Source organism: Brevundimonas subvibrioides (assembly GCF_027271155.1).
Lineage (GTDB): Bacteria > Pseudomonadota > Alphaproteobacteria > Caulobacterales > Caulobacteraceae > Brevundimonas > Brevundimonas subvibrioides_D.
The window spans coordinates 1-222,575 of the sequence record NZ_CP114542.1; the positions used below are offsets into that span (position 1 = coordinate 1).

General features: G+C 68.1%; 229 protein-coding genes and 2 tRNA genes (1 of these 231 running past the window's edge). 112 read left to right on the plus strand and 119 right to left on the minus strand.

The window, feature by feature from the left end; translation table 11 throughout:
• Positions 1–30: 30 nt before the first annotated feature.
• From dnaA to recF, 4 genes are all read left to right on the plus strand, one after another.
• Positions 31–1,437, plus strand: coding sequence for a chromosomal replication initiator protein DnaA (gene dnaA, locus O3139_RS00005; protein WP_269514845.1), 1,407 nt, complete (start codon positions 31–33; stop codon positions 1,435–1,437).
• Positions 1,438–1,636: 199 nt separating this feature from the next.
• Positions 1,637–2,755, plus strand: a complete 1,119-nt coding sequence (gene dnaN, locus O3139_RS00010) for a DNA polymerase III subunit beta (RefSeq protein ID WP_269514846.1) — start codon at positions 1,637–1,639, stop codon at positions 2,753–2,755.
• A gap of 106 nt (positions 2,756–2,861) precedes the next feature.
• On the plus strand, positions 2,862–3,350 hold the full coding sequence (locus O3139_RS00015) for a YdeI/OmpD-associated family protein (protein ID WP_269514847.1): 489 nt from the start codon (positions 2,862–2,864) through the stop codon (positions 3,348–3,350).
• Positions 3,351–3,465: 115 nt separating this feature from the next.
• The gene (recF, locus tag O3139_RS00020) at positions 3,466–4,611 is read left to right on the plus strand and encodes a DNA replication/repair protein RecF (protein ID WP_269514848.1); all 1,146 of its coding nucleotides are present in this window, start codon (positions 3,466–3,468) and stop codon (positions 4,609–4,611) included.
• A 222-nt stretch (positions 4,612–4,833) separates the two neighbouring features.
• Here the strand turns inward: recF and O3139_RS00025 are convergent, their stop codons facing one another.
• Positions 4,834–6,057 (minus strand): cation:proton antiporter, encoded by a 1,224-nt coding sequence (locus tag O3139_RS00025; RefSeq protein WP_269514849.1) that lies wholly within the window; start codon positions 6,055–6,057, stop codon positions 4,834–4,836.
• 220 nt (positions 6,058–6,277) lie between these two features.
• On the opposite strand from O3139_RS00025, the gene O3139_RS00030 reads away from it, so the two are divergent.
• From O3139_RS00030 to gyrB, 3 genes are all read left to right on the plus strand, one after another.
• Positions 6,278–6,523 (plus strand): ribbon-helix-helix domain-containing protein, encoded by a 246-nt coding sequence (locus O3139_RS00030; RefSeq protein WP_269514850.1) that lies wholly within the window; start codon positions 6,278–6,280, stop codon positions 6,521–6,523.
• Complete coding sequence (locus O3139_RS00035) at positions 6,520–6,846, plus strand: type II toxin-antitoxin system RelE/ParE family toxin (RefSeq protein WP_269514851.1); 327 nt, start codon at positions 6,520–6,522, stop codon at positions 6,844–6,846. The genes O3139_RS00030 and O3139_RS00035 overlap by 4 nt, the downstream gene beginning before the upstream one ends.
• Before the next feature lie 148 nt (positions 6,847–6,994).
• Positions 6,995–9,442, plus strand: coding sequence for a DNA topoisomerase (ATP-hydrolyzing) subunit B (gene gyrB / locus O3139_RS00040; protein WP_269514852.1), 2,448 nt, complete (start codon positions 6,995–6,997; stop codon positions 9,440–9,442).
• Positions 9,443–9,640: 198 nt separating this feature from the next.
• Here gyrB and O3139_RS00045 read toward each other — a convergent pair whose 3' ends face one another.
• Both O3139_RS00045 and O3139_RS00050 read right to left on the minus strand, forming a co-directional pair.
• Entirely contained in the window at positions 9,641–10,468 is an 828-nt protein-coding gene (locus O3139_RS00045; RefSeq protein WP_269514853.1) for an aldo/keto reductase, read from the minus strand.
• A 52-nt stretch (positions 10,469–10,520) separates the two neighbouring features.
• The gene (locus O3139_RS00050; RefSeq protein ID WP_269514854.1) at positions 10,521–11,486 is read right to left on the minus strand and encodes an alpha/beta fold hydrolase; all 966 of its coding nucleotides are present in this window, start codon (positions 11,484–11,486) and stop codon (positions 10,521–10,523) included.
• Positions 11,487–11,626: 140 nt separating this feature from the next.
• Between O3139_RS00050 and O3139_RS00055 the strand changes: the two genes are divergently transcribed.
• The gene (locus O3139_RS00055) at positions 11,627–12,976 is read left to right on the plus strand and encodes an alpha/beta hydrolase family protein (RefSeq protein ID WP_269514855.1); all 1,350 of its coding nucleotides are present in this window, start codon (positions 11,627–11,629) and stop codon (positions 12,974–12,976) included.
• A 24-nt stretch (positions 12,977–13,000) separates the two neighbouring features.
• Here the strand turns inward: O3139_RS00055 and O3139_RS00060 are convergent, their stop codons facing one another.
• The 4 genes from O3139_RS00060 to mutM form a co-directional block, all read right to left on the minus strand.
• Entirely contained in the window at positions 13,001–13,768 is a 768-nt protein-coding gene (locus tag O3139_RS00060; RefSeq protein ID WP_269514856.1) for an FkbM family methyltransferase, read from the minus strand.
• A gap of 10 nt (positions 13,769–13,778) precedes the next feature.
• The gene (locus tag O3139_RS00065) at positions 13,779–14,714 is read right to left on the minus strand and encodes a pirin family protein (protein ID WP_269516502.1); all 936 of its coding nucleotides are present in this window, start codon (positions 14,712–14,714) and stop codon (positions 13,779–13,781) included.
• Positions 14,715–14,798: 84 nt separating this feature from the next.
• Entirely contained in the window at positions 14,799–15,332 is a 534-nt protein-coding gene (locus O3139_RS00070; protein ID WP_269514857.1) for a DUF1697 domain-containing protein, read from the minus strand.
• Positions 15,332–16,195 carry a bifunctional DNA-formamidopyrimidine glycosylase/DNA-(apurinic or apyrimidinic site) lyase gene (gene mutM, locus O3139_RS00075; RefSeq protein ID WP_269514858.1) on the minus strand — a complete coding sequence of 288 codons (864 nt, stop codon included), beginning with the start codon at positions 16,193–16,195 and terminating at the stop codon, positions 15,332–15,334. Before mutM ends, O3139_RS00070 begins: the two co-directional genes overlap by 1 nt.
• Positions 16,196–16,387: 192 nt before the next feature.
• Here mutM and O3139_RS00080 point away from each other — a divergent pair, with 192 nt between their 5' ends.
• Both O3139_RS00080 and O3139_RS00085 read left to right on the plus strand, forming a co-directional pair.
• Positions 16,388–17,212, plus strand: a complete 825-nt coding sequence (locus O3139_RS00080; RefSeq protein WP_269514859.1) for a phosphatase PAP2 family protein — start codon at positions 16,388–16,390, stop codon at positions 17,210–17,212.
• Between the two features lie 84 nt (positions 17,213–17,296).
• Positions 17,297–19,345 carry an OPT family oligopeptide transporter gene (locus O3139_RS00085; RefSeq protein WP_269514860.1) on the plus strand — a complete coding sequence of 683 codons (2,049 nt, stop codon included), beginning with the start codon at positions 17,297–17,299 and terminating at the stop codon, positions 19,343–19,345.
• 9 nt (positions 19,346–19,354) lie between these two features.
• Here O3139_RS00085 and O3139_RS00090 read toward each other — a convergent pair whose 3' ends face one another.
• The gene (locus O3139_RS00090; RefSeq protein ID WP_269514861.1) at positions 19,355–19,816 is read right to left on the minus strand and encodes a c-type cytochrome; all 462 of its coding nucleotides are present in this window, start codon (positions 19,814–19,816) and stop codon (positions 19,355–19,357) included.
• 195 nt (positions 19,817–20,011) lie between these two features.
• On the opposite strand from O3139_RS00090, the gene typA reads away from it, so the two are divergent.
• Entirely contained in the window at positions 20,012–21,850 is a 1,839-nt protein-coding gene (gene typA, locus O3139_RS00095; RefSeq protein ID WP_269514862.1) for a translational GTPase TypA, read from the plus strand.
• A gap of 105 nt (positions 21,851–21,955) precedes the next feature.
• Here typA and O3139_RS00100 read toward each other — a convergent pair whose 3' ends face one another.
• Complete coding sequence (locus tag O3139_RS00100; protein WP_269514863.1) at positions 21,956–22,696, minus strand: HesA/MoeB/ThiF family protein; 741 nt, start codon at positions 22,694–22,696, stop codon at positions 21,956–21,958.
• Between the two features lie 31 nt (positions 22,697–22,727).
• Entirely contained in the window at positions 22,728–23,117 is a 390-nt protein-coding gene (locus O3139_RS00105) for a BLUF domain-containing protein (RefSeq protein WP_269514864.1), read from the minus strand.
• 143 nt (positions 23,118–23,260) lie between these two features.
• On the opposite strand from O3139_RS00105, the gene hslV reads away from it, so the two are divergent.
• The 3 genes from hslV (at position 23,261) to rlmN (ending at position 26,504) form a co-directional block, all read left to right on the plus strand.
• On the plus strand, positions 23,261–23,830 hold the full coding sequence (hslV, locus tag O3139_RS00110; RefSeq protein ID WP_269514865.1) for an ATP-dependent protease subunit HslV: 570 nt from the start codon (positions 23,261–23,263) through the stop codon (positions 23,828–23,830).
• Entirely contained in the window at positions 23,827–25,128 is a 1,302-nt protein-coding gene (gene hslU / locus O3139_RS00115) for an ATP-dependent protease ATPase subunit HslU (RefSeq protein WP_269514866.1), read from the plus strand. The genes hslV and hslU overlap by 4 nt, the downstream gene beginning before the upstream one ends.
• Positions 25,129–25,346: 218 nt before the next feature.
• Entirely contained in the window at positions 25,347–26,504 is a 1,158-nt protein-coding gene (gene rlmN / locus O3139_RS00120) for a 23S rRNA (adenine(2503)-C(2))-methyltransferase RlmN (RefSeq protein ID WP_269514867.1), read from the plus strand.
• 418 nt (positions 26,505–26,922) lie between these two features.
• On the opposite strand, the gene O3139_RS00125 is transcribed toward rlmN, so the two are convergent.
• Complete coding sequence (locus tag O3139_RS00125) at positions 26,923–27,840, minus strand: acyl-CoA desaturase (protein ID WP_269514868.1); 918 nt, start codon at positions 27,838–27,840, stop codon at positions 26,923–26,925.
• Between the two features lie 87 nt (positions 27,841–27,927).
• Here O3139_RS00125 and O3139_RS00130 point away from each other — a divergent pair, with 87 nt between their 5' ends.
• Positions 27,928–28,245, plus strand: a complete 318-nt coding sequence (locus tag O3139_RS00130) for a metalloregulator ArsR/SmtB family transcription factor (protein ID WP_269514869.1) — start codon at positions 27,928–27,930, stop codon at positions 28,243–28,245.
• Here O3139_RS00130 and argJ read toward each other — a convergent pair.
• Positions 28,242–29,648: a bifunctional glutamate N-acetyltransferase/amino-acid acetyltransferase ArgJ gene (argJ, locus tag O3139_RS00135; RefSeq protein ID WP_269514870.1), complete on the minus strand. Its 1,407-nt coding sequence runs from the start codon at positions 29,646–29,648 to the stop codon at positions 28,242–28,244. The genes O3139_RS00130 and argJ overlap by 4 nt on opposite strands.
• Positions 29,645–30,598: a peptidylprolyl isomerase gene (locus tag O3139_RS00140; protein ID WP_269514871.1), complete on the minus strand. Its 954-nt coding sequence runs from the start codon at positions 30,596–30,598 to the stop codon at positions 29,645–29,647. Before O3139_RS00140 ends, argJ begins: the two co-directional genes overlap by 4 nt.
• 230 nt (positions 30,599–30,828) lie before the next feature.
• On the opposite strand from O3139_RS00140, the gene secA reads away from it, so the two are divergent.
• The 4 genes from secA to O3139_RS00160 are packed head-to-tail and all read left to right on the plus strand — an operon-like array spanning position 30,829 to position 35,452.
• Positions 30,829–33,684 carry a preprotein translocase subunit SecA gene (secA, locus tag O3139_RS00145; RefSeq protein ID WP_269514872.1) on the plus strand — a complete coding sequence of 952 codons (2,856 nt, stop codon included), beginning with the start codon at positions 30,829–30,831 and terminating at the stop codon, positions 33,682–33,684.
• 39 nt (positions 33,685–33,723) lie between these two features.
• On the plus strand, positions 33,724–33,993 hold the full coding sequence (locus O3139_RS00150) for a hypothetical protein (protein WP_269514873.1): 270 nt from the start codon (positions 33,724–33,726) through the stop codon (positions 33,991–33,993).
• Complete coding sequence (locus O3139_RS00155) at positions 33,990–34,289, plus strand: type II toxin-antitoxin system RelE/ParE family toxin (protein ID WP_269514874.1); 300 nt, start codon at positions 33,990–33,992, stop codon at positions 34,287–34,289. Before O3139_RS00150 ends, O3139_RS00155 begins: the two co-directional genes overlap by 4 nt.
• Positions 34,286–35,452, plus strand: coding sequence for an aminotransferase class V-fold PLP-dependent enzyme (locus tag O3139_RS00160; RefSeq protein ID WP_269514875.1), 1,167 nt, complete (start codon positions 34,286–34,288; stop codon positions 35,450–35,452). Before O3139_RS00155 ends, O3139_RS00160 begins: the two co-directional genes overlap by 4 nt.
• 143 nt (positions 35,453–35,595) lie before the next feature.
• On the opposite strand, the gene O3139_RS00165 is transcribed toward O3139_RS00160, so the two are convergent.
• The 4 genes from O3139_RS00165 to O3139_RS00180 form a co-directional block, all read right to left on the minus strand.
• Complete coding sequence (locus tag O3139_RS00165) at positions 35,596–36,501, minus strand: hypothetical protein (RefSeq protein WP_269514876.1); 906 nt, start codon at positions 36,499–36,501, stop codon at positions 35,596–35,598.
• A gap of 93 nt (positions 36,502–36,594) precedes the next feature.
• Positions 36,595–38,097 carry a CoA-acylating methylmalonate-semialdehyde dehydrogenase gene (locus O3139_RS00170; protein WP_269514877.1) on the minus strand — a complete coding sequence of 501 codons (1,503 nt, stop codon included), beginning with the start codon at positions 38,095–38,097 and terminating at the stop codon, positions 36,595–36,597.
• Positions 38,098–38,167: 70 nt separating this feature from the next.
• Positions 38,168–38,740: a cob(I)yrinic acid a,c-diamide adenosyltransferase gene (locus O3139_RS00175; RefSeq protein WP_269514878.1), complete on the minus strand. Its 573-nt coding sequence runs from the start codon at positions 38,738–38,740 to the stop codon at positions 38,168–38,170.
• 13 nt (positions 38,741–38,753) lie between these two features.
• Positions 38,754–38,960, minus strand: coding sequence for a twin transmembrane helix small protein (locus O3139_RS00180; RefSeq protein WP_269514879.1), 207 nt, complete (start codon positions 38,958–38,960; stop codon positions 38,754–38,756).
• A gap of 132 nt (positions 38,961–39,092) precedes the next feature.
• Between O3139_RS00180 and O3139_RS00185 the strand changes: the two genes are divergently transcribed.
• A complete protein-coding gene (locus tag O3139_RS00185; RefSeq protein WP_269514880.1) occupies positions 39,093–40,217 on the plus strand; it encodes a hypothetical protein in 1,125 nt (374 codons plus the stop codon).
• Positions 40,218–40,331: 114 nt separating this feature from the next.
• Entirely contained in the window at positions 40,332–41,447 is a 1,116-nt protein-coding gene (locus O3139_RS00190; protein ID WP_269514881.1) for a hypothetical protein, read from the plus strand.
• Positions 41,448–41,507: 60 nt separating this feature from the next.
• Here O3139_RS00190 and ahcY read toward each other — a convergent pair whose 3' ends face one another.
• The gene (ahcY, locus tag O3139_RS00195; protein ID WP_269514882.1) at positions 41,508–42,899 is read right to left on the minus strand and encodes an adenosylhomocysteinase; all 1,392 of its coding nucleotides are present in this window, start codon (positions 42,897–42,899) and stop codon (positions 41,508–41,510) included.
• A gap of 158 nt (positions 42,900–43,057) precedes the next feature.
• On the opposite strand from ahcY, the gene bioB reads away from it, so the two are divergent.
• Positions 43,058–44,074, plus strand: coding sequence for a biotin synthase BioB (gene bioB / locus O3139_RS00200; RefSeq protein WP_269514883.1), 1,017 nt, complete (start codon positions 43,058–43,060; stop codon positions 44,072–44,074).
• Positions 44,075–44,084: 10 nt separating this feature from the next.
• Here bioB and O3139_RS00205 read toward each other — a convergent pair whose 3' ends face one another.
• The gene (locus tag O3139_RS00205) at positions 44,085–45,455 is read right to left on the minus strand and encodes a M23 family metallopeptidase (protein ID WP_269514884.1); all 1,371 of its coding nucleotides are present in this window, start codon (positions 45,453–45,455) and stop codon (positions 44,085–44,087) included.
• 471 nt (positions 45,456–45,926) lie between these two features.
• On the opposite strand from O3139_RS00205, the gene O3139_RS00210 reads away from it, so the two are divergent.
• The 4 genes from O3139_RS00210 (at position 45,927) to O3139_RS00225 (ending at position 50,000) form a co-directional block, all read left to right on the plus strand.
• Positions 45,927–49,034 carry an intermembrane phospholipid transport protein YdbH family protein gene (locus O3139_RS00210; protein WP_269514885.1) on the plus strand — a complete coding sequence of 1,036 codons (3,108 nt, stop codon included), beginning with the start codon at positions 45,927–45,929 and terminating at the stop codon, positions 49,032–49,034.
• Between the two features lie 74 nt (positions 49,035–49,108).
• Positions 49,109–49,303 (plus strand): YnbE family lipoprotein, encoded by a 195-nt coding sequence (locus tag O3139_RS00215; RefSeq protein WP_269514886.1) that lies wholly within the window; start codon positions 49,109–49,111, stop codon positions 49,301–49,303.
• Positions 49,304–49,320: 17 nt separating this feature from the next.
• Entirely contained in the window at positions 49,321–49,683 is a 363-nt protein-coding gene (locus O3139_RS00220) for a YdbL family protein (RefSeq protein WP_269514887.1), read from the plus strand.
• Between the two features lie 44 nt (positions 49,684–49,727).
• Entirely contained in the window at positions 49,728–50,000 is a 273-nt protein-coding gene (locus tag O3139_RS00225) for a hypothetical protein (protein ID WP_269514888.1), read from the plus strand.
• A gap of 13 nt (positions 50,001–50,013) precedes the next feature.
• On the opposite strand, the gene O3139_RS00230 is transcribed toward O3139_RS00225, so the two are convergent.
• The 3 genes from O3139_RS00230 to O3139_RS00240 are packed head-to-tail and all read right to left on the minus strand — an operon-like array spanning position 50,014 to position 52,927.
• Positions 50,014–50,547: a hypothetical protein gene (locus O3139_RS00230; protein WP_269514889.1), complete on the minus strand. Its 534-nt coding sequence runs from the start codon at positions 50,545–50,547 to the stop codon at positions 50,014–50,016.
• A gap of 17 nt (positions 50,548–50,564) precedes the next feature.
• On the minus strand, positions 50,565–52,163 hold the full coding sequence (gene ubiB, locus O3139_RS00235) for a 2-polyprenylphenol 6-hydroxylase (RefSeq protein WP_420022327.1): 1,599 nt from the start codon (positions 52,161–52,163) through the stop codon (positions 50,565–50,567).
• Positions 52,151–52,927, minus strand: a complete 777-nt coding sequence (locus tag O3139_RS00240) for a class I SAM-dependent methyltransferase (protein WP_269514890.1) — start codon at positions 52,925–52,927, stop codon at positions 52,151–52,153. The genes ubiB and O3139_RS00240 overlap by 13 nt, the downstream gene beginning before the upstream one ends.
• Positions 52,928–53,180: 253 nt before the next feature.
• Between O3139_RS00240 and O3139_RS00245 the strand changes: the two genes are divergently transcribed.
• A complete protein-coding gene (locus O3139_RS00245) occupies positions 53,181–53,483 on the plus strand; it encodes a 4a-hydroxytetrahydrobiopterin dehydratase (protein WP_269514891.1) in 303 nt (100 codons plus the stop codon).
• Between the two features lies 1 nt (position 53,484).
• Entirely contained in the window at positions 53,485–54,273 is a 789-nt protein-coding gene (locus O3139_RS00250) for an SDR family oxidoreductase (RefSeq protein ID WP_269514892.1), read from the plus strand.
• A 161-nt stretch (positions 54,274–54,434) separates the two neighbouring features.
• On the opposite strand, the gene O3139_RS00255 is transcribed toward O3139_RS00250, so the two are convergent.
• Positions 54,435–55,718, minus strand: a complete 1,284-nt coding sequence (locus O3139_RS00255) for a hypothetical protein (protein WP_269514893.1) — start codon at positions 55,716–55,718, stop codon at positions 54,435–54,437.
• A 127-nt stretch (positions 55,719–55,845) separates the two neighbouring features.
• On the opposite strand from O3139_RS00255, the gene O3139_RS00260 reads away from it, so the two are divergent.
• A tRNA-Arg gene (locus O3139_RS00260) sits at positions 55,846–55,922 on the plus strand.
• A 388-nt stretch (positions 55,923–56,310) separates the two neighbouring features.
• Here O3139_RS00260 and O3139_RS00265 read toward each other — a convergent pair.
• The 8 genes from O3139_RS00265 to O3139_RS00300 all read right to left on the minus strand — a co-directional run bounded on the left by O3139_RS00265 (position 56,311) and on the right by O3139_RS00300 (position 61,894).
• Positions 56,311–58,794 (minus strand): DUF927 domain-containing protein, encoded by a 2,484-nt coding sequence (locus tag O3139_RS00265; RefSeq protein WP_269514894.1) that lies wholly within the window; start codon positions 58,792–58,794, stop codon positions 56,311–56,313.
• Positions 58,781–59,116 (minus strand): hypothetical protein, encoded by a 336-nt coding sequence (locus O3139_RS00270; RefSeq protein WP_269514895.1) that lies wholly within the window; start codon positions 59,114–59,116, stop codon positions 58,781–58,783. The genes O3139_RS00265 and O3139_RS00270 overlap by 14 nt, the downstream gene beginning before the upstream one ends.
• Before the next feature lie 8 nt (positions 59,117–59,124).
• Positions 59,125–59,430: a hypothetical protein gene (locus tag O3139_RS00275; protein ID WP_269514896.1), complete on the minus strand. Its 306-nt coding sequence runs from the start codon at positions 59,428–59,430 to the stop codon at positions 59,125–59,127.
• On the minus strand, positions 59,427–59,705 hold the full coding sequence (locus tag O3139_RS00280; RefSeq protein WP_269514897.1) for a hypothetical protein: 279 nt from the start codon (positions 59,703–59,705) through the stop codon (positions 59,427–59,429). Before O3139_RS00280 ends, O3139_RS00275 begins: the two co-directional genes overlap by 4 nt.
• Positions 59,702–60,583, minus strand: a complete 882-nt coding sequence (locus O3139_RS00285) for a hypothetical protein (protein ID WP_269514898.1) — start codon at positions 60,581–60,583, stop codon at positions 59,702–59,704. The genes O3139_RS00280 and O3139_RS00285 overlap by 4 nt, the downstream gene beginning before the upstream one ends.
• The gene (locus tag O3139_RS00290) at positions 60,580–60,792 is read right to left on the minus strand and encodes a helix-turn-helix transcriptional regulator (protein WP_269514899.1); all 213 of its coding nucleotides are present in this window, start codon (positions 60,790–60,792) and stop codon (positions 60,580–60,582) included. Before O3139_RS00290 ends, O3139_RS00285 begins: the two co-directional genes overlap by 4 nt.
• A gap of 138 nt (positions 60,793–60,930) precedes the next feature.
• Positions 60,931–61,656 carry a hypothetical protein gene (locus O3139_RS00295; RefSeq protein ID WP_269514900.1) on the minus strand — a complete coding sequence of 242 codons (726 nt, stop codon included), beginning with the start codon at positions 61,654–61,656 and terminating at the stop codon, positions 60,931–60,933.
• Positions 61,646–61,894 (minus strand): helix-turn-helix domain-containing protein, encoded by a 249-nt coding sequence (locus tag O3139_RS00300; RefSeq protein ID WP_269514901.1) that lies wholly within the window; start codon positions 61,892–61,894, stop codon positions 61,646–61,648. The genes O3139_RS00295 and O3139_RS00300 overlap by 11 nt, the downstream gene beginning before the upstream one ends.
• 96 nt (positions 61,895–61,990) lie before the next feature.
• Here O3139_RS00300 and O3139_RS00305 point away from each other — a divergent pair, with 96 nt between their 5' ends.
• Both O3139_RS00305 and O3139_RS00310 read left to right on the plus strand, forming a co-directional pair.
• A complete protein-coding gene (locus O3139_RS00305) occupies positions 61,991–62,263 on the plus strand; it encodes a hypothetical protein (RefSeq protein WP_269514902.1) in 273 nt (90 codons plus the stop codon).
• 76 nt (positions 62,264–62,339) lie between these two features.
• Positions 62,340–62,906 carry a hypothetical protein gene (locus O3139_RS00310; protein ID WP_269514903.1) on the plus strand — a complete coding sequence of 189 codons (567 nt, stop codon included), beginning with the start codon at positions 62,340–62,342 and terminating at the stop codon, positions 62,904–62,906.
• Between the two features lie 646 nt (positions 62,907–63,552).
• Here the strand turns inward: O3139_RS00310 and O3139_RS00315 are convergent.
• Complete coding sequence (locus tag O3139_RS00315) at positions 63,553–64,896, minus strand: tyrosine-type recombinase/integrase (RefSeq protein ID WP_269514904.1); 1,344 nt, start codon at positions 64,894–64,896, stop codon at positions 63,553–63,555.
• Between the two features lie 282 nt (positions 64,897–65,178).
• Here O3139_RS00315 and O3139_RS00320 point away from each other — a divergent pair, with 282 nt between their 5' ends.
• On the plus strand, positions 65,179–66,249 hold the full coding sequence (locus O3139_RS00320) for an endonuclease/exonuclease/phosphatase family protein (protein ID WP_269514905.1): 1,071 nt from the start codon (positions 65,179–65,181) through the stop codon (positions 66,247–66,249).
• Here the strand turns inward: O3139_RS00320 and glp are convergent.
• The 6 genes from glp to moaA are packed head-to-tail and all read right to left on the minus strand — an operon-like array spanning position 66,246 to position 70,245.
• The gene (gene glp / locus O3139_RS00325; RefSeq protein ID WP_269514906.1) at positions 66,246–67,442 is read right to left on the minus strand and encodes a gephyrin-like molybdotransferase Glp; all 1,197 of its coding nucleotides are present in this window, start codon (positions 67,440–67,442) and stop codon (positions 66,246–66,248) included. The genes O3139_RS00320 and glp overlap by 4 nt on opposite strands.
• On the minus strand, positions 67,439–67,873 hold the full coding sequence (gene moaC, locus O3139_RS00330) for a cyclic pyranopterin monophosphate synthase MoaC (RefSeq protein WP_420022359.1): 435 nt from the start codon (positions 67,871–67,873) through the stop codon (positions 67,439–67,441). The genes glp and moaC overlap by 4 nt, the downstream gene beginning before the upstream one ends.
• A 58-nt stretch (positions 67,874–67,931) precedes the next feature.
• Positions 67,932–68,486: a molybdenum cofactor biosynthesis protein B gene (gene moaB, locus O3139_RS00335; protein WP_269514908.1), complete on the minus strand. Its 555-nt coding sequence runs from the start codon at positions 68,484–68,486 to the stop codon at positions 67,932–67,934.
• Positions 68,483–68,938 (minus strand): molybdenum cofactor biosynthesis protein MoaE, encoded by a 456-nt coding sequence (locus tag O3139_RS00340; protein WP_269514909.1) that lies wholly within the window; start codon positions 68,936–68,938, stop codon positions 68,483–68,485. The genes moaB and O3139_RS00340 overlap by 4 nt, the downstream gene beginning before the upstream one ends.
• Positions 68,939–68,940: 2 nt before the next feature.
• Complete coding sequence (locus O3139_RS00345; protein WP_269514910.1) at positions 68,941–69,177, minus strand: MoaD/ThiS family protein; 237 nt, start codon at positions 69,175–69,177, stop codon at positions 68,941–68,943.
• 3 nt (positions 69,178–69,180) lie between these two features.
• Complete coding sequence (gene moaA, locus O3139_RS00350; protein WP_420022328.1) at positions 69,181–70,245, minus strand: GTP 3',8-cyclase MoaA; 1,065 nt, start codon at positions 70,243–70,245, stop codon at positions 69,181–69,183.
• A gap of 88 nt (positions 70,246–70,333) precedes the next feature.
• On the opposite strand from moaA, the gene modA reads away from it, so the two are divergent.
• Genes modA through O3139_RS00370 form a run of 4 tightly spaced genes read left to right on the plus strand, consistent with a single transcriptional unit; the run spans position 70,334 to position 72,672 of the window.
• The gene (gene modA / locus O3139_RS00355) at positions 70,334–70,984 is read left to right on the plus strand and encodes a molybdate ABC transporter substrate-binding protein (protein ID WP_269516504.1); all 651 of its coding nucleotides are present in this window, start codon (positions 70,334–70,336) and stop codon (positions 70,982–70,984) included.
• Positions 70,981–71,331: a winged helix-turn-helix domain-containing protein gene (locus tag O3139_RS00360; protein ID WP_269514912.1), complete on the plus strand. Its 351-nt coding sequence runs from the start codon at positions 70,981–70,983 to the stop codon at positions 71,329–71,331. Before modA ends, O3139_RS00360 begins: the two co-directional genes overlap by 4 nt.
• Entirely contained in the window at positions 71,324–72,031 is a 708-nt protein-coding gene (gene modB / locus O3139_RS00365; RefSeq protein WP_269514913.1) for a molybdate ABC transporter permease subunit, read from the plus strand. The genes O3139_RS00360 and modB overlap by 8 nt, the downstream gene beginning before the upstream one ends.
• A complete protein-coding gene (locus tag O3139_RS00370) occupies positions 72,028–72,672 on the plus strand; it encodes an ATP-binding cassette domain-containing protein (protein WP_269514914.1) in 645 nt (214 codons plus the stop codon). The genes modB and O3139_RS00370 overlap by 4 nt, the downstream gene beginning before the upstream one ends.
• On the opposite strand, the gene O3139_RS00375 is transcribed toward O3139_RS00370, so the two are convergent.
• Positions 72,650–72,913, minus strand: coding sequence for a hypothetical protein (locus O3139_RS00375; RefSeq protein ID WP_269514915.1), 264 nt, complete (start codon positions 72,911–72,913; stop codon positions 72,650–72,652). The two genes, O3139_RS00370 and O3139_RS00375, sit on opposite strands and share 23 nt — an antisense overlap.
• Positions 72,914–73,084: 171 nt before the next feature.
• On the opposite strand from O3139_RS00375, the gene O3139_RS00380 reads away from it, so the two are divergent.
• Together O3139_RS00380 and O3139_RS00385 are read left to right on the plus strand one after the other, a co-directional pair.
• The gene (locus O3139_RS00380) at positions 73,085–73,867 is read left to right on the plus strand and encodes a cytochrome b/b6 domain-containing protein (RefSeq protein ID WP_269514916.1); all 783 of its coding nucleotides are present in this window, start codon (positions 73,085–73,087) and stop codon (positions 73,865–73,867) included.
• Positions 73,864–74,634 (plus strand): molybdopterin-binding protein, encoded by a 771-nt coding sequence (locus O3139_RS00385; protein WP_269514917.1) that lies wholly within the window; start codon positions 73,864–73,866, stop codon positions 74,632–74,634. The genes O3139_RS00380 and O3139_RS00385 overlap by 4 nt, the downstream gene beginning before the upstream one ends.
• Before the next feature lie 139 nt (positions 74,635–74,773).
• Here O3139_RS00385 and O3139_RS00390 read toward each other — a convergent pair whose 3' ends face one another.
• Positions 74,774–75,820, minus strand: a complete 1,047-nt coding sequence (locus O3139_RS00390; protein WP_269514918.1) for a ribonucleotide-diphosphate reductase subunit beta — start codon at positions 75,818–75,820, stop codon at positions 74,774–74,776.
• Between the two features lie 177 nt (positions 75,821–75,997).
• Positions 75,998–76,561, minus strand: a complete 564-nt coding sequence (locus O3139_RS00395) for a hypothetical protein (RefSeq protein ID WP_269514919.1) — start codon at positions 76,559–76,561, stop codon at positions 75,998–76,000.
• A 313-nt stretch (positions 76,562–76,874) separates the two neighbouring features.
• Between O3139_RS00395 and O3139_RS00400 the strand changes: the two genes are divergently transcribed.
• Positions 76,875–77,342 carry a hypothetical protein gene (locus O3139_RS00400; protein WP_269514920.1) on the plus strand — a complete coding sequence of 156 codons (468 nt, stop codon included), beginning with the start codon at positions 76,875–76,877 and terminating at the stop codon, positions 77,340–77,342.
• Between the two features lie 118 nt (positions 77,343–77,460).
• Here O3139_RS00400 and O3139_RS00405 read toward each other — a convergent pair whose 3' ends face one another.
• Together O3139_RS00405 and O3139_RS00410 are read right to left on the minus strand one after the other, a co-directional pair.
• Positions 77,461–78,090 (minus strand): hypothetical protein, encoded by a 630-nt coding sequence (locus O3139_RS00405; protein WP_269514921.1) that lies wholly within the window; start codon positions 78,088–78,090, stop codon positions 77,461–77,463.
• Between the two features lie 38 nt (positions 78,091–78,128).
• Entirely contained in the window at positions 78,129–78,881 is a 753-nt protein-coding gene (locus O3139_RS00410; protein ID WP_269514922.1) for a phosphatase PAP2 family protein, read from the minus strand.
• A 268-nt stretch (positions 78,882–79,149) separates the two neighbouring features.
• Here O3139_RS00410 and O3139_RS00415 point away from each other — a divergent pair, with 268 nt between their 5' ends.
• Both O3139_RS00415 and O3139_RS00420 read left to right on the plus strand, forming a co-directional pair.
• Complete coding sequence (locus tag O3139_RS00415; RefSeq protein WP_420022360.1) at positions 79,150–81,045, plus strand: ribonucleoside-diphosphate reductase subunit alpha; 1,896 nt, start codon at positions 79,150–79,152, stop codon at positions 81,043–81,045.
• A gap of 220 nt (positions 81,046–81,265) precedes the next feature.
• Positions 81,266–82,117 carry a lipid A-modifier LpxR family protein gene (locus O3139_RS00420; RefSeq protein WP_269514924.1) on the plus strand — a complete coding sequence of 284 codons (852 nt, stop codon included), beginning with the start codon at positions 81,266–81,268 and terminating at the stop codon, positions 82,115–82,117.
• A 116-nt stretch (positions 82,118–82,233) separates the two neighbouring features.
• Here the strand turns inward: O3139_RS00420 and O3139_RS00425 are convergent, their stop codons facing one another.
• The 3 genes from O3139_RS00425 to O3139_RS00435 all read right to left on the minus strand — a co-directional run bounded on the left by O3139_RS00425 (position 82,234) and on the right by O3139_RS00435 (position 84,943).
• Positions 82,234–83,199 (minus strand): magnesium transporter CorA family protein, encoded by a 966-nt coding sequence (locus O3139_RS00425; protein WP_269514925.1) that lies wholly within the window; start codon positions 83,197–83,199, stop codon positions 82,234–82,236.
• A 29-nt stretch (positions 83,200–83,228) separates the two neighbouring features.
• A complete protein-coding gene (locus O3139_RS00430) occupies positions 83,229–83,768 on the minus strand; it encodes a CHAP domain-containing protein (protein ID WP_269514926.1) in 540 nt (179 codons plus the stop codon).
• A 71-nt stretch (positions 83,769–83,839) separates the two neighbouring features.
• Positions 83,840–84,943 (minus strand): acyltransferase family protein, encoded by a 1,104-nt coding sequence (locus O3139_RS00435; RefSeq protein WP_269514927.1) that lies wholly within the window; start codon positions 84,941–84,943, stop codon positions 83,840–83,842.
• A 46-nt stretch (positions 84,944–84,989) separates the two neighbouring features.
• Between O3139_RS00435 and O3139_RS00440 the strand changes: the two genes are divergently transcribed.
• The gene (locus O3139_RS00440) at positions 84,990–85,442 is read left to right on the plus strand and encodes a hypothetical protein (protein ID WP_269514928.1); all 453 of its coding nucleotides are present in this window, start codon (positions 84,990–84,992) and stop codon (positions 85,440–85,442) included.
• A 3-nt stretch (positions 85,443–85,445) separates the two neighbouring features.
• On the opposite strand, the gene O3139_RS00445 is transcribed toward O3139_RS00440, so the two are convergent.
• The gene (locus O3139_RS00445; protein WP_269514929.1) at positions 85,446–85,901 is read right to left on the minus strand and encodes a COG3650 family protein; all 456 of its coding nucleotides are present in this window, start codon (positions 85,899–85,901) and stop codon (positions 85,446–85,448) included.
• 131 nt (positions 85,902–86,032) lie between these two features.
• Between O3139_RS00445 and O3139_RS00450 the strand changes: the two genes are divergently transcribed.
• On the plus strand, positions 86,033–87,187 hold the full coding sequence (locus O3139_RS00450) for a DNA cytosine methyltransferase (protein WP_269514930.1): 1,155 nt from the start codon (positions 86,033–86,035) through the stop codon (positions 87,185–87,187).
• Here the strand turns inward: O3139_RS00450 and arfB are convergent.
• Genes arfB through ald form a run of 3 tightly spaced genes read right to left on the minus strand, consistent with a single transcriptional unit; the run spans position 87,153 to position 89,171 of the window.
• A complete protein-coding gene (gene arfB, locus O3139_RS00455; protein ID WP_269514931.1) occupies positions 87,153–87,554 on the minus strand; it encodes an alternative ribosome rescue aminoacyl-tRNA hydrolase ArfB in 402 nt (133 codons plus the stop codon). The genes O3139_RS00450 and arfB overlap by 35 nt on opposite strands.
• Complete coding sequence (locus tag O3139_RS00460) at positions 87,551–88,009, minus strand: YaiI/YqxD family protein (protein WP_269514932.1); 459 nt, start codon at positions 88,007–88,009, stop codon at positions 87,551–87,553. The genes arfB and O3139_RS00460 overlap by 4 nt, the downstream gene beginning before the upstream one ends.
• Positions 88,010–88,052: 43 nt before the next feature.
• On the minus strand, positions 88,053–89,171 hold the full coding sequence (gene ald, locus O3139_RS00465) for an alanine dehydrogenase (protein ID WP_269514933.1): 1,119 nt from the start codon (positions 89,169–89,171) through the stop codon (positions 88,053–88,055).
• 118 nt (positions 89,172–89,289) lie between these two features.
• Between ald and O3139_RS00470 the strand changes: the two genes are divergently transcribed.
• A complete protein-coding gene (locus O3139_RS00470; RefSeq protein WP_269514934.1) occupies positions 89,290–89,766 on the plus strand; it encodes an Lrp/AsnC family transcriptional regulator in 477 nt (158 codons plus the stop codon).
• 31 nt (positions 89,767–89,797) lie between these two features.
• Here O3139_RS00470 and O3139_RS00475 read toward each other — a convergent pair whose 3' ends face one another.
• The 8 genes from O3139_RS00475 to O3139_RS00510 form a co-directional block, all read right to left on the minus strand.
• A complete protein-coding gene (locus tag O3139_RS00475) occupies positions 89,798–91,018 on the minus strand; it encodes a DUF418 domain-containing protein (RefSeq protein ID WP_269514935.1) in 1,221 nt (406 codons plus the stop codon).
• Positions 91,019–91,103: 85 nt separating this feature from the next.
• Positions 91,104–91,319, minus strand: coding sequence for a hypothetical protein (locus O3139_RS00480; RefSeq protein WP_269514936.1), 216 nt, complete (start codon positions 91,317–91,319; stop codon positions 91,104–91,106).
• Entirely contained in the window at positions 91,316–92,785 is a 1,470-nt protein-coding gene (locus O3139_RS00485; RefSeq protein ID WP_269514937.1) for an NAD-dependent succinate-semialdehyde dehydrogenase, read from the minus strand. Before O3139_RS00485 ends, O3139_RS00480 begins: the two co-directional genes overlap by 4 nt.
• Positions 92,786–92,958: 173 nt before the next feature.
• The gene (locus O3139_RS00490) at positions 92,959–94,620 is read right to left on the minus strand and encodes an MFS transporter (RefSeq protein WP_269514938.1); all 1,662 of its coding nucleotides are present in this window, start codon (positions 94,618–94,620) and stop codon (positions 92,959–92,961) included.
• Between the two features lie 129 nt (positions 94,621–94,749).
• Positions 94,750–94,887: an entericidin A/B family lipoprotein gene (locus tag O3139_RS00495; RefSeq protein ID WP_269514939.1), complete on the minus strand. Its 138-nt coding sequence runs from the start codon at positions 94,885–94,887 to the stop codon at positions 94,750–94,752.
• A 53-nt stretch (positions 94,888–94,940) separates the two neighbouring features.
• A complete protein-coding gene (locus O3139_RS00500) occupies positions 94,941–96,773 on the minus strand; it encodes a sensor histidine kinase (protein ID WP_332108843.1) in 1,833 nt (610 codons plus the stop codon).
• Positions 96,774–96,777: 4 nt separating this feature from the next.
• Entirely contained in the window at positions 96,778–97,395 is a 618-nt protein-coding gene (locus O3139_RS00505) for a sigma-70 family RNA polymerase sigma factor (protein ID WP_269514940.1), read from the minus strand.
• Entirely contained in the window at positions 97,392–97,604 is a 213-nt protein-coding gene (locus O3139_RS00510) for a NepR family anti-sigma factor (protein ID WP_269514941.1), read from the minus strand. Before O3139_RS00510 ends, O3139_RS00505 begins: the two co-directional genes overlap by 4 nt.
• Positions 97,605–97,834: 230 nt before the next feature.
• On the opposite strand from O3139_RS00510, the gene O3139_RS00515 reads away from it, so the two are divergent.
• A complete protein-coding gene (locus O3139_RS00515) occupies positions 97,835–98,629 on the plus strand; it encodes a response regulator (RefSeq protein WP_269514942.1) in 795 nt (264 codons plus the stop codon).
• Positions 98,630–98,705: 76 nt separating this feature from the next.
• Here O3139_RS00515 and O3139_RS00520 read toward each other — a convergent pair whose 3' ends face one another.
• Complete coding sequence (locus O3139_RS00520; RefSeq protein ID WP_269514943.1) at positions 98,706–99,014, minus strand: hypothetical protein; 309 nt, start codon at positions 99,012–99,014, stop codon at positions 98,706–98,708.
• Between the two features lie 324 nt (positions 99,015–99,338).
• On the opposite strand from O3139_RS00520, the gene O3139_RS00525 reads away from it, so the two are divergent.
• Both O3139_RS00525 and O3139_RS00530 read left to right on the plus strand, forming a co-directional pair.
• A complete protein-coding gene (locus O3139_RS00525; protein ID WP_269514944.1) occupies positions 99,339–100,358 on the plus strand; it encodes an NADP-dependent oxidoreductase in 1,020 nt (339 codons plus the stop codon).
• A complete protein-coding gene (locus O3139_RS00530) occupies positions 100,358–100,765 on the plus strand; it encodes a MaoC family dehydratase (RefSeq protein ID WP_269514945.1) in 408 nt (135 codons plus the stop codon). The genes O3139_RS00525 and O3139_RS00530 overlap by 1 nt, the downstream gene beginning before the upstream one ends.
• Before the next feature lie 53 nt (positions 100,766–100,818).
• Here O3139_RS00530 and O3139_RS00535 read toward each other — a convergent pair whose 3' ends face one another.
• Positions 100,819–101,622 (minus strand): SapC family protein, encoded by an 804-nt coding sequence (locus tag O3139_RS00535; RefSeq protein ID WP_269514946.1) that lies wholly within the window; start codon positions 101,620–101,622, stop codon positions 100,819–100,821.
• A gap of 137 nt (positions 101,623–101,759) precedes the next feature.
• Positions 101,760–103,799: a TonB-dependent receptor gene (locus O3139_RS00540; RefSeq protein WP_269514947.1), complete on the minus strand. Its 2,040-nt coding sequence runs from the start codon at positions 103,797–103,799 to the stop codon at positions 101,760–101,762.
• A 107-nt stretch (positions 103,800–103,906) separates the two neighbouring features.
• Here O3139_RS00540 and O3139_RS00545 point away from each other — a divergent pair, with 107 nt between their 5' ends.
• Both O3139_RS00545 and O3139_RS00550 read left to right on the plus strand, forming a co-directional pair.
• Positions 103,907–104,392 (plus strand): Fur family transcriptional regulator, encoded by a 486-nt coding sequence (locus O3139_RS00545; RefSeq protein ID WP_269514948.1) that lies wholly within the window; start codon positions 103,907–103,909, stop codon positions 104,390–104,392.
• A 46-nt stretch (positions 104,393–104,438) separates the two neighbouring features.
• Complete coding sequence (locus O3139_RS00550) at positions 104,439–105,329, plus strand: alpha/beta fold hydrolase (RefSeq protein ID WP_269514949.1); 891 nt, start codon at positions 104,439–104,441, stop codon at positions 105,327–105,329.
• On the opposite strand, the gene O3139_RS00555 is transcribed toward O3139_RS00550, so the two are convergent.
• The gene (locus O3139_RS00555; RefSeq protein ID WP_269514950.1) at positions 105,330–105,674 is read right to left on the minus strand and encodes a hypothetical protein; all 345 of its coding nucleotides are present in this window, start codon (positions 105,672–105,674) and stop codon (positions 105,330–105,332) included.
• A gap of 111 nt (positions 105,675–105,785) precedes the next feature.
• Between O3139_RS00555 and O3139_RS00560 the strand changes: the two genes are divergently transcribed.
• Both O3139_RS00560 and O3139_RS00565 read left to right on the plus strand, forming a co-directional pair.
• Positions 105,786–106,550 carry an electron transfer flavoprotein subunit beta/FixA family protein gene (locus O3139_RS00560; RefSeq protein WP_269514951.1) on the plus strand — a complete coding sequence of 255 codons (765 nt, stop codon included), beginning with the start codon at positions 105,786–105,788 and terminating at the stop codon, positions 106,548–106,550.
• Positions 106,551–107,480 (plus strand): electron transfer flavoprotein subunit alpha/FixB family protein, encoded by a 930-nt coding sequence (locus O3139_RS00565; protein WP_269514952.1) that lies wholly within the window; start codon positions 106,551–106,553, stop codon positions 107,478–107,480.
• 69 nt (positions 107,481–107,549) lie between these two features.
• Here the strand turns inward: O3139_RS00565 and O3139_RS00570 are convergent, their stop codons facing one another.
• Complete coding sequence (locus O3139_RS00570) at positions 107,550–108,308, minus strand: SDR family oxidoreductase (protein ID WP_269514953.1); 759 nt, start codon at positions 108,306–108,308, stop codon at positions 107,550–107,552.
• 98 nt (positions 108,309–108,406) lie between these two features.
• Between O3139_RS00570 and O3139_RS00575 the strand changes: the two genes are divergently transcribed.
• From O3139_RS00575 to O3139_RS00635, 13 genes are all read left to right on the plus strand, one after another.
• Positions 108,407–108,694, plus strand: a complete 288-nt coding sequence (locus tag O3139_RS00575) for an autorepressor SdpR family transcription factor (protein WP_269514954.1) — start codon at positions 108,407–108,409, stop codon at positions 108,692–108,694.
• Positions 108,691–109,059: an ammonium transporter gene (locus O3139_RS00580; protein ID WP_269514955.1), complete on the plus strand. Its 369-nt coding sequence runs from the start codon at positions 108,691–108,693 to the stop codon at positions 109,057–109,059. Before O3139_RS00575 ends, O3139_RS00580 begins: the two co-directional genes overlap by 4 nt.
• An 8-nt stretch (positions 109,060–109,067) precedes the next feature.
• Positions 109,068–109,346, plus strand: a complete 279-nt coding sequence (locus tag O3139_RS00585; protein WP_269514956.1) for a DUF167 family protein — start codon at positions 109,068–109,070, stop codon at positions 109,344–109,346.
• An 83-nt stretch (positions 109,347–109,429) separates the two neighbouring features.
• Positions 109,430–110,917: an amidohydrolase gene (locus tag O3139_RS00590; protein ID WP_269514957.1), complete on the plus strand. Its 1,488-nt coding sequence runs from the start codon at positions 109,430–109,432 to the stop codon at positions 110,915–110,917.
• The gene (locus tag O3139_RS00595) at positions 110,917–112,272 is read left to right on the plus strand and encodes an amidohydrolase family protein (RefSeq protein ID WP_269514958.1); all 1,356 of its coding nucleotides are present in this window, start codon (positions 110,917–110,919) and stop codon (positions 112,270–112,272) included. The genes O3139_RS00590 and O3139_RS00595 overlap by 1 nt, the downstream gene beginning before the upstream one ends.
• A 79-nt stretch (positions 112,273–112,351) precedes the next feature.
• On the plus strand, positions 112,352–113,404 hold the full coding sequence (gene obgE / locus O3139_RS00600; RefSeq protein ID WP_269514959.1) for a GTPase ObgE: 1,053 nt from the start codon (positions 112,352–112,354) through the stop codon (positions 113,402–113,404).
• Between the two features lie 107 nt (positions 113,405–113,511).
• Positions 113,512–114,174 carry a nicotinate-nucleotide adenylyltransferase gene (locus tag O3139_RS00605; protein ID WP_269514960.1) on the plus strand — a complete coding sequence of 221 codons (663 nt, stop codon included), beginning with the start codon at positions 113,512–113,514 and terminating at the stop codon, positions 114,172–114,174.
• A 178-nt stretch (positions 114,175–114,352) separates the two neighbouring features.
• Positions 114,353–114,850, plus strand: coding sequence for a ribosome silencing factor (rsfS, locus tag O3139_RS00610; RefSeq protein ID WP_269516506.1), 498 nt, complete (start codon positions 114,353–114,355; stop codon positions 114,848–114,850).
• A gap of 7 nt (positions 114,851–114,857) precedes the next feature.
• A complete protein-coding gene (gene rlmH, locus O3139_RS00615) occupies positions 114,858–115,322 on the plus strand; it encodes a 23S rRNA (pseudouridine(1915)-N(3))-methyltransferase RlmH (RefSeq protein WP_269514961.1) in 465 nt (154 codons plus the stop codon).
• Positions 115,322–116,389 (plus strand): murein hydrolase activator EnvC family protein, encoded by a 1,068-nt coding sequence (locus tag O3139_RS00620; RefSeq protein WP_269514962.1) that lies wholly within the window; start codon positions 115,322–115,324, stop codon positions 116,387–116,389. The genes rlmH and O3139_RS00620 overlap by 1 nt, the downstream gene beginning before the upstream one ends.
• Positions 116,390–116,525: 136 nt before the next feature.
• Positions 116,526–117,896, plus strand: a complete 1,371-nt coding sequence (locus O3139_RS00625; protein WP_269514963.1) for a S41 family peptidase — start codon at positions 116,526–116,528, stop codon at positions 117,894–117,896.
• A 294-nt stretch (positions 117,897–118,190) separates the two neighbouring features.
• On the plus strand, positions 118,191–119,390 hold the full coding sequence (locus tag O3139_RS00630; protein ID WP_269514964.1) for a divergent polysaccharide deacetylase family protein: 1,200 nt from the start codon (positions 118,191–118,193) through the stop codon (positions 119,388–119,390).
• A 172-nt stretch (positions 119,391–119,562) separates the two neighbouring features.
• Positions 119,563–120,048, plus strand: coding sequence for an RNA pyrophosphohydrolase (locus O3139_RS00635; protein WP_269514965.1), 486 nt, complete (start codon positions 119,563–119,565; stop codon positions 120,046–120,048).
• Positions 120,049–120,150: 102 nt separating this feature from the next.
• On the opposite strand, the gene O3139_RS00640 is transcribed toward O3139_RS00635, so the two are convergent.
• From O3139_RS00640 to glpK, 9 genes are all read right to left on the minus strand, one after another.
• Positions 120,151–120,375, minus strand: coding sequence for a DUF1272 domain-containing protein (locus tag O3139_RS00640; RefSeq protein ID WP_269514966.1), 225 nt, complete (start codon positions 120,373–120,375; stop codon positions 120,151–120,153).
• 12 nt (positions 120,376–120,387) lie between these two features.
• Complete coding sequence (locus O3139_RS00645; protein WP_269514967.1) at positions 120,388–120,633, minus strand: CBU_0592 family membrane protein; 246 nt, start codon at positions 120,631–120,633, stop codon at positions 120,388–120,390.
• A 276-nt stretch (positions 120,634–120,909) separates the two neighbouring features.
• A complete protein-coding gene (locus O3139_RS00650) occupies positions 120,910–121,179 on the minus strand; it encodes an ATP synthase F1 subunit epsilon (protein ID WP_269514968.1) in 270 nt (89 codons plus the stop codon).
• Complete coding sequence (gene atpD, locus O3139_RS00655) at positions 121,179–122,732, minus strand: F0F1 ATP synthase subunit beta (RefSeq protein ID WP_269514969.1); 1,554 nt, start codon at positions 122,730–122,732, stop codon at positions 121,179–121,181. Before atpD ends, O3139_RS00650 begins: the two co-directional genes overlap by 1 nt.
• A gap of 44 nt (positions 122,733–122,776) precedes the next feature.
• Positions 122,777–123,655, minus strand: coding sequence for a F0F1 ATP synthase subunit gamma (locus O3139_RS00660; RefSeq protein WP_269514970.1), 879 nt, complete (start codon positions 123,653–123,655; stop codon positions 122,777–122,779).
• A gap of 34 nt (positions 123,656–123,689) precedes the next feature.
• A complete protein-coding gene (gene atpA, locus O3139_RS00665; protein ID WP_269514971.1) occupies positions 123,690–125,225 on the minus strand; it encodes a F0F1 ATP synthase subunit alpha in 1,536 nt (511 codons plus the stop codon).
• A gap of 69 nt (positions 125,226–125,294) precedes the next feature.
• A complete protein-coding gene (locus O3139_RS00670) occupies positions 125,295–125,849 on the minus strand; it encodes a F0F1 ATP synthase subunit delta (protein ID WP_269514972.1) in 555 nt (184 codons plus the stop codon).
• Positions 125,850–126,101: 252 nt separating this feature from the next.
• The gene (locus O3139_RS00675) at positions 126,102–127,193 is read right to left on the minus strand and encodes a phosphotransferase (RefSeq protein ID WP_269514973.1); all 1,092 of its coding nucleotides are present in this window, start codon (positions 127,191–127,193) and stop codon (positions 126,102–126,104) included.
• Positions 127,190–128,683: a glycerol kinase GlpK gene (gene glpK, locus O3139_RS00680; protein WP_269514974.1), complete on the minus strand. Its 1,494-nt coding sequence runs from the start codon at positions 128,681–128,683 to the stop codon at positions 127,190–127,192. Before glpK ends, O3139_RS00675 begins: the two co-directional genes overlap by 4 nt.
• A 44-nt stretch (positions 128,684–128,727) precedes the next feature.
• Here glpK and O3139_RS00685 point away from each other — a divergent pair, with 44 nt between their 5' ends.
• From O3139_RS00685 to O3139_RS00695, 3 genes are all read left to right on the plus strand, one after another.
• Positions 128,728–129,732: a threonine ammonia-lyase gene (locus tag O3139_RS00685; protein WP_269514975.1), complete on the plus strand. Its 1,005-nt coding sequence runs from the start codon at positions 128,728–128,730 to the stop codon at positions 129,730–129,732.
• The gene (locus tag O3139_RS00690) at positions 129,729–130,181 is read left to right on the plus strand and encodes a MaoC family dehydratase (protein WP_269514976.1); all 453 of its coding nucleotides are present in this window, start codon (positions 129,729–129,731) and stop codon (positions 130,179–130,181) included. The genes O3139_RS00685 and O3139_RS00690 overlap by 4 nt, the downstream gene beginning before the upstream one ends.
• A 67-nt stretch (positions 130,182–130,248) precedes the next feature.
• A complete protein-coding gene (locus O3139_RS00695; protein WP_269514977.1) occupies positions 130,249–130,995 on the plus strand; it encodes a DUF3800 domain-containing protein in 747 nt (248 codons plus the stop codon).
• 147 nt (positions 130,996–131,142) lie between these two features.
• On the opposite strand, the gene O3139_RS00700 is transcribed toward O3139_RS00695, so the two are convergent.
• Complete coding sequence (locus O3139_RS00700; RefSeq protein WP_269514978.1) at positions 131,143–132,078, minus strand: Gfo/Idh/MocA family protein; 936 nt, start codon at positions 132,076–132,078, stop codon at positions 131,143–131,145.
• A 5-nt stretch (positions 132,079–132,083) separates the two neighbouring features.
• Complete coding sequence (locus O3139_RS00705) at positions 132,084–133,244, minus strand: DegT/DnrJ/EryC1/StrS family aminotransferase (protein WP_269514979.1); 1,161 nt, start codon at positions 133,242–133,244, stop codon at positions 132,084–132,086.
• A 156-nt stretch (positions 133,245–133,400) separates the two neighbouring features.
• Here O3139_RS00705 and O3139_RS00710 point away from each other — a divergent pair, with 156 nt between their 5' ends.
• Together O3139_RS00710 and O3139_RS00715 are read left to right on the plus strand one after the other, a co-directional pair.
• The gene (locus O3139_RS00710; protein ID WP_269514980.1) at positions 133,401–133,922 is read left to right on the plus strand and encodes a D-glycero-alpha-D-manno-heptose-1,7-bisphosphate 7-phosphatase; all 522 of its coding nucleotides are present in this window, start codon (positions 133,401–133,403) and stop codon (positions 133,920–133,922) included.
• Positions 133,923–133,991: 69 nt separating this feature from the next.
• On the plus strand, positions 133,992–134,873 hold the full coding sequence (locus tag O3139_RS00715) for an alpha/beta fold hydrolase (RefSeq protein ID WP_269514981.1): 882 nt from the start codon (positions 133,992–133,994) through the stop codon (positions 134,871–134,873).
• An 8-nt stretch (positions 134,874–134,881) separates the two neighbouring features.
• On the opposite strand, the gene O3139_RS00720 is transcribed toward O3139_RS00715, so the two are convergent.
• From O3139_RS00720 to O3139_RS00730, 3 genes are read right to left on the minus strand one after another with little or no spacing between them, the layout of a single operon-like run.
• Positions 134,882–135,106, minus strand: coding sequence for an alkylphosphonate utilization protein (locus tag O3139_RS00720; protein ID WP_269514982.1), 225 nt, complete (start codon positions 135,104–135,106; stop codon positions 134,882–134,884).
• Positions 135,107–135,113: 7 nt separating this feature from the next.
• Positions 135,114–135,464, minus strand: a complete 351-nt coding sequence (locus O3139_RS00725; RefSeq protein WP_269514983.1) for a hypothetical protein — start codon at positions 135,462–135,464, stop codon at positions 135,114–135,116.
• 4 nt (positions 135,465–135,468) lie between these two features.
• Positions 135,469–137,517 carry an NAD(+) synthase gene (locus O3139_RS00730; protein ID WP_269514984.1) on the minus strand — a complete coding sequence of 683 codons (2,049 nt, stop codon included), beginning with the start codon at positions 137,515–137,517 and terminating at the stop codon, positions 135,469–135,471.
• Between the two features lie 70 nt (positions 137,518–137,587).
• Between O3139_RS00730 and O3139_RS00735 the strand changes: the two genes are divergently transcribed.
• The 5 genes from O3139_RS00735 to O3139_RS00755 all read left to right on the plus strand — a co-directional run bounded on the left by O3139_RS00735 (position 137,588) and on the right by O3139_RS00755 (position 140,635).
• Positions 137,588–137,773 (plus strand): type II toxin-antitoxin system HicA family toxin, encoded by a 186-nt coding sequence (locus O3139_RS00735; protein ID WP_269514985.1) that lies wholly within the window; start codon positions 137,588–137,590, stop codon positions 137,771–137,773.
• Positions 137,773–138,204 carry a type II toxin-antitoxin system HicB family antitoxin gene (locus tag O3139_RS00740; RefSeq protein ID WP_269514986.1) on the plus strand — a complete coding sequence of 144 codons (432 nt, stop codon included), beginning with the start codon at positions 137,773–137,775 and terminating at the stop codon, positions 138,202–138,204. Before O3139_RS00735 ends, O3139_RS00740 begins: the two co-directional genes overlap by 1 nt.
• A 48-nt stretch (positions 138,205–138,252) precedes the next feature.
• Positions 138,253–139,191 (plus strand): signal recognition particle-docking protein FtsY, encoded by a 939-nt coding sequence (gene ftsY / locus O3139_RS00745; protein WP_269514987.1) that lies wholly within the window; start codon positions 138,253–138,255, stop codon positions 139,189–139,191.
• Entirely contained in the window at positions 139,192–139,887 is a 696-nt protein-coding gene (locus tag O3139_RS00750) for an inner membrane-spanning protein YciB (RefSeq protein ID WP_269514988.1), read from the plus strand.
• A 145-nt stretch (positions 139,888–140,032) separates the two neighbouring features.
• Positions 140,033–140,635, plus strand: a complete 603-nt coding sequence (locus O3139_RS00755) for a MarR family winged helix-turn-helix transcriptional regulator (RefSeq protein WP_269514989.1) — start codon at positions 140,033–140,035, stop codon at positions 140,633–140,635.
• Here O3139_RS00755 and O3139_RS00760 read toward each other — a convergent pair.
• From O3139_RS00760 to prfA, 5 genes are all read right to left on the minus strand, one after another.
• On the minus strand, positions 140,632–140,856 hold the full coding sequence (locus O3139_RS00760; RefSeq protein WP_269514990.1) for a hypothetical protein: 225 nt from the start codon (positions 140,854–140,856) through the stop codon (positions 140,632–140,634). The genes O3139_RS00755 and O3139_RS00760 overlap by 4 nt on opposite strands.
• Before the next feature lie 61 nt (positions 140,857–140,917).
• Positions 140,918–141,484, minus strand: a complete 567-nt coding sequence (locus tag O3139_RS00765; protein WP_269514991.1) for a DsbE family thiol:disulfide interchange protein — start codon at positions 141,482–141,484, stop codon at positions 140,918–140,920.
• Positions 141,481–141,642, minus strand: coding sequence for a heme exporter protein CcmD (gene ccmD / locus O3139_RS00770; RefSeq protein WP_269514992.1), 162 nt, complete (start codon positions 141,640–141,642; stop codon positions 141,481–141,483). The genes O3139_RS00765 and ccmD overlap by 4 nt, the downstream gene beginning before the upstream one ends.
• On the minus strand, positions 141,643–142,362 hold the full coding sequence (ccmC, locus tag O3139_RS00775; RefSeq protein WP_269514993.1) for a heme ABC transporter permease CcmC: 720 nt from the start codon (positions 142,360–142,362) through the stop codon (positions 141,643–141,645).
• Positions 142,363–142,424: 62 nt separating this feature from the next.
• Positions 142,425–143,492, minus strand: a complete 1,068-nt coding sequence (prfA, locus tag O3139_RS00780) for a peptide chain release factor 1 (RefSeq protein WP_269514994.1) — start codon at positions 143,490–143,492, stop codon at positions 142,425–142,427.
• A gap of 223 nt (positions 143,493–143,715) precedes the next feature.
• Here prfA and O3139_RS00785 point away from each other — a divergent pair.
• Both O3139_RS00785 and O3139_RS00790 read left to right on the plus strand, forming a co-directional pair.
• A protein-coding gene (locus tag O3139_RS00785; RefSeq protein WP_420022311.1) for an IS630 family transposase occupies positions 143,716–144,658 on the plus strand; the annotation gives its coding sequence in 2 pieces (ribosomal slippage) (positions 143,716–144,051 and positions 144,053–144,658; 942 coding nt in all).
• Between the two features lie 68 nt (positions 144,659–144,726).
• Positions 144,727–145,506, plus strand: coding sequence for a sulfite exporter TauE/SafE family protein (locus tag O3139_RS00790; protein WP_269514995.1), 780 nt, complete (start codon positions 144,727–144,729; stop codon positions 145,504–145,506).
• A gap of 150 nt (positions 145,507–145,656) precedes the next feature.
• Here the strand turns inward: O3139_RS00790 and ispG are convergent, their stop codons facing one another.
• From ispG to O3139_RS00810, 4 genes are all read right to left on the minus strand, one after another.
• Complete coding sequence (gene ispG, locus O3139_RS00795) at positions 145,657–146,796, minus strand: flavodoxin-dependent (E)-4-hydroxy-3-methylbut-2-enyl-diphosphate synthase (RefSeq protein ID WP_420022329.1); 1,140 nt, start codon at positions 146,794–146,796, stop codon at positions 145,657–145,659.
• A gap of 60 nt (positions 146,797–146,856) precedes the next feature.
• Positions 146,857–147,990, minus strand: a complete 1,134-nt coding sequence (locus O3139_RS00800) for a helix-turn-helix domain-containing protein (protein ID WP_269514997.1) — start codon at positions 147,988–147,990, stop codon at positions 146,857–146,859.
• A 173-nt stretch (positions 147,991–148,163) separates the two neighbouring features.
• Entirely contained in the window at positions 148,164–150,416 is a 2,253-nt protein-coding gene (ptsP, locus tag O3139_RS00805) for a phosphoenolpyruvate--protein phosphotransferase (RefSeq protein ID WP_269514998.1), read from the minus strand.
• Between the two features lie 67 nt (positions 150,417–150,483).
• Positions 150,484–151,758, minus strand: a complete 1,275-nt coding sequence (locus O3139_RS00810; protein ID WP_269516507.1) for an aspartate kinase — start codon at positions 151,756–151,758, stop codon at positions 150,484–150,486.
• Positions 151,759–151,828: 70 nt separating this feature from the next.
• Here O3139_RS00810 and ubiG point away from each other — a divergent pair, with 70 nt between their 5' ends.
• A complete protein-coding gene (ubiG, locus tag O3139_RS00815; RefSeq protein WP_269514999.1) occupies positions 151,829–152,644 on the plus strand; it encodes a bifunctional 2-polyprenyl-6-hydroxyphenol methylase/3-demethylubiquinol 3-O-methyltransferase UbiG in 816 nt (271 codons plus the stop codon).
• Positions 152,645–152,742: 98 nt separating this feature from the next.
• Positions 152,743–152,952: a hypothetical protein gene (locus O3139_RS00820; RefSeq protein WP_269515000.1), complete on the plus strand. Its 210-nt coding sequence runs from the start codon at positions 152,743–152,745 to the stop codon at positions 152,950–152,952.
• Here O3139_RS00820 and O3139_RS00825 read toward each other — a convergent pair.
• Genes O3139_RS00825 through O3139_RS00845 form a run of 5 tightly spaced genes read right to left on the minus strand, consistent with a single transcriptional unit; the run spans position 152,949 to position 155,816 of the window.
• Positions 152,949–153,455: a GNAT family N-acetyltransferase gene (locus O3139_RS00825; RefSeq protein ID WP_269515001.1), complete on the minus strand. Its 507-nt coding sequence runs from the start codon at positions 153,453–153,455 to the stop codon at positions 152,949–152,951. The two genes, O3139_RS00820 and O3139_RS00825, sit on opposite strands and share 4 nt — an antisense overlap.
• Entirely contained in the window at positions 153,455–153,886 is a 432-nt protein-coding gene (locus O3139_RS00830; protein WP_269515002.1) for a DUF1178 family protein, read from the minus strand. Before O3139_RS00830 ends, O3139_RS00825 begins: the two co-directional genes overlap by 1 nt.
• Positions 153,883–154,719, minus strand: a complete 837-nt coding sequence (locus tag O3139_RS00835) for a carbon-nitrogen hydrolase family protein (protein ID WP_269515003.1) — start codon at positions 154,717–154,719, stop codon at positions 153,883–153,885. The genes O3139_RS00830 and O3139_RS00835 overlap by 4 nt, the downstream gene beginning before the upstream one ends.
• Positions 154,719–154,976, minus strand: coding sequence for a glutaredoxin 3 (gene grxC, locus O3139_RS00840; protein ID WP_269515005.1), 258 nt, complete (start codon positions 154,974–154,976; stop codon positions 154,719–154,721). The genes O3139_RS00835 and grxC overlap by 1 nt, the downstream gene beginning before the upstream one ends.
• 33 nt (positions 154,977–155,009) lie before the next feature.
• Complete coding sequence (locus tag O3139_RS00845; protein ID WP_269515006.1) at positions 155,010–155,816, minus strand: ComF family protein; 807 nt, start codon at positions 155,814–155,816, stop codon at positions 155,010–155,012.
• Between O3139_RS00845 and O3139_RS00850 the strand changes: the two genes are divergently transcribed.
• A complete protein-coding gene (locus O3139_RS00850; protein WP_269515007.1) occupies positions 155,815–156,693 on the plus strand; it encodes a methyltransferase domain-containing protein in 879 nt (292 codons plus the stop codon). The two genes, O3139_RS00845 and O3139_RS00850, sit on opposite strands and share 2 nt — an antisense overlap.
• Here O3139_RS00850 and O3139_RS00855 read toward each other — a convergent pair.
• A complete protein-coding gene (locus tag O3139_RS00855; protein WP_269515008.1) occupies positions 156,690–157,148 on the minus strand; it encodes an OmpA family protein in 459 nt (152 codons plus the stop codon). The genes O3139_RS00850 and O3139_RS00855 overlap by 4 nt on opposite strands.
• Positions 157,149–157,231: 83 nt before the next feature.
• Complete coding sequence (locus O3139_RS00860) at positions 157,232–157,579, minus strand: YMGG-like glycine zipper-containing protein (RefSeq protein ID WP_269515009.1); 348 nt, start codon at positions 157,577–157,579, stop codon at positions 157,232–157,234.
• A gap of 160 nt (positions 157,580–157,739) precedes the next feature.
• Here O3139_RS00860 and O3139_RS00865 point away from each other — a divergent pair, with 160 nt between their 5' ends.
• From O3139_RS00865 to O3139_RS00875, 3 genes are read left to right on the plus strand one after another with little or no spacing between them, the layout of a single operon-like run.
• On the plus strand, positions 157,740–158,096 hold the full coding sequence (locus O3139_RS00865) for a hypothetical protein (protein WP_269515010.1): 357 nt from the start codon (positions 157,740–157,742) through the stop codon (positions 158,094–158,096).
• A gap of 45 nt (positions 158,097–158,141) precedes the next feature.
• The gene (locus O3139_RS00870; protein ID WP_269515011.1) at positions 158,142–159,113 is read left to right on the plus strand and encodes a diacylglycerol/lipid kinase family protein; all 972 of its coding nucleotides are present in this window, start codon (positions 158,142–158,144) and stop codon (positions 159,111–159,113) included.
• Between the two features lie 28 nt (positions 159,114–159,141).
• Positions 159,142–159,999: a metallophosphoesterase family protein gene (locus O3139_RS00875; RefSeq protein ID WP_269515012.1), complete on the plus strand. Its 858-nt coding sequence runs from the start codon at positions 159,142–159,144 to the stop codon at positions 159,997–159,999.
• Positions 160,000–160,151: 152 nt separating this feature from the next.
• Here O3139_RS00875 and O3139_RS00880 read toward each other — a convergent pair whose 3' ends face one another.
• The gene (locus tag O3139_RS00880; RefSeq protein ID WP_269515013.1) at positions 160,152–160,550 is read right to left on the minus strand and encodes a hypothetical protein; all 399 of its coding nucleotides are present in this window, start codon (positions 160,548–160,550) and stop codon (positions 160,152–160,154) included.
• Positions 160,550–160,927, minus strand: coding sequence for a glycine zipper domain-containing protein (locus tag O3139_RS00885; RefSeq protein ID WP_269515014.1), 378 nt, complete (start codon positions 160,925–160,927; stop codon positions 160,550–160,552). Before O3139_RS00885 ends, O3139_RS00880 begins: the two co-directional genes overlap by 1 nt.
• A gap of 306 nt (positions 160,928–161,233) precedes the next feature.
• Here O3139_RS00885 and O3139_RS00890 point away from each other — a divergent pair, with 306 nt between their 5' ends.
• The 7 genes from O3139_RS00890 to O3139_RS00920 all read left to right on the plus strand — a co-directional run bounded on the left by O3139_RS00890 (position 161,234) and on the right by O3139_RS00920 (position 171,517).
• Positions 161,234–162,127 carry an aldo/keto reductase gene (locus tag O3139_RS00890; protein WP_269515015.1) on the plus strand — a complete coding sequence of 298 codons (894 nt, stop codon included), beginning with the start codon at positions 161,234–161,236 and terminating at the stop codon, positions 162,125–162,127.
• Between the two features lie 113 nt (positions 162,128–162,240).
• Entirely contained in the window at positions 162,241–164,925 is a 2,685-nt protein-coding gene (gene mutS, locus O3139_RS00895; RefSeq protein WP_269515016.1) for a DNA mismatch repair protein MutS, read from the plus strand.
• Entirely contained in the window at positions 164,922–167,594 is a 2,673-nt protein-coding gene (gene glnD / locus O3139_RS00900; protein WP_269515017.1) for a [protein-PII] uridylyltransferase, read from the plus strand. Before mutS ends, glnD begins: the two co-directional genes overlap by 4 nt.
• Positions 167,595–167,642: 48 nt before the next feature.
• Entirely contained in the window at positions 167,643–169,238 is a 1,596-nt protein-coding gene (murJ, locus tag O3139_RS00905) for a murein biosynthesis integral membrane protein MurJ (protein ID WP_269515018.1), read from the plus strand.
• Positions 169,238–170,284 carry a tryptophan--tRNA ligase gene (gene trpS / locus O3139_RS00910; RefSeq protein WP_269515019.1) on the plus strand — a complete coding sequence of 349 codons (1,047 nt, stop codon included), beginning with the start codon at positions 169,238–169,240 and terminating at the stop codon, positions 170,282–170,284. The genes murJ and trpS overlap by 1 nt, the downstream gene beginning before the upstream one ends.
• Before the next feature lie 73 nt (positions 170,285–170,357).
• Entirely contained in the window at positions 170,358–171,047 is a 690-nt protein-coding gene (locus O3139_RS00915) for a GNAT family N-acetyltransferase (RefSeq protein WP_269515020.1), read from the plus strand.
• 11 nt (positions 171,048–171,058) lie between these two features.
• On the plus strand, positions 171,059–171,517 hold the full coding sequence (locus O3139_RS00920; RefSeq protein ID WP_269515021.1) for an OsmC family protein: 459 nt from the start codon (positions 171,059–171,061) through the stop codon (positions 171,515–171,517).
• Between the two features lie 3 nt (positions 171,518–171,520).
• Here the strand turns inward: O3139_RS00920 and O3139_RS00925 are convergent, their stop codons facing one another.
• The 5 genes from O3139_RS00925 to rpe all read right to left on the minus strand — a co-directional run bounded on the left by O3139_RS00925 (position 171,521) and on the right by rpe (position 177,533).
• Complete coding sequence (locus O3139_RS00925; RefSeq protein ID WP_269515022.1) at positions 171,521–172,279, minus strand: dienelactone hydrolase family protein; 759 nt, start codon at positions 172,277–172,279, stop codon at positions 171,521–171,523.
• A gap of 163 nt (positions 172,280–172,442) precedes the next feature.
• Positions 172,443–174,047 carry a bifunctional phosphoribosylaminoimidazolecarboxamide formyltransferase/IMP cyclohydrolase gene (purH, locus tag O3139_RS00930; RefSeq protein ID WP_269515023.1) on the minus strand — a complete coding sequence of 535 codons (1,605 nt, stop codon included), beginning with the start codon at positions 174,045–174,047 and terminating at the stop codon, positions 172,443–172,445.
• Positions 174,048–174,136: 89 nt separating this feature from the next.
• A complete protein-coding gene (locus tag O3139_RS00935) occupies positions 174,137–175,006 on the minus strand; it encodes an oxygenase MpaB family protein (protein ID WP_269515024.1) in 870 nt (289 codons plus the stop codon).
• The gene (locus O3139_RS00940) at positions 175,006–176,823 is read right to left on the minus strand and encodes a heparinase II/III family protein (protein ID WP_269515025.1); all 1,818 of its coding nucleotides are present in this window, start codon (positions 176,821–176,823) and stop codon (positions 175,006–175,008) included. The genes O3139_RS00935 and O3139_RS00940 overlap by 1 nt, the downstream gene beginning before the upstream one ends.
• On the minus strand, positions 176,820–177,533 hold the full coding sequence (gene rpe / locus O3139_RS00945) for a ribulose-phosphate 3-epimerase (RefSeq protein WP_420022330.1): 714 nt from the start codon (positions 177,531–177,533) through the stop codon (positions 176,820–176,822). Before rpe ends, O3139_RS00940 begins: the two co-directional genes overlap by 4 nt.
• A 73-nt stretch (positions 177,534–177,606) precedes the next feature.
• Between rpe and O3139_RS00950 the strand changes: the two genes are divergently transcribed.
• Both O3139_RS00950 and O3139_RS00955 read left to right on the plus strand, forming a co-directional pair.
• Positions 177,607–178,272, plus strand: coding sequence for a DUF4893 domain-containing protein (locus tag O3139_RS00950; protein ID WP_269515026.1), 666 nt, complete (start codon positions 177,607–177,609; stop codon positions 178,270–178,272).
• Positions 178,273–178,289: 17 nt separating this feature from the next.
• Positions 178,290–179,492 (plus strand): FAD-dependent oxidoreductase, encoded by a 1,203-nt coding sequence (locus tag O3139_RS00955; RefSeq protein ID WP_269515027.1) that lies wholly within the window; start codon positions 178,290–178,292, stop codon positions 179,490–179,492.
• A gap of 7 nt (positions 179,493–179,499) precedes the next feature.
• Here O3139_RS00955 and O3139_RS00960 read toward each other — a convergent pair whose 3' ends face one another.
• Together O3139_RS00960 and O3139_RS00965 are read right to left on the minus strand one after the other, a co-directional pair.
• Positions 179,500–179,868, minus strand: coding sequence for a DUF805 domain-containing protein (locus tag O3139_RS00960; RefSeq protein ID WP_269515028.1), 369 nt, complete (start codon positions 179,866–179,868; stop codon positions 179,500–179,502).
• Between the two features lie 3 nt (positions 179,869–179,871).
• Positions 179,872–181,488 (minus strand): serine hydrolase, encoded by a 1,617-nt coding sequence (locus tag O3139_RS00965; RefSeq protein ID WP_269515029.1) that lies wholly within the window; start codon positions 181,486–181,488, stop codon positions 179,872–179,874.
• Positions 181,489–181,630: 142 nt separating this feature from the next.
• Here O3139_RS00965 and O3139_RS00970 point away from each other — a divergent pair, with 142 nt between their 5' ends.
• Positions 181,631–183,043: a serine hydrolase domain-containing protein gene (locus O3139_RS00970; RefSeq protein ID WP_269515030.1), complete on the plus strand. Its 1,413-nt coding sequence runs from the start codon at positions 181,631–181,633 to the stop codon at positions 183,041–183,043.
• Positions 183,044–183,049: 6 nt separating this feature from the next.
• Here the strand turns inward: O3139_RS00970 and O3139_RS00975 are convergent, their stop codons facing one another.
• A complete protein-coding gene (locus tag O3139_RS00975; RefSeq protein ID WP_269515031.1) occupies positions 183,050–183,691 on the minus strand; it encodes a LysE family translocator in 642 nt (213 codons plus the stop codon).
• Between the two features lie 123 nt (positions 183,692–183,814).
• Here O3139_RS00975 and clpB point away from each other — a divergent pair, with 123 nt between their 5' ends.
• Positions 183,815–186,403 carry an ATP-dependent chaperone ClpB gene (gene clpB / locus O3139_RS00980; protein ID WP_269515032.1) on the plus strand — a complete coding sequence of 863 codons (2,589 nt, stop codon included), beginning with the start codon at positions 183,815–183,817 and terminating at the stop codon, positions 186,401–186,403.
• Between the two features lie 64 nt (positions 186,404–186,467).
• On the opposite strand, the gene O3139_RS00985 is transcribed toward clpB, so the two are convergent.
• A complete protein-coding gene (locus O3139_RS00985; protein ID WP_269515033.1) occupies positions 186,468–186,647 on the minus strand; it encodes a YegP family protein in 180 nt (59 codons plus the stop codon).
• 112 nt (positions 186,648–186,759) lie between these two features.
• On the opposite strand from O3139_RS00985, the gene O3139_RS00990 reads away from it, so the two are divergent.
• Positions 186,760–187,599, plus strand: coding sequence for a hypothetical protein (locus O3139_RS00990; protein ID WP_269515034.1), 840 nt, complete (start codon positions 186,760–186,762; stop codon positions 187,597–187,599).
• A 437-nt stretch (positions 187,600–188,036) separates the two neighbouring features.
• Positions 188,037–188,387 (plus strand): endonuclease domain-containing protein, encoded by a 351-nt coding sequence (locus tag O3139_RS00995; protein ID WP_269515035.1) that lies wholly within the window; start codon positions 188,037–188,039, stop codon positions 188,385–188,387.
• A 599-nt stretch (positions 188,388–188,986) separates the two neighbouring features.
• On the opposite strand, the gene O3139_RS01000 is transcribed toward O3139_RS00995, so the two are convergent.
• Complete coding sequence (locus O3139_RS01000) at positions 188,987–190,486, minus strand: phosphomannomutase/phosphoglucomutase (RefSeq protein WP_269515036.1); 1,500 nt, start codon at positions 190,484–190,486, stop codon at positions 188,987–188,989.
• 125 nt (positions 190,487–190,611) lie between these two features.
• On the opposite strand from O3139_RS01000, the gene O3139_RS01005 reads away from it, so the two are divergent.
• The 3 genes from O3139_RS01005 to O3139_RS01015 are packed head-to-tail and all read left to right on the plus strand — an operon-like array spanning position 190,612 to position 193,053.
• A complete protein-coding gene (locus O3139_RS01005) occupies positions 190,612–191,655 on the plus strand; it encodes a serine hydrolase domain-containing protein (protein WP_269515037.1) in 1,044 nt (347 codons plus the stop codon).
• A 55-nt stretch (positions 191,656–191,710) separates the two neighbouring features.
• Entirely contained in the window at positions 191,711–192,427 is a 717-nt protein-coding gene (locus O3139_RS01010; protein WP_269515038.1) for a 2,3-bisphosphoglycerate-dependent phosphoglycerate mutase, read from the plus strand.
• Entirely contained in the window at positions 192,424–193,053 is a 630-nt protein-coding gene (locus O3139_RS01015; RefSeq protein WP_269515039.1) for a bifunctional diaminohydroxyphosphoribosylaminopyrimidine deaminase/5-amino-6-(5-phosphoribosylamino)uracil reductase RibD, read from the plus strand. Before O3139_RS01010 ends, O3139_RS01015 begins: the two co-directional genes overlap by 4 nt.
• 262 nt (positions 193,054–193,315) lie before the next feature.
• Here O3139_RS01015 and hisS read toward each other — a convergent pair whose 3' ends face one another.
• The 5 genes from hisS to O3139_RS01040 form a co-directional block, all read right to left on the minus strand.
• Positions 193,316–194,809, minus strand: a complete 1,494-nt coding sequence (gene hisS / locus O3139_RS01020) for a histidine--tRNA ligase (RefSeq protein ID WP_269515040.1) — start codon at positions 194,807–194,809, stop codon at positions 193,316–193,318.
• A gap of 69 nt (positions 194,810–194,878) precedes the next feature.
• Positions 194,879–196,111 (minus strand): DUF418 domain-containing protein, encoded by a 1,233-nt coding sequence (locus O3139_RS01025; protein ID WP_269515041.1) that lies wholly within the window; start codon positions 196,109–196,111, stop codon positions 194,879–194,881.
• Between the two features lie 76 nt (positions 196,112–196,187).
• Entirely contained in the window at positions 196,188–196,757 is a 570-nt protein-coding gene (locus O3139_RS01030) for a phthalate transporter (RefSeq protein WP_269515042.1), read from the minus strand.
• Positions 196,757–197,638: a 3-hydroxybutyryl-CoA dehydrogenase gene (locus O3139_RS01035; protein ID WP_269515043.1), complete on the minus strand. Its 882-nt coding sequence runs from the start codon at positions 197,636–197,638 to the stop codon at positions 196,757–196,759. The genes O3139_RS01030 and O3139_RS01035 overlap by 1 nt, the downstream gene beginning before the upstream one ends.
• Before the next feature lie 109 nt (positions 197,639–197,747).
• Positions 197,748–198,080, minus strand: coding sequence for a YggT family protein (locus tag O3139_RS01040; protein WP_269515044.1), 333 nt, complete (start codon positions 198,078–198,080; stop codon positions 197,748–197,750).
• 139 nt (positions 198,081–198,219) lie between these two features.
• Here O3139_RS01040 and O3139_RS01045 point away from each other — a divergent pair.
• Together O3139_RS01045 and O3139_RS01050 are read left to right on the plus strand one after the other, a co-directional pair.
• Positions 198,220–198,295: transfer RNA gene (locus O3139_RS01045), tRNA-Ala, on the plus strand.
• A gap of 49 nt (positions 198,296–198,344) precedes the next feature.
• Positions 198,345–199,292 (plus strand): rhodanese-related sulfurtransferase, encoded by a 948-nt coding sequence (locus O3139_RS01050; protein ID WP_269515045.1) that lies wholly within the window; start codon positions 198,345–198,347, stop codon positions 199,290–199,292.
• Positions 199,293–199,316: 24 nt separating this feature from the next.
• Here O3139_RS01050 and O3139_RS01055 read toward each other — a convergent pair whose 3' ends face one another.
• The 5 genes from O3139_RS01055 to O3139_RS01075 form a co-directional block, all read right to left on the minus strand.
• Positions 199,317–199,604, minus strand: coding sequence for an HPr family phosphocarrier protein (locus O3139_RS01055; protein ID WP_269515046.1), 288 nt, complete (start codon positions 199,602–199,604; stop codon positions 199,317–199,319).
• A gap of 2 nt (positions 199,605–199,606) precedes the next feature.
• A complete protein-coding gene (locus tag O3139_RS01060) occupies positions 199,607–200,011 on the minus strand; it encodes a PTS sugar transporter subunit IIA (RefSeq protein WP_269515047.1) in 405 nt (134 codons plus the stop codon).
• 109 nt (positions 200,012–200,120) lie between these two features.
• Positions 200,121–200,558, minus strand: a complete 438-nt coding sequence (locus O3139_RS01065) for an HPr kinase/phosphorylase (RefSeq protein WP_269515048.1) — start codon at positions 200,556–200,558, stop codon at positions 200,121–200,123.
• Positions 200,555–202,183: an ATP-binding protein gene (locus tag O3139_RS01070; protein WP_269515049.1), complete on the minus strand. Its 1,629-nt coding sequence runs from the start codon at positions 202,181–202,183 to the stop codon at positions 200,555–200,557. Before O3139_RS01070 ends, O3139_RS01065 begins: the two co-directional genes overlap by 4 nt.
• Complete coding sequence (locus tag O3139_RS01075) at positions 202,152–202,856, minus strand: response regulator transcription factor (protein ID WP_269515050.1); 705 nt, start codon at positions 202,854–202,856, stop codon at positions 202,152–202,154. Before O3139_RS01075 ends, O3139_RS01070 begins: the two co-directional genes overlap by 32 nt.
• A 197-nt stretch (positions 202,857–203,053) precedes the next feature.
• Between O3139_RS01075 and O3139_RS01080 the strand changes: the two genes are divergently transcribed.
• Positions 203,054–204,763 carry a hypothetical protein gene (locus O3139_RS01080; RefSeq protein WP_269515051.1) on the plus strand — a complete coding sequence of 570 codons (1,710 nt, stop codon included), beginning with the start codon at positions 203,054–203,056 and terminating at the stop codon, positions 204,761–204,763.
• 64 nt (positions 204,764–204,827) lie between these two features.
• Here the strand turns inward: O3139_RS01080 and O3139_RS01085 are convergent, their stop codons facing one another.
• Both O3139_RS01085 and O3139_RS01090 read right to left on the minus strand, forming a co-directional pair.
• The gene (locus tag O3139_RS01085) at positions 204,828–205,118 is read right to left on the minus strand and encodes a zf-TFIIB domain-containing protein (RefSeq protein WP_269515052.1); all 291 of its coding nucleotides are present in this window, start codon (positions 205,116–205,118) and stop codon (positions 204,828–204,830) included.
• A 98-nt stretch (positions 205,119–205,216) separates the two neighbouring features.
• On the minus strand, positions 205,217–207,205 hold the full coding sequence (locus O3139_RS01090; protein WP_269515053.1) for a CASTOR/POLLUX-related putative ion channel: 1,989 nt from the start codon (positions 207,203–207,205) through the stop codon (positions 205,217–205,219).
• A 179-nt stretch (positions 207,206–207,384) separates the two neighbouring features.
• On the opposite strand from O3139_RS01090, the gene O3139_RS01095 reads away from it, so the two are divergent.
• From O3139_RS01095 to O3139_RS01115, 5 genes are all read left to right on the plus strand, one after another.
• Positions 207,385–207,825, plus strand: a complete 441-nt coding sequence (locus tag O3139_RS01095) for a VOC family protein (protein WP_269515054.1) — start codon at positions 207,385–207,387, stop codon at positions 207,823–207,825.
• Positions 207,826–207,986: 161 nt separating this feature from the next.
• A complete protein-coding gene (polA, locus tag O3139_RS01100) occupies positions 207,987–210,920 on the plus strand; it encodes a DNA polymerase I (RefSeq protein WP_269515055.1) in 2,934 nt (977 codons plus the stop codon).
• Between the two features lie 119 nt (positions 210,921–211,039).
• The gene (locus O3139_RS01105) at positions 211,040–213,505 is read left to right on the plus strand and encodes a hypothetical protein (protein WP_269515056.1); all 2,466 of its coding nucleotides are present in this window, start codon (positions 211,040–211,042) and stop codon (positions 213,503–213,505) included.
• A 382-nt stretch (positions 213,506–213,887) separates the two neighbouring features.
• Entirely contained in the window at positions 213,888–215,678 is a 1,791-nt protein-coding gene (locus O3139_RS01110; RefSeq protein ID WP_269515057.1) for a DNA-packaging protein, read from the plus strand.
• 10 nt (positions 215,679–215,688) lie between these two features.
• On the plus strand, positions 215,689–216,879 hold the full coding sequence (locus tag O3139_RS01115) for an NAD(P)/FAD-dependent oxidoreductase (protein WP_269515058.1): 1,191 nt from the start codon (positions 215,689–215,691) through the stop codon (positions 216,877–216,879).
• 2 nt (positions 216,880–216,881) lie between these two features.
• Here O3139_RS01115 and O3139_RS01120 read toward each other — a convergent pair whose 3' ends face one another.
• The gene (locus tag O3139_RS01120) at positions 216,882–217,118 is read right to left on the minus strand and encodes a zinc-finger domain-containing protein (RefSeq protein ID WP_269515059.1); all 237 of its coding nucleotides are present in this window, start codon (positions 217,116–217,118) and stop codon (positions 216,882–216,884) included.
• Positions 217,119–217,193: 75 nt separating this feature from the next.
• On the opposite strand from O3139_RS01120, the gene O3139_RS01125 reads away from it, so the two are divergent.
• Entirely contained in the window at positions 217,194–218,168 is a 975-nt protein-coding gene (locus O3139_RS01125; protein WP_269515060.1) for an ABC transporter ATP-binding protein, read from the plus strand.
• Positions 218,169–218,408: 240 nt separating this feature from the next.
• Here O3139_RS01125 and O3139_RS01130 read toward each other — a convergent pair whose 3' ends face one another.
• Positions 218,409–218,795: a Tat pathway signal protein gene (locus tag O3139_RS01130; RefSeq protein ID WP_269515061.1), complete on the minus strand. Its 387-nt coding sequence runs from the start codon at positions 218,793–218,795 to the stop codon at positions 218,409–218,411.
• A 187-nt stretch (positions 218,796–218,982) separates the two neighbouring features.
• On the opposite strand from O3139_RS01130, the gene tsaB reads away from it, so the two are divergent.
• The 5 genes in view from tsaB to O3139_RS01155 are tightly spaced (at most 44 nt apart) and all read left to right on the plus strand, a layout consistent with a single transcriptional unit that may run on beyond the window.
• On the plus strand, positions 218,983–219,648 hold the full coding sequence (tsaB, locus tag O3139_RS01135) for a tRNA (adenosine(37)-N6)-threonylcarbamoyltransferase complex dimerization subunit type 1 TsaB (protein WP_269515062.1): 666 nt from the start codon (positions 218,983–218,985) through the stop codon (positions 219,646–219,648).
• Positions 219,645–220,085, plus strand: a complete 441-nt coding sequence (locus O3139_RS01140; RefSeq protein ID WP_269515063.1) for a GNAT family N-acetyltransferase — start codon at positions 219,645–219,647, stop codon at positions 220,083–220,085. The genes tsaB and O3139_RS01140 overlap by 4 nt, the downstream gene beginning before the upstream one ends.
• Before the next feature lie 23 nt (positions 220,086–220,108).
• On the plus strand, positions 220,109–220,588 hold the full coding sequence (locus tag O3139_RS01145; protein ID WP_269516509.1) for a Fur family transcriptional regulator: 480 nt from the start codon (positions 220,109–220,111) through the stop codon (positions 220,586–220,588).
• A gap of 44 nt (positions 220,589–220,632) precedes the next feature.
• Positions 220,633–222,021: a tRNA (N6-isopentenyl adenosine(37)-C2)-methylthiotransferase MiaB gene (gene miaB, locus O3139_RS01150; protein ID WP_269515064.1), complete on the plus strand. Its 1,389-nt coding sequence runs from the start codon at positions 220,633–220,635 to the stop codon at positions 222,019–222,021.
• Positions 222,011–222,575, plus strand: the 5' portion of a protein-coding gene (locus O3139_RS01155) for a PhoH family protein (RefSeq protein WP_269515065.1). It continues 419 nt past the right edge of the window; only the first 565 of its 984 coding nucleotides appear in the window; its start codon is at positions 222,011–222,013; its stop codon lies off the right edge, out of view. Before miaB ends, O3139_RS01155 begins: the two co-directional genes overlap by 11 nt.

The window sequence follows — 222,575 nt, forward strand, 5'->3', positions numbered from 1 at the left end:
ATGGGGGCGACGGGGTTGGCGACGACGGGCATGACGGATCCGGACCGGATCTGGAACGAAGCCTCGGTAAGGCTGCGGTCTGAAATCGGCGAGGGTCCGTTCAGTTCCTATATCGCGCCGTCCGCCGTGCGGATCGACGGATCGGGCAACCTGATCCTGGTCACGCCGACCGGCTATGCCCGCGACTGGGTGCGCAAGAACGCCCTGCGCCGTCTGAACGAGCTGTGGCTGGGCCTGGACGGCCTGTCGCGGCGTCTGGATGTCCGCTGCCGGGCCGAGGTGTCCTCGGCGCCTCCGGCCTCGGCTGTCGCGCTCCAGGCCCTGTCGTCGGCCGGACTGGAGACACCGGTGTCGCCGACCGTCGCCCCCGTGACCGACGGGGCCCGCGCGGTCCGCGCCGCGGGCCTGCAGGAGCGACTGACCTTCGACAGCTTCGTGGAGGGGCAGGGCAATGCCTTCGCCCTGGCCATCGCGCGCCAGACGGCGTCCTGGGCCGACGGCCACTTCAACCCGATCTTCTTCTGCGGCCCCTATGGGTACGGGAAGACCCATCTGCTGAACGCCATCGCCTGGGAGGCGCAGCGCCTGCGCCCCGACGCCAGGGTCGTCTATCTGACCGCCGAACGGTTCCTGTCGACCTTCGTCAAGGCGATGCAGGACCGCTCGACCGCCGCCTTCAAGGAAAGCCTGCGCTCGGCCGACATGCTGCTGCTGGACGACGTCCAGTTCGTGGGCGGCAAGGCCTCGACCCAGGAAGAACTGCTGTCCACGCTGACGGCCCTGATCGAGGACGGCAAACGCATCGTCCTGTCGGCCGACCGCCCGCCCATGGCCCTGACCGAGGTCGAGCCCCGCCTGCGCAGCCATCTGGCCGCCGGTCTGACCTGCCCGGTCGAGCCTGCCGACCGCTCGCTGAAGATCGCCGTGGCCGAGAACCGCATCGCCGCCTTCGCCCGCCTGGGAGTCGTCAATGGCGAGGCCCGGCGCGAGGTACTGGAACAACTGGTCGACCGCACGCCGGGTTCGGTGCGCGAACTGGAGGGGGCCGTGAACACCCTGGCCGCGGCGGCCGGACCACGCCTGACGTCGCTGGGCGTCGATGAGGCCCTGACCCTGCTGGGCACGGCCCTGCGCGGCGGACCGGAGCGTCGCATCACGGTCGACGAGATCCAGAAGACGGTCGCCGAGCATTTCAACATGAAGCAGGCCGACCTGCTGAGCGAGCGCCGCACCCGTGCCGTCGCCCGTCCGCGCCAGATCGCCATGTGGCTGTGCAAGCAGCACACGACACGGTCCTATCCCGACATCGGCCGTCGCTTCGGCGGGCGCGACCACACCACGGTCCTGCATGGCGTCCGCAAGATCGAGGAGCTGATGCCGCTGGACGACCAGATCGCCAGGGACGTCGAGGCCCTGACGCGCAAGCTGCGGGGCTAGGCAGGGATTAGGGGCCAGGGACTGGGGATTAAGTGGCGTGGGAGACGGCCTTCGGCAGTTGGGCAAGTTGCCCTGATCCCTAATCCCCAGTCCCTAATCCCCAGTCTCTTTCTTGCCCCCCGCCGCCAATCCTTTAGTGTCCGTAGCCACTGTTTCCGCGAGGGATGATTCCGCCTTCGCTCCGGACGCCCGAGACACCATGCAACTGACCATCGAACGATCCGCGCTCCTGAAGGCCCTGGGCCATGTGCAGAGCGTGGTCGAACGCCGGAACACCATTCCGATCCTGTCCAATGTCCTGCTGTCGGCCGGCCGCGACCGCCTGAGCTTCGCCGCCACAGACCTCGACATGGAGATCGTGGACGAGGCCGACGCCACCGTTCAGGTCGAGGGCCAGATCACCGCCCCCGCCCACACCCTGTACGAGATCGTGCGCAAGCTTCCCGACGGGGCCGAGGTCGCCCTGACCTACAACGGCGACGATCCGCGCCTGACGGTCCAGGCGGGCCGTTCCAAATTCAACCTGCCGGTCCTGCCGGCCGGCGACTTTCCCGTCATGTCGACCGACCAGTCGGGCGCGCGCTTCACCCTGATGAAGGACGACCTGGCCCGTCTGATCGACAAGACCCGGTTTGCCGTCTCGACCGAGGAGACGCGCTACTATCTGAACGGCCTGTACCTGCACACGGTGTCCGAGGCGGGCATCCCGCTGCTGCGGGCCGTGGCGACCGACGGCCACCGCCTGGCCCTGGCCGAGACGCCCGCGCCGGAGGGCGCCGCCGGCGGTCCCGGCGTGATCGTGCCCAGGAAGACCATCGATCAGGTCCGCCGCCTGCTGGACGACGGCACCGGCGCGGTCGAGATTTCGATCAGCCCGCAGAAGATCCGCTTCGAATTCGGCCAGGCCTCCCTGACCTCCAAGGTCATCGACGGGGCCTTCCCCGACTATATGCGCGTCATCCCCAAGGGGAACGACAAGCAGGCCGATATCGACAACGCCGTCTTCGCCTCGGCCGTGGATCGCGTCGCCACCATCTCGGCGGAAAAGAGCCGGTCGGTGAAACTGGCTTTCGAGCTGGACCGGGTGACCCTGACGGTGCGCAACATGGAGGCCGGTCAGGGCGTGGAGGAGGTCGAGATCGGCTATTCCGAAGCCCCGTTCGAGATCGGCTTCAACGCGCGCTATCTGCTGGACGTCGCTGGCCAGATCACGGGCGAGAACGCCACCTTCCTGTTCGCCGACCCGGCTAGCCCCACGCTCGTGCTCGATCCGGGCGATCCGGGCGTCCAGTATGTGCTGATGCCGCTGCGGGTGTGAGTCCCTGGGCCGGCTCGAGCAGTTCGAGCGGGTCGAGGTCACCAGCCGCGCCCAATGGCGAGACTGGCTGTCGAGGCATTACCAGCGGGCGGACAGCGTCTGGGTCGTGACCTTCAAGGTCGGAGCCTCGCAACCGCGCGTGCACTACGACGATCTGGTCGAGGAGGCTCTGGCTTTCGGCTGGGTCGACAGTCTGCCGAGGAAGCTGGACGATCAGCGCACGATGCTCCTGATGTCTTCGAGGAAGCCCGGCTCCAACTGGTCGAAGGCCAACAAGGCGCGGATCGAAAGACTGGAGGCCGCCGGGCTGATGCATCCGGCGGGCCTCCTGAAGATCGAACGGGCCCGCGCGGACGGATCCTGGACCGCACTCGACGCCGTCGACCGGCTGGAGCTTCCTGCGGACCTGGCGATGGCGTTCGACCAGCACCCCGGCGCGGCGGCGACGTTCGCCACCTTTCCACCCTCGACACGCCGCGGCATTCTTGAGTGGATCGGCCATGCGAAGCGTCCGGAAACGCGGGCGGCCCGCATCGCCGACACCGCCGGGAAGGCGGCCAGGGGCGAGCGCGCCAACCAGTGGCGCAAGCCCTGACGTCTATGCCATCCCGTCCATCTGCGGCGCGCGGGTCCGGCGTGGCCATACGGAATCTGACCCGGGAGGCGGCCGAGGTTGTGACCTGCCGGACGAAGCGGGCTATGTCGGTCGCTTGATCCGCTCGCTGACCCTGACCGATTTCCGGTCCTATGCCGCCGCCACCCTGTCCGTAGGCACAGGTCCCGTGGTGCTGCATGGGCCGAACGGGGCGGGCAAGACCAACCTGCTGGAAGCGCTCAGCCTGTTCACCCCCGGCAAGGGGCTGCGGGGCGCGACGGCACAGGAGATGGGTCGGCGCGAACCCGGCGAGACCGGTGGCCGGGCCTGGGCCGTGGCCCTGACGCTGGAGGGAGCCGACGGTGACGACCTGCGTCTGGGCACCGGGGTTCAGGTCGCGGGCGCCGGGCGGCGCATGGTGCGCATCGAGGGCGAGACCGCCCAGCCCGGGCGATTGCTGGACTATCTGCGGCCCGTCTGGGCAACGCCGGAGCAGGACCGTCTGTTCTCGGACGCGCGGGCCGAGCGGCTGAAGTTCTTCGACCGGCTGGTGTTCGCTGCCGACCCGGGCCATGCGGCGGCAGTGGCGGGGTACGAAAAGGCGCTGCGCGAGCGTTTGCGGCTGCTGGTCGACGGGGCCGAAGGGCGAGAGGCCGATCCCCTGTGGCTGGATGCGCTGGAAGCCCGTCTGGGCGAGACCGGGGCGCGGGCGGCCTCGGCGCGGGCGCGGGCGCTGGCGGTGCTGCAGGGCGCGATCGACGCGCGGGCCGAACGCCCCTTTCCCCAGGCCGATCTGGGCCTGGAGGGCGCGGCAGAGACGGCCGCGGCAGACGGGGCCGACGACGAGGCCATCGCCGCAGACATCCGCGAAGGGCTGGCCCGGTCCCGGGGCCGCGACGCGTCCGCCGGGCGTTCGCTGTTCGGCCCGCACCGCACCGACCTGACCGCACTCCATCGCGAGAAGAACCGCCCGGCCGCCGAGGGGTCGTCCGGCGAGCAGAAGGCTCTGGTCCTGAACCTGATCCTGGCCCAGATCGGGCGGCTGAAGGCGACGGGCGGCCCGACGCCCGCCCCGCCCGTCCTGCTGCTGGACGAGGCCCCGGCGCATCTGGATGCCGGTCGCCGCGCGGCCCTGTTCGACGAGATCGTGGCCCTGGACCTCCAGGCCTTCATGACCGGTACGGAGGCGGACCTGTTCGCGCCTCTCAGGGGACGAGCCGCCTTCGTGCGGGTCGAGGGCGGAGCCCTGGTCCAGGGCTAGCCCCCGGAACCCCCCGTGACCCAAACGACGTGACTCACCGTGACCGGGAAATCCCGAACCTCAACAAATTCAAACCGATGGCTCTCGCGGTCAGAGTCACGGTGACGGGATTATCGGAAATTCTGGCACCTCTCGCGGTGCCAGACAGGCGGGATGTCAAGGACCGGTGACCGACGTGGGCTCGCGGCGCGACCAGAACAAGGGCCGGAGTGGAAATTATTCCTAGGCCGTCGCCGGGTTGACCTCGCCCTTGACGCGCGCGCCGGGCGGCTTGCCGCCGATGCGGTCCATGAAGACGAAGACGAAGGGGTTCAGCGAGATCGACAGCAGGGCGGCGGCCAGCACCAGGTCGTGGGTCTGCTGGCTCATGGCCCCCAGCGACAGGCCGAGCGCCGCCAGGATGAAGGAGAACTCGCCCACCTGGGCGAGACTGGCCCCGACCGTCAGGCCGGTGGCCCGGTCCAGCCTGAAGATCCGCGTGATGGCCAGCGCCGCGATCGTCTTGCCGACGATGACGATGCCCAGAACGCCCAGCACCGACAGGGGCTCGCGCCACAGGATGGTCGGGTCGAACAGCATGCCGACCGAGACGAAGAACAGGACGGCGAAGGCATCGCGCAGCGGCAGGGACCGCTCGGCCGCGTTGTGGCCCAGCGGTGTGCCGTTCAGCACCAGCCCGGCCAGGAAGGCCCCGAGCGCGAAGGAGTGGAACAGAGACCAGGCGATCCAGGCGATGCCGAGCGCGATGGCCAGGACGCCCAGGGTGAACAGCTCCCTCGACCGGGTATGGGCGATCCGCACCAGCAGCCAGGGCAGAACGCGCCCGCCGACGAACAGCATGGCAAGGACGAAGCCCGCGACCTTGAGCAGGGTCCAGCCGACGTTCAGCGCCAGGGCGGCCGGATCGACTGCCGTTCCGGCCGGAAGCACGATCATGGGCAGCATGACCAGGGCGATGACGATCACCAGATCCTCGACGATCAGCCAGCCGACGGCGATCCGCCCGACCTCGCCCCTGTTCTGGCGTCGCTCCTCCAGCGCCCGCATCAGGACGACGGTGGAGGCGACCGACAGGGCGAAGCCCATCAGCAGGGCCTCGATGTCGCCCAGCCCCAGCAGGAACCGCCCGAGCGCCCAGCCCAGCAGGGTCGCCGAGGCGATCTGGACCAGGGCCCCCGGGATGGCGACCTTCCGGACCTTCATCAGATCCGCAGGCGAGAAATGCAGCCCGACCCCGAACATCAGCAGGATCACCCCGATCTCGGCCAGCTGAGGGGCCAGCTCCATGTCGGCCACGAAACCGATCGTATAGGGCCCGACCACCACCCCGGCGACGAGGTAACCGACCAGGGGCGACAGCTTCAGCCGGTTGGCCATCATCCCGAACACGAACGCCAGCACGAAGCCGGCAACGAGGGTGGAAATCAGGCTGTCGGCATGGGGCATCGGTGCTCGGGGTCAGAAGGAGCCTGAGTCACGGCATCGGCGGAGTCGCCAAGCGATCCCCCATCGGCCGATCAGGCTCGGGCGTCGGTGGTGGGTCTTTCGATGGGTGAGCCAAACATATGGGGCTAGCCCGCGCGGGAGCAAGGCCAGCAGGGGCTGCAGCCTGTCCGATACCCCCAATGCTTGCGCATCGTCTTCGATGCGGTAGCTTGAGGTCGCCATGACGACCATGACATTCACCCTGCCCGAAAGCCTGAGCGCTTTCATCGATGCGGAGGTCGCCACCGAAGGCTACGCGTCCGGGGCGGACTATCTGCGCGCCCTGATCCGCGAGCAGCAGGCGCGAAAAAGCTTGCGCCAAATGATCCTGGACGGCGCGGCGTCCGGGCCGTGCGAAGCCGTCGACGAGGCCTATTTCCAACGCCTCCGCGATCGGGTCAGGTCCGGTCGTAACGCGGCGGAATGATCCGCAAGGCCTTTGGCGCGCGGCCTGAGGCCATCAGAGATTCCAACAAGATCGTCGATCATTACCTGACGACGGCCGGCGATCGGATCGCGGAACGCTTCATCGACGCACTGGAGGCCACCTACGCCGGGATCGCCACGGAGCCCCAGATCGGATCGACGCGCTATGCACACGAACTCGGTGTGGAGCGGCTGCGATCCCGGAGGCTGAAGCACTTCCCCTATCTGGTCTTCTACGTCGAGCTGGACGACCGGATCGAGGTCTGGCGGGTCCTTCACGCCCAGCGGGACATCCCGCGCCGGATCGACGACGGCGAGGGTTGAACCGGCCAATCCGCTCGCTTTCCGTGCGGAAATTCCTATATAAACGTCACATCCGGGCGGGTGAATCACCCCGCGCGGACACGACCCCTCTCAGCGGGTTGGACGGCGCGTGGCGCTGGCCACGACACCCGCGTCTCCGGACGACCGAATGACCGACGAACCGATCCACGAACGCACCGCCGACAATGCCGAAGAGGCCGCCTACGGTGCCGAATCCATCAAGGTTCTCAAGGGCCTGGATGCGGTTCGCAAACGCCCCGGCATGTATATCGGCGACACCGACGACGGCTCGGGCCTGCATCACATGGTCTATGAGGTGGTCGACAACGCCATCGACGAGGCCCTGGCCGGTCATGCCGATCTGGTCGAGGTGATCCTGAACGCCGACGGCTCGGTCACCGTCACCGACAACGGGCGCGGCATCCCGGTCGACATCCACGCCGAGGAAGGCGTCAGCGCCGCCGAGGTCATCATGACCCAGCTGCACGCGGGCGGAAAATTCGACCAGAACTCCTACAAGGTCTCGGGCGGTCTGCACGGCGTGGGCGTCTCGGTCGTCAACGCCCTGTCCGACTGGCTGAAGCTGGTGATCTTCAGGAACGGCCAGCGCCACGAGATGAAGTTCGAGCGGGGCGATACGGTCGAGAGCCTGCGGGTCACCGGCGAGGCCCCGATGCGCGAAAACGGCAAGGTGCTGTCGGGCACCCAGGTAACCTTCTATCCGTCCGTCACCACCTTCGCCCATATCGACTTCGACCTGAAGACGCTGGAGCACCGCCTGCGCGAACTGGCCTTCCTGAACTCGGGCGTGGTGATCAAGCTGCAGGACCATCGCGGCGTCGAGCCGTTCGAGGAAATCCTGCACTATGAAGGGGGCGTCGAGGCCTTCGTGCGCCATCTGGACAAGTCCAAGACGCCGATCCTGAAGGACGTCATCGTCATTCGCGGCAAGCGCGACAATATCGAGATCGACCTGGCCCTGTGGTGGAACGATTCCTACCACGAGACCATGCTGTGCTTCACCAACAACATCCCCCAGCGGGATGGCGGCACCCATCTGTCGGCCTTCCGCACCAGCCTGACCAAGGTGATGGGGGCCTATATGGAAAGCTCGGGCGCCCTGAAGAAGGAAAAGGTCGCCCCGACCGGCGAGGACGCGCGCGAGGGCCTGACCTGCGTGCTGTCGGTCAAGGTTCCGGACCCGAAATTCAGTTCCCAGACCAAGGACAAGCTGGTGTCGTCCGAAGTCCGCCCGGCGGTCGAGGGGCTGTGCACCGACGGCCTGAACCAGTGGTTCGAGGAACATCCGGTCGAGGCCAAGGCGGTGGTGGCCAAGATCATCGAGGCGGCCTCCGCCCGTGAGGCGGCGCGCAAGGCCCGCGACCTGACGCGGCGCAAGTCGGCGCTGGATATCTCCTCCCTGCCCGGCAAGCTGGCCGACTGCCAGGAACGCGACCCGGCCAAGTCCGAGCTGTTCATCGTCGAGGGCGATTCCGCAGGCGGCTCGGCCAAACAGGCGCGCAACCGCGAGAACCAGGCCGTCCTGCCCCTGCGCGGCAAGATCCTGAACGTCGAGCGGGCACGGTTCGACCGGATGCTGTCGTCCGAGCTGATCGGGACGCTGATCCTGGCGCTGGGCACCGGCATCGGCCGCGACGACTTCAACGCCGACAAGCTGCGTTATCACAAGATCATCCTGATGGCCGACGCCGACGTCGACGGGGCGCACATCCGGACGCTGCTCCTGACCTTCTTCTATCGGCAGATGCCCGAGCTGATCGAACGCGGCCACGTCTTCATCGCCCAGCCGCCGCTCTACAAGGTCTCCAAGGGCAAGCAGTCGCGGTATCTGAAGGATCAGTCGGAGATGGACTCCTATCTGATCGAGGAAGGGTCGTCGGACGCCGAGCTGGACTTGGCGACGGGCGAGCGCCGCACCGGCCACGACCTGCAGGCCCTGGTTCGCGACGCCAAGGCCTTCAAGGCCCAGGTCGATCGCCTGAGCCAGCGCGCGCCCGCCTTCGCCATCGAGCAGGGCGCGCTCGCGGGCCTGTTCGCCGAGGACGCGGACCCGGTCGGGGCGTCGGCCGCTGCGGCCGAACGTCTGAACCTGTATGCCGAGGAAGGCGACGGGGTCTGGTCCGGTGCCCCGGGCGAGCAGGGTGCCGTCGTCTTCGGCCGCAGCCGTCGCGCGGTGCAGGAAACCATCGTGCTGGAAGAGGCGCTGCTCCGGTCACTGGACGGGCGTCGTCTGGCCGAGCGCGCTGCCGCCTTCGAGGGCCTGTTCGACGCGCCTGCCACCTATCGGCGCAAGGACAAGTCGATCACCATCCGGGGGCCGATCGACCTGCTGACCGCGGTGCTGGACCAGGGCAAGAAGGGCCTGGCCATCCAGCGTTACAAGGGCCTGGGCGAGATGAACCCCGAACAGCTGTGGGAGACCACGCTGGACGCCAACGCCCGCACCCTGCTGCGAGTCCAGGTCGATCACGCCGACGACGCCGACGACCTGTTCGCCAAGCTGATGGGCGACGTCGTCGAACCGCGCCGCGAGTTCATCCAGGACAATGCGCTGGATGCGGCGGTGGACGTTTAAACTCTTTCGTCATTCCGGGCGAAGCGCAGCGGAGACCCGGAACAAGGCGGCGCCGGAGTGAAGCGCAGGCGATCTCGATGCCACTCAAACGGCCACGCCTTGAGCGCCGGCGTGCGCGACAGGTTCGCGCTCACGCGCGCCGCCTTGTTCCGGGTCTGCGGCGCTACGCGCCTTCGCCCGGAATGACGAAAAAACGGGTCAAATAATATCCAGCGCCTGGCTGGTCGTGGGCGGCGGAAAGGCGCGGTCGAGGACCGCGATGTCCTCGGCGTCCAGTTCGATCTCCAGGGCGGCGGCATTGGCCTCGACGTGCTCGACGGTGGAGGCCTTGGGGATGGCGATCACCCCTTCCTGACGCAGGACGGCGGCGAGCGCGATCTGGGCCGGCGTGGCATCGTGGCGGTCGGCCACAGCCTTGAGCGCCGGATGGTTCAGGATGTCGCCCCGCCCCAGGGGCGAATAGGCCATGATCGGCATGATCCGCTCCTGCGACCAGGGCAGCAGGTCGAACTCGATGCCGCGCGAGCCCAGATGATAGAGGACCTGGTTGGCCGAGCAGAGGTCGCCCCCGTCGATCGCCTCCAGCCGGTTCATGGTGCGCAGGTCGAGGTTCGACACGCCCCAGCGGGCGATCATCCCCTCGTCGATCAGCTCCTCGAACCCGGCGACGATCTCCTCCAGCGGATGGCGGCTCTGCCAGTGCAGCAGATACAGGTCCAGCCGTTCGACGCCGAGCCGCTCCAGCGACTTCTCGCAATGGAGCATCATGGTCATCTCGCCCGCATTCTCGGGCCTGATCTTGGACACCAGGAAGACCTCGTCGCGCCGCCCGGCGATGACCTCGCCGACCAGCCGCTCGGCACGGCCGTCGCCATACAGTTCGGCCGTGTCGATCAGGGTCAGCCCCAGGTCGATGCCCCGCGCCAGCGCCGCCTGCTCGGCATCGCGCCGGGCCGGATCGTCACCGATCATCCAGGTCCCCTGGCCGAGGATCGGAACCGAGGTGCCGTCGGAAAAGCTGGTCATGCGCGTCATGGCAGGGACAATGCACGACCGGCCGCATGGGTGCCAAGCGGGCTCAGAGGGATTTCAGGAACCCGATCAGGGCCACATTGACCTCCTCCGGCCGCTCCTGCTGCAGCCAGTGGCCCGCGCCCGGCAGGACGGTCTGGCTGCGAAGGTCGGTCAGCCAGTCCTTCAGACCCGCCTCATGCTGACCGGCGTAGTGGCGGACGGGATCGCGTTGCCCGACCATGAACATCGACGGCTGGCGGATCTTCCGGCCCTGCAGGAAGGCGGTCAGCGACCAGTTCAGATCCAGGCACCGGTACCAGTCGATCGGCCCCTTGAACCCGCCCGCGCCGAAGGCCGAGACATATTCCGCAAAATGACCCGGGCTCATCCACGGCGGCAGGGTGGCGTCGTCGGGCACCTCGGACAGGAAGTCGTGGCCGGGGGCGATGAAGCCGGTGGATTGCCGGTCGTCGGGCGTCGCGCCGTCGTAGCTGTAGAAACCCTTGCGCAAGCCATTCGCGACATCCGCCTCGAAGATCCGATGGGCGTCGGGGGCCTGGAACTGGTTCATATAGAGCTCGCCCTTGCCCGCGCGGCGGGCCAGGGCGGCCATGGCCGGGGTCGGGGGTCCGCCCGGACGACGCGGCTGGAACGGCACCGACAGACCCGCCACGGCCGTGAACAGGTCCGGCCGCATCAGGGCGCAATGCCAGGCGACGGGGGCCCCCCAGTCGTGTCCGACCACGGTGCATTCGCTCCGGCCCAGCGCCCGGACCAGATCGACCATGTCTCCGACCAGATGCAGGATGGTGTGCTCTTCGGTCCGCCCCGGCTTGTCCGTCCCGCCATAGCCCCGCATGTCCGGGGCGACCGCGCGATAGCCCGCCGCCCCGAGCGCCTTCACCTGGGCCCGCCAGCTGATGCCCAGCTCGGGAAAGCCGTGGATCAGCAGAACCAGCGGCCCGCCTTCGGGGCCGTCCTCCAGCACCTGCTGGGTCAGGCCGTCGGTCTCGACGATGCGGGTCTGCATGGGCGGCGGGGCTCCCGGTTGAGCGAGCACCCTGCACCGTCAGCCCGTCCGTCGCAATCGGATCGGGCACCGCCAATTGGGCTGGATCGGGGCTTGCGGCAGGCGCAGTCTGGGGGCGCAACCTGTCAGGGGCGTGGACGATGATCGTGGCGATGGAAATGGTTCAGGCGGAGGCGGCCCAGGCCGATCTGGTCGGCCGGTGGGAGGGGGCGCTGAACGTCGGCGGAACGTCGCTGCCGATCGTGATCCGCGTCGAGCAGGGGTCGAACGGGCTGGTGACCGTCATGGACAGCCCGGCCCAGAATGCGCGCGGCATCCCGGTCGCCGATCTGATCCTGAACGGCGGCGTCGTCCGCTTCGCTGTCCCCGTCGCGCGCGGCGGGTTCGAGGGCGCGGTCTCGGCCGATGGCGGCACCTGGACCGGCACCTGGACGCAAGGAGCGGGCTCCCTGCCCCTGATCCTGACGCGCGCGGCCAACGCCGCAGAGCCGGCCGGTCCGAACCGGCCCCGGACGCCGCAGCCGCCCTTTCCCTATGCGGCCGAGGATGTGACCTTCCGCAACGAGGGCGCGGGGATCACCCTGGCGGGCACATTGACCCTGCCGGCAGGGTCGGGGCCGTTTCCGGCCGTCGTCCTGCTGACCGGATCGGGCGCGCAGGACCGGGACGAGACGATCTTCGACCACAAGCCCTTCGCGGTCTGGGCCGATGCCCTGACGCGGCGTGGGATCGCGGTCCTGCGCTACGACGACCGGGGCATCGGCGGGTCGGGCGGCGGAGGGCCGGACGAGACCACGGCCGATTTCGCCACGGACGCCGGGGCCGCGATCGCCTTCCTGCAGACCCGACCCGAGATCGACGCGGCCCGCATCGGCCTGATCGGCCACAGCGAGGGTGGAGCCATCGCGCCCCTGGCCGTCCGGAACGGCGCGCCCGCCGCCTTCGTCGTCATGCTGGCGGGACCAGCCGTGTCGGGAGCCGAGATCATCACCGAACAGGCCGCGATGATCGCCGCAGCCTCGGGCCAGACGCCGGAGCAGGTGGCGGCGCTGCGAAGCGTGCAAAGCCGGACCATGGCCGCCGTGGTCGCCAACAGGAACGACGGCCCCGCGGCAGCCGCGGCCGCCAGTGCCGTGCTGGTCGAGGCCGGCATTCCGGCGGAACGGGCGCGCAGCAGCACCGCCGCCATGGCCTCGGGCTGGTACCGGTATTTCGTCGCCTATGACCCCGCTCCGGCCCTCGCCGCCCTGACCGTGCCGCTGCTGGCCGTCTATGGCGAAAAGGACCTTCAGGTGCCCGCGACGCTGGACGCCGGGGCCCTGCGCCGGCTCCAGCCCTCGGCCGAGATCGTCGTCCTGCCGGGCCTCAACCATCTGATGCAGACCGCCACCACCGGCCTGCCCGGCGAGTACGGGACGATCGAGGAGACGGTGTCGCCGCTGGCTCTGGACACGGTCACCGACTGGGTCGTGAAGGTCACCACCCGCTGATCTTGTTTGGAGCAGCGCAAGTCGTCATCGCCCGTTCCACGAGGCCCAGGTTGGCAGGTCCGATCCTGTGCGGCGGGGCTTCAGGATCACGTCCTGAATGCAGCGCAGTCGCGTCATATTGGCAAACGTCAGCTCCGCGGGGTCGGGCCATGGCTGCAGGTCGATATCGAACACCTCGAACCCCTCGAAGAGCCACTGTGCGAACTTCATCGGGCTGATCCCGTGGGTGATGTTCAGGCAGGCCGCGTTGAATTCCATCCAGATCCAGGGCCGGTCGCGCTCGATAAGCCCGGTCGCGCCGTCCAGGACGAAAGGTTCGAAGCCTTCCACGTCGATCTTTACAAGGCAGACGCCTTCGGTCGGCCTGTGGGCGTCAAGCGTGGTGACGGGTATGTGCGCCGGGCGAAAGTCCGGGGCCTGGGCATACAGATAGGCCTCGGTCGTGAAGTGGCAGTTGCCCCGGTTCGCAGCCATGACAAAAGGCATCACACCGGGGCGGTCGGAAACACCGGCTTCGATCAGGGTGGCGCGGGTGTCGATGTTTCGGCGATAATAGGCCGCGCTGACGGGCGAGGGCTCGAAGGCCACGACGCGGCAAAGCGGCGCTGCTTCCAGCATGACCCTGCTCGCCGCCCCGAGGTTGGCACCAACGTCGAAAATCACCCCGGACTGCACATGGGTTCGCACGAATGCGCCCAAGGGCTCCAGATCAACCATATGCCGGTCGAGGTTCTGGAAATAGAGATCGTCCGGATCACCTACCAGGGCGCACTGGCTGGCCGACAGCGTCATGCCGACGCCGTCACGCCGGGGGCGTCGGCGGCGGCTGGACCGGTTCCGAGCGGGTCGTGACGGCCGCATCGTCCGGTAGAGGAATAAACTCCAGATCGTCCTCGTCGGGCAGTTTCATCCGCCCGGCCTGCCAGTCGGCCTTGGCCTGATCCAGCCGGGCCTGGGACGACGAGACGAAGTTCCACCAGATGAGCCGCGGGCCCACCGGCTCGCCGCCCAGGGCCATGACGGTGGCCTGGGTCAGGGACTTCACGGTCGGCTCGGCATGAGGTGCCAGCACGATCATCTGGCCTTCGTGGAAGGTCCGGTCGCCGACCTCGATGGAGCCTTTGGCGACGTACAGCGCGCGCTCGGGCATGCCGCCCGCGCCCTTCCCCGACGGCGGGGTGGTGCGCACGCCCGGCTGCATCTCCCAGTGGACATAGAACAGCGGCGAGGACGTCTTCACACTGGCCGCCGCGCCATAAGCCTCTCCCGCCACCAGCCGCGCGAACAGGCCGCTGTTCTCATAGGCCGGCAGCGAATCCTCGCCATGGTGCTGGAAACCGGGGTCGATCTCCTCGGCCTCATCGGGCAGGGCGATCCAGGCCTGCATGCCGTTCATCGGCCCGCCCTGCGCCTGCTTCAGCGGATCGGTGCGTTCGGAATGGACGATGCCCTTGCCCGCGGTCATCCAGTTGACCTCGCCCGGACGGATCGCCTGACGATAGCCCAGGCTGTCGCGGTGCATGATCTCGCCCTCGAACAGATAGGTCAGGGTCGACAGGCCGATGTGGGGATGGGGCCGCACATTGATCGCCTCGGCCCCCGGCGCGAACTCGGCCGGACCCATATGATCCAGGAAGATGAAGGGCCCGACCATCCGGCGCGAATGGAACGGCAGGATGCGCCCGACCTCGAACCCGCCAAGGTCTTTCCTGCGCGCGTCGATCACCATCTCGATCATGTCGGTCGTCCCCGGGAAGGCTGTGGCCACCAGCATCGCGCGAGCCGGGGCTCTGGATCAAGTCTGGCGATCAGGACCGTGTCGTCAGAGGCCGACCAGCGCCGCCAGCTTCAGCACCGTGTTCCAGTTGCGCCCGGTGCCCGTGCCGATCAGCCGGGGCTGCGCCATCCCGGCCATCTTCGACGAGCCGATGCCGTCCGGGTGCCAGAAGAACAGGTTTCCGCCGGCCGCCTCGACGGCCTCATCGCCGATGGCAAGGGCGCGCAGGGCCTCCACCGCTCCCGGCCGGATCCCGCACTTCATCACCATGACGAGCAGGCGGGTTGGATCCAATGTCGCGGCATCGGCGAAGGGGTTGGCCGCCATCATCGCCGCCCACTGGCCGGGGGTGCGCACCAGGGTCTCGATCAGCCGGCCGAACCGGACCTCGGTCTCCGCCTCGATTGCCGCTTCCAGATCGGCCGGATCCCGGTCGCTCTCGACCACCAGATTGCCGCTGGCCATCAGGGTGCGCGGATGGCCCAGCCCCATCTCCTCGGCCATCGCGCGCAGCTCGGTCACCGGGGCGCGAATGCCGCCGGTGTTCATCGCGCGGAACAGCACGATGCGGTGATCCATCATCGCCTTTGGCAGGTCGAACAGTAGAAGGTCGAGCGGCCGCCCTGGACGATGCGCCGGACCATGCCGGTGCAGCCTTCGTCGAGGCAGGGCTGGCCCTCGCGGCCATAGACGTCGAACCGGTGCTGGAAATAGCCCTGGCCGCCGTCGGCATTGGCGAAGTCGCGCAGGGTCGATCCGCCCGCCGCGATGGCATCGGTCAGCACGTCGCGGACGACCACGGCCAGCCGCTCCAGCCGGGGCCGCGAAATCCTGCCCGCCGCGATCAGGGGCGAGATACGGGCGCGGTACAGGGCCTCGCAGACATAGATATTGCCAAGGCCGGCCACGATCCTCTGATCCAGCAGCGACACCTTGATGTTCTGCTTCTTGCCCTCGAAGGCCTCGGCGAGGTGCGCGCCGGAAAAGCCGTTGCCGAGCGGCTCGGGGCCCAGACCGGCGAACCAGGCATGGCGGTCGACCGCGTCGGTCGCCATCAGACCCATGAAGCCGAAGCGGCGTGCGTCGGCGAACCCGATCCGGGTCGCGGACCCGTCGCGCAAGGCGCACAGGCTCATGTGTTCGTGCTTGCCGCCGATGGGAGCGGGCTCCTCGAACTCGCCCAATTGCTCACCGTCGACGGTGAAGCGCCCGGTCATGCCCAGGTGCGTCACCCAGGTCTCGCCGGTCGACAGGGCGGTCAGCAGGTATTTGGCCCGGCGGTCGATACGCTCCACGGTCGCCCCCGACAGCCGTTCGATGAATCGCTCGGGAAAGGGGAAGCGCAGGTCGGGGCGATTCTGTCGCACATGGGTCAGGCGCGCCCCGACCAGCACAGGTTCCAGGCCCCGTCGGACCGTCTCGACCTCGGGAAGTTCGGGCATGGCGCGGTCTAGCGGACGATGCGGCCGGGGTGAAGAGGCGTCTCGCCCCCCGCAGCCCCGGCCCGATCGTGCGGACCCGGAGCGTCTTGTACGGAAACGCCACGGGTTCGACACAGAAGACCAATGTTTCCGTGATGCATCCGCCGCAAAAACGGAGCAGGGCTTCGGCTCAGCTTCGTGTCGGGGGATTCGATGGCGCACATCACAGCAGACGACGCACGCAGACGGCACCGGCCCTGGGTCAGCCTTCATGGCCTGCGCCGGGAGGCGGCGCGAATCCGGCTGTCCCTGGCCGCCGGTCTGCGGCCGGGCGAACCGGTGACGATCGCGGCGGTCGCCTTGCTGGCCCTGTCGCTCTATTTCATGCTTCTGCCCGGTGTCGATATCGCCGTGAGCCGGCTGTTCTATTCGCCGGAGGCCGGGTTCGCCCTGGCCGACAACGTCGTGCTGAAGGCGCTGAGAAAGTCCTCGACCTATGCGCTGATGATGATCGTGCTGGGCCTGCTTGGCGAGATCGCAGTCGGACTCCGGGCCGCGGCCGGCCGTTTCCGGCACTACAGCCGACGGGCCGTGGTGCTGCTGGCCGGACTGGCGATCGGGCCGGGCCTGATCGTCAACGGCCTGCTGAAATCGACGTGGGGGCGGCCGCGTCCGATCCAGACCGATCTGTTCGGCGGCGACGCGACCTTCACCCCCGCATGGACAATCAGCGACGGCTGCGCGCAGAACTGCTCGTTCGTTTCCGGTGAGGCGTCGTCGGCGGCCTGGATGGTGGCGGCGGTCTGGCTCATGACGCCGCCCGAGTGGCGGCGCTGGACCGTCCCGGCCGCCCTGATCTATGGCATCGCCCTGTCGGTCAACCGGATGGCGTTCGGCGGCCATTATCTGTCCGACACCCTGCTGTCGTGGGCCATCACCGGCCTGGTGCTGGCCGTCCTGCATCGCCTCACCCTGGCCTGTCCGGTCGAGGCCCGGCGCGCCCGGCGCGGGCAGCGAAGCCGCCCCGGCGTCGCCTGAGCATTCGCCCGGCGTGAGAGGGGCGTTGCCCAAGCGGGGTTTTGTCGATTAGGTCGCGCGGACCGACGCAGACAGGATCGCCGCATGACCCAGACCGCCCCCGCCGCCCCGCCCGCCAGGCGCGTGGAGCTGACCGTCCGGGCCGTGATCCTGGGCTGTCTGCTGGCCGTGATCTTTACGGCCGCCAACACCTATCTGGGCCTGAAGGTCGGGCTGACCTTCGCCTCGGCCATTCCTGCAGCGGTCATTTCCATGGCCATCCTGCGGGCGTTCAAGACCTCGACGATCTGGGAGAATATGACGGTCCAGACCGTGGCCTCGGTCGGCGGGGCCATGAGTTCGATCATCTTCGTCCTGCCCGGCCTCGTCATGGTCGGCTGGTGGACCGGGTTTCCGTTCTGGGAATCGGTGCTGATCTGCGTGTTCGGTGGGGTGCTGGGCGTGACCTTCTCCATCCCGCTCCGTCGCGCCCTGGTCGTCGATGCGGGCCTGCCCTATCCCGAGGGCGTCGCGGCGGCCGAGGTCCTGACCGTCGGCTCTCGCGGGGCCGAACAGACTGACAGCGCGGTGCGCGAGAACAAGGCCGGTCTGGCCGTCGTGGTCGTCGGCGCGATCGTGTCCACCGTCTATGCCTGGCTGGTGTCGGCGCGGGTGTTCGCTGGCGAGGCGGCGCGGTTCGTCAAGCTGCCGGCCTCGCTGGGTGGCGGAGCGACCGGTCTGGGCTTCGGCATGCAGTTCGCACTTCTGGGGGCCGGACACCTGATCGGGCTTACGGTCGGTCTGGCCCAGCTGTTCGGCCTGATCGTCGCCTGGTTCGTGTTCGTGCCGCTGATGACCTCGCCCGACGTGGTGGCCTGGCTGGCCAGCCACGGGATCGATTCCATCGCCTCCACCGTTGCCGGGGCCTCCCCCGAGGAACTGGCCACGACGGTCTGGCGGCGCGAGGTGCGGTTCATGGGAGCGGGCGTCATCGGCGTCGCAGCCCTGTGGACCCTGATCAAGCTCGCCGGGCCGCTGGTCGGCGGCCTGACCTCGGCGCTGGCGGCCAACCGGCGCCGTGCCGGGGGCGAGGTGCTGGACCGCTCCGAACAGGACATTCCCATCCATCTGGTCGGACTGATTTCGGTCGCGTGCCTGGTCGGCATCGCCGGCATCCTGGCGGTCTTCGCCCAGAGCAATCCGACCCTGGCCGGATCGACCGCCCTGCTGGTCGGCGGGGGTCTGGTCTATGTCGTGGTCATCGGCTTCGCGGTGGCGGCGATCTGCGGCTATATGGCCGGGCTTATCGGGTCCTCGAACAGCCCGGTGTCGGGCGTCGGCATCCTCGCCATCGTCATCGCCTCGGTGCTGATGCTGGGCGTGATGGCGCTGTCGGGCCTGCCCGCCGATCCCTCGGTCGTGGCCTTCGCCCTGATCGTGACGGCGGTGGTGTTCGCCGTGGCCGTGATCGCCAACGACAACCTGCAGGACCTGAAGACCGGCCAGCTGGTCGGGGCCACGCCCTGGCGGCAGCAGACGGCGCTGATCATCGGCGTGGGCGCCGGCGCGATCGTCATTCCCCTGATCCTGAACCTGCTGAACCAGGCCTTCGGCTTCGAGGGTGGCCCCGCCGGCATCGCCGACGAGCCCCTGGCCGCCCCGCAGGCCACGCTGATCTCGGCCCTGGCCAAGGGCGTGATCGACGGCGGGCTGCGCTGGGACCTGATCGGCCTCGGCGCGGTGATCGGCGTCGTCATCATCGTGCTGGATGCGGTGCTGAACGCGACGAGCAAGGGCAAGATCAAGCTGCCGCCGCTCGCTGTCGGCATCGGCTTCTATCTGCCCGCCGCCGTGACGACGATGCTGGTCATCGGGGCCGTCGCCGGCTGGGTCTATGACCGGGCGATCAAGACCACCCGCTTCGCCGACGTCGGTCGCCGCATGGGCGTGCTTCTGGCCTCGGGCCTGATCGTGGGCGAGAGCCTGTTCCTGGTCATGACGGCCGGGGTCATCGTGGCGACGAAGAACGACTCTCCGTTCGCGCTGATCGCGGAAGGATCCTCCTGGCCGGCCATGCTGGCGGGGATCGTCGCCTTCGCCGTCCTGACCCTCGCGCTCTACACCTGGGTCCGGAGCCGGTCCGCCAGGGTCTGAGGCGGCGGTCTATTCCCGATAGGCGTCGTGGCAGGAGCCGCAGGTGCCACGCACGATGGTCCAGGCTGCCAGCGCCCCGTCCGTGTCGTTGGCGGCGACTTTCGCCTGTAGATCCGCGGTCGCGGCGGCATAGGCGGCGGCCTTTGCCTCGAAGTCCGCGCGGTTGGTCCAGATTTCCGGCCTGGCCTTGGTCGCGCCCGGCAGGCTGTCCGATCCGGTGCCGGCCGGGAACATGGTCGGCAGGGCGGTGGCCCATTTGTTCAGGCCGGAGGCGGCGAACGCGATGCCCTGCGGCGGCGCGCCGGCGTCCAGCTGGGTCTTGATCGCCCCCAGGGTGACGGCGGACATGTCGAACGACGCCTGACGGGCCGCGACGATCTCGGCCGGGCCCGGCGAGGTCTGGCCCTGGGCCCCGGCGACGCCCGCCACGCCCATCAGGGCGACCACGCCCATCACGATCGTTCGCTTCATTGGCCCGCTCCCGCTGATTGAGAGGCGAAGGCTGCGCCGGGACCTTCGACCTGTCAAATCTGTGCCGTGCTGCGCCCCTATGGCCTTTCGCGCGTCCAGCCTGTATGAGGCGCGCGCTCCCCGCATGACGCCCCTAACGAGCGGCCCCCGCATTTGTCGGCCGCCTTTTCGCATTGACAGATTAGAACCTCGGCCATGAACCTACGCAACGTCGCCATCATCGCCCACGTCGACCACGGCAAGACCACCCTGGTGGACCAGCTCCTGGCCCAGTCCGGCGTCTTCCGGGCCAATGAGGCCACGACCGAACGCGCCATGGACTCCAACGACCAGGAGAAGGAACGCGGCATCACCATCCTGGCCAAATGCACCTCGGTGCTCTGGAACGGCAAGGCGGGCGAGACGCGCATCAACATCATCGACACCCCCGGCCACGCCGACTTCGGCGGCGAGGTCGAGCGAATCCTGGGCATGGTGGACGGCTGCGTCATCCTGGTGGATGCCGAAGAAGGCGTGATGCCCCAGACCAAGTTCGTGCTGACCAAGGCCCTGAAGATGGGCCTGCGCCCCATCCTGTGCATCAACAAGGTCGACCGTGCCCACGCCGACCCCGACCGGGTCCACAACGAGACCTTTGACCTGTTCGCCGCCATCGGCGCGACGGACGAGCAGCTGGACTTCCCGCACATCTATGCCTCGGGCCGCAACGGCTGGGCGACGATGGATCTGAACCAGCCCAACGACAATCTGGCCCCCCTGTTCGACCTGATCGTCGACCACGTGCCGCCGCCGAAGGTGCAGGACAACAGGGACAAGCCGTTCCAGATGCTGAACGTGCTGATCGAAAGCGATCCTTTCCTGGGCCGGATCCTGACCGGCCGCATCGAAAGCGGCAAGGCCGTCCCCGGCATGGCGATCCACGCCCTGGATCGTGACGGCAAGGAAATCGAGCGCGGACGGATCACCAAGGTCCTCGCGTTCCGCGGCCTGAAGCGTCAGGCGCTGGACGAGGGGTCGGAAGCGGGCGACATCGTCGCCATCGCCGGCATGTCCAAGGCGACCGTGGCCGACACCCTGTGCGCCCTCGAGGTCACGGACGCCCTGCCCGCTCAGCCGATCGACCCGCCGACCATCTCCATGACCGTCTCGGTCAACGACAGCCCCCTGGCCGGCCGCGAAGGCGACAAGGTCCAGTCGCGCGTCATCCGCGATCGCCTGCTGAAGGAGGCCGAGGCCAATGTCGCCATCCGCGTGACCACGACCGAGGGCGGCGACGCCTATGAAGTCGCGGGCCGTGGCGAATTGCAGCTGGGCGTTCTGATCGAGAACATGCGCCGCGAGGGCTTCGAGGTCTCCATCAGCCGTCCGCGGGTGGTCTATCAGGAGGGACCGAACGGCGAGAAGATGGAGCCGATCGAGGACGTCATGATCGACGTCGACGACGAATACTCCGGCGTCGTCATCGAGAAGCTGTCGCAACGCAAGGCCGAGCTGACCGACATGGGTCCGTCCGGCGCCGGCAAGACCCGCATCAGCCTGAAGGCCCCGTCGCGCTCGCTGATCGGCTATCAGGGCGAGTTCCTGACCGACACGCGCGGTTCGGGCGTGCTGAACCGCGTCTTCAGCCACTATGAGCCGTTCAAGGGCGAGATCGCCGGCCGCCTCAAGGGCGTGCTGATTTCCAACTCCGACGGTGACACGGCCGCCTTTGCGCTGTGGAACCTCGAGGATCGCGGCGTGATGTTCGTCGGTGCCGGCGAGAAGACCTATGAGGGCATGATCATCGGCGAGAACGCCCGCTGGGACGACCTCGACGTCAACCCGATCAAGGGCAAGCAACTGACCAACGTCCGTGCCTCCGGCAAGGACGAGGCCGTGCGCCTCACGCCGCCTCGCCAGATGTCGCTGGAGCAGGCCATCGCCTATATCGCCGACGACGAACTGGTCGAGGTCACGCCCAAGTCCATCCGCCTGCGCAAGCAGACGCTGAACCCTTCGTTCCGCAAGAAGCGCGCGCGTCCCGACTGGGCATGATGACAAGGCAGTCCCGGACCTGATCCGGGAGATCGACCCGGAATGCAGGAGGCGCACGAGCGATCGTGCGCCTCTTCTACTTTCGGCCCTGCGTGGGTCGAGGGATCAGGGGCGGGAACAGACCGGGCAGCCGGGATCGGCGGTGACGCTGATTGTCCGGCTGGTCGCGGACAGGCCGTCGTAGAGCATCAGCCGACCGGTCAGGGGTTCGCCTGCGCCCGTGATCAGCTTGATCGCCTCGAGGGCCGCCATCGCGCCGATGACGCCGGCCAGAGCGCCGACGACACCGACGCGGGCGCAGGTCTCGGCATCCGGCGGACTCTCGGGCACCAGGCAGCGGTAGCATGGGCGGCCAGCGAAGACCCCCACCTGACCGCTCCACCGTCCCAGGGCGCCCGAAACCAGCGGAACCCCTGCAGCCACGCAGGCGGCATTTACGGCGTGCCGTGTGGCGAAATCGTCCGTCCCATCCAGGACAGCATCGGTGCCGGAGATCACGGCCAGGGCATTGTCCGCGCTCAACCGATGATCCAGGGCTTCGACGCGGACATGAGGATTGATGGCGGTCAGATGCCCGGCCGCCGCCTCGACCTTGGCGCGGCCGATGTCAGTCGTATCGAACAGGATCTGGCGCTGAAGATTGGACAGGGCGACCGTGTCGCCGTCCACGATCCGGATCGTCCCGACGCCCGCCGCCGCCAGATACAGGGCGGCTGGCCCCCCGACGCCACCCGCACCGACGATCAGAACGGTCGCAGCCGCCAGCTTCTGCTGCCCCGGTCCGCCAATCTCGGCCAGAACCAGGTGGCGGGCGTAGCGTTCGACCTCTTCGGGAGAAAATGCCATGGACTCCCACTAGGCGCTGGAGCCCATGACGTCACGCCGCCTGTTTGATGTCGACGATCCGTTCGGCCTCACGGCCGGTCATGGTCTCCATCCGGGGCGAGCCGATCGCCTTCAGCAGGGCCGATGGATTCCGGCTCAGGCTCATGGGCTCGCAGAAGCGACGCTCGGCGATCGGCCTGTCCACAAGAACGCGGATGTTCCTGTGACGTCGGTCTTCATGCAGCCGACGCATCAGACGGTCGATGTCGACCCGCGCGCCTTCTATCGCGTGAAGGCACCAGCCATCATGAAACAGGATGCCGCTGGTGATGTGATCGCGGCGGTTGTTGCGGCCGGCAATGCCCAGAATCTGGGCGATAGACAGTGTGGACGCTCCGGTCGAGCCGACAGCTTCGCTGACGTAGATAAGGCGATACAGCACGAATTTACTCAAATAACGCGGTTTACTTGGTATTATCTTGCAGCATTAACCAGTTACATTGGTGAAAATATGACGACGCCGACTTACTGTCTTTGCACGGCTTTCGGCTTGCCGCATCGCGATCCGTTCTCCATCTGGGAGGCATGAGCCAAACACATTCGACATTTCCGGACTGGCACGGCACCACCATTCTGGCGGTGCGCAGGGGCGGCCGCACCGTCATCGCGGGCGACGGCCAAGTCTCCATGGGGCCCACCATCGTCAAGGGTGCGGCCCGCAAGGTGCGTACCCTGGCGGGCGGAAAGGTTCTGGCGGGCTTTGCCGGCGCCACGGCCGATGCCTTCACCCTGATCGAACGGCTGGAAGCCAAGCTGGAGCAGTATCCCGACCAGCTGGCCCGCGCCTGTGTCGATCTGGCCAAGGACTGGCGGACCGACCGCTATCTGCGCCGGCTGGAGGCCATGCTGCTGGTCGCAGACAGGGACTCCATCTTCACCGTCACGGGCGTCGGCGACGTGCTGGAACCGGAATACGGCGTCGCGGCCGTCGGGTCGGGCGGCAACTATGCCCTGGCGGCCGCCCGCGCCCTGATCGACAACACCGACCTGGACGCCGAGGCGGTGGCGCGTCGCGCCATGGCGATCGCGGCCGACATCTGCGTCTACACCAACGGCAATCTGACCGTCGAAACGCTCGGCGGAGGCCGCGTATGACCGACCTGTCCCCGCGCGAGATCGTCTCCGAGCTGGATCGCTATATCGTCGGTCAGGACGACGCCAAACGCGCCGTCGCGGTCGCCCTGCGCAACCGCTGGCGACGAAAGCGGGTGCCCGCCGATCTGCGCGACGAGGTCACGCCCAAGAATATTCTGATGATCGGACCGACCGGCGTCGGCAAGACCGAGATCGCGCGCCGCCTGGCCCGCCTCGCCGGCTCGCCCTTCCTCAAGGTCGAGGCGACCAAATTCACCGAGGTCGGCTACGTTGGCCGTGACGTCGACCAGATCATGCGCGATCTGGTGGAGGCGGCCCTGGTCATGGTGCGTGATACCCGCCGCACCGGCGTGAGGGCCAAGGCTGAATCGGCGGCCGAGGAGCGAATCCTGGACGCCCTGGTCGGCCCGGGATCCCAGCCCGCGACCCGTGACAGCTTCAGGAAGAAGCTTCGTGCCGGAGAGATGGACGACAAGGAGATCGAGCTGCAGCTGGCCGACACCGCCTCGCCGATCCAGGGGCTGGATATCGGCGGCGGTGGCAACGTCGGCCTGCTGAACCTGTCGGACATGCTGGGCAAGCTGGGCGGGGGGCGGACGCGGTCGGTCAGGACCACCGTGCGCGACGCCGTGCAGCCCCTTCTGGCGGAAGAGAGCGACAAGCTGCTGGATCAGGACAGTCTGACGCGCGAGGCCCTGCTGCTGGCCGAGAACGAGGGCATCGTCTTCATCGACGAGATCGACAAGGTCGCGGGCCGTCAGGATCGCGGCGGGGCGGACGTATCGCGCGAAGGCGTACAGCGCGACCTGCTGCCCCTGATCGAGGGCACCACGGTCTCGACCAAATATGGACCGGTGAAATCGGACCATGTGCTGTTCATCGCCTCGGGGGCCTTTCACGTCGCCAAGCCCAGTGACCTGCTGCCCGAACTGCAGGGCCGCCTGCCGATCCGCGTCGAGCTGAAAGCCCTGACCCGCGACGACTTCGTGCGCATCCTGACCGAGCCCGAGGCCAATCTGATCCGCCAGAACCAGGCCCTGCTGGCGACGGAGGACGTCACCCTGACCTTCACGCCGGATGCGGTCGAGGCCCTGGCCGACGCCGCCGTAGCCGCCAACGGCGCGGTCGAGAATATCGGGGCCCGACGGCTGGTCACGGTGATCGAGAGGGTGCTGGAGGAGACGTCGTTCAAGGCCTCTGACCTCTCGGGCCAGACGGTCGCCTTCGACGGCGACGCGGTGCGCGGAAAGGTCGGAGACCTGTCGAAGAATGCGGATCTGAGCCGGTTTATTCTTTGATAGGTTCCCTCTCCCGGCGGGAGAGGGCTTGAGGCTCGTAGAGCGTAGCGATGCCACAGCCGAAAGGGTGAGGGGTGCCGCCGTGACGCTTTCGCACCTTAACCCCTCACCCTTTCGCGCAAGAACGACGGCTTCGCCGCCGTGCGCTCAAGCCCTCTCCCGGCGGGAGAGGGTTTTGTGCTATGGACCCCGAACCCCTCTCCTCAGGATCACTGCCCGTGAGCGTCACGCTCGACCTGTCCCGCGTCTCCGCCTCGGCCCCCAGGGCCCCCGTCAACCTGTCCGGTCTGACGCGCGGAGCCTTGCGTCAGGCCCTGATCGACGCCGACATCTGTCCGCCGGAAAAGGCGAAGATGCGCGCCAGTCAGGTGTGGGGCTGGATCCACCATTTCGGCGTCACCGACTTCGACGCCATGACCAATATGGCCAAAGACGCCAAGGCGAAGATGGCCGCCGCCTTCACCCTCGACAGGCCCGAGATCGTCGAGCGCCAGGTCTCGGCCGACGGCACGCGCAAATGGCTGATCCGCACCGCGCCCGGCATAGAGATCGAGACCGTCTACATCCCCGACGTGGGCCGCGCCGGCGCCCTGTGCGTGTCGAGCCAGGTCGGCTGCACCCTGAACTGCACCTTCTGTCACACGGGCACCCAGGCCCTGGTCCGCAACCTGACGGCCGCCGAGATCGTGGCCCAGGTCCAGGTGGCCCGCGACGACCTGAACGAATGGCCGTCGCCCAAGGAAGATCGCCGCCTGTCCAACATCGTCTTCATGGGCATGGGCGAGCCGCTGTACAATCTGGACCAGGTCTCGGACGCCATCGACATCATCTCGGACAATGAGGGCATCGCCCTGTCGCGCCGCCGGATCACGGTCTCGACCAGTGGCGTGGTGCCCCAGCTGGAGCCTTTGGGCACCCGAACCCAGGCCATGCTGGCCATCAGCCTGCACGCCACCAACGACGACCTGCGCGACGTCCTGGTGCCGCTGAACAGGAAATACCCGTTGCAACAGCTGATGGACGGCATCCGCGCCTATCCGGGCCTTTCCAACGCCCGGCGGGTCACCTTCGAATATGTGATGCTGAAGGGCGTCAATGACAGTCCCGACGAGGCCCGCGCCCTGGTCAAGCTGATCGAGGGCATCCCCGCCAAGGTCAACCTGATCCCCTTCAACCCCTGGCCGGGCACCGACTATGAATGCTCGGACTGGAAGACGATCGAGCGGTTCGCGGCGATCCTGAACAAGGCGGGATATGCGAGCCCGATCCGCACGCCGCGGGGGCGGGATATCCTGGCCGCCTGCGGGCAGCTGAAATCCGAGAGCGAGAAGGTCCGGGCGAGCGCGCTCAGGAAGGCCGAGCAGGCGGCGGCTTAGGACGGCCTGGTTCTGTCGTAGGCAACAAGACTTACCGCCCAGCCTGCGACAGCTCCCGGCGCTGCGAGCAATACAGCCGATACCAAGGCCTCCAACGGAGCCCCGAACGTCCAGAGTGCGATGACGCCAGCTACCATGCTTCCTGCCGCGCTTGAGACTATGGCTGCGGTCACCGAGGTGCGACCGATGCGGTGCAAGATCCACCATATTGGCCCACCAATCACGGTCAGCCCCAACAGAAAGGCGGGAGTTGCCAGGACGGCAGTCGCCAGACTGGCGAAGGCGATCACCATCGGGCTTGTGTAGTCCGTGGATGCAAGCCCGCCGATCACATAGATCGCGACAATCTCTGTCGCCAGAACGAGCGCCGCAGAAGCGCTACCTGCGACCAAAGCGACCACCCGCTGCGGCCATGACCTCAACACTTGAAGGCATCAGCGGCAACGAGAGGCCGAGGCCCCAGAGTCTCCGGCGTCCGCACATCCCAAGCCAGTCCGGCCCGCTCCAGCATCTGGATGAACCGCCAGCCCCAGTCGCTCTGACCTGGATAGAGGCCGATCCTGGCGGAGCCCGGGTAAGCGTGGTGATTGTTGTGCCAGCCCTCCCCCATGGTTAGGACCGCCGCCCAAGGCACGTCGTGGGCCTGGACCCCCGCGTCCTTGACCAGCCAGGTTTGCGGCCCGTGCGTATGGGCCAGATGGCCGACGAACCAGTGGCCAACAACCGAAGCGGTGATCCGGGCGCAGACGCCCCACACCACGAATCCCCAGCCACCCATCAGATAGAGGACTCCCGCGATGGGCAGTTGCTGCAGTATCCAGGTGCGTTCGAGGAAGCGATAGAACCGGTCCCGTCCGATGCGGCCATAGTCGAAGGCCGGTGGATGATCGAGCACTAGACGTCCGTGCATCTGCCAGATCGCATCGACCAGCATCGGCCGACGGTTGGACAGATAGTCGTGGCAATCCGGCTGGCGCTGGGCCCAGTCGCGCAGGTCGTGGGCGCGGATCATCCAGAAGGGGCCGCTGATCCCCACGACCGTCCCGACCCAGACCAGGAAATGCTCCAGCCAAAGCGGACACTGGAAGCTGCCGTGGATCATCCGGCGGTGAAAGCCGACCGAATGACCGAGCAAAAGGCCCGCACCCGTGGTCACGACGAAGAGCGCGAGGGCGGCCGGACTGACCGTCAGGGGACCGGCAAGCAGCGTCGCTGCCATCATCCCGCCGTTCCAGACCGAGTGAAGCGGGTCCCAGACTACGCGACCGGCGACCGGATCGCATCCCGGCGTCTCGATCAGGCTGTTGACGGCACAGGGGTCGAGCGGGTCATGCATGGCCAATCCCTTCGGTATTTAGGTAATGACTTAAATCATGACGCACCGCATCTGGCAAGTGGTTCGCAAATCACTTAAATAGGAACCATGCAACGCGTGTTCGAAGCCCTTTCCAGCCAGATCCGTCGCAAGATGCTGGCCTATCTTGCCCATACCGACCTGACGGCGGGCGAGATCGCGGCCCGTTTCGAGATCTCGAAGCCTGCTGTCTCGCAGCATCTGACCGTGCTGGAGAACGCCGGGCTGGTGACCAGCGAGAAGCGGGGCCAATTCGTCCACTACAGCCTGGTGCCCGACCATCTGGCGAACACCCTGAGCGCCTATGCCCAGGAAGTCTGCCCGGTGTCCAAGCCGCTCAAGGCCGAGAGCGCGGCCATCGCCAGGCGCAAGGGCGACCCGGCCTAGCTCCGATAATCCCCGTTGATCTCGATGTAGCCCTTGGTCAGATCGCAGGTCCAGACGGTGGCGGAGGCGCGGCCTGAGCCGACGTCGACGCTGATCTCGATCTCCGATTTCTTCATATAGGCGCTCATCTTTGCCTCGTCGTAGGTCGGGGACACCGCTCCATCGACGGCCGCGACGTTGGGCCCAAAGCGGATCGCCAGGTGGTCGCGGTCGACGGGTTCCTCGGTCTTGCCGACGGCCATGACGACGCGGCCCCAGTTGGCGTCCTCGCCGGCGATGGCGGTCTTGACCAGGGGGCTGTCGGCGATCGACTTGGCGAGCTTCCTCGCCGAGGCGGGGCTGGCGGCTCCGTCCACGGTCACGCGCACGAACTTGGTCGCGCCCTCGCCGTCGCGGACCAGCTGGTGCGCCAGGTCGAGCATGACCTTTTCCAGCGCGGCGCTGAACTCCTTCAGCCGCCGGTCGCCCAGACGGCCGATGCGGGGCGCGCCCGAGGCCCCCGTGGCGAACAGCAGGCAGGTGTCATTGGTCGAGGTGTCGCCGTCGACCGTCACCGAGTTGAAGGTCGTGCGCACATGCAGGCCCAGCATGGCCCGCAGGACATTCGGATGGATGCTGGCGTCGGTGACGATGAAGGCCAGCATGGTGGCCATGTCCGGCGCGATCATGCCCGAACCCTTGGCGATCCCCGCGATGCGCACCTTGACCCCGTCGATCCGGGCCTCGGCATAGGAGCCCTTGGGGAAGGTGTCGGTGGTCATGATGCCCAGACCCGCCGCCGCCCATTGCTCGGTCGGAGGGGTGTCGCCATCGAGCCTGGTCTCCACCTCGCCGAGCCTGGCCGCGATCTTCCTGTCGTCCAGCAGGACACCGATCACCCCGGTCGAGGCCAGCATGACGTCGCGCTGGCGACAACCGAACCGCTTGGCCACCTCGGAGGCCGTGCGACGGGCCGCATCGGCCCCAGCCTTGCCGGTGAAGGCATTGGCGCAGCCCGCGTTGACCACCAGGGCGCGCACGTCCTCGCCGCCGCTCGCGCCGTCCAGCTGGCGCTTGCACCAGTCGACGGGCGCCGAGCCGACCTTGTGGCGGGTGAAGACGCCGGCGCAGGTCGTGCCCCGCGCGAAACGGAACACCACCAGGTCGTCGCGCTCGTGCTTGTAGAAGCCGGCGCGGGCGGTGGTGATCTCCACGCCGCCGACCGGCGGAATGGTCGGGAAGGGCACAGCCAGGGGCGAAACCTTCAGGCCGGGCTTGCCGGGCGCGGCCGACGCCGCGGCGGGCGTCGCCGCGTGGGACTGGGTCGCCTTGCGGATGGCGGCGGCAAACGGGTCCAGCGCCTTTTCGAACGCCTGTTCGATGGCCTTGCCGGTCGAGACGGGCTTTTTCGGACCGGCGCTCATTGGGCGGTCGCCGTCCGGGCGGGCGCGGGCGCTGTCGGCGCAGGCGCAGGGGTCGTCGGCGCGGCCACGCGCGGGGCCGATGCGGGCTCCTGGGGCGCATTGCCCTCGGCGGCCAGCAGCACATCGACCCGGGCCTTGCCGCGCAACTCCTCCAGCAGCTGGCGCACGCCTTCGTAGGTCAGATAGCGAACGATCTGGGGGCGGGCCTGATCCAGCGTCGGCGGGCTCTCGCGGCGGCGGTCCTCGACCCGCAGCACGGCCCAGCCGCCCTCGGTCTGGAACGGGCCGACCGTCGATCCGGCCGGGGCGTCGCGAAGCGCGCTGGCATAGGCCTGGGGCATGACGTCGGCGGTCGAATAGCCGAGGTCACCGCCCGAGAACCGCGTGGCCTCGTCGATCGAGCGTTCCTGGGCCACGGCCTCGAACGACGCCCCCTGCCCCAGGATACCCAGCACGGCGTCGGCCTCCGGCCGGGTGCGCGACAGGATCAGGCGGACGCGGATCTCCTCGGACGTGCGGGCCAGGCCCAGCTGTTCCTGGTACAAGGTCTGGACGGACTGGTCGTTGATGCGGCCGTTGACCTCGTTCTCGACCAGCATGTCGCCCAGGATCCGCTCGCGGGTGGCCTCCAGCCGGCGCTGGGCCAGGGGGGAATTGTCGAGCCCACGCCGCTCGGCTTCGCGGGCCAGCAGTTTCTGGTCCACCACCTCGTCCAGCACGCGCCGGAACAGGTTGGAGGTGATGTCCAGTGGCTCGCCCTCGCCCACCAGCCCCTGCGCCACGGCCTCGCGCTTCACGTCCGACGCCCAGATGGTCTGGTCCTGCACCCTGGCCACCGCCCGGTCGCCCGGTTCCGGCGGCTGGTCGTTACCGCCACCACGCCCGCAGGCGGCAAGCGCCAGAACCGCAGTGAGGGCCAAAAAGGTGAGAGGGTGGCGTGAATGTCGCATCGGACGCTCCGTCCCGACTGAAGGGGTCCAAACGCCGGGCCGAAAAGCCCCTCGCGTTGACAGGGGTATGGCCGGTGCTTAAGTCCCGCCTGCGCCCAAGTCGAGGGGTTTTCGATCGTATGCGCGGCGTGTTTCGCCGCCTCGTCCGGCAGCCACTCGCGCGGCGTTCCTCGACGCCCGTTCAGGGCTTTTCCAGAGCTATCGACCGCTCGACCGTTTCCGGACCGCCCATGCTCGGCTTTGCCAAGAAATTCTTCGGCTCTTCCAACGACCGCAAGGTCAAGGACTTCATGGGCCGGGTCCAGAAGATCAATGCCCTGGAGCCGAAATACGCCGCCCTGTCCGACGACGAGCTGCGCATGATGACCCAGACGTTCAAGGACCGGGTCGCGGCCGGCGAGAGCCTGGACAAGCTGCTGGACGACGCCTTTGCCGTATCGCGCGAGGCCTCCAAGCGGGTGCTGGGTCAGCGCCAGTACGACGTGCAGCTGACCGGCGGCATGATCCTGCACGAGGGCGGCATCGCCGAGATGCGGACCGGCGAAGGCAAGACCCTGGTCGCCGTGGCCCCGGTGTATCTGAACGCCCTGTCGGGCAAGGGCGTCCACGTTATCACCGTCAACGACTATCTGGCCCGGCGCGACGCCGAATGGATGGGCCGGGTCTACCGGTTCCTGGGTCTCGAGGTCGGGGTGATCGTCAACGGCCTCAGCCAGGGCCAGCGCCAGGCGTCCTACAACGCCGACATCACCTATGGCACCAACAACGAGTTCGGCTTCGACTATCTGCGTGACAACCTGGTCTATGACCGGCGCGAGATGGTGCAGCGCCCGCACCATTTCGCCATCGTCGACGAGGTCGACTCCATCCTGATCGACGAGGCGCGCACGCCCCTGATCATCTCGGGGCCAACCGAGGACCGGTCGGATCTCTACAAGATCTGCGACGCCCTGGTGAAGGCGCTGATCAAGGACCCGACGACCTTCGACCTCGACGAAAAGCAGCGCCAGTCGCTGCTGACCGAGGAAGGCTCCGAGCGGATCGAGCAACTGCTGGAGGAAGGCGGCCATTTCGCCGATGACACGACGGGTCTGTACGACGCCGCCAACATCAGCCTGGTGCACCACGTCAACCAGGCGCTCCGCGCCAACACCCTGTACCAGAAGGACAAGGACTACATCATCAAGGCCGGCGAGGTCGTCCTGATCGACGAATTCACGGGTCGGATGATGACCGGTCGTCGCCTGTCCGAGGGTCTGCACCAGGCCATCGAGGCCAAGGAAGACGTCAAGATCCAGCCCGAGAACCAGACCCTGGCCTCGGTCACGATCCAGAATTACTTCCGCCTCTACGAGAAGCTGTCGGGCATGACCGGCACGGCGGCCACCGAGGCCCAGGAGTTCCACGACATCTACAAGATGGATGTGCTGGAGGTTCCCACCAACCGGCCGGTCCAGCGCATCGACCATGACGACGAGGTCTACCGGACCTATGCCGAGAAGGTGCAGGCCATCGCCCGCCAGATCGCAGACTGCCGCGAGCGGGGCCAGCCGATCCTGGTCGGCACCGTCTCGATCGAGAAGTCCGAACAGCTGTCGGAGATCCTCAACAACTACGAGCACAAGGTGGAGGTGTCGCGCAGCCTCAAACCGGCTTTTGTGGGCAAGGAAAAGGAGGCCGCCAAGGTCGGCGACGCCGCCTGGGACATCAAATACGAGACGAAGTTCAAGGGCATCCCGCACAACGTCCTGAATGCCCGCCAGCACGAGCAGGAAGCCTTCATCGTCGCCGATGCGGGTCTGCCGGGCGCCGTCACGATCGCCACCAACATGGCCGGTCGCGGCACCGACATCCAGCTGGGCGGGAATCTGGAAATGCGGCTGGAGAAATACCGGCTGGATCAGCGCAACCTGGCCATCGAGGTCACGCCCGAGATGCTGGCCGCCGAAGAGGCCCGGCTGAAGGCCGACATCGCCGTCCAGAAGAAGATCGCCCTGGATGCCGGCGGCCTGTTCGTCCTGGGCACCGAGCGTCACGAAAGCCGCCGCATCGACAACCAGCTGCGCGGCCGCACCGGCCGTCAGGGCGACCCGGGCACATCCAAATTCTTCCTGTGCTGCGAGGACGATCTGCTGCGCATCTTCGCCGGCGACCGGCTGGATGCGATCATGCGGAATTTCGGCGTGGCCGAGGGCGAGGCGATCTCGCATCCCTGGCTGAACCGCGCGGTCGAGACGGCGCAGAAGCGGGTCGAGACCCGCAACTACGACATCCGCAAGAACCTGCTGAAATACGACGACGTCGTGAACGACCAGCGCAAGGCGGTGTTCGAGCAGCGCCAGGAGTTCATGGATTCCGACGACCTGTCCGAACTGGTCGGGGAGTTCCGGCGCGACGTGGTCACCGATCTGGTCGACCGCTTCATGCCGCCCAAGGCCTATGCCGAACAGTGGGACATCGACGGCCTCGACGAGAAGGTGAAGTCGACGCTCGGCCTCGACCTGCCGCTGCACGACTGGGCCGCCGAGGAAGGCGTGTCCAACGAGGAGGTCGAGCAGCGCCTTCAGGACGCCGCCGACGCCCGCGCCGCCCAACGTCTGGAACAGCTGGGCGCCGACCAGACCCGGGGACTGGAAAAGCAGTTCCTGATGCAGATGATCGACATGCAATGGCGCGAGCACCTGGTGCATCTGGACCATTTGCGTGGCGTCATCGGCCTGCGCGGCTACGGCCAGCGCGACCCGCTGAACGAGTACAAGACCGAGGCCTTCAGCCTGTTCGAGACCCTGCTGCACGAGCTGCGCCACAATGTGACGCGCTGGCTGATGACGGTGGAGTTCCGGTTCGAGGCTCCGCCCGCGATGGAGATGCCCGAGTTCCAGGAAATCCACCTGAACCCCGGCACCGGCGTCAACGAAATGGCCGATCCGCTGGCCCAGAACCCCGAAGGACAGCTGACCGGCGACGCCCGGTCGCGCCTGCCGGTCGAGCTTCTGCCGGCCGGCTGGGAGCGGACGGCGCGCAACGCCGACTGCCCCTGCCGCTCGGGCCGCAAGTTCAAGCACTGCCACGGGGCGCTGGTCTGACGCCGACCCTGTGGTAGTCTTTGTCCAGCGAGGATCGCCATGGGCAAGCACGAAACCATTACCGCCGAGCTCGACGAAGACGTTTATGCGGACCTCGAAGCGGCGGTGGCCGCCGGCGAGTTCACCTCGGTCGCTGAAGCATTGGCGATGATTGTCAGCGAATGGGTTGCCGCGCGACGCTTCGAAAGCCCCGAAGAGATCGCCCGCATCCGTGCGTTGATCGAGGAAAGCCGGGCTGATCCTCGGCCCAGCATTCCGGCCGAGGACGTTTTCGCTGAGCTTGAGGCCCGCTACGCCGATCCGGCGTGAGAGTCCGCTTCGCAGCCGTTGCTCGCCAGGAGTTGGTCGAGGTCGGCGATTACATCGCGATCGACAATCGATCAGCCGCGCGCCGCTACGTCGCTGGATTGAAGACGCACTGTGAAGCCCTCAGGCATTTTCCGAGACGTTTCACCGCATGCCCTGAGTTTGGTAGCGGTCTGCACAGGACGCGTTACCGTTCGCACGACATCTATTATTCTGTCCAAGGCGAGATCGTGCTGGTCGAACGGATCGTCCACGCCATGCGAGACACCTCGACCCTCTCTTTCAAACGGCGCGAATGACCTACAAACCCCTGTTCTCCCGCGCCCTGGCGCTCGACCCCGAGCGGCTGCATTTCGCGGCCCACAGCCATCACCTCTGGCCGGACGCCAGTTTCGACGGTCAGGTGCGCGCCTGGGTCGAGGCGAACCATTTCGCTGACCGGAAATGGGACCTGATCCTGGGCGAGGTGGTCCCCGAGGCGCAGAAACACGTTGCCGCCGAGCTGCATCTGCCGGACCCGCAGACCGTCGTCTTCGCGCCCAACACCCATGATTTTCTGATCCGCGTCTTCTCGGGGTGGGAGACGAAGCCTGTCCGAATCCTGACGACCGACGGCGAGTTCCACGCCTTTCGCCGCCAGGCCGAGCGCTGGGAAGAGAGCGGCGACGCCGTCGTCACCCGCGTGCCGCTGGAGCCGTTCGAGACCTTCGACGCCCGGTTCACGGCGGCCGCCCGGGGCGGCGGGCACGACGTGATCTTCGTCAGCCAGGTCTTCTTCAAGACCGGCCAGGCGATCGGCTGCATCGACGACCTGGCCGCGCTCGCGAAACCGGAGGGGCCGTGGGTCATCGTCGATGGCTATCACGGCTTCATGGCCACCCCGACCGACCTGTCGGCGGTGGCGGACCGGATCTTCTATGTCTCGGGCGGATACAAATACGCGATGACCGGCGAGGGCGCGGGCTTCCTGCATGCGCCGGACGACTTCTGCGAACGCCCTGTCGTCACCGGCTGGTTCGCGGAGTTCGGCAATCTGATGGGGCCGCCGGACGGCGTTCAGTATCGCGCCGACGCCGGCCGGTTCTGGGGCGCGACCTTCGACGCCACGCCGATTTACCGCTTCAACGGCGTGCGCCGGATGCTGGACGAGCAGGGGCTGACGACGGCCGCCATTTCGGCCCATGCGGACCGGCTGTCGGCGCGGTTCTCGGAAGCCCTGGCGGCCGGAGACTGCGGGCGTCCGGGCGAGGCCGTGATCCTGAACCCCGTCACCGGCGACGGCACGCCCCGCGCACGTTTTCTTGCGCTGAAGCACAGGGACGCGCAGGCGTGGCGGGCGCGGCTGCTGGAGGCCAATGTCGTCACCGACGTGCGCGACGAGGTCATTCGCTTTGGCTTTGGCCTGTATCAGGACGACGCCGACGTCGAACGCCTGATCGAGACCTGCCAACGCCTGTTCTGACCGGCCTCCAGGGCATGATCGTTTGAGGTGGACCCACGTCGTGGGTCCAGCCGAAAGCGTGAATCATGCCCTCGCTGTTCTCTGGAGCCTGATTCACGGCATCGGCGGAATCGCGAAGCGATTCCACCTCAGCCGATCAGGCTCTAGAAGAAGGTCGTGTCTTCCTGCTGGGTCGGCTGCGGCGTCGTGGTCGGCGGGGTGGGGCTGCCCGGTGTCGCGCGGGGGCGAGGCGGTGCCGTCTGGCCTGCCGTCCCCGGCTGACCCGGTTGGGACGGGGCGATCTGGCCGTCGGCCGGCGGGATGCCGGGCAGGGTCGGATAGGGCAGGCTGCCCGGCTCGGCGGGACCGGGCAGCCCGGGGGGCACCGGAGCACCGGGCTCGTCGAGGCTGGCGGGCGCGACGGCATCGGGCGCAGCGAAATCGTCGCGGATGAAGGCCCAGGACCGGGCGTCGGAACAGGCGCAGGCCTTCATGAAGCCTTCGCGATCGCGCCAGATGACCAGCGGATAGCCGGTCGGAATGCCCGCATCCCGCAGCAGGTCGGTCAGCTCGGCGACGAAGGCGCGGCTGGCATCGACCACGGCCGAGCGCGCCAGATTGCCATCCGCGGCCGGAATGCCCGCCGCCGTCCAGTTGGCGGCCGGGGTCGCGGTCCAGCGCTGGTACAGGCTCCAGTCACGGCTCAGCCAGAGTTCGGCGACTGTGGCGCGCTCGGCGGCCGTGGACAGGGCCTGGCCCTCCTTGTCCGGGCGGGCGAAGACGACGACGCGGACCTCGACGCCCCCGGCGCGCAGCTTCCCGGTCTCCTCGCGCTCGTAACGCTGGCTGGCGGCGCTGTCGCGATAGCCGATGATGTAGAGTGGCTGGCCCCCGCCGCCTTCGGACACCCAGGACGCCTCGTCCAGCAGGCGCTGGATCTCGGCCTGGTTGCGGGCCACGGTCACCGGCTGGAAGCGCGCATAGAAGTTCCAGTAGGCCCAGTAGCCGCCGCCCGCGATGGCCAGGCCGATGACGACCGCCAGGGCCGACCAGATCAGGAAACGACGCATGCGGGGAGGCACTCCAGCTTCAGCTTAACGGCCACCATAATGCTTAACACCGAATTGCGTCGCCTCGAACACCGGCCGGGCAAAGGCGAGGCCTCACCCCATGGTCGGGATGACGAAGCTGGAATCCGCGTGCTCCAGATCGCTGTCGGGCCAGCGGGCGGTAATGGTCTTGACCTTGGTCCAGAACTTCACGCCTTCCATGCCGTGCTGGTTGGTGTCGCCGAAGGCCGACCGCTTCCAGCCGCCGAAGGTGTGATAGGCGACCGGCACCGGGATCGGGACGTTGATGCCGACCATGCCGACATTGACCCGGGCAGCGAAGTCGCGCGCCGCGCGGCCGTTCTGGGTGAAGATGGCGACGCCGTTGCCGTACTGGTGCTTCGAGGGCAGGCTCAGCGCCTCCTCGAAGCTGGCGGCGCGGACGATCTGCAGCACGGGGCCGAAGATCTCCTCCTTGTAGGATTCCATCCCGGGCGTGACGTGGTCGAACAGCGACGGGCCGATGAAGTATCCCTTTTCGTGGCCCTGCAGGCTGAAGCCGCGGCCGTCGACGACCAGCTCGGCACCGTCCTTGACCCCCTGCTCGATCCAGCCTTCGACGCGGGCCTTGTGCTGGGCCGTGACCACCGGGCCGTAGTGCGCACCCGCGTCGGTGGAGACGCCGACCCGCATCATCGGGATCTCGGCGATCATCCGCTCGCGCAGCTCGTCGGCGGTCTTCTTGCCGACCGGCACGACTACCGGAAGGGCCATGCAGCGTTCGCCGGCCGAGCCATAGGCGGCCCCGGACAGGTCCTTGATCACCTGGTCCATGTCGGCGTCGGGCAGGACGATGCCGTGGTTCTTGGCCCCGCCCATGGCCTGGACCCGCTTATGGTTGGCCGCGCCCACCTGGTAGACATAGTGAGCAATGTCGGACGAGCCGACGAAGCTGACGGCGTGGATCTGCGGGTGGGTCAGGATGGCATCGACCGCCGCCTTGTCGCCGTGGACGACGTTGAGGACGCCGGCGGGGGCCCCCGCCTCCATCATCAGCTCGGCCAGACGGACAGGCACCGACGGATCACGCTCGGAAGGCTTGAGGATGAAGGTGTTGCCCACCGCGACGGCCACGCCGAACATCCACATCGGGATCATGGCCGGGAAGTTGAACGGGGTGATGCCCGAGACCACGCCCAGGGGCTGGCGCATCGAATAGACGTCGATGCCAGGGCCGGCACCCCAGGTGTATTCGCCCTTCAGGGCGTGGGGGATGCCGCAGGCGAACTCGATCACCTCCAGCCCGCGCTGGATGTCGCCTTTCGAGTCCGCGACCACCTTGCCGTGCTCCGACGACAGCAGTTCGGCCAGCTCGGTCATATTGGCCTCGACCAGCCGCTTGAACTCGAACATCACGCGCGCGCGGCGCTGGGGGTTCGTGCTGGACCAGCCCTCGAAGGCGTTCTGGGCGGACTGGACCGCGCGGTCCATCTCCTCGATCGAGGCCAGCTGGACGCGGGCCTGAACCTCTCCGGTGTTCGGGTTGAACACCTCGGCGAACCGGCCGGACGTTCCCGTGAAGGACGCACCGTCGATGAAATGGTGGATGTCGCGCATGGCGTTTCCCTGAAAGCAGACTGTTCTTGTTTGCGGGCGGTTTAGCCCCGCGCCGGGATGGACGCCAGCGTCACCGCGTGGAACCGGGGACCCACTTCACATCGCCCGCACCGTTGGCATTGGCGCGTCGGGCCGCCACGAAAAGGTGGTCGGACAGTCGGTTCAGATAGCGCAGGGCCTCCGGCGTCACGGCCGCGCCCGTCTCCACAAGGCGGATGGTGTCGCGCTCTGCCCGCCGGGCGACCGTCCGGGCCAGGTGCAGATGGGCCGACAGCGGCGAGCCGCCCGGCAGGATGAAGCTGTCCAGCGACTTCAGGCTCTCGTTCATCCAGTCGATCTCGGCCTCGAGCCGTTCGACCTGCGACTGCACCATGCGCAGGGCTGCCCACGTCGGCGGCGGGTCCAGCGGCGTGGCCAGATCGGCCCCCAGGTCGAACAGCTCGTTCTGGATCCGGCCCAGCATGGCGTCGATGCGGTCGTTCTGGCCTGAATGCAGCCGGGCCACGCCGATCACGGCGTTCAATTCGTCGACCGTGCCATAGGCCTCCACGCGGGGATCGCTCTTGGACACGCGCTCGCCCGAGGCCAGGCCGGTGTCGCCACCGTCGCCGGTGCGGGTATAGATCCTGTTCAGAACGACCACGCGCGTCTCCTCGTCAGCCGCCGTGGCTGCTTCTCCACCACAGCCCGGCCATCAGCAGGACCACGGCGGTCGCCTGCATGACCACGCGCAGCCGCATCAGCCGGTTGGAATTGGACCGCGCATAGTCCCCGCCACGAAATAGCGAATAGATGCCGAAACCCAGCACCACCGCGACGGCGAGAATGGCCAGAAGGATCAGGATGTCGAACACAATGCCCATGGCGGCCTCTTAATCCCCCGCGATCCGTGACGCCAGCGGCGGTCGCGCCGCACCCCGTTAAGATCTGACAAACCACGCTCGTCGCCGTCCTCCTAACCTTTGCCGTTCAAAATGCGCCGGTCAGGAGTTCCGTTGACCGATCGTGCCGTCCGAAACCTCGCCAATCTGCGCAAGTCAGCCTCCACTGCGCGGGTGCTGAACCTGCTGCAGGTATGGCGTCAGCATCGGGACACCGAGGCCTGGAAGGCCCAGCCCCTGTTCACCAATCAGGTGCTGAACAAGGCGTTGATCATCAAGCACCGCCTGCGACGCAACGAGATCGAACAGTTCCGCATCCGGCGCTACGTCGCCACCAAGATCGTCCTGCCGATCGACGGCGCGGACCTGCGCATCGGCGGCCGCTATCTGTTCGTGGATCAGATCGGCTTCGAAAAGACGCTGGAGGAGAGCTTCGGGATCAGCCCGCAACATCCTGACCGGCAAACCCTGGCACTGATCGACGAATTGCCAAGTCTCGATCCCTTCCTGCTGCGCGAGCAACTGCGCCGGAATGGTCTGATCCCGGCCCCCTGCTATTTCAACCTGTCAGAGGCCGATGTGGCCCGGATGACGGCCTTCGTTTCCGACGAGATCAGGCCTCTGGTCGACCTGAGCGTGGGGCTCGACAACGAGCTGTCGACAGAGAATCCGGTGGCCCGGCTGACGGCCAAGATCATGTCGAACACGGCCAGGGAGGACCTGAGCGCCCTGGGGCAAACCCTGCAGTTGCCCCCCCACGAATATGAGGAGGGCGTCTTCTGCTGGAAGGGCTTCCTCTATTACAAATGGGCCCTGCAGAGTGTCACGGGCGAGATCGGCGGCGTGGTCGACAGCGTGCAGCGGGTCCAGGCCTCCGGTCGGATCGATGCCGACCAGCACGCCGAGATCGACCGCGCGCGCGCGAAGATCCGGCACCGCATCCTGCTGACCTGCGAGGCCACGGCCGACATGCTGCGCATTTATGACGACGCCTTTCGAGGCCTGACGCGCGAAGGGCGTCCGACCGCCTTTCGCGACTTCCTGCGCGACTCGCCGCTGCTGTTCGCACGGCTGGGTGAGCGGCTGGGGGCCGTCCAGCACATCGTCAGCTTCTGGAGCTACCGGACGGCCCCGGACAAGGCACCGCCCAATGCCGAGGAGCTGATCGACCTGCTGTCCGATTTCGAAATGAGCCTTGCGGGCACGGATCTGCCGACCGTGCCGGCGCTGGCGGCCTGAGGGCCTGAGGGCCTGAGGGCCTGAGGGCCTGAGGGCCAGGGCGTGGGCTGGTTATGGTGTTGTAAACCATAGACTGTGTCTCATTTTCAATCAATCTACAGTTAGTGTGTGTTCATGACGGATCGCTCTGTTCGAAGTCTTGAATTCCTCGAACGCTCTGCGTCCACAGCGCGAGTGCTCAATCTGCTGAAGATTTCGAGAGAGAATCGGGACTCGCCCGAATGGCGCGAGCGCCCATTGTTTCAGACCCCGGCGCTCAATACCTGTCTGCTTATCAAGCACCGCCTCCGGCGCAACGAAACCGATGCCTTCCGCGGGCGTCGCCAGACGGCCACCAAGGTGATCGTCCCAATTGATAATGGGGAACTCAGGTCGGGGGGGCGGTACGTCTTCGTCAATCAGATCAATTTTGAAGCGACGCTGCTGGAGGTCTTCGGCATTCAACCCGAACATCCGGACGTGAATACGCTCCGCCTCATGGACCAGCTTCCGTCTCTGGACCCCTTCCTGATGCGTGAGCAACTCAGGCGATCCGGAATCGATCCCGCGCCTTGCTATTTCGCGCTCAGCGACGCCGATCTGCAGAATATGCTCAACTTCGTGAAGGCCGAGATCACGCCTCTGGTCGCCCTGTGCATGGGCGATGCCTCCGCCAGCGCAAGTTCGATCGACCGAATGGCGTCGAAAATCCTTTCCAACGCTAACGGAGACGGCATGGAAGCTCTGGGCCAGACGCTGAGGCTCAACCCCGAGCAATATCAGGAAGGGGTCTTCTGCTGGAAGGGCTTCCTCTACTACAAGTGGAGCCTGAAAAGCATGACATCGCAGATCGCCGACGTGGCGGATCGGGTGGGCTCAGTGCAGGTCGCCGGCCCGGTCGACCAGGCGGCACGAGAGTATATCGGCCGCGGACGTCAGGTGCTCCGAAACAAGATCGGCAAGACCTGCGCGGGCGTTCGCGCCACCCTCCAGATCTATGACGAGGCCTATGCCAGCCTGACCCAGGAAGGAAATCCGCTGGATTTCCGGGATTTTCTGCTGGAGGCCCCCTATCTGTTCGCGCGTCTCGGGGACCAGCTGGGCGCCATCCAGCATATCGTCAGCTTCTGGACATTCCGGTTTGGTCCTCGTGCGACCGCCGTGGGCGCAGAAGAGCTGATGGACATCTTCATGGATTTCGAGATCGGCCTGAGAGGGCGCGACGAAACAGACGACGCGATCGCCGCCTGAACGGCAAAAGGCCGGCCAGACGGCCGGCCTTTCTTTTTCGATGCGGGCCTTCGCGACCGTCTAGTAGCGATAGTGGTCCGGCTTGAACGGTCCGGCGGTCGGGACGGAGATGTAGTCCGCCTGTTCGCTGGACAGCTCGGTCAGCTTGGCACCAAGCTTGGCCAGGTGCAGTCGGGCGACCTTCTCGTCCAGGTGCTTGGGCAGGACGTAGACCTGGTTTTCGTAGCTGGACTTGTTGGTCCACAGTTCGATCTGGGCCAGGGTCTGGTTGGTGAAGGATGCGCTCATCACGAACGACGGGTGGCCCGTCGCATTGCCCAGGTTCACCAGGCGGCCTTCTGACAGCAGGATGATCTTGTTGCCATTCGGGAATTCGACGTGGTGGACCTGCGGCTTGATCTCGTCCCACTTGAAGTTCTTCAGGCCCGCGACCTGAATCTCGGAATCGAAGTGGCCGATGTTGCAGACGATGGCGTTGTTCTTCATCGCCCGCATGTGATCGACGGTGATGACATCCTTGTTGCCGGTGGCCGTCACGAAGATGTCGGCACGGCCGACGGAATCATCCAGCGTCTGGACCTCATAGCCTTCCATGGCGGCCTGCAGGGCGCAGATCGGGTCGATTTCGGTGACGATCACCCGCGCCCCGCCCTGGCGAAGCGAGGCGGCCGAGCCCTTGCCCACATCGCCGTAGCCGCAGACCACGGCAACCTTGCCCGACAGCATGACGTCGGTGCCGCGACGGATCGCGTCGACCAGCGATTCACGGCAGCCGTAGAGGTTGTCGAACTTGGACTTGGTGACGCTGTCGTTGACGTTGATGGCGGGGAAGGGCAGCTCGCCCTTTTCGGCCATCTGGTACAGGCGGTGCACACCGGTCGTCGTTTCTTCCGACACGCCGCCGATAGCGTCGCGGATCGCCGAATAGAAGCCGGGCTTCTCGGCGATATAGCGCTTCATCACCTTGTAGAGGGCTTCTTCTTCCTCGTTCTGCGGATCGGACAGGACCGAAATGTCCTTCTCCGCCTTCGGCCCGAGCACGCAAAGCAGGGTCGCGTCACCGCCGTCGTCCAGGATCAGGTTGGGATAGCCGCCATCGGCCCATTCGAAGATCTTGTGGGCATAGTCCCAGTATTCTTCCAGCGTCTCGCCCTTGGTGGCGAACACCGGGGTACCGGCAGCGGCGATCGCGGCTGCGGCATGGTCCTGGGTCGAGAAGATATTGCACGAGGCCCAACGCACGTCGGCACCAAGGGCTTCCAGCGTCTGGATCAGCACAGCCGTCTGGATCGTCATGTGCAGGGAGCCGGCGATGCGCGCACCCTTCAGCGGCTTGTCGTGGCCGAACTCCTCGCGCAGCGCCATCAGGCCCGGCATCTCGGTTTCGGCGATGGCGATTTCCTTGTTGCCGAAATCGGCGAGGGAGATGTCGCGGACGATATAGTCGGGCATGGGCAGCTCTTTCCGGCGACATGGGCCGTTGGCGTGAAATCGATTGGCGCGCGTATAGCCGCCAACCGTCTCGGGAGCAAGATCGTATAAGGATGTCCTTATATGATCGCCTGAATCACCCGCTTGGCGGGACAGGTTCGGGAGGGTAGCAACCCGCCATGGCCGACGACGTATCCCCCCTCCGCCCCGCCCTCACCGATCCTGCGGTTCCACGCCACGACTGGACCCTGGATCAGGTCGAGGGCCTGTTCGCGCGGCCGTTCATGGAACTGGTCTTCGACGCCGCGACGGTTCACCGCCGCTGGTTCGACCCTTCCGAAGTGCAGAAGTCGCAGCTGTTGTCGATCAAGACCGGCGGCTGTGCCGAGAACTGCGGCTATTGTTCGCAATCGGCCGCGTTCGATACGGGGTTGAAGGCCGGCAAGCTGATGGACACCACGGCTGTGCTGGCAGAGGCCATGGCGGCCAGGGCGGGCGGAGCGTCGCGCTTCTGCATGGGGGCGGCCTGGCGCGAACTGAAGGATCGCGACACGCCCAGACTGGCAGCGATGATCTCGGGCGTGAAGGCCCTGGGTCTGGAAACCTGCGCGACCCTCGGGATGCTGACGGCGGATCAGGCGAGGCAGCTCAAGGCGGCCGGTCTGGACTTCTACAACCACAACCTGGACACCGGCCCCGAATACTATGCCGATGTGGTCACGACCCGGACCTATCAGGACCGGCTGGACACGCTGGCGCACGTCCGGGACGCGGGCATGAGCACCTGCTGCGGCGGCATTGTCGGCATGGGCGAGAGCCGCAGGGACCGCGCCGGCCTGCTGCACGCCCTGGCGACCCTGCCGGTCCACCCCGACAGCTTGCCGGTCAATGCCCTGGTGCCCGTGACCGGCACCCCGCTGGGTGAGCGGGTGCTCAGGACCGGCGAGATCGATCCGATCGAGTTCGTGCGTACCGTCGCGGTCGCGCGGCTGGTCTGCCCGAAAGCCATGGTGCGTCTGTCGGCCGGTCGTGAATCCATGAGCCCGGAGATGCAGGCACTCTGCTTCCTGGCGGGGGCCAATTCGATATTCGTCGGGGGCAGGCTTCTGACGACGCCCAATCCCGGGCAGGACGAGGACGCACGCCTGTTCGCCCTGCTGGACTTGCGGTCGATGGAACCGAAAGCGGCGGCCTAGCCGGTCGCGATCAGGAGCGGGTCGTCGTCCCGTTGGCAGGGCGCAGACCGTCGACGCTGGCGCGCGTGACGGCGGGGCGTCGCTCGCCCCCGGAGGCGATGATCCGGTCGATCCGCGCCTTCTCGGCCCGGAAGGCGGCCAGATCGGCACCCGTCAGCTGGACATTGTCCTCGACGCGAATGCTGCCGGGATTGATCCGCTGGCCATTGCGCCAGAGTTCGTAGTGCAGGTGCGGGCCGGTCGAGGCACCGGTCGAGCCGACATAGGCGACGACCTGTCCCTGGCTGACGCGCTGGCCGGCGCGAATGCCTGACCCATAGCGGGACAGGTGGCCATAGCCGCTCTCCAGGCCGTTGGCGTGGCGGATGCGCAGCCAGTTGCCATAGCCGCCCCAGCGCCGCGCCTCGACCACCACGCCGTCGGCGGGTGCCACGACGGGCGTGCCGGTTCCGGCGGCGAAGTCGATGCCCTGGTGCATCTTGCGATAGCCGGAGATCGGATGGACGCGGAAACCGAAGGTCGAGCTGATCCGGGTTGCCCGGTCCAGCGGCGTGCGCATCATCGACGAGCGCATGCTCTTGCCGGTCGCGTCAAAATATTCCGCCTGGCGCGCGCCGGGCCGCTGGAAGCGATAGAAGACGGCATCCTTCAGCTCGGCGTAAAGCAGATCGCCGGTGTCGATGGTGCGGCCGTTCTCGGTCACCGAGCGGTCGAAGACCAGGGTGAAACGGTCGGCGGCATGGACGTCGCGGTCAAGGTCGAAGCGGTGGCCGAACAGCTGGTTGGCCTTGCGTCGGATGGCGGCGTCGGCCCCCATGCGCTGGGCCGTGGCGGTCAGGGAACCCTCGACGTTGGCACGGACCACCAGCGTCTCGTGGGTCACGCGCTCTTCCAGGGCCCGCAGGCGAAGCGCGCCGTCGAAGCTGCGCGACACGGTCAGCTGGCTGGCCGGCCCGGTCCGCATCGTCAGACCGATCAGACGGGCGTCGCCGCGGCCGCCGCGTGGATGGGAGATGGCGGTCTCGAACCGCAGTCCCGCACGCATCTGGCTGACGTCATAGGCATTGGAAAGGGTGGCGGCGACGGCCGAGGCCTCTGCGGCCCCGATGCCGGTACGGCGCACGGCCTGTTCAAAGGTTTCGCCGCGACGGATCTCAACGGGGATGGCCTCGGGAGCGGTCAGGCCGGCCGGCGTTCCGGCGGATTCAAAGGCGCGCGCCTCCAGCGACGCCATCTGTTGGGGGGTCAGTTCGGGAACTACCTCGGCCTGCGCGGGTTGGTAAACGCGACCGGCGAGCATCGCCACCGACACGGCGGCGACGGCTGTGAGCAGATGCGGTGCAAAACGCATCGGCTGGCGGCGCGGATCGAACTGGGCCATCGGTCCCCGGCAAACGACGACGCCACACGGCGCCAGGTTCTACGCAAAGCAAGGATCGCGCCGGAGAGCCCCCCAATCGCGAAGCAAGCCCTATAGCTCGCCATTTCCACAATGGGAAGCAGGTTCGTTCCAAACCATTAACCGCCATGATCCCATCGGGTAGAAACATGGCTATCCGGGTCTTTCGACAGTGATCGCTACAGTCTATCGGCAAGCTATGATCGTCTTTGCTGCACGAAGGGACACATGCGTTCGCGTCCGTGAACACAACTGCATTAAACGTGACTCGCACGCCACTCTTTGTGTCGGATCGGCAACGATGTTGACGATGCCCTGGTCTGTTGGACATCCAGGCCCCATCGCTGCCCCGCATCCGGCGACCGCGGCCGCTCGCCCATGACGGACCCGTCCGGATCCGGGGCAAGGCCCGTCAGGCCGCAGCGTTACCCGCGCCTCCTGACCGGTTTGGGGGTGGTCCTGCTGATCGTGGTCATCCTGGGCACCGTGGCCTGGACGAACCGCCGTGTTGCGGCGCGGGAGATACTGGTCGGCTGGCTGGACCGGCGCGGCATCGAGGCGGACGTTTCGATCGAGCGGCTGGAACTGACCGGTTTCGTCGGCCGCGTCCGGATCGGGGATGCCTCGAACCCGGACGTGACCATCGAGCGGGTCGAGGTCGACTACGCCCTGGGCCTGCCCTGGTCACGCCAGGGACCGGGGGTCACGCCCTCGCGGATTCGCCTGGTGCGACCGGTGGCGCGCGCGACCTGGAAGGCGGGCCGGCTGTCGTTCGGGGCGCTGGACCCTCTCGTCGAAGAGTTCACCGGTCGCCCGGCCCGGCCCGACAGCCGCGGCCCGCTGGTCCTGGTCGAGACCGGCCGCCTGCGCCTGGATACGGAGTATGGCCCCCTGTCGGTGCTGGGGGATGCGCGGATCGAAGACGGCAAGCTGATGCGGCTGTCCGCCCGGATGCCGTCGGCGTCACTGAAGAGCGGGGACGCCGAGGCCCGGGGCCTCGGCGGGCGGTTGACCCTGACGACGACGGGCGACCGGGTGGCTGTGACGACCGATTTGTCGGCCGAATCCCTGAGCCTGGGCGGCGCATCCGGACAGGCGGTGGCGGTCAGGGGCGTCGGCGATCTGCCGTATCCGGACTTCAAGGCACGGCGGGGCGACGGACACGCCGTCATCGATCTGGCCCTGACCGGGGGCCGTCTGGCCTTTGGCGAGTTGAGTGCCACCGACGCCGATCTGGCCCTGAAGGCCGAGGGCACGGTCACCGGCTGGGTCGAGACCCTGGCCTTTGCCGGAACGTCCGATGTCCAGCTGTCGGCGGGGCGTTTCGCGTCGCCCGCGGCTGCAGCCACAGACGCCACGATACGCCTGGCGAACGCCCGCGTGTCCGGCACCCGGCGCGGCAGCAGGCTGGACGGACGGTTCGAGGGACCGGTCACACTGACGGCGTCCTCGGGCCGCGCCGCAGACTTCGACCTGGCGGGCGTGTCGCTGTCCATGCCCGACCTTGCCGTGACGACAGAGGCGGGCCGCACGACCGCCGTCGGGGTCATCGATGCGAAACTCGACCGTTTCGGCTTCGACACCCTGCGGCTGGACAAGGTCATCGGGCGGATGGCGCTGGACTATCGATCGAACCGGAGCGAGGCCCTGATGCTGACCGGATCGATCGCGGCACGGAACGGGAACTGGCCCCTGTTCGGTGCCGTCGGGCCGGACGATGTGCCCGAGTTGGCCGGCATGAAGCAGGCCCTGCGCGCCTTTGCCCTGAACGCGCCCGGCGTGCGCATCACCTCCGGAGCGGGTGGCCTCGCCATCGCTCTCGCCCGACCGGCCCGCATCGTGCCCGCCAATGGCGGGATACTGACCTTAAGCCCCGTCTCGCGCCCGATCTTTGCAGCGGCACCCGGCGAGCGGGGCGGAGGCGCCCTGACCCTGACGGCCACGCGCGGCCGCGGCCTGCCCGAGGCGACGTTCTCCATCCCCGACTGGCGGCTGACGTCGGGAGGGTTCCAGGCCACCCTTGACGGCCGGGCGGCGCTCGATTTCGGCCTGGCGCGCGGGCTGCGCCTTCAGACACGCGGGGTCCTGGCCACCGATGCCGGGCGGCTGACCTATACCGCATCCCGCTGCCTGCCGCTGACGGTCGAGCGACTTGAGCTGGACGAGAACGACGTGATGGACGTGTCCGGCAGCCTGTGTTCGTCGGGAGGGCCGCTGGTGGTGTCGCAGAACGGCCGCTGGCGCGCGACCGGCCGGTTTGAAGCCGTCGCGGCCTCGGCTCCGTTTCTGGCTCTGGGATTCGCCGATGCCACCGGCACCTTCATCGCCACAGGCGCGCCGTCGGGTCTCGGGCTGGACGCGTCCGTCAGTGGGGCCCGGGCGGAGGATGCGACCCGGCCGCTGCGCTTCAACCCCCTGTCGGCCACAGGGTCGGTCCGCCTGTCCGGGGAGCGATGGAGCGGGACCTTCGATCTGGCCCGCAAGGGAGACACCCTGGGCCGCCTGACCCTGGCCCATGACGGGCTGACCGGCGCTGGCGGCGTCACGATCGACGCCCCGTCGCTGGTGTTCGCCGAAGGGGGCCTTCAGCCCGCCGACCTCAGCCCCCTGGCCGCCGACGTCGTTCGATCGCCCGCGACGGGATCGGCGTCCTTCACCGGTCGCATCGACTGGCGACCCGACCTGCCGGAGGGCTCCAGTTCCGGTCGACTGGTCATCCCCGGTATCGATTTCGTGAGCCCGGCCGGGCCGGTGAAGGGCCTGTCGGGCACCATCGACTTCACCAATCTGGCGCCCCTGACCACGGGGCCGGGCCAGACGCTGAAGGTCGCCACGCTGGACTCCATTGCGCCGCTGACCGATCTCGACCTGACCTTCCAGCTCGACAAGGCGGCGCTGTCGGTGGCGGGCGGCCGGATCGAGGCGGCAGGCGGCACGGTCAGCGTCGAGCCGTTCTCCGTGCCGCTGGACAACCGGCCCTTCTCCGGGGTCATCGTGCTGGACCAGGTGCAGCTGGGGCAGCTGATCGCGGGCTCGGGCTTTGGCGACAAGGTGCAACTGGACGCAGTCGTGTCCGGCCGCCTGCCCTTCACCAGCGACCCCGACACCGGCGTGAAGATCACCTCCGGGACCCTCTACGCGGCCCGGCCCGGCCGCCTGTCGATCCAGCGCGACGCCCTGACCGGACTTGAAGCCGGGGGCGGCGGCGCAGTGCCGCCCGGCACCGTGGAAGATCTGGCCTACCAGGCCATGGAGAACCTGGCCTTCGACGTGCTGACCGCCGATGTGAACAGCCTGGACGAGGGCCGCGTCGGCGTCGTCTTCCACATCAAGGGTCGTCACGATCCGCCCGAGCACCAGGAGCTGCGCCTGACGGTGTCCGAACTCATCAGCCGCGAGTTCCTGAACCGGCCCCTGCCCCTGCCCTCCGACACCGGGATCGACCTGACGCTGGACACCACACTGAACCTGAACCAGCTTGTCTCCGACCTTCTGGAGATCAACCAGGCACGGTCGGGCACGGACGCCGCCCCGACGACGTCGAACGAAGTCGGGCCCTGATCGTTCAGACCCCGTTCACGCCCGCTGGCGCACACCGGCGTCACGACCTCGAAGACGCCGACGGAGACTTTCCGATGACCCTCCCTTCCCGCCTGATCCGGCCGCTGCTGCTGGCGATGGGCACCGCCGTCCTGCTGGGGGCCTGCACCCCCACGATCCGGCTTCAGGTCGATCCGATCCAGATCTATGCCAAGCTGGACGCCGATGTGCGCGTGCGGCTGGATCAGGAATTGCGCGACCTGCTGACCGAAAACCCCAATCTGTTCTGATGGAAGAGAGTCACCCCATGTCGCTTCGCAAGATCTTCGTTCTGGGCGCCGCCGTCATGGCCCTTGGCCTCGCCGGAGGAGTCGCCATGGCCCAGACCTCGGCGCAAAAGGCCGCCATCGACGCGGCCAAGGCACAGGGCATTGTCGGCGAACAGGCCGACGGCTATCTGGGGTTCCGCACCCCGCCTTCGGACCCGGCGCTGCAGACGGCTGTGACGACGACCAACGATGCCCGTCGCGAAGCCTATGCCGCCAGCGCGCGTCAGGCCGGCACGACGCCGGACGTGGCCGCGGCCCGGATGTTCGAGAGCCAGCTGATGCCGCGCATGACCTCGGGCCAGTGGTATCGCAACACGGCAGGTCAGTGGGTCCAACGCTGATCTGACGCAGGCACGGTCCGTCCGGGCATGCTAAGGGCGGCGATATGATCGCCCGTCTCGTCCGTCTTTCGCTGATCACCCTGTTGGGGCTGGGCATCTCGGGCCTTGCGACCTGGGGCCTCAGCCTGTTCTGGATCGCCATCGGCGGCGGAGCCCTGCCGCTGCATGGCTGGATCGCCATGGGTCTGGGCGTCACGGGGACGGTGGGCCTGACCTATGGCCTGATGGCCCTGGCGTTCAAATCGCATCGCGAAGGCTGGGACGACCGGGTCAATAATTCGCTGGACCCCGGGCGCGATCCGTCACGCGACGACTGATTCCCGCCGTGACTCAGTCTGCCGGTGCCGCCACCGTCTCGGGCTCCGACGAGACCGGCGGCGCAGGCCTGAACAGAAGCGCAGCGATCAGACCCTCGTCGTTCAGGCCGATCCTCCACTGGGTGGCGGCTTCGTCGAACAGGACCAGGAACTGACCCTCGCCGTCCCGCATGCCTTGGGCCTCCACGCTCTGGATCGTCCCATAGCCCTCCAGAAGCGGGCGGATCGTCGGCAGCTGCCCCGTCAGCCGTGTCGCCAGGTCGCGCGTATAGAGCTTGGGGTCCAACGTCCCCGCGCGGAGTTGCTCGATGACGACTCTCAGCGTCGCTTCGGCCACCGCCACATCGGCGGTCGAGGGCGCGACCCGGGCCGTCGGGGGCGCGGTCGGCGCGGGGATGTCGAAGCTGTTCGGCAGGGTCGCGGCCGCGCCACCGGCGGGGGCCAGAGAGCGAGCCGGCCCGGCGGGAACGGTCTGCGCCATGACCGGCGAGGAAAACGCGAGGCTGAAGCCGAGGATCAGGCGGACGGCGCGGGCAGACAGGATCATGCGGGGACTCCGGAACTTCAGCCCATGATCCTCGTCCAAAGCGACAGAACAAGGGCGGCGGCCGACATGGTGGTCGCAGCCGTGATGCAGACGACGATCCAGGTCGGGGTGCGCGTCGGCTCCACCACGACCGTCTGCGGCGCGGGCGGATCCTGCGCCAGGCGCGACAGGGCCCTCGCCCCGGCCAGAACCTCTCTCAGCCCGTCGCGGATCTGGGCCCGGGGGCCGAGTTCGCGGGTGATCCAGCGTTCGACCACCGGCTGGGCCGCCGACCACAGGTCGTGATCGGGGTTCAGGCGGCGCGCGACGCCCTCGACCGAGACCATGGTCTTCTGCAGCAGGATCAGCTCGGGCCGCAGGTGCATGTCGAACAGGGCCGTGATCTCGAACAGCTGGCCCAGCAAACGGCCCATGGACACCTGCGACGCCGCCCGGCCGATCACCGGCTCCCCCACCGCCCGCAGGGCCTGGGCGAAGGCCTCGACCGAATGGTGCGGCGGGACGTATCCGGCCTCGAAATGGACCCGGGCGATGCGGGGATAATCCCGCGTCAGGAAGCCCCACAGGATCTCGGCCAGATAGCGCCGCTCGCCCTCGCCCAGCCGCCCGACGATGCCGAAATCGACGGCGGTCAGCTCGGCCGGGGCATAGGCGAACAGGTTTCCCTCGTGCAGGTCGGCGTGGAAGGTGCCGTGATCCAGGGCCTGGCTCAGGAAGGCGCGCACGACGTTGTCGGCCAGGGCGTCGATGTCCATCCCGGGCTGCAGGATCGCCTCGGGGTCCGTCATCGGCATCCCGGTCGCCCACTCCAGCGTCAGGACCCGCTTGCCGACGCCGTCCCAGACGACCTTGGGGGCCGACATGTGCATGCCGTCGCCCCGGGCCTTTTCCATGATGTCGTGAAGCTCGGACGCGGCGGCCGCTTCCAGCCGCATGTCCAGTTCCAGATACATGGAGCGGGCCACCGTCTCGACGAAGGCTTCGGGCTCCAGCCGGCGCGCGGCGGGCACCAGACGATGCACGACCCGCGCGGCCAGACGCATCGCGTCCAGCCCGGTGGTGACGCGGCGTTCGACGCCCGGTCGCAGGACCTTGACCGCGACCTTACGTCCATCCGCCAGCCAGGCGGGGTGGGCCTGGGCCAGGGAGGCGGCCCCGATCGGATCACCGAAATCGATGAAGAGACTCTCCACGGGGCGGCCGATGGATCGCTCGATCTCGCGCCGGGCCTGATCGGTCGGAAACGGCGGCAGCCTGTCCTTCAGCCGGCCCAGATCGCGCGCGAACTCGATACCGAAGATGTCGGCGCGGGTGGCCATGACCTGACCCAGCTTGATCGCCACGGGCCCCAGGGTCTCGAAGGCGCGGCCCAGACGCTGGCCGGGACGGCCGTCACGACCTTCCTTGCCGGCGAACAGGTGGATGAACCCCGCCACCGGCTTCATCCAGCCGGGCAGCAGGGGCGTCAGTTCGCGGGGCAGAAGCGCGTCGTGCTTCGCCAGGGCGCCGCCCCAGCGCAGCAGCCGCCAGGTCGCACCGACGGGATCGCGCACGGGGATCGTGGGCGGGGGGGCTGGCGCGACCCGGTATGAGGCTGACAGGCTCAGATCGCCCACCCGAAGTGGATCGCGGCGACCCCGCCCGACAGGTTGGTCACGGTCACGCGGCTGAAGCCGGCCTCCTCGATCATGGTCTTGAAGGTGGGCTGGTCGGGGAAGCGGCGGATGCTTTCGACCAGGTACTGGTAGCTGTCCCGATCCCTGGCGACCCAGCCGCCGATGCGCGGAATGGCGTGGAAGGACCAGGCGTCATAGGCCTTGCGCACGGCTTCGGCCGTGGGGCGCGAGAACTCGAGGCAGATGAACCGTCCGCCCGGCTTCACCACCCGACGCGCCTCCTTCAGCGCGCCTGCGATGTCCGAGACGTTGCGGATCCCGAAGCTGATCGAATAGGCGTCGACCGAGGCGTCCGGCATCGGCAGGGCCATGGCGTCGCCCACGGTCCAGACCATCTCCGGCTCTCCGCCCTTGTCGACCCCGGCCAGGATCATCTCGGCATTGTAGTCCAGCACGATGACGGACGCGTCGTCGCCGCCACCCCGCTCCTGGGCCGCCCGCGCCATCTTCGAATAGCGCCGGGCCATGTCGCCGGTCCCGCCTGCGACGTCCAGGATCACCTCGCCGGGCCGGGGGTTCAACCTGGAGGCCGCCGCGTCCTTCCACAGCCGGTGGACGCCCCCGCTCATCAGGTCGTTCATCAGATCATAGCTGGAGGCCACGCTGTCGAACACGCCGCGGACCATCCGGACCTTTTCGCGCGCATCGACGTCGCGGAATCCGAACGGCGAGGTCTTGGTGGAGGGGCTGTCTGTGTCGCTCATCGGGGCGGTCTAGCGCGGCAATGCGGCCTCGTCACCGGGCGGCGGCGTCGCGGGTGGCAGAAGGCCTTGATCCCGGGCGTGGCCGCTCGTGACCGGCGGGCTGCGGGGCCGCGATTCCCGGTCGGTCCATGACGGCATTGCCCGGCGCATGGCCGTGCATCCAGAACGCCCGACCTGACCGTGGGGTCTCGCAGCCAGAAGCCTTCCCCGACGTGATCTTGCCGGGTCGGGCAACCGGGTCTAGGCCAGCGTCATGTCCCGTCCCATCGTTTCCCCGACCGACGCCGTCGCTGCCCTGTCCGGCTGGACCGTCGCCCCGGGCGATCGCCCGGCCATCGCCCGTGCCCTGAAATTCGCCGATTTCAACGCCGCCTTCGCCTTCATGACGCGCGTGGCGCTGAAGGCCGAGACGATGGACCACCATCCGGAATGGTCGAACGTCTACAACCGCGTGGACATCCTGCTGACCACCCACGATGCGGGCGGGGTGACCGAGCTCGATCTCACGCTGGCGCGCTTCATCGATGACGCCGCGACGTCCCTGGGAGGGGAATGACATGACGAAACCTGGACGCGTCGCCGGCAAGGCGGCCCTGATCACCGGCGGAGCCCAGGGCCTGGGAGAGGCGATCGCCTGGATGCTGGCGCGCGAGGGTTCAAAGGTCGCGGTAACCGACATCAATGGCCCGGGTGCCCTGGCCCTGGCAGCCCGCATCAATGCCGAAATTCCCGGCTCGGCCTTTGGCTATGCCCACGACGTGGCCTCGGAGGACCAGTGGGTCGACGTTGTGGGTCGGGCGGCGGCGGACATGGGCGGGCTGTCCATCCTGGTGAACAACGCGGGCGTCGGCGACGTCCTGATGTTCGCCGAGCAGGACACTGCCGAGAACTGGCAGCGGCAATACGAAATCAACCTGCGGTCCGTGATGTTCGGCTGCAAGCACGCCATGCCGCATCTGCGGGCCTCGGGCGCGGCCTCGATCGTCAATATCTCGTCGATCGCGGGGCTCGCCGCCGGGGTCGGTATGGGGGCCTACAACGCCACCAAGGCCGCCGTCTGGATGTACACCAAGACGGTCGCGCTGGAGGCCGCAAAGATGGACTGGAACGTCCGCGTCAACTCGGTGCACCCCGTGTTCATCAAGACAGCGATCCTGGACCCCTTCATCGCCATGGCCGGCGGTGACGAGGTCAAGGCGCACGAGCGGCTGGCGCGCGGCATCCCGCTCAAGCGGATCGGCGAGCCGAACGACGTCGCCTATTGCGTCCTCTATCTGGCGTCGGACGAATCCAAGTTCGTCACGGGATCGGAATTCAAGATCGACGGCGGCATGACGGCGCAGTGAGTCAAGGGCGCTAACGCTCGCGACACGGTCGCTCGCTGCTTGAGCGCGGATTGGCAAAGGGCGCTAACGCTCGCGACACGGTCGCTCGCTGCTTGAGCGCGGATTGGCAAGGGGCGCTGACGCGCGGCGCACGGAGCCTCGTTGCCTGGGCGCGTTCCGGGTCAGTCCGACAGGTCCACCGGCAGGATCTGGCTGGCCAGGAGGGTCTCCATGCCGCGCCAGTGGTCGGCCCCTTGCGCTTCCACCCAGGCCTGGACCGTGTCGCGGCCGAGGCCATAGTTGATGATATAGCTGCGATAGGTCTCGATGAAGCGCAGCCGCTGGGCCGCCTTGTCCGGCGTGGTCAGGGTGTATCTGGCCAGCCGCGCGATGGTCTCCTCGCGGTTCACGCGCCCGGCCAGAAAGTCGTCGGCGATCGTGTATTCCGCCCGCGCCAGCTGCCGCATCAGGGCCTGAAGCCGGGCCTTTTTCGCGAAATCGGCGCCCGTGATCCCGGCCAGCGGGGCCAGTACCTGCTGTTCGAACCGCGCGCCCTCGTCGCCGGGGAATGCCAGGTCGATCCCGTAGTTGGCGCTGCCCTCGGCCACGAAGGACATGGGCGAGAACAGCGGATAGACGCTCATCTCCACCCAGCCCCGCTCGCGCACGAAGGTCCGCTCCAGCAGCGCGTTGTAGACGTGGTGTCCGGGATAGCCCTCGTGGCACCCCAGATCGATGGCCCGCTCGGTGTAGATGGGGAAGTCGGTGTTGATCTCGATCCTGGAGGCCGCATCCCCCTGGAAATAATTGTAGCCCGACCACGGCTTGTCGGTGACGAAGGCGAGGGTGAACCGCTCGTTGGCAGGCAGGGCGATGTGTTCGGCGGTGCGGCGGCGGCACTCGGCGATGGCGGCGGTCATGACCGGTTCCAGCCGGTCCCTGGGAATGATGAAGGCCGATTTGAACGCCGCGACACGCTCCACCAGCGGCCCATCCCCCGGCAGCAGGGCATCGATCTGGTCGAGCGCCGCGTCATAGTCCGACAGGGGCTTCAGTTCCGGCCGGACCCCGAACAGGGCGAAGGCCTCTTCGGCGAACGGCAGCCGCTCGCCCTGGATGAAACGCAGTCGCGCGGAGGCCGCCGAGACGTGGGCCAGAAGATAGGCCTTGCGCTGCACGACCACGGGGTCCGCCCCCAGCACGGAGACCGCGTTCAACCGGTCCGCCAGCGCGGCCGCGCCCTGCATCAGGGCGGGCACGTCGCGCGGCGCGGCCCTGGCCGCCTCGGCCCATTCCGCCGGACCGTAATAGGCATCCACATATCCGGGCTCGCGCTCGCCGATCTCCAGCGTCAGGCGCACATAGTCCGCGGCGATGGCGTCCAGACTGTCGCCGGACGGTTCGGCGTCAGCCGCCGTCGCGCAGGCCCCCAGAAGCAGCAGAACGGCGAGAAACAGGCGACGCATGACGCACTCCGGCAACGATCGACGGCACGCTATGGCGCCCCTCCAATGCCGCCAAGCCTCATTCCGGGATTGAGACCCTCGCGGACCTGCTGTAAGGCCCTTCGTCCGGTCATCAGGCCGTGGCGATGCACCCGTAGCTCAGCTGGATAGAGTACTGCCCTCCGAAGGCAGGGGTCAGAGGTTCGAATCCTCTCGGGTGCGCCAGTCTTTTCAATACGTTAGCCGCTGATCACGGACCGGTCTTTTTCGCCGTTACACCACCATGCCACCACGCGACCCAATCTCGCGCAGTTGAATCGCGGCCCTGGCCTCGGCCTCCGCACGCGGAACGCCCCCCGAAAACTCCAGGATAGCCGCTCGCTCGACCCACTCTGCCCAGGTCGAAACGTGGGCGTCGGCCATGTCTGAGCTCAGGGTATCTGTTTCAGAGGTGGGAACCGTGGGAACCGTGGGAACCGCTAGCACAAGCCCCTGATCTATTTGACGAAAAGCGGTTCCCACCTTGTCGCTTTGCGGTTCCCACCTCGTTTCCAGGTGGGAACCGCCCGCCCATCGCTCGCGAGCCTCGCGGATCGCGGCGGCCAGGCGGGCGTCACTCGTCAAAATCGGCCTCGAGAATGCTGGCCTTGACCCAATAGAGGCGCTGGGCGACGCCGTTAATCTTCTTCTTCTTGCCCCAGTGCTTGCCCTCGCCGCGCTCGAGGTGGCCAGCCGCATGGACCATGCGGGCCGCGTCCGTGCCCCCCGTTACGTCTTTCAACACCTCGTCCCACCCCTGAGGGTAGAACAGATAGTAGAGCTCCCTCGCGGTCGTGACGTAGCGGATGCCTAAAGCATTGAGCGATCGGGCCTCGCCCGTGCGATGGCCCTCGACCCGTTCGTCGACGGCCTCGCCCCATTCGGTCTGATCGTTGTCGTTCCTCGCGCCGAACCGGCTGGCCTGTTGCTGGATTGCGGCCTTGAGCGCCAGGAGGACGGCGCGCTGTTCTCGCGGGGCTGATCGGCCGAACGACGTCGCCCATCGATCGAACACCTCGTGACAGGCCTTGGCCGCCGCGCCCTCGGGCCAGGGCACGATTCCGAATGCGGCGGCCAGCTCGCCCGCCGCTGCCGCGAGGGCGAACCGGTTGGACGCACGGTGCACCTGGCCGTTGTCGTCCCGCTCTTTCGAGGCTCCGACGAAGGCTTGCATGATCTCTCGCGCCAGGGCTTTGGCCGCCTTGGGATCGGCCACGAAGCGCTCGACGAAGGCCGGTCCGGCATGGCCATAATGGGCTTGCGTCCCGGCGTTCACAGCCTCTGAGAAGAGCGCCGGATCATCGAACCCATGCAGCGTTTCCCAGATCCCGAGCCCCTTGCCGGCATCGGCCGGGATGTCGAGCAAGCGGAGCTCTTGCCCTGCCATGACGCGACCGCCCTTGGCCGAGGACCGGATGTGATCGGCGAGGCTGATTTCGCCGGTAGAGACCGACAGGACCAGCCATTCGGTGCGCCGCCTCAGTTGGCCCGAGGTGCTCGCCCGCGCCTTCCCTTGGCCGCTCGCAAGGGCATAGGCGGCCAGGCCGACTTGCTCGGGTGCGATCTCGTTGATTTCGTCCAGGGCGAGGACCGTCTCGGAATGGCCCTGGGCGACGGCCTCGAGCGCATTCGCCGTCGCTCGCCACGACTGAGCGCCGCCTAGGACACCGCTGCCACCACACCACACAGACGCGGCCGCTCGGCCCAGGGTGCTCTTTCCCATTGATGACAGGCCCCGGAAATGGAACCCGCCCCCCTCGAGCCCGAGCGGCCTCAGCAACGGCCCGGCGAAGCCGATCGACAGCGCCAGGAGGAGGAGGCTGTTGCCCGGCGCACGGGCGGCGACCAGCTCCTGCCATTCGGCCATCGTCCCTTGCGTCCCGTGGGGAAACCCGGCCGGGTCGCCAGTGAACATGACGGGCTCCCCGCCGGGCGGGCCGATGGTGCGTGACGGCAGGACGAACCGGTTGGCCGTCGCCCACCCCGTCGAGTTGGCCAAGGTGATTCGGCGCGAACACTCGAGTTCGCCCAGGCACGCGGTGAAGCGGTCGCCTTGCCCCTTGGCGGGCTTGATCATCAACCCCTGACTGGCGAGCCGCGACCTCACCGCGCCGGGTTCCGAGACCAGCGTCCCCCTCGGGATGATCTCGGTTTTGGATCGGCCGTCACGATCCTTGAACCGCACCACCACGGCCCACCCGTCGCCGTTAGGATCGCGTGCTTCGCCGATCACTTCGAACGGCGCGCTGATCTTCGTCGAAAACTTCTCCCCGTTCTTCGCCGTCTGATCGGCCCAGAGCCCCTCGTGATCCAGGCGGTATCCGAACGGAAGGGTCACCCCGCCTGCGACGCCTTCCATGACGGCCTCGTCTATCAGGGCCGCCGCCTGGGCGCGGTCGAAGCCGCTGGGCATAGGGTCGGCTAGATCCCAGGCATCGTCGAAATAGGCGGGCGGACGGACCGTTCCCACCTGGGCGGCCTCGGCCTTGCTGGCATGTCGCGCCACGGCTACGGCGGCGTCGATACCGGCCTTGTCGTGGTCCGGCCAGATGATCACGGTCCGCCCCGCGAGCGGCGACCAGTCGGCCTTGCCGCTGGCTTTGGAGCCGCCCGACCAGGTGATGACGGCCATGTCCGGAAACAGCGCCTGGGCGGCGTCGGCCGTCTTCTCTCCCTCCACGACCAGGACGGCGGCGTGAGGCCGGGCGGCCAGTCGGTCCAGACCATAGAGCGGCCGAGGCTCCGGAGCGGCCTTGAAGCGCCAGCGAAGACGCGACCCGTCGCGCCAGAGGGTGAGCGGCAGTACGTCTTTTGAGCCCTCCGCATCGAAGCGGGCGACGTGGTGAAGCGGCTCGCCCCGGGCGTCTCGATAGGTCCAGACGGCCGAGGCCTCGCCCTTGTCCCGGAACGATATCGGCCAGGGCGGCGCATCCCGCGGAACCGGGGCCACGTAGTCGCCGCTTGCCCGATCGCGGCGCACGCCGTGCGCCGGTTCGCTCTCCTGGGCGGTCTTGATCCGGGCGAACGGATCGCCGCCCTCGGGGTCACCAGTCGCCATTGCCGCGCCTCCGCGTGGCGGCGGCCGGGGCGATGCGGCTGGCCAGATGCACGAGCATGGGACTGAGGGCGATGGCCCGAGCGAAGCGGACCCCTTCCCCGCCCAGCTGGGCGGGGATGGCCACGACGCCCAGCCCGTCCGCATAGAGCGCCCGACACAGGGCCTCGTGCTCGGTCGGGCTGAGTTCGCCTTGGCCGCTCTCGAATAGCTCGACGGCCTCGGCCTCGAGCCCCGCCATGTCGGCGAGCTGGGCGGCCGACAGGTCGCACAAGGCCCGCCCCGCTCGCACCTGGGCGGGGGAGAAGTTCAGCTTGGGTCGCATTGGACGCCCTAGTTAAAAGGATTGATGCCGAGGCTCTCGGCCAGGCGGATCGCCGCCTCGCGTTGGTTCACCCGCGCGACGAAGGCGGCGAGGCTGACGAGGTCACCCCCCTTGTCGCCCGACGCGAAGTCGCCCCATCGGCCGGTGGCCAGGTTGATCTTGAAGCTGCCCAGCTTCCGGTCTGCCCGGTGGGGATTACGGGCGACCCACTCCTCACCGTCGCGACGGCCATCGGGCAGGAGGCCCTTAACGACGGCGTCGCTTTGGCGAAGGGCCGCCGCGTTGACCCTGGCGAAGTCAACCGGGCCGGTCATAGCGGCGGCTCGCTGGCCAGGCGGCGGACGATCCTGACCCTCTCGCGACCCTCCTGCACGGTCGCGGTCACGACCCTCGCGAACCGCAGCACCACGGCGGGCTCATCGACGATCGGCCTGCCGTCGCGCCAACCCCGCTGATACCGGAAGGTTTCGTCCGGCAGGATCACGATCCGGCCCTTTGCGCGTCCCTTGTGGCCAGGCGGCCAGATCGGCTGACCGGTCCGGGCGTTGGCCCAAAGCTCAGTCATGTCGAAGTAGAGGGGCGTGCTCACTGCCCCTCACCCTCATCTTGGGCGTCCCCGGCCAGCTCGCGCAGCTCGGTCCAGCGCCGTGCCTCGCTCACGTTCGGACGCAGGGGCGGCAGGCTCATGTCGGCCAGGCGGGACCCTCGGCGCAGTTCGCTCCGCTCCTCCATCGTGACCCGCAACAGCCGCTTGAGCTCGACCTGACGCCCAGCCGAAAGAGAGTGAGTTGACCTTGATGGAAGGATGAAATGGGTTTCGCCCGAGCGACGGTCGCGGGACGTCTTTTGGATCTCGCCAAGCCGATCCTCGGGGATCGGCTCTAGGGTGCCCGCGTAGCACCAGACGCTGACCACCTCCTGCAAAATCTTGCCGCCACGCTGAGCAGGGATATCGCGCACCTGGGCTTCGGCATACAGGACGTTGGACCGCCCAACGGGGAGGTCACGGTTCGCCGCAACGGCCTTCGCGTCGGCCGCCGCGACGGACACCTTGAGGTCGGTCAGGCGCTGGATCAGCTCGGGATACTCTTCGGCCAGGCGGCGAGCGACGGCCTCGCACTCGGCCTCGGCTTCGTCGGCGCACGCCGTGCGCCGGGCCTCGGCCAGCGCTTCCGAAGCCCGCGCCTTCGCTTCCTCGGCCTCTGGAATGAGGATGTCCGTCAGCTGAGATATGTCCCGCTCGACCTCGGCCTTGAGAGCGAGGGCCTCGCGGGCGGCCTGCTTATCGGCGGCCAATCCGGATCGGGCCGAGGCGAGCCCGGCCGTTCGGGCCGCAGCGTCCGCTTGGGCGAGGTTGTCACGTTCCTCGGCCAGCCGTTCCCTCAGGAGATCAAGCTCGCCGTCAGCATCGATCTTAGCGGCGAGGGCGCGATCCAGCGCCGCCACGGGAGGGGTGGCCGTCGTCATGCGACCCCTCCCTGGTCGGAGGTGCTGCGCCGCGTATTGGCCTGAATCCAGGCATCGAGGGCGGCCGGGTGATAGGACACGCGAGCGCCCATCTTGACGAAGGCGGGGCCGCCCCCGGTGACGCGCTTGGTCTTGAGATAGCCGGGGCTGAGCCCCAGCTGGGCGGCGGCTTCCGCTGTCGAAAGCAGCCGAGGATTGTCGAGAGACAAGGTATTCTCCTCCGGTTCACGGCCGACGCGGGATGCGCCTGCACGGTCCGGGCAGGAGAGAGGTGATTCGGAACGGGCCCCACTAGCGGCCCTGCCCCGCGCTAGTGTCGCGCCAGAAGCGCTAGCGGCGAGGCGCGATCACTTGGCCAGGAGCTCTCCAAAGCTCCAGCCCTTGGGGTTCTCGGCCGCCGCCTTTTCGAGCTGCAGGGCAATGCGATTGGCGGGCCAATGCCGCATCGTCTCCCACCGCTTCTGCTCGTCAGCCGTCAGATCATCCCAGTCGAGAGGTTGCGGGGCGAGGCCTGACTTGGCGACGATCAAGGTTGCCAGATAGGTCAGGGTCCATGGATGAACCGTCGCGGCATCGGGCCGATACAACGCCTCAGCCTCACGCGACCAGTAAAGTCTCAGCGCGGCCTCACGACCCTGACGCTTGGCATTGGTGACTTCCGCGCCGCGTGCTCGATCGGCGCGCTCCTTTCGGCCCCGTTCGGCCAGTGCCATGACAGACCCGTCCCCATCGGTAAGCTGACCGATGGCCATGATTCGACCCAGCCGATAGGCAAGGGAGATCGAGTGATCGAGCACCTCCACAACGTCCGGGTTCTTGGCTCGAAATGAGGCCAGAACCTCTATCAGGCCGAGAGCAATTTCCAAGCCGTCATCCGCATAGACCTGCACATAGCGCGGCCCGCGCGGCTCACCTTCAACGTCGATCTCACGCCGGTTCGCAAGATGATCACGCCACTCCGGATCGGTGATCAGCTCCTCAAAATCATCGGCCCCGAGATCCTCGGCGAACTGGCGAAGCAAGCCGTCGAAGGTCGCGGCGCGAACCTCATCGAGATCTAGCTCACTGGTCATCGCCGCCCCGCTTGCGAGCGTGCACCAGGACAGCGCCAGTGCGATCGGCCTCGATGATCAGCTCAATCCCCTCGACCTCGAACGCCTGAGCGATCTTCGCGGCGTTGGCGTCCCGCATCACTCGACCGTTCTCGAAGCGGGATAGGCTCTCGTAAGTCAGGCCGGTGGCGTGAGCGAGGTCCTGTAGCGACCAGCCCAGAAGGCCTCGCGCCGCGCGGCTTGCTGCGGGTGTCATCATGATTTTCTCCTCTCGGATAGCGTCATATATTTTGACTTAGGCGTTGACAAGCGACCTTCTCTAACGTCATATATTAAGACGTTAAGGGAGATCGACATGACCACCACCAATCAAACCCGCCGCCACGTGATGAACATGGCATGGGGGCTCTACCGTGAGGCCGTCGCCCAGGGCGACCGCCTCTACACCTTCCCCCAGGCGCTGGCCGGGGCGTGGCGTTTCGTGAAGCGCCTGGCCGCAGCCAAGCCCCGCATCCAGTTCAACCGCAGCCTGGTCGCTCGCAGCGCGGTCGGCCGCCACTACGGCACCCGCGCCTACGTCGGCGGCCAGTCCAGCTTCGCCTATCAGGCGTCTGCGATGGGCTCCTGAGATGGCCTCGACCTTGCCGCCCCAACGGCCCGAGGCCGCATCCGACGACGGCCCCGCCCCAAATGAAGACACCGCCATGGCCGCCCTCGCCCGCATTCACTTCGCTGATCCCGAACCGTCCGAGCCGAACCCGTCGCCCCCGCTGAGCGAGTTCGGCCGCGCCGCAGCCGACTTCCTCGCACACCGCGCCAAGGCCGACGCAACATGGGCGCGCTACAACGCCCGGGCCGAGCTGGCCGAAAGCCTCTATCCCCCGGTGCCCGAGCTGATCCGCGACCCCCAGGACCCGCGCGAGAGGCGAATGTTTCACGAGCTAGTCCTATTGGATCAGCGTGAGAGCTTCGGCCGGGCGGTCCCGGTCACGCGAAGGCAGGACGCGTTCAATGCAATGCTGGCCACTCAGCAGCGGATCGAGGACGCCCTGGGCGTGACGGCTCTCGAGGAGGAATGGGTTGCGGACTCGGCGGCTTACGCCGACGCCATCGCGAGGGTCGTCGCGGTCCCGGCCGTCACGATCCAAGAGGTGGCGGCCAAGTTCGCGATCCTCCTGGCGGCCCAAGCGTGCACCGATCGTGATCAGATCACCGTCAAGGCAGCACCGTTTTTCGCCGTCCTCGCAGAGCTAGAAGCGCTCGCCACCTAGATCCGGCGCACGGGGTGCGCCGCCCTTCAAATCCGAACACCGGCCCGCCAGCTCACCCTGGCGGGCCTTTTGTCGTCTACCGCCCCGGTCCCCTTGGGGGTGAGGGGGCCACACTCGCGCGTGGGTCAGGGCCATGCGCACGGCGTGCGCCGCTGGCCGAGGGGCCGAGGCCAGACCCAAGAGAGGCCGAGGTGCGCACGGATCATGCGAACCGAGAGCGCACGGGTCAAAACACGATTCGTGCGTTTATTCGTGCTATGCTGTTGAATTTGTTTGATTTTTTGGGGCCCGCGCCCTGTGCTGCCGTATACGGTTTTATGCCCAGGAAGGACCCATTGGCGCAATATTTCACCGGTTCCCACCGGTTCCCACCTCGGAAGCGACCAGTGGGAACCGCGTCAGTGGTAGATACTCTAGCCTTTTCAAGCACAAGAGAGAGGGGTTCCCACCGTTCCCACCGGTTCCCACCGCTTTCGGCTTTCCCCTCCGGTCATCTTTGCCGCGTGACGACCCGTGCGCGGCGACGGTCCATGCGTTGCCTCTGGCCGATCCGTGCGCCCGATGGCGAACCGCCGCGCACGAATCGGCTACTGGCCGCGCGGGTGTGGCCCCTCAACCCCCACCCCCAAGGGCGAACTGGACCGGCTCAGCGCCGGACCTTGAGGCGGGTGACCTCGGCCGAGGTCCCGAGCATGGCGGCGGCGGCGGCCTCGGCCGTCCGATCGGCGGCGGCCCTCACGGGGTCGTCGGCCAGGTGGGCATACTGAGCCGTCGTCTTCACGTCGCGGTGCCCCAGAAGCTTGCCGATCAGGGGCAGCGATTGCCCACCGCTGGCGGCGAGGCTGGCATAGGTGTGCCTCAGGTCGTGGATGCGGACACCGTCCAGCGCGGCGGCGGCCCGGATCTTCTCCCACACCTTGGGCGTCCCGACGAAGTGAGCGCCCTCGGCCCGGTCGGATGCGAAGACGAAGGGCGATCCCTTCCGCCGCTCGATCGCTGCCAGTACCACGAGCGCCGGTGCCCCGAGCGGAACGATCTTGGCCCCGGTCTTCGAGTCGGCCAGGCGAAGGCATCGACCCTCGATATCGACGGCATCCCACCTCAGGCCCTCGATCTCGCTCTTGCGCGCCCCGGTCAGGATCAGGAGGCGCAGCACCGTCGCGCCGGCATTGCCCTCGCCAAGGTCGGCCAGCGCCCTACCGACGCGGCCCAGCTCGGCCGGGCTTAGGAACCGCTGCGACTTGCCATCCTTGAACCGCTCGACCCCGTGCACGGGATTGTCAGGCCGCATCTTGCGCCGGACCGCGAAGGTGAAGATCGCGCCCAGGAGGCCCGTGGTCCGCGTCGCCGTGCCCTGCCCGCCCTGAGCCGCCGCATCCTTCCGCTTGCGCGTCTCGACCGTGGGGGCCTTGGACTCGCCACGCTTCGAATTGCGGTCGCCCGCCGTCTTGCTCTTAACCTGAGCGCGTGTCGGCTTCCGCTCGACCGCCGTCTTGCCCTGGGCGACGTCTCGGACGAACCGCTGCACGTCCGCGTCCGTCACGGCCGAGATCCGCTTCTTACCCAGGAGCGGCTTGATATGGCGCTCGATCCTCAGGCGATCGGTGGCCAGGGTTGACGCCTTCTTGGTCGCGGTCCCCTCGGCCAGATAGAGGTCGCAGAGCGCCGCGATCGTGAGCTCGCCCCGCGCCGCGTCCCTCGAGGCCTGAGGGTTCTTGCCGTCCTTCACACTGGCCAGCAGCTGGGCGGCCTTGTCCCGCGCTTCGTCAGGCGTCAGCACCCCGTGGCGCGCAATCGTAAACTCTTGCTTGGGCGCAGCCCGCCCCCCGTCACCGGGGCGATAGGCCAGGATGTAGCTCTTCACCCCGGCCGGGGTGACCCTCAGGCCGAAGCCCTTCACGTCCGAATCCCAAATCCGATAGAGCCGCCCCTTGGGCTTGGCCGCGTCCACCGTGCGCTTCGTGATCCGCTCAGCTTTAGAGGTCGCCATGATCGCCTTCCGTTACACCACCATTACACCACGAGGAAAGAACTCGCCGCGCCCGGTGATTACCCGGATATCCCAAAATCGCTTTACGATCAATGCAATGATAACCCCGGAAGACAGCGGTGCACTCGCCAATACCTCACTACCTCAGCCCTCCGAAGGCAGGGGTCAGAGGTTCGAATCCTCTCGGGTGCGCCATCGTCCTTCGCATATATTTCATCGTTCATCGAATGGCGGGCGCATGGGTTGTGCGTTAGTCTCTGGCTTCGCTGCCCGGAGATCGCCGTGCCCTATTATGCGAGCCTGCGAAAAGAAGACCCGGAGGTCCGGGTCAGGGTGGCGGAGGGCCTGCGGCGGCTGCGCAAGGCCATCAGGGCAGAGGTGCCGGCCCGCACGCTCGACGGCGACCTGTTGATTGCCAGCTGGAACATTCGGGAGTTCGACAGCCGCAAATACGGCGGACGCCTGGTCGACTCCTTCTACTTCATCGCTGAAATCCTCAGCCACTTCGATCTGATTGCGATCCAGGAAGTGCGCGGCGATCTGTCGGCGCTGGATCGCGTTCAGGGCCTGCTGGGTAGCTGGTGGAAGTATCTGGTGACCGATGTCACCGAGGGGGCGTCCGGCAATGGCGAGCGGATGGCCTTCCTCTACGACAGTCGCAAGGTGACGTTCGGCGGGCTGGCCGGGGAGATCGTCCTGCCGAGGAGCAAGGTCGATCCGGATATCCTCCAGTTCGCCCGAACCCCGTTCGTCTGCGGATTCAAGGCGGGATGGGCCAGGATCGACCTGTGCACCGTCCATATCTATTACGGCGAGGGAAAATCGCTGGATCCGCGTCGCCTCAAGGAGATCGGCGACCTGGCGGGTTTTCTGGCCAGGCGCGCCAAGGTCGATGCGCCACCGGCTCCGGCGGCCGGGGCGGCTCCGGCCCCGCGCGCGTCACAGGGTGCGGACAACCTGATCCTGTTGGGCGACTTCAACATCTTCGATCCGGGCGACGCGACGCTGAAGGCGATCACCGATGCCGGCTTTGTGGTCCCGAAGGTCCTCACCGACCGCGCGGGCAGCAACATGGCGCGCGACAAATACTACGACCAGATCGCGATCTGGCGTGGCAAGCGGTTCGACACGACGGACCGCGGCGGCGTGCTGAACTACTACGAAGCCGTTTTCCGGCCCGAGGACGAAGCCCTCTACGCTGCCGACATCAAGCCTGCCAAATCGGGCAAGCCCCCGACCTACAAGGACTGGAAGTCCTATCAGATGTCGGACCACCTCTTGCTCTGGGCGGCATTCAAGGTGGATTTCGCAGAGGATTATCTCACCGAACTGGCGACGCCTGAGGTGCCCTAGACGATCAGCGCGGCCACCGGGACCAGCTCCCCACGCGCTCGTGCCCCGGCGAAGGGTGGACGCCGCAGCAAGGCGTTGGCCGAGGCCAGTACCGAGACCAGCGACGAGTCCTGATCCGGCAGAGCTTGCACGCCTGCCCGGCCCTCCCCGTCGCTGCCAACGATAGCCCTCATGTAATGGTCCCGAGGGCCGTTGGCAGGGAGTGCCACCAGGAGTGGCGCAGGTCTGAAATCGGGAAGGTCGCTGCCGCCCTGCATCGCCGCCAACAGCGGTGCCAGAAACAGCTCGGCGCACACGAGCGCGGAGACCGGATTGCCGGGCAGGCCGAGCAGCCGGCGACCATCCGGCAGGGTGGCGAACCAGACGGGCTTGCCCGGACGCATGGCGATCCCCTCGACCAGCAGGGTCGCGCCCAGGCTGCGGGCGGCGGGTTTCAGCAGGTCGTGATCCCCGACCGACGCCCCGCCGATGGTGACGATCAGATCGGCCTCTGTCCGGTCCAGGCTGTCGGTGATGGCCTCCAGCGTATCGCCGACCAGCGGCAGTCGGCGGACCTCGGCCCCCGCGCGGCGGGCGACCAGGGCGACGCCCGGCCCGGCGGCGTCGTGGATCTGAAAGGGGCCTGCAGCGGCGCCCGGCTCGACGACCTCGTTCCCGCCGGCGAGGATGGCGACGCGGGGACGACGGGCGCAGACGACCTCCGGCCGGCCTGCGGAGGCCGCCAGGGCGACCCGCCAGGGGTTCAGACGCAGGCCCGCCTCCAGCAGCGACGTCCCGTTCCGGTAGTCGGCACCGCGCGACCGGACCCAGGTCGGCGCGTCGGTGCCGGCCAGCAGGGCCAGATGATCGCCTTCACGCCTCGCCTCTTCCTGGATCACGACCCGATCCGCCCCGGGTGGCAGGGGCGCGCCGGTGAAGATGCGGACGGCCTCACCCGCTTCGAGCGGCGTCTCATGGCCCTGCCCGGCCGCGCTTTCGCCGACGATCCGCAGCGGGCCCGTGCCGAGGTCGGGGGTGCGCACCGCCCAGCCGTCCATGGCCGAGGCATCGAAGGGCGGTTGATCGCGGGTGGCGACGACGGGCTCGGACAGCCAGCGGCCATCGGCCTCGATCAGGGGGACCGACGCGCCCGGCAGGACCTTCGCCGCCGCCAGCATGGCCGCACGGGCCGTCTCGACCGTCGGCAGGGTCACGCGCGGACCCAGTCGCCGGACTTGCCACCGGTCTTGCGGACCAGCCGGACCGCCTCGATCGTCATGCCCCGGTCGACGGCCTTCAGCATGTCGTAGAGCGTCAGCAGGGCGACGCTCGCTGCCGTCAGCGCCTCCATCTCCACCCCGGTGCGGCCGGTGGTCCGGGTTGTCGCCGTAACGGACAGGCCCGATCCGTCGGGGCTCGGATCGACCGCAACGACCGCGGCATCGAGCGGCAGGGGGTGGCACAGGGGGATGAGGTCGGCCGTCCTCTTGGCCGCCATGACGCCGGCGATCTCGGCCACGGCGCGCACGTCGCCCTTCGCCCCTCCGCCCGACAGCGCGAGGGCCAGGGTTCCCGGCTCCATGACGATGCGGCCCGTGGCCACGGCCTCGCGCACAGTCGCGGCCTTGGCCGACACATCGACCATCCGGGCGCGACCGTCGGGGTCGATATGGGTCAGGCCTGCCTCTTCTCGGGACGTCACCTCAGACCTCCCCGAGGCGAGGCATGATCTCGACGAGGTTGCAGGGCCGGTGACGGCTGTCGAGCTGCCAGCGGATCACCCGGTCCCAGCCGTCGCGCACCGCCCCGTTCGATCCCGGCAGGCAGAAGACGAATACCCCGTCGATGATCCCCGCCGTCGCCCGCGACTGCAGGGTCGACAGGCCGATGGTCTGGTAGCTGACGGTGTGGAAAATGACGGAAAAGCCGTCGATCCGCTTGTCGAACAACGGCTCGAGCGCCTCGGGCGTGACGTCCCGTCCGGTCAGGCCGGTGCCGCCGGTCGTCAGGATCGCATCGACCGCGCCCGCACCGATCCAGGCCCTGACGCGGGCGCGGATGGCGTCGACCGAGTCGGGCACAATGGCCTTTTCGACGCAGACATGGCCCGCCGAGACGATCCGTTCGGCCAGGATGCCACCGGAGGTGTCGCTGTCATGGTCCCGCGTATCCGAGATGGTCAGGACGGCGATCCGCACGGGAACCACCGGCTGGTCGAGCAGGAGCTTTCCTCCGGGCGCGGGCAGGATGTCGGTCATGGCGTGGGCTCCCATCGGGCGGCGTCGGCGTGGTCGCTGGCGCGGGGTTCGATCCAGCGGCGGCCGTCGGGCCCTTCCTCGCGCTTCCACAGGGGGGCGCGGGTCTTCAGCTGGTCCATCAGGTAGTCGGCGGCCTGAAAGGCGTCGCGGCGATGCACGGCGGCGGTGGCCACGAAGACGATGGCCTCGCCGACGCCCACCTCGCCCCAGCGATGGACGGCGATCAGGTCGATCAGGTCGAACCGCGCCCGGGTCCCGGCCTCCAGTTCGGCCATCACGCGTTCGGTGAAGCCGGGCCAGGCGTCGATCGCCAGGGTCTCGACCGCTTGGCCGTCGGTGGCGACGCGGCACAGGCCGGTGAAGCTGACCACGGCGCCGGCATCGGTCCGGGCGCGGCAGAAATCAGCGAGCAGGGCGGCAGGATCGATCGGATCGGTCTGCAGGCGCACCATGGTCACCCGCCCGACACCGGGGGCGCGAAGGCGACCTCGTCGTCCGGTCCGACGGGAGGGTTCCCGCGCACGATCACCTGGTTCACCACCGTCATCAGGCCGGGACGTCCAAGACGCTCCGCCAGCCGCTCGTCTGCGCAGAGCGTCGCCCGCAGGGCCTCGACACTGTCGCCCGCGATGTCGCGCTCGCGCCAGCCGGCGACATCGGCCAGCGCTCCGAACAGAAGGACCCTGGCCATGGCTCAGCCCCCCGTCATCGACATGGGCCGCGCCACCGCGGGCGACAGGCCCGCACCGATGCGAAAATCGTGGCTCTTCGGCTTTCTGGACACCGCCGCCCGGATGGCCCTCGCCACGGCTGCGTCGTCGCCCGCGCGCAGGACCGGACGCAGGTCCTCGTGATCGTTCTGACCCAGGCACAGATAGAGCCGACCGGTGCAGGTCACGCGGACGCGGTTGCAGGTCTCGCAGAAGGTGTGGGTCATCGGCGTGATGAACCCCAGCGTCCCGCCCGTCTCCTCGACGCGGACGTATCGCGAAGGGCCGCCGGTTCGCTTCGCCAGCGGGGTCAGGGTCCAGCGCGCCTCGAGGTCGCGTCGCACCTCCGTCAGCGACAGGAACTGGTCGGTCCGGTCGATTCCGGTCTCGCCCATCGGCATGGTCTCGATCAGGGTGATCTCGTGACCCTCGCCGTGCGCCCAGGCCACGAGGGCGGGCAGGTCGGCGGCATTGTCGGCCTTCAGGGCCACGGCGTTGATCTTGACCGCCATCCCGGCTGCCCGGGCCGCCTCGATCCCTGCCAAGGCCCTGGACAGATCCCCGCCTCGCGTAACGTGGCGATAGGTGTCCGGATCCAGCGTATCCAGCGACACATTGATCCGCCGCACGCCATGCCGGGCCAGGGCCCCGGCATGCTCGGCCAGATGGGTGCCGTTGGTGGTCAGGGTCAGCTCCTCCAGGGCGCCGGATCGCAGATGCCGGGCAAGGGCAGCGACCAGATCCATGAACCCCTTGCGGATCAGCGGTTCTCCGCCCGTCAGGCGCAGACGACGGGTGCCCAGGCCGATGAAGACCGAGCACAGCCGGTCCAGTTCCTCGATCGACAGCAGTTCCGCACGGGGCAGGAAGGTCTGACGCGCGGCCATGCAATAGGTGCAGCGCAGATCGCACCGGTCGGTGACCGAGACGCGGACATAGTCGATCGACCGGCCGAACGGATCGACCATCGGAAACGCAGTCTGGCTGGACGGTGACGGGGGCGTCATGCTCATATCAGCATAACGGTCGCGGTTCTGGAGCAAAGTCATTTCTGTCCTGATCGACCGACGGGCGCTTCTGGTTACAGGCCTCGGCGCGCTCGGCGGCTGTGCCGCGCCGACGGCCGCCCCCCTGACCCTGTTCGCGGCCGCATCGCTGAGCGATGTCCTGACCGAGCTTTCCGCCCGGTTCACCGCCAGGACGGGCCGCCAGACCCGGACGGTCTTTGCCGGCAGCGGCGATGTCGCGCGTCAGGTGCTGTCGGGCGCGCCCGCCGATCTGATTGTCCTGGCTGACAGCGAGTGGATGGACCGGCTGGCGGCGGCGAATGTGCTTCGGCCGGGCAGCCGCGTCGACCTGGCGACCAACAGCCTGGTGGTGATCGCACCCGCGGACCAGCCACAAACGGCCTTCGTCTGGCGCGGGCGCATCGCCATCGGCGATCCCGCGAGCGTCCCGGCTGGCCGGTATGCGCGACAGATGATGCAGGCGCTCGGGGTCCGGGACCGCGATGACATGACCCTGGTCACCGCCGCCGATGTGCGCGCGGTTCGGGGCTTCGTGGCGCGAGGCGAGGTGGATCTGGGCGTGGTCTATCGCAGCGACGCCCTGGGCTATGATGCGGTGCGGGTGGTCGCCACGCCCCCGGCCGAGGTTCAGCCCCGGATCGTCTATCCGGCCGCCCTGACGACGCGGGCGGCCGAAGGCGCGGCCGGGCTGATGCAGTTTCTGGCAGGAGCCGAAGCCCGCGAGACCTTCGCCCGTCACGGCTTCGGGGCCGTATCGTGAGCGAGGCGCCCCGTCTCTGGTTTCAGATCCGCATCGGCGAGGGCCGGTTCGGTCCGGGCAAGGCCGAGTTGCTGACTCACATCCGCGACACCGGCTCGATCAGCGCGGCGGCGCGGCGGATGGGCATGTCCTATCGCCGCGCCTGGACCCTGCTGGAGGCCGTCAACGCCCTGACCGATGCCCCGGCGGTGGAAACCGAGCGCGGGGGGGCGCGAGGCGGCGGGGCCCGGCTGACGCCCCGGGGCCAAGCCTTGCTGGCGGCCTATGAGCATCTGCGCCTGGCGCTGGCCAGCGCGGCGGCTCCGACGCTGGCGGCCCTGGACACGCCGGACAAGCGCCATGACTGATCTGTTCGCCCCGCTGACCGGGCCGGAGCTGGAAGCCCTTGGCCTGTCGCTGCGCGTGGCGGGCGTCGCCAGTCTGGCGACCCTGCCGGTTGCCGTAGGTCTGGGATGGCTGATGGCGCGGGGAGTCTTTCCGGGCAAATGGCTGGTCGAGGCGGCGATCAACCTGCCGCTGGTCTTGCCGCCGGTGGTGACGGGTCTTGTGCTGCTTCTGATGTTCGGATCGCGGGGACCGCTGGGCCGGGTGCTGGCCGATGTGTTCGGGGTCAGCCTGCTGTTTCACTGGACCGGAGCGGCCCTGGCAGCAGCGGTCATGGCCCTGCCGCTGATGGTACGGCCCATCCGCCTGGCGATCGAGGGCGTGGATCGCGGCCTGGAGCAGGCCGCGGCGACCCTGGGCGCGCCCCCGGCCTTCGTGGTCTTCAGCGTGACCCTGCCGCTGGCCCTGCCCGGCGTCATCGCCGGGGCCCTGCTGGGGTTCGCCCGGGCCTTTGGAGAGTTCGGGGCCACGGTGACCTTCGTGGGTGCCATCCCCGGAGAGACCCGGACCCTGCCGGTCGCGATCTATGCATCGCTGCAGGGCCTGGATGGGGAGACGGTGGCCCTGCGGCTCGCCCTGGTGTCCGTCGCCGTCGCCATGATCGCCCTGTTCGCCACCGAGGCCGTCAGCCGCTTCCTGGCCCGACGGACCGCCGTCGCATGAGCCTGACCTGCGCCGTTCAGGCCGAACGTGGCGGGTTCCGGATCGACGTCGCCTTCGACAGCACGGCCCGGGTCGTCGGCATCGAGGGCCCGTCGGGGGCCGGAAAGACGACCCTGCTTCACGCCCTGGCCGGACTGGTCCCCGTCCACCGGGCGCGCCTGATCGTGGATGGCGAGGCTCTGGTCGATAGCGACGCCGGGCTGGCACCGCCTCCCCATGCCCGGCGCGTGGGCTATGTCTTTCAGGATGCCCGGCTGTTCCCGCATCTGAGCGTCGCCGACAACATCGCCTATGGCCAGCGCTTCGCGCCGCACCGCACAGACGTGGGCGCACTGGTCGAGCTTCTGGGCATCGGTCCTCTTCTGGCGCGCTGGACACGCAATCTGTCGGGCGGAGAGGCCCGGCGCGTGGCGATCGCGCGCAGCCTGGCGGCCGGCCCGCGACTGCTGCTTCTCGACGAGCCTTTTTCAGGTCTGGATCAGCGCCGGCGCGACGAACTCATTCCCTGGCTCGTCGGCCTGACGACACGGATCGATACGGCGATCCTGGTCGTGTCGCACGATGCCGCAGACCTTCAGGCCATGGGGGCCGACAGGATCGGCCTTGTGGCCGGCCAGATCAGTCCAGACCGTCGTCCGTGACCTGATAGTCGAGGCCGCTGGCGATGGCCCTGGCGGACAGTTCTTCCTGCACCAGATGCCAGCGACGCAGGCGTTCGAAGTCGATGGCATGGACCGAAGACGCCTCGAGCCATGCGTTGAAGGCCTTGCTCAGGACCTTGTAGTCCGGCGCATCCGGGCTCGGAATGGGCGGAACCTGCGGCAGGCGGCTGGCCACCTCCGGCGGAATGGGAAAGGTTCCCGATGTGGTGGTCAGCATCATCGGGCCTGATCCTAGGGCAAGTTTGGCGTCGGGCAAGGCATGGGGCGCACCCTTGTGGAGAGAACCGCGGTCCCCGGTAACCTTTCGCGTCCCCCCAGCGTAGTCGGCTGACGGCAGCGTTTGCCGAACGGGCGGTCCTGTGAGACCGTCCGGGCCTTGGCGGAGGGATCGATGAGCGACGGAACGCTGGAAGCCTTTCCGGTCGAAGACGGCCCGCCGGATCACGCGGATCGCCCCCTGCCGGGCGGGCGCACCGACACCTATCGCCATCCGCCGCTGGTGCGGATCAATCACTGGCTGAACGTGACGGCGGTCGTCGTCCTGCTGATGAGCGGGGCCAACATCCTGCTGGCCCATCCGCACCTGTACTGGGGCGTGCGTTCGACCTTCGCCGATCCCTGGCTGAGCATTCCGACGATCCCCGACTGGCTGCTGATTCCGCAGGGGCGGAACCTGGCCGAGGCGCGGACCTGGCATTTCTTCTTCGCCTGGGTCTTCGTGATCAACGGGCTGATCTACCTGGCCTATGGCTTCGCCTCGAAACGGTTCGGACGGCGACTGTGGCCGACCACGGACGAGCTGAAGGGCACCTGGGCCTCGGTCAAGGAGCACGCCCGCTTCCACTTTCCAAAGGACGAGGAGGCCCGGACCTACAACGTCATCCAGAAGCTGACCTATGTGACGATCATTCTGGTGGTCCTGCCGATGATGCTGATCACGGGGCTGTCGATGTCGCCGGGGTTCAATGCGGTGGGCGGCTTCCTGCTGGACATCATGGGCGGTCGGCAGTCGGCGCGGACGCTGCATTTCCTCTCGGCCGGGCTGATCATGGGGTTCATCGTCGTCCACGTCTTCCTCGTCTTCTGGACCGGCTTCCTGAACAACATGCGGGCGATGATCACGGGCTGGTTCGTGCTGGAGCCGTCGGACCATACCAAGGGGGATGCGGCATGAGCGGGACCCCGATGAACCGCCGGTCCTGGCTGGGCCGGGTGCTGGCGACGGCGGGCGTTATGGCGCTGGCCGGTTGCCAGAGGGCCAGCGACGCCGGGGCGAACCTGCTGGTCAGCGCCGAGGCCCTGACCCGTCGTGCGCAGCGTCTGCTGATCCCGCGCGAGGCCCTGGCCCCGGAATACGACGTCTCGGAGATCAGCCCGGACTTCAAGCCCAACGGCTCCATCTCGCCGGCGGCGGCGGACTATGTGGCGCTGCGGGACGCGGGCTTCGCCGACTACCGGCTGGAGGTGGGCGGTCTGGTCGAGCGGCCGTTGAGCCTGTCGCTGGCCGAGCTGCGGGCGCGCCCGTCGCGGACCCAGATCACCAAGCACGACTGCGTCGAGGGCTGGACGGCGATCGGGCAGTGGACCGGGGTCCGGCTGGAGACCCTGCTGGACGAGGCGGGGCTGAAGCCCGAGGCCCGGTACATCGTCTTCCACTGCTTCGACGCCCTGACCCAGACCGAGGACGGGCCGCGCTACTATGAGAGCATCGACCTGGTCGACGCCCGCCATCCCCAGACCCTGCTGGCCTACGACATGAACCGGGAGGTCCTCGGCGTTCCCCACGGCGCACCCCTGCGGCTCCGGGTCGAGCGGCAGCTGGGCTACAAACAGGCCAAATACATCCGCCGGATCGAGGCCGTCGAACGCTTCGACGACATCGAGGGCGGCCATGGCGGCTACTGGCCCGACCGCGGCTACGCCTGGTACGCGGGGATCTGAGCCTGGAGCCTGATCGGCTGAGGTGGAATCGCTTCGCGATTCCGCCGATGCCGTGAATCAGGCTCAAGATATGAGCTGGAGCATGATTCACGCTTTCGGCTGGACCCACGACGTGGGTCCAGCCGAAAGCGATCATGCTCTAGCCTGCGACCATGCTCATGTCGCGACGGGCCATCAGCTTGTCGAACTCGCCCCAGACGCCATCGGCGCCGTGCCAGGCGCCGGTGGTGGCGGCCTTGGAGTATTCGGTGGCGCGCGCCTCGAAGAAGTTGGCGTGTTCGACGCCACTGAGCAGCGATTGCAGCCAGGGCAGCGGGTTTTCCTTGATGCCGTAGAGCTCGGGCAGCTTCAGCTGGCGCAGGCGCCAGTCGGCGATGAAGCGGATGTATTGCTTGATGTCCTCGGGCGTCATGCCCTGGACCTCGCCGGCCTCGAAGGCCAGGTCGATGAACTTGTCCTCCAGACCGACCACGGTGCGGCAGCATTCGACGATGTCGTCGGCCACGGCGGGCGTGACGCAGCCCGTTTCCTTGTTGAAGGCATGGTACAGTTTGATGATGCCGTCGCAGTGCAGGCTCTCGTCGCGGACCGACCAGGACACGATCTGGCCCATGCCCTTCATCTTGTTCTGGCGCGGGAAATTCATCAGCATCGCGAAGGAGGCGAACAGCTGCAGCCCCTCGGTGAAGCCGCCGAACATGGCGAGCGTCCGGGCGATGTCAGCCTCGGTCTCGACCCCGAACTGGCCCATGTAGTTGTGCTTGTCCCGCATGGCCTCGTATTCCATGAAGGCCCCGAACTCGCTCTCGGGCATGCCGATGGTTTCCAGCAGCAGGGCATAGGCCGCGATGTGGATGGTCTCCATGTTGGCGAAGGACGACAGCATCATCTTCACCTCGGTCGGTTTGAACACCCGACCGTATTTTTCCATGTAGTTGTCGGCGACCTCGATGTCCGACTGGGTGAAGAAGCGGAAGATCTGCGTCAGCAGGTTGCGCTCCCTGTCGTTCAGGTTCGCCGCCCAGTCCTTGCAGTCCTCGCCCAGCGGCACCTCTTCGGGCATCCAGTGGACCTGCTGCTGCTTCTTCCACATGTCGAACGCCCACGGATAGCGGAACGGCTTGTAGGCCGCCGAGGGTGTCAGAAGGCCAGGCAGGGCGGGCTTGATCGAGACGTGAGCGTTCATGGCATGACCGGAAATGGGAGCGGCGGGGACGAGTGGGCGACCTGGGACCCTATCCAACCCCAGAATCGATCCGAATGCTACGGGTAGATGGTTAACGATCCCCAGCCTCAACATCTTGTGTGAAACGGGGGAGCGTTTTGAGTCACGGTGACGCAGGCCGAGGTGACTCACCGTGACTCAGGCGTCGTCCGGCGCGTCGTTCCCCGGTGCATCCTGCCCGTCGCCGTCGTCAGCCATCGTGTCGTGAACGTGCTGCAGATACGCCGCGCGGATATAGTCGAGATCGCGGAAGGGCTGGCCATCCCATTCGATCCGGTGGGCCGCACGGTCGGTCAGCTGGGCCAGACGCATCCAGACCATGGCCTCCTGTGGCCGGTCGACGGCGGCCGATTCCGAGGCGCGCCGGAAGGCATAGTTCCGAAGGGTTTTCGGATCCGGGTTGAACAGCAGGCCGAAACGGGCGGTGGCCTCGGCCTCGCCCACCTCCTCCAGCGCCGGATCGGCCGCGATCGCCTCTTCCCGCGACGGCGTGCCGCGCATCCACGGCGGCGGCGGGGCCAGGCCCGTCGGCACGAAGTCGGAGCGCCGCCAGCCCTCGATGGCGGCACGCCTGCGAATGCTGCGTTCGGCCAGGCCGTGGCGCTCGGCCAGGACCGGCGCGCTGACGCCGGAGACGAACTCACGCCGGATCTGTTCCCAGTGTTCGGCGGTTGGGCGGGGGGTTTGAGAGACAGAGGTCATGCCCGCGAGTCTCGCACAGCCGGGATACAAGGCGCGTTCGAAGGGGTCCTGGCGGCGACGGACGTTGAAAAGGCCGGGCTTTTGAGCGTCAGTTGTCCGAACGAGAGGTCAGAAAGCGGACACGGAAGGGTCTGAAGGCACAGCCGGCGAACCGCCGCACACGGCCGTCCATGCACCAGGCGCGAACCGGCCGGGCGCGCTAGACAGTCCAATATGGTTAATATAACGCTGATCATGCCTCGAAAACGCCTTTGGAGTGATTTCGCTTCTGAGGGGAATACGCGGTCTTTCAGAGGGTTAGGGGAGCTATTTCATGGAACCAGTCTCGATGTTGGTCGCCACCATGCTGCTGGGCGGCATGGTCGAAGCGCCTGACGGATGCGCGCCGCATCCGCACTACGACGGTGAACTCTGCCCGTGTACGCACGAGGAGACCTTCTATGGCCCCTGGACGCCGGGGACCCCCTGGCCCCACGGCGCTCCGGGCGGCGGCTATGGCCCCCCGATCTATATTCCGGCCGGTCCGGCCATCCATGTGACGTCGCCGGGAGCGCGCGTCTACGGTCGCCCGATCGAGGTCGCCGGTCCGGTGGTCTACATCTCGGGCCCGCCCGTCTATGTCGAAGCTCCGCCGATCCGCGTGGCCCCGGCCCAGATCTATGTCCAGCGTCCGGAAGTGCACGTGAACCCGTCGCAGATCCTGGTCGAGCCGCCGGAGGTCCACTTCTCGGACTGCACGGACGGCACCGTCTGCACGCCCGTCACGCCGGGCGGCCACTAAACCCCGAGGCGCGTCTGCGGGGCCCAAAGGCCCCGCCGGCGTCGTCGAAGGCCCCAAGACCCGGAACCCGGACGAGGCAAGGCGTCCGGGTTTTTCTGTGTCTGAAGGACCGGGCCTGTCAGCGGACCGGGGGAACCACGGCCTGGACGTTGACCGGTTCGGCCACCGGGGCGGCGCAGAAATCGCGGGCCTCGCGCGCCAGCCCCAGATAGCCGCCGTCCAGCGCCGCCCTGATGGCGTCGTCGCAGCGATCCTCGGCCAGCAGGCCCGTCACCGCTCGCTGCACCGTCTGATAGGCGACCTGGCGATCCCGCAGCGCGCGGGCGGCCCGGCGGTCGTCGGGCAGGCACAGGGACATCCAGCCGGCATCGGCGCAACGCGCCACAAGACCGGCCTCCCGCTCTGTCAGGATACCGGCCTCGGATCCGGCGGCGACGCCCTCTGTCGGGACGGTCGCGTTCGCGGGTGCGCCCGGGGCCGGGGTCGGAGCCGGTCCGGTCCGCGAGGTCAGTTCCAGTTCCGACGCGTCCCCGGTGAAGGGGATGATCTCCACGTCCGGCACCTGATAGCGGCAGACCCAGCGGCCCTGCTCCATGGCACAGGACTGCAGCGTGGCCTGAACTGCCTGGGGCGAAGCCGGGGTGGCCGCGGCAGCCGGGCCGGCGATGGCGAGAGCCAGCATCAGGCCGATCATGTCGATCCTCCCGCAGATGGGGTCGAAACGGGGGGCTTCGACCGTCAGGGACATAAGTTAACGCCGGGGCGGCGCGGCGACCTAGTGAAATTTCAGGTTTCGGCGACCGCCGGTTCGTCGACCAGGGTGGCATGGTGCACCGCCTGACGACGCTCCACCGCATAGCTGACCAGCCAGAGCGCCATGGCCCAGGCCGCGCCGACGCTCCAGCCTGCGAACACGTCGGTCGCCCAGTGTGCCCCCAGATAGATGCGGGTCAGGCCCACCAAAACCGCGATCAGAACGCCGACGCCGATGACATAGACCTTGAGCCTTCGGCGCGGGAAGGCGCGGGACAGCATGACGGCCAGGCTCAGATAGAAGACCGTCGACAGCAGGGCATGGCCGGACGGGAAGCTGGCGTTGATCGTCTCGACGGCCTGGAACTGAAGGGGCGGGCGGGCGCGTTCGAACATCGCCTTCAGTCCCTCCGAAAGGGTCACGCCACCCAGGAGGCCGAACACCAGCAACAGGGCCGACAGCCGCTTTTTCTGGATCACCAGAAAGATCACCGCGATCGTCGCGAACAGGCTCAGGACCGAGATCCCGCCGAGCGCCGTCAGGTCGTTGGCGGCGGTGGACAGCCACCACGGCCCCCAGGCGTCCGAGGGGTCGGCATGGGGCCGCATCGCCGACAGCACCCTTTGATCGAAGGCCTGGCCGTCGGCCTCGCGCATGTCATCGGCGAGTTCGGCGAAGATCGAGACGCCCAGGCCGATCACCAGAAGCGCAGACAGGGCGACGAATTCGGTCTGCGCCAGGCGAAAGGCGCGGCGAAAAAATCGGACGGGGGCGGAAGATGGCATTGGCGGCTAACGGTCAAGCTTGGATCGCGTTCCCGATCACGGATTCGTGACCGAGGATCATACAGGGCGTCGCGAGCCCGTCGCGCCCTTTTGCACAGGGTCATCCCCTGCGCCGAGGTGATTCGGAGCGAATTGCGGCGTCAAGCCCGTTGACGGGTCGTTAGGCATCTGCGCCCCATATGTTGGTTCGGGGAGTGCTTCGGCCACTAGATGCAGTGGTTGGAGCCAGGCGGCTTCACTTCGATTTTTGTTCAGGGCGATGACGATTATGGCTGGCGGCGAAGCGTTGAAGACGGTTGATTTTGCGGCGGTTCCCGGCGTGCCGCAGGGCGCGCCGACGCCCGATCGTCCCCATCTGACCGTTGTGCGCTCCATCGAACTCGACCGTTCCCGCGACGATCTGCTGACCGACTTCGGCAAGAAGACGCTGGAAGATCGCTATCTGCTGGCCGGCGAGAGCTATCAGGACATGTTCGCCCGCGTCTCGACCGCCTATGCCGACGACGCCGACCATGCCCAGCGCGTCTATGACTACATGTCCAGGCTATGGTTCATGCCCTCGACGCCGGTGCTGTCGAACGGCGGCGCGAACCGCGGCCTGCCGATCTCCTGCTTCCTGAACTCGGTCGCCGACAGCCTGGACGGCATCCAGCGCGTCTGGAACGAGAACGTCAGCCTGGCCTCGAACGGCGGCGGCATCGGCACCTATTGGGGCGGCGTCCGCTCGATCGGCGAGAAGGTGAAGGGCGCGGGCCAGACCAGCGGCATCATCCCCTTCATCCGCGTGATGGATTCGCTGACGCTCGCGATCAGCCAGGGCTCGCTGCGCCGGGGTTCGGCGGCGGTGTATCTGGATGTGCACCACCCCGAGATCGAGGAGTTCCTGGAGATCCGGAAGCCCTCGGGCGACTTCAACCGCAAGTCCCTGAACCTGCACCACGGCATCAACATCACCGACGAATTCATGGAGGCGGTGAAGGCCGGGACCGATTTCGCCCTGCTGTCGCCCAAGGACCAGGCGGTCATCCGCCGCGTCGATGCGCGGTCGCTGTGGCAGAAGATCCTCGAGATCCGCCTGCAGACCGGCGAGCCCTATCTGATCTTCTCGGACACGGTGAACCGCCAGATGCCGCGTCACCAGCAGGAGCTGGGGCTGAAGGTCAAACAGTCGAACCTGTGCAGCGAGATCATGCTGCACACCGGCCCCGACCACCTGGGCATCGACCGTACCGCCGTCTGCTGCCTGTCGTCGGTCAATGCCGAGATGTTCCTGGAATGGCGCGAGGAGCCCCGCTTCATCGAGGACGTGATGCGGTTCCTGGACAATGTGCTGGAGGATTTCATCACCCGCGCACCGCCGGAAATGGCCGCCGCCGTCTATTCGGCCCGGCGCGAGCGATCGGTGGGTCTGGGGCTGATGGGCTTCCACTCCTTCCTGCAGTCCCAGGGCGTGGCCTTCGAATCCGCCATGGCCAAGTCGTGGAACATGCGCCTGTTCAAGCACCTGCGCCGCGAGGCCGACAAGGCCAGCGTCAAACTGGCCGAAGAGAAGGGCCCCTGCGAAGACGCGGCCGAGCGCGGCGTGATGGAGCGGTTCAGCCACAAGCTGGCCATCGCCCCCACGGCCTCGATCTCGATCATCTGCGGCGGGACGTCGGCGGGCATCGAGCCGATCCCGGCCAATATCTACACCCACAAGACCCTGTCGGGCTCGTTCGCCGTCAAGAACCCCTATCTGGAGCAGTTGCTGGAAGGCTATGGCCGCAACACCGACGCCGTCTGGTCGTCGATCCTGGAGCACGAAGGCTCGGTCCAGCATCTTGATTTCCTGACCGACGACGAAAAGGGCGTGTTCAAGACCGCCTTCGAACTGGACCAGCGCTGGGTCGTCGAACTGTCGGCCGACCGCTCGCCGGAAATCTGTCAGGCCCAGTCGATCAACCTGTTCATCCCCGGCGACGTGAACAAGTGGGACCTGCACATGCTGCACTGGAAGGCGTGGGAGAGCGGGGTGAAGTCCCTGTATTACCTGCGCTCCAAGTCGGTGCAGCGGGCCGCCTTCGCGGGCGCGGAGGACAAGGCCGAAGCCGAGCCCGATCCCAATCAGCCCGACCTCTTTTCGGCGGCGCGCACCGACTACGACGAGTGCCTGGCCTGCCAGTAAGGCAGGGCCTGGACACGCGCGACTCGGTCGCTCACCGTTTGGGCGAAAAGGCCGCAAGACCCGCCCGGGCCTGATCCGGGCAGTCGGCCGGGAACCTGCCCGCCTGCCCCACGTTTGGCATCGGTCAGGACCGTGTCACAAAATCGCGGTTGGATGGTCCGGATTTTGGGTGCAGTCTGTGCGCCGTTAACGGGCTGTGGGAGGACCGTTGCCTTATCTGGTGCGACTTGCGTCGGGCGTAGCGTGTCTGGTGGCCCTGGCGGTCCCGGCCTCGGCCCAGACGTGGGTGAACCAGAACTGGTCGGACGATCAGCAGGCGACCGCCACCGACATCACCGCCCAGCTGAACAGCAGGCCCACCCTGGCCGTCGCACCCGAGGCCGGATTCGGTCCCGGCATCGAGGTGGCGGATGTCTTCGCTCCGGCGGAAATGCGCAACCCCTTCGCGGCCGCGACGACCCGGGACGTCTGGATCGAGGGCGATGGCTATGCCGACCGCCTGCGGATGCGGGCGCGCGGCGAACTGCGCCGCGCCGACGGTGCCCCCCTTCCCGTCTCGCCGCTGGACCACGGTGCCTTCGAGGCCGAGGGCTATGACGTCAGCTATTCACGCGGCTGGCCGGTCGCGCGCGGCTATACCGCCTCGGGACTGGAGGTCACCCTGACGCCGCACGCCGGCATCGGGGTCGGCGACCGGGGCGGGCTGGCGGAAGCGGGAGCCACGCTGAGGATCGGACGCGGCGTCGACCGGTTGGTTCCCGAGGGCAGTGCCGAATTCGGCCAGCGCGCGCGCTGGTATCTGTATGCCGCCGGATCCGGCACGGCCGTTGGCTACAATTTCGCCCGCAACCGGGACGGCGACTATGCCCGCTCGGGCGTCAGTCACGACAGCGGCAACTTCCTGGGGGACGCGTCGGTCGGCGTGGCGCTTCGCCGGGGCGACATGCAGGGCTCGTTCGGCATCGTCTACCGCGAAATAGAGGCGGAAGGGCTGCGCAGCGGCCGTGGCCTCGACAACGACGTCACAGAGGGTCTGGTGGCCTTCCAGCTGTCGATCAAGCCGCAGTGGTAGAATGCGAGGGATCAGGGATCAGGGATTAGGGATCAGGGAAGATGCTCCGGCCTGCCTGGTCTTGATTATGGTCCTAATCCCTAATCCCTAATCCCTCGCCCCCCAAACTCTCCCCCTCAGATCCAGCCCTTGCGCCTGAACCAAAGCAGCGGCAACACGGCCGAAACGGCCATGGCGACCAGGGCCATCGGATAGCCGCTGACCCAGCGCAGCTCAGGCATATGCTCGAAATTCATGCCGTAGATGGCGCCGATCAGGGTGGGCGGCATCAGGACCGCGCTGAAGATCGAGAAGACCTTGAAGATCGACGACTGTTCGATGTTGATGAAGCCGAGCGCCGCCGACAGCTGGAAATTGATCCCCGCCGCCACCGCCTGATTGTGCGAGATCAGGCTGGCGGCGTCGCTGGCCAGGGATTTCAGATGCTCGCGGGCCTCCGGGGCATCGTCCATCCGGTCGTCGAAACCGACGAAGGCGAAGACGCGCGCCAGACCGGCCAGACTCTGTTCGATGCGGGCATTGGCGATGTGGGCGCGACCCAGTTTGGTGACCAGATGCTCGAACCCGACCCGCTTGCCTTCGGAAAAGACGTGATTGCCGACGGCTTCGACCTTGGTCGTGGTCTTGCCCAGCACATCGGAGGCGCGGTCGATGATCGCCTCCATCAGGTTCAGGAACACCTCCAGCCCGGTGGCGCACAGCGAAGGGTCGCGCTCCAGCTTGTCGGTGAACTGGATGAAGGGCCGAGGGTCGAAATAGCGGATGGTGACCATGGGGCCGGCGGTCAGGACGAAGGTGACAGGATCGCTGCCCGGCAGGTCGGCGTCGCCGTTATGGATGATGTCGGCGGTGACATAGGTCGCGCCGCCCTCGCGATACAGCCGGCTGGAGGCCTCCAGCTCGCTCATCTCCTCGCGCGTGGGAATGGCGATGCCGAGCGCCTTTTCGACGGCCGAGTCCTCCGCGCGCGTCGGCTCGATCAGGTCGATCCACAGAGTGTCGGCCGGCATGATCCACGGGCCGACGACGTCGATCTCGACGGACTCACAGGCAGCGCAACCGGCGCGATAGAGGCGGATCATCGGCGTCGCCTCAAGGCCTGATCAGGCGATCAGGGCTGACCGGCCGGCGCGGTGGCGTTCGCAGCCATCTGGCGGCCGGCGTCATAGGCGTCACGCGCGCCGCTATAGATGAAGCCGTAGGTCGGATAGACGGTCGTGCCCAGGTCATGGATCGGGTTGTACCACACCTTCACCTGGCTCCAGTCGTTGGCGCCCGAGACGTCGACGACGGTCACATTCTCTTCCACCCGGCCCCGGCTGCCGCCCCAGTTGGCGTGGGTCACGCGGATGACGCGGTCGGTCAGGATGTCGGAAACGACGGCGACGTGGCCCCGGGTCATGCGACCCTCGGGACGGAACACCAGGACCGAACCGGTCTCGGGCGCGCGGCCGGTGCGGAACCGGTCGACCGCCTGGCTCCACCAGGTCCAGGCGTCACCGAAGATATTGATGCCAGAGAACATCCGCGCGAACGTCACGCACTGCCAATAGGGATCCTCGGCCTTCGCAGGCGTGGCCACCACGGCGGGGGCGAGCGCAAAAAGACCGAGGGTCGCCGCAACCGCGGCGGCAGTGAGCCGTTTCATCATGCTGGATTGTTTCCGACTGTTACGTCCGCACTATCCCTAGACGATAGTTTACGGCTCGTGAACCACCCTCTTCAGGCGAGCTGGGTGGCCTGCTGACGCACCCTGTGACGTTCTGCCCGGCGATCGGCGAGATCGCGCAGGACCCTTCGCGCCGGGCGTTCGACCAGATGATGGGCAATGGCAGCCACCACGGGCAGGGCCAGCACGACGGCCAGCCACACGAAGAGTTGTAGCTTCTTGTCCCCGGCCCCTGTGACGCGCGCGGCCAGGTTCACCGCCAGCAGTTGCCAGGGCACCAGCACCATATACACGGCATAGCTGATCTCGCCCAGATAGACCGCCGGACGCGACGCCAGCCAGCCGGTGTTGGGCAGGGAGGCGAGGGCGAGGATCAGCCCCCCGCCCAGCAACACCACAGCCCCATCGGGCGCGGCGAGCGATGCGGCGACGGCCATGGCCAGAACACACGCCCCCGCGATCCAGCCCGGACGCGGCAGGGTCCGGCGGCGGTGCATCAGATAGAGGGCACATCCCAGGGCGAAGCAGGGAACGATCCGCAGCGCCCCCCAGCGAATGGTCGCCTCGGTCAGGGAAAAGCCCGCCAGCGCCTGGAACGCGGCATACAGGCCGATCATGAAGGCGACGGCCCCGACCACCGCCAGCACGGGCCGGTCGCGCAGTCGCCAGGCCACAAGGGCGAAGGCGGGAAAGGCCAGATAGGCGAACCACTCCGCCGAGATCGACCAGGACGAATGGTTCCAGCCCGACTGCGGAGCCAGTCCCCAGGCGTGCAGCATCAGAAGATTGGCGGGCAGCGAAGGCCAGCTGAGGATATTGGCGTCGATCGTCATCCCCATGGCGACGGCGGCAAGGCCCAGCACCCCGACGCCGATCAGGGTCGCCAGATGCAGCGGATAGACCCGCGCGATCCGCGTCCACAGGAAGCCGCCATAGCTGAACCGCTTCTCGCCATGGGCGGCCAGATAGACGTGGCTGAGGATGAAGCCGGACAGGACGAAGAACAGCTCGACCCCCAGATAGCCCTTGGCCACCAGGGTCGGCACGACGGCGACATCCAGATTGGGCCAGAAGGCATACAGCACCACCCAGCCAGCCGCGAAGAACCGCAGGGCGGTCAGCGGGCGCAGATCAGGGGGAGCGGAACCGGAGCGCATCGCGCCACCCTGCATCCAGAGCGGTTCGGGAAGCGTTAAGGGCCCCATGATAGCGCGCGACACCATGCTGCAGGACCTGACGTTCGACGACCTGACGGCGCTCAGCGCCGCCGATGCCGGCCTGTCCCGGGACCCGGCGCGCATCGCCCTGACCGGGGCGCTGGGCCTGCTGGACCGGCATGCCGCGCGCGAAATCATGGTCGCCCTGTTCGACGCGGTGCCGGGGGCCGAGGCCGCCGCCCGGTCGGAGGGCGCGGCCCGTCCGAAGCGCGGTCTGTTCGGCGGGCTGATCGCCGGCGCGGGCGGCCTGTCGGGCAAGGCCGTGGCCGAGGCCATGGGTCTGCTGGATCAGCTGGAGGAGGTCGGGGTGTCGAAAGCCGATCTGAAGCGGCTGTTGCCCGCTGCGCGCGACCGCATCCGTGCCCGGACCGGCGGCGATCTTCTGGGCGAGGCGGTGCGCAGCGTTCCGGGCGTGGGGCCGCTGCTCGGCGACGCCTGACCCTTAAGCTGCCGGAGCCTGCGCCAAAGCTTCGGGCGTCGTGCCACAGCCGTTCAGAGTCTCCTCGCCGAGCTCGACCCTGGCCGTCAGCGGATACAGCCGGTCGCTCATGCCGTCCGAGCATTCGGTCGCGATCAGGGTCAGCACCACGGTCTGACCGGAATCGGTCGTGCCGGTGTAGACGGCCGTCGTGCCGGTCACGATCGGAGAGGCGACGGGGGCCTTGACCTCGGCCCCGTCCGGGCGGGTCAGAACCAGGTCCTGATCGGCGATGTCGATGGCCCAGAAGGGCTCGGTCCCCAGCACCCGCACCGGCCGGGCCAGGTCGACGCCACCGATGACGACCGGAGCTGTCACCGTCTCGGGCGCGGGCTCCGCCCCGGTCTCCGGGGGTTTCGAGCAGCCACCCGGGGCCGCCATCAGGATCATGGAGGTCAGGACGGGCAGGACGAGGCGCATCGGGGCTCTCCGGAAGATCAGTCGCGCGGGACGAGGCGGGGATAGCCCGTCGCGGCACCGACGCAAAGCCCGCCGTCCGACAGGGGGTCACGACGGTCGCACGATGACGGTCAGGCGCCTAACGTTGCGTGATGTCGATTCGCGATCGTCCGGCCCTCGGGGCCTATGAGTTCTTCGCCGGGGGAGGGCTTGCGGGTCTGGGCCTTCAGGGCTTCCGGACCCTGTTCGCCAATGACATGGATGCCGCCAAGGCAGCCAGCTGGCGGGCCAATCACGAGGCCGCCATCGCGGTCGGCGACGTCTGGGACCTGACGGCCGCCGATCTGCCGGGGCAGGCCGATCTGGCCTGGGCTTCGTCCCCCTGCCAGGACGTCAGCCTGGCCGGTGCGCGGGCCGGTCTGGGCGCGCACCGGTCGGGGGCCTTCTGGGGCTTCTGGCGGCTGATCGAGGCGCTGGAGACCGAGGGCCGCGCGCCGCCCGTCATCGTCATCGAGAACGTCGTCGGACTTCTGACCTCCGGCGCGGGTCGGGACTTCGGCGCGATCTGCGAGGCTCTGGCCGTGGCGGGCTATCGCGTCGGGGCCCTTGAGATGGACGCGGCCCACTGGCTGCCGCAGTCACGGCCCCGGCTGTTCTTGGTCGCGATGCGGGGCGTTTCGGGGCCGGTCGCGGCGAGACCCGTCGCGCCTTTCCATTCCGCGCGGGTCATCGCGGCGCACCAGCGCCTGTCCGGGCGGGCACAGGCCGCGTGGGTCTGGTGGTCCCTGCCCGCGCCGCCACGGCGCAACCTCGATCTGGCCGCCCTGCTGCAACCGGACGATACGGTGGGATGGCTTGCGGACGCGCAGACCGAAGCCCTGCTGGCCCTGACCGCGCCCTTGCATCGCGACCGGCTGGAGGCCGCCCGCGCGTCGGGCGAGCGACGCGTCGCGGCCGCTTTTCGGCGGGTCCGGATCGAGGCGGGGCGGAAGGTCCAGCGGCTGGAGCTGCGGTTCGACGGTCTGGCGGGCTGTCTGCGCACGCCGTCGGGCGGGTCCTCGCGCCAGTATGTGATCGTCTGCGAGGGCAGCAGGGTGCGTGCCCGCCGGTTGACCGGGCGGGAGGCGGCGCGGCTGATGGGGGTGCCCGACACCTATGTGCTACCGCGCGGCGAGACGGCGGCGCTGAAACTGATGGGCGACGCCGTGGCCGTGCCGGTCGTGCGGGCGCTGGGCGAGGGCCTGCTGCGCCCGGCGCTGGAGGGCTGCGCCCTCAGTCCAGGGTCGGCTTGCCCCGCCCCGACTTGATGTCCGAGCGCCGGGTCTTGCCGTCCAGCCGCCGCTCCTTCGACGCCCGCGTCGGACGGGTCGGGACGCGAAAGGTCGGGGCGATCGAGGCCTGGTCCACCATCTCCTGCAGCCGGGCGATGGCGTCGGCGCGGTTGCGCTCCTGGGTCCGGTGACGGACGGCGGTGATCAGGATGACCCCGTCCAGCGTCAGCCGGCTGCCCGCCAGCTTCATCAGCCGTGCCTTGACCGGATCGCGCAGCGACGGCGAGTTGACCACGTCGAACCGCATCTGCACCGCAGTCGAGACCTTGTTGACGTTCTGCCCGCCCGGACCGCCCGCGCGATAGAAGCGGAACTCCAGCTCCTCCTCCGGGATGACGGTCATGTCGGGATGCGCCTGGCCCTGACCACCGCCTGATCCAGCGCCTGCAGGAAGGCCGAGCGGTCACGGGGACCAAACGGCGGCGGGCCGGAGGTGGCCACGCCCATCGACCGCAGATGCTCGCCCACCATCCGCCCGGCCAGGGCCGAGCCGATCGAGTCCGGCGTGAACGGCTGACCGTTGGACTTCAGCGCCTGGGCCCCGGCCTTCAGGCAACGGTCGGCCAGGGGGATGTCGGCGGTCACGACGATGTCGCCCGGACCCGCCCGCTCCGCGATCCAGTCGTCGGCGATGTCGGGGCCGGCATCGACCACGATCTGTTCGATCCAGCGGTGGCGCGGGGTGTTGATCCAGCTGTTGGACACGACGAAGACATGCAGGCCGTAGCGTTCGGCCACACGATAGACCTCGTCCTTCACCGGACAGGCGTCGGCGTCGATGAAGATGCGGGGGGCCATCCGGTCAGGATAGCCCGCCCGCATCGTTCGGTGAAGCTGTGCCTCAGCCCTTGGCCCAGACGCCGAAGGGATCGGACCAGGACAGGCCCATGGCCTCGGCCACGGCGGGATAGGTGATCTCGCCCTTCAGCACATTCAGGCCGCGTGCCAGATGCGGGTCCTTCTTCAGCGCCTCCAGCCCGTGGTCGGCCAGGGCCAGGCCGAACGGCAGGGTGGCGTTGTTCAGGGCCTCGGACGAGGTGCGCGGGGCGGCGCCCGGCATGTTGGCGACGCAATAATGGACCACGCCGTCGACGGTGTAGGTCGGGTCCTCGTGAGTGGTGGCATGGCTGGTCTCGAAACAGCCGCCCTGGTCGATGGCGACGTCGACGAGCACCGAGCCCGGCTTCATGCGCTTCAGGTGGTCCTTCTTGATCAGCTTGGGGGCCTCGGCTCCGGGGACCAGGACCGCGCCGATGACCACGTCGGCCTTGACGATCTCCTCCTCGATCGCGCCGATCGAGGAATAGCGGGTGATGACGCGGCCGTTGGTGACCTCGTCGATATAGGCCATGCGCGGGATCGAGCGTTCCAGAACCACGACCTCGGCCCCCAGACCCATGGCCATGCGGGCCGCGTTCAGGCCGACGACGCCACCGCCCAGGACCAGCACGCGGGCCGGGGCCACGCCCGGGACGCCGCAGAACAGCAGGCCCATGCCGCCGTTGTGCTTCAGCAGGGTCTCGGCGGCGGAGAAGACGGCGATCCGTCCGGCGACCTCTGACATTGGGGCCAGCAGCGGCAGGCCGCCCCGCGCATCGGTGACGGTCTCATAGGCGACGGCGGCGCACCGGGAGGCCAAGAGGCCCCGGGTCTGCTCCGGATCGGGGGCCAGGTGCAGGTAGGTGTAGAGGATCTGGTCCTCGCGCAGCATCTCCCACTCGACCTTCTGGGGCTCCTTCACCTTCACGATCATGTCGTTGCCGGCAAAGACCGTCGGCGCATCGGCGACGATGGCGGCCCCGGCCCGCCGGAAATCCTCGTCGGTGAAGCCCGCGCCCAGGCCGGCTCCGGTCTCGACCGACACGGTGTGACCGTGGGCGACATATTCGCGGACGGCCGTGGGCGTCAGGCCGACGCGGTGCTCGTTCTTCTTGATTTCCCGGGGGACGCCGACACGCATGGGATTTCCTCGCCTCTGATGGGGTTGACCGGAAAATAGCGCCGGCCCGATCGCAGGTTCCTGTTCATTTCGATGGGTGATCGGCGTAAACTCGCAGAATATTGCGTCTGGAGCCGCCATGAAGACCGTTTCCGCCGTCACTCTGGACGCGACCGACAGAAAGATGCTTCGCGCCCTGCAGCAGGACGGCCGCATGAGCAATACCGATCTGGCCAAAGCGGTCGCCCTGTCGGAAAGCGCGTCCCTGCGCCGCCTGCGGGCGCTGGAGACCGCCGGGGTCATCAGCCGCTATGCCGCTATCATCAACGAAAGGGCCGTGGGTCTGCCGATCAGCGTGTTCGTGACCGTGACCCTGTCGTCCCAGGCCGAGAGCACCCTGACCGCCTTCGAGACCGCCATCGCCACGGTCCCCGAGGTGGTCGAATGCTATCTGATGACGGGGGGATCGGACTATCTGCTGCGGCTGGTGGTGCGCGACGTCGATGATCTGGAACGCGTCCACGCCAGATCGCTGACGACCATCCCCGGCGTGACGCGGGTGTCGTCCAGCGTGGCGATGCGGACGGTGGTCAAGCGCGGGGCCCTGCCGGTCTGACCCATGCCGATGCGGGCGGGCCCCGCCCTTCTCACCGGAAAAGGGGTTGCCACCGTCCATAGGTGGCCGAACGCCAGAGCCACTCCGCCGGACCGAAACGGAACAGCGCCAGCCACCAACGACTGATCACGATCTGGGCGGCGAAGACGACGAGGGCGAGCGCCAGGCAAAAGGTCGGTCCGGCATATTTCAGCCAGCCGAGACCGAGGCCGTAGAGCACAAACACAAAGACCAGACTCTGGCTCAGATAGTTGGTCAGCGCCATCTGACCGACGGACCCCAGGCCTGACAGCAGCCTGCGCCAGACCGCGGTCTGGCACAGGACGACGATCCCGGCGGCATACCCCAGCGCCAGGACCAGCTGGCTCGCCTCGTCCACCAGCGTCCGGGGAGTCTGGGCCCAGCGGGGAAGGCGAAGGCCGGCCAGTTCGAGGCCGGGGGCGACGGCGGCCAGACCCAAACCGATGAGCAGAAGCCACGGTGCGGCACGACGAAAGGCCGGGGCATACCGGGCGGTGTCCTGCATCCAGCCTTGCCGGAACAGCCAGCTGCCCAGCATGAACCGGCCGAGGACCGTGGCCAGGAAGGCGGGGCCGATGGCGGTCAGGTAGAACTCCCGGCCATTGGCGATCAGCAGTTCCCGAACCAGGGCACCATAGTCGTGGCCCATGAAGATCGGCCACCGACGGGCGATCCCGGCCGCCTGTTCGGTGATGAAGTCGGGTGGGCTGCCGCGCGGCGTGACGGCCACATACCAGGCGATGGCGGCCGTCATCGCGCCGAGGGCGAGGATGAGTCCCACGATCAGGAGCAGGGGGGACGGCCAGCGCCGCGTCAGCATCAGCGCCAGACCCATCAGCGCATAGGCATGCAGGATATCGCCCATCCACAGAAGGAACAGATGGGCCAGTCCGATGACCAGAAGGATCAGGACGCGACGCAGATAGAGGGCGCGCGCATCGACGCCCCTGGCCTCGGCCCTGTGGCTCAGTATGGCGAAGCCGAAACCGAACAGGATCGAGAACAGACACTGCGCCTTGCCCTGGGCCAGCCACTCTCCGACCAGCCCGATCCAGCGATCGACCGCGGCCGTCGGCAAGGCGGCCAGCACCGGTGTGGGGACAGTGAACTCCGCATTGGCGTTCAGATTCATCCACAGCACGCCGAACAGGGCGAGGCCGCGAATGATGTCGATCTCGCCGATCCGATCCGCCTGACGGGTCGGGATCGCCTTTATTGTGGCATCGGTCATGTCGTGTAGCCCCCTGAATCCAGTCGGCTATCATGCAAATCGGCGTTCGTCGATCAGTGACGGGGCGTTCTTGAGCCCCGGGCGGTCAGCGCCGCATGCGGCTGCGGATGACGGCCACGATCGCCAGGGCCAGCCAGACCGTCGCCATCAGAAACACCAGATCGCTGACCAGCTTCAGCGTCCCGTAGAGCGTCACCGTCTCGACCGACAGCGTGGTCGCCTCGGCCGCCAGCGCCGTCACTCCGCCCGACATCAGCAGGGCCACCGGCCAGACCAGGGGCTGGAACCGCCCCTGCCTCACGTCGGCGCGCCCTGCTTCAGCGCCAGGGTGACCTGTTTGATGTCGACGTATTCGTCGAGGCCATGGATCGACCCCTCGCGGCCATAGCCGGATTGCTTGACCCCGCCGAAGGGGGCGACGGCGGTCGAGAGGATGCCGGTGTTGATGCCGATCATGCCCGCCTCGATACGGCGGCCGATACGCATGGCGCGGTCCAGATCGCGGGTGAACAGATAGGAGGCCAGGCCGAACTCCGAATCGTTCGCCTTGCCCAGCGCCTCCGCCTCTGTCTCGAACGGGAAGACGGGAATCAGGGGACCGAACGTCTCCTCGTGGCGAAACAGTTCGTCGTCGCCGCCGAGGGTCACCGTCGGCTGGAAGAAGCGGCCGCCCAGCGCATGACGCGCCCCGCCGGTCAGGACCTGCCCACCCGAGGCCCGGACGCGCTTCAGGTGGTCCTCGACCTTGGCGATGGCCTTGTCCTCGATCAGCGGCCCGACCTTGACGCCGTCCTCGAAGGCCGGACCGACGGGAATCCTCGACACCGCCTCGGCGAGTTTCGACGCATAGGCCCCGGCGACCGAGGCCTGGACATAGATGCGGTTGGGACAGACGCAGGTCTGGCCGGCGTTGCGGAACTTGCCCCTGATGGTCTCGGCGACGGCGAGGTCGAGATCGGCGTCCTCGAACACGATCAGCGGCGCGGCCCCGCCCAGTTCCATCGAAACCCGCTTCAGCGTCGGGGCGCATTGTTCGGCCAGCTTGCGCCCGACCGGGGTCGAACCGGTGAAGGACAGTTTGCGGATCAGGGGCGAGGCCGTCAGGACGCCGCCGATGGTCGCCGCATCGCCGGTGACGACGCTGAGCGCGCCCCTGGGCAGCCCCGCCCTGTAGGCCAGTTCGGCCAGGGCAATGGCGGTGAAGGGGGTCTGGCTGGCCGGCTTGACCACGGCGGTGCAGCCCGCGGCGAAGGCGGGGCCGAGCTTGCGCGTCAGCATGGCGGCCGGGAAGTTCCAGGGCGTGATCAGGGCGCAGGGACCGACGGCCTCCCGGAAGGTCAGGATGACGTGGCCCAGAGGGCTGTCCTGGGTCTCTCCGATGATGCGTTCGGCCTCGCCCGCGAACCATGTGATGAAACTGTTGGCATAGGCGACCTCGCCCCTGGCCTCGTCGAGCGGCTTGCCGTTCTCCAGCGCCATCAGGGCCCCGAGACCCTCGGTGTTCTCGTCGATCAGCCGCGCCCAGTCCCGCAGGAACCGGGCGCGCGCGTGAGGGTCGGAGCGTGACCAGTCGGGGAAGGCATCGTGGGCGGCCTGGATCGCGCGCTCGACGTCGGGGACGCCGAGGTTCGGGATGTGGCCGATGATCTCGCCGGTCGCGGGGTCGTCGACGGCGATACCGTCCGCCCCGGCGGGGATCGCCTCTCCGGCGATGAAGGCGTGCTCGCGAAGGAGCTTCAGTCCGGCGTCACGGGCGGCGGTGTTCATTGTGTCATCCTGTTCTCCCTCCCCCGCAGGGGGAGGGTCGTCGCGAAGCGACGAGGTGGGGCGGGCAAGGCGATACAGACGGGGGCCTGCCTTGCCGCCCCCGCCCGGTCTCCGCTGCGCGTCGACCCCCCTCCCCCGAGGGGGAGGGAGAAGCCGTCGCCCGACCTAACGCCTCAGTCGCCGATCGTGTTCAGGTCGCGACCCCGGGTTTCGGGCAGGAAGATCAGGGCCACGACAGAGGCCACCGCCGTGAAGGCGACCGCGTACCACAGTCCGAAATAGATGTTACCTGACCAGGCCACGAGGGCGAAGCTGGCCGCGGGCAGCAGCCCCCCGACCCAGCCTGTGCCGACGTTGTAGGGCAGGCTCATGGCCGTATAGCGGACCCGCGTGGGGAACAGCTCGACCAGGGCCGCGGCCTGGGGGCCATAGACGGCGGTGGCCGCGACCATGAAGACCATCAGTATGCCGAAGACGGCCAGCATGTTCACGCCGGCGGCGTCGGCCCTGGCCGGATAGCCCGCCCCGGTGAGCGCGGCCTTGATCCGGGTTTCGACGTCGGTGCGGGCGGCCTTGAGGGCGGCGGCGTCCAGACCCGCGCCCTCGACCGAGGCGATTTCCACCGTGCCGATACGGACGGCGGCGAGAGATCCGGGGGCGGCCGCCAGGTTGTCATAGCTGACGCCCGCGTTCGACAGCACCGACTTGGCCAGGTCGCAGGATGAGGCGAAGGCCGTCTTGCCGACCGGATCGAACTGCACCGCGCAGGTGGCCGGGTCGGCGATCACGGTGACGGGCGAGGACGCCTGGGCCCGGGCCAGGGCCGGATTGGCGGCCTGGGTCAGGGCGTGGAAGCCGGGAAACACCGCCAGCAGGAACAGCGCCATGCCACCGACCATCACGGGCTTTCGCCCCACCCGGTCCGACAGCCAGCCGAAGAAGACGTACAGAAAGGCCGAGGCCACGGTTATGGCCAGAATGAGCTGATCGACCGTCGCCACCTCGACCTTCAGCACCCGCTCCATGAAGAAGCGGGTGTAGAAATAGCCTGCGTACCAGACGGCCCCTTGCGCGAACATGATGCCGACCAGGGCGATCAGGACGAACTTGCCGACCTTCCAGGTGCCGAAGCTCTCGCGGAACGGGGCCTGGCGTTCGGTGCTTTCGGCGACCATGCGCGTGAAGGCGGGGCTCTCGTGCAGCTTCAGCCGGATCCAGAGGCTGATCGCCAGAAGGAAGGCCGACAGCAGGAAGGGCACGCGCCAGCCCCATTCGTCGAAGGCCTCGGTCCCCAGGATGGCGCGGGTCACGAGGATGACGCTGAGCGCCATGATCAGGCCGATCGCGGCTGTGGTCTGGATCCAGCCGGTCAGGAAGCCGCGCTTCTTCGCGGGGGCGTGTTCGGCGACATAGATGGCCGCGCCGCCGTATTCGCCGCCCAGGGCGAACCCCTGAAGCACACGCATCAGCAGCAGCAGAATGGGCGCGACGATCCCGATCTGGCCGTAGTCGGGAAGCAGGCCGATCGCCACGGTCGCCACCCCCATCAGGGTGATGGTGACGAGGAAGGTCGTCTTGCGCCCGGTCCGGTCACCGAACCATCCGAACACCAGGGCCCCGAGCGGCCGAACGACGAAGCCGACGCCGAAGGTCAGCAGGGCCAGGATGTAGGAGGTCGCCTCGCCGACATCGGCATAGAAATGCCGGGCGATGATCGTGGTCAGCGATCCGAAGATGAAGAAGTCATACCATTCGAACGCCGTGCCGGCCGCCGAGGCCCCCACGACCGTCTTCAGGCCGGGCTCGCCCGCATCCTTCGTGGCCTGTTCGCTCATGTCGTCTCTTCCCGCAGGTGTCGTCTGGTGGACACCCTTCATTCCGATCTAGCGTCACCACCGGCCGCCGGACAAGCGAAAGCCCCGCCGGTAACCGACGGGGCCTTCGCCTTCGGGGAAGAATGTGGCCTAGTTCTTGGCGTCCTCTGCGGCACCCGTGACGGCCGCACCGGCGGCCTGGGTGTCGCGGCCGGCACCGGCGACGGTGTTGCAGGCGGCTGTGGTCAGTGCGGCGGCGGCAGCGACCAGAACGAAAATCTTGCGCATCGGAATACTCCTGAAAATCCGGGTCGGCGGGGACGGATCGCCGGTTCGCCAGATCAACGCCGCACGCGGGTCAGGGTTCCCGGCCGCACGACCGCATCGCTGCGTTCCAGATCCTGCGGGTCGGTGGGCTGGACGGCTTCGGGCGTGGCGAAGATCATGCGCGCGATCGTGCCCCCATCCGGTGCCGCGATCACCTCGGCCTCACCCCGAAGCTGCCGGGCGAAGGCCCCCATCAGGGTCCGGCCGACACCGGCCTTCGCCATGGCCTCCTGCGGTCCCGGTCCGTCGTCCTGGACCTCCAGCACACTGGTGTCGCCGTGGACCCGGAAACGGACCTGCAGCGCGCCGCCGCGACCGGCGAAGGCGTGCTTCTGCGCATTGGAGACCGCCTCGACCAGCCACAGGGCCAGCGGCGCCAGCTTGTCGGGGTCGACCACGAGACTGTCGGCGTCGATCGAACTGGTCACCACCGGGCCGCGACCGGATTCGGCGGCCACCAGCTGCCCCACCAGCTCATTGATGAAGTCGCGCGCGTCGGCGTGGCGGATGTCGTCGGACTGATAGAGCGTGCGATAGATCAGGGCGAGCGCCGAGATCCGCTGGCGGGTGTCGCCCAGGGCCACCCTGGCCGGTTCGTCCTTCAGCGAGCGCTGCTGCATCGACAGCAGGGATGAGATGATCTGCAGGTTGTTCTTCACCCGGTGATGGATCTCGCGCATCAGCGCGTCCTTTTCCTCCAGGCTTTCGGTCAGCGAGCCGTCGCGGATGGAAATCGCCTCCGCCAGACCGTCCAGGGTCGAGGCCAGCACGCGGATTTCCGAGGGGGCACTGGCGGCCTGAACCGGACGCACCGAATAACGGCCGCGGGCATACAGCGAGGCGATCCGCTCCAGATAATCCAGCCAGCGGATGACGATCCGCTCGGACACCAGCATGACCGCGGCGAAGGCCGTCAGCCACGCCGCCAGCGGCAGCAGGAGCACGCCGATCGGATTCAGCCGCGCCCAGGACAACAGGCCGGGCGACGGGGCCGACACCACGACATAGACATCGCGCCCGGCCAGGGCCGCACCGGCATAGTCGCGATGCTCGCCGGTCGCATCCCAGCCGTCGAAGGTGGCGGATTCGCCCCGCCGCGCCCGCTCGACCCAGCCGAGAAGCGACGCCCCGCGCTGCAGGTCGAAGGCCCGGGCATCTGTGGCGACCAGCACCTGACCCTCTTCGTCCGTCAGGGCGGCCTGGGCCCCGGCAGGCAGCGACCGGTCATTGGTGTCCGGCTGAAGATCCGCCAGGGGAAGAACCGCCGCCATGGCCCCGGCGAACACGCCGCGTGGCCGGTCCCAGCGCACGCCGACGATCAGGGCCGGCGTGGGGCTGATGTCGCGCGAGGCCCGGGCCACGGTCACGGGCTCGCCCTGCCGCAGCCGCCTGAACCAGGTGTCGTCGCCAAACCGGGCCGACTCCGTGGCTCCGGACAGACCACCGCCGCAGATCGCCGTTCCCGAGGTGCCGATACGATAGAGCGCCTGAAAGCCGTCGACGCGATCGACCAGGGACGACAGGCGCTCCGAACAGGCCGGACCGTTACCTTCGGGTGCCAGGGCGCCCAGCAACACGGTCGCGGTATCCAGCCTGGCCTTGGCGGTCATGGCCGCACGCCCGGCCGCCTGCTGCAGGTCTGCCTGTCGATCGACCGATTGCCGCCGGAACTCCGCCTGGGCCTGGACCGCGCCGAGGACGAGGATCGGCAGCAGGGCGATGGCCATGGCCAGACCCATCCGGAAGCGGATGCCCTGAAACCGGGGTGAACGGGTCAGGAACCGCTTCATCGAACGGGGCAGGCGAGACGAGCGACGCTGCCCCGCCGCAGGGCCGGTATCCGCCACCCGCCTAGGCCTGCCGCGCGCTGCTCAGGCGGTCCGCGTCGGCCAGAATGGAACGCATCGCATCGCCCGCCGGGCGCCCGTCGCGACCGTAACCGCCACGGTCCAGCGTGGCCTGCAGCGCCTTGCGGGCGCGACTGACCCGGCTCTTCACCGTACCGACCGCGCACTGGCAGATCTCGGCCGCCTCTTCATAGGCAAAGCCCCCGGCACCGACCAGGATCAGCGCCTCGCGCTGTTCTTCGGGCAGGGTGTTCAGCGCCTGACGCAGTTCGTCCAGGGCCACCGGTGCCTCCGGATCGTCCACCGCGACCAGGGTCCGCTCGGCGGCTTCCTGATCCAGCTGGGTCGAGCGCCACGACCGGCGCTTCTCGGAATAGAACTGGTTGCGCAGGATCATGAAGGTCCAGGCCTTCATATTGGTGCCCATCTGATAGCTGGCCCGCGCGTCCCACGCCTTCATCATCGCGTCCTGCGCCAGGTCGTCCGCCGCCGTCGGGTCGCCGGTCAGGGTCCGGGCGAAGGCGCGCAAATGCGGGATCAGCTGGACCAGCTCGCGCTTGAAGCCTTCGTCATCGGCGGAGGGGGGCTTGGGCGCGGTCGAGCGCGGGTTGCCCGCGCTCACGTCCTGTCTCCGCCGGCCTTGCGCTCGTCGGCCCGACGCAGGATCTCCAGGAACTCGTCGGGGACCGGCTCGTTGACCACCTCGTCGAACAGGTGCCGCAGCTTCACGCCGATGGCCTGCTGACGAAGGCGGGCCTCCTCCAGCGCGGAGTCTCCGGCGCCGGATTTGCCTGCGCGAGGCTTGCGCCCCTGGTCGGGTGTGTCGATCATGGAGTCCCGGTCGCCAATGTTGATCTCGATGGTGAAGGCGCGCCGATTGCCGCCGGCTTGTCGTTCTTCGACCCGTTGAACGTCGCGGGTTCACCCCGGTTCCGGGGTGACGGCATTTAATGGTCAAGCTGGCTTGTGTCACGGGAACCGTTGCAGCACCGATACGTTCTGCCCTTCACGCCCGCCCTGGAAACGGGGCGGAATCACTGATTTTGTCGGGGACCAACTGAATGAGCCTTCTGGCCAGACTCGCGCCGCATCTGCCCTATGTGCGCCGCTATGCGCGCGCCCTCACCGGCGACCAGGCGACAGGCGACAACTACGTCCGCGTCGCCCTGGAAGCCCTGGCCGCGGGCGAGCGCCAGCTGTCTCCGGACATGACGCCCCGCGTGGCCCTGTATCATGTGTTCCACGCCATCTGGTCCTCGACCGGCGCGCAGCTGGAGGATGGGAGCGGTCTGGACGTCAACGACGTCTCCAGCCGCCTGATGCGCATTGCCCCCAAATCGCGGCAGGCGTTCCTTCTGACGGCTCTGGAGGGCTTCACGCCTTCGGAAGCCGCGCAGATCCTGTCGGCCGACGCCCCGGGGGTCGAGCGCCTGATCGCCGACGCCCAGGCCGAGATCGATGCCGAACTGGCCACCGACGTCCTGATCATCGAGGACGAGGCGATCATCTCGGCCGATATCGAAAGTCTGGTGCGCGAACTGGGCCATACCGTCACCGCCACGGCGACGACGCATGACGAGGCGGTCGATGCCGTCGCCCGTCACCGTCCGGGTCTGGTCCTCGCCGACATCCAGCTGGCCGACGGCTCGTCGGGCATCGATGCGGTCAAGGACATCCTGAAGCGGTTCGACGTGCCGGTCATCTTCATCACCGCCTTCCCCGAGCGGCTGCTGACCGGCGAACGGCCCGAGCCGACCTTCCTGATCACCAAGCCTTTCCAGCCGGAAACGGTGAAGGCGGCGATCAGCCAGGCCCTGTTCTTCCATCCGGCACGCCAGACCCGGGAAGCCGCCTGACACCCGGTGACCTTGCCGACAGAAAAAGCCCCGCCGGTTCGCACCGGCGGGGCTTTTTTCGTTCCGCTCGCCCGGATCAGTCGGGTGTCGGGGCCGTGGGCTGACCGGTCGCCGTAGTGGGTGCATCCGGCGTCGGTGTGGTCGTGCCCTCGGATACGATGGCGGCCGCATCGACCGACGATTCGGCGCTGGTGTTGTCACCCCTGAAGGCCCCGCCGAGGAACAGGAACACGACGGCGAAGCCGACCACCGTCAGGACGATGGCAATGCCCATCTCGATCGAGATGCGGCGCCCGCCCCTGCCCTGCTTCGTATACTGCGCCTCCACCGGACGGCCTTCGTGCACGGCATCGGCGGCTTCGGAATGGGGATCGTGGTGGGACATGAAGGGCTCCGGCATCCTGGGGCAGATGAATCACGGGGATAACGCCGCCGAAGCGGCGCCGTTCCTGACCCGGTCGCCGGTCACCGGACGTGCAAAAAAAACCGGGAGACGCGGAACCCGATCGGCCCGACGCGATTATCATGGTGCGGAGGCGGCAACGCCCCCCCCACATGGATCGGCCTCGTGCCGGTCCCTGCTGCCTCCGCGCCTCATTCTCGATGATGCCACCTCAAAGGCGACCCTGACCGGGTCGCCTTTTTCTTTGGCCTGAAGGCCAGGCTGCGCCATGATGGGTCTGCAAAAGAAACCAACCGGGAGACGACCATGACCCTGATGAACCGACAGTGGGTGCTGCGCCAGCGGCCGCACGGGCTGGTGCAGGACGCCGATCTGGAACTGGTCTCCAGCCCGGTGCCGGAGCTGGGCGATGGTCAGGTCCTGATCCGCACCATCTATCTGTCCCTCGACCCGACCAACCGAACCTGGATGAACGATGCCGTCGGTTATCTTCCGCCGGTGGGCCTGGGCGACGTCATGCGCGGCCTGACCCTGGGCGTGGTCGAGCAGTCGCGCTCGCAGCGGTTCGCGGTGGGCGACATCGTCTCGACGGCCATGGGCGGCTGGGGCGACTACGGCGTGGTGGCCGACAGCGGCGTGTCGAAGGTCCACCGCGCGCCCGGCCTGCCGCTGACGGCGCATATGTCGGTCATGGGCATGACCGGCATGACCGCCTATTTCGGCGTCACGGACGTGCTGCGGCCCGGGCCCGGCCAGACCATGGTCGTCTCCGCCGCCGCCGGGGCCGTCGGCTCGATCGCCGGCCAGGTCGCCCGGGCTCGGGGCGCGCGCGTCATCGGCATCGCGGGCGGACCCGACAAATGCCGCTGGCTGGTCGACGAACTCGGCTTCGACGGGGCGGTCGACTACAAGAACGAGGACGTCGGCGAGGCGCTGGACCGGCTGTGCCCGGACGGCATCGACCTGAATTTCGAAAACGTCGGCGGCGACATCATGATCGCCGTCTGGAACCGTCTGAACCTCAGGGCCCGGATGGCCGTCTGCGGCATGGTCTCGGCCTACAACGCCACCAAACGCCCGCCGTCGCCGGATCTCAGCCGTCTGATCACACACCGGATGACGGTTCAGGGGTTCCTGGTGTCGGACTATACGCCACGCGCCCGGGAGATGGTCGCCGAGCTCGGGCCCTGGCTGGCGTCGGGCAAGGTCAAGTGGAAGGTCCATGTCGACCACGGCCTGGAGGGGGCCGTGACCTCGCTGAACCGGCTGTTCACGGGCGACCACGACGGCAAGCTGCTGGTCCGCGTCTCGGAAGAGCCCGCCTGATGGCCGATCCCCTGCACGTCCATTTCGAGGATCTGGAGATCGGGCAGGTCCTGCAACTCGGAGCCTGCGCGGTCGACGAGGCGGCCATCGACATGTTCGTGACCCATTTCGCGCCCGGCTGGGACCTGGCCTACGGCGCGCCCGACGCCCTGGTCTATGCGCTGTGGAGCCGGCTGCAGTCGGACAAGTCCGCGGGCTGGGCCCAGTCCAAGCTGCTGGCGGTGGACGGCCTGCGCTACATGCGCAATCCGCCTGCGGGCGAACTGCTTCGTGGCCGCATGACCGTGATGGGCAAGGATCCCGTCGGCGACGAAAAGGGAATCGTCATCGCCCAGCACGACCTGCTCGACGAGGGCGGCCGGCTGGTGTTCTCATGCCTGACGCGCGGGCTGTTCGTGCGGCGGTAGGCACAGCCTTCTCCCTCCCCCGAGGGGGAGGGAGAAACATCGTTCCTCGTGGCTCAGGCGTTCGCCGCGGTCGGCATTTCGGCCGCGCGCTGGAAGGCGAGGGCGATCAGCCGGTCCCAGCCCAGCAGCGACACCAGGTGGGCGTAGATCTGGCCCAGGGCGCCGTTGTCGCGCAGCTCGGCTAGCTTCTCGGGCGAAAGCGCCTTCAGCTTCTCTTCCGACACGGCGAAATAGTCCGCCAGCTTCTGCGGTTGTCCGGGGTTGCCCTTCTCGTCACGCGGCGTGAACACGGCCTCGCGGACATCGAACAGGTCGAGCTCGGTCAGCAGGGCGACGAAGCTGTCGGTGCGCTGACGCTCCTGCTCGAAGTTGTTGCAGAACTCCATGGCCTGGGTGACGTATTCGGTCGGCTGGCCGTTCTCGAACAGCGGGACCGATCCGCCTTCGGCGATGAACGGTGCGGCGCGATCGATGCACAGGATCAGACGGCTTTGCCCGGCATCGTTGGCGAACACGAACGGATAGCGGCGAACATAGGCGGGGATATAGGCCTCGGCACGGAAATCACCGGCCGGGCTGACATACAGGTTCTCGCCCTGCCGCAGGCCCATCACGGCGCACGGCTGCTTGGTCTCGCCCAGGAAGACGATCGGATAGGACAGGGCGCCCGGTGCGAACTCCGTCACGGTCATCGGCACGACGTGCGAAGCGCCGACGAAGGCATAGGGCTTTTCCACGGCGTTGACGCCCAGAGTGCCGTGCAGCTCGGCCGACAGCGGCTGCGGCTGCGAATAGAACAGGACGTTTCCGTCCAGCTGGGGCATCCCGTTCGGGGCGGGCGTGGTGGTGTCGGTCATGGACGCGGGCTCTGGAATTGCGGGAAGGCGCGCTTCTAGCCGAACACGCCGGTTCGGGCAAACGCGAGCGCACGGCCGACGCCGGATTCATCCGACAGGGCATTTTGCAACGCTGTTTTTCCCCGGGCGATCACGGTTCAGAACCGGTAGGCGAGGCCGATGCGCAGGTTGCGGCCCGGCAGGGGCGCGATGTCCTTCAGGAAGGAGACATGCTCGCGGGCCTCCGCATCGGTCAGATTGCGCGCCTCGGCGAAGACCGTGACATTGCGATCCGCGAGCGGGCGCCAGGCACCCGTCAGATTGACCAGGGTGTAACCGTCGGTGCCCGGTTCGAAGGCGGCGAGTTCGTTCTGCTGGCCGACATGGCGCACCTCCAGCCCCGCGTCGATCGCGGTCGAGGCATAGGCGATCCGGCCGGTGACCGAATAAGGCGGAATGCGCGCGGCCGGCCCCAGGTCGGTGTCGGCGTGCACATAGTCGGCCTGACCTTCCAGCGAGACCGTGCGGTCGCCGCTGGACCAGACGGCGTAGGAGCCCTGGGCCTCGAAGCCGTAAAAGTCGGCATCGGTCTGCACGAACCGGAAGACCGGAAAATCCTCGCCTCCGTCGGTGAAGATCGCGCCCGTGGGGCGCTCGTCGATGAAGCCGTCATAGCGTGAGCCGTAGACGTGAAGGTCGCCTTCGAATGCACCCGTCGCATAGTGGACCGTGGCCTCGAGCGTCGTGACCGTCTCGGTGTCCAGCGTCGGATCGCCCGTTTCGTAGGCCCCCGTGGCGACATGCAGGCCGTTGGCGAACAGCTCGACCTCGCCGGGCGCGCGTTCGTTGCGGGCCAGGCTCAGGGCCACAAACAGGCCGGGTGCCGGACGCGCGAAGGCGGCAATGGAGGCCGAGACGTTGTCGTATTCGCGTTCGACCTCGCGCGTTGTGCCCAGCGGCGTGGCCGTCAGGGTGCGGCGGTCGAAGCGCAGGCCGCCTTCGAATCCGGTCGCGCCCCGGTCATGGCGCTGGATCGCATAGACCCCCTGCTCCTCGATCCGGGTCGAGGGCACATAGGCCTCGGCCCCGATGGCGGAGAAATCGCGAGTCAGGGCCTGAACCCCGATCCCCCCGTTCCAGGCCCCCTTTTCGCCGATCGGCCGCTCCCGCTGGACCAGGTCGATGCGGCCTTCCTGACCGTCGGAGTTGAAGATCGTGCCCGGCTGGCCCGGTCCCTCGAACTCGGTGTGGGTGTATCGGGCATGGCCATAGTTGCCGCGCAGGGCAGAGAAGGGCCCGGCGTCGAAGCGGTATTCGCCGCGCACATCCTCGCGCGTCTGGTTCAGCCGGATGAAGACGTCGGGTTCGGCCACCGTGCCGTATTCGCTGTCGGTCTCCTTGTAGGCGGCGCCGATGAAGCCCTTTTCGCCGACATAGGCCGCGCCCCCGCCCCAGGTCTGAAGTTCCGTCGCGCTGTTGGGCTGGGTGTCGTTGTCGTCGCGCGCCACCCCGTCCGCCGTCGCCTTGCGCGCCGAGAGGGACGGCGAAGGGATGGCATAGTCGCCGGTCCGCCGATCCACGCCGTCGACATTGAATACGAACGGTCCGGCCCCGACGGTCAGACGCCCGAAGATCGAGCGCCCGTCGTCGACGCTGGAGGCCTGGGTCGAGATCACGCCGTCGACGCCACCGTCGGGCTGCTCGGTCGGCACCCGGTCGTCGATGATATTGACCACGCCGCCGATGGCTGATCCGCCATAGATCAGGGTCGAGGGGCCGCGGACGACCTCGATCCGGCTGGCCTCGGCCGGGTCGGTGGCGACCGCATGATCGGGCGAGACGGAGCTGGCATCGATCAGGCCGATCCCGTTCGTCAGAACCTGAACCCGCGGTCCCGACAGACCCCGGATCACCGGGCGGCTGGCCCCCGGCGCAAAACTGGTCGAGCGCAGGCCCGGCTGACTGGACAACAGGTCGCCGAGCGACTGGGCCGGTGCCACCGCCAGGGCCTGTTCGTCGACCACATCGGTGGCGATCACCGAGGCGCGCTGGCTGACGCCATAGGGCGCGGCCGTGACGATGACGTCATCGACCTGGTCCGTCTGGGGCCGGGACTGGGCCACGGCGACGCCAGTCAGGGCGGTCCAGGCGCTCGCCGCGGACAGCAGGATGCGAAGGGGCGGTGGGGCGATACGCATGACGACGGGTCCAGACATCGGAAACTGATTGAGTGTTATGAGATAACATCACGGATCGTCAAGTCGGGATGGTTGCGGTCAGCGCAGACCCGCCCTAGCTGTTGGTCATGGGTTCCTCCTGCGATCACGACCACGCACCGGGCGGCCTGTCGGCCGTCGAGGTCGGCCGTGCCCTGGATCTCGCCGAAAGCCGCTGCGTGGCGGGGGGCGAGCGGATGACCGCGCCGCGTCGGCGGGTGCTGGAGCTGCTGCTCGACGCGGGCGAGCCGGTGAAGGCCTATGATCTGATTGCCCGGTTCGGCACCGACGGCACGGCCGCCAAGCCGCCGACCGTCTATCGCGCGCTCGAGTTCCTGGAAAAACAGGGCATGGCCCACCGGATCGCCTCGATCAGCGCCTATGTCGCCTGTTCGGTGGGCGACCGCGCCCACGCCGCCGCCTTCCTGATCTGCGACTGCTGCGGGGCCACCGAAGAGGTCACGCCCCCCGAAGGCGAAGCCCTGCAGCAGGCAGCGACGGCCTCGGGATATCTGCTGGAACGGACGACGATCGAGGGCCATGGCCGCTGCCCGGCGTGCCGCGTCGCCGCATAGGCCCTTCCCGCTGGCGTCCACCCGCCGCGCCCCCTAAGTTCGGGTCATGGACGCCGCACGGCTCTTCCCGCCCCGTCGCCTCAGCGTTCCCATCGACAACCGGTGGGGCGGTGGAACCATGGCGGTGCTGGACTTCGGCGACCCGAAGCGACCGGTCGATCTGATCTTCAGCCACGCCAACGGCTTCAACGCCGTCACCTATCGCTCCATCCTGGCACCCCTGGCCTCGTCCCTGCGGATCCTCGCCCCGGACCTGCGCGGGCATGGCGGCACCCGCCTGCCGACAGGCATGGATGGACGGCGCGACTGGCACGACCACCGCGACGACCTGATCGCCTTGCTGGAGGCCTTCCCCGGTCCGCCCGTGGTCATGGCCGGTCATTCGATGGGGGGCACGTCCAGCCTCTTGGCGGCGGCAGAACGCCCCGACCGGGTATCACAGCTGGTGCTGTTCGATCCGGTCATCTGGGGCGGGCTGACGAACGTCCTGTTCCGCACGCCCCTGCTTCGTCGCTTCAGCGACCGCATTCCGCTGGTCAGGGCGGCCCGCCGACGCCGCGCGACCTTTGACAGCCGCGAACAGGCGCTGGCCGCCTATCGCGGACGAGGCGCGTTCAGGGGCTGGTCCGACGCCGTGCTGATCGACTACCTCGCCGATGGCCTGACACGGACGGACGACGGGTTCGCCCTCAGCTGCGCCCCGGCCTGGGAGGCGTCCAACTTCGTGTCCCAGGGCCACGACCCGTGGCGGGCGATGAGGACCTATCGCAAGCCCGTCCGCATCCTGAGGGCCGACACGGGCTCGATCACCCAGGTCCCGACCCACCCGCGCGGCCTGCCGCATGTCTCGGTCGAGACCGTGCCCGACACGGGCCACCTGTTTCCCATGACCCGGGCCGACGTGGTGCGCGACGCCCTGTTCGACGCGGCGGTCTGATCAGGCCTTGGGAAGCCTGGCCTCATAGGCCTTGCGGTCGCGCAGGATTGCGGCGGCGCGGGCCTCCCGCTCCTGCTTCAGACGATTTTCGATCGCCACCAGTTCGCGATTCTGCTGGGCCGAGGCCTCGGCGCGGCTGACGCCTTCGGCCCGCCCCGTGATGTCGGGCAGATAGATCGGCTGGACGCAGGTGCGCCCCTCCGCATACCACCAGCGACCGCTCTTCACGCAGGCGTCCTCGGGCTCGACATAGAACCGCTGCACGACGAACAGGCCCACCATCAGCAGGGCGAACAGGCCGAAGAACAGTCCGCCGATGCGGCGCGCGGTCAGGAAACGGTTCATCTCAAATCTTGTCCCGGTGCGACGCCCGATCACGCCGCGTTACATTGACAGGCCGGTTCGCCCGTTCCATTCCCTGCCGCAACATTCCGGCGATCCTATGGACAGGCAAACATGAAGGTTCTCGTCCCCGTCAAACGGGTGATCGACTATAACGTCAAGGCCCGCGTCAAGGCGGACCAGACCGGCGTCGACCTCGCCAACGTCAAGATGAGCATGAACCCCTTCGACGAAATCGCCGTCGAGGAGGCCGTCCGCCTGAAAGAGGGCAAGGACCATCACGCCGCCGGGACCGTCACCGAGATCGTGGTCGTCTCCATCGGCGTGCAACAGGCCCAGGAAACCATCCGCACGGCGCTGGCCATGGGGGCCGATCGCGGCATCCTGATCCAGTCCGATGCCGACCTGGAGCCGCTGGCCGTCGCCAAGCTGCTGGCCGCCGTCGTGGCCGAGGAGAAACCGGACCTGGTCCTGATGGGCAAGCAGTCGATCGACGGCGACAACAATGCGGTCGGCCAGATGCTGGCCGCCCTGCTGGACTGGCCCCAGGCCACCTTCGCCGCCAGGGTCGAGATCGGCGACGGCAAGGCCAGGGTCACCCGCGAGGTCGACGGCGGCAACCAGACCCTGTCGGCAGCCCTGCCGGCCGTCATCACCGTGGACCTGCGCCTGAACACCCCGCGCTATGCGTCCCTGCCCAACATCATGAAGGCCAAGAAGAAGGAGATCGCCATGAAGGCGGTCGCCGACTACGGCGTCGATACGGCCAACCGTCTGACCGTCCTCAAGGTCACCGCCCCGCCGGTCCGCTCGGCCGGGATCAAGGTCGCCGACGCCGCCGAACTCGTGTCCAAGCTCAAGACCGTGGGAGCCCTGTAAATGGCCGTTCTCGTCATCGCCGATCACGACGCCACCCAGGTCCGCGACACCACCCACAAGACCGTCACCGCCGCCCTGGCGCTGAGCCCCGACGTCGATGTTCTGGTCGTCGGCCAGGGATCGAAGGGCGTCGCCGATGCGGCCGCCAGGATCGCGGGCGTGCGCAAGGTGCTGCTGGCCGAGAGCGGCGAGCTGGGCCACACCCTGGCCGAAGCCGTCACCGCCACCGTTGTGCCGCTGATGTCCGGCTATGACGCCGTGCTGTCGCCGGCGACCATGGACGGCAAGAACTTCATGCCGCGCATCGCCGCCAAACTGGACGTCGCGCCGATCTCGGACATCGTCGAGGTCGTGGCGGGCGACACCTTCATCCGTCCGATCTATGCCGGCAATGCGCTGGAGACCGTGCAGTCCTCGGACGGCAAGAAGGTCATCACCGTGCGCCCGACCGCCTTCACCCCGGCGGCCGAAGGCGGGTCGGCCCCCGTCGAGACCGTCACCGGCACCGATGCGGGCAAGGCCGGTTTCGTCGGCGAGGAACTGGTCAAGTCCGACCGTCCCGAGCTGGGCGCGGCGAAAATCGTCGTCTCCGGCGGTCGCGCCCTGGGCTCGGCCGAGGAGTTCCACGCCGTGATCGAGCCCCTGGCCGACCGGCTGGGCGCGGCCGTCGGAGCCTCGCGCGCGGCGGTCGACGCCGGCTACGCGCCGAACGACTATCAGGTCGGCCAGACCGGCAAGGTCGTGGCCCCCGGCCTCTACATCGCCGTGGGCATCTCGGGGGCCATCCAGCACCTGGCGGGGATGAAGGACTCCAAGGTCATCGTCGCCATCAACAAGGACGCCGATGCCCCGATCTTCCAGGTCGCGGACTACGGCATCGTTGGCGACTACAAGACCATCGTCCCGGAGCTGATGGCCGCCCTGGGCTGACCCTGCGACCCGGGCTTGGAACGGGGGCGCGGTGCCGACGGGCCCGCGCCCTTTTCGTTGGACGTGGTGTCAGGGCACCGGGCGGGCAGGCCCGAACGGCCATCCACCGGAGAAGTCGATCACCGCTCCCGTCAGGAAGCGTGTGCGGACCGTGGCGAGGAAGGCGATCACCTCGCCGATCTCCTCGGGCTCGGCCAGCCGGCCTACCGGAACGTTCTGCCGGACATAGGCCCGGCCCTCCCCGGACTCGCGAAACAGCGCTCGCGGATAATAGGCCTCGCTGTAGAGGAAGTTGGGCGCGAGGGCGTTCACCACGATCCCGTCCGCGGCGCAGTCGACGGCCAGCGACCGCACCATGGCGTTGGCTGCGGCCCGGGCGGCATCGGGAAAGGCCCCGCCGGACAGGGGCAGGCGCGTACGGTTGGACGTGATCACGACGATATTGGCGTCGCCCCGGGCCCGCAGATGCGGCAGGGCGGTCTGGATGAGTCTGAACGGCCATTCGACCAGCCGGGCGAGATTGTCCTGCAGCGCCGCCGCGGGGGCCGTGTCGGGCCTGTGGGCCACGGCAGGGAAGTGGTCATTGCTCACGATCACCTGAAGTCCGGGCGCGCGGCGGAGCGTGTCCGCGACGACTTCCTCCGGCTCGGCGGCCACGACAGGCTCGAGATGGGGCCTTCCGGCGCGGTACCGGGCCCATGTCTCGTCGTCGGCAAAGCCGCCGTCGTGGGCGAAGACCTGAAATCCGGCCTCCAGCAGGGCGGCCACGGCGGGCGGCCCGGCATAGCCGGCGGCATGGGTCACAAGGGCGCAGGGTCGGTCGCTCATGTCGGCAGGGTCGCGCCATTGCGATCCTGACGCAACGGCACGAGCCGGGGCCGCTTGACTCATTTCGACGTTTAGCTAAATGTCGATTCGTGAGCCAGGTGTTCAGAGCCCTTTCCGATCCGACCCGTCGCCGGGTGCTTCAGCTGCTCCGTCAGGGGCCGATGACGGCCGGCGAACTCAGCGACCGCTTCGATGTCTCCAAGCCGACCATGTCGGCGCATTTCGCGGTGCTGAAGGAGGCCGATCTGGTCCACGCCGAAAAAGCCGGAAAGACGGTCGTCTATCACCTGAAGCTCTCCGTGCTCGAAGAGGCCCTGCTGGGTTTCGTCCATTCGTTCGGCCTCGACGCACAGACGCCGACGCCCAAAGAGGAGCCTGTGAAATGAACAAGGACCTGATCAACAGCCTGGCCTGGGGCGGCGGCGTCGTCGTTCTCGCGCTGTGCGCCAGCCTCGCCCGCCATCAGGGTTACATCGACCAGGACACGACGCTGCGCATCGTCCTGGGCGGGACCGGGCTGATGATCGTCTCCTTCGGCAATCGCATCCCCAAGACCTTCACCCCCGGTGCCGGTGCGCGGAAGGCCCAGCGCGTCGCCGGCTGGTCCATGGTGCTCAGCGGCCTGATCTATGCCGGAGCGTTCGTCTTCGCACCGCTCTCGACGGCGGTCCTGATCGGATGCGGTGCCGTGATCGCGGGGATCGCCGTCACCTTCGGCTACTGCCTGTCACTGAGGGCCCGGGCCATCTGATCCCGTCCATGGCACGCCTCGCCGTCAATCTGACCCCCGGAGCCTCGGCAGACCGCATCGACGGCTGGGACGTGGATGTCGACGGGCGGCCGGTCCTGAAGGTCCGGGTGCGCGCCCGGCCGGTGGAGGGACAGGCCAACGCGGCCCTGATCCTGCTGCTGGCGAAATCGCTCGGGGTGCCACGCTCGACCCTGTCGCTGATGCGGGGCGGACAATCGCGCCTGAAAATGATCGAGGTCGAAGGCATCAAGGATGCGGACCTCAGAGCGAACCTTACAGGAATGTAATGTTTCCGCCTTTGACGGACGGCCTGGGACGCCCTTGTAATCCCGGCTCGTTCGGTGCCGTCGGCATCACAGGGGAGCGTTCCATGATCCGTCACGCCTTGCGGGGCCCCAGCCTCGCCGTCGTCGCCTGCGCGCTGGCGCTTTCCGCCTGCGCCACCACCGGGGACGGGGCCGCCGCGCCCGACGGATCGGACCAGGCCGGAGCCCCGGCCGAGCGGACCATGGCCGCAGGCCTGGACTATGCCACCAACCCCGATCCCTACCCCTCCACCTATCAGCCCCTGCCGCGCGAGAATATCGCCATCGTCGGCGGGACGGTGCTGACCGGGACCGACCGGAAGATCGAGAACGGCGTCGTCCTGGTCGCGGACGGCAAGGTCGAGGCCGTGGGTCCGGCCTCGACCCCCGTACCCGCCGGTTACCGCGTCGTCGACGCCCGCGGCCGCTATGTGACGCCCGGCATCATCGATGTGCACTCGCACCTCGGCGTCTATCCCTCGCCCGGCGTGACCGGCATGAGCGACGGCAATGAGGCGACCAGCCCGAACACCGCCCAGGTCTGGGCCGAACACTCGATCTGGCCCCAGGACCCCGGTTTCAACACCGCCCGCGCCGGCGGCGTCACCACGCTGCAGATCCTGCCCGGATCGGCCAATCTGTTCGGTGGCCGCTCGGTGACGGTCCGCAACATCCCGTCGATCTCCATGCAGGGCATGAAGTTCCCGGGCGCGCCCTATGGCGTGAAGATGGCCTGCGGCGAGAACCCCAGCCGCGTCTATGGCACCCGCAACCAGTCGCCCGCGACCGGCATGGGCAATGTCGCCGGCTATCGCGCCGCCTTCATCGCCGCCCAGGACTACCGCGAGAAATGGGACAAATGGCGCGAGACGGGCGAGGGCTCGCCGCCGACCCGCAACCTGCAGAACGAGACCCTGGCCGGGGTGCTGGATGGCTCCATCCTGGTCCAGAACCACTGCTACCGCGCCGACGAGATGATGGTGATGCTCGATATCGCCAGGGAGTTCGGCTACCGGATCACAGCCTTCCACCACGCCATCGAGGCCTACAAGATCGCGCCGCAGCTGGCCGCGGCTGGCGTCTGCGCTGACATGTGGACCGGCTGGTGGGGCTTCAAGATGGAGGCCCTGGACGGGATCGAGGCGAACGCCGCCCTGGTCGATGCGCCCGAGGGCTCCTGCGCCGTCATCCACTCCGACGACGCCCAGCTGACCCAGAGACTGAACCAGGAGGCCGCCGCCGCCCTGGCCGCCGGCCGCAATGCGGGCCTGGACATCTCCGAGGAACACGCCATCAGCTGGATCACCTCCAATGCCGCCCGCTCCATCGGTATCGGCGACGAGACCGGGTCGCTGGAGGCCGGCAAACGCGGCGACGTCGTGATCTGGAGCGCCAATCCGTTCAGCGTCTATGCCCGCGCCGATCAGGTCTTCATCGACGGGGCGCTCACGTTCGACCGTTTCGACCCCCGCTACCAGCCCGTGTCCGACTTCGAGCTGGGCCAGCCGGGCTTCGGCCTGACCGCCGCCACCGTGAACGAGGGAGCCCGCTGATGCGCCGTTTCGCACTGATCTCGCTGACGGCGCTGGCCCTGTCGGCCATGCCCGCCCTCGCCCAGGAACTGACCGCCATCACCGGCGGCCGGGTCCTGACCGGCACCTCGATCATCGAGAACGGCACCGTCGTCATCCAGAACGGCCGCGTCGTCTCGGTCGGCACCGGGGCGGCGCCCTCAGGGGCCCGCGTCATCGACGCGCGCGGCAAGGTCGTCGCGCCCGGCTTCGTCGCCGTGGATGCCGGGCTGGGAGCCTCCGAAATCTCGTCGGTGGACGGGTCCGACGACCTGTCGAACAGCGCCAACACCATCTCGGCCTCGTTCGACGTCAGCTATGGCCTCGATCCGTGGTCCTTCACCCTGCCCGTCGCGCGTCTGGGCGGCATCACCCGCGCCATCGTGGTGCCGAACCATGCGGGGTCGGGCGGCGGCGGCCTGCATCAGGACGATGGCGAGGCCGCCTTCGCGGGCGCAGGCGACGGCGGCTACCAGACGCCCGGCCTGTTTGCCGGCACGGCCTCGATCATCCACCTGGCCGCCGGAAGCGACATCCTGGTCAAGCCGCGCGTGGCCATGGTCGCGCCGTTCGGAGAGGCGGGGGCCGGTATCGCCGGCGGCGCGCGCGGGGCCCAGTTCGTCCAGTTCCGGGAAACCCTGGCCGAAGTTCGTCTCTATGCCCGCAACAAGGCCGCCTACGACCGCGCGGGCGTGCGCGATCTCAGCCTGTCCCGCGCCGACCTCGAGGCCCTGATCCCGGTCGCGAACGGCGACATGCCCCTGATCGTGACCGTGCGCCGCGCGGCCGACATCCTGCAGGTGCTGCGCCTCGCCGACGAGGAGGGGGTCAAGGTCATCCTGGACGGCGCCGACGAGGGCTGGCTGGTCGCCGCGCAGATCGCCGCGGCCGGCGTGCCCGTCCTGCTGAACCCGATCGACAACCTGCCGGGCAGTATCGAGACCCGCGCCTCCCGCATGGAAAACGCCGCCGCCCTGAACGCCGCGGGCGTCGTCATCGCCATCAAGGGCAATGGCGTCCACCGCGCGCGCGAGGCCCGCTACAACGCCGGCAATGCGGTCTCCCACGGCCTGCCGTTCGAGTCCGCGATCGCCGCCCTGACCGTCAACCCGGCCCGCATCTTCGGCATGGGCGGCCAGTTCGGCGAACTGCGCGCCGGGGCCGCCGCCGATGTGGTGGTCTGGTCCGGGGACCCGCTGGAACCCCTGTCCTCGGTCACCGCCGAGTTCATCAATGGCCAGGAACAGTCCCTGACCAGCCGCCAGATCCTGCTGCGCGACCGTTATCGGAACGGCGGTCGGATCGATGGTGGCATGCCGGTGGCTTACGGACAGTAGGAACAAGGGGCCCCTCTCCCTCCGGGAGAGGGGAAGACCTGCCTGTAAATCGCCGCGCGCTTCGCCTATACGCGCGCAAATGAAGTTCCTCGACCAGGCCAAGATCTACATCCGCTCCGGCAATGGCGGGGCGGGCTCCGTCTCGTTCCGGCGCGAGAAATTCATCCCGAACGGCGGTCCGGACGGCGGCGACGGCGGCAATGGCGGCAACGTCTGGGTCGAGGCGGTCGAGGGGCTGAACACCCTGATCGACTATCGGTACCAGCAGCATTTCAAGGCCCCGACCGGCGGCCACGGCCAGGGCCGCCAGATGCACGGGGCCAAGGGCGAGGACATTGTGCTGAAGGTCCCGGTCGGCACCCAGGTGCTGGGCGAGGACAAGGAAACGGTCGTGCTCGACATGGTCGAGGCGGGCCAGAAGGAACTGCTGCTCAGTGGCGGCAACGGCGGCTGGGGCAATGTCCGCTTCAAGGGCCCGATCAACCAGGCCCCCCGCCACGCCAATCCGGGCCAGGAAGGCCAGGAGATGTGGATCTGGCTGCGGCTGAAGCTGATCGCCGACATCGGCCTGGCCGGCCTGCCCAATGCCGGCAAGTCGACCTTTCTCGCCGCCGCCAGCGCTGCGCGTCCCAAGATCGCCGACTATCCGTTCACGACGCTCGCCCCCAACCTCGGCATGGTCGACCTGAGCCCCGGCGAACGGTTCGTCATCGCCGATATCCCCGGCCTGATCGAGGGCGCATCGGAGGGGGCGGGTCTGGGCACCCGGTTCCTGGGCCACGTCGAACGCTCGGCCTCCCTGATCCACCTGATCGACGGCACCCAGGACGACGTCGCCGAGGCCTATCGCATCATCCGCGGCGAGCTGGATGCCTATGGCGAGGGCCTGGCCGACAAGCAGGAAATCCTGGCGCTCAACAAGATCGACGCCCTGACCCCCGAGGCGCGCGAGGAAAAGGCGGCGGAACTGGAAGCCGTGGCCGGTCGCCGCCCGATGCTGGTTTCCGGCGTGTCCGGCGAGGGCGTGCCCGAACTGCTGCGTGCGGCCTGGGCCGAGGTGCGCAAGACGCGGGGCGAGATCGACGAGGACGGCGACGAGATCGAGACCTTCGCCGACGGCTGGGTGCCTTAGGGCATGGACTTTCTCCCTCCCCCGAGGGGGAGGGAGAATATGGCGACACCCCGGTTCGTCCGTGTTAGCTCACCTGTGAGCATAAGCCCGCCGCGAGTCCCGCCGCCTTGTCCTTCTTCCATGCCGGTCCCGCGCCCCAGGCGAGCGGCCCCCGATCCGGGGCGTTGAGGGACGGCCTGACCCTGATGCCCGGCATGAAGGTCGGGCTGTTCGGCGGGTCGTTCAACCCGGCGCATGACGGCCACGCCCACGTCGCCGAAACCGCCATGCGGCGGCTGGATCTGGATCGGGTCGTCTGGCTGGTCTCGCCCCAGAACCCGCTGAAGGACGCCCGCCAGACCGCGCCGCTGGCCGAGCGCCTGGCCTCGGCCCAGGCGTTCGCCAACGGGCCACGCATGACCGTCTCCGATTTCGAGAGCCGCGCCGGCACCTTCTGGACCATCGACACCTTGCGGGCGCTGAAGGCCCGGCATCCCGGCGTGCGGTTCGTCTGGCTGATGGGCTCCGACAATCTGGAAAGCTTTCACCGCTGGCGCGGATGGACCGACATCATGCGGATGATGCCCGTCGCGGTCGTCGCCCGACCGGGCTCCCTGCTGGAAAGTCGTTCGGCCCCCGCTGCCCGTCGCTTCGCCGGCCACCGCGTGGCTTCGGACGAGGCCCGCATGCTGCCCCTGATGGCCGCTCCGGCCTGGACCTATCTGACGGCGCCCCTGAACCCCAGTTCGTCGACGGCGCTGCGAAACAGGGGCGGACAGACGCCCGGTTAGCAAGGCTCCGCGCGCCGGGCGTTTGCACGCCAAGGTCACAAGGTGACCTTTTGGCCCATCCATGCTAGAGAGCCTCTTTAGTGAACCCTCCCGGAGCCTTCCGCTGACCCCCTCGCCCGCGCACGACGCGCAAGACCATCCCGATCACGACGACGCCGTGTCCAGCACGGCCCACGAGATGGACGCCATCGAACCCATCCACGCCGAGGACGGCGACGACGGTTCGGACGAAGACCTTTCCGACGATTCCGCCGAGGATTTCCCGCTGTTCGGCGCGGACGATGACGCCGACGACGGGTCCAGCTTCGACCGCCAGGGCGTGGTGCCCACCGGCTCGAACCCGCTGGAGACCGCGCTTCTGTCCAAGCTCGACGAGGACAAGGCCCAGGACATCGTCCTGATCGACCTGAAGGGCAAATCCCCGATGGCCGACACCATGATCGTGGCCTCGGGCCGCTCGCACCGTCACGTCGGTGCCCTGGCCGACCATCTGCTGCGCACGCTCAAGGAACAGGGCCTGGGCCGCGCCAAGGTCGAGGGTTTGCCCCACTGCGACTGGGTGCTGATCGATGCCGGCGACGTCATCGTCCATCTTTTCCGGCCCGAAGTGCGGATGTTCTACAACATCGAGAAGATCTGGGCCGTTGACAGCGCGCACCGGACGGCGAACGCCTGATCCAGCCATGAAGCTGGCGATCGTGGCGATCGGCAAACCGGGGCGCGGTCCCGAGGCCACGCTCGCCAGCGACTATGCCGCCCGCGCGACCGCCGCCGGGCGGGCCCTGGGGCTGGGCCCGCTCGATCTGATCGACCTCGATCCGCGAAAGCCCGGCAAGGCGCCGGAGGCCGAACTGATCCTGGCCGCCGCCGAGGGCGCACACCTGATCGCCTGCGACGAACGGGGCAGGACCTGGCCCAGCCGCGCCTTCGCCGATCACATCGCCACCCTGCGCGACCGGGGCGAGCGGCGGCTGGTCTTCGCCATCGGCGGGGCGGACGGACTGGATGCCGGCGTTCTGGCCGCCGCCGGATCGACCCTGGCCTTCGGGCCCCAGACCTGGCCCCATGCCCTGGCCCGCGCCATGCTGGCCGAACAGCTGTATCGCGCCGTGACGATCCTGGCCGGATCACCCTATCATCGGGACTGATGAATCGGCCCGTCCTCCTGTCCCTGATGATCGCCCTGTCGGCCCTGCCGGCCGCGGCATCTGTGCAGGACGACCTGGAACTGCTTCAGGCCCGCTATCGCGACGAGGTCATCCGCGCCCGCCGCCTGCGCGCAGACGCGGCCGAAGCGGCCGTCTCCCTGGCCGCACTCGACCGTCAGCTGACAACCTTGCGGCGCGATCAGACCGCCGACGACGTCCAGATGTCGGCCCAGCGCCAGCGTCTGCGAGACCTGTCCCGGCGCGAGGCCGTCCTCGTCACGGAACTGGCCCGCACCCGCGACGCCCAGGGCCGCCTGTTCTCGGCCCTGCAGATGATGAGCCGCAAGCCGCCGCCGCCTCTGCTGGTCCCGGCCGATCGCGCGGTCGACACCGTCCGGGCCGCCATCCTGATGAAGGCCATGGCTCCGGAGCTGCAGCGGCGCGCCGCAGGCTTCGACGCGCGCCAGGCCGAGGTCCGCCGCATCCGCCGTCTCGCCGTCCTGGCCAGCGAACGGCTGCTGACCAGCGAGAGCGCCCAGGGCGATCGGCGCGCCGAGATCGAGGACCTGGTCGCCCGCCGCTCCGCCCTGCTGGCCGTGCTGAAGGCTGACGCCGACCGGGCCGAGCGCGCCTCGGCCGCGCTGGAGACCCGCATCCGCAATCTGGGTGGCCGACCGGCCGATATCGCCCCGTCCAGGGACGCGACCCCCGCCATGCGCCTGCCCGCCGGTCGCGCCCGCCTGACTCCGCCCGTCTCCGGCTCGCCCACCGTCCGTTTCGGGCGCGGCTCCAGCGGCTGGCGCTGGCCGTCCAGCGCCGGGCCGGTCGCTTCGCCCGCCGCCGCCCGCGTCGACTATGCGGGGCCTCTGAGCGGCTGGGGCCAGGTGGTGATCCTCGATCTCGGCCCCGGCTGGCGCGCCGTCATCGCCGGTCTGGACGGAGTCTTGGTCGCCCCCGGAGACCGGATCGCCGACGGCCAGGCGGTCGGCACCGGCACGGCAGGCGGAGAGGTCTATCTGGAGCTGCGCCGCGAGGATCGCCCCGTGGATCCGGCTCCCTATCTCTAAAGTGCGGAAACAGGCGAAACCGCTTCCCATCCCCGCCCCGCACTGATTTTATCCACCGACGCGACGTCGCCACGATTTCATCGTGACATGTCGTTCCATGACCTTGCCGCCGGGCTGGCGGACTGAAAGAGACCGAATGCGTAAACTGCTCATCGTCGGCGGTGCCGTCCTCGCCCTGGGGCTCAGCGGCATGACCGTGGCGTCCCAGACGCCGAGGAACGAGACGTTCCGCATGCTGCAGCTGTTCGGCGATACCCTGGCGGTGGTCGAGCAGTATTATGTGGTCCCGGTCGACAACAAGAAGCTGATCGAGGCGGCCCTGGCGGGCATGATGACCGCGCTGGATCCGCATTCCAACTATCTGTCCCCGGACGGGTATGGCGACCTGCAGGAGCGGACGACCGGCGAATACTCCGGTGTCGGCCTGACCATCTCTGCCGAGGGCGGCGTGGTGAAGGTGATATCGCCGATGGACGACAGCCCCGCCGCGCGCGCGGGCGTCAAGGCCGGCGACGTCATCTCGGCCATCGATGGCCAGAACGCGTCGGGTCTCACGGTGTCACAGGTGTCGGACAAGCTGCGCGGCGCCATGGGTACGTCGGTGAAGGTGACCTTCCTGCGCGACGGCGAAGAACCGCTGGAGACCACCCTGGTCCGTGAGGTCATCAAGGTCGAAAGCGTGACCGGCCGCCTGGAGGGCGATTTCGGCTATCTGCGCATCTCGACCTTCAACGAGAACACCGGGCGCGAACTGGCCGCCGCGATCCAGAAGATCAGGGCCGAGAAGCCCGATGTGAAGGGCTTCGTCCTGGACCTGCGCAACAACGGGGGCGGTCTGCTGACTGCCGCCATCGACGTGTCCGACACCTTCCTGGAACGCGGCGAGATCGTCAGCCAGCGGGGACGCAAGCCCGACCAGATCGAACGTTATGCCGCCCGGCCCGGGGACCTGACCGGTGGCCTGCCGCTGGTGGTGCTGATCAACTATGGTTCGGCCTCGGCGTCCGAGATCGTCGCCGGCGCGCTGAAGGATCAGGAGCGGGCGACCCTCGTCGGCCTGACCAGCTTCGGAAAGGGCTCGGTCCAGACCGTGATCCCGCTCAGGAACGGCCAGGACGGAGCGCTGTCGATCACCACGGCGCGCTATTACACCCCGTCCGGCCGTTCGATCCAGAAGATCGGCATCGAGCCGGACCTGGAAGTTGCCCGCAACGCGGCGGAGGCCCGCATCGTCTCGCGCTCCAGCTTCATCTATTCGGAGGCCGCCTATGCGACGGCGCTGGACGCCTCGATCGGCGCGGAACGCAAGGGTGCCCATACGCCGCGCGAGGCCCCGGGCGAGGACTATGACAAGGACGCCGACTACCAGTTGCAGCGCGCGCTCGACGTGCTCCGCGCCGGTGGCGACCTGACCCGCCTGGCCGCCGCACCCGACGGCATCGTCATCAACGACGGCACGGTGCAGACGGCCGCGGTCGATACGACGGAAGAGCCCGAGGGCGAATAGGCCACATCCGTCTCCTCCCCGTCGCACAGCGATGGGGAAGGGGACCGCCCGCCGCTTGGCGGGGGGTGGAGGGGCTCTTGACGCCCTCTGGACCTTGCCCGCTTCAAGAACCCCTCCGTCACGGCACGAAGCCGCGCCGTGCCACCTCCCCCTGCGCCTCCGCGCAGGGGGAGGAGACCCTCCGGAACATGCCTAACGCGCCGTTAGGCTTTCTTAACCGACAGCCGTTCATAGTTCGGGACGAAGGTCAGGTCCGGAAATCCGTCCGGGCCCTGTATCGAGCGTCCGCCCACCATGTTCGCCAAACGCCAGTCCGCCCTCGCCGCCGCCGCCGGTGCCCCGCCTCCGGGCCGGGGTCTGAAGCTCGACTTCAAACCCATCGGGGCGATGCTGAAAAAACCGCCCGTCGCCGTGGGGGCCGCAGGCCTGCTGCTGCTGGGCACCGTCGCCCTGTTCCTGACCGTGCTGGGCGATCCTCGTGCCGGGACGCCGTCGGCGCGCGTTTCCCTGCACCGCCCCGCCCCTGTCGCTCCGCCCGCGCCGTCGGGTCTGGAGGCATTCAGCATGGGTGGATTCGGGGCCTGGCAGGGTCTGTCGGGGGTGCCCGTCGATCCCGCCACCGGCGCGGCCGGCGGCGACGCCCTGATCACCCTGCCCGACGGGGCCTCCGTCGCAGGCGGTTCGGCCATCGCGGCCCCGCTCCAGCCGGCCCAGCCCCTGGTCGCGGCCCCCATCGCCGGCCTCAGCCAGCCGGGTCCGCTCGGGCCTCTGCCCGTCATCGCGCCCGATGGCCGCGTCCCGGCCCAGGCCTATGCCCGCCCCTTCCGCCCGAACGGCAAGCCGACGGTGGCCCTGATCGTCGGCGGCCTCGGCCTCAACGCGGTGACCACCCGCGCCGCGATCGAGCGCCTGCCCGCCGACGTCACACTTTCGTTCGTGCCCTATGCCGAGGGCCTTCAGGGCTGGATCAACCTGGCCCGCGCGCAGGGGCATGAGGTGATGATCGAGATTCCGATGGAGCCGACCGGTTATCCCAACACCGACCCCGGCCCCTATACCCTGCTGAACAATGCCACCCCCGACGACGTCCAGGCCAAAATGAACTGGCTGCTGGGCCGCGCGACCGGCTATTTCGGGGTCACCAACTATCTCGGCGACCGATTCGTGACCTCCGACACGGGCATGAGCGCCTTCCTCGGCATCCTGCGCCAGCGCGGCATCGCCTTCCTCGACGACGGCTCGGCCCGTCGCCGGCCGGGGGCCTGGGCCCGCGCCAGCGCCGACAGCATCATCGACGAGACCCAGACCCCCGCCGCCATCATCGCGGCCCTCAACATGCTGGAGGCCACCGCCAAGACCCGCGGCGCGGCGATGGGGACCGGCTTCGCCTATCCGGTGACGGTCGAGGCCGCCGCCCGCTGGACCGCCGGTCTGGAAGCCCGCGGCCTGCAACTGGCCCCGGCGTCGGCGATGACGCATCGGCCGGGGCGCTGACGCGCGGTCAGCCGACGGTAGGCAGTAGGCAGTAGGCAGTGGGCAGTGGGCAGTGGGCAGTGGGCAGTGGGGGTTGTCCCGGGCCCTGGTGGAAGTCACCACCCTGGTGTGAGGGCTGACGGACCATTTTCCCTTGCTTCCTACTGCCCACTGCCTACTGCCTACTGCCTCCATGGCTGATCCTTTCCCCAAACACCGCCCCAACGTCGGCGTCGTCCTGTTCAATGCCACCGGCCAGGTCTGGTACGGGCATCGCGCCGGTCAGCTGACGGACCATGCCTGGCAGTTCCCGCAAGGCGGGGTGGACAGGGGCGAGGACCTGGAGGTCGCCGCCCGGCGCGAGCTGGAAGAGGAAACCGGCGTCACCTCGGTCGCGCTGATCGCCCGCACCGAAGGCTGGATCGTCTACGACTTCCCCGAAGCCCTGAAACTGGCGCACAGGCTCAAGGGCCGGAAGCCCTGGGACGGCCAGAAACAGGTCTGGTTCGCCTTCCGCTTCACCGGCGACGAGGCCGAGATCGACCTGAACCGCCACGACGAAATCGAGTTCGACGCCTGGCGCTGGGGCGACCTGTCGGAGGCCTGCGACCTGATCGTGCCGTTCAAGCGCGCGGCCTATAAGCAGGTCGTGGCGGCGTTCAGCCGGTTTGTCGACTGAACCCCACGTCTCCTCCCCGGCCCGAAGGGATGGGGAGGTGGCGCGTAGCGAAGCGAAGAGACGGAGGGGTTCCTGAACCCGCACCGTCGGCGCGCATCGTCCTCAGGGGCAGACCGTCCGCACGACCCGCTTCGTCGAGGGCGGGTATTCTGCCAGCAGCCGCGCGGGCCGAATGGGCCGCTTCACCAGCTCGCCCCCGCAGTTCGGGCAGACCCCGTCCACGCAGTCGGCGCAGAAGGTGCATTCGAAGGTGCAGATGCGCGCGTCCGGGCTGTCATAGGGCAGGTCCCGGTCGCAGCATTCGCAGTTGGGTCTAAGCTCCAGCATGGGAGCCCGATATCAGGCCTGGCGGCGTAGTGCCAGCCGGACCAGCCCCGCCACCGCCACCAGCGCCCAGGCCCCCTCCATCAGTGCTGCCGACAGGTTGAAGTCCACCGAAAGCGACCACAGGATCAGCAGCGCCCCGATCAGGTTCAGGCACAGCGCGGGCCATTGTTTGGGATCGAGTCGACCCGCCGTCGCCCCGGCATAGGCCACGAGGATCAGCAGGACGCCGAAGATGCCGAGAAGGTCAGGTAGGGACATGGTGATCCTTAGCTCGAGGCAACGCTTGTGGTCACAGGTGCGGGCTTCACCGATGACTGGCGTCGACGGCGCACCTTGTCATCGCGGCCGAAGCGAAGCGGAGAGCCGGGACGAGGCAGGACTCCAGAAACAAACTCCCGGGCAGCTCGCAGAGCTGAACCGGGAGCCGGGCGGGTTCGACCCTGCTCCCGGACGGGCTTCGCCTTCCGGGAGAGATCATCCTGGGGGCGTCACCGTCCCCGATAGCCGCGGCGCGGCTTCGGGGATGACAAGCCCTTAAGCTGCGGCTGTTTCCGTGGCTTCCTCGGCCAGGATGGACAGGCCGGCGGGGGTGACGTCGGCGAAGCCGCCGCGCACCGTGAAGGTCCGCCGCGACGATCCGTCGAACACCGTGACCGGGCCTTCGCGCAGGGCGGTCATGAAGGGCGCGTGGTCGGCCAGGACGCCGAAGTCACCCTCGACGCCCGGCGCATCGACCTGATCGACGAGGCCGGAAAAGACCTCGCGTTCAGGCGACACCAGCGAGAAGCTGAGCTTGCCCGCCATTACGCCGCGTCCGCCGCCAGCTTCTGAGCCTTCTCGACGGCTTCCTCGATGGGGCCTACCATGTAGAAGGCGGCTTCGGGCAGGTGGTCGTATTCACCGGCGACGATGCCCTTGAAGCTGCGGATGGTGTCGGCCAGCTCGACGAACTTGCCGGGCGAGTTGGTGAACTGCTCGGCCACGAAGAAGGGCTGGGACAGGAAGCGCTGGATCTTGCGGGCGCGCGACACGATCAGCTTGTCCTCTTCCGACAGCTCGTCCATGCCCAGGATGGCAATGATGTCCTTCAGGGCCTTGTACTGCTGCAGCACTTCCTGGACCGAACGGGCGACCAGATAGTGCTCCTCACCGATGACCAGCGGGTCCATGATCCGCGAGGTGGAATCGAGCGGGTCCACGGCGGGGAAGATGGCCTGGGCGGCGATGTCGCGGTTCAGCACGGTCGTCGCGTCCAGGTGGGCGAACGAGGCGGCCGGGGCCGGGTCGGTCAGGTCGTCGGCGGGCACATAGATGGCCTGGACCGAGGTGATCGAGCCCTTCTTGGTCGAGGTGATGCGCTCCTGCAGATTGCCCATCTCGGTCGCCAGCGTCGGCTGATAGCCCACCGCCGACGGGATGCGGCCCAAGAGGGCGGACACTTCCGAACCGGCCTGGGTGAAGCGGAAGATGTTGTCGACGAACAGCAGCACGTCCTTGCCTTCCTCGTCGCGGAAGTATTCGGCCTGGGCGAGGCCAGTCAGGGCGACGCGGGCGCGGGCTCCGGGGGGCTCGTTCATCTGGCCATAGACGAGGGCGCATTTCGACCCCTCGGTCGAGCCGCCGTTCCTGGACGGATCCACGTTCACGTTCGACTCGATCATCTCGTGGTACAGGTCGTTGCCCTCGCGGGTGCGCTCACCCACGCCGGCCAGAACCGAATAGCCGCCATAGGCCTTGGCGATGTTGTTGATCAGCTCCTGCATGGTCACGGTCTTGCCCACGCCGGCACCGCCGAACAGGCCGATCTTTCCGCCCTTGGTGTAGGGGCAGATCAGGTCGATGACCTTGATACCGGTGACCAGGATTTCCGACGAGGTCGACTGTTCCTCGAAGCTGGGCGCCTCGCGGTGGATCGGGCGGAACATCGTCGTCTTCAGCGGACCCTGTTCGTCGATCGGCGCGCCGACGACGTTCATGATGCGACCCAGGGTGCCCGGGCCGACGGGGGCCAGGATGGAGGTGCCGGTGTCGACGACGGCCTGGCCGCGGGTCAGACCCTCGGTGGTGTCCATCGAGATGGTGCGGACCATGTTCTCACCCAGGTGCTGGGCGACTTCCAGAACCAGGGTGAAGGGCTCGCCCGTCTTCTGGTCGACGTTCTGCGTTTCCAGCGCGTTCAGGATGGCGGGCAGCTGGCCGGTGAACTCCACGTCCACGACGGCGCCGATGACCTGGGCGATCTTGCCCACGCCGGTGCCGGCGGTGACCACGGCATTGCCGGTGGCGGCGGCGGCTTTCGGCGCCTTGGGAGCGGCAGGCTTCCGGGCGGCGGGCTTCTTGGCGACGGTGTCGGTCATCGGTCGGGGTCCGTTCTTATCGTGTGTCTGTCAGGATCGGAGGATCAGAGCGCTTCCGCGCCGGCGATGATCTCGATCAGTTCGGTGGTGATCTGGGCCTGGCGCTTGCGGTTGTAGGTCAGGCGCAGGGAGGTGATGAGTTCGCCCGCGTTGCGGGTGGCGTTGTCCATGGCGCCCATCTGGGCCCCGAAGAAGCTGGCCTGGTTCTCGTACAGCGCGGCCAGGACCTGGGTCGTCAGGTTGCGCGGCAGCAGGACGTCGAGGATCTCCTCCTCCGACGGCTCATAGTCATAGACCGCGCCGTTCAGGTCGACCGGGGGCGCGTCGCCATCGACCACGGCGGGGATCAGCTGCTTGGGCGTCGGCACCTGGGAGATCACCGACTGGAAGCGGCTGTAGAACAGGGTCACGACGTCGGCGTTTCCGGCCTCGAACTCCTCGGCGATCAGACGGGCGATCGGCTCGGCGGTCGTCATACCGATGACCTTGTGGTCGCTCAGCTCGAACGTCTTGATGATCCGGCCGCCGTACAGACGGGTCAGGCCGTCGCGGACCTTGCGGCCCACGGCGACGATCCGGACGTCCTTGCCGGCCGCGATCAGGGTGTTGATCCGCTCCTTGGCGGCGCGGATGACATTGGTGTTGAACCCGCCGGCCAGACCCTTGTCGCCCGTGGCGACGACGACCAGGTGCTTCTGGTCCTTGCCCGTGCCGGACAGCAGTTTGGGCGCGCCGTCGCCCGACACGCCGGCCGCCAGATTGGCGATGACGGCGGCCATCTTGCGGGCATAGGGACGCGCGCTTTCGGCCTGCCCCTGGGCACGCTTCAGCTTGGCCGCGGCGACCATGTTCAGCGCCTTCGTGATCTTCTGCGTGGACTTCACGCTTTCGATCCGGTTGCGCATTTCCTTGAGGCTGGCCATCGGGCGCTACTCTTTCAGCTTTCCGGGGTCAGACTTAGGCGAAGGTCTTGGCGAAGGCTTCGATCGCGGCCTTCAGCTCGGCTTCCAGCTCCTTGGACAGGGCCTTGGTCGACTTGATGGCGTCCAGCGTCGACTGATGGGCCGAGTGCATCCGGGCCAGCAGTTCGGCCTCGAAGCGACCGATGTCGGCCACGGCGATCTTGTCGAGATAGCCGCGCGTTCCGGCATAGACCGAGACGACCTGCTCCTCGACGGTCAGCGGCGAGTACTGGGGCTGCTTCAGCAGTTCCGTCAGACGGGCGCCGCGCGCCAGCAACTGCTGGGTCGAGACGTCCAGGTCCGAGCCGAACTTGGCGAAGGCGGCCATTTCCCGGTACTGGGCCAGCTCGCCCTTGATCGAACCGGCGACCTGTTTCATCGCCTTGATCTGGGCCGAGGAGCCCACGCGCGACACCGAGATGCCGACGTTCACGGCCGGACGGATGCCCTGGTAGAACAGGTCGGATTCCAGGAAGATCTGGCCGTCGGTGATCGAGATCACGTTCGTGGGGATATAGGCCGAGACGTCGTTGGCCTGGGTCTCGATGATCGGCAGGGCGGTCAGCGAGCCCGAACCATTGTCCTCGTTCAGCTTGGCCGAACGCTCCAGCAGGCGGCTGTGCAGATAGAAGACGTCGCCCGGATAGGCTTCGCGGCCCGGCGGGCGACGCAGCAGCAGGGACATCTGGCGATAGGCCACGGCCTGCTTGGACAGATCGTCGTAGATGATCAGGGCGTGCATGCCGTTGTCGCGGAAGAACTCGCCCATGGCGGTGCCGGCGAACGGGGCCAGGAACTGCAGCGGGGCGGGCTCCGACGCCGTGGCGGCCACGACGATGGTGTAGTCCAGGGCACCGCGCTCCTCGAGCGTCTTGACGATCTGGGCGACGGTCGAGCGCTTCTGGCCGATGGCGACGTAGATGCAGTAAAGCTTCTCGCCTTCCGACGCGCCTTCGACGTTGATCGACTTCTGGTTCAGGATCGCGTCGATGGCGACGGCAGTCTTGCCGATCTGACGGTCACCGATGATCAGCTCGCGCTGGCCGCGGCCGACGGGGATCAGGGTGTCGATGGCCTTCAGGCCGGTCTGCATCGGCTCGTGCACCGATTTCCGGGGGATGATGCCCGGAGCCTTCACGTCCACGCGGCGGCGCTCGGTGAACTGGATCGGGCCCTTGCCGTCGATCGGCTCGCCCAGCGGGTTGACCACGCGACCCAGCAGGCCCTTGCCGACCGGCACGTCCACGATCTCGCCCAGGCGGCGGACCTCATCGCCCTCGGCGATCTGGGCGTCGGCACCGAAGATCACGGCCCCGACGTTGTCGCGTTCCAGGTTCAGGGCCATGCCCTTCACGCCGGCCTTGGGGAATTCGATCATCTCGCCGGCCTGGACGTTGTCCAGACCGTGGATGCGGGCGATGCCGTCGCCGACCGACAGGACCTGACCCACGTCGGACACGTCGGCTTCGACCCCGAAGTTGGCGATCTGGGACTTGAGGATGGCCGAAATCTCGGCGGCGCGGATGTCCATGGTCGGGCTCTCTGGCTTTCGTCTTCCTGGGCGTCGGCGGCGAGGCCGACGGTCAAATCGTGATGTGGCTTATGCCCGCTTCAGGGCGAACTTCATCTGGTCGAGCTTGGTCTTCAGCGAGGCGTCGAACAGTTTCGAGCCGACCTTGACCTTCAGTCCGCCGAGGATCGAGGGATCGACGCGGGCGGTCATCTCCGGATCCTTGCCGAGCGCGGTCGTCAGGGCGGTCTTGATGGTCTTCAGCTGGGCGGGCGTCAGGGCCTGGGCCGAGACGACCTCGGCCGCCACGACGCCGGTGTGGCGCGCATACAGGGCCTCGAAGCCGGTGATGACGCCGCCCAGGTCGCGGGCGCGGCCGTTCTGGGCCAGCAGACCCAGGAAATTCCTCGTGGTCGTCTCGAATTTCGCGGCTGTGGCGATGGCGGTCAGGCCCTTGCCCTGATCCTCGGCCGACAGGATCGGCGACGTGGCCATGCGACGCAGGTCGGCGCTCTCGATCCAGGCCGCCTTCAGCGACTTCAGATCGGCGCGGACGGCGTCCAGCCTGCCCGTTTCCAGGGCGAGATCGAACAGCGCCTGGGCATAGCGCGCGCCGACTTCCGTCGTTCTGAAATCGTCAGCCAAGACCTGTCCGTCCGAATACGTATCTGTTCAAACGACCGGCCGCGAGCCTCGCGCCGGTCAAAGGCTTGAAATGCTTAAGGAAAGCACGCCAATGGCTGTTTCATCCGAAACACCCTCTGGAAGCCGGGCGCCTGATAGCATGGGCTTTTGCCGGTCGCAACCGACGGGGCGCGGGTCGGGGACCTGCTCGAAAGCCTCATTCACGCTTTAGCGTCGGACCCAGGCCGGGGGTCCAGCCCAAACGATCAGGCTTTATGCCCCCGCCTTCTTCGCAAAGCTCCAGGCCGCGGCGGCCAGGGGTTCGACCTGTGCGGCCATGGAGCGCGCCTGGGGAGAGGCGGCGGTGCCATCGCGCACCCGACCGGCGATGCCCTGGCAGATGGCGGCGAGGCGGAACAGGTTGTAGGCGAACAGCCAGTCCAGATGCGCGGGGGCTGCCGTCCCCGCCTGCTCGCAGTAGCGGGCGACCGTCTCCTCGACCGAGGGAATGCCCAGCGCCTCCAGATCGGCACCCCCCAGACCGTTTCGAAGTGTCGCAGGAATGGCCCAGCCGATCAGCAGATAGGACAGGTCCGCCAGCGGATCGCCCAGGGTCGACAGCTCCCAGTCCAGAACGGCCCGAACCTGCGCCGTGTCGGGAGCCATGATCAGATTGTCCAGCCGGAAGTCGCCGTGCACGATCCGCGTCGGCCCCTGTGGCGGCAGGTCCTGGGGCAGAAAGGCGATCAGCCGATCCATGTCGGCGATGGGGCCCGTTTCCGACGCCCGGTACTGTTTGGTCCAGCGCGCGGTCTGGCGCTCGAAATAGTTGCCGGGGCGGCCGTAGTCGCCCAGGCCGATGGCGTCCGGATCGAACCGGTGCAGCGCGGCCAGGGCATCGACCTGGGCTTGGTAGATCGCGCGTCGCTCCCCGGGCTCCATGCCGGGCAGCTTCAGATCCCACAGCACCCGGCCCTCGACTTTGGCCATGACATAGAACATCGAGCCGATCACGGTCTCGTCGACGCACAGCGCATGGGGCCGGGCCACCGGGTAACCCTGGGCATACAGGGCCGAGATGACGGTGAATTCGCGGTCGACGGCGTGGGCGCTGGGCAGCAGGGTGCCGGGCGGCTTGCGCCGCAGCACATAGGCGGCCCCGGGCGTGACCAGCTCATAGGTCGGATTGGACTGTCCGCCCTTGAACTGACGGATCGTCAGAGGCCCGGCATAGCCATCGACGTGGTCACCCATCCAGCGGTCCAGGGCCACCTCGTCCAGCCGGTATCGGGCATCGACCTCGCGGGTGCCGGAGAAGGTGGACTGGGCGTCTTCGATGGCGGCGGCGGTGTCGGTCTGGGTCATGCGGCGGCGATGATGGCGGCCTTCACCGCGCGACGCCAGCCCTCGAGCAGCCGGATGCGTTCGACCTCGTCCATGCGCGGTGTCCAGACGGCGGGAGCCTCGTCGTTGTGCGGGTCCAGACTGTCGATCAGCCCGGCGCCCCGCGCCGCCAGACGGGCCGCGCCCAGGGCCGTCATCTCCTGAAACGCCGGACGTTCGACCGGCACGCCGCAGATGTCGGCCACGAACTGCATGGCGAAGGCGTTGGCGGTGACGCCGCCGTCGACCTTCAGGACCTTCAACGGCGGGGCCCCGTCCTTTTCGAGCGCGTCCAGGAGGTCGCGCGTCTGATAGGCCAGGGCCTCCAGGGCCGCGCGGACGAAATGAGCCGGCCTAGCATCCCGCGTCAGGCCGATGATCGTCCCGCGCGCGTCCGGCTCCCACCAGGGCGCGCCCAGGCCCGTGAAGCCGGGCACCAGATAGACGCCGCCGTTGTCGGCCAGGGTCTGGGCCATGGCCTCCGACTGGCGACTGTCGGTGATCATACCGACCCCGTCCCGCAGCCACTGGATCGCCGACCCCGCCGAGAAGATCGATCCCTCCAGCGCATAGGCGACGGCCCCGCCGACCGAATAGCCCGGCGTACCCAGAAGGCGGCTGGACGAGGACACCGGTGCATCGCCGACATTGGCGACCAGGAAGGCCCCGGTGCCGTAGGTGATCTTGGCGTCGCCGGGCTTCAGCGCGCCGTGCCCGACCAGCGCCGCCTGCTGGTCACCCGCCGAGCCCGTGATCGGCAGGGCGCGGCCGAACAGGGCGGGGTCGCACGCGCCCATCGGCACGGCACAGCCGACGATGGGCGGCAGGGCGGCCTTCGGAACGTCGAACAGGTCGCACAGGTCGTCGCGCCACTGGAGGGTATGGAGGTCCATCAGCGAGGTGCGCGATGCATTTGTCGCGTCCGTGACGTGGCTGGCCCCGCCGGTCAGCTTCCAGATCAGCCACGATTCGATCGTGCCCAGCAGGACCTCGCCGCCGGCCGCCCGCCCGCGCGCGCCGGGCACGGCATCCAGCAGCCAGGCGAATTTGGTCGCGGAAAAATAGGGGTCGAGGATCAGGCCGGTCGCGGCCTGCACCCTCGCCTCATGGCCCTCGGCCGCCAGCAGGGTCGTGACCGCGGCCGTGCGGCGGTCCTGCCAGACGATGGCCCGGTGCAGGGGCTCGCCGGTCGTGGCGTCCCACAGGACAGAGGTCTCCCGCTGGTTGGTGATGCCGATGGCGGAGAAGCGCCCGACGCCCCCGGCCTTCCCGATCACCTCGCGACAGGTCTGGACCGTCGCGGTCCATATCTCGGCGGCGTCATGCTCGACCCAGCCGGACTTCGGGAAATGCTGGGCCAGTTCGATCTGGCTGACCGCGACCGGATGCAGGCCGTGATCGTCCCGGAGCTCGAAAGCGATGGCGCGGGTGGAGGTGGTGCCCTGGTCGATGGCGAGGATGCAGGTCGTCATGCCGCCACCTTACGCGCAGCACCGTCATCGGGTTAAGTGGGGCCATGACCGATCGCATCGCTTCGTATGAAGGCGTCCTGGACGCCGCCCGCCAGATCGCCCCGGCGGCCGTCCGCACGCCTCTGATCGAGAGCCCGGCGCTGAACGCACGGACGGGCGGGCGCATCCTGCTGAAGGCCGAGACGCTGCAGGTCGCCGGTGCGTTCAAGTTTCGTGGGGCCTACAACCGCATCAGCCGCCTGACAGCGACCGAGCTGGCCAGCGGCGTCGTCGCCTTCTCGTCCGGCAACCATGCCCAGGGGGTGGCGGCGGCGGCGAGGCTGATGGGCACGCGGGCGGTGATCGTGATGCCGGCCGACAGCCCCGCGATCAAGATCGAGGGCGTGAAGGCCTTCGGCGGCGAGGTCCGCCTCTATGACCGCTGGGCCGAAAGCCGGGAGGAGATCGGGGCGCAGGTGGCCCGGGAGCGAGGCTCCGTGCTCGTCCCCCCTTTCGACGACCCCTACGTCATCGAGGGTCAGGGCACGACGGCACTGGAACTGCTGGACCAGGCCGATGGCCCGATCGATCAGCTGATCTGCTGCTGTTCCGGCGGCGGGCTGATGGCGGGGATCAATCTGGTGCTGGAGGCACGGAGCCCCCGGACCCGCAGCTGGGCGGTGGAGCCCGAAGCCTTCGACGACACGGCCCGGTCGCTGGCGGCCGACGAGCGTGTCGGACATCCGAAGGGGCCGCCATCGATCTGCGACGCGCTGCAGACGCCGGTCCCCGGCGTCCTGACCTTTCCGATCAACCGGCGCGTCCTGACCGGGGCCGTCACCATCTCCGACCAGGACGCGGCCGACGCCGTGGCCTATGCCTTTCGCACCCTGAAGCTGGTGGTCGAGCCGGGGGGCGCGGCAGCGCTCGCCGCCGTACTGGCGGGCAAGGTCGAAACGACCGGTCTGACGACGGCGGTGATCCTTTCGGGCGGCAACATCGACCCCGGACTGTTCGCGCAAATTATAGAGGGTCGATTCCGGCCCGGGCCCCACGGAGACGCTTCATGACCAGAACATCCGACCTCCAATCCCTGATCGGCACCGAGATCGGCGTCTCGAAATGGATCCTGGTGGACCAGGCGCGGATCGACGCCTTCGCCGAGATCACCGAGGACCGGCAGTTCATCCACATCGATCCGGAAGCCGCCCGGGCCACGCCCTTCGGCGGCACCATCGCCCATGGCTTCCTGACCCTCAGCCTCGCCTCGGCCATGTCCTATGACGCGGTCAAGCCGCTGGAGGGCGTCGTGATGGGCGTCAACTACGGCTTCGACAAGCTGCGATTCCTTGCCCCCGTCCCGGCCGGATCGAAGGTCCGGGGCCGGTTCAAACTGCTGGGGGCCGAGGACAAGGGTGGCGGGCGCTGGCTGCTCAAACACGAACTGACCGTCGAGATCGAAGGGGCCGACAAGCCCGCGCTGATCGCCGAATGGCTGGGCATGCAGGTGGTGGGTTAGGCTTGAGCCCGCCAGTGAAGATTGCAAACCGAAGCTGAACGTTACCAAGGGGCTTCAAGTGTACCTGATGTACGTGGACGAGAGCGGTGACTCGGGGCTCCAGAATTCTCCGACTCGATACTTCGCGCTGTCGGGGCTTACCGTTCACGAAAGCAGATGGCGTGACCTGCTGGCTCATTTGGTAGCGTTCCGAAGGACAATGAAGGCCGTACATGGCCTACCGGTTCGGACCGAAATTCATGCGTCGGACTACATCCGAAGCCCTCCCGTTCTGGGGATGCAGAAACACGTCCGGCTCGCGATCATGCGTCAGCTATTGGATGAGCTGGCGAAACTCAACTACATCAGCTTTACCCATGTGGTTGTCGACAAGCAGGGCAAACCAGCAGGCTATGACGTCTTTGAAACTGCGTGGCAGGCTCTGTTTCAACGGTTCGACAATACCATCGGCTACGGAAACTTCCCTGGCGGTCATAAGTCCGACAAGGGCATGATCATATCGGATAGTACGGATGGTCGGCGTCTCACCCGATTGGTGCGGAGGATGGCTGTTCACAATCCCATCCCGAGCATGCAGGGTGGGCCAGCTAGAAATATCCCCATGCTACGAGTGATCGAAGACCCCCATAGCAAAGACTCGGTTGAGAGCTATTTCATACAAGCATGCGATGTAGTCGCTTACTTCCTTCAGCAGAAGTATGCTCCATGCAGCTACGTTCGCCGCAAAGGCGCGCAAACCTATTTCAACAGACTGCAACCGGTTCTCAACCGCCGAGCGAGCTACGCCAACGGGTTCGGTATTGTGATGCTGTAATTGGAAGGGGGAGGCAGCGCAAACTACCTCCCCGGTGCGGTCCTACTTCTAGGTTGTGCCCAGTTTCAGACTACGGAAAATCCTACCCCCAACTTGGCGAAAAGTCAAGAATCGCGGTTGACTCTTTAGCGGAATCGGCACGCCCGCCTACCCCTCCCCCAGGCACCTCAGCGCCACTTCGAGGTTGCGCAGCCCGTCCTCCCCCGTCACCGCAGGCGGCTCACCGGTGCGGATGGCGTGGGCGAAGCTTTCCAGCTCCTTCTTCAGCGGCTCGTTCGGCCAGCTGTTCACCGCGCGGGTCTGATAGCTGCCGTCCGGCTGCTGGCCGAAATACTCGGTCACCTGGCGGGTCATCAGGTCGGCGACGACAAACTTGCCCTGGGTCGCGACCTGCAGCGTGCGGACCTTGTAGGGCGTGACCCAGTTGGTGGTGATGTGGGCGATCACCCCATTGTCCATGCGGAACTGGAGCAGGGCCGTGTCCTCGCGCTCGGCGCGGGTGCGGGCCAGCTGCGGCTGGACCTCGGCGACCTCGGAGCCCGTCAGGTGGCGGATGATGTCGATGTCGTGCACCGCCAGGTCGATGACCACGCCGACCTCGCCCATGCGCGGCGGGAAGGGGCCGACGCGCGTGATCTGGATGGAGATCACCTTCTCGTCGGCGATGGCGCGCTTGACCGCCTCGACCGCCGGATTGAACCGCTCCACCTGACCGACCATCAGCACGCGGTCGTTCGCCCGGGCCGCGTCGATCATGCGCCGGGCATCGGCCACGGACGCTGCGATCGGCTTCTCCACAAGGACGTGGACGCCCTTTTCCAGCAGGGCGACCGACAGGTCGGCATGGGTGCGGTTGGGGGTGGAGACCACGGCCGCGTCCAGCCCGGCGTCAACGAAGGCCTGGGCCGTCGTGACGGGGGTCGCGCCATACAGGCCGGCGACGCCCTCCGCCGTCAGCGCGTCCATATCGAAGATGGTGGTCACATCGAAGTCGCGGATATCGGACAGGACCCGCGCATGGTTGCGGCCCATGACGCCGACGCCGGCGACGCCGACCTTCAGGGGGACGGGATGGTTCGGCATGAGGCTCAACCCTTGTAGCTGGCGACGGCGGCGACGATCCGGTCCTGGGTCGCCTCGTCGAGGTCGGAGTGCATCGGCAGGCTGATGACCGTTTCCTTTTTGGCCTCGGTCACGGGCAGACCCTGCGGGCCGCGCGGGTGATGCTCATAGGCCGGCTGCAGATGGCACGGGATGGGATAGTAGACCGCCGAGGGCACGCCCTGGTCCTTCAGATGGGCGGCCAGGCCGTCCCGGTCCGGATGCTCGATCGTGTACTGGGCCCAGTTGGAGACGTTGCCGGCCGGCACGAAGGGCACGGCGGTGACATGGGGGGCCAGCAGCTCATTGTAGCGGGCCGCAATGCGGTTCCGCCATTCGATCTCCTCGGGGAAGACCTTCAGCTTCTCGATCAGGACGGCGGCCTGGACCGTGTCCAGCCGCGAATTCATGCCGACCCGCATGTTCAGATATTTGGTGTCGTGCTCGAAGGTCCGGCCCACCAGGTCCTTGGCCACCGCCTTGCCGTGCACGCGGTAGGAATCCATCTCCTGGGCCAGGTCGTCGTCATGGGTCAGTACCGCCCCGCCATCGCCGTAGCAGCCCAGCGGCTTGGCCGGGAAGAAGCTGGCCGTGGTCACATCAGCCCACTTCAGCGGATGGTCGCCGTTGATCGTGCAGCCGAAACCCTGGGCCGAATCCGAGATCAGCTTCAGACCGTGTTTGTCGCAGATCGCCCGGATCGCCGGATAGTCGGCCGGCTGGCCGAACAGGTCGACGGCGATGACGACCTTTGGCCGCAGCTTCCCTTCGGCGATCGTCGCCTCGATCGCGGCCTCCAGATGGCCGGGATCCATGTTGTAGGTCCTGGCGTCGATGTCGATGAAGACCGGCGTCGCGCCCAGCCAGGGCACGACCTCGGCGGTGGCGCAGAAGGTGAAGCTGGGCACGAACACCGCGTCGCCCGGCCGGATGTTCCAGGCCATCAGCGGCAGGACCAGCGCCTCGGTCCCGTTGGCGCAGCCCAGGGCGTGTTTCGCCTGGCCGAAGGTCGCCAGCGCCGCTTCGAACTCGCGCACGGGTGGGCCCATGACATAGGCCCCGCTCTCGACGGCGGCCATCATGGCGGCCTCGATCCTGCCGCCCAGACGGCGGCGCTGGGCCTGAAGGTCGATGAAGGCGATGCTCATGGGGATTGCCTCTTTGCGGACGGCCCGGCCGTCGAAGGTGGGCGCGGTCTAGCCCGTGTCGGTCCCCAACGCCAAACACGCCCGGGTCACTTCACGTTGCGCCTTGCAACGGTCGCTCCTATCCAGAGACCCGTCAGCATCCGGAGCCGCCTCGCCTTGACCGAACCCCAGCCCGGCGCCCCCGCGGTCTTTCTGGACCGCGACGGCGTCCTGATCGAGGACAGTGGCTATCCGCATCTGGACGAGCATCTGGTCCTGATCCCCGGCGCCGCCGAGGCGGTGCGTCGGCTGAACGGCCTGGGCTATATGGCGGTGATCGTGACCAACCAGTCCGGCGTCGCGCGCGGCCTGTTCGACGAGGCCCGGATGAACCGGTTCAACGACGGGCTCGTCCGGTCCCTGGCCGGCAAGGGGGCCCGGATCGGCGCCGTCTATGCCTGCCCGTTCCATGCCGAGGCGCAGGATCCCCGCTACCGGCACCCGGACCACCCGGACCGCAAGCCCAATCCCGGCATGATCCTGCGCGCGATCGCCGATCACCACATCGATCCGGCGCGGTCGTTCCTGATCGGCGACCGACAGAGCGACCTGGAGGCGGCCCGCCGGGCCGGTGTGCCGGGGTTCCTGTTCGAGGGCGGCAATCTGGATCAATTCGTCCGCGATCTGCTGGGCGGCTGATCGCAATTCCACGTCCGATGAAATACTGTCGCCCCGACGCGGGGGCGTCGCTGCCAGGAAGACGAACCCATGCCCGATCCGACCGGCTTTTCCGAACGTCGCTGGACCTCATCCGACGGGCTCAGCCTGTTCGCGCGGGACTATCCGGGCGCCGATGGTCCGGCCAGGCTGCCGGTGATCGCCATCCACGGCCTGACCCGCAACAGCGCCGATTTCGATGCCATCGCGCCCCTGATCGCGCGGGGCGGGCGACGGGTTCTGGCGCTGGACGTCCGGGGCCGGGGACGCTCGGACCGCGCCACCGATCCCATGACCTATCAGCCGCCGGTCTATGCGAACGATGTGCTGGCCCTGCTCGAACAGGCGGGTCTGGAGCGCGCTGTCTTCCTGGGCACCTCCATGGGCGGGCTGATCACCATGGCGCTGGCCGCGATGAAGACCCGCGTGGTCGCCGCCGCCATCCTGAACGACATCGGCCCCCAGGTGTCGCCCGAAGGTCTGGCCCGGATCGCCGCCTATTCCGGCCAGCCGGTCGAGACCCCGACCTGGGCCGCCGCCGCCGCCTATGCAAAGCGGATCAACGCCGTCGCCCTGCCGCACTACTCAGACGCCGACTGGGACGCCTTCGCGCGAAGGACGTTCCGCGAGGGGACCGAAGGGTCGCCGGTCCTTGACTACGATCCCGACATCGCCGCACCGATCCGGGCGGCGGGCGCCAGGGCCCTGGCCCCGAACCTGTGGCCATACTTCCGTCGGCTGGCCAGGAAGCGTCCCACCCTGCTGATCAGGGGCGCGACCTCGGACCTGCTGGGAGCCGACATCGCGGCCCGCATGCAGAAGGCCGCGCCGGACATGGCCTATGCGGAGGTTCCCGGCGTCGGCCACGCGCCCATGCTGGACGAGCCCGAGGCCAGGTCCGCGATCTTCGAATTCCTGCGGGATATTCCCTGAGGTCTGTCTCAGGCCTTCCGGACGAACTCGGTTTTCAGCACCAGCCCGCGCACCTTCTCGACATTGGCCTCGATCTCGTCGGTGTCGTCGGTCAGGCGGATGTTCCGGACCATCGTGCCCCGTTTCAACGTCACCCCGCCCGAGCCCTTGACCTTCAGGTCCTTGATCAGGGTCACGCTGTCGCCGTCGGACAGGACGTTGCCGTTTGAGTCTTTTGTGGGCGTGTCGGTCATCTGCGACTCAGTCCTCAACAATGCTATGGCTTTCGACCACGCGATTGGCGTTCAGCTCGATGAGCAGCCACTCATGGTCGATTCCGATGCCAGAATCCGGTCCGAGGACATAGACCATCTCGCTCTTTGGCCATTTGTCGGTTGTCGTCGGCGTGCCCAACAAATTCAGAATCGCATCTTCGCCTTGACCTTCCACCGGATGTTTCCGCAGCAGGTCACCAACCATGTCGGCGCGCGTTCGTGTCGTGAGGTCCGCGCTTTTCCAGCGCGAGGAGTCGAATGGCTCGTCATGTCGAGCGACGCAGCCGGCCAGACATAGCAGGCCAACCCCCATCACGGTTGTGAAATGAGGGCGCAAGCTTTCAGTCCGGGACATTGGCGTCCAGCTCGTCCAGCCAGACCCGCGCGTTTCCGTCCGACGGCGCGCGCCAGTCGCCGCGGGGCGACAGGGAGCCGCCGGTGACGACCTTGGGCCCGTTGGGCAGGGCCGAGCGCTTGAACTGGCTGGTCTGGAAGAAGCGGATCAGGAATTTGCGCAGCCAGGCCTTGATGGTCGGCAGGTCACAGGCGATCCGTTCGGCATCAGGGGTGTTCGCGGGCCAGTGGCCGCGTGTGGCATCGCCCCAGGCCTGATGGGCCAGAAAGGCGACCTTCGACGGGCTCATGCCGTAGCGGGTGATGTGGAACAGGAAGAAGTCGTTCAGCGCATAGGGGCCGACCGTAGCCTCCGTCGACTGGATCTGTCCGTCGGCACCCGCCGGAACCAGTTCGGGAGAAATTTCGGTATCCAGAATGGCATGCAGGACGTCGGAGGCCCCACCCTCCGGTTCGCGCTCGGCGACCCAGCGGATCAGGTGGCGGATCAGGGTCTTCGCCACGCCGCCGTTGACGTTGTAGTGGCTCATATGGTCGCCGACGCCATAGGTGGCCCAGCCCAGGGCCAGTTCCGACAGGTCGCCGGTCCCCAGCACGAAGGCCCGGTTCTGGTTGGCCAGCCGGAACAGATAGTCGGTCCTCAGCCCCGCCTGGACGTTCTCGAAGGTGATGTCGTGGACGGGCTGGCCGTCCGCATAGGGGTGGTGGATGTCGGCCAGCATCCGCTCCGCAGCGGGGCGGATATCGATCTCCTGCCCCGTCACGCCCAGCGCCGTCATCAGGGCCCAGGCATTGGACTTCGTCCCGTCCGAGGTGGCGAAGCCGGGCAGGGTGAAGCCCAGGATGTTGGTCCGCGGCAGCGTCAGCTGGTCGAAGGCGCGACAGGCGACCAGCAGGGCCTGGGTCGAATCCAGACCCCCTGACACGCCGATGCAGAGCTTTTCCGCTCCGGTCGCGGTCATCCGCCGCATCAGGCCCTGGACCTGGATGTTGAAGGCCTCGAAACAGTCCTGGTCCAGACGGGCAGGATCATCGGGGACGAAGGGGAAGCGGTCCAGCGGGCGGCGTAATCCTCCCCCGCCGGGAGAGGGACTGGTCCGGAAGCCCAGCCGGATATAGCCCTCCTCGTCCAGCTCCCGCCGGGCGCAGTCGGCGAAGGTGCCGTTGCGCAGCCGGTCCTGGCCGATCCGCTCGATGTCGACGTCGGCGATGGTCAGATGGCTTTCCAGTGCGAACCGTTCGCCGGACGCCAGTTTCGCCCCCAGTTCGTGGATCGTCGACTGACCGTCCCAGGCCAGGTCGGTGGTGCTCTCGCCCCAGCCGGAGGCGGTGAAGACATAGGCCGACAGGGTCCGCGCCGACTGGCTGGAACACAGCATGGCCCGCTCGTCCGCCTTGCCGATGACGATGTTGGAGGCCGACAGGTTCAACAGGATGCGCGCGCCCGCCAGCGCCTGACGCGTCGAGGGCGGCACGGGGGCCCAGAAGTCCTCGCAGAGCTCGATGCCGACGACGAAGCCCGGCCGGTCGTCGGCCTCGAACAAAAGCCGGGTGCCGATCCAGCTGTCCTGACCGCCGATCCGGATCGTTTCGGCCCCGATGTCGTCGCCGGACGAGAACCAGCGCTTCTCATAGTATTCGCGGTAGTTCGGCAGATAGGTCTTGGGCACGACGCCCGTGACCTCGCCGCCCGCCAGCACGACGGCGGCGTTCAGCAGGCGATCGCCATGCCGCACCGGCGCGCCGATCACGGCAACGAGGCCCGCCTCGCCCGCCATCCGGGCCAGTTCGCCGATCTGGCCATCGACCGCGTCCAGCAGCGCCGCCTGCATGTGCAGGTCGTCGATGGCGTAGCCGCTCAAGCTCAGCTCCGGGAAGACGATCAGGTCGCAACCCGCTTCGCCCGCCTGACGGATCAGGGCCGCGTGTTCCTGCGCATTCGCCACCGGGTCGGCGATATGGACCACCGGCGTCGCCGCCGCGACCCGGACGAAGCCATGGGTGCGACCGCAAAAGAAAGGGTGGGTCTCGGGCATTTCCAGATCCAATCGAGACGAACTCCACATTTATGTGGACTTACACATTTCTGTGTAACATTGTATGCGAATGAACAGCAAGGAACTTAAGAAATGGCTGTCCGCACAGGGCGCGACATTTCATTCGCACAAGGGCGGTTCCGGCCATCTCACCGTGCGTCTTAACGGTCGGGTCAGTCAGCTGCCAATGCACGGTGGCGGAAAGGAACTCGGCAAGGGCCTTGTTCAGAAAATCAAGAAGGATCTTGGACTCTGATGGCGCACTATCCACTCACTCTCACTGAAGATGGAGACAGCTTTCTGGTGACTTCACCGGATTTGCCGGAAGTGACCAGTTTTGGAGAGACGCGCGACGCGGCCATCATGAACGGAACCAATGCGGTGCTTGAGGCCATTGCTGCGCGCATCGCATCTGGCGAAACAGTGCCTGCCGGTCGAGTTTTGATGGCACCGGGTCAGGCTGTAGCCCGGGTGAGTTTTAACGTTGAAGCCAAGGTTCATTTGCATAACGCCATGCTGCATGAATCCGTCAACGTCGAAGACCTGTCTCGACGTATGGGTGCCGCATCCCGGACCACGGTGGATCGCCTGCTTGACATTGATCATGTCTCGAAAACCGATCAGATAACGGCTGCCTTCAATGCGTTGGGCTATGACACAATGATTGAGGCCCGTCGCAGGGCCTGAGTTCAGGGGGAGTGACGCCCCCACATCCCCCCGCTAAAGCCCTTGCCCATGACCGACACGCCAAAGAAGGGCTGGTTCCAGCGCCTCAGCGCCGGGCTGGCCCGCTCCAGCCAGCAGATGACCGAGACGGTCGTCGGCGCCTTCGTCAGGGAGCCGCTGGGCGAGGCCGCGCTCGACCGGCTGGAAGAGCATCTGCTGGAAAGCGATCTGGGCCCCGCCGCCACCGACCGGATCGTCGCGCGCTTTCGCGAGCTGCGGTTCGGCAAGGTGTCGGACGAACGCGAGGTCAAGGAGGCCCTGGCCGAGGCGGTCGCCGCAGAACTGCTGCCGCGCCAGGCGACGTTCGATCCCCTGTCGGAAGGCATCAAGCCCTATGTCGTGCTGTTCGTCGGCGTGAACGGCTCCGGCAAGACCACCACGCTCGGCAAGATCGCGGCCGACCTGACGGGCAAGGGGGCCAGGGTCATGATCGTGGCCGGCGACACCTTCCGTGCCGCCGCCCGCGAGCAGCTGAAGGTCTGGGCCGAACGGGCGGGTGCCGATTTCGAGAGCCGCAGGGACGGTGCCGATCCCGCCGGGCTGGCGTTCGACGCCTATACGAAGGCGCGGGCCGAGAACTATGACGTCATCCTGATCGACACGGCCGGTCGGCTGCAGAACAAGTCCGCCCTGATGGACGAACTGCTGAAGATCGTGCGGGTGCTGAAGAAGATCGATCCGGACGCCCCGCACGAGACCCTGCTGGTGCTGGACGCCACCGTGGGCCGCAACGCCCTGGCCCAGGAACAGATCTTCGGCCGCACAGCCTTCGTCTCGGGTCTGGTCATGACCAAGCTGGACGGCACGGCACGCGGCGGGGTGCTGGTGCCGGTGGCCCAGGCGTCGGACGCCCCGATCAAGCTGATCGGGGTGGGCGAGGGGATCGACGACCTGCAACCCTTCGACGCCCGCGCCTTTTCGCGCTCGCTGGTCGGACTGGAAGACTAGATGACCGATGCACAGCCCCACCGCGCAGCCCCGCCGCCCTGGGTGCGCCAGCTGGTCGATTTCGGCGCCCTGCTGGCGTTCGGACTGACCTTTGTCGTCTTCCGGCTGCGCGGCCTTCCCGGCGACGAGGCCCTGGTGCATGCGACCTGGGGTCTGGTGGCGGGCTCGGTCGTGGCCGTGGTCGTCGGCCTGATGGTCGAGAAGCGACTGGCCCTGATGCCGCTGCTGGTCGGCGGGTTCGCCCTGGTGTTCGGGGTCCTGACCCTGCTGACCAATGACGATATCTGGGTCAAGGTGAAGGTCACGGTGCTGAACGCATCGCTGGCCGTGGCCCTTCTGGGCGGGCTGAAACTGGGCAAACAGCCGCTCAAGGCCCTGCTCGGCACGGTCCTGCCGATCAACGATTCGGCCTGGCGGACACTGACGTTCCGGTACGGGCTTTATTTTCTGGCGGTCGCCATCGTCAACGAGCTGATCCGGTCAGAGACGCTCGTGGCCTGGATTGCGGCGCGCGTCGGCATGACCGGCGTCGATCCGGCCGACGTCTGGGTCAGCTTCCGCGGCGTCCTGTGGATCGCCTCCTCCGTGTTCGGCCTGTCGCAGGTGCCGCTGATCATGAAGAACATGATCCCCGACAGCGCCAACGACGGGCCGGTCGATCCCTCGGCACCGGCTCGCCCGGACACGGCGCCCTGACCGGAGGCGAGAGACGATCCGTGCGCCCCGGCCGGCAGCCTGCGCGCGCCGCCATGAAGCGCCCCGCCGGCACCCGGCGGATCAGCGCCATAAATCTGTAAAGCGACGCTGATAACCCTCCGCATACGGCAGAGGGATGTGTGCGATGGTCAAGTCCGGCAAACAGGCGAGGCGGGCGGGCACGCTGGCGGATTCGCCCAGCCATCTGATGCACCGGGTGCTGCAACTGGCGCTCGATATCTATGCCGAAGAGGCCGGGACTGACGGGCCCACCCAGCGTCAGTTCGCCGTGCTGGAGGCCGTGTCGGTCAAGTCCGGCCTGACCCAGACCGATCTGGTCAAGGCCACCGGCATCGACCGCTCGACCCTGGCCGATCTGGTCGCCCGCATGACGACCAGGGGTCTGCTGGCCCGCGAACGCTCCAGCCTGGACGCCCGCGCCATGGCGGTCAGCCTGTCGGCCGAAGGCAAGGCCCTTCTGGACGCCGCGCGGCCCAGGGTCGAGGCCGCGGACAGGCGGATCATGGGCCTGTTGCCCAAGGCCAAGCGCGACGGCTTCCTGGAACTGCTCGGCGAACTGGCCGCCTCGGCCGACGCTGCGCCGGAACAGGCGAAGGCCGAAATCAAGGCGCTGAAGAAGGCCCAGAAGGAAGCCCGGAAGGCAGAAAAGGCGGCCAGGAAGGCGGCCGAACCCGACAAGAAGGCCAGGAAGCCCAAGAAGGCAAAGGCCGTCGAACCCGCGCTCTAGACCCGGATATCCAGCAGCTGGCCAGGTCGGGGCGCGCGCGGCGTTTCCGGTTCCGCCGCCGCCGCCGCTGTGGGCCGTTGCTGAGGCGTCTGCTGGGGCGTCGCCTGAACATCGCCCATCGCCGCGCGGAAGAAGGCCGCCTGGGCCGCGCGCATCTGCGCCCCCTGTCCGGTCGGAGCGGTGGGCAAGGCAGACGGCAGGTCGGGACGGATCGTGCTCATGCCGACAGGGTTAACGAATCCTGTCGATAAAAGGTTAACGGAAATCCCGGAGCGCTATCGCTCAGCGCGACGTCGCCGTCGGCAGCGGTCGGGGTGGGGCGACCAGAGCGTCGGTCATCCGTTTCAGGTCGGCATCGGTCAGCAGCGGCCCGGACGATTTGGCCACAACCTGCCCCATGGCATTGACCGCGAAGCTCTCGGGCACGCCCGAAATCCCCATCTCCAGCCCCGCCCGGCCGTCCTGATCGACCAGCACCATGGCGAACGGATCGCCCAGCTCGTCGAGGAAGGCCTGGGTCGCCTCGGGCTCATCCTTGTAGGCGACACCGACGATGGCCACGCCCTGGGCCTTCAGCTTCAGCAGCTGAGGATGCTCGACCCGGCAGGGCGCGCACCAGCTGGCGAAGACGTTGACGATCATCGGCTTGCCGACACCGGCGGTGCGGATGTCGACGTTCTGGGGCCCCGGCACGCCGTCCTGCAGAATGGGCAGGACCGTCTCGGGCACCGTGCGGCCGACCAGGGCGGCGGGCTTGAACTCTGGATCGCGCTTCAGCGACCAGCCGATGAACAGCACGGCCAGGGCGGCCAGGACCACCAGCGGGATGATGGAGAACCAGCGGCTCATGACTCGACCGTGGCCTGATCTTCCAGCCGCTTCAGCTCGGCCTTCCATTTGCGCGACGCGACGACCGCGCGCAGGACGACCGCGCCCAGCACCACGACGCTGATGCCCCAGGCAGGCCAGACGAAGGCGGCATAGGGGCTCATGTCCAGGTCGAACATCTACGCCTCCAGCGCCATGCGCGCGCGGATCGACTGCACCCGGCGACGCACGATCTCGGTGCGGATGGAGGTCAGCCAGACCGCGAGGAACAGCGCCCCATAGGCCGCCATCATGGTCAGCAGGGGCGCCAGAAAGACCGGGGCCAGCGCCGACCCGCCCGCCCGAAGCAGCGATGCGGGCTGGTGCAGGGTGTTCCACCAGTCGACCGAGAATTTCACGATCGGCAGGTTGATCAGCCCGACCAGACCCAGGATGGCGGCGGCCCGCGCCGCACGCGCCTCGTCGTCGATCGCCGAACGCAGGGCCATGTATCCGAGGTAGAACAGGAACAGGACCAGCACGCTGGTCAGCCGCGCGTCCCAGACCCACCAGGTCCCCCACATCGGCTGGCCCCACAGCGATCCGGTCACGAGGGCCAGCAGGGTGAAGGCCGCGCCCGGCAGGGCGGCCGCCCGCGCCGCCGCATCCGCCAGCGGATGACGGAACACCAGGGCGAAAAAGCTGGAAATCCCCAGCGCCGAATAGGCCATCAGCCCCAGCGACGACGCCGGCACATGGACGAACATGATCCGCACCGTGTCGCCCTGCTGATAGTCGCCCGGCGCGGTGAAACTCAGCCAGATGCCGACCAGAAGCAGGCCCGCGGCCACGACCCACAGCACCGGCACGAGCGGCCGGGTGAACGACATGAAGCGTTGGGGATTGGCGAGGCCGAACATGTCTTTGCGCTCTACGCGGGGCGGCGGCGGCGGGCAAGGGCGCGGTGGTCGCGGCCGTCAGGTCAGGCGAATTCGGCTTCCAGATCGGACAGGCGGGCGGCCTGATCCTCGGCGATCAGGGCGTTCAGCAGGGCATCCAGATCGCCCTCCAGGATCTGCGGCAGGCTGTGCAGGGTCAGGCCTATGCGATGATCGGTCACCCGCCCCTGCGGGAAGTTGTAGGTGCGGATGCGTTCGGACCGGTCGCCCGAGCCAACCTGGGACTTGCGCGCATCGGAGCGGGCGCTGTCCTTCATCTGGCGCTGCATGTCGTACAGGCGCACGCGCAGATTCTTCATCGCCTTGTCGCGGTTGACGTGCTGGGACTTCTCCGAGGACGTCACCACGATGCCGGACGGGAAGTGGGTGATCCGCACGGCCGAGTCGGTCTTGTTGACGTGCTGGCCGCCCGAACCCGATGCCCGATAGGTGTCGATCCGGATGTCCTTGTCGTGGATCTCGATCTCGACGTCCTCGACCTCGGGCAGGACGGCGACGGTCGCGGCCGAGGTATGGATACGCCCCCCCGCCTCGGTCGTCGGCACCCGCTGGACGCGGTGAACGCCGCTCTCGAACTTCAGCCGTCCGAAGACGCCATCGCCCGTGACGGTGGCGATGATCTCCTTGTAGCCGCCCGCGTCGCCCTCGGTCGCCGAGTCCAGCTCGACCTTCCAGCCCCGGTTGGAGGCATAGCGGGAATACATGCGGAACAGGTCGCCGGCGAACAGGGCCGCCTCGTCTCCACCGGTACCGGCCCGCACTTCCAGCACGGCCGAGGCGTTCTCGTCGGCATCGCGCGGTGCCAGCAGCAGGGCGACATCGCGCTCCATATCGGGCAGGCGGGCGTTCAGCGTGTCCAGCTCATCGGCCACCATGGCCGCCATCTCGGGATCGGCCGCCATGGCCTGCAGATCCTCGATCTCCTTCCTGGCCCGGGCGAGCGCCAGCACCGCATCGGCCACCGGCTTCATCTCGGCGTGCTCCTTGGACAGGCGCACGATCTCCTGCCCGTCACTGGCCGCGCCCATGCGCGCCTCCACCTGGTGGAAGCGGTCCAGGACCTGATCGAGCTTGGACTGGGGCAGATGCAAGGGCGGAACATCTCGAAAGGCGAAGGGGCGGAGCCTTATCGCGCGGCGGGCAGCCTGTCGATGCACGGGGCCCGGAGCATCACGGCGGATAACATCGGCGTCATGGGGCGTTACCCTTCGCCTGCACGTGCATTAGAGCGTCGTCGGCTTAGTTGGAATCGAAGGATTCCCCTTTTGGTCGGATCGTGATTCAAGGTTGGGGCTGGATGGGAGGCCAGCTCCGATGCCTCGTCCCTGTTCGATGGATTTGAGAGAGCGGCTGGTGGCTGCCGTTGAGGCGGGCGAGAGCCGGCGATCTGCGGCGCGTCGGTTCGGTGTCAGCGCCTCTGCGGCGGTGAAATGGATGGCGCGGGCACGGTCCGAGGGTCGTCCCTTGCCTCGCCAGATGGGCGGCTATCGCCGCTCGGTGCTGGACCGCGAGCGGGACTGGCTTCTGGCCCGGTTGGCCGAAAAGCCGGACCTGACGATCCGGGCGCTGGTGGTTGAACTGTCGGATCGTGGCGTGAGGGCGGGCGACTGGTCGGTCTGGGCCTTCCTCAAGCGCGAGGGGCTCAGCTTCAAAAAAAACCCTGCACGCCGCCGAACAGGACCGTCCGGACGTGGCCCGAAAGCGGGCGCGGTGGAAGCGTCATCAACACCGGATTGACCCGCGTCGCCTGGTCTTCATCGACGAGACCTGGGCCAAGACCAACATGACCCGCACCCACGGCCGAGCCCGGCGTGGCGAGCGACTGGTGGCCCGGGTTCCGCATGGCCACTGGACCACACTGACCTTCATCGCCGCCCTGCGTCACGATCGGATCGAGGCCCCTATGGTGCTGGACGGCCCGATCAACGGCGATGCGTTCCGAGCCTGGGTCGAGCAGTTCCTGATCCCCACGCTCAGCCCCGGCGACGTCGTCGTGCTCGACAACCTCGGCAGTCACAAGGGCAAGGCCGTCAGGCAGGCCCTCCGAAAAGCCGGGGCCCACCTGATCTTCCTGCCGCCCTACAGCCCCGACCTCAATCCCATCGAACAGGTCTTTTCAAAGCTGAAGACCCTTCTGAAAAAGGCCGACGAGCGCACAGTCGAAGCCACATGGCGACGCATCGGCAGCCTCCTCGACCGCTTCAGCCCATCAGAATGCGCCAACTACCTTAAGCACGCCGGATATGCGTCCAACTAAACCGAACGCGCTCTAGCTCTGCACTAGACGGTCCGTGCGCCTCCCCCGGCGCGGGTCTGGGGGGCTGAATGGAAACGTTTCTGCTGTTTCTGGTCGTGGGCCTGTTCGCCCAAGCAGTCGATGGTGCCCTGGGCATGGCCTACGGCGTGATTTCGTCGTCGGTTCTGCTGGCCTTCGGTGTGCCGCCTGCGACGGCATCGGCCAGTGTGCATGGGGCGGAAGTGTTCACCACGGCGGCTTCGGCCGGATCGCACATCTGGCACCGGAATGTGGAATGGCGGCTGCTGGTGCCGCTGGCCATCGCGGGCGTGATCGGCGGCGTCCTGGGAGCCTATGTGCTGGCGGGGATCGAGGGCGACGTGATCAAGCCGTTCGTGATCGCCTACCTCGCCCTGATGGGCGGCTATATCCTGTGGCGCGCGACACGAAACACGCCCCCGCGGCGCATTCGCCCGGCCTGGATCATGGCCCCCCTGGGAGTGATCGGCGGATTCTTCGACGCCATCGGCGGTGGCGGATGGGGTCCGACCGTGTCCTCGACCCTCGTGGGCGCGGGTGCCGAGCCCCGCCGCGCCATCGGCACGGCCAATACCGCCGAGTTCTTCGTCACCATGGCCATCTCCGCCACCTTCGTCTGGGCCCTTGTGACGGGTCACTGGAAGGATGCGGGGGCTCTGACCAATCACGCTGCGGCAGTAACCGGCCTGGTGGTCGGCGGCCTGCTGGCCGCTCCGTTCGCAGGCTATATCACCCGGATCGTGCCGCATCGGGCGCTGACCTATGCAGTGGGCGGCCTGCTGCTGGTGCTGGCCACCTGGCAGGGGCTCCAGTTGGCCGACGTCCTGTAGATCAGCCGCTCCATGCCGCTTCCACGGGCATCACTTTATCCACCGGGCACCCGATCGAGCTTCTCAACGAGATCGCGCAGTTTGAAGACCGATAATCCGGGGTCGTCGAGGGCTTGCCCTCGGCCGTGACCCAGTCTCCTGACGAGCCTGCTATTCCGCCGCCTGAAGCTCCGCCGCGTCGCGCGCCGCGTTCAGCTCGGCTGCCTTGGCCTCCACCATCTCGACGATGTGCTCGACCATGCCGTCATTGGCCAGTTTGTGGGCGATCTTGCCGTTCAGATAGACCATGCCGGACCCGGCCCCGCCGCCGGTGAAGCCGATGTCGGTATACAGGGCCTCGCCCGGTCCGTTGACCACGCAGCCGATGATCGACAGCGACATCGGCGTCGAGATATGGGCCAGCTTTTCCTCGAGGATGCCGACCGTCTCGATGACGTTGAAGCCCTGACGCGCACAGGACGGGCAGGCGATGATGTTGACGCCCCGGTGGCGCAGACCCAGCGACTTCAGGATGTCGAAGCCGACCTTGATCTCCTCGACCGGATCGGCGGCGAGGCTGACCCGGATAGTGTCGCCGATCCCGGCCCACAGCATGTTCCCCATGCCGATGGCCGACTTGATGGTGCCGGTGCGCAGGGGGCCGGCCTCGGTGACGCCCAGATGCAGCGGGCAGTCGATGACCTCCGCCAGCTGCTGATAGGCGGCGACGGTCAGGAAGGGGTCGGAGGCCTTCACCGAAATCTTGAACTCGTGAAAGTCGTGGTCCTGCAGGATGCGGGCGTGGTTCAGCGCGCTCTCGACCATGGCGTCCGGGCAGGGCTCGCCGTATTTCTCCAGCAGTTCCTTTTCCAGCGACCCGGCGTTGACGCCGATGCGCATGGAGCAGCCGTGGTCCTTGGCGGCCTGGATGACGTCACGGACGCGGCTCGCATTGCCGATATTGCCGGGATTGATTCGCAGGCAGGCGGCCCCGGCCTCTGCGGCCTCGATGCCGCGTTTGTAGTGGAAATGGATGTCGGCCACGAGCGGCACCCTCGCCTCGCGGGCAATGGTGCGGAAGGCGCGGGTGGAGTCCTCGTCGGGGCAGGACACGCGGACGATGTCCGCCCCGGCCTCTTCCAGCTCGCGGATCTGGCCGATCGTCGCATTGGCGTCCGACGTCAGGGTGTTGGTCATCGACTGGACGCTGATCGGGGCGTCGCCGCCGACCGGGACATTGCCGACCATGATCTGGCGGCACTTCCGACGCTCGATATGGCGCCAGGGTCGGATATGGGAATGGTCGCTCATGACGCGTCCAATATAGGCCCGTCGCGGCGACAAGGCCATGACGCGCTTGGACGCGCCGGATCAGCCCGGATTGGCCGGGGTGGACAGGGTCTGATCGGCCGGATCGACGGTCTCGGTCACGCTGGCCTGTGTGGCCAGGGTGGCGCGGGCAGCGGCGGCCTGGGCGGCGGTCGCCTCGACCTGGACCTGGACGGCCGTCTGCCGGGCCAGGGTCTGGGCGCGGGCGTTCAGCTGGGCCAGGGGCGTCAGGACACCGGTCAGGGGGCCACCCAGCTCGCCATTCAGATAGACGTCGAAGGCGGCCGGATCGGACACGTCGATCACGGCTGAGAGACCGGCTGGCGCGCGCCAGGCCTCGCCTGCGGCCAGCTGGCGGGCGAACAGGACCCGTCCGTCGGCCATGCGCACCACCAGCGCCCCGGCCTTCTTCGCCTGCAGCACGACCTGGGAGGCATTGGCGGCGGCCCCATAGATCGCCCCGCGCGGATTGAAGGCGGCCTGGACGGGCGGAGCGTTCCGGGCGGCCGCGGCGGCGACGGCGGCCGTGTCCGTGGGATCGATGCCCGTCAGCTCGGCCTCGAGGCCCGGCGTGATGTAGAGGGCGGGGGTGGTCTGGTCCGGCGGCGCGGCCAGCGGCGCGCCCACCCGCACGATGTCCTGACCGGGGACGTCGCCCAGCGACCAGCTTTCCGGAACCTCGGCGATGTCGGACGGCTGGGGCGCCTGCATCAGGCTGATCCGCTGGAAGACGTTCCAGCCGATGACGGCCACGGCCAGCATCAGGACAGTGCCGATGATGCGCGGCGAATAGCGCTTCACATCCTCGAAGGCGACGCCGACCGGAGCCTGCAGCGCCACCGAGGCATCCGGCGTCTCGCGCTTGTAGCGTTCGACGGCCAGCTGTTCGTCCAGGCCCAGCGCGCCGGCATAGGCGCGCACATAGCCGATGGCGAAGACCCGCGATGGCAGGGCGGAGACGTTGTCCTCCTCCAGGGCGCGCAGATAACGTTCGTGAACCCGGGTGTCGGCGGCCAGTTCGGCCAGGGACCGGCCCGACAGCTCGCGCGCCTTGCGCAGGCCGGAACCCAGAGTCGCTGCTTCAGTGATGGAGGGCACGGGGTCCTTCCAGTCGGGGTGGGCCCGAAACTCATCGGGGACGGTCCCCGCATCCAGCGCCATGACGCCATGCCCCATACTCGGCGTCGTCCTGACAACGGGCGCCGTACTCAACCAGTCACCGCCTACCACGCCGGTATGACAGTCACCGCCTCCCCCCGGAGGCACACTCGTAGCGTCTTGTGGATAACCCATTTTGGTTGCCGTATCAACGTCTTGTTAAGCATGCGGGCGTCCCGGGCAGGGACGCTTCACAAACCGACGTTCAACTTCCGGGCCAGGCTTTCGATCTCGTTGCGGATCGAACCGGCCGACGATCCCAGCAGATTGGTCATGCCGCGCCGCGCCGCGACCAGATCGGCCGACAGGATCATCCGCTTCACCGGACCCACCCCGCCGGCCGGGGCCGACAGGCGCGTGAATCCCAGTGCAATCAAGGCGAAAGCTTCCAGCGGACGGCCCGCCAGCTCTCCACAGACCGACACCGGCGTGCCCGTCTCGGTACAGGCCTTCTGGATGGACTGGAGCGCGCGCAGGGCCGGAGGCGACAGGGCGTCGTAGCGATCCGACACCAGCGGATTCGTCCGGTCCGCCGCATACATGTACTGGAAAAGGTCGTTGGACCCCACCGAAACGAAGTCGGTCAGCGGCAGCAGTGCGTCCAGATGCCACAGCAGGCTGGGGCATTCGATCATGGCGCCGACCCGCAGGCGCGCGGGCAAGGGACGTCCCCGCCGACGCGCCCATTCGCATTCGACGTCGACCAGCTCGCGCGCGGCGCGGAACTCGTCCACGGTCGCGATCATGGGGAACATGACCCGCAGCTCGCGCCCCGCCCCGGCCGCCAGCAGCGCGCGCAGTTGCAGGCGCAGCAGGGACGGCCGGTCCAGACCCAGGCGGATCGCGCGGCGGCCGAGGGCGGGATTCTCCTCCCGCTCGGTGGTCTCCATATAGGGCAGGACCTTGTCGCCCCCGATGTCCAGGGTGCGGAAGGTCACCGGCCGATCGCCCGCGGAGTCCAGCACCAGCCGGTAAAGCGCGGTCTGAGAGTCCAGCCGCGGCAGTTCCTCCGACACCATGAACTGGAACTCGGTGCGGAACAGGCCGATGCCCTCGGCCCCGGTCGCGTCCAGGTTCTCCAGATCGACCGCCAGACCGGCATTGGTCAGAAGGGTGATTCGCGTGCCGTCGGCCGTGATCGCGGGCACGTCGCGCAGCTTGGCGAACTCGGCCTGACGCTGATCGCGCACGGCCATGCGCGACTGGACCGATTCCAGCATATCGGGGCGGGGGCGCAGATGCGCCTCCCCCGTCTCGCCGTCGACGATGACCAGATCGCCCTCGCTCAGCCGGTCGCGGATGCCCTGCAGACGACCGACGCAGGGGATCTGCAGCGCCCGCGCCACGATGGCGGCATGGCTGGCCGCCGACCCCTCCTCCATCAGAAGGCCGCGGATGCGGTCGCGCGGATATTCCAGCAGGTCGGCCGGGCCCAGGTTCCGGGCCACCAGTATGGCGTCGTCGGGCAGGACGCGCTGTCCGGGATTCTCGCCCCCCAGCACCCGCAGCAGCCGGTTGGCCAGGTCCTCGAAGTCGTGCAGGCGTTCCTTGATGTAGGGATCCCGCGCCTGGGCGAAGCGGGCGCGGTGCTCGTTGCGCACCCGGTCCACGGCGGCCTCGGCCGTCAGACCGCCCCGCACCGCCTCTTCCAGCGACCGGTTCCAGCCCCGGTCGTCGGCGAACATCCGGTAGGTTTCCAGCACCTCGAACGACTGGCCGGCCAGCTTGCCCTGACCCCCGTCCAGCAGGGCGTCGATGGAGGCCTTGAGCGTCAGCAAGCCTTCGCGCAGCCGGATTTCCTCGACCTGCTGGTTCTCGGCCAGCAGCCGTTCGGGCGGCAGGGGGGCTTCGTGCAGGACGACGTGGCCGAACGCCAGACCTTCGGCGAACCTCTGGCCCTTGATGCGCTCGGGCCGGTGCGGCGCAACCTCGATGTCGCGCAATTCCTCCTGGGCCAGCAGTTCGCCATTGGCCACGGTCTCGGCCAGCACCATGGCGATGGTCTGGATGTCCTCAACCTCGTCGGGATCGTAGCGGCGCTCGGACTTGTTCTGGACGACCAGCACGCCGATGGCCCGGCCCCCGCGCAGCAGGGGCGCGCCGAGGAAGGCGTGATAGGGATCCTCGCCCGTTTCCGGCCGATAGGAGAAGCTGGGGTGGTTGGGCGCGTCCGACAGGCTGATCGGCTGGGCCATGCGCGCGACCTCGCCCACCAGACCCTCGCCGGCCTTCAGCCGCGTGGCGTGGACGGCGTCGCGGTTCAGGCCGTGGGTGGCGAACAGCTCCAGCTCGCCCGACGCCCGCCGCAGATAGATGGAGCAGACCTCGGCCACCATGGACTGGGCGATGGTGGTGACGACGACGTCCAGACGCCCCTGGGCCGGGCCGCCGTCGGCCATGGCCTCGCGGATCTGGCGCAGGAGGACGCGTGGCCCCCTCGTCATCGTTCCGCCCGCTACCGGCATGGTGTCTCCCGTCCACACCCGAGATAGGGCGAGGATTCAGACAACGCTATACAGCATCCAGCCCATAGGCCGAATGCAGGGCGCGGACGGCCAGTTCGGCATAGGCGGCGTCGATCAGGACGCTGATCTTGATCTCCGAGGTCGAGATGGCCTGGAACTTGACGCCCTTGTCGGCCAGCGCCCGGAACATGGTCTGGGCCACGCCCGCATGGCTCCGCATGCCGACGCCGACGACCGAGACCTTGGCCACGTCCTCGTCGACGCGGATCTCCTCGAAGCCGATGTCGGTCTGGGCTGCACGCATCAGGTCGGCAGCGCGCGCCGCGTCGCGGCGGCCGGTGGTGAAGGTCAGGTTGACCGCGCCTTCGGTCCGCGCCTGGGACTGGACGATCATGTCGACATTGACGCTGGCCTCGGCCAGGCGGGTGAAGACGTCGGCGGGGGCGTCGACCCGGTCGGACAGGCCCAGCAGGGTGATCCGGGCCTCGTCACGGCTCATGGTCACGCCGGACACGATGCGTTTTTCCACGATTTCTTCCTCGTCACAGATGAGCGTGCCGGACTTGGCGGGCAGGACGCCGTTTTCGTCGGGTTCGATGAAGCTGGACAGGACGCGCACAGGCACCTGTTTGGCCATGGCCAGCTCGACCGAACGGGTCTGGAGCACCTTGGCCCCCAGGGAGGCCATTTCCAGCATCTCCTCGTAGGAGACCTTTTCCAGCCGCCGGGCCCGGCTCTCGATGCGGGGATCGGTCGTATAGACGCCGTCCACGTCGGTATAGATGTCGCACGGACAGCCCAGGGCCGCCGCCACCGCCACCGCCGAGGTGTCCGATCCGCCGCGGCCCAGGGTGGTGATCCGGCCCGACGGCGAAATGCCCTGGAACCCCGGCACCACCGCGATCTCTCCGGCGTCCAGCGCGGCCCCCAGGACGTCACCCGGCACGTCGACGATGCGGGCGCGGGCGTGATCCTCGTCGGTCAGGATGGGGATCTGCCAGCCCATCCAGCTGCGGGCATTCAGGCCCATGTTGCGCAGGGTGATGGCCAGCAGGCCCGAGGTGACCTGTTCGCCGGAGGCGACGACCACATCGTATTCATCGTCCGACAGCGGCAGGCCGGCGGCGGCCGCACCCGCCCCGTCCGTCCAGGCCACCAGCTCATTGGTCTTGCCCGCCATGGCCGACACCACGACGGCGACGGAATGTCCGGCCCGGACCTCGGCGGCGACGATGCGCGCGGCACGACGGATGCGCTCCAGGTCGCCCATGGAGGTGCCACCGAACTTCATCACCAGGCGTCTGGACACCGGCGTCGTCATCGTGTCCGCGTCATCGTGGCGGAAATCCCCGTCTTGCATGGCGGGCGCAAAAGGGGTTCACCCTTGCGCCATGGCCGCTTCTAACGACCCCTTGTCCGGGCGCAAACCCCAAACGGGGCAAGACTTTGCCGATATCGCCACGAATCGCGCCGAGGGGGCCAGCATCGACCCGGCCGACGTCGCGCGCTTTTCAGCCCAGGCGGCGGAATGGTGGGATGCGCGCGGGCCGTTCGCGCCCCTGCATCGGTTCAATCCGGCCCGCCTCGCCTTCATCCGCGACCGGGTCGCCGAACGCTTTCACCGCGATCCGTCCAGACGGGAGGCCTTCGCGGGACTGAGCCTGATCGACATCGGGTGCGGCGGCGGCCTGATCGCCGAGCCGATGCGGCGGCTGGGGTTCACCGTCACGGCGATCGACGCCTCGAGCGAAAACATCGGCACTGCCCGGACCCATGCGGACGAACAGGGGCTCGACATCGCCTATCGCGCCGCCACGGTCGAACAGATGGAGGCCGAGGGGGCGGGGCCGTTCGACGTCGTTCTGGTGCTGGAGATCATCGAACACGTCGCCGATCCCGAGAGCTTCCTGCGCGCCTGCTCGCGGCGGGTGGCCCCCGGCGGCATCATGATCGTGGCCAGCCTGAACCGGACGCTGAAGTCCCTGGCGCTGGGCAAGATCGCGGCGGAATACATCCTGCGCTGGGTGCCGGCGGGGACCCACGACTGGCGGCAGTTCCCGAGGCCCGACGAGATCCGGAGAATGCTGTCGGCTGAACCCCTGACCGTCACCGGGCCGTTCGGTCTGGTCTATAATCCATTGACGGACCGGTGGAGCGAAAGCGCGGACGCCGACGTCAACTTCATGATGGTCGCGACCCGGGACTGAAGCGTCACCTTACCGCGAATTCACCTACATGACGGGATCGTAACGGGATTCCCGCAGGCCCGGGTGGCATCGGGAGGCTTCAAACCGTGGAGCTTCTCATGAAACGCCTTCTGATCCTCGCCAGCCTGTCTGCCGCCCTGATGACCACGGGCTGCATCACCGTGATCGACGCCGACAGCGACGACACGGCCTGGCACGGCAACAATGCCCAGCCCTTCGACGCCGCCCGCAACGAGTGCGACGAGCGCACCGACGGTCGCGACGCCTTCCGCGCCTGCATGGCCGAAAAGGGCTGGACCCGCAGCTAGGCGGTCGGCGCGACGTCCCGCGTCATGTAGCGGGCGTCCGGACCATAGCTGGCCAGTCGGGTCGCCATGTCCGGGGCTTCCCGGACCTCGAACCCATGACCGCGCCAGAATGCGGCGGCGTCGTTGACGGCGACCAGGGCGACGGTCGGCCATCGACCGGCCCTGGCCAGATCGACCACCGCCCGCACGGCCGGTTTCGACCAGCCCTGACCCCGGACCGCCGGGGTCAGGGCGAGGTCGTGCAGATACATGACCCCGGCGTCCGCCGGAATCGCCTCGATCAGGGTGTTCAGGGCCGGGGTCGCATCCACGCGCCAGGGATAGGCGACCAGATAGCCTTCCAGCCCCTGCGACGTCTGCAGCACCCGACAGCCCGCCGGACTGAGCGCCAGCCGGTTCGCGAAACAGTCCCGTCCCTCGAAATGGTCGGGAAAGCCGATCGCGGCGATCTCGACCACGCGGTCCAGATCGTCGGCGCGCATCGGCCGCCAGGCGGTCTGCATCAGTTGACCTTGGCGGGATCGATCGGCGCGGGCGGCAGCGCGGCGCAGGGCACGCCGTCCGCTTTCAGCGCCTTCACCTCGGCGGGCGTTGCCTCGCCATAGATCTCGCGTTTCTCGGACTTGCCTTCGTGAATGGCGCGGGCCTCGCGGGCAAAGGTGTCGCCGACATAGTCGAAATTCGCCTCGACGTGGCTGCGCACCTCGCGTGCGGCCTGCATCATCAGGGTCTGGACCCTGGCCATGTCCACGGCGGGCGCGGCGTTTCGCGTTCCGGCGACGGCGGGGGCCATGATCTGCTTCGATACGTCTCGCGATCCGCAGAACGGGCATTCGACCAGCCCCCGGGCGGCCTGGTCGTCATAGTCGCCGGACGACCCGAACCAGGCCTCGAACGGATGGTCGGCCTCGCATCTCAGGGCATAGCGGATCATGGCGCTGCGAACGCGCGGTCGTGCCGCAACTGGGGCACGGAGGCGCGCGCCGCCTCGACCGCCGCGAGGTCCAGCGTCGCATGCAGCACGGCCGGTTCGTCGTGATCCAGCCTGGCGATCACCTCGCCCCACGGTCCGACGACGATGGACCGGCCCCAGGTCTTGCGCCCGTCCTCGTGCATGCCGCCCTGGGCAGGGGCCAGGATGAAGGCGCCGGTCTCGATGGCGCGGGCGCGAAGCAGGGTCTCCCAGTGGGCCTCGCCGGTCGGGACGGTGAATGCGGCGGGCACGGCAATCATGCAGGCCCCCGCCCTGGCCAGCTGGCGGAAAAGATGCGGGAACCGCACATCGTAGCAGACCGTCAGACCCAGTCTGCCCCAGGGGGTTGCAGCCACACAGGCCCCGTCGCCCGGCCGGATCGACGCACTCTCGCGATAGGTCTCCCCATTGGCCAGATCGACGTCGAACACATGCAGCTTGTCGTAGCGCGCCACGATCGTGCCGTTCGCATCGATCAGCAGTGAGCGATTCGCCGCCCGGTCGTCGCCCGCATGGCCGGAGCGGACGATGGCCGACCCGATCAGCAGCCAGACGCCCAGTTCGGCCGCCAGATGCCGCAGGCCGATCACGGCCGCATCCTGATCCTCGTCGACGATCGCCAGCACCCGTCGATCCCGGCGCTGTTCCAGCAGGTTGGAGCCTTCGGGCGTCAGGATCAGCCTGGCGCCCCCCGCCGCCGCCTGGCGGATCAGCGGCTCGACATGCGCCAGGGCCGCGGTGGCCGTGGCGGGCGTCCGCGTCTGGATCAGGGCGATGGGCAGGCTGGATGACATCAGGTGGCCAGCAGGGGATCCAGACCGCCGCGACGGTCCAGGGCGCTCATGTCGTCGGCCCCGCCGATGTGTTTTCCGTCGATGAAGATCTGCGGGAAGGTGGCCTTGCCGCCGGCCTTCTCGACCATCTCGGCCTTTTTGGCCGGATCGTTGGAGGCGACGATCTCGGTATAGGCCGCGCCCTTGCGGTCCAGCAGCGCCATGGCCGCGTGGCAATAGGGGCAACCGGGCTTGGTATAGAGGACGACGTCGGCCAAGGCGAAACTCCGAAAAACTGAGGGGTATACGGCTTACTTAGGGACTTCGCGCGCCGTTCGCACCCTTGCGATGACGGCCAGATCGACGGCGCGGGCCCCGCCGTCCAGAAGGGCCTTCGCGCAGGCCTCGGCCGTCGCCCCGGTCGTCAGCACGTCATCGATCAGCAGGATGCGCCGCCCCCGGACACGGCGCGCGCCCGCCGCTGTCAGGGTGAAGGCCGATCTGACGTTCAGCCGCCGTCCGCGCGCGCTGCGGCCGCCCTGGGATTGCGTCCGCGTCGTGCGCAGCAGGGCGTCCGGCAGATAGTCCCGCTGCGCCGACCGGGCCAGGGGCCGGGCGATCTCCGCCGCCTGGTTGAACCGGCGCGCCAGCAGCCGCGTGGGATGCAGCGGGACGGGGACCACGGCATCAGCCTGGTCGATCAGCGGCGCGGCGGCGCGACCCAGCCAGCGGGCGAACAGGCCCGCGAACTGCTGCTGGTCGCCATGCTTGAACTGCAGGATCAGGCCGCGCGACGCCGCGTCATAGACGCAGGCCGCCCGGCAGCGCGAAAACCGGTAGGGCGAGGCGAGGCAGGCCGCGCACCGGTCCGAGGCGAACTCGCCGCCGTCGTATTCGAACGCCGCGCCACACCCGTCGCAGACGGGGTCCTCCAGAAAGACGACGCGGCTCCAGGCCCCCGCCGTCAGCCCCGCCGCCTGCGTCGCTTCGAGCCTGTCGTGGGCCATGGGGGGCAGGACCAGATCGGCCAGACTCCGCCCCAGACCGGTCAGTCCGAGCACCGCGCGCACACGCGCCGCTTCCCAACGCGCGCTCCAGTCCCCATCCTGAAGGTTCATGACCGCCCCCGGCCCCCCCGTCATCTTCGATCCTGCGCGCCGCGCCCTGCGGCTGGCGCGATCAGCGCCCCTGTTCGCCCGGGCCGATTTCCTGCATCGCCGGGCGGCAGAGAACGCCGTCCTGAGCCTCGAAGCCACCTTGCGACAGTTTCCGGTCGTCGTCGACCTGTCGGCCCACCCGGGCGTGTTCGGCACCGTTCTCGGCGACAGCGACGCATCGGGACGCGTCGGCCGGCCGGCGGTTCTCCGGGCAGATCCGGCTGCTCCGGGTGCCAGCCCGCTGGACCTCGCGGACGCATCGACCGATCTGATCGTGTCGCTGATGACCCTGCATTGGGCCAACGACCTGCCCGGCGCGCTCAGCCAGATCCGGCGCGCGCTGAAGCCCGACGGGCTCTTTCTCGGCACCTTGCTGGGCGCGGGCACCCTGAAGGAGCTTCGCGCCGTCCTGACCGAGGCCGAGCTGGCCGAACGGGGCGGGGCCCAGGCACGCGTCTCGCCGTTCGCGGACGGGTTCGACGGTGCCGGCCTGTTGCAGCGGGCCGGGTTCGCCCTGCCGGTCGCCGATGTGGACCGTCTGACGGTCCGCTACCCGGACCTGTTCGCCCTGATCCGCGATCTGCGCGCCATCGGCGAGACCAATGTCCTGGCCGGCACTACCCGGCCGCTGACACGCGGCATCGTCGCGCGGGCCGCCGCGCTGTACGCCGGGCGATACGGCGAGCCGGACGGCCGGATCCCCGCGACCTTCGAGATCGTCAATCTGGCGGGCTGGGCCCCGCACGAGGGTCAGCAGAAGCCCCTGCCGCGCGGTTCGGCCAGGGTCCGCCTCGCCGACGCGCTGGGCGTGGTCGAGCACGGACGCGGCAAACGCTAGAGCGGCACCGCCTCGACCAGGACTTCGGTCCGGCGCCGCAGGGGTTCCTGAACGCCATCGGGACTGACGGCGCCCGTGTCCCCCGCCGCCGAAATTTCGAACGCCGGCGCGGGCCAGCCGGCGGCCGTCAGGGCCTCGGCCACCGCCAGGGCCCGGCGCTCGGACAGGTCCTGGTTTGTATCGGCGGCACCGGTCCCGCTGGCCAGGCCCAGAACCTTGACCGATGTGATCCGGCAGCCCTGCAACTGGGTCGCCGTCAGGCCGATGGCCTCCAGCGCCGGGCTGGTCAGTCGATCGGCCTTCTCGTTGAAATAGATGTCGAATCGCCTCGTGGCACAGGCACCGGGGGTCGTGACGAGCGCGTCGCGGTCCATGACCCGGGGCTCCATCGCGCACGCCGACAGGCCGACGGCAGCCACGCCCGCCGCCAGAAGAGCCCTGTGTATCGTGATCATCGCCCTGTTTCCCTGTGTTCGCGCAAGCAAAGGGCGGCCCGTCGCCTGACGAGCCGCCCCGAAAGTCTTCGATCCGTCAGGGCCTAGTAGCGGCGCTGACCGTTTTCCCAGTAACACTCGTTCTGGTTGTTGTCGTAGCAGTAGTAGTACTGGCCACGGTTGTCGCGATAGCGTTGCTGGTTGTTGCGGTCGGCCTGGGAGCCTCGCACTGCGCCGACGGTGCCGCCGATGGCGCCGCCGATCAGGGCTCCGGTCGCGGCGTTGCCGCTGCCGACGTTGTTGCCGATGATGGCACCGGCCACGGCCCCGATGCCGGCGCCGATCGCGCCCTGGCGGACGGTCTGGTTGGAGGTGCTGTTGCCATAGGGGTCGGTCGCGCAGGCCGATGCGAGCAGGCCGGCGAAGCCGATCGCGAGAATTGCCGTCTTCATGGATGTGTCCTTCATTCCTGATGTTCGCCCCGAGAGCGAGAACGCTGGATTATGGCCCAGGTTCCGCGCCTATGCTCGACGTTAACGATGGCATAGGCTGCAGCGGGCCGCGCAAGGGGCGCCGGTTTCGAACACGTCAGCGTTTGTGAGGGGTTTTTCGATGCGTTTTCCTGAGCCGGTCCGGATGTCGGACGATCATGCCAGCCCGGTCTGGGCCCGCACCAAACGCCGGTCGGGCGGCGGGGGCGGTGGCTTCGTCGGTCTGCTGGTCACGCTTCTGGCCCTGTTCGGCGTGTTGACGGCGGTTCTGGGCATCAAGGAACAGTCGCTGGCCAAGGGCGGCGCGCTGATGGACGGCTGGATCACCGCCGGCGTCACCTCCGCCAAAGGCCTGGTCGGCAAGGCCCCGGAAGCCGCCGAAGGCGCGGCCGACAAGGCGGGTGCTGCGGCCGAAAAGACCGGCGACGCCCTGCAGGCCGGTGCGGCCACCACGGCCGAAGAGCTCAAGAAGCAATAGTCACGCTTGGCCGGAACGCGGGCTGGACAGGCGCGTTCGGGCGTGATGACCGACACCATCACGCCATCGCCCGTGCCCGTCGACCTGCCCGAAGCCGCGCCAGACGCGGCGGTCGCCGAACCGCGCGCCCTGACGCCCCATGTCGCGATCTCGCGCGTGGTGATCCTGGTCAACACCCTGTCCGGCTCGGTCGGACCCAGGGCGGTCGCCGAGGTCGAGGCCATCATGGCAGACTATCCCTGCGCGGCCGAGATCGTCGAACTGGTCGGCGCCACCATGGACGCCCAGATCGATCAGGCCCTGGCGTCGAACCCCGATGTCCTGTTCGTTCTGGCCGGAGACGGCACGGCACGGGCCGCGGCCTCCCGGGCGGGGCCGAAGGGACCGCTGGTGGCCCCGCTGCCGGGCGGCACCATGAACATGCTGCCGAGGGCGCTCTATGGCACCGGCGACTGGAAGCTGGCGCTGCGCGAGGCGCTGGAGAACGGCTCGCCGCAGTGCGTGTCGGGCGGCATGGTCGAGGGACAGTCCTTCTATTGCGCCGGCATCTTCGGATCGCCCGCCCTGTGGGCCCCCGCGCGCGAGGCGATGCGGACCGGCAAGCTCAGCCTCGCCTGGACCTATGGGCGACGCGCGCTGAAGCGGGCCTTCTCCGGCAAGATTCGCGTCGAACTGGACGGCGGCAAGGTCCGTCGAAGCGAGGCGCTGGCGCTGATCAGCCCGATGATCTCCAGGGCGATGGACGAGCCCGTGGGCCTGGAAGCCGCCGCCATGGACCCGGCCGACGCGGCCCAGGTCTTCCGCCTGGCGGCCAATGCCCTGTTCAGCGACTGGCGTCAGGATCCGTCCGTGGTCACCCGGCCGGCACGGAAAATCCGCATCCGCGCCCGCTCAAGGATTCCGGCCGTGCTGGACGGGGAGCCGACCCTGCTGCATCACGACACCATGGTGACCTTCATTCCAAAGGCCTGGCAGGCCCTGGCCCCCGATCCCCGTCCTCAGGGCGAGGCTGTCTGATGCGGCTGTCCGCCCGGGGAACCGCCCGGTGAAGACCGGCCGCCTGCTGCAGTTTTCCGACGTCCATTTCGGCGTCGAACATCCCCATGCCTGCGCCGCCGCGCTCGATTACGCCCATGCGACGCCCAGCGACCTGATCCTGATCACGGGCGATATCACGCAGAAGGGTCTGCCCGCCGAATTCGCCGCTGCCGGGGCCTGGATCCGGGCGATGCCGACGCCGCGCTTCGTCATCGTCGGCAATCACGACGTGCCCTATTACAGCCTGGGTGCCCGCCTGTTCCGGCCGTGGAAGGCGTTCGAGGACGCGACCGGTCATCCGGCCCACGACGGCGAGTTCATCTCCGACAGCGTGATGGTGCGCGGCGTCGTCACCGCGCGCGGCTGGCAGGTCCGGGCCAACTGGTCCAAGGGCGTGATCGATCTGAACCAGACGCGCCGCGCGGCCGAGGCCCTGCGCCAGGCCCCGGTCGGCGCGCTCCGCATCCTCGCCTGCCATCATCCGCTGATCGAAATGATCGGCACCCCCATGACGGGCGACGTCAAACGCGGCGACGCGGCGGCCGGCATCTTCGCCGAGGCGGGCGTGGACCTGATCACCACGGGCCATGTGCATGTGCCCTTCGCCCTTCCGATCGACCTGTCGGACCGTTGCTCCTACGCCGTCGGCTGCGGGACCCTGTCCCGGCGCGAACGCGGAACCCCGCCCAGCTTCAACCAGATCGAGTGGTCGGCTCACGAGATCGTGGTGACGGCCATCGCCTGGGACGGCCAGAGGTTCAAACCCGCCCAGAGCTGGCGTCTGCCCCGTCGTCAGGACACCCGGCACACGGCATCCGCTCCCGATCCGGCGACGCCGGGCGCCCTGGAAGCGGCCATGAGCTGAAGCCGGAAAAAAGCCGCGACCCGGGAGGATCGCGGCTTTGGGTCGTCTGGCCCAGAGTCGGCGGGCGATCCCGGTCCGCCTCGAACCTGACATGAGCGAGGGCATGATTTCGGCCGGACCCGCGACGGCGGTCCGCCTCGAACGATCAGACCCTAGCGGCGGCGGTAACGGCCGCTGGACTTTTCGGTGAAGGCCGCCGCCACCATGGTGGCCAGCGCGGGATTGCGCAGGAAGATCCAGCCCCCGGCCAGGGCCGCGACCGTGCCGAGGATCGGACGGCTGCGGAACAGGGCATAGGCCCGGCCGCCCAGACCTTCCGGCTCAAGCTCTTCTTCCTCCTCGAACGCACCGCCGACGCCCAGGAAGATCACCGCCACGATCACGGCGACCAGGGCGAAGGCCCCGGCCGTGACCGCGGCCGCGCCCAGCGGCGGCAGCACGAGGGCGAGCGCATAATAGAGCGTGGCCCCCAGGGCCACGACGGCGACGAAGGCGCAGCCGGCGACCACGAAGGCCGCCGCCAGTTTTTTCACAAGCCCCTTGCCGATCATCAGCGGCGACGACCGGCCAGCAGGAGACCCAGCACCACGCCGACGCCCAGGGCGATGGCCGTGGACTGAACGGGGCGCTCCTGCACCCGCTCGGTGATGTAGCGCTGCGCTTCGTCGAACCGTTCGGAGGCGTCGTCGTAATACTCGCGGCTGCGGACGCGGGCCTGGTCGTAGTAGCCGCGGGCCTGCTCGCGCAGTTCATCGGCGCGCTCGCGCAAGCGGGCGTCGGCCTCTGCGGCCTTTTCGCGCAGGCGAGCCTCGGTTTCCGCGGCCTTGGCCTTCAGCCTGGCGGCTTCCTCGCGCGCGCCAACCTTCAGGTCCTCCTTGAGGGTGTTGAGGTCGTTCTTGATGTCTTCACGCGCCTTGCTGGTGGACATGATCCCACTCCGTTGATGCAGCTTTGCCATAAATAGGGGGCTTGTCGGCTGAACGCCACTGCTCTGTGCCGGTTCCGCCGCATCGCAGCATTCGGCGGGGAGAGAGGCAGTAGGCAGTGGGCAGTAGGAGCGGGCTGGTCCGGTTGCCGTGCGTCGCATGCACGATCCGCGCGGGCCGGTCGAGGTACCCCACTGCCTGTTGCCTATCTCCCCCACTCCCTGCCAGCGACTGCCGTTACCCCGGTAACACTCCGTAAGGGTCTCCCTCAGCCTCCCTTAAACTTTCGCGGTCACGATCGACCGGTGATGTCCTCCTCCTGTCCCTCTCCGGTCGCGAAACTCGCCCTGGCGGTCGTGACCGAGCCCGAGCGCGCCCTGCCCGCGCCGGCCGGCGCGCGCGAGGAGGCGATGCGCACCCTGCTGCAGACGGCGGCGGATTCGGGCATCTCGATCATCGCCACCCGGCCGACCGGGGATGCGGAGCGTCTTCTGGGCCAGGCCTGGCCCTTCCCGTCCCCCTTTGCCGTCACCGTTCGCACCGTCGCCCTGTCGGAAGGACTCGACCGGCTCGAGGCCCGCGCCCGACGGTCGCTGGAGCGGATGGGTCTGCCGCGCGGCGACACGCTTCTGGTCTCGGGCGCGACCGATCTGGCCGGCGCCGAGGGCCGGGCCCTGTGGGACCGGATGCTGGCGCTGAAGGATCGCGGCCTGTACCGTCGCATCGGCTTCCTGGCGAACCTGGAGGATGGCCCGACCCTGCTCGCGCGCCGCTACCAGCCCGATGTGGTCCAGATCGCCTGCAACATCCTGGACCAGCGGCCGGTGACCGAAGGGGTCCTGTGCGACCTGGCCGGCATGGGCGTCGACGTCCATGTGTCATCGGTCTTCGCCCGCGGCCTGCTGTTCGCCAGCCGCGAGACCCTGCCCGCGCATCTGGCCGACCAGGGCGTGGCCCTGTCGCGCACCCGCCGTCGGCTGGCCGAGGCCCGCATCGACCCGATGCAGGCCGCGCTGGCCTTCTGCCTGGGTCTGCCGCCCGTCACGGCCGTCGTGGCCAGTGTGGCCTCGGCCGCCGAGCTGCGCGCGGTCCTGGCCGCCGCCCACGCCCCCCGGCCCGATCTGGACTGGGACGCACTGGCCCTGTCGGAGCCGGCCGCGCTCTCGACGGGCCCCCGGGACCGCATCAGCGACGCTGCCTGATCCGGCAGGGTGAGAGTCGCCGCGCGCCTGCGCGGGGGTGAGGAAGCAAGCCCTCGAACGGGGGAGGATTCGCTTGAGCCGGGCCGTGCGATCCGTCACCCTGACGGCCGCCCATGAACGCCCCGCTCTCCCATCCGCCGAAGGTCGAAGCCCAGGACGGCGTCACGCCCGTCATGGCCCAGTTCCTGACGGCCAAGGCGTCGCAGCCGGATGCGATCCTGTTCTTCCGCATGGGCGATTTCTACGAGCTGTTCTTTCGGGACGCAGAGGTCGTGGCCGCCGCCGTCGGCATCACCCTGACCCGACGCGGCAAGCATCTGGGCGAGGACATCCCCATGTGCGGCATGCCGGTCCATGCCGCCGAGGGCTATATCGCCCGGCTGATCCGCCAGGGCTTCAAGGTCGCCATCTGCGAGCAGATGGAGGACCCGTCCGAGGCCAGGAAGCGCGGATCGAAAGCGGTCGTCCGGCGCGACATCGTGCGGGTGGTGACGCCGGGCACCCTGACCGAGGAATCCCTGCTGGATGCGCGCGGGGCCAACCGGCTGGCGGCCGTGGCGATCCGCAAGGGCCGGGCGGCCGTCGCGGTGGTCGAGCTGTCGGCCGGGGCGGTCGATTGCGTAGCCTGTGACATCGGCGACCTGGGCGCGACCCTGGCGGCGTTCCGGCCCAGCGAGGTGCTGGTCACGGACAAGGCCTTTTCCGATCCGGGGCTGAAGGGGGCGCTGGACGGGTCGGGCGGCGTGGTCCAGGCCCTGGCGTCGGCCGTGGCCGAACCGGTGGCGGCGGGCGGTCGGGTGGCGCGGCTCTACGGCGTCGCCTCGCTGGACGGGTTCGGAGCTTTCGAGGAGGCGGAGGTCTCGGCGCTCGGCCTGATCGCCGCCTATCTGGAGACGACCCAGGCGGGCCGGGTCCCGGCCCTGTCGCCCCCGCGCCGATCGGGGGATGCGGGGTTTCTCGCCATCGATCCGGCCACGCGGCTGAGCCTGGAAATCGACCGGACGCAGAGGGGCGAGCGCGAGGGATCGCTGCTGGCCTGCATCGACCGGACGGTGACCTCCGGCGGGGCACGGGCCCTGACCGAGCGGATCGCCCGACCCCTGCGGAATCCCGCCGAAATCAATCATGGACTCGATGCGGTCGAATGGCTGCTGGAGCGGCGGTCGCTGCGCCGCGACCTGCGTGACGGGCTGAAGGCGTCGGCCGACGTGGCGCGGGCCGTGTCGCGGCTGGCGCTGGGGCGGGGCGGACCGAGGGACCTGGCCGCCATCCGGGCGGGCCTGACCATCGCCGAGGCGCTGGCCGGGCTGTTCGCCGTCGCGCCGGACCCGCTGACCGGACCGCCCGCGCGCATCGCCCGCTGTCTCGATCGCCTGACCCTGTCGCCCGATCTGGCGCGGCTCAGGCTCGATCTCTCCGAAGGGCTGGCCGGGGAACCGCCGCATCTGGCGCGCGACGGAGGCTTCGTGAACCCGGGCTTCCGGCCCGAGCTGGACGCGGCCCGGACGCTCCGCGACGACAGCCGCCGGGTCGTCGCCGACCTCGAGGCCCGCGCGGTGGCCGAGAGCGGCGTGCCGTTCAAGGTGCGGCACAATGCGGTGCTGGGATATTTCCTCGAGACGACCGCGAAGCACGCCGAGCCGCTGTTCCGCGCCGGGCCGGAGAGCCCCTTCATCCACCGCCAGACCCTGGCGGCCCAGGTGCGGTTCACGACGGTCGAGCTGTCGGAACTGGACGCGAAGATCAGCCAGGCGGGCCACCGGGCCCTGGCTATGGAGGGCGAGACCTTCGAGCTCTGGCGCCGCACGGTGCAGGACCTGGCGCAACCGCTTCAGGCCGTGGCCGATGCCCTGGCCGAACTGGATGCGACGGCGGCCCTGGCCGAATGGGCAGAAGAGGTGGGGGCGGTGCGGCCCGTGGTGGACGACAGCCGCGTGTTTTCCGTCGAGGCCGGTCGCCACCCTGTCGTCGAGGCGGCGGTGAAGACGGCGGGCGATCCGTTCACGCCCAACGACTGCCGGCTGGATGGCGACGGGCAGGGCTGCGCGCGCCTGTCGATCGTCACCGGACCCAATATGGCGGGCAAGTCGACCTTCCTGCGCCAGAACGCCCTGCTGGTCGTCCTGGCGCAAGGGGGCTGTTTCGTGCCCGCGAAGGCGATGCGACTGGGCGTCGTCGACCGGCTGTTCAGCCGCGTCGGGGCGGGCGACGACCTGGCGCGCGGACGGTCCACCTTCATGATGGAGATGGTCGAGACCGCCGCCATCCTGACCCAGGCGACGCCGTCCAGCTTCATCGTTCTGGACGAGATCGGGCGCGGCACCGCGACCTATGACGGGCTGGCCATCGCCTGGGCCTGCGCCGAGGCCCTGCACGACGTGAACCGGTCCCGGACCCTGTTCGCCACCCATTACCACGAGCTGGCGCGGCTGGAGGAGCGGCTGGACCACGTCTGCAACCTGTCCATGCGGGCGCGCGAGTGGAACGGCGACCTCGTCTTCCTGCACGAGGCCGTGCCGGGGGCGGCGGACCGGTCCTACGGGGTGCAGGTGGCGAAACTGGCGGGCGTCCCTCCGGCCGTGGTGGCCAGGGCGCGCGCCGTACTGGACCGGCTGGAGAGCGAAAAGGCCGCGCAAGGGCGTCTCGACGACCTTCCGCTGTTCGCCGTCATGGAGCCGCCGCCCGCACCCCCGTCTTCGGCCGTCGATGACGCGGTGGCCGCGCTGGATCCCGATGCGATGAGCCCGCGCGAGGCGCTGGAGGCGCTCTATCGTCTGAAGGGTCTCAGCCGCCCGTGAGCGACACCCTCGATGCCCGCCTCGACGCCATCGTCTCCGGCCCGGGCGTCCGCCCGGCGGTCGCGGCGATCCTGAAGGCCCATTACGACGCGGCGCGCGAGAAGATCGCGACGAAACTGGCCAATGGCCTGCCGGGGGTCGAGGTCGCCCGCCTGTATGCCGCCGCCGCCGATGATCTGCTGGTCGCCCTGTGGCGGTTCACGACCGAGACCCTCTATCCGTCCCACAATCCGACCGAGGCCGAGAAGCTGAGCCTGATCGCGGTGGGCGGCTATGGCCGGGGTGTGCTGGCCCCCTTCTCCGACCTCGACCTGGTCTTCCTGCGGCCGTGGAAGACCACCGCCCGCACCGAGACGGTGGCGGAGTTCATGCTCTATGTCCTGTGGGACCTCGGCCTCAAGGTCGGGTCGGCGGCGCGGTCGGTGGAGGAGGCGCTGTCGCTGGCCCGCACCGACATGACCATCCGCACGGCCCTGCTGGAAGCGCGGCCGCTGGCGGGCGACGCAGCCCTGACCGAGACCTTCCTCTGGCGCTTCCGGGGCATGGTGACCAATGCCGATCCGCGGCCCTTCATCGCCGCCAAGATGGAGGAGCGCGACGGCCGCCACCAGAAGGCCGGGGCGACCCGCTACCGCGTCGAGCCCAACATCAAGGACGGCAAGGGCGGTATGCGCGACCTGAACGCCCTGTTCTGGATCGCCCGGTCGCTGGCCCCCGAAAGCCCGCTGGGGGCCCGGGTGCTGGACGAACTGCTGACCGCCCGCGAGCGCCGGACCTTCGAGGAGGCGTTCGACTTCCTGTGGCGGGTGCGGTGCCATCTGCATCTGGCGGCGGGGCGGGCGGAGGAGAAGCTGACCTTCGACCTGCAGCCCGAGGTCGCGCGCCGCATGGGCTGGCGCGGGCGCGGCGACGAGCCGGCGGTCGAGCGGTTCATGCGCCGATACTTCCTGGTCGCCCGCGACGTCGGGGCCCTGACCCGGGCGATGAGCGCGACGCTGGAGGCCCGCCAGCAGAAGAAGACCCTGACCCTGTCGCGCCTGATCCCGGGGCGAAAGCGGAACCTGGGCGTGCCCGGCTTCATCGAGGATGGGGGACGTCTTTCGGTCACGGGGCCGGAGGTCTTCGCCGAGGACCCGGTCCGGCTGCTGACGCTGTTCGTAACGGCCGACCAGCACGATCTGGACGTCCATCCCCACGCCTTCTCGGCCGTGACCCGGTCGCTGTCGCTGGTGACGCCCCGGCTGCGGCGCGATCAGCGCGCGACGGCCGCCCTGCTGCACGTCCTGGCCCACGGTCAGAGACCCTATCGCGTCCTGACCCTGATGAACGAGGCGGGGCTGCTGGGCCGGTTCCTGCCGGAGTGGGGCCGGATCGTCGGCCAGACCCAGTTCAACATGTACCACGCCTATACGGTCGACGAGCACACGCTGCAGGCCATCGGCATCATCAACGACATCCAGCGCGGCAAGCTGAAGGACGACCACCCCCTGGCCACCGAGGTGATCCATCTGATCGCCGACCCCGAGGCCCTGATGCTGGCCATGCTGCTGCACGATGTCGGCAAGGGCGGCGAGCGCGGCCAGCTGGAGGACGGGGCCATCGCCGCGCGCCGGGCCTGCGAACGGCTGGGGATCGAGACCCGACGGATCGAGATCGTCGTCTGGCTGGTGCGCCATCACCTGGCCCTGTCGGACTATGCCCAGAAGCGCGACCTCTCCGACCCCGCGACGGTACAGGCCTTTGCCGAGATCGTCGGCGATCCGGAACGGCTGCGGATGCTGCTGGTCCTGACCGTGGCCGACATCCGCGCGGTCGGCCCCGGCGTCTGGAACAGCTGGAAGGGCCAGCTGATGCGCACCCTGTACGGCCGGGTCGAGGCCCTGTTCCGGGGCGAGGACGCGGTCGGGGCCGATCCCCTGGCCGACCATGCCGCTCTGGTCGCCCGCGCCTGCATCAGCGGCGCGGCGGCCGAGGCGCGTCAAGGACCGGGCACCATGGAGGCGACGACCGAGATCGCGCTCGCCGCCCGCGACCGTCCCGGCCTGTTCGCCGACCTGACCGCCGTTCTCGCCGCCGCCGGGGCCGACGTGGCCGGGGCCCGGGTCACGACCGCCGCCGACGGCACGGTGCTGGACGTGTTCCAGGTCCAGGACGGGGCCGACCGCCCCTATGGCCAGGACGAGCCGCGCCGCCTGACCTCCCTGATCGCGGCGCTGGAGGCGGCGGCGCGCGGCGAGACGCCGGTGGCCCCACCCGCCATGCCCGCCCCCTCGCCACGCCGCGCCGTCTTCGACGTCCGCCCCGTGGTCATGATCGACCCCGCCGCCAGCGAGGGGGCCACGGTGATCGAGGTCTCCGGCGCCGACCGGCCGGGCCTGCTGGCCGAGCTGTCGCGCACCCTGTCGGACCACGCCCTGTCGATCCGCTCGGCCCATGTCGCCGGCTTCGGCGAGCGGGCCGTCGACAGCTTCTATGTGACCGATGCGAAGGGCCGGAAGATCACCTCCGAAGCCGTGCTGGACGAGGTCCACGCGGCGCTGGAGGCCGTGCTGGACCGCGCGCCCGAGCCGCCCCAGGGCCGTCGCATTACCGCCGCCCGCGCCAGCGCCCGCGACGTCTCGGATCTGAGGCCTCGCAAGGCCATTTCGCCCCGGGCGGAACCGCGCTAAGCGCAAACATCTCCCCGCGAGCCTGTCTTTCCGAATGAGCGTCCGTCCATGAGCCTGGCCCGCAACACGCTCGTTCAGGCGACCCTGACGCTCGGCAGCCGCCTTCTGGGCTTCGCGCGCGACCTGGTCCTTTCGGCCCGCTTCGGCCAGGGGCCGATGATGGACGCCTTCACCACGGCGCTGATGCTGCCCAACATGTTCCGCCGTCTGTTCGCGGAAGGGGCCTTCGCCCAGGCCTTCGTGCCGATCTATGGCGGCGTGCGGGCGCGCGACGGCGAGGAAGCGGCGGCCGTGACGGCGTCGGAGGCGCTGAGCTTCATGTTCGCGGTCGTGGCCGGGTTCTGCATCCTTTTGCAGGTCGCCATGCCGTGGATCATGCCGTTGCTGCTGTCGGCCTGGAAGGACGACAGCGGGGTGATGTTCGCGGCCACCACCGCCGCCCAGCTGACCATGCCCTATCTGGCCTGCATGACCATCGCGTCCCTGCTGTCGGGCGTCCTGAACACCTCGGGCCGGTTCGCCCTGTCGGCGGGCGTGCCGGTGTTTCTGAACCTCTGCACCCTCGTGCCGCTGGTAGCCCCCAGCTTTCTGCCGATGAGCCAGCCGACCACCCTGCTGGCCACCTCCGCCGCCGTCACCGTCTCCGGCGTGATCCAGGCGGGCCTCTTGTGGTGGGGCGTGCGTCGGCTCGGCATCCGGCTGAGCCTGTCCTGGCCGCGCCTGACGGCGGGCGTGGCGCGGACGCTGAAACTGGCCATTCCCGGCGTCCTGGCGGGCGGCGCCCTGCAGCTGAACTCGGTCGTCAGCCAGCTGCTGACCGGGTCGAACGAAGGGGCCCGCTCGGTGCTCTACAACGCCGATCGCCTGTACCAGCTGCCGCTCGGTCTCGTCGGCGTCGCCATCGGCCTCGCGCTCGTGCCGCGCCTGACCCGGGCCTTCGTCAGCGGCGACCACGAGGGCGGGCGCCGCACGCTGGACGACGGCATCACCCTGTCGATGGCCTTCACCCTGCCGGCCGCCGTGGCCCTGTTCGTCATCCCCTTCTTCATCATCGATGCGACCGTGACCCGGCTGGCCTTCACCAGCGCCGACGCGGCCCGCACGGCCGATGTGCTGCGCCAGTTCGCCTGGGGGGTGCCTGCCTTCGTCCTCGCCAAGGTCCTGACCCCGCCCTTCTTCGCGCGCGAGGACACGCGTCGGCCGATGATCTTCGCCGTCATCTCGGTCGTGGTGACGGTCGCCCTGGGGTCGGGCCTGTTCTTCTGGTTCAGCCGGACCGGGGTGGACGGTGTTCTGGGTCTGGCCATCGCCACCTCCGTCTCGGCCTGGATCAATGTCGCCCTTCTGGGCGGCACCCTGATCCGCGAGGGCGTCTGGGCCCCCTCGGCGCGGTTCGTCGGGCGGTTCTCGCGAGTCCTGGCCGCCAGTGCCGTCATGGCCGCCCTCCTGATCCCCGCCAGCGTCTTCTATCGCGACCTCAGCCGGATCTTCCTCGCCAAGGAGATTGCGGTGATCGCAGTCGTCGGCGCGGGCGCTCTGGTGTATGGCGTCTGCATCGTGCTTTTCCGCGCCGTCAGCGTCTCCGAATTGAAGGCGACGTTGAAGCGTGAACCCGGAGCGCCCGCTTCGACCGGACTGGATTGATGACCGACGCCGCCCCGACCGACACACCCGCCTACGCCGGCCCGCGCCGCATCCTGTCCGGCATCCAGGCCTCGGGCGCCCTGCACCTGGGCAACTATCTGGGCGCGCTGAAGCGGTTCACGGCGCTGCAGGACAGTGGCGCGCCCTGTTTCCTGTTCGTGGCCGACCTGCACGCCATCACCGTCTGGCAGGACCCGGCCCTGCTGGCGGCCCAGACGCGCGAGATCGCGGCCGCCTATATCGCCTCGGGCCTCGATCCCGCCAGATCGACCATCTTCCCGCAGTCCGCCGTGCGGGCCCATTCGGAACTGGCCTGGATCCTCAACTGCGTCGCCCGCCTCGGCTGGCTGGACCGGATGACCCAGTTCAAGGAGAAGTCCGGCAAGCACAAGGAGCGGTCCTCGGTCGGCCTCTATACCTATCCCGTGCTCCAGGCGGCCGACATCCTGCTCTACAAGGCCACCGAGGTGCCGGTGGGCGAGGACCAGAAGCAGCATCTGGAACTGACCCGCGACATCGCCGCCAAGTTCAACACCGACTTCAGTGCGCCGGGCTTCTTCCCCCTGCCCGAGCCCCTGATCCAGGGCCCGGCGACCCGGGTCATGTCCCTGCGCGACGGGGCGGCCAAGATGTCCAAGTCCGACCCCTCGGACCAGAGCCGCATCAACCTGACCGACGACGCCGACACCATCGCGGCCAAGATTCGCAAGTCCAAGACCGACATGGGCGTGATGCCCGCGCCGGGCGAAAGCCTCGACGACCGCCCCGAGGTCAAGAACCTGATCGCCATCTATGCCGCCCTGTCCGACCAGACGCGTGACGAGGTGATCGCCCGGTTCGCGGGTCAGGGCTTCGGGGCCTTCAAGCCCGCCCTAGCCGATCTGGCCGTCTCATCACTGGCGCCCGTCACGGCCGAGATGCGCCGCCTGATGGACGACCCGGCCGAGATCGACCGTGTCCTGAAGGACGGAACCGAACGCGCCGCCGCCATCGCCGATCCGGTGGTGGACGAGGTCAAGCAAATCGTCGGCTTCTGGAGGGGCTGAAACGTCGCGGCTTCCGGACGCGACGGCCTGACGGCGGCTGACGAACCCGGGGCGACGGCGTAGACGCAAGATCATGCCCCACCCCCTCGACCGCGCCGTCTGGAACGCCCTGAACACCCGTCTGGCCGGTTTCGTCACGCCGGATTCCGACACTCGCGCAGTGCGGATCGACCCGGAGGTGGGCGTCTTCCTGTGCGGTGCCGATGCCACGCCAGAGAGCCTCGCCGCCATGGCCGATCTGGCCCGGCGGTATCCCGGCGCGGGGATCATCGAAAGGACCGGCGGCCCGATGGCCGCGCCCGATCTGCCGGACATCGAGGTCGTCGACCGCATTCCCCTGGTGCAGATGGTCGCCACCGCCCTGACGCCGGGCGGTCCCGACCCGGTTTTCGAGACCCTGACCGAGGCCGATGCGCCGGACATGCTGGCCCTGGCGACCCTGACGAAGCCGGGTCCGTTCCGGTCGGCGACGCGGCGGCTGGGGCCGTTCATCGGGATCCGGTCGGCGGGGCGGCTGGTGGCCATGGCCGGGCGGCGGATGCGGGTCGACGGCTTCACCGAGCTGAGCGGCGTCTGCACCCATCCCGACTGGCGCGGCCGGGGCCATGCGGCGGCCCTGTCGCGCGCCGTGGCCGGAGAGATCCTGGCGGCGGGCGAGGGCGTCTTCCTGCACGCCTTCGCCGAACATCCCGCCACCATCGCCTTCTACCGGTCGCTGGGCTTCGAGGTCCGGGCGGAGATGACCTATACCATCCTGCGCTGAGGGAGGCCGCCATGAGCGAACACGTCGCCACCATCGAATGGAGCCGGGGCGATCAGGCCTTTGCCGACAACCGCTATTCGCGCGGCCACGACTGGCGCTTCGACGGCGGGGCGGTGGTGCGGGGGTCTTCGGCCCCGACCAGCGTCCCCCTGCCGATGTCGGACCCCGCCGCCGTCGATCCGGAGGAGGCGTTCGTCGCGGCGCTCTCGAGCTGCCACATGCTGTTCTTCCTCGCCTTCGCGGCGAAGGCCGGGTTCGTGGTCGACCGCTACCGCGATGCGGCGGTGGGCGTGCTGGGCCGCGATGACCGTGGCAGGACGTCGATGACGGTCGTGACCCTTCGCCCGGAGGTCGCCTTCGCAGGCGTAGCGCCCGATGCGGAGACGGTATCGGACCTGCACCACCGCGCGCACGAGGCCTGCTACATCGCCAATTCGGTCAGGACCGGGGTTCGCGTCGAGCCGGTCTGAGGCTCAGCCCACCGGCGGTGCGACCGCCGTGTCCTCCAGCAGGGCGACGAAGCGGCGGATGGCCTCCTGCGTCAGGTCGGGGTCGTATCGCATCGGCAGGGCGGTCATCGGCTCGTCGAAGCTGTGGGTGCCGTCGGCGATCCAGGTCTCGATGTCGGTGCCACAGTTCCGGACCATGGCGTGCACCCGTTCGGCATTGCGCACGGTCGTCAGGTGATCCTTCGCCGAGATCACCGCCAGGGTCTTCGGACAATGCTTCCAGGGCCGCATCCGGTTCAGGGCGGCGATGCCGACATAGGGGTAGGCCAGATAGGTGGCCTGAACCCCGTCCAGCGACACGGCACCCGGATCGGCCACGCCCAGCGACGGACCCGACCGGTCGGCGCTCATCGCCTCCATGATGCCCCAGCCCCCGTGGCTCCAGCCCGCCAGCACCAGTTTCGCGCCATCGACGTCGGGCCTTTGCGACACGCCCTGGATCGTCGCCAGGATGTCCCCCGCCCGCTCGTGCCCGCGCAGCAACAGGCCGGTGCAGACGGTGGCCATGGCGAACTGACGGCTCCAGCCGCGCGGCGCATAGGAATCCACGATCACCGCCCGCCACCCCGCAGCCTTCGCCGCCGCCGCATACATCGGCAGATGCCCCCTCAGCCCACCGCAGCCGTGGAACAGCAGCGCCGTCGGCCGGGGCCGGTCGTCGTCCGGACCGACGACGGTGGTAAAGGGCAGAAGCCTGGCCCAGCGGGCGGATAGGGTGTCCATATGCGTATCCTTAGTCTCCTCCCCGTCGCGGAGCGATGGGGAGGTGGATCCGTAGCGAAGCGGAGGAGACGGAGGGGTTCTGGGTGCACGCAGACCCCCTCCGTCAGCTCGCAGGAGCTCGCTGCCACCTCCCCATTCGCTGCGCGAACAGGGAGGAGACAGATTAATGCCGGAACACCCGCACGCCCGTGAAGGCCATGGCGATGCCCTGGGCGTCGGCCGCGGCGATGACCTCCTCGTCGCGCAGGGAGCCGCCGGGCTGGATCACCGAGGTGGCACCGGCGGCGACGGCTTCCAGCAGGCCGTCGGCAAAGGGGAAGAAGGCCTCGGACGCGCAGGCCGACCCCTGGGCCAGCGAATGGGCCAGACCCTTGGCCTCCCCGGCCTCGCGGGCGCGGATGGCGGCGATGCGGGCGCTGTCGCGGCGGTTCATCTGGCCCGCGCCGATGCCGGCGGTCTGGCCGTCCTTCGCATAGACGATGGCGTTGGACTTGACGTGCTTGGCCACGGTGAAGGCGAACAGCATGTCCTCGATCTCCTGCGGCGTCGGCGGACGGCGGGTGACGATCTTCAGGTCCGACGGCCGGATCAGGCTGCGGTCGCGGCTCTGGACGAGGAAGCCGCCGGCGACGCTGCGGAACACCTCGCCCGGACCGTGCGGGTCGGGCAGGCCGTCGGTGATCAGCAGGCGCAGGTTCTTCTTGCCTGCGAAGACGGCCCTGGCCTCTTCGTCGGCGCCCGGGGCGATGACCACCTCGGTGAAGATGTCGGTGATGGCGCGCGCGTCCGCCCCGTTCAGCGGCCGGTTGACGGCGATCACCCCGCCGAAGGCCGAGACGGCGTCGCATTCCAGGGCCCGGGCATAGGCTTCGGACAGATCCTTGCCGATCGCCACGCCGCAGGGGTTGGCGTGTTTGACGATCACGCAGGCCGGGGCCGCGAACTCGGCGACCAGCTCATAGGCGGCGTCGGCGTCGGCGATGTTGTTGTAGCCCAGTTCCTTGCCCTGGATCTGGGTCGCGTGGGCGACGCCGGGGCGCGCCTCGCCGGTGCGGTAGAAGGCCCCCGTCTGGTGCGGGTTCTCGCCATAGCGCAGGGTCTGGGCCAGCGATCCGGCGATCGACTTGCGGGCGGGGGCGGCGTCCTCCAGCTGGCCGGCGAACCAGCCGGAGACGGCGGCGTCATAGGCGGCGGTGCGGGCGAAGGCGCGGGCCGCCAGCCGCTTGCGCAGGGCCAGCGAGGTCGTGCCGTCGGCCTTCAGGGCGTCGACGATCTCGCCGATCGAGGCCGCGTCCACGGCCACGGCGACATAGCCGTGGTTCTTGGAGCCCGAGCGGATCATGGCCGGGCCGCCGATGTCGATGTTCTCGATCACGGCGTCGAAACCGGCCCCGGACGCAACCGTTGATTCGAACGGATACAGGTCGATCCAGACGATATCGATCGGGCCGATGCCGTGCTCGTCCATCGCCGCCTTGTGATCCTGCGCATCGCGCACGCCCAGCAGGCCGCCGTGGACGATCGGATGCAGGGTCTTGACCCGGCCGTCCATCATCTCCGGGAAGCCGGTCAGGTCGGCCACGTCCTTCACCGGCAGGCCGAACCCCGCGATGGCCGCGCGGGTGCCGCCAGTCGAGACCAGTTCCACCCCCGCCGCGTGCAGGACGCGGGCCACGTCCTCCAGCCCGGCCTTGTCCGAGAGCGAAATCAGGGCGCGGACGGGTCTGACGGCGTCGGGCGCGGGCGGAAAATCGGGAGCGGCGGGCATGGGGCGGTCCTGGGAGGGCGGTCTGGCGGGAGAGGCGTGGGACGCGCGGCCCTTAGCACCCGTCGCCGCGCCGCGTCACCCCGAGGCCTTCAGGAAGATGGCGCATCCGCCGCCCGCACCCCGGCGAAGGTCCAGCGCAGGGTCCTGGCCAGCCCCATTGTCCCGGCGCGCACCAGGGGCCGCGTCAGGACCGGGGCCGACAGGCCGTGCATCCGCCGCGCCCAGACGGGCAGCAGCTCGACCCCCGCCTGCAGCGTCATGGTCTGGATCGGGGCGGTGGCCGGGCTGGACGGGGGCTGGCTCAGCACCAGACGGGCCACCTCGCGGGTGCGGTCGTCGACGCGCAGCTGCGGCCGCATCCGGTCGATCAGGCGGCGCGCCTCAAGCTTGCTGCGAGGCAGGGGATCGGCCCCCAGCATGGCCCCCATGGTCGCCATCTCGACGAAATACCGGTCCTGATCGGCCGCCGACATGTCCGGCTCGCCGTAGCGGATCCAGCCGTGCAGGAAGCTCCAGCACTCCGTCACATGGACCCAGGCCAGCAGCTCGGGATCGGAGACGCGATAGGCCTCGCCCGACGGCAGGGTCCCGCCCAGATGGCTGTGGATGGTCCGCACCCGCTCGATGGCCCGGGTCGCCTCTTCCGGCCCGCCATAGGTGGTCATGGCGATGAAGCGGGCGGTTCGCCTGAGCCGCCCGTGCATGTCGGCGCGGAAGTTGGAGTGGTCCCAGACCCCCGCCAGCACCTTGGGATGCAGCATCTGCAGCAGCAGGCCCGAGACCCCGCCGACCAGCATGCCGACCACGTCGCCATGGACCCGCCAGGCGACGGACTCCGGCCCGAACAGCCCGTCGGGGCGACGCACGATCGGCGTCTCCCCCCGGCTCGGGTCATTGAACATGGCCACCACCTGGCGCGCGATGGCCCGCTGGGTCCGAAGGGCCAGCGGCGCGCGCATCAGGCCGGATCGCCGGCGGCCCCGGCGGGCGAAAGCTTCCAGCGGATCTTGGTTTCCGCATCCGTCCGGGCCGATCCGCGCACCACGACCTGCAGGGACCGCCGCGTCAGCCCGTCCTCGACATGGACCGAAGGCTCGATGGCGACGTCCGGTCCGTCGGTCCGGAACCACCAGCCCCGCCCCGAATGGCCGCGCAGCAGGATGGAGCGCCGGTCGCGCGCCAGCGACGCCTGCGCCCCCGGCTCCAGATGGAACCGCACCGCATAGGGGGCGGCGATGGCCCGCACGATGTCGCGGTGATCGGGCGACGGATGCAGCCGCTCCTCGGCCCGCAGCTCGTCCAGCCTCTGGTCCAGATACAGGCGGCGCTGGTGCAGCAGTCCGTACTGGACGGCCCAGGCGTCGTGCTCGACCTCCAGCCATACGGCCCCGTCGCCGTCGCGCTGTTCGGTGCTGCAGTTGTAGGGGCGTCCGAACAGGCGGGGCCCCAGAAGCTCGCCCTTCCAGCCCCCCAGGGGTTCGGCGAACGACTGCTCGCCCAGGGTCAGGGTCGAATGGCCGGGGGCCAGCCGCAGGCCCTGCCGGTCGGCCGCGCGGGGGGTCCAGCCGCAGCCGGTGATCAGCCGGTCGCGGCCGCAGACGATCTCCAGCGCCAGGGGCTGGGCGCAGGCAGTCTCGGACCAGGCCCCCTTTCCGGGCGACCCCGCGTCGGCGACGATGGTCAGCAGTGGCGAGCGGATGCGCGTCAGGCCGCCGACGGTTCCGGCCACGCCTCCGGGCGCCTGGGCATGGTCGTCATGGGCGCGCGCCGCCGCGACGCGTGCCGGCGTGGAGGCACCGCCGCCCTGGAAGGCGGCCAGACGCCCATCCGGCAGGGTCTGCAGCCGCAGCGCCGTGGTCAGACGCATGATCGCCCCGGCCATGGCCTCGGGCACAGGCTCCGACAGCTGCGACAGGGCGTCGTTCAGGCTGAGGAGGTCCAGCAAGAGCTCCAGTCCGGCCTCGGGACTGCGCGAGGCATGGCTGCCATCCCCGAACACGGTGACGCGCAGGGCCCCCGTCAGCCGCGCCAGCGCCGTGCGCCGGATGCGAGCCCCCGACGGCCCCGCCAGAACGCAGCCCGCCAGGGCGGCTGCGACCAGCCGTTCGGCCCTGCCCGCCTGTCCGCCGGGCGGTCGCAGCAACTGACGCGCCTGACGGCCAAGAACGTCGGCCAGCCTCAGCCGGTCGGCCTCGGACGCCACCGCCCCCATCCGCCGGGCCGCACAGGCCAGGTTGAAGGCCCGCCGCGCCAGAATCTGGGGGTCCCAGGCGAAGGGCGACCAGCGCGCGAAGGCCTCGGACCAGATCAGGGTCAGCCGCACGGCCTCGCGCGCCCCGCGATCCTCGTTCAGCATCAGCGACGGCAGCCAGGCGAAGGCGTGCAGGTCGGTGGCGAAGGCCCTGGACGGACTGGGCCGGTTGAACGGATCGGCCGGGGCCTCCGCGTCCAGATTGGTCCCCGCCAGATGGAAGCGTCCGCCCAGGATCGCCTTGCCCAGGGCGGGCTCGGCCGGACGAAAATCGCGCGGCGTGGCGGCAAAGGCCACGGCCTTTCCGGCCGCCAGCGTCATGGCATAGCCGGGCAGGCCATACAGCTCGATCCACATCTGGCGCGTCAGCAGGCGCCCGACGATCGCGGGCCACAGCGTCGGGCCGGTCTGGGCCCCCGAGGTCCGCACCGGCGTGCGCATCGGCGCGCCCCTGAGGCCGGGGATGGTGCCTTCGCCGACGCCCGGCGACGCGGCCCGCTCGGCAGGGGGCCTGACCGGGTTCATGCGGCCTTCAGCGCGGCGATGTTGGCGGCATAGGCGTCCGGCCCGCCCCTGAACACGGCGGTCCCGGCCACCAGGGCGTCGGCCCCGGCGGCGACACAGGCCCCGGCATTGGCCGCCGTCACCCCGCCGTCGACCTGCAGGTGCGCTTTCGACCCGGCGGCATCCAGCATCGCCCGGGTCCGTTCGATCTTCTTCAGGGTCGAACCGATGAAGGACTGACCGCCGAAGCCCGGATTGACCGACATCAGCAGCACCAGATCGACCAGATCGATCACCTCCTGCAGCACGTCCAGCGGCGTCCCGGGGTTCAGCACCACCCCGGCCTTCGCCCCCAGCTGGCGGATGCGGCCCAGCGTCCGGTGCAGGTGCGGCCCGCTTTCGGGATGGACGGTCAGGATGTCGGCCCCGGCCTCGCGATAGGCCTCCAGCCACGGATCGACCGGCGCGACCATCAGGTGGACGTCGAACGGCAGGGTGGTGTGGGGGCGCAGCGCCTTCACCACGTCCGGGCCGAGGGTGATATTGGGCACGAAATGGCCGTCCATCACATCGACATGGACCCAGTCGGCCCCCGCCGCCTCGATCGCGGCGACCTCCGCGCCCAGTTTGGCGAAGTCCGAGGCCAGGATGGACGGGCAGATCAGGGGCGTTGTCGGCATGGTCAGGGGATAGGCCCGGAGCGCGACAGGGGCAAGCGCGGAGGATCGCATCGCGTGACCCGCTTGACGCGGCGGCCCCGCTGGGGCTCCGTCCGCGACGTTGGTGCCGCCCCCCGGAGTGTCCATGCGTCCTTCCCGTCTCTGCAGCCTGATGGTGCCGCTGATCCTGGCCGCCTGCGCCGCCACGCCACCGCCTCCTCCGCCGCCCCCCCTGCCGGCCACCACGGCGTCCGGCAGCGTCAACAGCGGGGCGCTGCGCGACTGGCGCGGCATCGTCCGTTCGGCCGACCGCGACCGCTATGCCCGCCGGGACGCGGCCTGGCAGCTGGCACTGGAACAGGCGCGTCGCCAGACCGGCTCGGGCGACCTGCGTTCGCTCGGCGACCTGATCGATCCGGGCGCGGCTCGCCGGGGCGTCACCCCGCCCGTGGGCGCGTATCGCTGCCGGACGGTCAAGCTGGGCTCCCAGGGCGGAGAGCAGGGGCTGGGCTATGTCGTCTACGACTGGTTCGCCTGCCGCATCGAGGCCACGCCGCGGGGCCTGAAATTCTCCAAGACCACGGGATCGCAGCGTCCGTCCGGCCTGCTGTTCCCCGAAGACGACCGGCAGATGGTCATGCTGGGGTCCCTGGCCCTGGCCGCCGAACCGCCGGCCAATTCCTATGGCCAGCGGCCGGATCGCGATCTGATCGCGGTGCTGGAACGCATCGGCGAGGCGCGCTGGCGGCTGGTCATCCCCTGGCCCCAGAGCGAATCCAATCTCGACCTGATCGAACTGGTCCCGGCCTGAGCGTGCCCCGGGCCAGCGTGAAAGGTCCCGCGGACGTCGCCATCGCCGGTGCCGGTCCGACCGGTCTGGCGCTCGCCCTGATGCTGAGACGTCAGGGACGGCGCGTCGTCGTCCACGAACGGTTCGATGCCCCGCGCCCCGTCGGTGCGGGCTTCATGCTGCAGCCGACCGGGCTTCATGTGCTGGACCGGCTGGGTCTGACGTCGCGGATCACCGCCCTCGGCCAACCGCTGAACCATGTGTTCGGGCGGGAGGCACGCCGTCGCCGGATCGTGCTGGACGTCAGATATTCGGACCTGAAGACCCCTCGCCCCGACGGCATCAACGCCCTCGGCGTCCACCGCGCGAGTATCTTTCACATCCTGCACGACGCCTGCCGGGCCGAGGGAGTCACGTTCCAGACCGACACCGAGGTCGTCTCCGCGTCCGACGGGCGGCTGACCATGGCCCGGGGCGGGGTCGGTCCGGCCTTCGACCTGGTCGTCGATGCCTCGGGCGCGCGCTCGCCGATCGCCCACGCCCTGCTCGTCGCCCAAGGCTCACGCCGCGCCGAACTGCCCTGGGGCGCGCTGTGGGCCACGGTTCCCTGGCCGGGCGCGCCCTTCGACGAGGGCGCGCTGGAACAGGTCTATCGCGGGGCGTCGCGCATGATCGGCGTCCTGCCCTGCGGCACCCGGCCGGACGGCCCCGACCGGCTGGCGACCTTCTTCTGGAGCCTGAAGCACGCCGATCACTCCGCATGGCTGACGGCCGGTCTGGAGCCGTGGAAGGCCGAGGTCCGCGCCCTGTGGCCCGAGGTGTCTCCGGTCCTCGACACGATCACCGACCCGGATCAGCTGACGCTCGCCCGCTACGGCCACCACACCCTGCCCCTGCCGGTGGCCGACCGTCTGGCCGTCGTCGGCGACGCGGCCCATTCGACCAGCCCCCAGCTGGGTCAGGGCGTGAACATGGGGCTGCTGGACGCCCAGGCCCTGGCCGATGCGCTGGACGCCCACGCCGACCTGACAGAGGCGCTTTCGGCCTATGCCGCCGCGCGGCGCTGGCATGTCCGCCTGTATCAGGCCCTGTCGATGGGCTTCACCCCCTTCTACCAGGCCGACGGCCGCGCCCTGCCCTGGGTCCGCGACCATGTCCTGGGCAAGCTGGCCCGCCTTCCCTTCGCGGCCCGGATGCTGGCGGCGACGGTGTCGGGGGTGCTGCTGGATCCGAGGCGGTAGCACGACGCTATGTCGGGGCGGGATCCGTCTTCGCGATCGGCGGCCAGACCCCGATCACGATCATCACCAGAAGTGAGAACCCGCCCAGCAAAAGTCCGTAGACCTCCTGTGAAACGGGCACAGGAACACCGAGGCCACGCATGAATCCGCCGACGAATCCCAATCCGAATGGTGCTGTGGCCCACCATCCGGTTGAGCCGAAGTCGTGAAGCCTGCGCACGCCGGTGAAAAGCCAGACTGGCAAGCTCACCAGCGAGGCGACGCTCGGTCCAGCGATGGCATGAACGAACAGATAGAGCAGGACGAGGCCGCCGATGCTCAGCCAATATTCCCCGCGTGAGCTACGGCCCGACCATGCAGCGAGAAAACCCTTCATGGCTCAAACCTTCGTCAGTTTCAGGTCCTGGTAGTCGTAGCTGAAGTCGATATCCGGGCTGACGCCCTTGACCGTGGCGCGGACCGGCCGACCGTCCTCGATCTCGAAGGTGATGAAGGCGTCTTCCTCGCGCTTGTCCGGGAACCGCGTCCGCATCGTCTCGCCGTCATAGGGCTCCAGCGGCCCCTGCAGCGACGGCGTGTGGGTGAAGCTCAGCCACAGGGTCACATCGCGCGCCTCGATCGTGATGTCGCCGTACCAGGGATCGCGCCAGGTGCCGACATAGGCCGACAGGGGCAGGGACGGCCTGGCCCCCGCCGCCTGTTTCGCATCGATCTCGACCGCCGCCGCCAGGGACCTGGCGGTGCCGTCGGCCTCCAGCTTCTTCGAATCCGCGATCCAGTCGAAGCCCGTCTTGCCCATGACGATGTCGGCGAGACCGCTGCGCAGGGTCCGCAGCAGGAAACTCTCCTCGGCATTGGAGAAGACGCAGAAGCCCGCATTGCGGCCCGGAATCAGCACCGTCGCCGAGATCCCGCCGGGCGAGCCCCCGCCATGGCTGATCAACCGCTCGCCGCGATAGTCCTGGACCTGGAAGCCCATCGCATAGGTCGAGGCGATGGCCCGGCCGGGCAGGGCGGCCGTCGGCCCCTCGCTGCCCGAGACAATGATGTTGGGCCGCCACATCTCGCGCGCCGTGTCCTCCGAGAACAGCCGCGTGCCGTCCGGCAGGAGGCCGAGGTTCAGCCGCACCGCCATCCATTTCGCCCAGTCGGTCGGGGTGGTGCAGATGCCGCCTGCCGCCGCCGCATTGTCCCAGTTCCAGACCTCGGCGATGCTGTCGGCGATCTGCGTCATCGCGCCCTGATACCGCAGGGGCGGGCCGACGCGGGCGTGGGGCAGGGCCGATTTCGCCGGATCGGCCAGCCGCGCCAGGGGCACGGTGTCGGCCATGCCGACCCGGTCCAGCACCCGCGTCTGAACGAAATCCTCCCACGCCATGCCCGACACCGCCTCCAGCACCGCGCCGGCGATCACGAACATCAGGTTGCAGTAATGGTAGCGCGCCCGGAAGCCGTCCTCGATCGGCACGAAGGCGGCCTGGGCCACGACCTCGGCCCGCGTCCGGTCCGTATTGGGCCAGAACAGCAGGTCCCCGGCCCCCAGGCCGAAGCCCGCCCGGTGGCTGAGCGTGTCGCGCACCGTGATGTGTTCACCGATATAGGGGTCCGACAGGGTGAAGCCGGGCAGATAGGTCCTGACCGGTTCGTCCCACTTCACCCTGCCCTCGTCGACCAGCATGGCCAGACAGGCGGCGGTGACGTTCTTGGTGTTCGACGCAATGGCGAACAGGGTGTGTTCGTCGGCGGATGCTGCCTGTCCCTGAACCTTGACCCCATACCCCTTGGCCAGCACGGCCTGCCCGTCCTTGACCACCGCGATGCCGAGCGCGGGCTGGTCCGGCCAGGCGGCCAGGCAGGCGGTCACGAAGGCCTCGACCTGATCCGCCAGCGCGCCTGCGTCGTTCGCGCGGGTTTGCGCCCATCCGACGGCGGGCGTGACCATGGCCGCCAGGCTGGCGGACATCAGGGCCGAACGGCGGGTCAGCGAAAGCGACATGGGCGGTCTCCGGGGGGTCAGACGGCGACGCTATCGCGCGCGGGCCCGCCCTGTCACCCCGTCATCCGGTTCGGCTGTCAGGACCCGTCGGCTTGACCGGCCCGACGATGCGGGCTCCCTTCGCGCCAACCTGGGGGAAGACATGATGGACCGACGTGAACTGATCGGGGCGGCTCTGGTCGCCCTGGGTCTGGGCGGCTGCGGCGAGGCGGCGGGGTCCGAGCCACAGGTGAGCGCGTCGACCGGCGCGCCGCCCGCCCTCCCCGACGGCCTCGCCGGGACGCTCGAGGCCCTCATCGAGGAGTCCGGCAGCGTCGGCGGCATGGTGGTGGCCGCGCGTCACGGCGCACTGGCCGGCGTCTACACCTGGGGCGACGCGCGACGCTCTCCCCGGCGGCCCGTGACGTCGGAAACCCTGTTCCACATCGGATCGAACGGAAAGTTCGTCACCGGGGTCGCTGTGCTCCAGCTGGTGCAGGACGGCCGGATCGCCCTGACCGACCGTCTGGGCGACCACGTCACGGGCCTGCCCGGGGTTCTGTCGCGGACGCCGGTCGCCAACCTGCTGCACCAGACGTCGGGCCTGCCGGACTATCTGGATCAGATCGAGGACTGGTCCGCGCCGGTCACCCGGCAGATGATCTTCGACGCCGTCGCCGAGGGGCGCGACTTCGAGCCGGGCGAGGCCTGGGCCTATTCCAACACCAACTATTTCGTCCTCGGCTGGCTGATCGAGGCCGTGTCGGGGATGCGCTATGCCGACTACGTCCGCCAGCACGTCTTCGCCCCCGCCCGGCTGCCCTTCGCCCGCCCCGATGCCACCGCGAGCGACATTCCCGCCCGCGCCCAAGGCTATACCCTCGACGGCGACGCCCTCGCCAGGGCCGACCGGATGGATGACGCGATGAGCCGCGCCGCCGACGGGGGCGTGCTGTTCAGCGCCCTGGACTGGGCCCCCTGGTGTCAGGCCCTGGCCGCCTCGACCCTGCTGGACGCCGCAACCCGGGCCCTGGCCTATCAGCCCGGCCGCCTGCGGACCGGCCGCGAGGCCCCCTATGGCGCGGGCGTCTTCCTCGAGCGCTGCCGCGGCGAGGCCTGCCAGCACCATACCGGCTCGGTGCCCGGCTTCGCGTCCCAGCGCATGGCGTTCGCGGGCTCGGGCGTCCAGGTGCTGGCGGTCTCCAACACCGACGGCGACGGCGAGCCGCCGCTGGAGGATCTGTGTCTGGCCATGGCCGAGGCCCTGGCCCCGGGCTCGACCTGGACGACCCAGCCCCTGCTGGACGAGGACGACCGCACGGCCCTCCTGCGCCGCGCCTTTCGCCGGGCCGATGCCGACCTGCCCGACAGCCTGCTGGCCTCCGAGGTCATCGCCTCGGGCGGAGACACCGCGCCGTCCTGGGGCGTCAAGGCCGGCCACGTCTTCGCCCCCGTCGAGCGCTGGCCCGTGCCCGGCGGCCAGATGGTCCGCTATCGCTGGGTCGGCGACGACGATGAGACCGGCCATGTGGTGGTCGGCTGGACCGAAGACGACGAGGTCTTCTGGATCTACTGATCCGGTTCAGCCGCGCGTTTCCCACGCCATCCAGACCGCCACGGCAGCGACCCCCAGCGCCATCGCTCCCCGCGCCCGGCCGCCCCGGGCCTGGCCGCCGACCATCCCCGCAACCCGCGCGGCCCCCATCACGATAGAGGCGTGCACGATCACGGCGACGGCCAGATGCAGGGTTCCCAGAATCAGGGCCTGGGTCAGCGCCGGGCCGTGGTCGGGCCGGATGAAGGTCGGCAACAGGGCGACGTAGAAGACCGCCGCCTTGGGATTCAGCAGATTGCCGGTCAGTCCCCGCAGGAACAGCGCCTGCCGCGTCCCTCCGTCATCCGTCCGGTCCGCCCCGGCCCCGCCGCCGCGCCAGGCGTCCCAGGCCAGCCACAGCAGGAAGGCCACCCCCGCCCAACGCATGACCTGAAACGCCAGCGGCCAGACCAGCAGCACCCGCGTCAGGCCGAAGGCCGAGGCCAGCATCCAGACGGCCAGGCCCAGGGTGATGCCCACCACGGCCGCCAGCCCGGCCGTCCGCCCCCGCCCCGCGGCCACCAGGGCCAGCCAGCCCATGTTCGGCCCCGGTGTCAGCTCGATCAGCGACACGGCGACCAGAAACGGCAGGATCACGGACGGATCGACGGGCCAGAGGGCGTGGGGCATGACGGGACCCTAGCGCCATCCGCCCCCTTGTGCGCCCCCCCGCCCGCGACCACCTGTCTTTCAGACCAGGGCGTCGCTTCGTGTGAGGGCGCCTGAAACCCTTCCGCCTTCATGGGGATGCAGATGAACCTCGACCTCTATTCCGACCGCGCCAAACAGGCGGTCCAGTCCGCCCAGTCGCTGGCCCTCGCCCGCAAACACCAGCAGTTCGCGCCCGAGCACCTGCTGAAGGTGCTGCTGGAGGAGCGCGACGGTCTGGCCCGCACCCTGATCACCTCGGCCGGCGGCGATCCCGCGAAAGCGACCGACGCCGCCGAGGCCCTGCTGAAGAAGCGCCCCCAGGTCGAGAGCGCCAGCAGCCAGCTCTATCTGGACGGCACCACCGCCCGGGTCTTCGCCCATGCCGAGGCCGCCGCGAAGAAGGCCGGCGACGCCTTCGTCACCACCGAACGGATCCTCGCCGCCATCGCGCGGGAGGGCGGCCCGGCCGGCGAGGCCCTGAAATCCGCCGGCGTCACCGCCGACAGGCTGGATGCGGCCGTCGCCGATATCAGGAAGGGCAAGACCGCCGACTCCGCCGGGGCCGAGGACGCTTATGAGGCGCTGAAACGCTATGCCCGCGACCTGACCCAGGCCGCCCGCGACGGCAAGATCGACCCCGTCATCGGCCGCGACGAGGAGATCCGCCGCACCATCCAGGTCCTGGCCCGCCGTACCAAGAACAACCCCGTCCTGATCGGCGAGCCCGGCGTCGGCAAGACCGCCATCGTCGAGGGGCTGGCGCTCCGCATCGTCAACGGCGACGTGCCCGAGAGCCTGAAGGACAAGGCGGTGATGGCGCTCGACATGGGCGCCCTGATCGCCGGGGCCAAATACCGCGGCGAGTTCGAGGAGCGGCTGAAGGCCGTGCTGGGCGAGGTCACGGCCGCCGAGGGCCAGATCATCCTGTTCATCGACGAGATGCACACCCTGGTCGGGGCCGGAAAGGGCGACGGCGCCATGGACGCCTCCAATCTGCTGAAGCCCGCCCTGGCGCGCGGCGAGCTGCACTGCGTCGGGGCCACGACCCTGGATGAATACCGCAAATACATCGAGAAGGACGCCGCCCTGGCCCGCCGCTTCCAGTCGGTCTTCATCGACGAGCCGAGCGTGGAGGACACCGTCTCCATCCTGCGCGGCCTGAAGGAGAAGTATGAGGTCCACCACGGCGTCCGCATCAGCGACAGCGCCATCGTCGCCGCCGCCACCCTGTCCAACCGCTACATCACCGACCGCTTCCTGCCCGACAAGGCGATCGACCTGATCGACGAGGCCGGGTCGCGCGTGCGCATGGCCGTCGATTCCAAGCCGGAATCGCTGGACGAGATCGACCGCCGTCTGGTCCAGCTGAAGATCGAGCGCGAGGCCCTGAAGAAGGAGACCGACGCCGCCTCGAAACTGCGCCTTGAGAAACTCGACGATGAAATCAGCGACCTGCAGGTCGAATCCGACGCCCTGACCACCCGCTGGAAGGCCGAGAAGGACAAGGTCGGACAGGGTGCCCAGCTCCGCGAGACCCTGGATCGCCTCCGCGCCGAACTGGCCGCGGCCCAGAGGAACGGCGACCTCGGCCGGGCGTCCGAGATCGCCTATGGCCAGATCCCCCAGATCGAGAAGCAACTCGCCCAGGCCGAGGCCGACGAGAACTCAGGCGGCGGCCCGCTGACGCCCGAGGTCGTCGACGCCGAACAGATCGCCGCCGTCGTCTCCCGCTGGACCGGGGTTCCGGTCGACAAGATGCTGGAGGGCGAACGCGAGAAGCTGCTGTCGATGGAGGATGCGCTCCGCGGCCGCGTCGTGGGTCAGGACGCCGCGCTGGAGGCCGTCGCCGACGCCGTCCGCCGGGCCCGCGCCGGCCTGAACGACCCCAACCGCCCGCTGGGCAGCTTCCTGTTCCTCGGCCCCACCGGCGTCGGCAAGACCGAGCTGACCAAGGCCCTGGCCGCCTTCCTGTTCGACGACGAGACCGCCATCACCCGCATGGACATGTCGGAATACATGGAGAAGCACAGCGTCTCCCGCCTGATCGGCGCCCCTCCGGGCTATGTCGGCTATGACGAGGGCGGGGCCCTGACCGAGGCGGTGCGCCGCCGCCCCTATCAGGTCGTCCTGTTCGACGAGGTCGAAAAGGCCCACCCCGACGTCTTCAATGTGCTGCTGCAGGTGCTGGACGACGGCCGCCTGACCGACGGTCAGGGTCGCGTCGTCGACTTCAAGAACACATTACTGATCATGACCTCCAACCTCGGCTCCGACGCCCTGGCCAACCAGAACGAAGGCGACGACGTGGAGGCCGTGCGCCCCTACGTCATGGAGGCGGTCCGCGCCCATTTCCGCCCGGAGTTCCTGAACCGCATCGACGAGATCATCCTGTTCCGCCGCCTCGGCCGCGACCAGATGGCCGGCATCGTCCGCATCCAGCTGGCCCGTCTGGAAAAGCTGATGGCCGACCGCCGCCTGACCCTGTCCATCGACGACAGCGCCCTCGCCTGGCTGGCGGACAAGGGCTACGACCCGGTCTATGGGGCGCGCCCGCTCAAGCGGGTGATCCAGAAGGACCTCGTCGATCCGATGGCGAAGAAGCTGCTGGCCGGGGAGTTGGAGGACGGCTCGGTGATCGCCGTGTCAGCGGGGGCGGAGGGGCTGGAGATCGGGAAGGCGCGGGTGCATTAGGGCTTGCACCGCTTGTGATCCGGTATTTCGGGGGCAGTCGCGGGATGGGCGAACCACCGGGCCGCTATACGCTGCGGTCCGCAACGCTGGCGTCGGAAACATGCTTTCTGAGGGTTTCAATCGCTCTCTTGGCACCCTCTCGGGTGGAGTACCCCTCGGTCGCGAATAACGTTTCACTATTGTACTTAAACCTCACGCGGAACTCTCCAGCCTTATCGCGATAGATTTCAAACGAATAGGCCAAGCGCTGCTCCTTCCGGCAAGGTTGTCGAGCTCGGCCCACTGAGCCCAAGCTGCTTGACAATCCTACCTATCTTGGTGCCCGAAAGGAAGGTCGCCAAGGGACGAAAGATAGAATGTCAGGCATGCCAAAATGGTCGCCGAAAAACCCGCTGGAGGTGATCGCGATATTTATCGCCCTGATCTACGGGATATGCGCACTCCTGCTTGGCTCTACAGTATCTGGACTAGAGAAAATCAACCAGACCATTATGGTGTGGTTCATAGTCTTGTTTCCTGTAGCTGTACTCGTCGTCTTTGCTTGGTTAGTTCGTAATCATCACAAGAAACTTTACGCCCCCGGAGACTACCGATCCGACGACGCATTCCATGGCAATCAAGCGGCCTCTGATGACCTCGGGGCGAGACTGCAAAGCAGTGAAACGATCGATAGCCAAGATGACTCTCTAGGCGAAGCGACTGCAGCGGTGACTGGCTCAGATATTGATACCGCAGTTGAAATCTCAGAAAGACCCACTGAAACGGTGAGCGCTCCGCCGGCATCAAATTCGATAGCCGATCTGTATTTAGCGGAAGGTTTAGCGTTTCAGGAACTCCAGAAGGAATTTGACGCAGCGGTTCGACGACATCTTCAGGTGCCTGCTGTTGGAGGCGGCCTGACCGTAGTTGATGGAATTCTGGAAACGAAGTCCGGAACCGCTTTCGTAGAGGTAAAGGTAATACGGCGGCTAGGAGATTTGGCGCGCCGCGTAAGAGAAGTATTTGCCTCTCTAGAAAAAATCAATCTGATGGCCTATGATGGGACCCCCCTCCTAGTCGCAGTATTTGTCGTTGCGGATGACGTTGTCACGCCGTTGTTGGCGAAACACTTGCGTAAGTTTCAGATGATGAGCAAGGCAAATATTGAGGTAAGAATTTTCTCTGTTGCAACGCTAAAAAGGAAGTACGGGTTGTAGCCCGACCTCGTGACCAGCTCTACACTCGGCTGTTTTGACGCAGCCCTCCACACTCAACACACACGACGACCCCCGCGTCTCCACGGGGGCCTCCGGTCTTCTCGCCGCCGGATGTCCCCGGCTAGGGGTTGATGACGACCTTGATGCAGCCGTCGGTCTTTTCCTGGACCATCGTCCAGGCGTCGGGGTCGGCACCCCTCGCCCTTCTCCCCTTGCGGGTGGAGGAGGAGCGCAGCGCGATCCGACGACGGGTGGCAGCCGAAGGCTGACGGATGAGGGGGCGCACGGGAGGGGCTGGTGAGGGATCCGGCGGAGGACGCAGGTTCGACGTCTGAGTGACCCCTCATCCGACCTCGCTGCGCTCGGCCACCTTCTCCCGCAAGGGGAGAAGGGCAGCTGATTCGACTTCCAGCGAACATTGTTCTATCTTTGTTCTCATGAAGCCAACGAACGAATGGTTGCAGTCGCGGGCGAAGGCGATGCGCCGCGCGCCGGTGCTGTACGAGCGGCGGATGTGGGCCCTGCTGCGGGACCGCCGCCTCGAAGGGCTGAAGTTCCGGCGGCAAAAGGTCATCGGCCGCTACATCGTCGACTTCGTCTGTTTCCGGCATCGGCTGATCGTCGAGGCCGACGGGCCGCAGCATGACGACCCGGAGGCGGACGCCGCCCGCGACGACTGGTTGGCAGCGCAGGGCTTTCGCGTCCTCCGCTTTCCCAACCGCCAGATCGAGAACCGCAGCCACGAGGTCATCGCCGCCATCCGCGCCGCCGCCGCGCCTCAGACCTGATCGCATCGGACGGATTGAACTCGGAACGGGAGAGGACGGAATGTCCGCTTCGCCCACCCGAACTGTCCGCGCTCGCTTCGAGAAGCCCTGCGATTTCAACACCCGTCCGGTTTAACATCCCCTCGAACCCGCCCGCATCGGAAACCCGTCTATGATCTTGCCGTCCCGTCGCACGGGGAAGGCGTCCTGGGCCCAGGACCCGGACGCGCGGCGGGGTCGATCGCAGGGTTGCCGGGGCGAAACCCCGGGTCCGGCGGCGCACTGGGCGTCGTCGCCTGTCGTGGGCTGAGAGTCGGAGAAGGACGAATCGGGAAGAACCGAGACGCCGGGAAAGGTCCCCGGCGTTCCCGACACAAGACATCCTGCCCCCGAACGCTTGCGAAAACCGGTCGAGCGGAGCCACGGCGACCACGCCGAAACTCTTTTACAGGCGGCCGTCGGCGACGGCGTCCGCCACGGTCCCGGGCGAGATCGCCCTGGCTCCGCCGCTTCCCCGCCTCTCCCGGCCGAACGGCCAGGGAGCGCAGACGGCTGTCTCCTCCCCGTCCCGCAGGGATGGGGAGGTGGATGCGAGCCCTTGCGAGCAGACGGAGGGGTTCTCAGATTTCCTGGTTGTAGGCCCCGACCTCGGGGTGGGCCGCCAGCCGGGGTTTGACCTCCTCGCGGAACAGGGCGCGCATGTCGTCGGCGGACCGCATGGATTCGACGACCACGACCAGTTCCGGCTTGTTGGAAGAGGCCCGCACCAGAACCCACGACCCGTCGTCCAGATGGACCCGCGCGCCGTTGACGGTGATGACCTCGACGATCTTGCGCCCCAGGATCGAGCCGCCTTCGGCCCCCAGTTTTTCGTATTCGGCGACGATTTTGGCCAGGACGTCGTATTTGATCTCGTCGTCGCAGTGGGGCGACATGGTCAGGCTGGTCCAGGCGTCCGGCAGGGACGACTTCAGCGCGAACAGGGTCTTGCCGGGGTTCCTGTCCAGCATTTGCAGGACGGCGGCGGCGGCGACCAGGCCGTCGTCGTATCCCCGCCCGATCGGGTTCGCCAGGAAGAAGTGGCCCGACTTCTCGAACCCGGCCAGCGCCCCCAGCTCGGCGGTCTTGCGCTTGATGTAGGAGTGGCCGGTCTTCCAGTAGACGGTGGTCGCGCCGTTGGCGGCCAGCACCGCGTCGGTCTTGTACAGGCCCGTCGATTTCACATCGACGACGAAGGTGGCATTGGGGTGCAGGGCCGACAGGTCGCGGGCCAGCAAGAGGCCGATCTTGTCGGCGAAGATCTCCTCGCCGGTGTCGTCGACCACCCCGCAGCGATCGCCGTCGCCGTCGAAGCCCAGAGCGAGGTCGGCGCCCGTCTCGCGGACCCGCTCGGCCATCTGCACCAGCATGGCGTGGTCTTCCGGGTTCGGATTGTATTTCGGGAAGGTCCAGTCGAGGTCGGTGTCCATCTCGATCACCTCGGCCCCCATCCGGCGCAGGGCCTCGGGCGCGAAGGCCCCGGCCGTGCCGTTGCCGCAGGCGCAAACGACCTTCAGCGGACGGGTCAGCCGGATCGATCCGACGACCTCCTGGAGGTAGCGTTCGCGGAAATTCTCGACCCGCTCCAGACGCCCGCCGGGCCGGGCGACGCCGGTGCCCTCGAGAACGATCTGCTTCAGCCGGCCGATCTCCTCGGGGCCGAAGGTGACGGGCGGGTTGGTGCCCATCTTGACCCCGGTCCAGCCGTTCTCGTTGTGGCTGGCCGTGACCATGGCCACGCAGGGGGCGTTCAGGGCGAACTGGCCGAAATAGGCCATGGGCGACAGGGCCAGACCGATGTCCAGCACCTCCATCCCGCCTTCCAGAAGGCCCAGGATCAGCGCCTGTTTGACGCTGATCGAATAGGACCGGAAGTCATGACCGACGACGATGCGCGGCTGGACCCCGGTCTCGTGGACATAGGTCGCCAGCGCCAGGCCCAGGGCCTGGATGCCCAGGAGGTTGATCTCCTTCTCCAGGATCCAGCGGGCGTCGTATTCGCGGAACCCCGTCGGCTTCACCAGGGCGGTGGTCTCGTACGCGAAGGTGTTCGGGACCAGGTCCTGGCGGGGCTTCTGCATGGGGCGTCCTTGGGCGAGGGGCTGGGTCGACGGGCGCGGTATAGCCGCAGCCCGGGGGGCGGACAACAACGCGCGACCGGTGGTATGGCTGCGATGACACCGGGCGGTTCGAGGGGATGCGGGGCATGAAGGTTTTGAAGATCGCGGGCCTGGCGCTGGCCCTGTCGCTCGGCGCGGCGGGTGCCCGGGCGCAGACGGCGGCCGAAGGGCTGGCGGCCATGCAGGCGCGGCTGCAGGCGTTCGAGGGCTATGCCGGCGTCTTTGGCGTGTCGCGGGACGGCCAGACCGGGGTCGCGTCCATCGCCCGATCCGACGGCCTCTATCCGGCCGATCCGTCAACGCCGGTCCGCTGGGCCTCGGTGTCCAAAATGATCACGGCGATCCTGGTGTTCCAGCAGATCGATGCCGGGACGATCAGCCTGGACGCGCCTGTTGCGACCTATCTGCCCGGCACGACCGTGGCCAACGCCGACAGGATCACCCTGCGGCAGCTTCTGTCGCACCGCTCGGGCCTGGCGGCGGAGCTGGAGACGCCCGACGGCCCGCCCGGCGACCCCTTGCAGTATTGCGGGGCGGCCAGGGCCGAGCCGGGGTCCGGCTTCTTCTACAACAACTGCGACACCATCGTGGTGGGCAAGGTGCTGGAGGCGGTCACGGGCCAGCCCTTTCTCGACCTGGTCAACAGCCGCATCGGCGCACCGCTGGGCCTGACGCTGACCCTTCCCGAGGGGCCCCGGGTCGAGGCGACGATGGAGGATGGCTCGGTCGAGCCCCGTATCTGGCTTGCCGACTTCGGGCCCGCCGGCGGCCTGTACGGCACGATAGGCGACATGCTGACGATCGATATGGCCCTGATCGAGGGCCGGCTGATCTCGGCCGCATCGCTCGACGCGATGCTGACGGGCGACCCGGCCTCAGGCTATGTCGCGCTCAGCGTCTGGTCGTACTCGCCCGATCTCGGGGCCTGCATCGGCACGACCCGGCTGGTCGAACGTTATGGCGAGATCGGCGGGGTCCAGGTGCGCAACTTCCTGCTGCCGGACCTGAAGGTCGCGCTGGCCATCTATTCCAACGACTACCGGACGGCGTTCGGGGAGGTCTGGCAGGGAGAGGGGCTGTCGATCGACCTGATCCGGGCGGCGGTCTGCGGGGCGTCTTCCGCCGCTTGACCGGGCCGGGCGTGCGCCCTACCCCGGTGGGCCGCCTTCGGAGAGCCCGCGCCCCATGCCTCGACTGATCCTGTTGCGTCACGGCCAGAGCCAGTGGAACCTCGAGAACCGCTTCACCGGCTGGGTCGACGTCGATCTGACGGCGGAAGGCGAGGCCCAGGCGCGGCACGGCGGCACCCTGATCGCCCGGGCTGGATTCAGACCGGCGGTCATGTTCACCTCGGTCCTGACGCGGGCGAAACGCACCGGGGCGCTGGCGCTGCAGGCGGCGGGCCTGGCGGATGTGCCCGTCATCGCCGACTGGCGGCTGAATGAACGGCACTACGGCGGCCTGACCGGGCTCGACAAGGCCGAGACCGCGCGCCTTCACGGCGAGGATCAGGTCCGGATCTGGCGGCGCAGCTATGACATCCCGCCCCCGGCCCTCGAGGCCGGCAGCGAATGGGATTTCTCGACCGACCCCCGCTATGCCGGACAGGCCATTCCGGACACCGAAAGCCTGAAGACCACCCTGGACCGTGTTCTGCCCTACTGGAACTCGGCGATCGCGCCCCGGCTGGCGGCGGGCGAAGACGTGCTGATCGCAGCCCACGGCAACAGCCTGCGCGCCATCGTCAAGCACCTGTTCGCGGTCCCGGATGACCAGATCGTCGGCGTCGAGATCCCGACCGGCAATCCGCTGGAGATCGACCTCGATTCCACGCTGAAGCCGACCGCTGCCCGCTATCTGGACGCGGACCGGGCGACCGCACTGCCGGGACTCCCCGCGTGAGCGACGCCGCAGCCGACCAGATCCACATGCGCCGGGCCATCGACCTGGCGCTGGCCCGCATGGGCGAGACCTGGCCCAATCCCGCCGTGGGCTGCGTGATCGTCAAGGACGGCGTCGTCCTGTCGGAGGCCGCGACGGCCCCGGGCGGCCGCCCCCATGCCGAGGAGCAGGCCGTGCCCGCGGCCGGTGTCGGCGTGGCCGGGGCCACGGCCTATGTGACGCTCGAACCCTGTGGCGCGCGCTCGTCGGGCCGCGCCTCCTGCGCGCAGTTCCTGGCCGAAGCGGGCATCGCAAGGGTGGTGGTGGCCGCGCTCGATCCCTCTCCGTTCGCCTCGGGCCGGGGCACCGAGCGGCTGCGCCAGGCGGGCCTTCAGGTCGAGACGGGGCTGATGAAGGACGAGGCGGGCGTTCTGTCCGAAGGCTTTCTGCACCGGCTGGAGACCGGCCGTCCGATGGTCCGGATCAGCGCCGACGGAACCGGGTTCGACGCGCGATTTGCGGCCTCCCCCCGCGCGGATCTGGTCACGGAGCTGAAACGCCTGGGCGAGGCCGGATATACGCGGCTCTGGACCGGTCCGGGCGAGCTGGCGGATGCGCTGAGCGAGCAGGGGCTGCTGACATCCTAGAATTCTGTCGCGCGTGATCGGGAGACGCCCTCGGATCAGGGCGTGAAAAAGCCCGCTGCGGGGGATACATCGCAGCGGGCTTTCTCGCTCTCTGTGGAGCGGACGTTTCCTCCCCGAAACGCCTTCGTCCAGCGGCTGCGCCTTGCGGCACCGCGCCGTTCGAGTGGGTTCAAATGACCGATCGGCCGGGGCCAAGTCAATCAAACCGCACGGCTTTTGAGACGGTTTTCTGACTTATCGTCGATAAGTCGGTGCTCGAGGGTCAGGTTATCGAAGAAGCGTCGATAATGCGGCGGATGGTGGCGACCAGTGCGTTCCGCGCAACCGTGATCTGGCCGGGTCGTTCGGCCTTCCAGACGTCGTTGTCGGCGACACCGGCGGCCAGCTGGCGACCGGCGTCCAGATCCTTGATCGTCACCTGACCCGCCGCGATCTCGTCTCCGCCGAGCATGACGACAGCCGGTGAACCGCGTCGATCGGCGTATTTCATCTGGGCCTTCATGCCCGCCCGACCCAGATAGAGTTCGGCCGCGACCCCTGCGTTGCGCAGTTCCGAAACCGCATCGAGATAGGCCTGCATATCGTCCTGGCCGAAAACGATGACGACGACGGGCCCCCGGGTCGCGCCGTCGGTTCGCCCGGCGGCCCGGAGCGCCGAGGCCAGTCGCGAAACCCCGAACGAGAAGCCGGTCGCCGGCGTGGACTCGCCCGTGAACCGCGCCACCAGATCGTCGTAGCGCCCGCCGCCGCCGATCGAGCCGAACCGCACGGGCCGTCCCTTGTCGTCGGTGGTATCCAGCAACAGCTCCGCCTCGAACACCGCGCCGGTATAGTATTCCAGCCCGCGCACGATGGTCGGATCGAAGCGGACGGCATCCTGGCTCACCCGCATGGCGCCCAGCGCCCGGTCGATCCCGGCCAGTTCTTCCAGCGCGGCCTCGCCTGCCGCGCCCAGCCCGCCGGAGCGGGCGATGGCATCAAGCGTCGCGGCCCGCGTGCGCTGTCCGTCGCCGGCGGACCCCAGGAAGGCCTCGATCGTCGTGGCCACGCCGAGCGGCAGATTGGCACCCCGGGTGTAGTCGCCGCTCTCGTCCAGACGGCCCTCGCCCAGAAGCGCCGCAACACCCGACCAGCCCAGACGGTCGAACTTGTCGATCGCCCGCAGCGCGGTCAGGCGCTGGGCCGGATCGGTGACCCCGCCGGCCTCGAACAGACCATCGAACAGCTTCCGGTTCGAGACCCGGACCACGGCCTGGCCCGGCGGGAGCCCGGCCGCCTGCAGACCCTCGCAGGCCATGGCGATGATCTCGGCATCGGCCTCGGGACGGTCGGAGCCGACGGTGTCGGCGTCGCACTGGGTGAATTCGCGAAAGCGCCCCGGCCCCGGCTTTTCGTTGCGCCATACGGACCCGAACGCATAGCGACGGAAGGGCTTGGGCAGGGTCTCCCAATTCTGCGCCGCGAACCGGGCGAGCGGCGCGGTCAGATCGTAGCGCAGCGCCATCCATTGATCGTCGTCGTCCTGGAGAGCGAACACCCCCTCATTCGGACGGTCGGCGTCGGGCAGGAACTTGCCCAGCGCATCGGCATATTCGAACGCGCCCGTGTCGAGCGGCTCAAAGCCCCAGCGCTCATAGACCTCCGACACCCGCTGGACGATGCGGCGCTCGGCGATCAGGCCCGGCCCGCGGCGATCGGCGAAGCCACGCGGGCTTCGGGCTTCGGGGCGGGCAGGGAGCGGCGCGGCGTCGGTCATGGCCGGGCTTCTAGAGCGTGAAGGGTCGAGGGTCGAGGGTCGCGCGGCCGCAGACCTCTTTCCCGGCCCCTATTTGCGGATCGTCACCAGCCGCCCGTAGGTCAGGCATCGCCAGACCCATTCCAGCGGCCCCAACTGGAAAGCCGACAGCCACAAGGGGGACCAGATCAACTGCAGCGCCCAGATGGCGATCACGATCGGCCACAGGCCCGCAGGCCCCAGGGTGCCCATCCATTCGGGGCCCCAGGGCAGGTAGAAGACGCTGGCCATGACAAGGGACTGCGTCAGATAGTTGGTGAAGGCCATCCGGCCCACCGGCACGAGCCGGTCCGTGAAGACTCTGAGCCCGACACGGCTGAGCAGCAGCAACATGGAGATGTAACCGATCGTGATCAGCGGCGCCAAACCCCCGGCCGCATCGTCCAGCCCGTTGATCGGCAGGCTCGCGGGCATCCTGCCCGGTGCGCTGGCCCAGCCGTCGACAGCCAGGATCGCCGCGGCGATGCCGACGAACAGGATGTAGAGCGCGACCGGCGCCCGGCCAGTCAGGAAGCCGCTCTTGAACAGACCGAGGCCAACCATCATCAGCGGTACCGACACCGGGATCAGGAACAGGCTCATCACGGCCAGGGTGGCCCATGCCTTCAGGTTCTCGATCCAGGGCGCCATGCCGCCGACCTGATAGGCTGCGACGGCGGCGTTGATCTGCTCCATCGTGACCTCCGGGGAGCCGGCCGCCACCTTGGCGGAGAGTTCCGGACCGAGGGCACCCAGCAGAAGGGGAGCCGCCGTCGCGAAGAGCATCCAGACGGCCGAGATCGATCCACCCGCCCAAAGCAGTCGTCCCGGGCTCCAGGACCGGACCAGAAGCATGACCAGCCCGCAGGAGGCGTAATGCAGCAGGATATCGCCGTACCAGATCGCCACACCGTGGATCAGGCCGAACACCGCCAGCCAGAACAGGCGGCGGCGCAGCAGACGCCCCCGATCACGGTCTTGCCGCTCGCCTCCCACAAGGAACACGGACACGCCGAAAAGCATGGTGAACAGAGTGCGGAACTTGTCCTGGAAGAAGACATCGACCGCCCACTGACCCCATGCGTCGCCACCGGTATGGCCGAACGGATCGCCCGTCGCCATTTCCGCCTCCATGGGCCAGGCGAAGGCCATGGCATTGACGGCCAGGATCCCCAGGATCGCCCAGCCGCGCAGCATGTCGAGCTGGACGATGCGATCCTTCGGCGTCACGGGCGTCAGGCGCCCGGACGTCGGGGTTTTCAGCGCCTCGGCTGGCATGGACATGGTTCAGTTCCCCCGAAATGACGTCGCCACCTTGCCGTGGAACATGACGTCGTAAACCGTATTCGCCCGGGTGGGATCAGAGGCGCGGGGCCTGTCTCATGACGCCCAGACGGTCGCGGACCATTTCCGGCGCGGGCGTGAAGGCAAGGTAGGCGGCGCACAACCCCGCCCACAGGGCATAGCTGACGCCGACCAGGATGGCGACGGGCAGTCCGCCCACGCCGTAAATCAGCAGTACCGTCTCGGTCGAACCGACGGCCTCCAGCGGATTGGCCGATCCGAACCAGCCCAGGACGGTCATGGTCAGCGCCAGCACGACCTGCAGCGAAGCAGCCAGCAGCCCGCCGTACAGCATGAACCGCCAGACGATCCCCAGCCGCGTGGCCGGACGACCGGTCCGCCGACGCTCCCGCGCGATCAGCCACAGACCCAGCGGCACGCCGACCAGACCGATCAACACGGCCAGCAGGCGGAAATCGAAGTCGCGACCCGGCAGCCAGTTCTGTGGCGGCCAGACCAGAAACGTCAGGATGAAGGGTGGCCACAGCACGCCGGCAAGGATCGCCAGGGCGATGGCCGGGCGCGTCCGACGCCAGATGACGGCGGTCTGGCCGGGAAAGCTGGACGGTGTGTCGAACCGGACCATCAGCGCGTGGGGACCGGAACGTCGCCGGAATAGTCATAGAAGCCGCGCCCGGACTTGCGCCCCAGCCAGCCGGCCTCGACGTATTTCACCAGCAGAGGACAGGGCCGGTATTTGCTGTCCGCCAGGCCTTCGTACAGCACGTTCATGATCGCAAGGACGACATCCAGTCCCATGAAGTCCGCCAGGGCCAACGGGCCCATCGGATGGTTGGCCCCCAGCTTCAGCGCCTTGTCGATCGAGGCGACGTTGCCGACGCCTTCGTACAGCACATAGATGGCCTCGTTGATCATCGGCACCAGGATGCGGTTGACGATGAAGGCCGGAAAGTCCTCGGCATTGGTGGTGGTCTTGCCCAGGCTCTCGGCGAAGGCGACGGCGGCGTCATAGGTGGTGGCCGAGGTGGCGATGCCGCGGATGATCTCCACCAACTTCATCACCGGTGCGGGCTTCATGAAGTGCAGACCGATGAACCGGTCCGGCCGGTCCGTCGCTGAGGCCAGCCGGGTGATCGAGATAGAGGATGTGTTGGAGGCCAGCAGGGTGTCGGGCCCTAGATAGGGGACCAGATCAGCGAAGACCGCCTTCTTGATCGCCTCGTCCTCGACCGCCGCCTCGATGACCAGATCGGCCTTGCCGACCTCGGCCAGGGTGCTGATGCCCGCGATCGCGGCCAGGGCCTCGTCAGCCTGGGCCTGGGTAAGGGTTGTCCGCGCGACCTGGCGGGCCAGGCTCGCGCCGATCGCGCCGATCGCGGCCGGCAGGCGGGCGGCCTCCACGTCGAAAAGGCTGACGCGGTAACCGCCCAGCGCGACGGCCTGGGCGATCCCGGCTCCCATCTGGCCTGCGCCGATGATGGCCACTGTCTTGATCGAGGAAGTCATGAAGTCGTGGTCGGCAACGGCGTTTCGCCCGGTCGTCGGCACCTTAAGAGCCTATCGACGCGGCGCAAGGCTGGAATGCCGCAATGCGGCATACGGGGTCAGGGCGTGTCTATACGCCACCGGCGAAAATCACCGCCAGGGCGTTGCCGAACGGAGGCAGGAGGTAGGTCCGGATGCCTGAAATGATGAGCAGGGCGATGATGGGCGTGATGTCCACGCCTCCCAGCGGAGGAATGACCCGACGCAGGGGGGCCAGCACCGGCGTCACGACGGAATCCAGGAAACTGGCCAGCTGTCCGACGAACCGGTTGCGATAGTTGATTACGTCGAAAGCGAACAACCAGCTGAGAATCGCCGAAACAATGATGGCGAGCCAGAGCAGGAAAAACAGCTGATCGACGATGAAATAGATGAATCCTGCAATGCCGCCGCCGATGCCCACGATCGTCTCCAAAACGTCTGTGTCCGCTTCCTAGCTGCGGGACGGCCAAAGGCCAAGCGATCTGAGGCCCGGGGCCAGCGGCCCGTTGACACTCCCCGGTCGCGCCGCCTATGTCCCGCCCTCGCCTTCACCCGGTAACGGGGCCGTAGCTCAGTTGGTAGAGCGCGTCGTTCGCAATGACGAGGTCAGGGGTTCGACTCCCCTCGGCTCCACCACCCTGCCTCGCGCTGGTGCGCTTCGCAGGGCAGGCAGGAAGGGGCTTCGATGACAGAACAGTCGATCCGCGTGGCCGCCCTCTACCGGTTCGCACCCGTGGCCGATCCCGGAGCCTTGCGCGCCTGGCTGGAGACCCTTTGCGGCGACCGGGTGCGCGGCACGCTGCTCGTCGCGCACGAGGGCGTCAACGGAACCATCGCCGGACCCGTGAACGCGGTTGATCGCGTCATCCAGGGCCTGCGCGCCAGGCCGGGGTTTGCCGATCTGGAGGTCAAGTACAGTCACGCTGCGACCCCGCCCTTTCACCGTCTGAAAGTCCGCGTGAAGCCCGAGATCGTGACCATGGGCCAGCCGGGTATCGATCCCGTGCTGGACGCCGGGACCTATGTGGCGGCGGAGGACTGGAATGCCCTGATCGCGGACCCGGATACGGTCGTCATCGACACCCGCAACGCCTATGAGGCCGACGTCGGGGCCTTCGTCGGCGCGGTACAGCCCAATACGCGCACGTTCCGCGATTTTCCCGACTGGTTCGCGCGCGAGGGTCGCGCCCTGCTGGACCGACCCGTTCCGCCCAGGGTCGCCATGTACTGTACCGGCGGAATCCGCTGCGAGAAGGCGACCGCCTGGCTGAAGGCGCAAGGGGTCGCGGACGTACACCACCTGCAGGGCGGAATCCTGCGCTATCTGGAGACGGTGCCCGAAAGCGAAAGCCTGTGGCAGGGCGAATGCTTCGTCTTCGACGAGCGGGTCGCGGTCGGCCATGGGCTGGAGCGGGGAACGCACAGCCTGTGCCGGGGTTGTCGCATGCCGGTCAGCGAGACCGGACGGGCATCGCCCCGGTTTATGGAGGGCGTCTGCTGCGACCGATGTCACGACAGCCGGACCGCGGAACAGCGGACGGGGGCTCTGGAGCGGGATCGACAGGTCCGGCTGGCCGCAGACCGCGGTCAGGCCCACATCGGTACCAGACAGGCCCCTGCCGACCGGTCGTGACCCGATCGATAGCCGTCAGAGAGCCTAGATTTCCTCGTCGAAGCGGCGGGCGACCAGATCGCCCAAGGCCTCGATGGCCGCCTCGGCATCCGGGCCTTCGGCGCTCACCTCGATCGAACAGCCGTTCCCGGCCCCCAGCATCAGAAGGCCCATGATCGAGCGGGCGTCCACGGTCGTGCCGTCGCGCGTCACCCGGATTTCCGATTCGAAGCTTGAGGCCAGTTTGACGAACTTGGCCGACGCCCGCGCATGCAGGCCCCGGGTGTTGCAGATATTGGCGGTGGTCCGCGCGGTCGGAACGCTCTGGCCCACGCCTATTTCTCGCCCGCGAGGACCCAGGACGCCACGGAGATGTATTTGCGGCCCGCGTCCTGGGCATGGGCGACGCAGGTCTCCAGACTCTCGCGCGTGCGCACGCTGGCCAGTTTGATCAGCATGGGCAGATTCAGACCGGCGATGACCTCGGCATGGGTCTGTTCCATCACCGATATGGCCAGGTTCGACGGCGTGCCTCCGAACATATCGGTCAACAGGATGACGCCAGAGCCGTCGTCCACGGCAGCCGCGGCATCGACGATGTCGCGACGGCGGCGCTCCATGTCGTCGTCCGGCCCGATGCAGATGGCCGCGACCCCGCGCTGCGGGCCGACGACATGCTCCATCGCGGACAGGAACTCGGACGCCAGTCCGCCGTGCGTAACGATCACCAGGCCGATCATGCCGACCCCATCCTGAAGGCGTTCAACTGCGAAACATCCCGTTCACACTGCATCGGCGGCCCCCGGTCCGATCCGCAAGCGGGCCTAGATAAAGGAATCCCGCGCCGGGTCAAAGCCGACTGATGGCGAGGGACAGGGTTTCCACCGCCGAGGCCGGCCGGATGTCGAGCGCCATCTGCGCGACAGCCACGCCTGCGATGGCGGTCGTCTGCGGCTCGGGAAGGCGTTCCACAGTCTCCCGGACGCAATCCACACGCAGGGATATCCGGCTCGCGGGCCGATGCTGCAGGTCGAGGATGCCCAGTCCGCGCGCCTCGATCTGGCCGGCGATGGTTTCCACCGGCGCAGCGAAGAGCCGCCCCCCCGAGGCCCAGACGTGAACGTAGTCGTCTCCGACCAGTCGCCAGCCACGGGCAACCAGGCGCAGCGCCAGGTCGCTCTTGCCGCTGCCCGGGCTCCCCATAAGCAACGCCCCCCGCCATCGGCCCCCGACGAAGGTCGTGATCGCCGTCGCATGCAGGGGCGGGTGGCGGCCGGTCGGCGTCACCCCCGGCGACCCGCCACCGGCAGGGTGACCTCGAAGATGGCCCCCAGGCGCGCGCCGTCCGGGCCGGCACGGTTGCTGGCGACCACGTGCCCGCCGTGGGCCTCGACGATCTGCCGCACGATCGACAGGCCGAGGCCCGAATTGGACCCGAAAGCCGTACCGCGCGGCCGCGACGTATAGAAGCGTTCGAACACCGTCTCGAGGTTCTCTGTCGGGATGCCCGGACCGTCGTCCTCGACGCGGATGGCCAGAAGGCGGTCCGGATCGGCGTCGTCGCGGCGCATCGTGACCCGGACCGGGCGGCCGGGCGGGCTGAAGGACCGGGCGTTGTCGATCAGATTGCGGAACACCTGTCCCAGCGGGCCATCGCGTCCCATGACGCGGGCGGGGCCGTCCGGCGCGATGTCCAGAAGGACGGGGGCCTCGCCCGGCTTTCCGGTGGTCTCGTAGACGCCCACGATGTCGGTGAGCAGGCCCGCGAGGTCGACCGGGCGCGGGCGGTCCCGCGACAGTTCGGCATCCAGTCGCGAGGCGTTGGAGATGTCGGTGATCAGCCGGTCCAGCCGCTTTACGTCCTGTTGGAGCACCCGGGTCAGGCGGTCGCGCTGGTCCTTGTCCTTGACCAGATCCAGGGTCTCCAGGGCCGAGCGGATCGAGGTCAGCGGATTCTTGATCTCGTGCGCGACATCGGCGGCGAACCGTTCGATCGCGTCCATCCGGGCAGACAGGGTCTCGGTCATCGATTCCAGCGACCGGGCCAGATCGCCGATCTCGTCGCGACGATCCTCAAGATCGGGCAGGGAGATGGCCCGCGCGCGCTGCAGCCGGACCTGGTCCGCCGCCGCCGACAGGCGCTTGACCGGCCGGGCGACGAACAGATGCAGCAGCAGACTGGCCAGAAGGTTCACGGCCAGGGCCACGAGCGCGAACGGCACCAGCGCCTTGCGCTGGGCGTCCAGAATCTGGTCGACATCGCCCGCTTCCAGTGTCAGCACGCCCAAAACCTGCTGCACATGGCGCACGGGCAGCGACACCGACACCACACGGTCACCATTCTCGGATCGACGGACGGTCGCCTGGGGGTCGCCCGCCAGGGCGGCTTCGATCTCCTGGCCGAGGGCCGTGTTCGCTCGGGTCAGGTTCGCCTGTTCACGCGCGGGATCGGCCTTTTCCCGAACCGGAGAGCCCGCCGGAAGGGCGGGCGGCAAGGGTTCTCCGGGAATCTTGTCCGATACCGCGAAACTGTCGGACACCAGCAGCCCGTAGCTGTCGTACAGCCGCGCCCTCTGACCGCTGGGGATGAAGTTGTCGCGCAGCCAGCGACTGGCCTGGATCGGGTCCAGCGTCGGTTCAGGCTCCCCTTCGGTAATGCCGAGCTGGCCCAGCACGTTCGACAGCAACTCGGCCTGGACCATCAGGCTTTCCTGACGGGCCTGCACCAGCCCCCGATTCCACTCGTTCAGCGCCAGCGCCCCCCCGAACAGGATCAGCAGGCTGAGCAGATTGAGCGCGAGGATCAGCCCGCCGAGCCGCGACCCGCCGAAGCGGATCAGGCGTCGGCGCAGCGGGGCCTCGTCCGCCCCGTCCAGACTGTCAGCTTTCGCGGTAGCGATAACCGACGCCATAAAGGGTCTCGATCGCATCGAACTCGGGATCGACGACCCGGAACTTCTTGCGCATCCGCTTGACGTGGCTGTCGATCGTGCGGTCGTCGACATAGACCTGATCGTCGTAGGCGGCGTCCATCAGATTGTCGCGGCTCTTCACGAAACCGGGCCGCTGGGCCAGGGCCTGAAGCAGCAGGAACTCCGTCACCGTCAGCTTGACCGGCCGTCCGTCCCAGGTGCTCTCGTGACGGGCGGGGTCCATCAGCAGCTTGCCGCGACGGATCGCCTTGCCCGAAATCTCCGCCGACGGTTCCGGCTCGCCGCCGTCGCCGCCCGAGCGGCGCAGCAGGGCCTTCACCCGCTCGATGAGCAGCCGCTGGCTGAACGGCTTGTGCATATAGTCGTCGGCCCCGAGGTTGAAGCCGAGGATCTCGTCGATCTCCTCGTCCTTCGAGGTCAGCATGATGACGGGAATCTGGCTGGTCTGGCGCAGGCGGCGCAGCACCTCCATGCCGTCCATGCGAGGCATCTTGACGTCCAGGATGGCCAGGTCGGGCGGCGACGCCTCCAACGCTTCCAGCCCCGTGGCACCGTCGTGATAGGCGACCACCTTGTGGCCGTGGCTTTCCAGCGCCAGCGACACGGATGCGACGATATTCTCGTCGTCGTCCACCAGAGTGATGTTGGCCAATTCGGTCTCCTCGTCAGTTCCCGTTCAGAACGGGCCCGACCGGTGTCGGATGCGTCTGAACGCGCGGCAAGCGTAACCGTTCGCCTGCGAACGCGGTGACTTTACGGCCACACATCGTTGCTGACCAGATTTCGTTCGCGAAACCGGACCTTAAACCCTTTGTGGCTAGGGTCGGCGCTTAACGTCGAAGCGAGACCATGGCCGGACCCGTCCACTACGAGCTCTATATCCGCAAGACGGTTCCATCGCCCTGGGCCTTGATTCAGGCGACCGAAAACCGCCATCAGGCCATCGAGACCGCCGAGCAGATCCTGAGAGACAAGGAAGCTGTAGCCGTTCGGGTGACCAAGGAGACGATGGATCCTGACACCAAGGAGTTCCAGAGCGTTGCCGTCCTGACCCGTGGCGAGCCCGAGCTTCCCACGAAAAAGGTCGTCGACGCTCCGAGCCAGCCCAATTGCATGGCTCCGGCCCACCTCTATACGCCCCGTGCCCGCGAACTGCTGGGTCGGGTTCTGGAAGACTGGCTGATGCGCCATGGCGTCACGCCATTCGAACTGCTGCATCGGCCCGACCTGGTCGAGCGGCTGGAAGCCTCGGGTGTCGAGGTCCAGCATGCCATCCAGAAAGTCGCCATCCCCGAAAGCCAGGCCACGGGCCAGCCGGCACACGACCTGATCCGGCACTATCAGCACCTGACCGAACAGGCGATGGCGCAGGTAGTGACGGCCGGGCGCAAGGGCACCTTTGTCGACCTGACGGACCGGTCGCTGGCCGACGTGGCCCACAGACTGGCGGGCACGCCGGATCGGGCCTTCGTCATGGGCGGCGTCATCTCGGGGGCGCTGGTGGGTGCCAGAGGCGCACGGGCGCGGCTGGACCGGCTGATGAATCTGGCGGAAAGCGCACCGATGGACGGCGCGCCCCGCGCCCTGGTCATGAGCGCCATTGAGCAGATCCTGGTCGAGCTTCTGGGCGCGCGCAGCAATCTGGCCGAAATCCTCGGCCCCGCCCTGGACCAGGGCGGGAGCCTGGCCGCTGTGGTCCGAATGGTCGCGCCGCGCGAGATCGAGGCCCTGATCGCCCACGATCCGCGCATGGCCCTGCTGGTGCCCGCCGTGGACGGGGCGGCGGTCAGGCTTGGCCAGCGGCTGGACGCCGGTGAGTATCCCACCCTGGCGGCGTCCCTGGCGCGAATGGTCCTCCGCGAACTTCGGGGACCCCGACGGCTGCGGCCGTCCGATGCCACCGGCGAAATCGACATCCTGCGGACCCTGGCCATGTCGCTGACCGCGACGGCAGGGCGACTGCTGATGCTGGAGGACGTCCAGACGGCCTTCATCGAGCGGTCCAGGAGCCTGGTCACGGCTGATTTCGTCCAGGCCTATGTCGCGTCCTGCGATACCGTCCTGTGCGAGGCCGAACAGCTGACCCGCCTGTGCGAGAACGTCACGGGATCGACGAACAAGCGGGCCGCCGCGCGCTGGCTGGTCGCCTGCGTGACCTCGCTTCGGTTCGAGACCGAGATGCGCGGACCCGGTCCGACCCCGGCGCGCAAGCTCCAGGTCCTGGCCCAGCTCCAGCGCTCCGTTCAGTCAGCGGCCCTGATACAGGGTGATGCCGAACAGATCGCTGGCGCGATAGGGGCCCTTGGCGGCGTGATCGAAGCCGAGGCCAAACTGACAGCTCTGTTGGCGCGAGCGCCGGCACCGATCCATCAGAAACTCGCTGCGCTGCTGAGGCTCGCTGCAGGCGAAACCGCCCCCCTGGGCCCAGCTACCGAGCGCGCCAAGGCCGAAGCGATCAGGATGTTTCGGGCTCCGGACGCCCGTGCCGCTCTCAGCGCGGCGCCGGAAGCCCTGGCTCCGTTGAAGACCCTGATGCAGGCAGCCGGCCTGGCGGCATGATCTCACTGCCACCGCCCGAGGCGCGGAATCTCGCGGTCTGAGCCGCGAGAGGCGCCAGCCCGCCTCAGTCGAAGATGTCGAAGATACTGTCGCGCTTTTTCTTTTTGTAGTGACGGTCGTCGTCATCGCGATAGCGGGGTTGTTCGCGATAGGGCTGCTGCGTCTGGCCCCAGGGCTGGCTCTGCGGGGCATAGGCCTGCGGTGCCGCGGCAGCGGGCGCGCCCTCCATCAGTTTTTCGAGCTCGCCACGGTCCAGCCAGACCCCGCGACAGGTCGGGCACATGTCGAACTGCACGCCGTTGCGATCCAGCGTCTGCATCTGGGCATTATCGTTGGGGCACATCAGAAGGGGCATCGGCGTCTCCTTTTGAGAACAAGTCTCAATGCCAGAGGATCACGCCGGTGCCAAGCGGCGGGGTGTCGCACGATCCCCGCCGCCTGGATAAGCCCAAATCAGTCCTCGGCCAGGACGATCACGCGGTCCTCGGGCAGATATTCGATGCTCTCGGACTTGTTCGGATTGACCACGACGCCGCCCATGTTGCGGTCATCGTCGTCTTCGCTCTCGCGCTTCCTGCGGTAGCCGATCACGGTCTCGCCACGCTGCCGGGCCGCCTCGGCGATGGTATAGAAGCTAACGGGGCCGGACAGGTCCACGTAGTCGCCGACCGGCCGCATGTAGATTTCCGAGCCGTCCTCATCCAGCAGGTCGTCGAAGATGGACGACAGGTATTCGTTCTCCGATGCCTGGGCCAGCATCAGGCTGACCAGTTTGTTGGACACGACGAAATCGTCAGCGCGGGTGACCTCGGCCAGTTCACGGTTACGGATGTCGATCATCTCCGAGACGACGCTGATGTGTGTGCCAAGGCGCTCGGACAGTTTCCGCAGATGCAGCAGGGTGATCAGGGTGCGGGTGTCGGCCGACTGGGCCTCCATGGTGTCGGAATAGCCCAGCACCATGATGGAGTCATAGGACACCGGGTCCAGCGCCTCGATCGAGGCCGAGTGGCTGGTATCGATCCGTTTCGCCTCGACCTTCATGTTCTTCGATCCCAGCGGCATCGAGAGAATTTCCTCCTCGAAGCCCGGCGTATCGCCCGCCACGGTCAGGACGGAGCCCGGCCGCACGTATTTGGACAGTTCATAGGCGATCATCGGCCCACGCCGGTTCCAGCCGATGACCAGGGTGCGCTCGGCCTTGCGACGCACGGCCTTGGGTCGGCGAATGGCCGAGGCATCGACTGCGTCCGCAGGCAGCGGGGTCAGTCTGATGGATGCGTCGTCCTCGGCGATGATGATGGCGCGGGCACCCTCGGGAATGACCATGTCCATCGGAGGGTTCATCTTCACCGTGCCGTCGGCATAGCGCAGGCCGATCAGGGCCGAATCCTCATAGCCCATGACCGCGTCACCATAGGTGATCCCGACCAGGTCCTGAAGCTCGGTCGTGTAGATTTCACAGCCGTCGAAATCGAGCAGTTCGGAATAGACGGCCGACAGGCCGGCCTGACGGCTGGACTGGACCACGATGCGGGAGATCAGATCGTCGGCAAGCACCAGTTGCACCTCGTCGCCCCCGACGATGCGAGCCACCTCGGCGTTTTTGGCGTCGCGCAATTCGGCGGCGATCAGATAGCGTTCCTCGCGGCGCTTGGGGTCGTTGGTCAGGGCCAGGACCGTCTTGATGACCTGGCTGTCGGGATCGTCGACTCCCTCGGGCGACACGACGATGATCGAGCGGCAGGCCTGCGGATTGACGATCGAGAGGTCGAAAAGGTCGGTCGGGTCGCCCGAGCGGCAGATGATCTGGGTGTTCTTGAGATCCTCGACCTTGTCGGCGATCTCGTCCTCCATCTCGACCTTGTCCTTGCTGGCCATGATGACGATGCGCGGATTCTTCCGGCTTTCGTTGGCGATGACCAGTTCGGAGATGATGTCGAAGATCGAGGCCGACCAGTTCAGAATGATGGTGTGGTCGCTCTCCAGCACGCGCGAGCGCCCCTTGCGGGCCTCCTCGATCTTGGCGTCCAGCCCGGCCGAAATGATCGAAATCAGGGCCGAAAAGACCAGAATGCCCATCAGCGTCACGAACAGGGTCAGAAAGCGGAACGGCCATCCCGTGTCGCCACCCATGGTGCCGGCGTCCATGGTCCGCATCAGCGATTGCCACGCCGCCTCGAAGAAGTTGAAGCCGCCGTCCGGACCCATCCGGCTGATCGCCAGGATGGTTGCGGCAAACAGAATGACGACCAGGGTCACCAGGCTGAGCCAGCCCACCAGGGCGACCGGGCCGCCAGCCATGGACTTGTCGAAACCATACTTCAGCCGTTCGCCCAGGCTGACGTCGCCGACGTTCTGGCCCTTGGTGGTGTTCGGCCTTGCGGTGCCTGCGCCCTTGACGGCGCTGCGAGCGGCGTTCGCCCGAGTGAGAGAGCCCATGTCGGCTGTCAATCCTGTGGAAGTCCGCCGATCCCCCTGATCGGCGATCGCCGTCGCGGATGGTTCGCACCCGGACATTGAACGGCGTGATGCATAGGACCGTTCTGGCCCCTTTGGAAGCTGACGATTTCCGACTAGAAGGGCGGCGTCTCTTCCCCCTCGCCACCGGGTGTTTCCCTATGCGCTACCTGCATACCATGGTCCGCGTCGCCGACCTGGAAGCCTCCCTGCACTTCTGGACGACCCAGCTGGGTCTGGAAGAAGTTCGACGCCTGGAGAACGAGAAGGGCCGGTTCACCCTCGTCTTCCTGGCCGCGCCACGGGACAAGGAACGCTCGACCGCCGAACGGTCGCCGGAGGTCGAGCTGACCTACAACTGGGACCCCGAGGTCTACACGGGTGGCCGGAATTTCGGCCATCTCGCCTACCGGGTCGACGACATCTATGCGACCTGCCAACACCTGATGGACTCGGGCGTGGTCATCAACCGCCCGCCCCGCGACGGCAACATGGCCTTCGTGCGCTCGCCGGACGGCATTTCGATCGAGCTGCTGCAGGAAGGCCCGGCCCTGCCGCCAGCCGAGCCCTGGTTGTCGATGCCGAACACGGGCACCTGGTAGTGCCTCAACGCCCGAAGGCGACGCGGTGGAGGGGCCGGCCGACGACGGCAGCGGCACAGACAGCCGGCGACCGGACACCTTTGCGGACCGACGATCAAGCCTCCCGCCTCTGATGGTTTCGCATCGTGACGGGCTGGACCGGGCCGCCTATGGTCCCCTTCATGTCCGATGCCAACCTCGCCCCTGACGCCGCCGATGCCCCGCAGACCGATCGACCGCTGACCCAGGACGGGCCCGCCGTCCGGCTGTGGCTGATCGACGCCTCAGCCTACATCTTTCGCGCCTACCACGCCCTGCCGCCCCTGACGCGCAAGTCCGATGGTCTGCCGGTCGGGGCGGTGCAGGGCTACTGCAACATGCTGTGGAAGCTGCTGAAGGACATGAAGGGGGCGGACGGGCCGACGCATCTGGCGGCGATCTTCGACCATTCGGAGAAGACGTTCCGGAACGATCTGTACGACCAGTACAAGGCCAACCGGTCGGCGCCGCCCGAGGATCTGGTGCCGCAGTTTCCGCTGGTGCGGGACGCCACGCGGGCGTTCGGGGTGCATTGCGTGGAGCTGCCGGGCTACGAGGCCGACGACCTGATCGCCACCTATGCCTGCAAGGTCCGGGACGCCGGCGGCGAATGCGTGATCGTCTCCTCCGACAAGGACCTGATGCAGCTGATCGGCCCCTCGGTCGTCATGTGGGACCCGATGAAGGACCGCCGCCTGGCCGAGGACGCCGTCATGGAGAAGTTCGGCGTCACCCCCGACAAGATGATCGACCTGCAGGCCCTGATCGGCGACAGCGTCGACAATGTCCCCGGCGCCCCCGGCATCGGCCCCAAGACCGCCGCCCAGTTGCTGGACGAATACGGCGACCTGGACACCCTGCTGGACCGGGCCCACGAGATCAAACAACCCAAACGCCGCGAGACCCTGATCGCCTTCCGGGACCAGATCCTGCTGAGCCGCCAGCTGGTCCGCCTGACCTGCGACGCCCCCGCGCCCGAGCCGATCGACGACTTCAGGGTCCGCGACCCCGACCCGCAAACCCTGGCCGACTTCCTCGAGACGATGGAGTTCCGCTCGCTGCTGCGCCGGGTCGGCGACGGCAGGCTGGAGAGCCACGACGGCTCGGCCTTCGCGCCCGCCCGCCCCGCCCCGCCCCTGTCCGCCCCCGTCATCTCCCCCCGCTACGCCCCCCAGACGGTGTCGGCGGACGTCGAGCCACAGAGCGTCGATCACGACGCCTATCTCTGCATCCGCGACCTCGCCGATCTGGACGCCTTCATCGCCCGGGCGACCGAGGCGGGGGTCGTGGGGTTCGATACCGAGACCGACGCCCTGTCGGCGACCCATGCGGGGCTGTGCGGGGTCTCGCTCGCCATCGGGCCCAACGACGCCTGCTATGTGCCGCTGACGCACGAGCATCCGCCGGTGGAGGGCAGTGGCGGTCTGGACTTCGGCCAGGCGACCGAGGCCCGCGCGCCGCTGGACCAGCTGGACAAGCCCACGGTCCTCCTGCGCCTCAAGACCCTGCTGGAGGACCCGGGCGTCCTGAAGGTCGTCCAGAACGGCAAATACGACCTGGCCGTCATGGCCCGCCGGGGCATCCGCGTCGCCCCGATCGACGACACCATGCTGATGTCCTACGTCCTCGAAGGCGGGCTGCACGGCCACGGCATGGACGAGCTGAGCCGCCTGCACCTGGGCCACGAGCCCATCCCGTTCAAGTCGGTCGCCGGCACCGGCAAGGCCCAGAAGTCGTTCAAACACGTCGAGCTGAAACCCGCGACCGCCTACGCCGCCGAGGACGCCGACGTGACCCTGCGGCTGTGGCGCATCCTCAAGCCCCGGCTCGCCGCCGGGCACCTGACCACCGTCTATGAGACGCTGGAGCGCGGCATGCCCGCGGTCCTGGCCGACATGGAGCTGAGGGGCATCCGCGTCGACCCCGCCCGCCTGCGCCGCCTGTCGTCGGAGTTCGGCCTGCGCATGGCCGAACTGGAACAGCAGGCCCAGGAGATCGCCGGCCGCCCGTTCAACGTCGGCTCGCCGCGCCAGATCGGCGAGATCCTGTTCGGAGAGCTGAACCTGCCCGGCGGCAAGAAGACCGCCAGCGGCCAGTGGGAGACCGGCGCCGCCACCCTGGAATCCCTCGCCGAAACCCACGCCCTGCCCCGCGTCCTGCTGGACTGGCGCCAGCTGTCCAAGCTGAAGGGTACCTATACAGACGCGCTTGTATCGGCCATGGACCCCGAGACCGACCGCGTCCACACCAGCTATCAGCTCGCCGCCGCCACCACCGGCCGCCTCGCCTCCTCCGACCCCAATCTGCAGAATATCCCGATCCGCACGGAAACAGGACGCCAGATCCGTCAGGCCTTCATCGCCCGGGACGGCCACGTCCTGATTTCAGCCGACTATTCCCAGATCGAGCTGCGCCTTCTGGCCCACATCGGCGACATCCCCGAGCTGAAACGCGCCTTCAGGGCGGGGATCGACATCCACACGGCCACGGCCTCAGAGATGTTCGGCGTCCCCGTCGCCGACATGGACCCCGAGACGCGCCGCCGCGCCAAGGCCATCAATTTCGGCATCGTCTATGGCATCAGTGCCTTTGGCCTGGCCAACCAGCTGGGCATCGATCAGGGCGAGGCCGGGGCCTATATCAAGACCTATTTCGAACGCTTCCCCGGCATCCGCACCTATATGGACGCCACCCGCGCCGAGGTCCGCGCCAGTGGCTTCGTCTCCACCGTCTTCGGCCGCAAGATCCACATCCCGGCCATCCATTCGAAGTCGGGGGCCGAGCGCCAGTTCGGCGAACGCGCCGCCATCAACGCCCCGATCCAGGGCGCCGCCGCCGACATCATCCGCCGGGCCATGATCCGCATGCCGGGCGCGCTGGAGGCCGCGGGTCTGGAAACGACCATGCTGCTCCAGGTCCACGACGAACTGGTCTTCGAAGCGCCGGAAGCGGAGGTCGAGGCGGCGATTCCGCTGATCCGGCGGATCATGGAGGGGGCGGCGGAACCGGCGGTGGCGCTATCGGTGCCGCTGGTGGTGGAGGCCCGGGCGGCGAAGAACTGGGATGAGGCGCACTAGAATGGCTCTAGGGCCAGAGATCGATTGGCTACATACTATCGTTCTAAGCGTGGCCAGTTTTTTGGGAGCATGCGTTGTCTTTAGACATTGATGATGCGCAACGACGGTTCGTTGCGTTGATGCCCGAACTCCAGCGGCTCTTAGATAAGCCCCTTAACGAGGCCGACACGCGGTTCAAAATTCTCGATCGAATACTGATGGAGGTGCTCGAATGGCCAAACGACAGCATCGACACGGAGGAGTCCGTCAAAGACGGATTTGTAGATTACACGCTTCGTACGATAGATGGCCGGGCGGTGTCGATAATCGAGGCGAAACGGGTCGGTAAGCTCACGTTAGGAACGGCATCCACAAAAGTAGCTGCTTTGGTGTTATCGGGAAGCGTACTGAAACACATTACGGACCCCATTAGGCAAGCTGCCGGATACGCGTCTATTAAAAGTGTTTCCACCGCGTGCGTGACCGATGGAAGGACTTGGCTCTTCTTTCAGACTAATCGTAGGGATGGCCTAGAAATAGGAGACGGCAAGGGAATACTTTTTCCATCCCTTGCCTCTATCGCGAATGAGTTCCCCCGCTTCCATGACCTCTTAAGTCCTTCGGGGATGAAAGACCGTCTAAACCTAGTCCAACTTAACAGAGCTGAAGGTATTCGGGCAGCTTTCGAGGAAGAACAGATAGTCGTTTCGCCTCCTGACGAGGCGAGGATGCTCCCTAGAAATACGTTGTCTGAGGACGCTTCCCTTCTGTTTGCCCAGTTTTTCTCCAATATCACTTCAGACTCAGATCCTGAGATGATTAAGGCGTGTTTTGTTGAAAGTTCTGAAAGCAGAAAGGCGGACATCGAGCTTCAAAAAATTGCACAGAAGCTGCTCAATGGCATTGAGACCATCGACACGGGTAACAGCACGGCATTAACGGACGAAATCGAGAGATCAGTCAATATGATGCGTTCCGAGCGAATTTTGCTGATTGGCAATAAAGGCTCTGGAAAATCTACATTTTTGACCCGGTTTTTTGCCGACGTGATACCGGCTTGGCTCTCGAAGCAGTGCTTAGTGCTCAGAATCCCTCTTGAGGCTGTCCCGGAGAGCGACAAGGACCAAGTACCCGGATGGGCCATTCGCCAAATACGGGACCGGTTAGATGTTCTGATCGGTTCAGGTGAGTCTCCGACATTCGACGAGCTCAGGGGTGTATTTTGGTCCGACTATAATCGGCTGAAAAACGGCCCGCTTGCGCCCCTCTACGCGAAGGACCCAGACGCTTTCCGCATCAAGTTTGGCGAGACGATAGAGACCATCCGTGAGACGACCCCTGAGCGCTATGTTCACGCGCTATTAAATAAAGCCGTAAAGTCTGATAAGAAACTACCTATAATAATATTCGATAATGCTGACCAGTTTCCCGCAAATGTTCAAGATTCGATCTTCCAGCTTGCCAACTCTCTTTCGCTTGTAACTGTTGCTCTTAATATCGTTCCGATCACAGATCGAACTGTTTGGCGCCTATCAAAATCGGGTGCCCTGCAAAGTTATGAAGCGAAGAGCTTCTACCTTCCCGTTCCGGAGGCAAAACAAATACTTCAGAAGAGGATCGATTACGTCAAATTGAAACTTAACGCCGATCCCGCAATGGCCAAAGAGTATTTCTCCATGCGAGGTTTCCGCGTTAAACTGGAGAGTATTGATAAGTTTGCCCAAGCAGTGGAGAGGATATTCGTATCAAACGACTTTGTGTCAGGCTTGATAGGCAGGCTCGCGAATTTTGACATTCGGCGAATGCTAAAAATAGCAGAGAGAATATTTCTGTCTCCAGAAATTAAGATTGATGACGTTTTAAGGGGATCGTTTGGGATTTCTCCCGGACGAGGGGAAATACTTAGAATACATCGTGCAATAATAAAGGGTGAGAACGATAGGTACTCTCCACGGGAGAATGAATTTGTCTACAATCTTTTTTGGACAGATCCATCGTGGCCCTCATCTCCACTATTGGCGCTCTATATAATTCACACACTGAAGGCCCGGTTGGCGAATTCGCGTCTGGATAGCGTGGACTCCAGGCATTGGACTATCGGCGAGTTGTCCGCATTTTTTGAGCCAGCAGGGGCGCATCCTGACCAGACACTCTTGATTTGTCAGCGACTTGCCGACCGCGGATTGATTGAAGCGTTGGACCCCAATGTGGAGCAGCTCGTACTTGGCAACAGGGTTGCAATTACGGAAAGTGGATTAGCGCATATCGATCTGGTGCGGACTTCGGATGTTTATTTGGAGCAAATGGCAATGGCAACGGGTTTGAACAGTCGGACCGTTTTCAACGCTATTAGAGATGATCGCACAACTGCAACGTCCGCCTCTTTCATATCCCTTCGGCGCCGCTTCGTTGATTACTTGACCGACCTCGACTCCCAGCGATTGCGTGTTCCAAATACGAAAGAATACGCCTCAGCCGTCGAAGCTCGACAAATGATGCGCTCGTTGGGGTCAACTGGTTCGCCTTCGGCTGGAGCGGTTCCGACGTCGGCGACGGTAACTGCTCCGTCGAAGAGCATCGGGACGCCCTTTAAAAGGACGATATAGCTTCATGCGAATCGTCCCCTTCACACCCCCGCCGGGTGCCTCGCCGGCTTCAGCGCCCACCCCCACACCGTCTCGGGCTGGAGGCCGGTGCCGCGCTCGACCTGGATGCGTCCCCGCTTTCGCGGGGATGACAAAGGCGCTTCGGCACGGATGACAACGCCTTCGCAGGGCGGACGAGGCGCTTTCACCTGAAGACCCGGGGGCCCTGGCCCCCTCCACCGCCTTCGGCGGTCCCCCTCCCCCGATGGGGGAGGATTGGTGTGTCCGTTCGGAGCGTCCGGGTTGTCCGCGATGGGGCGGAATTACGCTTTGATTTCAGGGGGTGGGGTCGCCAGGGCGGGGCTGAACGCGCCCTGTATGCGGGGTGCCATAGAATGCCTCCATGGGGACAGGACGGCCGGGGCGATCGAAGCTGGAGGACCCGGTGTGGATCGCGCTCTTGGAACGCTATGTGGCCGGGGAGGTCGCGAGCGAACTGGCGGACGAGCACGGGGTCAGCGTGGAGGCCGTGGCCTGGCAGGCGCGGAACCGGGGCTATCGCAAGAAGGACCGGCCGGGGGCGGTCTATCGCTGGTCGCAGCCGCCGCCGATCACGCCCGCGCCCGATCCCGTGGTGGCGCGGGGGTTCGCCTTTGATCCTCTGGACCTGGAGGGGTCCGAGGCGCGGGCGCTGGAAAGCGCGCGGCGGGCGGCGGACGAGGGGCGGCTGCCGGACTTTCTGGCGCTGACGCAGAGCGCGCGGGGGATAAGGCGGTTGAAAGAGCGTGGGGCGTTGCCCCCTCCACCGCCTTCGGCGGTCCCCCTCCCCCAAGAGGGGGAGGAGAAGTGCGAGCCTGTGCTGCGCGACGCGCAGAGGGCGCCGGCGGGGGACTGGACGACGTGGCTGTTTCTGGGGGGACGAGGGGCGGGGAAGACGCTGGCGGGGGCGGTGTGGTTGGCGGATCAGGCGGAGAGGCTGGGGGCCGGGGGGCGGCTGGCGCTGATCGGGGGCAGTCTGCACGACGTGCGCGAGGTGATGGTCGAGGGGGTGTCGGGGATCGCCTCGCTGGCGCGGTGGAACGATCCGAAATGGTGCGGGGTGCGGCCGGTGTTCGAACCGTCGCGGAAGCGGCTGGTGTTTCCGAACGGGGCGGTGGCGCAGGCCTTCTCGGCCGAGGACCCGGAAGCCCTGCGGGGGCCTCAGTTCGCGGCGGCCTGGGCGGACGAGTTCTGTGCCTGGCCCAGAGGCGGACGGGGCGGGCGGGGCGGGCCGGGGGCGACCCTGGCCCTGCTGCGGATGGGGTTGCGGCTGGGCGAGCGGCCCCGGCTGGTGGTGACGACGACGCCCAAGCCGATCGGGGCGCTGAGGGACCTGCGGGCCGAGCCGGGGCTGGTCCAGACCCATGCGGCGACACGGGACAATGCAGAGAACCTGGCGGCGGGCTTCGTCGAGGGGCTGGAGCGGCTGTACGGCGGGACGCGGAAGGCCGCGCAGGAGCTGGAGGGGCGGGTGGTGGACGTCGAGGGGGCGCTTTTTTCTGCGGAGATGCTCGCGCGAGCGCGCTCGCATCCCGCCGGGGGCTACCGCCCTTCGGGCTACTTGAGCCCCCGGACCCCCGGGGGTGACTCACCGGACGCAGGCGACGGCGGGGTGGGCTTCGACCGCATCGTGGTGGCGATCGATCCGACGACGACGGCGGGGGGGAATGCCTGTGGCATCGTGGTCGCAGCGCGCGCGGGGGACCGGGCCCATGTGCTGGCGGATCGCTCGGTGGCGGGGCTGGGGCCGGACGGCTGGGCGCGACGGGCGGTGCGGGCGGCCGAGGCGTTCGGCGCGATCGCCCTGGTGGTCGAGGTCAACCAAGGCGGCGAGATGGTGCGGGCGGTGCTGAAGACCGCGGGCTGTTCGGTGCGCATCCGCGAGGTGCGGGCGACCAAGGGCAAGCGGATCCGGGCCGAGCCGGTGGCGGCCCTGTACGAACAGGGGCGGGTCACCCATGCGCCGGGGCTGGGGGCGCTGGAGGAGGAGCTGATGGCGATCGGGGGCGAGGATGGCGGTGCGTGGGGCCTGGACCGGGCGGACGCCCTGGTCTGGGCGCTGACGGACCTGCTGATCGACCGGTCGGGGGGTGAGGGGCCGCGCATCCGGATGCTGGACTGGCCGGCGGGGCGACCGGGGCTGTCGATGTGCTAGGAGCCTGCGGATGAAGACCGGAAGCTGGGACGTTGTGGTGGTGGGCGCGGGCGCGGCGGGGATGCTGTGCGCGGCCGAGGCGGGCCGGCGCGGGCGCGCCGTGCTGGTCGTCGACCACGCCAGGGCGCCGGGCGAGAAGATCCGCATCTCGGGTGGCGGGCGGTGCAACTTCACCAATACGGGGACGACGGTCGCCAACTTCCTGGGCGAGAACCCCCGGTTCGCGGCCTCGGCCCTGGGGCGGTTCACGGTTCAGGACTTCGTCCGGCGCGTCGACCGGGCGGGGATCGCCTGGCACGAAAAGACCCTGGGCCAGCTGTTCTGCGACGACTCGGCCCGGCAGATCGTGCGGATGCTGACCGATGCGATGAGAGAGGCGGGGGTGAGCCTGCGGCTGGGCACCGGTGTGGAGGCGGTGGCGCGCGAGGGGGACGGCTTCGCCCTGACCCTGTCGGACGGGACGGCGGTGCGATGCGCCTCTCTGGTGGTGGCGACGGGGGGCAAGTCGATCCCGAAGATGGGGGCGACGGGCTGGGGCTATGACCTGGCGCGCCAGTTCGGGCTGCGGGTGACGGAGACGCGGCCGGCCCTGGTGCCGCTGACGTTCGAGGCCGGGCTGCTGGAACAGACGACGCCGCTGGCCGGGGTGGCGGTGGACGCCGTGGTCTCGACCGGCAAGACCCGGTTCGAGGAGGCGGTCCTGTTCACCCACCGCGGACTATCGGGCCCGGCGATCCTGCAGATCAGCTCCTACTGGCGCGAGGGGGAGGCGATCACGGTCCGGATGGCCCCGGGCGTGCCGGTGCTGGAGCGGCTGAAGGCGGCCAAGGCCGAGAACGGCGGCAAACAGGCGGTGCGCACGGCGCTGGGCCACATCGTGCCGCGCCGCCTGGCCGAGGTGCTGACGGCGCGCGAGGGCGCCGACGGCAAACTGGCCGAGGTCGGCGACAGGGTCCTGGCGCGGCTGGACGCGGCGGTGAACGCCTGGACCTTCAAGCCGGTGGGCTCCGAAGGCTATCGCACCGCCGAGGTCACCCTGGGCGGGGTCGCCACCGACCCGCTGGACCAGCAGACCATGGCGGCGAAGTCCGTGCCGGGCCTGTATTTCATCGGCGAGGTCGTCGACATCACCGGCTGGCTGGGCGGGTACAATTTCCAGTGGGCGTGGTCGTCGGGCTGGGTCGCGGGGCAGGCCGTCTGACGTCAATGCCCCTCGGGCGGCCTTGCGGCGGGGTCGAGGTAGTCGCTTTCGGCGTGGTGGTCGGGCGACAGGACGAAGCGGCGGTCGCAATAGCCGCACTCGACGAAATCCGCCGCCCCCATGTCCAGATAGACCAGCGGATGACCCAGGACCCCGCCGCCGTCGCAGGCGACCCGTCTGGTCGAGACCACGATCTGTTCGGGCGGGGCGACGAGGGTTTCGGGGTGGCGCGGGGGCATGATCGGATCCGTGGTCTTGGCGAGGGGAGGCCCGGAGCCTAGTTAGACGGCCACGCCTCCCGCCGAAAGTCCCTTATGACCCAGACCGAGCCCCTGCCCGCCAATGCCATCGAGGTGCACGGGCTGGAAAAGACCTATGCCGGGTCCAGGAAGTCCCCGCCCAAGACGGCCCTGCGCGGCGTCGATCTGGTCATCCCCAGAGGCTCGATGTTCGGCCTGCTGGGGCCCAATGGCGCGGGCAAGTCGACGCTGATCAACATCCTGGCGGGGGTGGTCAACAAGACCGGCGGGACGGCCGCCATCTGGGGGCGGGACATCGACGCGCGGCCGCGCGATGCCCGGGCGGCGCTGGGCGTGGTGCCGCAGGAGATCGTGGCCGACGTCTTCTTCACCCCGCGCGAGGCGCTGGAGGTGCAGGCGGGGTTCTATGGCGTGCCGAAGTCGGAGCGGCGGTCCGACGAGCTGCTGGCGGCGCTGGGCCTGTCGGACAAGGCCAATGCCTATGTGCGGGCCCTGTCGGGCGGGATGAAGCGCCGACTGATGGTGGCCAAGGCCCTGGTCCACAATCCGCCCATCCTGATCCTGGACGAGCCGACCGCCGGCGTGGACGTCGAGCTGCGTCGCCAGCTGTGGGAGTATGTCCGGCGCATCAATGCCGAGGGCGTGACCATCCTTTTGACCACCCACTATCTGGAGGAGGCGCAGGCGCTCTGCGACACCATCGCCATCATGAACCGGGGACAGGTCGTGGCCTGCGAGCCGACGCCCCAGCTGCTGCGGCGGCTGGATACGCGCAATGTCGTGGTGACCCCGGAACACCCGCTGGACGGCCCGCCGGTCGTGGCCGGGTTCGAGGTCCTGGCCCGGCCCAACGGGGCCTTCGCCATCACCTATCGCAAGGGCCAGTCGTCGGTGGAACAGGTTCTGGCCGCCGTGCGCGCGGCCGGAATCACGATCTCGGACATCACCACCGAGGATCCGGACCTGGAAGACGTCTTTTTGGCCCTGACCTATGGCGATGCGACCGCGGTCAGCCCGACGAAGGACTAGGGTTTGGGCAGTGGGCAGTAGGCAGTAGGGAAGAGGCTCGAGCGGGGACGGCCGTCGGGTCGCCGGGATCGGTCGGCCGATGAACGACCCCGTGTCCGATCCGGACAATAGATCCGCCGCCGCTACTTCATCGCCCACGCTCCATCTCCGAAGAAAAGCTGGCGTGTTGCGTTCACCGGTTGAGCCCACCACCCATAGCCGACGAAGTCAGCGTCCGCAGTCGGGCAGGCCTTAGGGCCGTCAGAGCACCATCACGGTGCCGAGCAGCAGGGTCGCGCCGCGCTGGCCGAGGATGATGTTCATGGCCGATTGATACTGGCGCGACAGGCGGTCGACATTGGGGGGCTGGCCGGGGAGCAGGGTCGCGGCCTCGCGCTGGGCGAGGATGGCGAAGACGGCGCGGACGCGGGGCTCGGACTGCCGGGCCCGCAGAAGCAGGGCGGGGTCGGCGACATCGACGCCGGCCTCGATCGTCATCACGCCGCGGCGACCGTCGGGCCGGAAGGTATTGGCCGTAATGGTGGGGTAGCGCAGATAGGTGCTGGCCGGCGCTCCGCCGCCCTCGGAGGCGAGGGCGGGCGTGGCCGCGAGGGCCAGGGGGGCGGCGAGCAGGGCGCGACGGTTCATGGTCCCCGGTGTGCCACAGTGGCGCTTAAGGACGGGTTACGCCGGGTGGGCCGTTCGAAACGGCTCGCCCGGGCGGCGCGGCTGGGGCATGGTCGGGCGTGGCCCCGTTCTTCCGAAATCCCGTTCCCGTCGCCCGTCCGGATCGTCCGGGCGTTCGCCCTGCGCCCCTGACGCCGGAGGTCCGGGCATGAGGGTGCTGGTGATCGATACGGCGCTGGAGTCCTGTACCGCCGCGGTGTTCGAGAACGGGGCGAGGCTGGGTATCCGGTCCGAGGTCATGGCGCGCGGCCATTCCGAGCGGCTGGGCGGCTTCGTGCGCGATGCGGTGGCCGAGGCCGGCGGCGGGTTCGAGGCGATCGACCGGATCGGGGTCACCGTCGGTCCGGGGTCGTTCACGGGGCTGCGGGTCGGGCTGGCGTTCGCCCAGGGTCTGGGCGCGGCGCTGGATCGGCCCGTCGTGGGCGTATCGACGCTGGCGGCCCTGGCGAGGAGCGCCGATCAGGGACACGGAACGACCGCCGCCGTCATCGATGCGCGGCGCGGTCAGGTCTATCTGCAGACCTTCGTCGACGGCCGCGCGGCGTCCGACCCGCAAGCGCTGGAGCTCGCGACGGCGATCGCCGTGCTGGCCCGGGGCGGGCCATGGCGACTGGTCGGGTCGGGCGCGGCCCTGATCGACCCGTCGGCCCGACCAGCCCCATCGCTTTCGCCCGAGGCGCTTGCCGCCCTGACCGAAGGTCTGACGCCCGGCGACCACCCGCCCCGGCCCCTGTATCTGCGCGCGCCCGATGCCACACCCCCGACCCGACTGCCCGGACAGGCACGACCCGTGGCCCCCCTTTCCGGCGCATGACCGGTCCGACCGACCTGGCCGGGGCCCTGGCCACGCTTCATGCCGAGGCGTTCGACGCGCCCTGGTCGGTTTCGGCCTTCACCGATCTGCTTGCGCAGCCGGGCGTGCTTCTGGAGGCCGGGGCCGACGGATTCGTCCTGATTCGGCTGGCGGCCGACGAGGCGGAGATCCTGACGCTGGCGGTCCGGCCCCCGGCGCGTCGCAACGGCCTTGCCTCGCGCCTGGTCGAGGCCGTGTCCCGGCGAGCGGCGGGGATGGGGGCGACGCGGCTGTTTCTGGAGGTGGCCGAGGACAATGCGGCGGCGCGGGCGCTGTATGACCGCCTCGGGTTCGAGCCGGCCGGGCGGCGACCCCGCTACTATGCCCGCCCGGACGGCCCGGCGGTCGATGCGCTGCTACTGGTTCTCAACTTGCCGGCGAGCCTTCCCACCGCGTGATCGCGGCCCTATTCTGCAAGACCATGGACCGGATCGAGAAACTCTGCGCCGAGCGCGGCATGCGCATGACCGAACAGCGGCGCGTGATCGCCCGCGTCCTGGGCAATGCCGAGGACCATCCGGACGTCGAGGAGCTGTACCGCCGCGCCTCCGCCATCGATCCGCACATCTCGATCGCCACCGTCTATCGCACCGTGCGCCTGTTCGAGGAGGCCGGGGTGGTCGAGAAGCACGATTTCGGCGACGGCCGGTCGCGCTACGAAGAGGCCGGCGACGACCATCACGATCACCTGATCGACACGCGCACCGGGGAGGTCATCGAGTTCTTCGACGCAGAGATCGAACGGCTGAAGACCGAGATCGCCGAACGGCTGGGCTTTGAACTGGTCGGGCACAAGCTGGAGCTCTACGGCAAGGCCATCGAAGGGGCCGAGCCGTCCAAGCGCGAGGGGCTGATCTTCACGCGCAATGCCGCGCGGGTGAACCCCGAAGGGCTGTCCTGAAGCCTCGCCTTGCGGTCGCCGGGATCGGCGATCATAAGCCCGCCATGACCGAGACCCTCGCTCCGCCCCTGGTCGAGACGGCCGCGCCTGATCCGGCGCCGAAGCGGCTGTTCATCAAGACCTATGGCTGCCAGATGAACGTCTATGACAGCGAGCGCATGACCGATGTGCTGCGCCCGCTGGGCTATGTGCCGACGGACACGCCCGAGGGCGCCGACTTCGTCATCCTGAACACCTGCCACATCCGTGAGAAGGCGGCCGAGAAGGTCTATTCCGAACTGGGCAAGCTGCGGCTGATGAAGCTGGACAAGGCGGCTTCGGGCGGCGGGGCCATGACGATCGCGGTGGCCGGTTGCGTCGCCCAGGCCGAGGGCGAGGAGATCATGCGTCGCCAGCCGGCGGTGGACATCGTCGTCGGACCCCAGGCCTATCACCAGCTGCCGGAACTGCTGACCCGGACGGCGCGGGCGCGGGGCGAGCGGATCGGCGCGGATTTCGCACCGAACGAGAAGTTCGATGCCATGCCGGCGGTCCGCGGCGTGGACGGGCCGACCGCCTTCCTGACGGTGCAGGAGGGATGCGACAAGTTCTGCAGCTTCTGCGTCGTGCCCTATACGCGCGGGGCCGAATGGTCGCGCCCGGTCGCCGATGTGCTGGCCGAGGCGCGGGGCCTGGCCTTGCAGGGCGTGCGCGAAGTCACCCTGCTGGGTCAGAACGTGAATGCCTATGACGGCCAGGGCGATGACGGCATCTGGAGCCTGGCCAGGCTGGCGCGGGCCCTGGCGGACATCCCCGGCATCGACCGCATTCGCTACACGACCAGCCACCCCAACGACATGTCCGACGACCTGATCGCGGCGCATCGGGAGGTGGATGCGCTGATGCCCTATCTGCACCTGCCGGTGCAGTCGGGATCGGACCGCATCCTGAGAGCGATGAACAGGAAGCACGGGCGCGCAACCTACATCGACCTGATCGGACGCATCCGCGAGGCGCGGCCCGACATCGCGATCTCCGGGGACTTCATCGTCGGCTTCCCGGGCGAGACCGACCGGGATTTCGAGGACACCCTGGGGCTGGTCCGCGACGTCGGCTACGCCTCGGCGTTCAGCTTCCTGTATTCGCCCCGGCCCGGCACCCCGGCCGCGACCATGGGGACGCAGGTGCCGCACGAGGTGGCGCTGGCCCGGCTGCATGCGCTTCAGGCCCTGCTGCTGGAACAGCAGACGGCCTTCAACGCCGCCCAGGCCGGCAGGACCCTGAACGTGCTGTTCGAGAAGAAGGGCCGCCACGGGCGCCAGGCGATCGGTCGATCCCCCTATCTGCAGTCGGTCCATGTCGAGGACGCGGATCATCTGATCGGCCAGATCGTTCCGGTGCGGATCGAGCACGGTCAGCAGAACAGTCTGAAAGGCATCCTTCTTGGCGCGTGAGAGCGAGTTCCTGGCCCTGGACGATGCGTCGCTCCGCGCGGTCATCGGGCCCAACAGCCGCCACGTCGCCCTGATCGAGGACGCGTTCAAGGTGCTGATCGAGGCCCCCGGCGGCGGTGTGTCGATCAACGGCGGGGCGCGGGACCGGGCCAATGCCAGGGCGGTCATCGCGGGCCTGATCACGCGCGCCGAAAAGGGGGCGGAGGTCAACGAGGCCGACGTCCGGGCCGGCATCGGACAGGCGCGCGGGGTCGGCAAGGGCTTCAGCAACGACCCCATGGCCCTGCCCGTCGGCAAGCGCGGGGCCATCGTGCCCAAGACCGATGCCCAGGCGCGCTATCTCGACATCCTGGCCGGTCACGAGCTCAGCTTCGGCGTCGGCCCGGCGGGGACGGGCAAGACGTTTCTGGCCGCGGCCTACGGCGCGTCCCTGTTGCGACGGGGCCAGGTGGACCGGCTGGTCATCACCCGCCCGGCGGTCGAGGCCGGCGAGAAGCTGGGTTTCCTGCCCGGCGACCTGAACGAGAAGGTCGATCCCTATCTGGCCCCGATCT

Coding starts and splice junctions, on each gene's coding strand:
- dnaA (WP_269514845.1), top strand. CDS start 31: ATGACGGATCCGGACCGGATCTGGAACGAAGCCTCGGTAAGGCTGCGG.
- dnaN (WP_269514846.1), top strand. CDS start 1,637: ATGCAACTGACCATCGAACGATCCGCGCTCCTGAAGGCCCTGGGCCAT.
- O3139_RS00025 (WP_269514849.1), bottom strand. CDS start 6,057: ATGCCCCATGCCGACAGCCTGATTTCCACCCTCGTTGCCGGCTTCGTG.
- O3139_RS00030 (WP_269514850.1), top strand. CDS start 6,278: ATGACGACCATGACATTCACCCTGCCCGAAAGCCTGAGCGCTTTCATC.
- O3139_RS00035 (WP_269514851.1), top strand. CDS start 6,520: ATGATCCGCAAGGCCTTTGGCGCGCGGCCTGAGGCCATCAGAGATTCC.
- gyrB (WP_269514852.1), top strand. CDS start 6,995: ATGACCGACGAACCGATCCACGAACGCACCGCCGACAATGCCGAAGAG.
- O3139_RS00045 (WP_269514853.1), bottom strand. CDS start 10,468: ATGACCAGCTTTTCCGACGGCACCTCGGTTCCGATCCTCGGCCAGGGG.
- O3139_RS00050 (WP_269514854.1), bottom strand. CDS start 11,486: ATGCAGACCCGCATCGTCGAGACCGACGGCCTGACCCAGCAGGTGCTG.
- O3139_RS00055 (WP_269514855.1), top strand. CDS start 11,627: ATGATCGTGGCGATGGAAATGGTTCAGGCGGAGGCGGCCCAGGCCGAT.
- O3139_RS00060 (WP_269514856.1), bottom strand. CDS start 13,768: ATGACGCTGTCGGCCAGCCAGTGCGCCCTGGTAGGTGATCCGGACGAT.
- O3139_RS00065 (WP_269516502.1), bottom strand. CDS start 14,714: ATGATCGAGATGGTGATCGACGCGCGCAGGAAAGACCTTGGCGGGTTC.
- O3139_RS00070 (WP_269514857.1), bottom strand. CDS start 15,332: ATGGATCACCGCATCGTGCTGTTCCGCGCGATGAACACCGGCGGCATT.
- mutM (WP_269514858.1), bottom strand. CDS start 16,195: ATGCCCGAACTTCCCGAGGTCGAGACGGTCCGACGGGGCCTGGAACCT.
- O3139_RS00080 (WP_269514859.1), top strand. CDS start 16,388: ATGGCGCACATCACAGCAGACGACGCACGCAGACGGCACCGGCCCTGG.
- O3139_RS00085 (WP_269514860.1), top strand. CDS start 17,297: ATGACCCAGACCGCCCCCGCCGCCCCGCCCGCCAGGCGCGTGGAGCTG.
- O3139_RS00090 (WP_269514861.1), bottom strand. CDS start 19,816: ATGAAGCGAACGATCGTGATGGGCGTGGTCGCCCTGATGGGCGTGGCG.
- typA (WP_269514862.1), top strand. CDS start 20,012: ATGAACCTACGCAACGTCGCCATCATCGCCCACGTCGACCACGGCAAG.
- O3139_RS00100 (WP_269514863.1), bottom strand. CDS start 22,696: ATGGCATTTTCTCCCGAAGAGGTCGAACGCTACGCCCGCCACCTGGTT.
- hslV (WP_269514865.1), top strand. CDS start 23,261: ATGAGCCAAACACATTCGACATTTCCGGACTGGCACGGCACCACCATT.
- hslU (WP_269514866.1), top strand. CDS start 23,827: ATGACCGACCTGTCCCCGCGCGAGATCGTCTCCGAGCTGGATCGCTAT.
- O3139_RS00125 (WP_269514868.1), bottom strand. CDS start 27,840: ATGCATGACCCGCTCGACCCCTGTGCCGTCAACAGCCTGATCGAGACG.
- O3139_RS00130 (WP_269514869.1), top strand. CDS start 27,928: ATGCAACGCGTGTTCGAAGCCCTTTCCAGCCAGATCCGTCGCAAGATG.
- argJ (WP_269514870.1), bottom strand. CDS start 29,648: ATGAGCGCCGGTCCGAAAAAGCCCGTCTCGACCGGCAAGGCCATCGAA.
- O3139_RS00140 (WP_269514871.1), bottom strand. CDS start 30,598: ATGCGACATTCACGCCACCCTCTCACCTTTTTGGCCCTCACTGCGGTT.
- secA (WP_269514872.1), top strand. CDS start 30,829: ATGCTCGGCTTTGCCAAGAAATTCTTCGGCTCTTCCAACGACCGCAAG.
- O3139_RS00150 (WP_269514873.1), top strand. CDS start 33,724: ATGGGCAAGCACGAAACCATTACCGCCGAGCTCGACGAAGACGTTTAT.
- O3139_RS00160 (WP_269514875.1), top strand. CDS start 34,286: ATGACCTACAAACCCCTGTTCTCCCGCGCCCTGGCGCTCGACCCCGAG.
- O3139_RS00165 (WP_269514876.1), bottom strand. CDS start 36,501: ATGCGTCGTTTCCTGATCTGGTCGGCCCTGGCGGTCGTCATCGGCCTG.
- O3139_RS00170 (WP_269514877.1), bottom strand. CDS start 38,097: ATGCGCGACATCCACCATTTCATCGACGGTGCGTCCTTCACGGGAACG.
- O3139_RS00180 (WP_269514879.1), bottom strand. CDS start 38,960: ATGGGCATTGTGTTCGACATCCTGATCCTTCTGGCCATTCTCGCCGTC.
- O3139_RS00190 (WP_269514881.1), top strand. CDS start 40,332: ATGACGGATCGCTCTGTTCGAAGTCTTGAATTCCTCGAACGCTCTGCG.
- ahcY (WP_269514882.1), bottom strand. CDS start 42,899: ATGCCCGACTATATCGTCCGCGACATCTCCCTCGCCGATTTCGGCAAC.
- bioB (WP_269514883.1), top strand. CDS start 43,058: ATGGCCGACGACGTATCCCCCCTCCGCCCCGCCCTCACCGATCCTGCG.
- O3139_RS00205 (WP_269514884.1), bottom strand. CDS start 45,455: ATGGCCCAGTTCGATCCGCGCCGCCAGCCGATGCGTTTTGCACCGCAT.
- O3139_RS00215 (WP_269514886.1), top strand. CDS start 49,109: ATGACCCTCCCTTCCCGCCTGATCCGGCCGCTGCTGCTGGCGATGGGC.
- O3139_RS00220 (WP_269514887.1), top strand. CDS start 49,321: ATGTCGCTTCGCAAGATCTTCGTTCTGGGCGCCGCCGTCATGGCCCTT.
- O3139_RS00225 (WP_269514888.1), top strand. CDS start 49,728: ATGATCGCCCGTCTCGTCCGTCTTTCGCTGATCACCCTGTTGGGGCTG.
- O3139_RS00230 (WP_269514889.1), bottom strand. CDS start 50,547: ATGATCCTGTCTGCCCGCGCCGTCCGCCTGATCCTCGGCTTCAGCCTC.
- O3139_RS00240 (WP_269514890.1), bottom strand. CDS start 52,927: ATGAGCGACACAGACAGCCCCTCCACCAAGACCTCGCCGTTCGGATTC.
- O3139_RS00245 (WP_269514891.1), top strand. CDS start 53,181: ATGTCCCGTCCCATCGTTTCCCCGACCGACGCCGTCGCTGCCCTGTCC.
- O3139_RS00250 (WP_269514892.1), top strand. CDS start 53,485: ATGACGAAACCTGGACGCGTCGCCGGCAAGGCGGCCCTGATCACCGGC.
- O3139_RS00255 (WP_269514893.1), bottom strand. CDS start 55,718: ATGCGTCGCCTGTTTCTCGCCGTTCTGCTGCTTCTGGGGGCCTGCGCG.
- O3139_RS00265 (WP_269514894.1), bottom strand. CDS start 58,794: ATGGCGACTGGTGACCCCGAGGGCGGCGATCCGTTCGCCCGGATCAAG.
- O3139_RS00270 (WP_269514895.1), bottom strand. CDS start 59,116: ATGCGACCCAAGCTGAACTTCTCCCCCGCCCAGGTGCGAGCGGGGCGG.
- O3139_RS00275 (WP_269514896.1), bottom strand. CDS start 59,430: ATGACCGGCCCGGTTGACTTCGCCAGGGTCAACGCGGCGGCCCTTCGC.
- O3139_RS00285 (WP_269514898.1), bottom strand. CDS start 60,583: ATGACGACGGCCACCCCTCCCGTGGCGGCGCTGGATCGCGCCCTCGCC.
- O3139_RS00295 (WP_269514900.1), bottom strand. CDS start 61,656: ATGACCAGTGAGCTAGATCTCGATGAGGTTCGCGCCGCGACCTTCGAC.
- O3139_RS00300 (WP_269514901.1), bottom strand. CDS start 61,894: ATGATGACACCCGCAGCAAGCCGCGCGGCGCGAGGCCTTCTGGGCTGG.
- O3139_RS00305 (WP_269514902.1), top strand. CDS start 61,991: ATGACCACCACCAATCAAACCCGCCGCCACGTGATGAACATGGCATGG.
- O3139_RS00310 (WP_269514903.1), top strand. CDS start 62,340: ATGGCCGCCCTCGCCCGCATTCACTTCGCTGATCCCGAACCGTCCGAG.
- O3139_RS00315 (WP_269514904.1), bottom strand. CDS start 64,896: ATGGCGACCTCTAAAGCTGAGCGGATCACGAAGCGCACGGTGGACGCG.
- moaC (WP_420022359.1), bottom strand. CDS start 67,873: ATGGTCGATGTGTCGGCCAAGGCCGCGACTGTGCGCGAGGCCGTGGCC.
- moaB (WP_269514908.1), bottom strand. CDS start 68,486: ATGACCGACATCCTGCCCGCGCCCGGAGGAAAGCTCCTGCTCGACCAG.
- O3139_RS00340 (WP_269514909.1), bottom strand. CDS start 68,938: ATGGTGCGCCTGCAGACCGATCCGATCGATCCTGCCGCCCTGCTCGCT.
- O3139_RS00345 (WP_269514910.1), bottom strand. CDS start 69,177: ATGGCCAGGGTCCTTCTGTTCGGAGCGCTGGCCGATGTCGCCGGCTGG.
- moaA (WP_420022328.1), bottom strand. CDS start 70,245: ATGACTTTGCTCCAGAACCGCGACCGTTATGCTGATATGAGCATGACG.
- modB (WP_269514913.1), top strand. CDS start 71,324: ATGACTGATCTGTTCGCCCCGCTGACCGGGCCGGAGCTGGAAGCCCTT.
- O3139_RS00370 (WP_269514914.1), top strand. CDS start 72,028: ATGAGCCTGACCTGCGCCGTTCAGGCCGAACGTGGCGGGTTCCGGATC.
- O3139_RS00375 (WP_269514915.1), bottom strand. CDS start 72,913: ATGATGCTGACCACCACATCGGGAACCTTTCCCATTCCGCCGGAGGTG.
- O3139_RS00380 (WP_269514916.1), top strand. CDS start 73,085: ATGAGCGACGGAACGCTGGAAGCCTTTCCGGTCGAAGACGGCCCGCCG.
- O3139_RS00385 (WP_269514917.1), top strand. CDS start 73,864: ATGAGCGGGACCCCGATGAACCGCCGGTCCTGGCTGGGCCGGGTGCTG.
- O3139_RS00390 (WP_269514918.1), bottom strand. CDS start 75,820: ATGAACGCTCACGTCTCGATCAAGCCCGCCCTGCCTGGCCTTCTGACA.
- O3139_RS00395 (WP_269514919.1), bottom strand. CDS start 76,561: ATGACCTCTGTCTCTCAAACCCCCCGCCCAACCGCCGAACACTGGGAA.
- O3139_RS00400 (WP_269514920.1), top strand. CDS start 76,875: ATGGAACCAGTCTCGATGTTGGTCGCCACCATGCTGCTGGGCGGCATG.
- O3139_RS00405 (WP_269514921.1), bottom strand. CDS start 78,090: ATGTCCCTGACGGTCGAAGCCCCCCGTTTCGACCCCATCTGCGGGAGG.
- O3139_RS00410 (WP_269514922.1), bottom strand. CDS start 78,881: ATGCCATCTTCCGCCCCCGTCCGATTTTTTCGCCGCGCCTTTCGCCTG.
- O3139_RS00415 (WP_420022360.1), top strand. CDS start 79,150: ATGGCTGGCGGCGAAGCGTTGAAGACGGTTGATTTTGCGGCGGTTCCC.
- O3139_RS00425 (WP_269514925.1), bottom strand. CDS start 83,199: ATGATCCGCCTCTATCGCGCCGGTTGCGCTGCCTGTGAGTCCGTCGAG.
- O3139_RS00430 (WP_269514926.1), bottom strand. CDS start 83,768: ATGATGAAACGGCTCACTGCCGCCGCGGTTGCGGCGACCCTCGGTCTT.
- O3139_RS00435 (WP_269514927.1), bottom strand. CDS start 84,943: ATGCGCTCCGGTTCCGCTCCCCCTGATCTGCGCCCGCTGACCGCCCTG.
- O3139_RS00440 (WP_269514928.1), top strand. CDS start 84,990: ATGATAGCGCGCGACACCATGCTGCAGGACCTGACGTTCGACGACCTG.
- O3139_RS00445 (WP_269514929.1), bottom strand. CDS start 85,901: ATGCGCCTCGTCCTGCCCGTCCTGACCTCCATGATCCTGATGGCGGCC.
- O3139_RS00450 (WP_269514930.1), top strand. CDS start 86,033: ATGTCGATTCGCGATCGTCCGGCCCTCGGGGCCTATGAGTTCTTCGCC.
- arfB (WP_269514931.1), bottom strand. CDS start 87,554: ATGACCGTCATCCCGGAGGAGGAGCTGGAGTTCCGCTTCTATCGCGCG.
- O3139_RS00460 (WP_269514932.1), bottom strand. CDS start 88,009: ATGGCCCCCCGCATCTTCATCGACGCCGACGCCTGTCCGGTGAAGGAC.
- ald (WP_269514933.1), bottom strand. CDS start 89,171: ATGCGTGTCGGCGTCCCCCGGGAAATCAAGAAGAACGAGCACCGCGTC.
- O3139_RS00470 (WP_269514934.1), top strand. CDS start 89,290: ATGAAGACCGTTTCCGCCGTCACTCTGGACGCGACCGACAGAAAGATG.
- O3139_RS00475 (WP_269514935.1), bottom strand. CDS start 91,018: ATGACCGATGCCACAATAAAGGCGATCCCGACCCGTCAGGCGGATCGG.
- O3139_RS00485 (WP_269514937.1), bottom strand. CDS start 92,785: ATGAACACCGCCGCCCGTGACGCCGGACTGAAGCTCCTTCGCGAGCAC.
- O3139_RS00490 (WP_269514938.1), bottom strand. CDS start 94,620: ATGAGCGAACAGGCCACGAAGGATGCGGGCGAGCCCGGCCTGAAGACG.
- O3139_RS00495 (WP_269514939.1), bottom strand. CDS start 94,887: ATGCGCAAGATTTTCGTTCTGGTCGCTGCCGCCGCCGCACTGACCACA.
- O3139_RS00510 (WP_269514941.1), bottom strand. CDS start 97,604: ATGATCGACACACCCGACCAGGGGCGCAAGCCTCGCGCAGGCAAATCC.
- O3139_RS00515 (WP_269514942.1), top strand. CDS start 97,835: ATGAGCCTTCTGGCCAGACTCGCGCCGCATCTGCCCTATGTGCGCCGC.
- O3139_RS00520 (WP_269514943.1), bottom strand. CDS start 99,014: ATGTCCCACCACGATCCCCATTCCGAAGCCGCCGATGCCGTGCACGAA.
- O3139_RS00525 (WP_269514944.1), top strand. CDS start 99,339: ATGACCCTGATGAACCGACAGTGGGTGCTGCGCCAGCGGCCGCACGGG.
- O3139_RS00530 (WP_269514945.1), top strand. CDS start 100,358: ATGGCCGATCCCCTGCACGTCCATTTCGAGGATCTGGAGATCGGGCAG.
- O3139_RS00535 (WP_269514946.1), bottom strand. CDS start 101,622: ATGACCGACACCACCACGCCCGCCCCGAACGGGATGCCCCAGCTGGAC.
- O3139_RS00540 (WP_269514947.1), bottom strand. CDS start 103,799: ATGCGTATCGCCCCACCGCCCCTTCGCATCCTGCTGTCCGCGGCGAGC.
- O3139_RS00545 (WP_269514948.1), top strand. CDS start 103,907: ATGGGTTCCTCCTGCGATCACGACCACGCACCGGGCGGCCTGTCGGCC.
- O3139_RS00550 (WP_269514949.1), top strand. CDS start 104,439: ATGGACGCCGCACGGCTCTTCCCGCCCCGTCGCCTCAGCGTTCCCATC.
- O3139_RS00555 (WP_269514950.1), bottom strand. CDS start 105,674: ATGAACCGTTTCCTGACCGCGCGCCGCATCGGCGGACTGTTCTTCGGC.
- O3139_RS00560 (WP_269514951.1), top strand. CDS start 105,786: ATGAAGGTTCTCGTCCCCGTCAAACGGGTGATCGACTATAACGTCAAG.
- O3139_RS00565 (WP_269514952.1), top strand. CDS start 106,551: ATGGCCGTTCTCGTCATCGCCGATCACGACGCCACCCAGGTCCGCGAC.
- O3139_RS00570 (WP_269514953.1), bottom strand. CDS start 108,308: ATGAGCGACCGACCCTGCGCCCTTGTGACCCATGCCGCCGGCTATGCC.
- O3139_RS00580 (WP_269514955.1), top strand. CDS start 108,691: ATGAACAAGGACCTGATCAACAGCCTGGCCTGGGGCGGCGGCGTCGTC.
- O3139_RS00585 (WP_269514956.1), top strand. CDS start 109,068: ATGGCACGCCTCGCCGTCAATCTGACCCCCGGAGCCTCGGCAGACCGC.
- O3139_RS00590 (WP_269514957.1), top strand. CDS start 109,430: ATGATCCGTCACGCCTTGCGGGGCCCCAGCCTCGCCGTCGTCGCCTGC.
- O3139_RS00595 (WP_269514958.1), top strand. CDS start 110,917: ATGCGCCGTTTCGCACTGATCTCGCTGACGGCGCTGGCCCTGTCGGCC.
- obgE (WP_269514959.1), top strand. CDS start 112,352: ATGAAGTTCCTCGACCAGGCCAAGATCTACATCCGCTCCGGCAATGGC.
- rsfS (WP_269516506.1), top strand. CDS start 114,353: ATGGACGCCATCGAACCCATCCACGCCGAGGACGGCGACGACGGTTCG.
- rlmH (WP_269514961.1), top strand. CDS start 114,858: ATGAAGCTGGCGATCGTGGCGATCGGCAAACCGGGGCGCGGTCCCGAG.
- O3139_RS00620 (WP_269514962.1), top strand. CDS start 115,322: ATGAATCGGCCCGTCCTCCTGTCCCTGATGATCGCCCTGTCGGCCCTG.
- O3139_RS00625 (WP_269514963.1), top strand. CDS start 116,526: ATGCGTAAACTGCTCATCGTCGGCGGTGCCGTCCTCGCCCTGGGGCTC.
- O3139_RS00630 (WP_269514964.1), top strand. CDS start 118,191: ATGTTCGCCAAACGCCAGTCCGCCCTCGCCGCCGCCGCCGGTGCCCCG.
- O3139_RS00635 (WP_269514965.1), top strand. CDS start 119,563: ATGGCTGATCCTTTCCCCAAACACCGCCCCAACGTCGGCGTCGTCCTG.
- O3139_RS00640 (WP_269514966.1), bottom strand. CDS start 120,375: ATGCTGGAGCTTAGACCCAACTGCGAATGCTGCGACCGGGACCTGCCC.
- O3139_RS00645 (WP_269514967.1), bottom strand. CDS start 120,633: ATGTCCCTACCTGACCTTCTCGGCATCTTCGGCGTCCTGCTGATCCTC.
- O3139_RS00650 (WP_269514968.1), bottom strand. CDS start 121,179: ATGGCGGGCAAGCTCAGCTTCTCGCTGGTGTCGCCTGAACGCGAGGTC.
- atpD (WP_269514969.1), bottom strand. CDS start 122,732: ATGACCGACACCGTCGCCAAGAAGCCCGCCGCCCGGAAGCCTGCCGCT.
- O3139_RS00660 (WP_269514970.1), bottom strand. CDS start 123,655: ATGGCCAGCCTCAAGGAAATGCGCAACCGGATCGAAAGCGTGAAGTCC.
- atpA (WP_269514971.1), bottom strand. CDS start 125,225: ATGGACATCCGCGCCGCCGAGATTTCGGCCATCCTCAAGTCCCAGATC.
- O3139_RS00675 (WP_269514973.1), bottom strand. CDS start 127,193: ATGACCCAGACCGACACCGCCGCCGCCATCGAAGACGCCCAGTCCACC.
- glpK (WP_269514974.1), bottom strand. CDS start 128,683: ATGACGACCTGCATCCTCGCCATCGACCAGGGCACCACCTCCACCCGC.
- O3139_RS00685 (WP_269514975.1), top strand. CDS start 128,728: ATGACCGATCGCATCGCTTCGTATGAAGGCGTCCTGGACGCCGCCCGC.
- O3139_RS00690 (WP_269514976.1), top strand. CDS start 129,729: ATGACCAGAACATCCGACCTCCAATCCCTGATCGGCACCGAGATCGGC.
- O3139_RS00695 (WP_269514977.1), top strand. CDS start 130,249: ATGTACGTGGACGAGAGCGGTGACTCGGGGCTCCAGAATTCTCCGACT.
- O3139_RS00700 (WP_269514978.1), bottom strand. CDS start 132,078: ATGCCGAACCATCCCGTCCCCCTGAAGGTCGGCGTCGCCGGCGTCGGC.
- O3139_RS00705 (WP_269514979.1), bottom strand. CDS start 133,244: ATGAGCATCGCCTTCATCGACCTTCAGGCCCAGCGCCGCCGTCTGGGC.
- O3139_RS00715 (WP_269514981.1), top strand. CDS start 133,992: ATGCCCGATCCGACCGGCTTTTCCGAACGTCGCTGGACCTCATCCGAC.
- O3139_RS00720 (WP_269514982.1), bottom strand. CDS start 135,106: ATGACCGACACGCCCACAAAAGACTCAAACGGCAACGTCCTGTCCGAC.
- O3139_RS00730 (WP_269514984.1), bottom strand. CDS start 137,517: ATGCCCGAGACCCACCCTTTCTTTTGCGGTCGCACCCATGGCTTCGTC.
- O3139_RS00735 (WP_269514985.1), top strand. CDS start 137,588: ATGAACAGCAAGGAACTTAAGAAATGGCTGTCCGCACAGGGCGCGACA.
- O3139_RS00740 (WP_269514986.1), top strand. CDS start 137,773: ATGGCGCACTATCCACTCACTCTCACTGAAGATGGAGACAGCTTTCTG.
- ftsY (WP_269514987.1), top strand. CDS start 138,253: ATGACCGACACGCCAAAGAAGGGCTGGTTCCAGCGCCTCAGCGCCGGG.
- O3139_RS00750 (WP_269514988.1), top strand. CDS start 139,192: ATGACCGATGCACAGCCCCACCGCGCAGCCCCGCCGCCCTGGGTGCGC.
- O3139_RS00755 (WP_269514989.1), top strand. CDS start 140,033: ATGGTCAAGTCCGGCAAACAGGCGAGGCGGGCGGGCACGCTGGCGGAT.
- O3139_RS00760 (WP_269514990.1), bottom strand. CDS start 140,856: ATGAGCACGATCCGTCCCGACCTGCCGTCTGCCTTGCCCACCGCTCCG.
- O3139_RS00765 (WP_269514991.1), bottom strand. CDS start 141,484: ATGAGCCGCTGGTTCTCCATCATCCCGCTGGTGGTCCTGGCCGCCCTG.
- ccmD (WP_269514992.1), bottom strand. CDS start 141,642: ATGTTCGACCTGGACATGAGCCCCTATGCCGCCTTCGTCTGGCCTGCC.
- ccmC (WP_269514993.1), bottom strand. CDS start 142,362: ATGTTCGGCCTCGCCAATCCCCAACGCTTCATGTCGTTCACCCGGCCG.
- O3139_RS00790 (WP_269514995.1), top strand. CDS start 144,727: ATGGAAACGTTTCTGCTGTTTCTGGTCGTGGGCCTGTTCGCCCAAGCA.
- ispG (WP_420022329.1), bottom strand. CDS start 146,796: ATGAGCGACCATTCCCATATCCGACCCTGGCGCCATATCGAGCGTCGG.
- O3139_RS00800 (WP_269514997.1), bottom strand. CDS start 147,990: ATGGGGCATGGCGTCATGGCGCTGGATGCGGGGACCGTCCCCGATGAG.
- ptsP (WP_269514998.1), bottom strand. CDS start 150,416: ATGACGAGGGGGCCACGCGTCCTCCTGCGCCAGATCCGCGAGGCCATG.
- O3139_RS00810 (WP_269516507.1), bottom strand. CDS start 151,758: ATGACGACGCCGGTGTCCAGACGCCTGGTGATGAAGTTCGGTGGCACC.
- ubiG (WP_269514999.1), top strand. CDS start 151,829: ATGGCCGCTTCTAACGACCCCTTGTCCGGGCGCAAACCCCAAACGGGG.
- O3139_RS00820 (WP_269515000.1), top strand. CDS start 152,743: ATGAAACGCCTTCTGATCCTCGCCAGCCTGTCTGCCGCCCTGATGACC.
- O3139_RS00825 (WP_269515001.1), bottom strand. CDS start 153,455: ATGCAGACCGCCTGGCGGCCGATGCGCGCCGACGATCTGGACCGCGTG.
- O3139_RS00830 (WP_269515002.1), bottom strand. CDS start 153,886: ATGATCCGCTATGCCCTGAGATGCGAGGCCGACCATCCGTTCGAGGCC.
- O3139_RS00835 (WP_269515003.1), bottom strand. CDS start 154,719: ATGTCATCCAGCCTGCCCATCGCCCTGATCCAGACGCGGACGCCCGCC.
- O3139_RS00850 (WP_269515007.1), top strand. CDS start 155,815: ATGACCGCCCCCGGCCCCCCCGTCATCTTCGATCCTGCGCGCCGCGCC.
- O3139_RS00845 (WP_269515006.1), bottom strand. CDS start 155,816: ATGAACCTTCAGGATGGGGACTGGAGCGCGCGTTGGGAAGCGGCGCGT.
- O3139_RS00855 (WP_269515008.1), bottom strand. CDS start 157,148: ATGATCACGATACACAGGGCTCTTCTGGCGGCGGGCGTGGCTGCCGTC.
- O3139_RS00860 (WP_269515009.1), bottom strand. CDS start 157,579: ATGAAGACGGCAATTCTCGCGATCGGCTTCGCCGGCCTGCTCGCATCG.
- O3139_RS00865 (WP_269515010.1), top strand. CDS start 157,740: ATGCGTTTTCCTGAGCCGGTCCGGATGTCGGACGATCATGCCAGCCCG.
- O3139_RS00870 (WP_269515011.1), top strand. CDS start 158,142: ATGACCGACACCATCACGCCATCGCCCGTGCCCGTCGACCTGCCCGAA.
- O3139_RS00880 (WP_269515013.1), bottom strand. CDS start 160,550: ATGATCGGCAAGGGGCTTGTGAAAAAACTGGCGGCGGCCTTCGTGGTC.
- O3139_RS00885 (WP_269515014.1), bottom strand. CDS start 160,927: ATGTCCACCAGCAAGGCGCGTGAAGACATCAAGAACGACCTCAACACC.
- O3139_RS00890 (WP_269515015.1), top strand. CDS start 161,234: ATGTCCTCCTCCTGTCCCTCTCCGGTCGCGAAACTCGCCCTGGCGGTC.
- mutS (WP_269515016.1), top strand. CDS start 162,241: ATGAACGCCCCGCTCTCCCATCCGCCGAAGGTCGAAGCCCAGGACGGC.
- murJ (WP_269515018.1), top strand. CDS start 167,643: ATGAGCCTGGCCCGCAACACGCTCGTTCAGGCGACCCTGACGCTCGGC.
- trpS (WP_269515019.1), top strand. CDS start 169,238: ATGACCGACGCCGCCCCGACCGACACACCCGCCTACGCCGGCCCGCGC.
- O3139_RS00915 (WP_269515020.1), top strand. CDS start 170,358: ATGCCCCACCCCCTCGACCGCGCCGTCTGGAACGCCCTGAACACCCGT.
- O3139_RS00920 (WP_269515021.1), top strand. CDS start 171,059: ATGAGCGAACACGTCGCCACCATCGAATGGAGCCGGGGCGATCAGGCC.
- O3139_RS00925 (WP_269515022.1), bottom strand. CDS start 172,279: ATGGACACCCTATCCGCCCGCTGGGCCAGGCTTCTGCCCTTTACCACC.
- purH (WP_269515023.1), bottom strand. CDS start 174,047: ATGCCCGCCGCTCCCGATTTTCCGCCCGCGCCCGACGCCGTCAGACCC.
- O3139_RS00935 (WP_269515024.1), bottom strand. CDS start 175,006: ATGCGCGCGCCGCTGGCCCTTCGGACCCAGCGGGCCATCGCGCGCCAG.
- O3139_RS00940 (WP_269515025.1), bottom strand. CDS start 176,823: ATGAACCCGGTCAGGCCCCCTGCCGAGCGGGCCGCGTCGCCGGGCGTC.
- rpe (WP_420022330.1), bottom strand. CDS start 177,533: ATGCGATCCTCCGCGCTTGCCCCTGTCGCGCTCCGGGCCTATCCCCTG.
- O3139_RS00950 (WP_269515026.1), top strand. CDS start 177,607: ATGCGTCCTTCCCGTCTCTGCAGCCTGATGGTGCCGCTGATCCTGGCC.
- O3139_RS00960 (WP_269515028.1), bottom strand. CDS start 179,868: ATGAAGGGTTTTCTCGCTGCATGGTCGGGCCGTAGCTCACGCGGGGAA.
- O3139_RS00965 (WP_269515029.1), bottom strand. CDS start 181,488: ATGTCGCTTTCGCTGACCCGCCGTTCGGCCCTGATGTCCGCCAGCCTG.
- O3139_RS00970 (WP_269515030.1), top strand. CDS start 181,631: ATGATGGACCGACGTGAACTGATCGGGGCGGCTCTGGTCGCCCTGGGT.
- O3139_RS00975 (WP_269515031.1), bottom strand. CDS start 183,691: ATGCCCCACGCCCTCTGGCCCGTCGATCCGTCCGTGATCCTGCCGTTT.
- clpB (WP_269515032.1), top strand. CDS start 183,815: ATGAACCTCGACCTCTATTCCGACCGCGCCAAACAGGCGGTCCAGTCC.
- O3139_RS00990 (WP_269515034.1), top strand. CDS start 186,760: ATGTCAGGCATGCCAAAATGGTCGCCGAAAAACCCGCTGGAGGTGATC.
- O3139_RS00995 (WP_269515035.1), top strand. CDS start 188,037: ATGAAGCCAACGAACGAATGGTTGCAGTCGCGGGCGAAGGCGATGCGC.
- O3139_RS01000 (WP_269515036.1), bottom strand. CDS start 190,486: ATGCAGAAGCCCCGCCAGGACCTGGTCCCGAACACCTTCGCGTACGAG.
- O3139_RS01005 (WP_269515037.1), top strand. CDS start 190,612: ATGAAGGTTTTGAAGATCGCGGGCCTGGCGCTGGCCCTGTCGCTCGGC.
- O3139_RS01010 (WP_269515038.1), top strand. CDS start 191,711: ATGCCTCGACTGATCCTGTTGCGTCACGGCCAGAGCCAGTGGAACCTC.
- hisS (WP_269515040.1), bottom strand. CDS start 194,809: ATGACCGACGCCGCGCCGCTCCCTGCCCGCCCCGAAGCCCGAAGCCCG.
- O3139_RS01025 (WP_269515041.1), bottom strand. CDS start 196,111: ATGTCCATGCCAGCCGAGGCGCTGAAAACCCCGACGTCCGGGCGCCTG.
- O3139_RS01030 (WP_269515042.1), bottom strand. CDS start 196,757: ATGGTCCGGTTCGACACACCGTCCAGCTTTCCCGGCCAGACCGCCGTC.
- O3139_RS01035 (WP_269515043.1), bottom strand. CDS start 197,638: ATGACTTCCTCGATCAAGACAGTGGCCATCATCGGCGCAGGCCAGATG.
- O3139_RS01050 (WP_269515045.1), top strand. CDS start 198,345: ATGACAGAACAGTCGATCCGCGTGGCCGCCCTCTACCGGTTCGCACCC.
- O3139_RS01060 (WP_269515047.1), bottom strand. CDS start 200,011: ATGATCGGCCTGGTGATCGTTACGCACGGCGGACTGGCGTCCGAGTTC.
- O3139_RS01070 (WP_269515049.1), bottom strand. CDS start 202,183: ATGGCGTCGGTTATCGCTACCGCGAAAGCTGACAGTCTGGACGGGGCG.
- O3139_RS01080 (WP_269515051.1), top strand. CDS start 203,054: ATGGCCGGACCCGTCCACTACGAGCTCTATATCCGCAAGACGGTTCCA.
- O3139_RS01085 (WP_269515052.1), bottom strand. CDS start 205,118: ATGCCCCTTCTGATGTGCCCCAACGATAATGCCCAGATGCAGACGCTG.
- O3139_RS01090 (WP_269515053.1), bottom strand. CDS start 207,205: ATGGGCTCTCTCACTCGGGCGAACGCCGCTCGCAGCGCCGTCAAGGGC.
- O3139_RS01095 (WP_269515054.1), top strand. CDS start 207,385: ATGCGCTACCTGCATACCATGGTCCGCGTCGCCGACCTGGAAGCCTCC.
- polA (WP_269515055.1), top strand. CDS start 207,987: ATGTCCGATGCCAACCTCGCCCCTGACGCCGCCGATGCCCCGCAGACC.
- O3139_RS01105 (WP_269515056.1), top strand. CDS start 211,040: ATGCCCGAACTCCAGCGGCTCTTAGATAAGCCCCTTAACGAGGCCGAC.
- O3139_RS01110 (WP_269515057.1), top strand. CDS start 213,888: ATGGGGACAGGACGGCCGGGGCGATCGAAGCTGGAGGACCCGGTGTGG.
- O3139_RS01115 (WP_269515058.1), top strand. CDS start 215,689: ATGAAGACCGGAAGCTGGGACGTTGTGGTGGTGGGCGCGGGCGCGGCG.
- O3139_RS01120 (WP_269515059.1), bottom strand. CDS start 217,118: ATGCCCCCGCGCCACCCCGAAACCCTCGTCGCCCCGCCCGAACAGATC.
- O3139_RS01125 (WP_269515060.1), top strand. CDS start 217,194: ATGACCCAGACCGAGCCCCTGCCCGCCAATGCCATCGAGGTGCACGGG.
- O3139_RS01130 (WP_269515061.1), bottom strand. CDS start 218,795: ATGAACCGTCGCGCCCTGCTCGCCGCCCCCCTGGCCCTCGCGGCCACG.
- tsaB (WP_269515062.1), top strand. CDS start 218,983: ATGAGGGTGCTGGTGATCGATACGGCGCTGGAGTCCTGTACCGCCGCG.
- O3139_RS01140 (WP_269515063.1), top strand. CDS start 219,645: ATGACCGGTCCGACCGACCTGGCCGGGGCCCTGGCCACGCTTCATGCC.
- O3139_RS01145 (WP_269516509.1), top strand. CDS start 220,109: ATGGACCGGATCGAGAAACTCTGCGCCGAGCGCGGCATGCGCATGACC.
- miaB (WP_269515064.1), top strand. CDS start 220,633: ATGACCGAGACCCTCGCTCCGCCCCTGGTCGAGACGGCCGCGCCTGAT.